Annotated in this window: 195 protein-coding genes, 12 tRNA genes and 25 pseudogenes (2 of these 232 cut by a window edge); 94 read left to right on the top strand and 138 right to left on the bottom strand. The window is 40.1% G+C overall.

Translation table 11 applies throughout. The features are described from left to right. Positions 1-274, bottom strand: partial view of an alpha/beta hydrolase gene (locus ACRWSG_RS17125; RefSeq protein WP_462166853.1) — the 5' portion only. The gene continues 560 nt to the left of window position 1, outside the view; the window shows 274 of its 834 coding nt (coding positions 1-274); the start codon lies at positions 272-274; its stop codon lies off the left edge, out of view. Positions 275-430: 156 nt separating this feature from the next. Between ACRWSG_RS17125 and ACRWSG_RS17120 the strand changes: the two genes are divergently transcribed. Further along, on the top strand, positions 431-2,278 hold the full coding sequence (locus ACRWSG_RS17120; RefSeq protein WP_462166852.1) for an ABC transporter ATP-binding protein: 1,848 nt from the start codon (positions 431-433) through the stop codon (positions 2,276-2,278). Between the two features lie 74 nt (positions 2,279-2,352). Here ACRWSG_RS17120 and ACRWSG_RS17115 read toward each other — a convergent pair whose 3' ends face one another. Then, positions 2,353-2,769: an MAPEG family protein gene (locus ACRWSG_RS17115; RefSeq protein WP_138601857.1), complete on the bottom strand. Its 417-nt coding sequence runs from the start codon at positions 2,767-2,769 to the stop codon at positions 2,353-2,355. A gap of 310 nt (positions 2,770-3,079) precedes the next feature. On the opposite strand from ACRWSG_RS17115, the gene ACRWSG_RS17110 reads away from it, so the two are divergent. After that, complete coding sequence (locus tag ACRWSG_RS17110) at positions 3,080-4,279, top strand: Nramp family divalent metal transporter (protein ID WP_462166851.1); 1,200 nt, start codon at positions 3,080-3,082, stop codon at positions 4,277-4,279. 66 nt (positions 4,280-4,345) lie between these two features. Here the strand turns inward: ACRWSG_RS17110 and ACRWSG_RS17105 are convergent, their stop codons facing one another. The 3 genes from ACRWSG_RS17105 to ACRWSG_RS17095 form a co-directional block, all read right to left on the bottom strand. After that, positions 4,346-5,572: an amidohydrolase family protein gene (locus ACRWSG_RS17105; protein ID WP_194442263.1), complete on the bottom strand. Its 1,227-nt coding sequence runs from the start codon at positions 5,570-5,572 to the stop codon at positions 4,346-4,348. 11 nt (positions 5,573-5,583) lie between these two features. Next, positions 5,584-6,966 carry an amidohydrolase gene (locus ACRWSG_RS17100; RefSeq protein WP_054554739.1) on the bottom strand — a complete coding sequence of 461 codons (1,383 nt, stop codon included), beginning with the start codon at positions 6,964-6,966 and terminating at the stop codon, positions 5,584-5,586. A gap of 112 nt (positions 6,967-7,078) precedes the next feature. Then, the gene (locus ACRWSG_RS17095; RefSeq protein ID WP_462166850.1) at positions 7,079-7,864 is read right to left on the bottom strand and encodes a hypothetical protein; all 786 of its coding nucleotides are present in this window, start codon (positions 7,862-7,864) and stop codon (positions 7,079-7,081) included. 356 nt (positions 7,865-8,220) lie between these two features. Between ACRWSG_RS17095 and ACRWSG_RS17090 the strand changes: the two genes are divergently transcribed. Then, positions 8,221-8,583, top strand: coding sequence for a DUF3718 domain-containing protein (locus tag ACRWSG_RS17090; RefSeq protein ID WP_054554737.1), 363 nt, complete (start codon positions 8,221-8,223; stop codon positions 8,581-8,583). A 53-nt stretch (positions 8,584-8,636) separates the two neighbouring features. Here ACRWSG_RS17090 and ACRWSG_RS17085 read toward each other — a convergent pair whose 3' ends face one another. Beyond that, positions 8,637-9,332 (bottom strand): DUF445 domain-containing protein, encoded by a 696-nt coding sequence (locus tag ACRWSG_RS17085; protein ID WP_138601847.1) that lies wholly within the window; start codon positions 9,330-9,332, stop codon positions 8,637-8,639. Between the two features lie 112 nt (positions 9,333-9,444). On the opposite strand from ACRWSG_RS17085, the gene ACRWSG_RS17080 reads away from it, so the two are divergent. Then, positions 9,445-10,305: a fructosamine kinase family protein gene (locus ACRWSG_RS17080; RefSeq protein WP_054554735.1), complete on the top strand. Its 861-nt coding sequence runs from the start codon at positions 9,445-9,447 to the stop codon at positions 10,303-10,305. 228 nt (positions 10,306-10,533) lie between these two features. After that, positions 10,534-10,737: a CPXCG motif-containing cysteine-rich protein gene (locus ACRWSG_RS17075; RefSeq protein ID WP_462166848.1), complete on the top strand. Its 204-nt coding sequence runs from the start codon at positions 10,534-10,536 to the stop codon at positions 10,735-10,737. Here the strand turns inward: ACRWSG_RS17075 and ACRWSG_RS17070 are convergent. Continuing rightward, positions 10,734-11,375 carry a riboflavin synthase subunit alpha gene (locus tag ACRWSG_RS17070; protein ID WP_462166847.1) on the bottom strand — a complete coding sequence of 214 codons (642 nt, stop codon included), beginning with the start codon at positions 11,373-11,375 and terminating at the stop codon, positions 10,734-10,736. The genes ACRWSG_RS17075 and ACRWSG_RS17070 overlap by 4 nt on opposite strands. A gap of 94 nt (positions 11,376-11,469) precedes the next feature. Here ACRWSG_RS17070 and ACRWSG_RS17065 point away from each other — a divergent pair. From ACRWSG_RS17065 to ACRWSG_RS17050, 4 genes and pseudogenes are all read left to right on the top strand, one after another. Further along, positions 11,470-12,827 (top strand): annotated as a pseudogene (locus ACRWSG_RS17065) (MATE family efflux transporter). Then, positions 12,802-13,821 (top strand): DUF3080 family protein, encoded by a 1,020-nt coding sequence (locus ACRWSG_RS17060; RefSeq protein ID WP_300362935.1) that lies wholly within the window; start codon positions 12,802-12,804, stop codon positions 13,819-13,821. Before ACRWSG_RS17065 ends, ACRWSG_RS17060 begins: the two are co-directional and overlap by 26 nt. A 114-nt stretch (positions 13,822-13,935) precedes the next feature. After that, a tRNA-Val gene (locus ACRWSG_RS17055) sits at positions 13,936-14,012 on the top strand. A 48-nt stretch (positions 14,013-14,060) separates the two neighbouring features. Then, positions 14,061-14,137, top strand: a tRNA-Val gene (locus ACRWSG_RS17050). A gap of 668 nt (positions 14,138-14,805) precedes the next feature. Here ACRWSG_RS17050 and ACRWSG_RS17045 read toward each other — a convergent pair. Beyond that, positions 14,806-15,120 (bottom strand): DMT family transporter, encoded by a 315-nt coding sequence (locus ACRWSG_RS17045; protein ID WP_462166845.1) that lies wholly within the window; start codon positions 15,118-15,120, stop codon positions 14,806-14,808. A 192-nt stretch (positions 15,121-15,312) separates the two neighbouring features. Continuing rightward, complete coding sequence (locus ACRWSG_RS17040; protein ID WP_462166843.1) at positions 15,313-17,259, bottom strand: glycoside hydrolase family 97 protein; 1,947 nt, start codon at positions 17,257-17,259, stop codon at positions 15,313-15,315. A gap of 388 nt (positions 17,260-17,647) precedes the next feature. Between ACRWSG_RS17040 and ACRWSG_RS17035 the strand changes: the two genes are divergently transcribed. Next, on the top strand, positions 17,648-18,358 hold the full coding sequence (locus tag ACRWSG_RS17035; protein WP_462166842.1) for a substrate-binding periplasmic protein: 711 nt from the start codon (positions 17,648-17,650) through the stop codon (positions 18,356-18,358). A gap of 40 nt (positions 18,359-18,398) precedes the next feature. Here ACRWSG_RS17035 and prpF read toward each other — a convergent pair whose 3' ends face one another. From prpF to ACRWSG_RS17010, 5 genes and pseudogenes are all read right to left on the bottom strand, one after another. Then, positions 18,399-19,568, bottom strand: coding sequence for a 2-methylaconitate cis-trans isomerase PrpF (gene prpF / locus ACRWSG_RS17030; protein ID WP_194442274.1), 1,170 nt, complete (start codon positions 19,566-19,568; stop codon positions 18,399-18,401). A 3-nt stretch (positions 19,569-19,571) separates the two neighbouring features. Further along, positions 19,572-22,164, bottom strand: a pseudogene (acnD, locus tag ACRWSG_RS17025) (Fe/S-dependent 2-methylisocitrate dehydratase AcnD). Between the two features lie 117 nt (positions 22,165-22,281). Next, complete coding sequence (gene prpC, locus ACRWSG_RS17020; RefSeq protein WP_235376575.1) at positions 22,282-23,406, bottom strand: bifunctional 2-methylcitrate synthase/citrate synthase; 1,125 nt, start codon at positions 23,404-23,406, stop codon at positions 22,282-22,284. Between the two features lie 24 nt (positions 23,407-23,430). Then, positions 23,431-24,305: pseudogene (gene prpB, locus ACRWSG_RS17015) on the bottom strand (methylisocitrate lyase). An 84-nt stretch (positions 24,306-24,389) separates the two neighbouring features. Continuing rightward, positions 24,390-25,094, bottom strand: coding sequence for a GntR family transcriptional regulator (locus tag ACRWSG_RS17010; protein ID WP_054554723.1), 705 nt, complete (start codon positions 25,092-25,094; stop codon positions 24,390-24,392). Between the two features lie 280 nt (positions 25,095-25,374). Between ACRWSG_RS17010 and rsmF the strand changes: the two genes are divergently transcribed. Beyond that, positions 25,375-26,814 (top strand): 16S rRNA (cytosine(1407)-C(5))-methyltransferase RsmF, encoded by a 1,440-nt coding sequence (gene rsmF / locus ACRWSG_RS17005; RefSeq protein ID WP_462166841.1) that lies wholly within the window; start codon positions 25,375-25,377, stop codon positions 26,812-26,814. Between the two features lie 257 nt (positions 26,815-27,071). Here rsmF and ACRWSG_RS17000 read toward each other — a convergent pair. The 14 genes and pseudogenes from ACRWSG_RS17000 to yceD form a co-directional block, all read right to left on the bottom strand. Next, positions 27,072-28,927 (bottom strand): annotated as a pseudogene (locus tag ACRWSG_RS17000) (alkaline phosphatase D family protein). Continuing rightward, positions 28,927-29,706 carry a TatD family hydrolase gene (locus ACRWSG_RS16995; RefSeq protein ID WP_194442282.1) on the bottom strand — a complete coding sequence of 260 codons (780 nt, stop codon included), beginning with the start codon at positions 29,704-29,706 and terminating at the stop codon, positions 28,927-28,929. Before ACRWSG_RS16995 ends, ACRWSG_RS17000 begins: the two are co-directional and overlap by 1 nt. Before the next feature lie 13 nt (positions 29,707-29,719). Further along, positions 29,720-30,046: a PilZ domain-containing protein gene (locus ACRWSG_RS16990; protein WP_054554720.1), complete on the bottom strand. Its 327-nt coding sequence runs from the start codon at positions 30,044-30,046 to the stop codon at positions 29,720-29,722. An 8-nt stretch (positions 30,047-30,054) separates the two neighbouring features. Next, positions 30,055-30,949, bottom strand: a pseudogene (locus ACRWSG_RS16985) (DNA polymerase III subunit). A 1-nt stretch (position 30,950) separates the two neighbouring features. After that, positions 30,951-31,577 carry a dTMP kinase gene (tmk, locus tag ACRWSG_RS16980; protein WP_194442286.1) on the bottom strand — a complete coding sequence of 209 codons (627 nt, stop codon included), beginning with the start codon at positions 31,575-31,577 and terminating at the stop codon, positions 30,951-30,953. An 18-nt stretch (positions 31,578-31,595) separates the two neighbouring features. Beyond that, complete coding sequence (mltG, locus tag ACRWSG_RS16975) at positions 31,596-32,573, bottom strand: endolytic transglycosylase MltG (protein ID WP_462166840.1); 978 nt, start codon at positions 32,571-32,573, stop codon at positions 31,596-31,598. Further along, a complete protein-coding gene (gene pabC / locus ACRWSG_RS16970) occupies positions 32,570-33,382 on the bottom strand; it encodes an aminodeoxychorismate lyase (protein ID WP_166339274.1) in 813 nt (270 codons plus the stop codon). Before pabC ends, mltG begins: the two co-directional genes overlap by 4 nt. Positions 33,383-33,439: 57 nt before the next feature. Beyond that, positions 33,440-34,678, bottom strand: a complete 1,239-nt coding sequence (fabF, locus tag ACRWSG_RS16965) for a beta-ketoacyl-ACP synthase II (RefSeq protein WP_462166839.1) — start codon at positions 34,676-34,678, stop codon at positions 33,440-33,442. Positions 34,679-34,795: 117 nt separating this feature from the next. Beyond that, positions 34,796-35,032 (bottom strand): acyl carrier protein, encoded by a 237-nt coding sequence (gene acpP / locus ACRWSG_RS16960; protein WP_016707440.1) that lies wholly within the window; start codon positions 35,030-35,032, stop codon positions 34,796-34,798. Positions 35,033-35,270: 238 nt separating this feature from the next. After that, positions 35,271-36,017, bottom strand: a complete 747-nt coding sequence (gene fabG, locus ACRWSG_RS16955) for a 3-oxoacyl-ACP reductase FabG (protein WP_054554714.1) — start codon at positions 36,015-36,017, stop codon at positions 35,271-35,273. Positions 36,018-36,028: 11 nt separating this feature from the next. After that, positions 36,029-36,955, bottom strand: a complete 927-nt coding sequence (fabD, locus tag ACRWSG_RS16950; RefSeq protein WP_462166837.1) for an ACP S-malonyltransferase — start codon at positions 36,953-36,955, stop codon at positions 36,029-36,031. 70 nt (positions 36,956-37,025) lie between these two features. Continuing rightward, the gene (gene plsX / locus ACRWSG_RS16945) at positions 37,026-38,054 is read right to left on the bottom strand and encodes a phosphate acyltransferase PlsX (protein WP_054554712.1); all 1,029 of its coding nucleotides are present in this window, start codon (positions 38,052-38,054) and stop codon (positions 37,026-37,028) included. Positions 38,055-38,065: 11 nt separating this feature from the next. Beyond that, a complete protein-coding gene (rpmF, locus tag ACRWSG_RS16940; RefSeq protein WP_036967969.1) occupies positions 38,066-38,236 on the bottom strand; it encodes a 50S ribosomal protein L32 in 171 nt (56 codons plus the stop codon). Between the two features lie 10 nt (positions 38,237-38,246). Next, complete coding sequence (gene yceD, locus ACRWSG_RS16935) at positions 38,247-38,771, bottom strand: 23S rRNA accumulation protein YceD (protein WP_054554711.1); 525 nt, start codon at positions 38,769-38,771, stop codon at positions 38,247-38,249. Between the two features lie 141 nt (positions 38,772-38,912). Here yceD and ACRWSG_RS16930 point away from each other — a divergent pair, with 141 nt between their 5' ends. After that, positions 38,913-39,509: a Maf family protein gene (locus ACRWSG_RS16930; RefSeq protein ID WP_462166836.1), complete on the top strand. Its 597-nt coding sequence runs from the start codon at positions 38,913-38,915 to the stop codon at positions 39,507-39,509. Here ACRWSG_RS16930 and ACRWSG_RS16925 read toward each other — a convergent pair. Next, the gene (locus ACRWSG_RS16925) at positions 39,457-40,149 is read right to left on the bottom strand and encodes an HAD family hydrolase (RefSeq protein ID WP_462166835.1); all 693 of its coding nucleotides are present in this window, start codon (positions 40,147-40,149) and stop codon (positions 39,457-39,459) included. The two genes, ACRWSG_RS16930 and ACRWSG_RS16925, sit on opposite strands and share 53 nt — an antisense overlap. Beyond that, entirely contained in the window at positions 40,136-41,104 is a 969-nt protein-coding gene (gene rluC, locus ACRWSG_RS16920) for a 23S rRNA pseudouridine(955/2504/2580) synthase RluC (RefSeq protein WP_462166833.1), read from the bottom strand. The genes ACRWSG_RS16925 and rluC overlap by 14 nt, the downstream gene beginning before the upstream one ends. 619 nt (positions 41,105-41,723) lie before the next feature. On the opposite strand from rluC, the gene rne reads away from it, so the two are divergent. Beyond that, positions 41,724-44,909, top strand: a complete 3,186-nt coding sequence (gene rne / locus ACRWSG_RS16915; protein WP_462166832.1) for a ribonuclease E — start codon at positions 41,724-41,726, stop codon at positions 44,907-44,909. Positions 44,910-44,968: 59 nt separating this feature from the next. On the opposite strand, the gene ACRWSG_RS16910 is transcribed toward rne, so the two are convergent. From ACRWSG_RS16910 to yejK, 4 genes are all read right to left on the bottom strand, one after another. Further along, the gene (locus tag ACRWSG_RS16910; protein WP_462166831.1) at positions 44,969-45,835 is read right to left on the bottom strand and encodes a PhzF family phenazine biosynthesis protein; all 867 of its coding nucleotides are present in this window, start codon (positions 45,833-45,835) and stop codon (positions 44,969-44,971) included. After that, positions 45,835-46,347, bottom strand: coding sequence for a GNAT family N-acetyltransferase (locus ACRWSG_RS16905; RefSeq protein WP_462166830.1), 513 nt, complete (start codon positions 46,345-46,347; stop codon positions 45,835-45,837). Before ACRWSG_RS16905 ends, ACRWSG_RS16910 begins: the two co-directional genes overlap by 1 nt. Continuing rightward, positions 46,348-46,797 (bottom strand): DUF3291 domain-containing protein, encoded by a 450-nt coding sequence (locus ACRWSG_RS16900; RefSeq protein WP_166339292.1) that lies wholly within the window; start codon positions 46,795-46,797, stop codon positions 46,348-46,350. It lies immediately after the preceding gene. 203 nt (positions 46,798-47,000) lie between these two features. Further along, on the bottom strand, positions 47,001-48,017 hold the full coding sequence (gene yejK, locus ACRWSG_RS16895; RefSeq protein WP_138618248.1) for a nucleoid-associated protein YejK: 1,017 nt from the start codon (positions 48,015-48,017) through the stop codon (positions 47,001-47,003). Between the two features lie 63 nt (positions 48,018-48,080). Here yejK and ACRWSG_RS16890 point away from each other — a divergent pair, with 63 nt between their 5' ends. The 6 genes from ACRWSG_RS16890 (at position 48,081) to ACRWSG_RS16865 (ending at position 53,748) form a co-directional block, all read left to right on the top strand. Next, positions 48,081-48,293, top strand: coding sequence for a YejL family protein (locus ACRWSG_RS16890; RefSeq protein WP_054554702.1), 213 nt, complete (start codon positions 48,081-48,083; stop codon positions 48,291-48,293). Positions 48,294-48,298: 5 nt separating this feature from the next. After that, a complete protein-coding gene (locus tag ACRWSG_RS16885; protein ID WP_462166828.1) occupies positions 48,299-49,792 on the top strand; it encodes a DUF3413 domain-containing protein in 1,494 nt (497 codons plus the stop codon). A gap of 75 nt (positions 49,793-49,867) precedes the next feature. Next, positions 49,868-50,347: a DUF4124 domain-containing protein gene (locus tag ACRWSG_RS16880; RefSeq protein WP_462166827.1), complete on the top strand. Its 480-nt coding sequence runs from the start codon at positions 49,868-49,870 to the stop codon at positions 50,345-50,347. A gap of 91 nt (positions 50,348-50,438) precedes the next feature. After that, positions 50,439-52,163, top strand: a complete 1,725-nt coding sequence (aceK, locus tag ACRWSG_RS16875; protein WP_187490655.1) for a bifunctional isocitrate dehydrogenase kinase/phosphatase — start codon at positions 50,439-50,441, stop codon at positions 52,161-52,163. 16 nt (positions 52,164-52,179) lie between these two features. Further along, positions 52,180-53,118: a LysR family transcriptional regulator gene (locus ACRWSG_RS16870; RefSeq protein ID WP_054554698.1), complete on the top strand. Its 939-nt coding sequence runs from the start codon at positions 52,180-52,182 to the stop codon at positions 53,116-53,118. Between the two features lie 186 nt (positions 53,119-53,304). Then, the gene (locus ACRWSG_RS16865; RefSeq protein ID WP_058584881.1) at positions 53,305-53,748 is read left to right on the top strand and encodes a ferritin-like domain-containing protein; all 444 of its coding nucleotides are present in this window, start codon (positions 53,305-53,307) and stop codon (positions 53,746-53,748) included. Positions 53,749-53,909: 161 nt separating this feature from the next. On the opposite strand, the gene ACRWSG_RS16860 is transcribed toward ACRWSG_RS16865, so the two are convergent. The 3 genes from ACRWSG_RS16860 to ACRWSG_RS16850 all read right to left on the bottom strand — a co-directional run bounded on the left by ACRWSG_RS16860 (position 53,910) and on the right by ACRWSG_RS16850 (position 55,409). After that, positions 53,910-54,377 carry a zinc-ribbon domain containing protein gene (locus ACRWSG_RS16860; RefSeq protein ID WP_462166825.1) on the bottom strand — a complete coding sequence of 156 codons (468 nt, stop codon included), beginning with the start codon at positions 54,375-54,377 and terminating at the stop codon, positions 53,910-53,912. 110 nt (positions 54,378-54,487) lie between these two features. Next, positions 54,488-54,727: a LysR substrate-binding domain-containing protein gene (locus tag ACRWSG_RS16855; protein ID WP_462166824.1), complete on the bottom strand. Its 240-nt coding sequence runs from the start codon at positions 54,725-54,727 to the stop codon at positions 54,488-54,490. A gap of 19 nt (positions 54,728-54,746) precedes the next feature. Beyond that, positions 54,747-55,409, bottom strand: a complete 663-nt coding sequence (locus tag ACRWSG_RS16850) for a LysR family transcriptional regulator (protein WP_462166823.1) — start codon at positions 55,407-55,409, stop codon at positions 54,747-54,749. 170 nt (positions 55,410-55,579) lie between these two features. Between ACRWSG_RS16850 and ACRWSG_RS16845 the strand changes: the two genes are divergently transcribed. Continuing rightward, positions 55,580-56,299 (top strand): SDR family oxidoreductase, encoded by a 720-nt coding sequence (locus tag ACRWSG_RS16845; RefSeq protein WP_054554694.1) that lies wholly within the window; start codon positions 55,580-55,582, stop codon positions 56,297-56,299. 1,084 nt (positions 56,300-57,383) lie between these two features. Here the strand turns inward: ACRWSG_RS16845 and ACRWSG_RS16840 are convergent. From ACRWSG_RS16840 to ACRWSG_RS16830, 3 genes are all read right to left on the bottom strand, one after another. Then, positions 57,384-57,629: a hypothetical protein gene (locus ACRWSG_RS16840; RefSeq protein WP_054554692.1), complete on the bottom strand. Its 246-nt coding sequence runs from the start codon at positions 57,627-57,629 to the stop codon at positions 57,384-57,386. 250 nt (positions 57,630-57,879) lie between these two features. Continuing rightward, complete coding sequence (locus ACRWSG_RS16835; protein WP_138600061.1) at positions 57,880-58,266, bottom strand: hypothetical protein; 387 nt, start codon at positions 58,264-58,266, stop codon at positions 57,880-57,882. 245 nt (positions 58,267-58,511) lie between these two features. Beyond that, the gene (locus tag ACRWSG_RS16830; RefSeq protein WP_249364098.1) at positions 58,512-58,805 is read right to left on the bottom strand and encodes a hypothetical protein; all 294 of its coding nucleotides are present in this window, start codon (positions 58,803-58,805) and stop codon (positions 58,512-58,514) included. Between the two features lie 238 nt (positions 58,806-59,043). Here ACRWSG_RS16830 and ACRWSG_RS16825 point away from each other — a divergent pair, with 238 nt between their 5' ends. Next, a complete protein-coding gene (locus tag ACRWSG_RS16825) occupies positions 59,044-60,015 on the top strand; it encodes a hypothetical protein (protein WP_462166821.1) in 972 nt (323 codons plus the stop codon). Between the two features lie 249 nt (positions 60,016-60,264). Here the strand turns inward: ACRWSG_RS16825 and ACRWSG_RS16820 are convergent, their stop codons facing one another. Then, positions 60,265-60,714 (bottom strand): GNAT family N-acetyltransferase, encoded by a 450-nt coding sequence (locus ACRWSG_RS16820; protein ID WP_138618230.1) that lies wholly within the window; start codon positions 60,712-60,714, stop codon positions 60,265-60,267. A gap of 186 nt (positions 60,715-60,900) precedes the next feature. Next, positions 60,901-61,878 (bottom strand): catalase family peroxidase, encoded by a 978-nt coding sequence (locus ACRWSG_RS16815; RefSeq protein ID WP_462166819.1) that lies wholly within the window; start codon positions 61,876-61,878, stop codon positions 60,901-60,903. A gap of 292 nt (positions 61,879-62,170) precedes the next feature. On the opposite strand from ACRWSG_RS16815, the gene ACRWSG_RS16810 reads away from it, so the two are divergent. From ACRWSG_RS16810 to ACRWSG_RS16765, 10 genes are all read left to right on the top strand, one after another. Beyond that, a complete protein-coding gene (locus ACRWSG_RS16810; protein ID WP_371351847.1) occupies positions 62,171-62,569 on the top strand; it encodes an ExbD/TolR family protein in 399 nt (132 codons plus the stop codon). Positions 62,570-62,708: 139 nt separating this feature from the next. Further along, the gene (locus tag ACRWSG_RS16805) at positions 62,709-63,209 is read left to right on the top strand and encodes a carboxypeptidase-like regulatory domain-containing protein (protein ID WP_462166817.1); all 501 of its coding nucleotides are present in this window, start codon (positions 62,709-62,711) and stop codon (positions 63,207-63,209) included. Further along, the gene (locus tag ACRWSG_RS16800) at positions 63,155-64,390 is read left to right on the top strand and encodes a TonB-dependent receptor plug domain-containing protein (RefSeq protein ID WP_462166816.1); all 1,236 of its coding nucleotides are present in this window, start codon (positions 63,155-63,157) and stop codon (positions 64,388-64,390) included. The genes ACRWSG_RS16805 and ACRWSG_RS16800 overlap by 55 nt, the downstream gene beginning before the upstream one ends. Further along, positions 64,357-65,520: a TonB-dependent receptor domain-containing protein gene (locus ACRWSG_RS16795; protein ID WP_462166969.1), complete on the top strand. Its 1,164-nt coding sequence runs from the start codon at positions 64,357-64,359 to the stop codon at positions 65,518-65,520. The genes ACRWSG_RS16800 and ACRWSG_RS16795 overlap by 34 nt, the downstream gene beginning before the upstream one ends. 48 nt (positions 65,521-65,568) lie before the next feature. Further along, the gene (locus ACRWSG_RS16790; RefSeq protein WP_166339315.1) at positions 65,569-66,873 is read left to right on the top strand and encodes a DUF5690 family protein; all 1,305 of its coding nucleotides are present in this window, start codon (positions 65,569-65,571) and stop codon (positions 66,871-66,873) included. Positions 66,874-66,893: 20 nt separating this feature from the next. Next, a complete protein-coding gene (gene phnX, locus ACRWSG_RS16785) occupies positions 66,894-67,703 on the top strand; it encodes a phosphonoacetaldehyde hydrolase (protein ID WP_462166815.1) in 810 nt (269 codons plus the stop codon). After that, positions 67,703-68,788 (top strand): FAD-dependent oxidoreductase, encoded by a 1,086-nt coding sequence (locus ACRWSG_RS16780; RefSeq protein WP_462166814.1) that lies wholly within the window; start codon positions 67,703-67,705, stop codon positions 68,786-68,788. The genes phnX and ACRWSG_RS16780 overlap by 1 nt, the downstream gene beginning before the upstream one ends. Continuing rightward, positions 68,734-69,096: a hypothetical protein gene (locus ACRWSG_RS16775; protein WP_462166813.1), complete on the top strand. Its 363-nt coding sequence runs from the start codon at positions 68,734-68,736 to the stop codon at positions 69,094-69,096. The genes ACRWSG_RS16780 and ACRWSG_RS16775 overlap by 55 nt, the downstream gene beginning before the upstream one ends. Before the next feature lie 10 nt (positions 69,097-69,106). Then, positions 69,107-69,667, top strand: coding sequence for an HD domain-containing protein (locus ACRWSG_RS16770; RefSeq protein WP_187490453.1), 561 nt, complete (start codon positions 69,107-69,109; stop codon positions 69,665-69,667). 64 nt (positions 69,668-69,731) lie between these two features. Next, positions 69,732-70,418: a UTRA domain-containing protein gene (locus tag ACRWSG_RS16765; protein WP_462166812.1), complete on the top strand. Its 687-nt coding sequence runs from the start codon at positions 69,732-69,734 to the stop codon at positions 70,416-70,418. A gap of 56 nt (positions 70,419-70,474) precedes the next feature. Here the strand turns inward: ACRWSG_RS16765 and phnW are convergent, their stop codons facing one another. The 5 genes and pseudogenes from phnW to ACRWSG_RS16740 all read right to left on the bottom strand — a co-directional run bounded on the left by phnW (position 70,475) and on the right by ACRWSG_RS16740 (position 77,330). Then, on the bottom strand, positions 70,475-71,569 hold the full coding sequence (phnW, locus tag ACRWSG_RS16760; RefSeq protein WP_462166811.1) for a 2-aminoethylphosphonate--pyruvate transaminase: 1,095 nt from the start codon (positions 71,567-71,569) through the stop codon (positions 70,475-70,477). A 141-nt stretch (positions 71,570-71,710) separates the two neighbouring features. After that, the gene (locus tag ACRWSG_RS16755; protein ID WP_462166810.1) at positions 71,711-74,617 is read right to left on the bottom strand and encodes a TonB-dependent receptor plug domain-containing protein; all 2,907 of its coding nucleotides are present in this window, start codon (positions 74,615-74,617) and stop codon (positions 71,711-71,713) included. A gap of 125 nt (positions 74,618-74,742) precedes the next feature. Beyond that, positions 74,743-75,813 (bottom strand): FecR family protein, encoded by a 1,071-nt coding sequence (locus ACRWSG_RS16750; RefSeq protein WP_462166809.1) that lies wholly within the window; start codon positions 75,811-75,813, stop codon positions 74,743-74,745. Then, positions 75,810-76,370: an RNA polymerase sigma factor gene (locus tag ACRWSG_RS16745; RefSeq protein WP_138618220.1), complete on the bottom strand. Its 561-nt coding sequence runs from the start codon at positions 76,368-76,370 to the stop codon at positions 75,810-75,812. The genes ACRWSG_RS16750 and ACRWSG_RS16745 overlap by 4 nt, the downstream gene beginning before the upstream one ends. An 85-nt stretch (positions 76,371-76,455) precedes the next feature. Beyond that, a pseudogene (locus tag ACRWSG_RS16740) lies at positions 76,456-77,330 on the bottom strand (LysR family transcriptional regulator). Between the two features lie 106 nt (positions 77,331-77,436). Here ACRWSG_RS16740 and ACRWSG_RS16735 point away from each other — a divergent pair. The 10 genes and pseudogenes from ACRWSG_RS16735 to ACRWSG_RS16690 all read left to right on the top strand — a co-directional run bounded on the left by ACRWSG_RS16735 (position 77,437) and on the right by ACRWSG_RS16690 (position 90,772). Continuing rightward, on the top strand, positions 77,437-78,090 hold the full coding sequence (locus ACRWSG_RS16735) for a peroxiredoxin-like family protein (protein ID WP_235376554.1): 654 nt from the start codon (positions 77,437-77,439) through the stop codon (positions 78,088-78,090). 55 nt (positions 78,091-78,145) lie between these two features. Then, positions 78,146-78,838: a haloacid dehalogenase type II gene (locus ACRWSG_RS16730; RefSeq protein WP_462166808.1), complete on the top strand. Its 693-nt coding sequence runs from the start codon at positions 78,146-78,148 to the stop codon at positions 78,836-78,838. A 202-nt stretch (positions 78,839-79,040) separates the two neighbouring features. Beyond that, positions 79,041-80,246: an efflux RND transporter periplasmic adaptor subunit gene (locus tag ACRWSG_RS16725; RefSeq protein ID WP_187490445.1), complete on the top strand. Its 1,206-nt coding sequence runs from the start codon at positions 79,041-79,043 to the stop codon at positions 80,244-80,246. Positions 80,247-80,260: 14 nt separating this feature from the next. Beyond that, positions 80,261-83,434 carry an efflux RND transporter permease subunit gene (locus ACRWSG_RS16720; protein ID WP_462166807.1) on the top strand — a complete coding sequence of 1,058 codons (3,174 nt, stop codon included), beginning with the start codon at positions 80,261-80,263 and terminating at the stop codon, positions 83,432-83,434. A gap of 105 nt (positions 83,435-83,539) precedes the next feature. After that, complete coding sequence (locus ACRWSG_RS16715; protein WP_054553092.1) at positions 83,540-84,133, top strand: PilZ domain-containing protein; 594 nt, start codon at positions 83,540-83,542, stop codon at positions 84,131-84,133. A gap of 84 nt (positions 84,134-84,217) precedes the next feature. Further along, on the top strand, positions 84,218-85,276 hold the full coding sequence (locus tag ACRWSG_RS16710) for an agmatine deiminase family protein (protein ID WP_462166806.1): 1,059 nt from the start codon (positions 84,218-84,220) through the stop codon (positions 85,274-85,276). Beyond that, positions 85,269-86,161, top strand: a pseudogene (locus ACRWSG_RS16705) (carbon-nitrogen hydrolase). Before ACRWSG_RS16710 ends, ACRWSG_RS16705 begins: the two are co-directional and overlap by 8 nt. Positions 86,162-86,192: 31 nt before the next feature. Next, positions 86,193-89,666, top strand: coding sequence for a transcription-repair coupling factor (gene mfd, locus ACRWSG_RS16700; RefSeq protein ID WP_462166805.1), 3,474 nt, complete (start codon positions 86,193-86,195; stop codon positions 89,664-89,666). Next, a pseudogene (locus ACRWSG_RS16695) lies at positions 89,666-90,497 on the top strand (peptidoglycan binding protein CsiV). Before mfd ends, ACRWSG_RS16695 begins: the two are co-directional and overlap by 1 nt. An 11-nt stretch (positions 90,498-90,508) precedes the next feature. Further along, positions 90,509-90,772 (top strand): DUF3862 domain-containing protein, encoded by a 264-nt coding sequence (locus ACRWSG_RS16690; protein ID WP_462166804.1) that lies wholly within the window; start codon positions 90,509-90,511, stop codon positions 90,770-90,772. A 63-nt stretch (positions 90,773-90,835) separates the two neighbouring features. Here the strand turns inward: ACRWSG_RS16690 and ACRWSG_RS16685 are convergent, their stop codons facing one another. From ACRWSG_RS16685 to ACRWSG_RS16675, 3 genes are all read right to left on the bottom strand, one after another. After that, positions 90,836-92,212 carry a hypothetical protein gene (locus tag ACRWSG_RS16685; protein WP_462166803.1) on the bottom strand — a complete coding sequence of 459 codons (1,377 nt, stop codon included), beginning with the start codon at positions 92,210-92,212 and terminating at the stop codon, positions 90,836-90,838. 108 nt (positions 92,213-92,320) lie between these two features. Further along, the gene (locus tag ACRWSG_RS16680) at positions 92,321-95,068 is read right to left on the bottom strand and encodes a TonB-dependent receptor plug domain-containing protein (protein ID WP_462166801.1); all 2,748 of its coding nucleotides are present in this window, start codon (positions 95,066-95,068) and stop codon (positions 92,321-92,323) included. Positions 95,069-95,657: 589 nt separating this feature from the next. Continuing rightward, positions 95,658-96,056, bottom strand: coding sequence for a hypothetical protein (locus ACRWSG_RS16675; RefSeq protein WP_462166800.1), 399 nt, complete (start codon positions 96,054-96,056; stop codon positions 95,658-95,660). A gap of 366 nt (positions 96,057-96,422) precedes the next feature. Between ACRWSG_RS16675 and ccoN the strand changes: the two genes are divergently transcribed. The 10 genes and pseudogenes from ccoN (at position 96,423) to uspE (ending at position 105,347) form a co-directional block, all read left to right on the top strand. Continuing rightward, the gene (gene ccoN, locus ACRWSG_RS16670) at positions 96,423-97,856 is read left to right on the top strand and encodes a cytochrome-c oxidase, cbb3-type subunit I (RefSeq protein WP_036967883.1); all 1,434 of its coding nucleotides are present in this window, start codon (positions 96,423-96,425) and stop codon (positions 97,854-97,856) included. A gap of 12 nt (positions 97,857-97,868) precedes the next feature. After that, on the top strand, positions 97,869-98,543 hold the full coding sequence (ccoO, locus tag ACRWSG_RS16665; protein WP_462166799.1) for a cytochrome-c oxidase, cbb3-type subunit II: 675 nt from the start codon (positions 97,869-97,871) through the stop codon (positions 98,541-98,543). A 5-nt stretch (positions 98,544-98,548) separates the two neighbouring features. Continuing rightward, on the top strand, positions 98,549-98,734 hold the full coding sequence (locus tag ACRWSG_RS16660) for a cbb3-type cytochrome oxidase subunit 3 (RefSeq protein ID WP_010373992.1): 186 nt from the start codon (positions 98,549-98,551) through the stop codon (positions 98,732-98,734). Beyond that, positions 98,731-99,697 (top strand): annotated as a pseudogene (gene ccoP, locus ACRWSG_RS16655) (cytochrome-c oxidase, cbb3-type subunit III). Before ACRWSG_RS16660 ends, ccoP begins: the two are co-directional and overlap by 4 nt. 149 nt (positions 99,698-99,846) lie before the next feature. Next, positions 99,847-100,337, top strand: a pseudogene (locus ACRWSG_RS16650) (FixH family protein). 9 nt (positions 100,338-100,346) lie between these two features. Next, positions 100,347-102,722, top strand: a complete 2,376-nt coding sequence (locus ACRWSG_RS16645; RefSeq protein WP_462166798.1) for a heavy metal translocating P-type ATPase — start codon at positions 100,347-100,349, stop codon at positions 102,720-102,722. After that, positions 102,719-102,886: a cbb3-type cytochrome oxidase assembly protein CcoS gene (gene ccoS / locus ACRWSG_RS16640; protein ID WP_054553052.1), complete on the top strand. Its 168-nt coding sequence runs from the start codon at positions 102,719-102,721 to the stop codon at positions 102,884-102,886. The genes ACRWSG_RS16645 and ccoS overlap by 4 nt, the downstream gene beginning before the upstream one ends. Beyond that, a complete protein-coding gene (locus ACRWSG_RS16635; RefSeq protein WP_054553051.1) occupies positions 102,879-103,550 on the top strand; it encodes a sulfite exporter TauE/SafE family protein in 672 nt (223 codons plus the stop codon). Before ccoS ends, ACRWSG_RS16635 begins: the two co-directional genes overlap by 8 nt. 36 nt (positions 103,551-103,586) lie before the next feature. Continuing rightward, on the top strand, positions 103,587-104,321 hold the full coding sequence (locus ACRWSG_RS16630) for an FNR family transcription factor (protein WP_462166797.1): 735 nt from the start codon (positions 103,587-103,589) through the stop codon (positions 104,319-104,321). A 102-nt stretch (positions 104,322-104,423) separates the two neighbouring features. Then, positions 104,424-105,347 carry a universal stress protein UspE gene (gene uspE / locus ACRWSG_RS16625; protein WP_138600031.1) on the top strand — a complete coding sequence of 308 codons (924 nt, stop codon included), beginning with the start codon at positions 104,424-104,426 and terminating at the stop codon, positions 105,345-105,347. A gap of 64 nt (positions 105,348-105,411) precedes the next feature. On the opposite strand, the gene ttcA is transcribed toward uspE, so the two are convergent. The 6 genes and pseudogenes from ttcA to ACRWSG_RS16595 all read right to left on the bottom strand — a co-directional run bounded on the left by ttcA (position 105,412) and on the right by ACRWSG_RS16595 (position 110,261). Beyond that, complete coding sequence (ttcA, locus tag ACRWSG_RS16620; protein WP_054553048.1) at positions 105,412-106,305, bottom strand: tRNA 2-thiocytidine(32) synthetase TtcA; 894 nt, start codon at positions 106,303-106,305, stop codon at positions 105,412-105,414. Positions 106,306-106,536: 231 nt separating this feature from the next. Continuing rightward, on the bottom strand, positions 106,537-106,950 hold the full coding sequence (locus ACRWSG_RS16615; protein ID WP_462166796.1) for a hypothetical protein: 414 nt from the start codon (positions 106,948-106,950) through the stop codon (positions 106,537-106,539). A 116-nt stretch (positions 106,951-107,066) separates the two neighbouring features. Beyond that, a complete protein-coding gene (locus ACRWSG_RS16610) occupies positions 107,067-107,381 on the bottom strand; it encodes a hypothetical protein (RefSeq protein WP_054553044.1) in 315 nt (104 codons plus the stop codon). An 11-nt stretch (positions 107,382-107,392) separates the two neighbouring features. Beyond that, positions 107,393-108,286, bottom strand: coding sequence for a polyphosphate kinase 2 (ppk2, locus tag ACRWSG_RS16605; protein WP_462166795.1), 894 nt, complete (start codon positions 108,284-108,286; stop codon positions 107,393-107,395). A gap of 496 nt (positions 108,287-108,782) precedes the next feature. Next, positions 108,783-109,451, bottom strand: coding sequence for a DUF2987 domain-containing protein (locus ACRWSG_RS16600; protein ID WP_371351863.1), 669 nt, complete (start codon positions 109,449-109,451; stop codon positions 108,783-108,785). Continuing rightward, positions 109,444-110,261 (bottom strand): annotated as a pseudogene (locus ACRWSG_RS16595) (glucosaminidase domain-containing protein). Before ACRWSG_RS16595 ends, ACRWSG_RS16600 begins: the two are co-directional and overlap by 8 nt. A 214-nt stretch (positions 110,262-110,475) precedes the next feature. Between ACRWSG_RS16595 and ACRWSG_RS16590 the strand changes: the two are divergent. Together ACRWSG_RS16590 and ACRWSG_RS16585 are read left to right on the top strand one after the other, a co-directional pair. Next, positions 110,476-111,771 carry an anti-phage deoxyguanosine triphosphatase gene (locus tag ACRWSG_RS16590; RefSeq protein WP_138602443.1) on the top strand — a complete coding sequence of 432 codons (1,296 nt, stop codon included), beginning with the start codon at positions 110,476-110,478 and terminating at the stop codon, positions 111,769-111,771. A gap of 101 nt (positions 111,772-111,872) precedes the next feature. Next, positions 111,873-112,964, top strand: a complete 1,092-nt coding sequence (locus ACRWSG_RS16585; RefSeq protein WP_462166794.1) for a DUF481 domain-containing protein — start codon at positions 111,873-111,875, stop codon at positions 112,962-112,964. 80 nt (positions 112,965-113,044) lie between these two features. Here the strand turns inward: ACRWSG_RS16585 and ACRWSG_RS16580 are convergent. The 6 genes and pseudogenes from ACRWSG_RS16580 to ACRWSG_RS16555 form a co-directional block, all read right to left on the bottom strand. Then, positions 113,045-115,199: pseudogene (locus tag ACRWSG_RS16580) on the bottom strand (prolyl oligopeptidase family serine peptidase). A 161-nt stretch (positions 115,200-115,360) separates the two neighbouring features. Continuing rightward, positions 115,361-116,362, bottom strand: a pseudogene (locus ACRWSG_RS16575) (branched-chain amino acid aminotransferase); the annotation flags it as partial. Positions 116,363-116,540: 178 nt separating this feature from the next. Then, complete coding sequence (locus ACRWSG_RS16570; protein ID WP_462166793.1) at positions 116,541-117,329, bottom strand: SDR family oxidoreductase; 789 nt, start codon at positions 117,327-117,329, stop codon at positions 116,541-116,543. 21 nt (positions 117,330-117,350) lie between these two features. Then, positions 117,351-117,854: an Mpo1 family 2-hydroxy fatty acid dioxygenase gene (locus tag ACRWSG_RS16565; RefSeq protein WP_054553036.1), complete on the bottom strand. Its 504-nt coding sequence runs from the start codon at positions 117,852-117,854 to the stop codon at positions 117,351-117,353. Positions 117,855-117,958: 104 nt separating this feature from the next. Continuing rightward, positions 117,959-118,363 carry a hypothetical protein gene (locus ACRWSG_RS16560; RefSeq protein WP_194442335.1) on the bottom strand — a complete coding sequence of 135 codons (405 nt, stop codon included), beginning with the start codon at positions 118,361-118,363 and terminating at the stop codon, positions 117,959-117,961. A 54-nt stretch (positions 118,364-118,417) separates the two neighbouring features. Next, complete coding sequence (locus ACRWSG_RS16555; protein ID WP_194442336.1) at positions 118,418-119,080, bottom strand: Crp/Fnr family transcriptional regulator; 663 nt, start codon at positions 119,078-119,080, stop codon at positions 118,418-118,420. Between the two features lie 109 nt (positions 119,081-119,189). On the opposite strand from ACRWSG_RS16555, the gene ACRWSG_RS16550 reads away from it, so the two are divergent. The 3 genes from ACRWSG_RS16550 to ACRWSG_RS16540 all read left to right on the top strand — a co-directional run bounded on the left by ACRWSG_RS16550 (position 119,190) and on the right by ACRWSG_RS16540 (position 121,235). Further along, positions 119,190-119,402: a hypothetical protein gene (locus ACRWSG_RS16550; RefSeq protein WP_462166791.1), complete on the top strand. Its 213-nt coding sequence runs from the start codon at positions 119,190-119,192 to the stop codon at positions 119,400-119,402. Next, positions 119,353-120,480, top strand: a complete 1,128-nt coding sequence (locus tag ACRWSG_RS16545; protein ID WP_462166790.1) for an amidohydrolase — start codon at positions 119,353-119,355, stop codon at positions 120,478-120,480. Before ACRWSG_RS16550 ends, ACRWSG_RS16545 begins: the two co-directional genes overlap by 50 nt. Positions 120,481-120,605: 125 nt before the next feature. Continuing rightward, a complete protein-coding gene (locus tag ACRWSG_RS16540; RefSeq protein ID WP_462166789.1) occupies positions 120,606-121,235 on the top strand; it encodes a trimeric intracellular cation channel family protein in 630 nt (209 codons plus the stop codon). Here ACRWSG_RS16540 and ACRWSG_RS16535 read toward each other — a convergent pair. The 8 genes and pseudogenes from ACRWSG_RS16535 to ACRWSG_RS16500 all read right to left on the bottom strand — a co-directional run bounded on the left by ACRWSG_RS16535 (position 121,232) and on the right by ACRWSG_RS16500 (position 136,619). Continuing rightward, positions 121,232-121,609: a GNAT family N-acetyltransferase gene (locus ACRWSG_RS16535; protein WP_462166788.1), complete on the bottom strand. Its 378-nt coding sequence runs from the start codon at positions 121,607-121,609 to the stop codon at positions 121,232-121,234. The two genes, ACRWSG_RS16540 and ACRWSG_RS16535, sit on opposite strands and share 4 nt — an antisense overlap. Positions 121,610-121,672: 63 nt before the next feature. Beyond that, on the bottom strand, positions 121,673-123,682 hold the full coding sequence (gene recD, locus ACRWSG_RS16530; protein ID WP_462166968.1) for an exodeoxyribonuclease V subunit alpha: 2,010 nt from the start codon (positions 123,680-123,682) through the stop codon (positions 121,673-121,675). Positions 123,683-123,726: 44 nt separating this feature from the next. Then, entirely contained in the window at positions 123,727-127,302 is a 3,576-nt protein-coding gene (recB, locus tag ACRWSG_RS16525; RefSeq protein WP_462166787.1) for an exodeoxyribonuclease V subunit beta, read from the bottom strand. After that, a pseudogene (recC, locus tag ACRWSG_RS16520) lies at positions 127,289-130,610 on the bottom strand (exodeoxyribonuclease V subunit gamma). The gene recB and the pseudogene recC overlap by 14 nt, the downstream one beginning before the upstream one ends. Positions 130,611-130,763: 153 nt before the next feature. Next, positions 130,764-131,825 carry an alkaline phosphatase D family protein gene (locus ACRWSG_RS16515; RefSeq protein ID WP_462166786.1) on the bottom strand — a complete coding sequence of 354 codons (1,062 nt, stop codon included), beginning with the start codon at positions 131,823-131,825 and terminating at the stop codon, positions 130,764-130,766. Next, a pseudogene (locus ACRWSG_RS16510) lies at positions 131,822-132,948 on the bottom strand (sulfatase-like hydrolase/transferase). The gene ACRWSG_RS16515 and the pseudogene ACRWSG_RS16510 overlap by 4 nt, the downstream one beginning before the upstream one ends. A 57-nt stretch (positions 132,949-133,005) precedes the next feature. Next, a complete protein-coding gene (locus ACRWSG_RS16505) occupies positions 133,006-135,363 on the bottom strand; it encodes a TonB-dependent receptor domain-containing protein (protein ID WP_462166785.1) in 2,358 nt (785 codons plus the stop codon). A gap of 212 nt (positions 135,364-135,575) precedes the next feature. Then, positions 135,576-136,619, bottom strand: coding sequence for an alkene reductase (locus tag ACRWSG_RS16500; protein WP_462166784.1), 1,044 nt, complete (start codon positions 136,617-136,619; stop codon positions 135,576-135,578). A 284-nt stretch (positions 136,620-136,903) separates the two neighbouring features. Between ACRWSG_RS16500 and ACRWSG_RS16495 the strand changes: the two genes are divergently transcribed. Then, the gene (locus tag ACRWSG_RS16495) at positions 136,904-137,485 is read left to right on the top strand and encodes a TetR/AcrR family transcriptional regulator (protein ID WP_462166783.1); all 582 of its coding nucleotides are present in this window, start codon (positions 136,904-136,906) and stop codon (positions 137,483-137,485) included. 85 nt (positions 137,486-137,570) lie between these two features. Then, positions 137,571-137,969: pseudogene (locus tag ACRWSG_RS16490) on the top strand (DUF2750 domain-containing protein). 27 nt (positions 137,970-137,996) lie between these two features. On the opposite strand, the gene ACRWSG_RS16485 reads toward ACRWSG_RS16490, so the two are convergent. Further along, positions 137,997-138,881 (bottom strand): AraC family transcriptional regulator, encoded by an 885-nt coding sequence (locus ACRWSG_RS16485; protein ID WP_462166782.1) that lies wholly within the window; start codon positions 138,879-138,881, stop codon positions 137,997-137,999. Between the two features lie 229 nt (positions 138,882-139,110). On the opposite strand from ACRWSG_RS16485, the gene ACRWSG_RS16480 reads away from it, so the two are divergent. Then, positions 139,111-139,635: a carboxymuconolactone decarboxylase family protein gene (locus ACRWSG_RS16480; RefSeq protein ID WP_462166780.1), complete on the top strand. Its 525-nt coding sequence runs from the start codon at positions 139,111-139,113 to the stop codon at positions 139,633-139,635. A 469-nt stretch (positions 139,636-140,104) separates the two neighbouring features. Here ACRWSG_RS16480 and ACRWSG_RS16475 read toward each other — a convergent pair whose 3' ends face one another. Further along, positions 140,105-140,638, bottom strand: coding sequence for a hypothetical protein (locus ACRWSG_RS16475; RefSeq protein ID WP_462166779.1), 534 nt, complete (start codon positions 140,636-140,638; stop codon positions 140,105-140,107). A gap of 279 nt (positions 140,639-140,917) precedes the next feature. Between ACRWSG_RS16475 and ACRWSG_RS16470 the strand changes: the two genes are divergently transcribed. Then, the gene (locus ACRWSG_RS16470; RefSeq protein ID WP_462166778.1) at positions 140,918-142,126 is read left to right on the top strand and encodes a hypothetical protein; all 1,209 of its coding nucleotides are present in this window, start codon (positions 140,918-140,920) and stop codon (positions 142,124-142,126) included. A 246-nt stretch (positions 142,127-142,372) separates the two neighbouring features. Further along, positions 142,373-143,029, top strand: a complete 657-nt coding sequence (locus tag ACRWSG_RS16465) for an inovirus Gp2 family protein (RefSeq protein WP_462166777.1) — start codon at positions 142,373-142,375, stop codon at positions 143,027-143,029. Between the two features lie 190 nt (positions 143,030-143,219). On the opposite strand, the gene ACRWSG_RS16460 is transcribed toward ACRWSG_RS16465, so the two are convergent. The 4 genes and pseudogenes from ACRWSG_RS16460 to radC form a co-directional block, all read right to left on the bottom strand. Continuing rightward, entirely contained in the window at positions 143,220-143,459 is a 240-nt protein-coding gene (locus ACRWSG_RS16460; RefSeq protein WP_348708397.1) for a hypothetical protein, read from the bottom strand. Positions 143,460-143,504: 45 nt separating this feature from the next. Beyond that, positions 143,505-144,063: pseudogene (locus ACRWSG_RS16455) on the bottom strand (tyrosine-type recombinase/integrase). 8 nt (positions 144,064-144,071) lie between these two features. After that, positions 144,072-144,491, bottom strand: coding sequence for a DUF2787 domain-containing protein (locus ACRWSG_RS16450; protein WP_462166776.1), 420 nt, complete (start codon positions 144,489-144,491; stop codon positions 144,072-144,074). 14 nt (positions 144,492-144,505) lie between these two features. Next, complete coding sequence (radC, locus tag ACRWSG_RS16445; RefSeq protein WP_349561697.1) at positions 144,506-144,979, bottom strand: RadC family protein; 474 nt, start codon at positions 144,977-144,979, stop codon at positions 144,506-144,508. Positions 144,980-145,101: 122 nt separating this feature from the next. On the opposite strand from radC, the gene ACRWSG_RS16440 reads away from it, so the two are divergent. From ACRWSG_RS16440 to ACRWSG_RS16420, 5 genes are all read left to right on the top strand, one after another. Then, positions 145,102-145,290 carry a helix-turn-helix transcriptional regulator gene (locus tag ACRWSG_RS16440; RefSeq protein WP_462166774.1) on the top strand — a complete coding sequence of 63 codons (189 nt, stop codon included), beginning with the start codon at positions 145,102-145,104 and terminating at the stop codon, positions 145,288-145,290. A 70-nt stretch (positions 145,291-145,360) separates the two neighbouring features. Further along, a complete protein-coding gene (locus ACRWSG_RS16435; protein WP_462166773.1) occupies positions 145,361-146,011 on the top strand; it encodes a hypothetical protein in 651 nt (216 codons plus the stop codon). Between the two features lie 32 nt (positions 146,012-146,043). Beyond that, positions 146,044-146,187, top strand: coding sequence for a hypothetical protein (locus tag ACRWSG_RS16430; RefSeq protein WP_462166772.1), 144 nt, complete (start codon positions 146,044-146,046; stop codon positions 146,185-146,187). Positions 146,188-146,197: 10 nt separating this feature from the next. Beyond that, a complete protein-coding gene (locus tag ACRWSG_RS16425; RefSeq protein WP_462166770.1) occupies positions 146,198-146,698 on the top strand; it encodes a hypothetical protein in 501 nt (166 codons plus the stop codon). Continuing rightward, positions 146,640-148,160 (top strand): DNA phosphorothioation-associated putative methyltransferase, encoded by a 1,521-nt coding sequence (locus ACRWSG_RS16420; RefSeq protein WP_462166966.1) that lies wholly within the window; start codon positions 146,640-146,642, stop codon positions 148,158-148,160. Before ACRWSG_RS16425 ends, ACRWSG_RS16420 begins: the two co-directional genes overlap by 59 nt. 317 nt (positions 148,161-148,477) lie before the next feature. Here the strand turns inward: ACRWSG_RS16420 and dndA are convergent, their stop codons facing one another. Then, a complete protein-coding gene (gene dndA / locus ACRWSG_RS16415) occupies positions 148,478-149,605 on the bottom strand; it encodes a cysteine desulfurase DndA (RefSeq protein WP_462166769.1) in 1,128 nt (375 codons plus the stop codon). Between the two features lie 122 nt (positions 149,606-149,727). Here dndA and dndB point away from each other — a divergent pair, with 122 nt between their 5' ends. The 4 genes from dndB to dndE all read left to right on the top strand — a co-directional run bounded on the left by dndB (position 149,728) and on the right by dndE (position 154,776). Continuing rightward, positions 149,728-150,816, top strand: a complete 1,089-nt coding sequence (dndB, locus tag ACRWSG_RS16410) for a DNA sulfur modification protein DndB (RefSeq protein WP_462166768.1) — start codon at positions 149,728-149,730, stop codon at positions 150,814-150,816. Between the two features lie 78 nt (positions 150,817-150,894). After that, positions 150,895-152,472 carry a DNA phosphorothioation system sulfurtransferase DndC gene (dndC, locus tag ACRWSG_RS16405; protein WP_462166767.1) on the top strand — a complete coding sequence of 526 codons (1,578 nt, stop codon included), beginning with the start codon at positions 150,895-150,897 and terminating at the stop codon, positions 152,470-152,472. Then, on the top strand, positions 152,462-154,423 hold the full coding sequence (dndD, locus tag ACRWSG_RS16400) for a DNA sulfur modification protein DndD (protein WP_462166766.1): 1,962 nt from the start codon (positions 152,462-152,464) through the stop codon (positions 154,421-154,423). The genes dndC and dndD overlap by 11 nt, the downstream gene beginning before the upstream one ends. After that, on the top strand, positions 154,420-154,776 hold the full coding sequence (gene dndE / locus ACRWSG_RS16395; RefSeq protein ID WP_462166765.1) for a DNA sulfur modification protein DndE: 357 nt from the start codon (positions 154,420-154,422) through the stop codon (positions 154,774-154,776). Before dndD ends, dndE begins: the two co-directional genes overlap by 4 nt. Here the strand turns inward: dndE and ACRWSG_RS16390 are convergent. The 35 genes and pseudogenes from ACRWSG_RS16390 to ACRWSG_RS16220 form a co-directional block, all read right to left on the bottom strand. Continuing rightward, on the bottom strand, positions 154,773-155,660 hold the full coding sequence (locus ACRWSG_RS16390; protein ID WP_462166764.1) for a hypothetical protein: 888 nt from the start codon (positions 155,658-155,660) through the stop codon (positions 154,773-154,775). The genes dndE and ACRWSG_RS16390 overlap by 4 nt on opposite strands. Positions 155,661-155,662: 2 nt before the next feature. Next, positions 155,663-156,643 (bottom strand): DGQHR domain-containing protein, encoded by a 981-nt coding sequence (locus ACRWSG_RS16385; protein WP_462166762.1) that lies wholly within the window; start codon positions 156,641-156,643, stop codon positions 155,663-155,665. A 244-nt stretch (positions 156,644-156,887) separates the two neighbouring features. Then, positions 156,888-157,253, bottom strand: coding sequence for a hypothetical protein (locus ACRWSG_RS16380; RefSeq protein ID WP_462166761.1), 366 nt, complete (start codon positions 157,251-157,253; stop codon positions 156,888-156,890). A 50-nt stretch (positions 157,254-157,303) separates the two neighbouring features. Then, complete coding sequence (locus tag ACRWSG_RS16375) at positions 157,304-157,477, bottom strand: hypothetical protein (protein ID WP_462166760.1); 174 nt, start codon at positions 157,475-157,477, stop codon at positions 157,304-157,306. Position 157,478: 1 nt separating this feature from the next. Beyond that, the gene (locus ACRWSG_RS16370) at positions 157,479-158,759 is read right to left on the bottom strand and encodes a sigma factor-like helix-turn-helix DNA-binding protein (RefSeq protein ID WP_462166759.1); all 1,281 of its coding nucleotides are present in this window, start codon (positions 158,757-158,759) and stop codon (positions 157,479-157,481) included. Then, positions 158,756-159,724, bottom strand: coding sequence for a hypothetical protein (locus ACRWSG_RS16365; RefSeq protein WP_462166758.1), 969 nt, complete (start codon positions 159,722-159,724; stop codon positions 158,756-158,758). Before ACRWSG_RS16365 ends, ACRWSG_RS16370 begins: the two co-directional genes overlap by 4 nt. A gap of 3 nt (positions 159,725-159,727) precedes the next feature. Next, a complete protein-coding gene (locus ACRWSG_RS16360) occupies positions 159,728-160,120 on the bottom strand; it encodes a hypothetical protein (RefSeq protein WP_462166757.1) in 393 nt (130 codons plus the stop codon). Next, the gene (locus ACRWSG_RS16355) at positions 160,120-161,859 is read right to left on the bottom strand and encodes a hypothetical protein (protein ID WP_462166756.1); all 1,740 of its coding nucleotides are present in this window, start codon (positions 161,857-161,859) and stop codon (positions 160,120-160,122) included. Before ACRWSG_RS16355 ends, ACRWSG_RS16360 begins: the two co-directional genes overlap by 1 nt. A 40-nt stretch (positions 161,860-161,899) precedes the next feature. Next, positions 161,900-162,103, bottom strand: a complete 204-nt coding sequence (locus ACRWSG_RS16350) for an AAA family ATPase (protein WP_462166755.1) — start codon at positions 162,101-162,103, stop codon at positions 161,900-161,902. Between the two features lie 68 nt (positions 162,104-162,171). Continuing rightward, complete coding sequence (locus tag ACRWSG_RS16345; RefSeq protein ID WP_462166754.1) at positions 162,172-162,300, bottom strand: hypothetical protein; 129 nt, start codon at positions 162,298-162,300, stop codon at positions 162,172-162,174. Next, a complete protein-coding gene (locus ACRWSG_RS16340; protein ID WP_462166753.1) occupies positions 162,297-164,408 on the bottom strand; it encodes a DEAD/DEAH box helicase family protein in 2,112 nt (703 codons plus the stop codon). Before ACRWSG_RS16340 ends, ACRWSG_RS16345 begins: the two co-directional genes overlap by 4 nt. A gap of 334 nt (positions 164,409-164,742) precedes the next feature. Then, on the bottom strand, positions 164,743-164,994 hold the full coding sequence (locus ACRWSG_RS16335; RefSeq protein WP_462166752.1) for a hypothetical protein: 252 nt from the start codon (positions 164,992-164,994) through the stop codon (positions 164,743-164,745). A 76-nt stretch (positions 164,995-165,070) separates the two neighbouring features. Next, the gene (locus ACRWSG_RS16330) at positions 165,071-165,736 is read right to left on the bottom strand and encodes a DUF6998 domain-containing protein (protein ID WP_462166751.1); all 666 of its coding nucleotides are present in this window, start codon (positions 165,734-165,736) and stop codon (positions 165,071-165,073) included. 19 nt (positions 165,737-165,755) lie between these two features. Further along, positions 165,756-166,998 (bottom strand): annotated as a pseudogene (locus ACRWSG_RS16325) (integrase domain-containing protein). Between the two features lie 184 nt (positions 166,999-167,182). Beyond that, a tRNA-Ser gene (locus ACRWSG_RS16320) sits at positions 167,183-167,270 on the bottom strand. Between the two features lie 152 nt (positions 167,271-167,422). After that, positions 167,423-168,463: a quinolinate synthase NadA gene (nadA, locus tag ACRWSG_RS16315; RefSeq protein ID WP_054561293.1), complete on the bottom strand. Its 1,041-nt coding sequence runs from the start codon at positions 168,461-168,463 to the stop codon at positions 167,423-167,425. 129 nt (positions 168,464-168,592) lie between these two features. Beyond that, positions 168,593-168,668: transfer RNA gene (locus ACRWSG_RS16310), tRNA-Lys, on the bottom strand. Positions 168,669-168,719: 51 nt separating this feature from the next. Continuing rightward, positions 168,720-168,795: transfer RNA gene (locus tag ACRWSG_RS16305), tRNA-Lys, on the bottom strand. Positions 168,796-168,846: 51 nt separating this feature from the next. Beyond that, positions 168,847-168,922, bottom strand: a tRNA-Lys gene (locus tag ACRWSG_RS16300). Between the two features lie 57 nt (positions 168,923-168,979). Next, positions 168,980-169,055 (bottom strand) — tRNA-Lys (locus tag ACRWSG_RS16295). Positions 169,056-169,113: 58 nt separating this feature from the next. Beyond that, a tRNA-Lys gene (locus ACRWSG_RS16290) sits at positions 169,114-169,189 on the bottom strand. Positions 169,190-169,247: 58 nt separating this feature from the next. After that, a tRNA-Lys gene (locus ACRWSG_RS16285) sits at positions 169,248-169,323 on the bottom strand. Positions 169,324-169,379: 56 nt separating this feature from the next. Continuing rightward, positions 169,380-169,455: transfer RNA gene (locus ACRWSG_RS16280), tRNA-Lys, on the bottom strand. A 63-nt stretch (positions 169,456-169,518) separates the two neighbouring features. Then, a tRNA-Lys gene (locus ACRWSG_RS16275) sits at positions 169,519-169,594 on the bottom strand. Positions 169,595-169,762: 168 nt separating this feature from the next. Then, positions 169,763-170,523 (bottom strand): annotated as a pseudogene (gene ybgF, locus ACRWSG_RS16270) (tol-pal system protein YbgF). 12 nt (positions 170,524-170,535) lie between these two features. Then, the gene (gene pal, locus ACRWSG_RS16265) at positions 170,536-171,078 is read right to left on the bottom strand and encodes a peptidoglycan-associated lipoprotein Pal (RefSeq protein WP_054553016.1); all 543 of its coding nucleotides are present in this window, start codon (positions 171,076-171,078) and stop codon (positions 170,536-170,538) included. Positions 171,079-171,112: 34 nt separating this feature from the next. Beyond that, positions 171,113-172,470 (bottom strand): annotated as a pseudogene (gene tolB, locus ACRWSG_RS16260) (Tol-Pal system beta propeller repeat protein TolB). Between the two features lie 9 nt (positions 172,471-172,479). Continuing rightward, positions 172,480-173,418, bottom strand: a complete 939-nt coding sequence (gene tolA, locus ACRWSG_RS16255) for a cell envelope integrity protein TolA (RefSeq protein ID WP_054553014.1) — start codon at positions 173,416-173,418, stop codon at positions 172,480-172,482. A 1-nt stretch (position 173,419) separates the two neighbouring features. Then, the gene (gene tolR / locus ACRWSG_RS16250; protein ID WP_054553013.1) at positions 173,420-173,845 is read right to left on the bottom strand and encodes a protein TolR; all 426 of its coding nucleotides are present in this window, start codon (positions 173,843-173,845) and stop codon (positions 173,420-173,422) included. Next, positions 173,832-174,536, bottom strand: coding sequence for a protein TolQ (gene tolQ, locus ACRWSG_RS16245; protein WP_054553012.1), 705 nt, complete (start codon positions 174,534-174,536; stop codon positions 173,832-173,834). The genes tolR and tolQ overlap by 14 nt, the downstream gene beginning before the upstream one ends. A 1,098-nt stretch (positions 174,537-175,634) precedes the next feature. Then, positions 175,635-176,639 (bottom strand): Holliday junction branch migration DNA helicase RuvB, encoded by a 1,005-nt coding sequence (gene ruvB / locus ACRWSG_RS16240; RefSeq protein WP_462166750.1) that lies wholly within the window; start codon positions 176,637-176,639, stop codon positions 175,635-175,637. Between the two features lie 7 nt (positions 176,640-176,646). Next, complete coding sequence (gene ruvA, locus ACRWSG_RS16235; protein ID WP_054553010.1) at positions 176,647-177,267, bottom strand: Holliday junction branch migration protein RuvA; 621 nt, start codon at positions 177,265-177,267, stop codon at positions 176,647-176,649. 1 nt (position 177,268) lies between these two features. Beyond that, on the bottom strand, positions 177,269-177,793 hold the full coding sequence (gene ruvC, locus ACRWSG_RS16230; RefSeq protein WP_462166749.1) for a crossover junction endodeoxyribonuclease RuvC: 525 nt from the start codon (positions 177,791-177,793) through the stop codon (positions 177,269-177,271). A gap of 138 nt (positions 177,794-177,931) precedes the next feature. Next, the gene (locus ACRWSG_RS16225; RefSeq protein ID WP_462166748.1) at positions 177,932-180,433 is read right to left on the bottom strand and encodes an ABC transporter permease; all 2,502 of its coding nucleotides are present in this window, start codon (positions 180,431-180,433) and stop codon (positions 177,932-177,934) included. Further along, positions 180,423-181,142: an ABC transporter ATP-binding protein gene (locus ACRWSG_RS16220; protein WP_462166746.1), complete on the bottom strand. Its 720-nt coding sequence runs from the start codon at positions 181,140-181,142 to the stop codon at positions 180,423-180,425. Before ACRWSG_RS16220 ends, ACRWSG_RS16225 begins: the two co-directional genes overlap by 11 nt. On the opposite strand from ACRWSG_RS16220, the gene ACRWSG_RS16215 reads away from it, so the two are divergent. Together ACRWSG_RS16215 and ACRWSG_RS16210 are read left to right on the top strand one after the other, a co-directional pair. Then, on the top strand, positions 181,143-181,760 hold the full coding sequence (locus tag ACRWSG_RS16215) for an arylesterase (protein ID WP_371351882.1): 618 nt from the start codon (positions 181,143-181,145) through the stop codon (positions 181,758-181,760). A 105-nt stretch (positions 181,761-181,865) separates the two neighbouring features. Continuing rightward, positions 181,866-181,942 (top strand) — tRNA-Pro (locus ACRWSG_RS16210). Positions 181,943-182,296: 354 nt separating this feature from the next. Here ACRWSG_RS16210 and ACRWSG_RS16205 read toward each other — a convergent pair. The 11 genes from ACRWSG_RS16205 to lrp form a co-directional block, all read right to left on the bottom strand. Further along, positions 182,297-184,291: a pentapeptide repeat-containing protein gene (locus ACRWSG_RS16205; protein ID WP_462166745.1), complete on the bottom strand. Its 1,995-nt coding sequence runs from the start codon at positions 184,289-184,291 to the stop codon at positions 182,297-182,299. Positions 184,292-185,029: 738 nt separating this feature from the next. Beyond that, complete coding sequence (locus ACRWSG_RS16200) at positions 185,030-185,380, bottom strand: hypothetical protein (RefSeq protein ID WP_462166744.1); 351 nt, start codon at positions 185,378-185,380, stop codon at positions 185,030-185,032. Next, positions 185,377-185,724, bottom strand: a complete 348-nt coding sequence (locus ACRWSG_RS16195) for a hypothetical protein (RefSeq protein WP_462166743.1) — start codon at positions 185,722-185,724, stop codon at positions 185,377-185,379. The genes ACRWSG_RS16200 and ACRWSG_RS16195 overlap by 4 nt, the downstream gene beginning before the upstream one ends. 289 nt (positions 185,725-186,013) lie before the next feature. After that, positions 186,014-187,330, bottom strand: a complete 1,317-nt coding sequence (locus ACRWSG_RS16190) for an ABC1 kinase family protein (protein ID WP_462166742.1) — start codon at positions 187,328-187,330, stop codon at positions 186,014-186,016. Positions 187,331-187,508: 178 nt separating this feature from the next. Beyond that, positions 187,509-189,053 carry an arylsulfatase gene (locus tag ACRWSG_RS16185; protein WP_138600078.1) on the bottom strand — a complete coding sequence of 515 codons (1,545 nt, stop codon included), beginning with the start codon at positions 189,051-189,053 and terminating at the stop codon, positions 187,509-187,511. A gap of 175 nt (positions 189,054-189,228) precedes the next feature. Next, positions 189,229-190,533, bottom strand: coding sequence for a serine--tRNA ligase (gene serS, locus ACRWSG_RS16180; protein ID WP_166340717.1), 1,305 nt, complete (start codon positions 190,531-190,533; stop codon positions 189,229-189,231). 9 nt (positions 190,534-190,542) lie between these two features. After that, on the bottom strand, positions 190,543-190,908 hold the full coding sequence (crcB, locus tag ACRWSG_RS16175; protein WP_054553088.1) for a fluoride efflux transporter CrcB: 366 nt from the start codon (positions 190,906-190,908) through the stop codon (positions 190,543-190,545). Positions 190,909-190,921: 13 nt separating this feature from the next. Continuing rightward, positions 190,922-192,259 carry a replication-associated recombination protein A gene (locus ACRWSG_RS16170; protein ID WP_462166741.1) on the bottom strand — a complete coding sequence of 446 codons (1,338 nt, stop codon included), beginning with the start codon at positions 192,257-192,259 and terminating at the stop codon, positions 190,922-190,924. Between the two features lie 3 nt (positions 192,260-192,262). Continuing rightward, positions 192,263-192,889 (bottom strand): outer membrane lipoprotein periplasmic chaperone LolA, encoded by a 627-nt coding sequence (lolA, locus tag ACRWSG_RS16165; RefSeq protein ID WP_194442391.1) that lies wholly within the window; start codon positions 192,887-192,889, stop codon positions 192,263-192,265. Next, positions 192,889-195,381: a DNA translocase FtsK gene (locus ACRWSG_RS16160; protein ID WP_194442392.1), complete on the bottom strand. Its 2,493-nt coding sequence runs from the start codon at positions 195,379-195,381 to the stop codon at positions 192,889-192,891. Before ACRWSG_RS16160 ends, lolA begins: the two co-directional genes overlap by 1 nt. A 141-nt stretch (positions 195,382-195,522) precedes the next feature. Continuing rightward, a complete protein-coding gene (lrp, locus tag ACRWSG_RS16155; RefSeq protein WP_054552971.1) occupies positions 195,523-196,002 on the bottom strand; it encodes a leucine-responsive transcriptional regulator Lrp in 480 nt (159 codons plus the stop codon). Between the two features lie 142 nt (positions 196,003-196,144). Here lrp and ald point away from each other — a divergent pair, with 142 nt between their 5' ends. Then, positions 196,145-197,266: an alanine dehydrogenase gene (ald, locus tag ACRWSG_RS16150; RefSeq protein WP_462166739.1), complete on the top strand. Its 1,122-nt coding sequence runs from the start codon at positions 196,145-196,147 to the stop codon at positions 197,264-197,266. Between the two features lie 95 nt (positions 197,267-197,361). Here the strand turns inward: ald and rluB are convergent, their stop codons facing one another. The 4 genes from rluB to ACRWSG_RS16130 form a co-directional block, all read right to left on the bottom strand. Beyond that, positions 197,362-198,234 (bottom strand): 23S rRNA pseudouridine(2605) synthase RluB, encoded by an 873-nt coding sequence (gene rluB / locus ACRWSG_RS16145; protein WP_063704647.1) that lies wholly within the window; start codon positions 198,232-198,234, stop codon positions 197,362-197,364. Beyond that, positions 198,231-198,821, bottom strand: coding sequence for an SMC-Scp complex subunit ScpB (scpB, locus tag ACRWSG_RS16140; protein WP_054552968.1), 591 nt, complete (start codon positions 198,819-198,821; stop codon positions 198,231-198,233). Before scpB ends, rluB begins: the two co-directional genes overlap by 4 nt. Before the next feature lie 130 nt (positions 198,822-198,951). After that, complete coding sequence (locus tag ACRWSG_RS16135) at positions 198,952-199,473, bottom strand: EF-hand domain-containing protein (protein WP_138600085.1); 522 nt, start codon at positions 199,471-199,473, stop codon at positions 198,952-198,954. 206 nt (positions 199,474-199,679) lie between these two features. Continuing rightward, positions 199,680-200,111: a hypothetical protein gene (locus tag ACRWSG_RS16130; RefSeq protein ID WP_054552966.1), complete on the bottom strand. Its 432-nt coding sequence runs from the start codon at positions 200,109-200,111 to the stop codon at positions 199,680-199,682. Between the two features lie 243 nt (positions 200,112-200,354). Between ACRWSG_RS16130 and xthA the strand changes: the two are divergent. The 3 genes and pseudogenes from xthA to ACRWSG_RS16115 all read left to right on the top strand — a co-directional run bounded on the left by xthA (position 200,355) and on the right by ACRWSG_RS16115 (position 202,604). After that, a pseudogene (xthA, locus tag ACRWSG_RS16125) lies at positions 200,355-201,163 on the top strand (exodeoxyribonuclease III). Then, positions 201,160-201,810, top strand: coding sequence for an energy-coupling factor ABC transporter permease (locus tag ACRWSG_RS16120; protein WP_462166737.1), 651 nt, complete (start codon positions 201,160-201,162; stop codon positions 201,808-201,810). The pseudogene xthA and the gene ACRWSG_RS16120 overlap by 4 nt, the downstream one beginning before the upstream one ends. Next, a complete protein-coding gene (locus tag ACRWSG_RS16115; protein ID WP_199529923.1) occupies positions 201,807-202,604 on the top strand; it encodes a putative RNA methyltransferase in 798 nt (265 codons plus the stop codon). Before ACRWSG_RS16120 ends, ACRWSG_RS16115 begins: the two co-directional genes overlap by 4 nt. Here ACRWSG_RS16115 and yfbV read toward each other — a convergent pair. Then, positions 202,601-203,046, bottom strand: a pseudogene (gene yfbV / locus ACRWSG_RS16110) (terminus macrodomain insulation protein YfbV). The gene ACRWSG_RS16115 and the pseudogene yfbV overlap by 4 nt on opposite strands. Positions 203,047-203,336: 290 nt before the next feature. Between yfbV and ACRWSG_RS16105 the strand changes: the two are divergent. From ACRWSG_RS16105 to ACRWSG_RS16075, 7 genes and pseudogenes are all read left to right on the top strand, one after another. After that, positions 203,337-204,551, top strand: a complete 1,215-nt coding sequence (locus ACRWSG_RS16105) for an acetate kinase (protein ID WP_199529922.1) — start codon at positions 203,337-203,339, stop codon at positions 204,549-204,551. A gap of 4 nt (positions 204,552-204,555) precedes the next feature. Continuing rightward, entirely contained in the window at positions 204,556-206,712 is a 2,157-nt protein-coding gene (gene pta, locus ACRWSG_RS16100; protein WP_462166736.1) for a phosphate acetyltransferase, read from the top strand. A 209-nt stretch (positions 206,713-206,921) separates the two neighbouring features. Further along, positions 206,922-207,314, top strand: coding sequence for an ACT domain-containing protein (locus ACRWSG_RS16095; RefSeq protein WP_462166735.1), 393 nt, complete (start codon positions 206,922-206,924; stop codon positions 207,312-207,314). A 3-nt stretch (positions 207,315-207,317) separates the two neighbouring features. After that, complete coding sequence (locus ACRWSG_RS16090) at positions 207,318-207,815, top strand: PTS glucose transporter subunit IIA (RefSeq protein WP_462166734.1); 498 nt, start codon at positions 207,318-207,320, stop codon at positions 207,813-207,815. Between the two features lie 5 nt (positions 207,816-207,820). After that, positions 207,821-208,165: an ArsC family reductase gene (locus ACRWSG_RS16085; RefSeq protein ID WP_462166732.1), complete on the top strand. Its 345-nt coding sequence runs from the start codon at positions 207,821-207,823 to the stop codon at positions 208,163-208,165. Then, complete coding sequence (gene dapE / locus ACRWSG_RS16080; RefSeq protein WP_462166731.1) at positions 208,165-209,295, top strand: succinyl-diaminopimelate desuccinylase; 1,131 nt, start codon at positions 208,165-208,167, stop codon at positions 209,293-209,295. The genes ACRWSG_RS16085 and dapE overlap by 1 nt, the downstream gene beginning before the upstream one ends. Beyond that, a pseudogene (locus ACRWSG_RS16075) lies at positions 209,292-209,973 on the top strand (M15 family metallopeptidase). Before dapE ends, ACRWSG_RS16075 begins: the two are co-directional and overlap by 4 nt. A gap of 1 nt (position 209,974) precedes the next feature. Here the strand turns inward: ACRWSG_RS16075 and ACRWSG_RS16070 are convergent. Continuing rightward, complete coding sequence (locus tag ACRWSG_RS16070) at positions 209,975-210,847, bottom strand: DMT family transporter (protein WP_462166729.1); 873 nt, start codon at positions 210,845-210,847, stop codon at positions 209,975-209,977. A 134-nt stretch (positions 210,848-210,981) separates the two neighbouring features. Between ACRWSG_RS16070 and ACRWSG_RS16065 the strand changes: the two genes are divergently transcribed. The 4 genes from ACRWSG_RS16065 to ACRWSG_RS16050 are packed head-to-tail and all read left to right on the top strand — an operon-like array spanning position 210,982 to position 213,882. Continuing rightward, on the top strand, positions 210,982-212,346 hold the full coding sequence (locus ACRWSG_RS16065; protein ID WP_462166728.1) for a COG3014 family protein: 1,365 nt from the start codon (positions 210,982-210,984) through the stop codon (positions 212,344-212,346). A gap of 8 nt (positions 212,347-212,354) precedes the next feature. Further along, positions 212,355-212,780: a YcfL family protein gene (locus tag ACRWSG_RS16060; RefSeq protein ID WP_054552954.1), complete on the top strand. Its 426-nt coding sequence runs from the start codon at positions 212,355-212,357 to the stop codon at positions 212,778-212,780. 10 nt (positions 212,781-212,790) lie between these two features. Beyond that, positions 212,791-213,402, top strand: coding sequence for a penicillin-binding protein activator LpoB (lpoB, locus tag ACRWSG_RS16055; protein WP_199529918.1), 612 nt, complete (start codon positions 212,791-212,793; stop codon positions 213,400-213,402). Positions 213,403-213,414: 12 nt separating this feature from the next. Then, entirely contained in the window at positions 213,415-213,882 is a 468-nt protein-coding gene (locus ACRWSG_RS16050) for an outer membrane lipoprotein (RefSeq protein ID WP_294411764.1), read from the top strand. Between the two features lie 25 nt (positions 213,883-213,907). On the opposite strand, the pseudogene ACRWSG_RS16045 reads toward ACRWSG_RS16050, so the two are convergent. Together ACRWSG_RS16045 and ACRWSG_RS16040 are read right to left on the bottom strand one after the other, a co-directional pair. Next, positions 213,908-215,127, bottom strand: a pseudogene (locus ACRWSG_RS16045) (pyridoxal phosphate-dependent aminotransferase). Between the two features lie 93 nt (positions 215,128-215,220). After that, complete coding sequence (locus ACRWSG_RS16040; protein WP_054552950.1) at positions 215,221-215,565, bottom strand: Hpt domain-containing protein; 345 nt, start codon at positions 215,563-215,565, stop codon at positions 215,221-215,223. Between the two features lie 121 nt (positions 215,566-215,686). On the opposite strand from ACRWSG_RS16040, the gene ACRWSG_RS16035 reads away from it, so the two are divergent. The 7 genes and pseudogenes from ACRWSG_RS16035 (at position 215,687) to ACRWSG_RS16005 (ending at position 223,313) form a co-directional block, all read left to right on the top strand. Beyond that, complete coding sequence (locus tag ACRWSG_RS16035) at positions 215,687-216,286, top strand: tRNA-uridine aminocarboxypropyltransferase (protein ID WP_462166727.1); 600 nt, start codon at positions 215,687-215,689, stop codon at positions 216,284-216,286. After that, positions 216,286-216,676 (top strand): annotated as a pseudogene (locus ACRWSG_RS16030) (CLCA_X family protein); the annotation flags it as partial. The gene ACRWSG_RS16035 and the pseudogene ACRWSG_RS16030, both read left to right, overlap by 1 nt. A 96-nt stretch (positions 216,677-216,772) precedes the next feature. Next, entirely contained in the window at positions 216,773-218,008 is a 1,236-nt protein-coding gene (locus ACRWSG_RS16025) for a hypothetical protein (protein WP_462166726.1), read from the top strand. Between the two features lie 61 nt (positions 218,009-218,069). Further along, positions 218,070-218,915 carry a hypothetical protein gene (locus ACRWSG_RS16020; protein WP_462166725.1) on the top strand — a complete coding sequence of 282 codons (846 nt, stop codon included), beginning with the start codon at positions 218,070-218,072 and terminating at the stop codon, positions 218,913-218,915. Positions 218,916-218,925: 10 nt separating this feature from the next. Further along, entirely contained in the window at positions 218,926-220,965 is a 2,040-nt protein-coding gene (locus tag ACRWSG_RS16015) for a hypothetical protein (protein WP_462166724.1), read from the top strand. Next, complete coding sequence (locus tag ACRWSG_RS16010) at positions 220,958-221,950, top strand: hypothetical protein (RefSeq protein ID WP_462166723.1); 993 nt, start codon at positions 220,958-220,960, stop codon at positions 221,948-221,950. Before ACRWSG_RS16015 ends, ACRWSG_RS16010 begins: the two co-directional genes overlap by 8 nt. A gap of 28 nt (positions 221,951-221,978) precedes the next feature. Next, entirely contained in the window at positions 221,979-223,313 is a 1,335-nt protein-coding gene (locus ACRWSG_RS16005; RefSeq protein WP_462166722.1) for a hypothetical protein, read from the top strand. Positions 223,314-223,716: 403 nt separating this feature from the next. Here the strand turns inward: ACRWSG_RS16005 and ACRWSG_RS16000 are convergent, their stop codons facing one another. The 7 genes in view from ACRWSG_RS16000 to ACRWSG_RS15970 are tightly spaced (at most 20 nt apart) and all read right to left on the bottom strand, a layout consistent with a single transcriptional unit that may run on beyond the window. Further along, positions 223,717-224,469, bottom strand: coding sequence for a hypothetical protein (locus ACRWSG_RS16000; RefSeq protein ID WP_462166721.1), 753 nt, complete (start codon positions 224,467-224,469; stop codon positions 223,717-223,719). After that, on the bottom strand, positions 224,462-224,866 hold the full coding sequence (locus ACRWSG_RS15995; RefSeq protein WP_462166720.1) for an ankyrin repeat domain-containing protein: 405 nt from the start codon (positions 224,864-224,866) through the stop codon (positions 224,462-224,464). Before ACRWSG_RS15995 ends, ACRWSG_RS16000 begins: the two co-directional genes overlap by 8 nt. Beyond that, positions 224,859-225,641 carry a M48 family metallopeptidase gene (locus tag ACRWSG_RS15990; protein ID WP_462166719.1) on the bottom strand — a complete coding sequence of 261 codons (783 nt, stop codon included), beginning with the start codon at positions 225,639-225,641 and terminating at the stop codon, positions 224,859-224,861. Before ACRWSG_RS15990 ends, ACRWSG_RS15995 begins: the two co-directional genes overlap by 8 nt. 20 nt (positions 225,642-225,661) lie before the next feature. After that, a complete protein-coding gene (locus ACRWSG_RS15985) occupies positions 225,662-226,147 on the bottom strand; it encodes a hypothetical protein (protein ID WP_462166718.1) in 486 nt (161 codons plus the stop codon). Next, positions 226,144-228,954: a type I restriction endonuclease subunit R gene (locus ACRWSG_RS15980; RefSeq protein ID WP_462166717.1), complete on the bottom strand. Its 2,811-nt coding sequence runs from the start codon at positions 228,952-228,954 to the stop codon at positions 226,144-226,146. Before ACRWSG_RS15980 ends, ACRWSG_RS15985 begins: the two co-directional genes overlap by 4 nt. Beyond that, positions 228,947-229,435, bottom strand: a complete 489-nt coding sequence (locus ACRWSG_RS15975) for a hypothetical protein (protein ID WP_462166716.1) — start codon at positions 229,433-229,435, stop codon at positions 228,947-228,949. Before ACRWSG_RS15975 ends, ACRWSG_RS15980 begins: the two co-directional genes overlap by 8 nt. Next, positions 229,432-230,686, bottom strand: partial view of a P-loop NTPase fold protein gene (locus ACRWSG_RS15970; protein WP_462166715.1) — the 3' end only. Its footprint extends 1,601 nt past the window's final position; only the last 1,255 of its 2,856 coding nucleotides appear in the window; the start codon falls outside the window, past its right edge; its stop codon occupies positions 229,432-229,434. The genes ACRWSG_RS15975 and ACRWSG_RS15970 overlap by 4 nt, the downstream gene beginning before the upstream one ends.

The raw sequence follows: 230,686 nt of genomic DNA, 5'->3' as shown, positions 1-230,686 counted from the left end.
AGTTGCCATCTGGGTTAACAATGATGACATCATATTGGTCTGCCAGTTTTTCTATGTTTGTCAGCTTAGTCCAATCACCGTGATTTCCACTGTAGCCATGTAATACATAGATAACATTGTATTTTTTTGAGTTCTGATAGCCATCAGGTAATGTCACCGTTACAGGTTTCTCGATGGCAGTCTTTTTGCCCTTAAATATGTGGGTGTCGGTTTGGTAGGCTAAAAGCGGTAAGCTAAGGACGAGGGACAGCGTACAAAGCAACTTTTTCATCATTAATTCCTTTTTCTTATTATATTTTCATTTCTTACACTAGATGTAAATAACTGAATAGTAATTAGATTTTAATCTTAGTTTTTAAATTAAATGAACTGCTAAAAAACTACTCAAATGGTATAGTAAGGCCACTTTGATTTTTAAAAAGCGTCGTCTATGTATCGTTTATTTGAACGGATGACTAATCCGTTTCCTAAAGAGCAACCCTCTCAGCCACCTAATAGCTTATTAGCTTTTTGCCGTCATTATACCCGTGGCATGGAACTTTCATTGCTGCTGATGTCGTTAAGTGCCGCAGCACTCGCTATTTTAGAAGTATCGCTATTTAGTTACATGGGCCAACTTGTCGATTGGCTTGGCGAATATACTCCTGATACCTTATTTGTTGAGCAGCAGGCTGAACTTACAAGAATGGCAATTATGTTGCTAGTCGTGTTACCCATTGTCGTATTTTTTCATTCAGCAGTGTTACATCAGGCGCTGCTTGGCAACTACCCTATGTCTATCCGTTGGTTAGCACACCGTTATTTGCTTCGTCAGAGTGTTAGTTTTTATCAAAACGAATTTGCCGGTCGTATTGCAACTAAAGTGATGCAAACCTCATTAGCTGTTCGTGAATCGGTGATGAAACTGCTCGATGTACTAATGTATATCGTGGTCTACTTTGGCGCCATGGTATTTTTGGTCGCAGAATCTGACTGGCGTTTAATGTTGCCATTATTAATTTGGTTAGTTCTTTATGCCGCTATTCAAATGTATTTTGTACCAAAGCTCAAGAAAGTAGCCAGCTCGCAGGCTGATGCGCGCTCAGAAATGACCGGACGTGTAGTTGATAGCTACACTAACATTTCGACTATCAAATTGTTCTCGTACACGCAGCGAGAAGAGCAATATGCAAAAGATAGCATGGATGTGTTTTTACAGCCGGTATACAAGCAGATGCGCTTAGTTACTAGCCTAAACTTCTCTATTAACACGCTAAATTATTTATTGGTATTCAGTATTGCAGCCCTCTCTTTGTATCTATGGTCAATTAGCGCCATCAGTGTTGGTGCAATCGCCATTGCGGTAAGTTTATCACTGAGATTAAACGGTATGGCACAGTGGATCATGTGGGAGATCAGTAGTCTATTTGAAAACATTGGTACTGTTGCTGATGGTATGAAAACGCTATCAACACCGATTGAAGTGGATGATAAAGAAAACGCGAGTACCCTTGAGGTTAATAAAGGGTCGATAAGCTTTGAGAATGTGCAATTTAACTATGGTAAAGCTGCCAACGAGACCCTCCGCGGCCCTGTTATCAATGGCTTAAATTTAGATATTAAACCGGGTGAGAAAATAGGTTTAGTAGGTCGCTCTGGTGCAGGTAAATCTACCTTAGTGAATTTGTTACTGCGCTTTTATGATGTTGACTCAGGTACGATTTCTATCGATGGTCAAAACATCGCTGAGGTAAGCCAAGAAAGCTTACGTAAGCACATTGCGATGGTGACGCAAGATACCTCGCTGTTACACCGCTCAGTAAAAGATAACATTCTTTATGGCAGACCCGATGCTACTGAAGATGAAATGCTTGCGGCCGCAAAGCAAGCAGAAGCAATTGAGTTCATCGAAGACTTAGAAGACAGCAAAGGCAATAAAGGCTTTGCCGCACAAGTTGGTGAACGCGGTGTGAAGCTTTCTGGTGGTCAACGTCAACGTATTGCTATTGCACGAGTCCTTCTAAAAGATGCACCAATTCTAATCTTAGATGAGGCAACCAGTGCCCTTGATTCTGAAGTAGAAGCCGCAATTCAAACTAGCCTAGACGATTTAATGACCGGCAAAACAGTTATTGCCATTGCGCACCGCCTATCAACTATTGCGCAAATGGATAGACTCATTGTGCTTGATGAAGGTGGCGTGGTTGAACAAGGCTCACACGAGCAATTAATTGCCCAAGATGGCATCTATGCTGCCCTATGGTCACACCAAACAGGTGGCTTTATTGGCGTTGAGTAGCTAGGTTTTCAGTATTAAAAAAGGCATTGTATGAGCATTCATTCAATGCCTTTTATATATGTTAGCAATGCTGTTTAAATCAAACGTAAACCAATTAAAACAAGCATCACACTATTTGCCAAAGCAGCGATTAAAAAGAAATAGCTGCGTGGGCTTGGATTCTTCTCAGTTGCTACACCATAATACAGCAGCATATGAATGATCCTGGCTATCACATACAACCAAATACACAATGCAAACGCACTACTGTTCAAGTTTAAAAAGAACCCAAGAAATACGCTACCTAAAAATAACGGGCTATTTTCTAAGGTATTCATAAATGTGCGATGTGAACGAAATACAAAGCTATCGTGGCTTAATGAATTATCGAGTTTACCAGGCACCGCATTGGGCTGTTTGGCTTTAGTGACAGCGGCAACCAACCACTGAATTGTCAGCATAATCAGGTAAACATACACGGCCGCATATGCTGAAAGAGTAAGTTCAGGCATTTTCATTTCCTTTAGTTAAAAGCATATAGACTTACACTTTGCAAGATACTTACCAAGCCAAAACCCAAAGCAAACCATTGATTTTAGAAGTATTTACTTTTATTTCGTTATGCGTACTGTGCCATTACTACGTACTGTATATAAAAATTACAGTGTGGATTGGTCTAAGTTCAACTCGCTAACTTTAAGCGATTCACCTGTTTTACTTTACCCATACTAAGTCTGTCTATACTCTATATGGTCTGTTTTCTATAACATTAGCTGCTTTGCTAATAGTTAATGTATAAAAATAATAATAAAAGGTTTTATTATGCGTTTAGGGCCCGGACTGCTAGTCACCGCAGCTTTTATTGGACCAGGTACCATCACCACGGCAAGTGTTGCAGGTGCTAATTTTGGCTTTGCTCTTATTTGGACGTTATTGTTCTCAGTTGTAGCGACTATTTTGTTGCAATCAATGGCTGCTCGTCTTGGTGTTGCTACAGGACTTGATTTAGCATCTGCACTCAGAACCACCATTCAAACACCGATTTTTAAAGCCCTGGCTGCCATATTAGTGATCAGTGCAATTGGTATTGGCAGTGCAGCCTATGAAGCAGGCAATCTGACTGGTGCCAGTTTAGGACTGCAAGAAATACTCCCTTCAGTGAGTCCACTACTCTGGACTCCCCTTATTGCGATTCTAAGTGCAGTGCTCTTGTACACTGGCAAACATAAAGTCATTGAGGGTGCGTTAATTGTTTTAGTAGTCTTGATGAGTTTAGTGTTTATTTCAACGCTGGTGATGGCGGCTCCGCCACTTGGTGAAGTGCTAAAAGGATTTATACCTAGCTTACCTGATAATTCAATTACCACGGTACTTGCCTTGATAGGTACAACCATTGTGCCCTACAACCTGTTTTTACACTCTGGGGTACTTGCAGAAAAACACGATAGTTCAAAAAATATCGTCAAAGTAATCAAAGAAACAAACCTTGATACCGGTATTTCGATAACTTTAGGTGGCATAATCACGTTAGCTATCTTATCAACAGCCTCTGTGGCATTTTATGGTACCGATGCAGGTAAAATTTCAGCGACCAATATGGCTGTGCAACTTGAGCCCCTTCTAGGTGGTATGGCTCATTATTTCTTTGCTATCGGTTTATGTGCGGCCGGGCTTACTAGCGCAATAACTGCACCGCTTGCGGGTGCTTACGCTGTTTGCGGCATGCTTGGTTGGTCAACACAAATGAGTGATACACGTTTTAAACTGGTTGCTATCACTATCCTTGTTTTCGGTGCACTGGTCGCATCGCTTGGGCTTGATCCGGTTGCGGTTATCATCTTTGCGCAAGCTGCCAATGGATTATTACTTCCAATTGTTACCTGTTACCTTGTTTGGTTAGTGAATCAAAAATCGGTGATGAAAGGATACACTAATTCGCTTTTACTTAACCTTGTAATTGTGCCAGTAATACTGCTTATATTTGGCCTTAGCCTTTATAAACTAAGCAATCTAATTTTTTAGCTTTTAGTTTGAAAATATGTATTAAAAAAAGGCCGCAAATTTGCGGCCTTTTTATATGTTGAGCACTTATTTAGTATAAGCGCGTGGCATCGCTGAATCAGTTGTATAACGGTCGCGTAGTTTGTCTTGACGCGCTTCGGTTGAAACCTCTTCACCGTTGATCCACATTTTGCTTACGTGTGAGTTAAGCTCAAATGGATCAGCAGACCACATAACTAGGTTTGCACGTTTACCTTTGGCAATTGCGCCTGAGTTTAAACCAAAAACATCAGCAATATTGCTGGTAACTGCGCTAAGTGCACCTTGTTGGCTCATACCGTATGACACAGCATTACCTGCATCAAAACGTAATTGGTATACATTGTGGCTTGAGTCACCAGCAACACCAATAATGACTTTTACACCCGCTTTTTCAAGCTTACCTGCGTTAGCAAGATTTGCATGCATAGAGTCAAAGCTACCCGGTAAGTTAGCCATAGAGCTGATGATTACAGGTACATCCGCTTTAGCTAGAGCATCCGCAACCACAACAGCATCATCACCGCCATGAATCACTAAATTGATGCCATAGCTTTCTTTTAACTTAACAAGTTCATAGATGTCAGATGCGCGTTGAACACTGGCAATAAGTGGCATATCACCAGCAAGCACAGCTGCTAAAACTTTTTGCTCTGTTGATGGCTCTTTTTTGTCATCTTTTTTAGCTGACTTTTCGCCTTCAAGCTTGTCGATAAGTGTTTTCATCGACATAGCACGTGAGCCTTTACTCTTTTCGCCTAGGTGAACAACAAGTGCAACTTGCTTTTTATTTACGCTTTCAAAGCTACCTGATAGATCAACTACAGATGCAAGACCCGCAAAGATACTGTCACCGCCGTTTGGTACAATCACGTCTTGAGTAATACCGCCTTTGCGTGCATAAGGAATTAAGCTACTGCGTGGGTTGAATGCAAGGCTTGGATCAAAATCAATGCCCGCTTTGTCATCACCACCATCACGCGACCCTGCAACAGCACCCACTTCTACTAAGCCTAATTGGTTCATAGTACCAATAAAGCCTGCAGTCACGATTTGGCCTTTTGCATCAATGGTTGTATCCGCGTTGACAGTCGCTGGGTTAATAGCAACAATTTTGCCATCTTCAATAACAACGCTTGCGCCTTCAAGTACGCCTTGCTCTGTTGAAGTGTGTAGTGTTGCATTTACAATCGCTACTGATGCAGCACTTGCTGTCGCAGAAAATAAGCCAGCAGCAACAAGTGACAGCTTTAATGATTTAGTTAATTTTGTCATCAATGTTACTCCTATTTTTGACCTAGCATGAAATCACTTTGTGCTTGGTATTTATCATCGTTACGATCATAAACTTTGGCACCATCGATAAATACTTGTTCAGCTTTCGCATAAACACTGAATGGGTTTTGGTTCCAAATAACCACATCAGCTTGCTTACCTGCTTCAAGTGAACCTGTTTTATCATCAATCCCCAGTGATTTAGCCGCGTTTGAAGTGATCCACTTAATTGCGTGTTGCTCAGAGATGTCGTAACCCACATCATTCGCGCGATACATCACTTTACCGGCTTCTTGATTTAAGCGTTGAATCGTTGTATCAGAATCAGAGTGAACAACGGCACATGAATTTTTAACAGCATCTACAATTGCTACGTTCTCTTGAACCATGTCGTAGGCTTCCATTTTAAAGCCCCACCAATCTGGCCAAAGTGCCGCACAGTTACCGTTTTCAGCCAGTAAGTCAGCAATTTTGTATGCTTCAACACCGTGATGGAAAGTGCCTGAGTGATAACCAAACTCTTTACCAAGGTCGATCATCATGGCCATTTCTTCTGCTTTATAACAGTGGTTATGGATTAATATGTCACCTTCTAACACGCCAGCTAGCGTATCTAGCTTAATGTCGCGGTGAGGCGCTGCAGGGTTTTTACCTGCGGCATAATCACTTTCGTACTTATCCCATTCACGTTTGTACTCAGTCGCTTCAATCCACGCTGTGCGATAGCCCGCCATGTTACCCATACGCGTTGATGGTAAAACACCTTTGCGGCCATAAACACGTTTCGGGTTTTCACCACATGCCATTTTTAAACCATATGGTGCTTCAGGAAACTTCATACCTTGCATCGTGTGCGAGGGAATGTTTTTAAGCGTTACACCGCGGCCACCAATTAAGTTTGCTGAACCAGGTAGAATTTGTAATGACGTAATACCGCCTTCACGAGCACGGTTAAAGCCAGGATCTTGCGGCCATACTGAATGCTCAACCCATACTTCTGCAGTCACAGGGCTGGTCATTTCGTTACCATCTTGGTGAGATGCCACCGATGGAGTTGGGTATGCACCTAAATGTGAGTGCACGTCAATAATACCCGGTGTTACCCATTTGCCTTGTGCATCAATTGTTTTATCAGCTTGAACAGATAGGTCTTTACCTACTTGTTGGACTTTGCCATCTACAAAGAATACATCTGCGTCATCTAAACGCTCGCCTGTGCCGGTTAAAACAGTGGCATTAGTGATTAACGTACTTTGTGATGCAAGTGGCTGATAAGTGCTTGGGTATGGGTTTTTGTTAATTGAGACTTTTGGATCTTGTGGGCCATTGTCTTGGCAGCCCGCTAACGCGACACCAAGCGCCATAACCAACAAGGATGGTGCAAATTTTTGCATTCTTACGTTCCTCTTTTTTATTATTTAATTACTTTAACTAATTGTTAATTCTAATGCGAGTAAACGAGGCCAGTCACCAATATTCAAGACGAATAACCAGCCTCACAGAGCACTATTTCTTTATGTAGTTGTTATATAACTGCTCTAACGCACCTTCGGTAGTTAAGCTCGGATCTTTGTTGATAAAATGTTTCACAGTTCGAGTTACAAAGTCTGAGTTTTGCTTGTGCTGCTTGGCAAAGCTTTTAATCAGTGAATCTGCATCGTTAGCTGCGGTTATTTTTTCGTGTCGATGGCGGTATTGACTCAATGCACGGTTAAAATCACCATTATAATCTTCGACCACCAGCTTATAGAATTCTGTTCTGTCGACTTGTAAATCATTAATGCAGTAATTAAGCGCGTCTTTAAAGTCATAAAAGACTTTGCCTTGCACATAAAATTCGGCACGCTTCTCACGAATAGTGACACTGGCATCTTCAGTTGCATAACTATAACCTTGAAATGCTAATCGCTCTGCCGCCTCTGCACCTAACTTCATGCCTGCTTTAATACTGTGCACAAACTCATCACTCATATCGTGAAGTTCACTTTCATGCCACATGTGATAAATTCTCAGCGCTTTTGCATATTTTGCAGAAAGTTTCTTTTTTAGCTTTGTCACTCGCCCATCAATAGTTAGCACTCGTTCGTTATGCAGTAATGCAAAGCACTCATAACATGCTGGAATTGATATAAATTCGGCCTCTTCGCCTAAATCTATAATGCTTTGCAGCATATGCAGTGGCGGACAAAAATCTCGCTCAGTTGCTTCACAACCACAATAAAAACATTGATTAAAGTGTTTTGATTCAGATGCATAGGCTTGTTGATAATAGCCTGCTAATTTTGTGGTCACTGATGCTCCTTATACTCTGAATAGTCTTTTTAAGAAAAGCTAGAGTTAATACTTAAATGTAACAGCCACGTAAATATCAAGTCTTAAATACGAGCTAATACAGGATTTTTAAAAATTAATTAAAAAATTTTAAGGCTAATTGTGTCAACATTCACACTTTAAAATAGCACTTATCAAGCGGTTAGTTTTGTTTGTTCACATCTACATACTTACTTACATCTTGTCGATTTTCATTAACAGCAATTGTTTTTGTTTAGCGTAATACTTTAAATGTGCCCAGCAAACAGGAAGTGTGCAGTATCCGTAATAGCCAGGTCGCACAAATGTTACGTTATAGACAACAACTGGAGAGAAAGATGAATACGTTAACTACAGCACTAGGTACAGCAATAATTTTAGGTTCTTCACTAGCAGCAACTGATGCAAGTGCAGCCCAATTTGTCGCAGCAGATAACTCAGTTGGCACTCAAGCGTGTATGGCTATTGCATCAAATAAGCCACTCAATGTAATCGGAACTATGCGCGATTTACGCTTAAGTAAACGAGTAATGACAGAAAAACTATTTTGCAATGATATGCCAACTAATAAGTTTGTTAGCACTTATGGGTTGCATAACTCTGCGAAATACTTAAATTTTGACATAGCAACAAAAACCAGTATTCAAGATATCGCTAACGTATCTGATGACACTGTGATTGTAATTGCAGGCTCAAAATAATGATGAATACACAGTAGCAGGTCTTTGAAGGCCTGCTACAAATTCCTTCTTCATTAGACTAGCGCAGCTATCAGGCCAAATAAGCCGCCAAACACCCCACCCCAAATTACTAACCAACCTAAATGTTCTTTGATCATGGTTTGAATAATATCTTTTACCATGGTTGGTGTAAGCTCATTCAATCGTTCATCAACTAAACGCTCAACTGTACTGTGTAATGAGCCACCAAGGTGAGATTTTGCAAATAGCTTTTCATCAAGAATGGTTTTAAATTCGTCGCTCTTCGAAATATCAATAACCGCCGCTTTCATTTTTTCAATGAAAGGTTCGCGCATTGGCTCGAGCGCATCACGGCCACCAAACATCGACAGCATGCCACCAAATTGAGAGTTTTCAATAACCTCAATTAAAGAGTCATAAGCCGGACTTAAATTAACTTCACTGATCACAGGCTCTAAATCAATATTTGGTTTAGCGAGCGCCATGACCTGATCGATTTTTTCTTCAGCGAAGAACTCGGTCATTACCAAGTTACGAATCGCCACCTTAAAAGACGCAAACTTTAATGTTATAACACCAGAGCCGTATAAAAATGGTACTTTTTCGAATAGCATGTGAATAGCAAGCCAGTTTGTTACTGCGCCCGATAACGCAAATAAACCAACAGAAAGCACAATTGCTTGTTCAAATAAAAATCCGACTAATACTAAGGCAAGTGCCACTAAGTTAGTAATGAGACTTTTATTCATCTGACCCCTCATAAATACTTCGATAAACTTTAACAATATTAACGCTATGGGTTTGTTAATTCATCGTCTTTTTGCCATAGTTTAATTATATGGTTAAAAGGTGAACAAAATTATGTGGAATTCGGTGAATGAACAGATTAGCCAAGCGATGCATTTTGATTTTAAGCATACCTTTAAGCGCCAATTACAATCACCCAATAACGATAAATACTTCCAAATTGGCGATGATTTACACCACTTCTTTGTGAAAGTCGCTCACTTAAGTGATCTGGAGCGCTTAGAGTGCGAAGCCTTTAATCTAGAGCTGTTAACTCAAGAAAGCTTATTTATGATCCCAGATTGCATCACCACAGGTTGCAATATTGAGTTTTCATTTATCGTGCTTGAATGGTTAGAACTTGATAAACAGCCCCATACCAATTGGCATGAAATGGGAGAACACCTTGCTCATTTACACCAAAAGCATACCCAAGCCATGTTCGGCTTAGATAACGACAACTTCCTTGGCCCTACTCTACAACCAAATCGTTGGCACAAAAAATGGGATGTATTTTTTGCTGAAGAACGCATTGGTTGGCAATTACAGTTATTACAAGAAAAAGGCATTGAGCTTGTTAATCAAGACACCTTCATCGCTTTTGTTAAAGACGCACTGCATAGCCATATTGTAGAGCCTTCGTTATTACACGGTGACTTTTGGCGTCGAAATATGGGCTTTTATAATAATGTACCCAGTGTATTTGACCCTGCTTGTTATTATGGTGATCGGGAATGCGATATCGCAATGAGTGAGCTTTATGCACCACTTCCCGATAGCTTTTATGACGCCTATAACGATATCTACCCATTGCAGGTAGGCTACGAGCAACGTAGGGCCATCTACCAACTATACCCTATGCTCAATAATGCCAATATCTTTGCAGGGCACTATCTTACTGAAGCAAAACAACAAATTGATCAGCTCCTGAAATAAGCTAAAAATCACTGTAAAAGGAATGTCACAAACTGCTAAACACAGCTATATTTAGCTTATAAAGCGTATTAATAAAGATGCTAACCGAATTGGTAGCACTACGCTTAAATAAATTCGGTTAGTGAGTTATATCAATCTAATTAAATCTAAATTCATTTTTGATGAGTTAGGGTCTAATGAAGATTGCAATTTAACGAACTCAGGCATGCTTGATTAAGGTAAAAGCTGATGAAAGACCAATACACACAACGGATTTCATGCCCTCACTGTGGCCACCACATTCACTTAGCACTTGATGCAAGTGACGGTGACCAAGATTACTATGAAGATTGCGCAGCATGTTGCAATCCCATCCATTTGAATATGCATATCGATTACGCACACAACAAACTCGAATTACATGTCGATAGTGACGACGAGCAAATTTTTTAATTTGCTCGTTTTATATGTCCTTCTTGCGAGAGATAATTTTCGACCGTGTTGATAATGGTATAAGTTTGCTGATCGACTTCGATATTTAACTTATCCCCTTCGCGGTAATTATCGAGATTGGTAATAGAGAGAGTTTCTGGGATTAAGTGCAACCAAAAGCCCTGCTCATCAACTTCACCTACAGTGAGGCTTGCCCCATTAACGCTCACAAATCCCTTATAAAGCACGTATTTTTGCCACTCTTTTGCTAATGCTAATTGCATTTTACAGTTGTCTTGATGGTGTTTAATTGAAAGTATCTCGGCCATACAATGAATGTGATCCGATACGATATGCCCGCCCAGTTCAGTCCCAAAAGTCACTGAACGTTCAAAATTCACCGTATCATTGACAGCCAGCTTACCTAGGTTGGTTAACTTCAATGTTTCATCAATCACATCAAAATTTATAACACAGCACCCTTGAGTGTCTGATGCAAACTTCACCACGGTTAAACAACAACCATTAATGGCTATGCTAGCGCCGATATTCAGGTTTTCAGCGTATTGCTGTTCTACTTGTAAAGCTAGCCTTAGTACACCGCCTTGGTTAGTAGCATCAACCACAACGGCTTGCGTTTGCACAATTCCAGTGAACATCGCTTTCTCTTTTCTTCATTAAATAGATAACTGCGATTTTTATTGATCTATGAATAGATTACAATGGCTGTCTGTTTATTTAGTTGTGTATTTTATGTCTTTTTGTAGTTGGGAAGCCAAAAGGTTAATTTCGTTAGCCATTCCTGTTTTTTTGGCACAGGTAACCCTTATTTTAATGACGGTTGTAGATACCGTGATGGCAGGCCAAGTAAGTGCAACAGACTTGGCAGCACTTTCTATTGCAACGGGTATTTGGAATCCGTTAATGCTTGCACTGCAAGGCATATTATTGGCGTTAACCGGGATCATAGCGCAGTTTGCTGGTTCAAACGATAAACAAGGTATTAGCCACTACTTTCAACAAGGTCTGTATCTGGCGTTAGTACTTGCCATAATCGGTTTAGGGCTGGCAAGCCTTGCTGATACTGTGCTTAGTCAATTAGACACCTCACAATCTATTACCCACTTAGCTGAGCAATACATTCATTTTGTTAAATGGGGTATTTTTGGTTTTTTACTTTTCAGTGTGTACCGCAATATCACTGAAGGTATGGGAATGACCAAACCTGCTTTTTACATTAGTTTAATCGGCTTAGCAGTTAATATTCCGGCCAACTACGTATTTATACATGGTAAATTAGGTTTTCAAGCCTACGGTGGCGCGGGCTGTGGTATTGCCACGGCGCTGGTATTTACAGCAATGGCGTTAACTCAGGTTATTTATTGTCACTTTAATAGAAAGATTGATGCCAAAGCATTATTAGCAAATTTTAGAGCGCCAAAGCCCGCTACTTTATGGACTATCACCAAAGTGGGTATTCCAATTTCATTAGCTACTTTTTTTGAAGTAACGCTATTTGCTTGTATTCCTTTGTTTATAGCGCACTTAGGTGCTGTTGCTGTTGCCGGTCACCAAATTGCAGCCAGTGTGACGACTTTATTGTTTATGATGCCGTTGAGCCTCTCAATTGCGATTAGCATTCGAATAGGCAATTTATTTGGCCAACAACATTATCAGCAGTTAAAAAATGCCGTTAAAACAAGTTATATTCTCGCGGCAATTATTGCTTTTCTGCTGGCAAGTGTGACCTTTTTTGCCCGAGATATTATAAGCCAATTGTATTCTGACAACCCTGAAGTATTAGCCCTTGCCTCTTCAATCATGGTACTTGCTTGTATCTACCAGTTACCAGATGCCCTGCAAGTTTCTGCCAATGGTATTTTGCGGGGATTAAAATACACGGCACCAATTGGTTATATCACCTTTGTATCCTATTGGTTGATCGGCTTTGCGCTTGGCTTCGTACTTGCTCGTACAGATTTAATTGTTCCAGCAATGGATCTCATGGCTTTTGGATAGGCATTATTGTAGGGTTAAGTGCCGCAGCAATTATGTTGATGTTCACTGTTCATAGGCGATTTAAACATGCACCTTTTTTGCAAAACCAATAGCCTTCTAAACTCTATCATCGCAACAGCGTGCGTGGCACTTATTGCCTGCACGCCCTCTTCCGGTGATGTAAATCACACCTACGCGCAAAGATTAGAAAACGTGCTTAAAACCGAAAGTTTTAAGCTATCTAAACCAAGTACAATAACTGTTAACCACTTTACTGAAAATACTGAAGATAAAGCAACCATTGGTATGCTTGAACTTGCCCAGTTACGTCAATGTAAACTTGCAACCCTTATTGCTGAGCACAATAACCAGCTTGGCAAAACTGCAACGCCTGCTAACATTCTTAGTTATCAAATTAAGTTTATTCAAAGCGCAAAGAAGTGCTTAGAAAGCTTTGAAGAACAAGATGAGCTATTTGAAAAAATAAAACTCACCGCAATACAAAAGCAAGCAAACCTTGCTAACTACTATAGAGCTATGCTGCTCAACGAAAGCGAGTTTAAGCAAAGCTGGCAGCTAAGCTCGACACACATTGATGAAAACACCGCAGGTTTTAGCGAAACCGTGAGCGCGATGGAGCAAATTGCTAAGTTAAACAATCAAATTAATACCGGCAAAATAAACGCTATAGAGCCAGAGCAAATCATCAACCAACTCGAAGTATTAAATCGTTTTAAATACAACAAGCTACTCATTTCTGCGGCTCGTGTGCAAACACATTACAATCAACAATTAACAGCGCTACTCATGAAGTATTCAAAAGATGATCTCTGCCCTGCCAACAAGAATAAACAAAAAGCTCAAACGTTGAGTAATGTTTTTAAAAAGTTTTATTTAGAGCAACTACAGCCTTATCAATCATTCTTAGTGGGTCGATTAGAAACTCTACAACCTCTTTACCAGCAAATATGGCATGACACCGAAATGGGCAAATTTGTAGATAGCGACAGTAATGACGCAATTTTACAAAGTCTTAAGCACTCTGCGAAAAGCCATGTTGCTTGGTGGCAAGGTTTTTACAGAACGTGCGAAATTAGTCCGTTATGAATAAAAAACCAGCACTTAGCACAAAAATAGCTAAAGCTGCTTGATTCACACAACCAGTCGCTATATATTAGCCTCCGTTGTTTAGCCATGCTAACAACAGTTTTGAATCAAAATACAACCGTAGCTCAGTTGGTTAGAGCACTACCTTGACATGGTAGGGGTCGGTGGTTCGAATCCACTCGGTTGTACCATGATTTACCTTCTTGAATCTAAATTGGCTTTTAAGTCAAACTTACAGTACGACCGTAGCTCAGTTGGTTAGAGCGCTACCTTGACATGGTAGAGGTCGGTGGTTCGAATCCACTCGGTCGTACCAATTCTTAATGCTCCAAATTTAAAACATCTGTAGCTCAGTTGTTTAGAACACTAACACTCTCAATGACCCACGCCAAAATCGGTGGTTCGAATCCACTCGGTCGTACCAATTCTTAATGTTCCAAATTTAAAATATATGTAGCTCAGTTGGTTAGAGCACTACCACTCTTATCGGCTCGGTCCAAAAATCAATAGTTCGAATCCACTCGGTCGTACCAATTCTTAATGTTCCAAATTTAAAACATCTCTAGCTCAGTTGGTTAGAGCACTACCGCTCTCTATGACCCACGCCAAAATCGGTGGTTCGAATCCACTCGGTCGTACCAATTCTTAATGTTCCAAATTTAAAACATCTGTAGCTCAGTTGGTTAGAGCACTACAGCTCTCTATGACCCACGCCAAAATCGGTGGTTCGAATCCACTCGGTCGTACCAATACTTAATTTTCCAAATTTAAAATATCTGTAGCTCAGTTGGTTAGAACACTACCGCTCTCTATGACCCACGCCAAATTCGGTGGTTCGAATCCACTCGGTCGTACCAATTCTTAATTTTACAAATTTAAAATATGTTGTTCAGTTGTTTAACGCACTACTGCTTCAATCGTTTGCTCTCAGTCTCATACCCTGAATTAACGTTATGAAACTGAGTAGGAGCAGTAAAAAATATATTAATTGGCGAGTTTCAAACCAATAATGCCAAGGGCGATCAGTAGTAAGCTGGCTATTTTTAATAGACTCACGCCTTCAGCTAATAGTGTCATGCCTATTATTGCTGAGCCAATAACGCCAATACCAACCCAAACCGCATACGCCAAACTAAGTGGTAATGATTTGAGTGCCACACTTAAGCAATAAAAGCTGGCAGCCATGGTTAAGAGTGTAAAGAATGAAATGAGTGGTTTAGTAAAACCGTTTGATTGTTTTAGGTCATAAGCCCAAGCGACTTCAAGTAAGCCAGCAGTAATAAGTAGGATCCAATTCATGGTCGACCTCTTTATGGGGTCGTCCCCGAATTTAATTTCAACTTTAAGGTCGTCCTCAAAGCGGTGTAGTACATCACCACACACGGCGCAATTTAGCACGCCCAAGGTAGCAAGGCAACTATAGCCAAAAAAAGCGAGCAATCTGCTCGCTTTTTTATACTTGGCTTTTATTCGTCGCCTATAAACTCACAGTTAGCGACCAATAATCAGTGCGCCACCTTGAGCTAATAAGTTTAAGGTTAACTTGCCACTGTTACTTACTGTGACTTGCATAGTACCAGCGCTGCCATCTTTTTTATCAAACAACAGGGTGATTTTTTTACCCGCTAACATAGGTAAATCAATATCTACTGTTTTGGCTTTATTTTCACCATTCACGGCTGCTACCCACCATGTTTGTTGATGACGCCTTGCGATCGTTGCATCTTGACCCGGCTGACCTGCAATATAGCGTGTTTCATCCCATACCGTTGGCATCGCCTTTAAAGTATCAATAACAAATTGGGGTTGCTCTGCAAGGTTATTTGGCGTCAGGCCAAAATGTTGCACTGGTGATTGATAAAGCACACCTGTTGCCAGTTCAAATGCATCTGTGGTTTTACGAATAGTGCCGACGGTTTGATCTTGCGATAAACGTTTGTTTAAAAACACTGGGGCAAAATCCATAGCGCCAATAGCATTACGAGTGAATGGTAAAATAGTCGCGTTATAGGCATGTAAATCTAACGAATTTTGATGAAAAACAAGGTTCTCCGATGCCAGTACCGCTTCAGAAGTGACGAAGTTAGGATACATTCTTTCCCAGCCACGCGGGATGGTGCTGCCATGAAAGGTGATCACTAAACCATACTGATTTGCATCTGTAAGAATATCTTCATACAGTTTAATGGTTTCTTGTTTATCACCACCAAAAAAGTCTACTTTCAGCCCTTTTACACCAATGCTTTGCAGCCACGCCATTTCATTTCGACGTGCAGGTGCACTGTTCATTCTATTTTGTGGGGTCTGTGGTGCATCATTCCACCAGCCATTTGAGTTGTACCACAAAATAACATCAGCGCCCTTTCCATTGGCGTACTTAACCAATTCAGCCATTCTCTCGCGACCAATGTTTTTATCCCACCAATTGTCGATTAATACATATTCAAAATTTAATGATGCAGCTAAGTCAATAAATTTGATTTGATCATCGTAGTTGATACTTGGGTCTTGCCAAACAATCCAGCTCCATGTTGATCGACCCATTTTATAATTTTGACTTGCTTGATAAAGTGGTTTAACCAAATCAAATGCCACGGTTGATTCAACAATTGGTTTTAAACTTGTTCCTAACGTGATGGTACGCCAAGGTGTGGTTGCTGGCATTGCCATAGCGGCATAAGTTGCACCAATGCCATTGTTTTCACCGGCCTGAGGAAATGAAATACGATATACACCGTCTTTCGTGCCTTCGCTTAATTTTGAGCCAACATAATGGCTATCAACACCGGTTTCTGAAATTAAAAGCCAACCTTTATCGCTATTTTTAAATAATGCAGGAAAGGTATAACCCACGCCATTCGCTGACGGTGTTCCAAGGGCTTCGTTAAAGGTGTAAGGCTCTTCGTAACTTGGTTTTGTTTGCATCCAGCCCGTTTCAGGTAAGGCTTGTGGGCTTATAAATGTAGTTGCATTATCTGGTAGGTTAAAAGCACTGTATTCAGCTAACACCTTGATACGGGTATCTGTTTCAGCTCCCGATATCTGATAACGAAATGCAACATCGCTATCAGACACATTAAACTCGACGCCAAGTATTCTGCCGTCTTGGTTTTCAAATTGCGCTTTGAGTGTATTCGCTGTGTAATTTACGTCACTCACCTTCGCATTATGCAATTTATAGCTTTTATTGACCGAAGCGGTTGTATGGCTTTTATATTTGAGGATCTGTGAAAAATCACCTAGGTTGGTATTTAAACCAAGCTCTGATTGCTGCAAAAAAACCTGATTGCCATAATTTACGCTATAAACAAGCTGGTTTTGTTGTTTTTCGAGTTTTACAGTTATTTGTCCATCAGGGCTTGTAACGCTAAGCGGTAATTGTGCGTGAGCAAGCATAGAGCTTGTGAGAAGTGATATATAGAGACTTAGTTTTATCAATGTTGTTATCCTTAAGTTGCAAAAGCATTAAGTGATATCATAATACAAATGCAAACTTTTTGTCACTTAAGCCTACAACTATAAGCTGTGACCGAAAAATGTACTCCATCCGTTAGATATTGTTACAGTTCCTAGGTTGTATATTTACGACAAAAGGCTAAGCTTTAGATAAATAACAAAAACTTAAACAATTTATGAAACTATTAACAGTGCTCTTTTTATTCGCCTCATATCAAGCCCTTGCGGGTCTAACACCTGTTAGTTTTGAAAAAAATGGTGAAATCGTCACTGAAGAAGCGGTGCGTTTCAACGGCGGATACGGTTATAACCTAAGTGCCAAACATGTTTTAAAGCTCGTCACTTTAGATTATCCTATATTGACGAAAACTTGTGTAACAAGGGCTGGCTCTATCAATTTACTGTCAGCTCACTTCTTGAAAAAGGTTATGGCGTACACATTGGTTTCTACCCATGGGCGCGTGCCGTTAGAGAAGCTGAATTAGGGCGCGCTGATATTCTTTTTCCTGAGTACTTCATTGAAGATGATGTTGTATCAGATAATTTTCTTAGTAAAACTCGCAACAATTTACTTGCTTTAAGTCATGAAATACCTGGTGGAGATTTATCATTCGTGGCGTTAAAAGGAAATCAAATCCCTTTCAATGGTGATTTAAAATCAGTTGAGAATTTACCTATTGGTGTAGTCCGCTCTTATAAAAACACAAAAAAACTCGATGCTATGATTGATAATAAAGAAATCGATACAATCGTCGCAAATAATGAATACCAGTTAATCCATCTTCTACTAAGTAATCGAGTAAGTCTGATTGTGGCGGACCTTGAAGTTCTTAAAGCCAGTGTTTATAAGTCTGAATTATCAATTAGCGGCAAACGACAAATTTTAGAATCACTGGTCGCGCTAGAACCAAAGCTTGAATACAAACCGCTTTATTATTCTATTAGTAAATCAACGCCGCACTGGCAAAAAGTTTTACAAGATTTAAATGATGAAATTGAACTGATGCAACAAAGCGGCAAGTTTGATGAATATATTGAAGGAATGAAACAACAGTGCTACGGATCAGACAAAGCGGCGTAACCGCCGCTTTATTTTGATAATATCAGTACGCGATTGAGTACTACTCGGGCACTCTAACCCAACCTTCCATCAACACACGCGCACTTCGGCTCATACTTGCTTTAGTGACTTGCCAATTGCCATCAACAAGTGTTGCAGCAGCGCCGACTTTTAAAGTGCCAGAAGGATGACCAAAGTTTACCTCTTGTCGCTCACCACCGCCTGCAGCAAGATTTACTAAAGTTCCAGGTATGGCAGCTGCAGTACCTATTGCTACCGCAGCCGTGCCCATCATAGCATGGTGCAATTTACCCATCGACATAGCACGTACCACTAAATCAATATCGGTTTCATTTACAACTTTACCGCTTGATGCGTGATACGTTTTAGCAGGTGCAACCCAAGCTACTTTTGGCGTATGTTGGCGTGCCTTTGCTTCATCAATATGAGAAATTAGCCCCATTTTCAACGCCCCATAGGCACGAATCGTTTCTAACTTTTCAAGTGCAGAAGCATCACCGTTTATGGCTTCTTGCAGCTCTGTGCCATCATAGCCAACTTCACTGGCGTTAATGAAAACTGTCGGAATACCCGCATTGATCATCGTTGCAGACAACATACCAATACCCGGCACTTCTAGCTCATCGACTAAGTTACCTGTTGGGAATAAGGCCCCTTCGCCATCTGCAGGGTCCATAAATTCAAGTTTTACTTCAGCGGCTGGAAAGGTCACGCCATCAAGCTCAAAATCACCGGTTTCTTGCACTTCGCCGTTAGTAATTGGCACATGTACTATAATGGTTTTACTAATATTGACTTGCCAAACTTTAACTTCGACAACGCCGTTGTCTGGAATTTTGCTGGCATCAACAAGGCCGTTCGACACAGCAAAGGCTCCGACTGCAGAAGTTAAATTTCCGCAGTTACCACTCCAATCAACAAACGCTTTATCGATAGCTACTTGACCAAATAGATAATCAACATCGTGATCAGGTTTCGCGCTTTTTGATAATATTACCGTCTTACTGGTACTTGAGGTTGCACCGCCCATACCATCAGTTTGTTTTTGGTAAGGATCGGGGCTACCAATCACACGTAACAACAGGTTATCGCGCGCCTCACCTGCCACCTGGGCAGGCTCAGGTAAGTCAGTTAAGTTAAAGAAAACCCCTTTACTGGTGCCGCCACGCATATAGGTCGCTGGCACCTTAATTTGTGGTTTAAACGCCATCGCTTAGTGCTCCTCAGATTCTAAAAAATCTTGCGCGAAACGTTGCAGTACACCACCCGCTGAATAAATTGACACTTCTTCAGCGGTATCTAAACGACACGTCATTGGTACTTCAACGGTTTCACCATTGGCACGAGTAATTACTAATGTCAGTGTTGCGCCTGGTGTTGGCTCACCTTTGACACTAAAACTCTCACTACCATCAATACCTAGCGTAGTTCGTGTCGTGCCTGCTTTAAACTCAAGCGGTAATACGCCCATACCAATTAAGTTAGTGCGGTGAATACGCTCAAAGCCTTCTGCTGCAATCACTTGAACACCAGCTAGGCGAACACCTTTTGCAGCCCAGTCACGTGACGAACCTTGACCATAATCGGCACCAGCTACAATGATAAGCGGTTGTTTGCGCTGCATGTAGGTTTCGATAGCTTCCCACATACGCGTCACTTTGCCTTCTGGTTCAATGCGAGCATATGAACCTTGCTTCACTTCACCATTTTCTTTAACCATTTCATTCAATAACTTAGGGTTAGCGAATGTAGCACGCTGTGCTGTTAAATGGTCACCTCGGTGAGTAGCATAGGAGTTAAAATCTTCTTCTGGGAGACCCATTTTAGCCAGGTATTCACCAGCAGCACTTGACGCTAAAATCGCATTCGAAGGTGATAAGTGATCAGTAGTGATGTTGTCGCCCAACACAGCTAATGCACGCATATCACTCAGAGAGCGTTCACCCGCTAATGCGCCTTCCCAATAAGGAGGACGGCGAATATAAGTACTTTGTGGACGCCATTGGTAAAGTGGATCGTTGTCTTCACCGTAATCTACACTTAAGTCAAACATTGGCTCGTAAACCTTTTTAAATTGTTCAGGTTTAACACTTTGTTTGATCACTGCATCAATTTCTTCATCTGATGGCCATAAATCCATAAGGCGAATTTCGTTACCTTGTTGATCATGCCCTAATACATCTTTTTCGATATCAAAACGAATAGTACCGGCGATAGCATAAGCAACAACCAGCGGCGGTGAAGCTAAGAATGCTTGTTTAGCATAAGGATGAATACGACCATCGAAGTTACGGTTACCCGAAAGTACAGCGGTTGCGTATAAGTCGCGGTCAATCACTTCTTGCTGAATTTTTGGATCAAGCGCACCACTCATGCCGTTACAGGTTGTACATGCAAAGGCAACGATACCAAAACCTAGTTGTTCAAGCTCAGGTAATAAATTGGCTTCTTCTAAGTAAGACTTAACCGCTTTAGAACCCGGTGCCAGTGATGTTTTAACCCATGGCTTACGAGTTAACCCTTTAGCGTTAGCATTACGCGCAAGTAAACCTGCGGCAATAACATTGCGTGGATTACTAGTATTCGTACAACTTGTGATTGCAGCAATGATACAGGCACCATCTGGCATTAAGCCTTCTTCATTCTCAACAACGCCAGTGATACCCGCTTTATCAAGTTCGCTTGTTGCAACACGGCGATGTGGATTTGAAGGGCCCGCAATATTGCGACCAACTGATGATAGATCAAAGGTTAACACACGCTCATATTCTGCCGTTTTAAGGCTATCACTCCAAAGGCCAGTTTCTTTTGCGTAAGTTTCGACGAGTTTAACTTGCTCTTCTTCACGGCCTGTTAAACGTAGATAATCAAGCGTGTTGTCATCAATGTAAAACATCGCAGCTGTTGCGCCAAACTCCGGCGTCATATTAGAAATAGTTGCTCTATCGCCTAATGTAAGTGCATCGGCACCTTCGCCATAAAACTCAAGGTAGGTCGATACAACTCTTTCATTACGTAAAAATTCGGTGATCGATAATACGATATCGGTTGCAGTAATACCCGGTTGTGGCTTGCCTTTAAGCTCGACACCCACAATATCAGGTAAACGCATGTAAGATGCACGGCCAAGCATCACGCTTTCAGCTTCAAGACCACCTACACCGACTGCAATAACACCTAATGCATCGACCATAGGTGTGTGGCTATCTGTACCAACTAATGTATCTGGGAATGCCACGCCGTCACGTTTTTGGATCACAGGCGACATTTTCTCTAAATTGATTTGATGCATTATGCCGTTACCCGGCGGGATCACATCAATATTTTTAAATGCTGTTTTCGTCCAATTAATAAAGTGGAATCGGTCATCGTTACGACGGTCTTCAATAGCACGATTTTTTTCAAATGCGTCAGGTTCAAAACCTGCGTGTTCAACCGCTAATGAATGGTCAACAATTAACTGTGTCGGTACCACAGGGTTTACTTTTGCAGGATCGCCGCCTTTTGCAGCTATGGCATCACGCAAAGTATGCTAAATCAACTAACGCTGTTTGACCTAAGATGTCGTGACACACAACGCGCGCAGGAAACCATGGAAAATCTAAATCACGCTTGCGGTTAATCAATTGCGACAGTGCATCATTTAGCATTTCAGGGTCACAACGACGAACTAAGTTTTCGGCAAGTACTCGCGATGTATAAGGAAGTGTGGCATAGCTGCCCGGTTTAATTGCATCAACAGCAGCGCGAGTATCAAAGTAATCGACGCCGGTGCCTGCTAATGGTTTTCTAAAATTTGTATTCATGATGATTCTACTTGTACTTGGTGACGGTGAACAAAGGTGGGCTGATTGTTTTTGTATTTATTTCGCCCCTTCATAAAGGGGTAGCCAAGCCACCCCTATCACTGATTTAATTAACGATTAACGCTCAGAAATTAGCGTGTAGCTACGCGCTTCTGGGCCAGTATAATCGGCACTTGGGCGAATAATACGGTTATTAGCACGTTGCTCTTTCACGTGTGCTGTCCAACCTGTTACACGGCTCATCACGAAAATTGGCGTAAATAACTTAGTTGGGATACCCATGAAGTGATACGCAGATGCATGGAAGAAATCAGCATTACAGAATAATTTCTTTTCACGCCACATAACTTCTTCACATCGAACAGATACAGGATATAGAACATCGTCACCCACTTCTGCAGCCAGCTTTTCTGACCATTTTTTGATGATCACGTTACGTGGATCTGATTCACGGTAAATAGCGTGACCAAAGCCCATGATCTTGTCTTTACGCTCAAGCATGCCCATCAGCGCATCTTCAGCTTGGTCTGCACTTGTAAAGCCTTCAATCATATCCATAGCCGCTTCGTTCGCACCACCATGCAGTGGACCACGTAAGCTACCAATTGCACCCGTTACACAAGAGTGAATATCAGACAATGTTGATGCACACACACGCGCAGTGAATGTTGATGCATTAAACTCATGCTCTGCATAAAGAATTAAAGACACATTCATTACTTGCTCAAACAGTGCTGATGGTGCTTCGTCATGTAATAAACGTAAGAAGTGTGCACCTACCGAATCATCATCTGTTTCAGTTTCAATACGAACGCCGTCATGGCTAAAACGATACCAGTAACAAATAATGCTTGGGAATACGGCAACCATGCGGTCAATCGCATCATTCGCCTGTGAGAAGTCTTGCTCCATTTCTAGGTTACCTAGCATTGAACAACCCGTACGCATTACATCCATTGGGTGCGCGTCTTTAGGAATGTTCTCAAGCACAGTTTTTAGTGCGTCAGGTAAACCACGAAGTGATTTTAGCTTTGCTTTATATTCGGTCAGCTCAGACTCTGTTGGTAATTCACCGCGCGACAGTAAAAAAGACACTTCTTCAAACTGCGCTTTATCTGCTAATTCACTAATATCATAACCACAATAAGTTAAACCTGAACCTGACTTACCTACTGTACACAGAGCTGTTTCACCTGCTACTTGACCACGTAAACCTGCGCCGCCTAATGCTTTATCTACCATGAGTGTTCTCCTTATATGTTGTCGTTATGATTTTTTAGCTGAGAAAAGGTTATCGAGTGTGTTTTCATATGAGTGATAATCTAAAAACTCATATAATTCCGCACGTGTTTGCATATTGTCTACTTGGCTTTGTTGCGAGCCTTCGCTAAGAATAGACGAATACACATTAAGTGCTGCTTTGTTCATCGCTCTAAATGCACTGAGTGGATAAAGTACAATTTCAACACCCACTTCACTTAATTGCTCAGTTGTATAAAGCGGTGTTTGACCAAATTCGGTGATGTTCGCAAGAATTGGCACATTTAACGCTTTAGCAAACGCTTGGTAATCTGCTAAATCATGTACCGCTTCTGCAAAGATAGCGTCTGCACCAGCTTCAACACACGCTGCTGCGCGGTCAATCGCGGCATTTAAGCCTTCTTTTTGGAATGCATCAGTACGCGCCATAATATAAAAATCACTGTCTGTTTTGGCATCAACCGCAGCTTTAATACGGTCAACCATTTCATCTTTAGACACGATCTCTTTATTAGGACGGTGACCACAACGTTTTTGTGCTACTTGGTCTTCAATATGGAAGCCCGCTGCGCCTGCTTTGGTCATTTCTTTAACGGTACGAGCAATATTAAAAGCACCGCCCCAACCTGTGTCAGCATCAACAAGAAGCGGTAAGTCGGTAGCGCTGGTGATTCGACGAATATCTTCAAGTACGTTATCAAGGCTAGTCATACCTAAATCTGGCATGCCGTATGATGCGTTAGCAACACCCGCACCTGAGAGGTAAAGTGCTTGGTGACCGTTTTTTCTGCCATCATTGCGCAGTACGCGTTGACAGTGCCAACCACTTGCAATGGCTTGTTGTTGGCGATTGCCTGTTTGAATTTTAATCCTGCTGACATTGGATAACTCCTATCTTTGAACGGATTCAGCTCTTTGGCTAACTCTATTTTTTAAATCTAAATTGTGACTGTTTAACTACGGCGCTACTGATTTTTTGCTGCGAGTAAGTCAAACTTCGTCTGAATATTTGCCTGAGACGCACTAATATGGCGTTTCATAAGCATTTCGGCTAATTCACCGTCATGGTTTTCAATGGCATTAATAATAGCCAAGTGTTCATCAAACGCTTTTGATACACGTGGCCCAACCATCCCCATTTGTACACGGTACATACGAATTAACTGGTACAACTCATTACATAACAGATGAATTAAGTGTGCGTTTTTCGACCCTTTAATAATGCGATAATGAAAATCAAGGTCGCCCGCTTCTTGGTAGTATGATTCACCTTCTTTTACACGCTGTGTTTGTAAGTGCTGATTCAATAACTGTTTTAAACCCTGTACTTCTTCAGGTTCCATGTTGTCGGCAGCTAACCGACAAGCCAGCCCTTCTAAGGCACTACGAACCTGATAGACTTCGATTAAACGCTCGGCGGTTAGCGCAACAACACGACAACCGACATTCGCTTTACGCTCTACCAAATAACAGCTCTCTAAACGATTTAGTGCCTCACGTAAGGTGGCACGGCTTACACCATAGCGTTTAGCAAGTTCTGGCTCAGAAATTTTGCTACCCTGCTCGATGGTGCCTTGGACAATTTCACGACGCATGTCGACAAACACTTGGTCTGAGGCTGTTGTTATCGTGATATCGTTGTAGTTATCGTTGGCTTTTTGCTCTGTCATAATAGGTCTATCAAAGTACTAAATTAAGATTGTCGACAATTTATGAGTTCACTATGCGCCCTAACATTGAAACTGTCAACCTTGAGATCTGAAAAACAGGCTAAAAAACCAGCAAAATGTCGACATAAATTGATATTTATCAAAAATAATGGCTATAAAGAACATTTATATTAGCAATATGTCGACACTTCAATATCGCTCTTAAAAAGCTAAAAATATCCCCTGATAGCGCTATAAATGGTATGATCCAGCTATTATTACGTGATGTGAGAGCCATTTAGTGGACGCTAATACATATATTCCTGACTCATTTATTGATGATGTAAAAAGCTACCTTCCTGAACATTTATCATTAGACGACTTTATTGCAGCCTGTCGCCGCCCACTAAGACGATCTGTTCGCGTAAATACATTAAAAATGTCAGTCGCTGAATTTCAGCGTAAATGTGCCAAAAAAGGATGGGAGTTAACAGCAATTCCATGGTGCGAAGAAGGGTTCTGGCTAACACGACCAAGCGACGAAGAAGCCGCCCTTGCAATCGGTAATACCGATTTACATTTAAGTGGTGCTATGTATGTGCAAGAAGCCAGCTCAATGTTACCGCCGGTAGCACTGAGAGCCGAAGTTAAGCAAAGCGACGCGGTACTTGATATGGCATCGGCACCAGGTTCAAAAACATCACAAATCGCCGCCATGATGGATAATAGTGGCGTGTTAGTGGCCAATGAGTTGTCATCGTCACGCTTAAAAGTATTGGCTGCAACCCTCAAACGTATGGGTGTGGGTAATTGTGCATTATCACATTTTGACGGTGTGATATTCGGGGATTACATGTATGAGTGCTTCGACAACATTTTGCTAGATGCCCCGTGTTCAGGTGAAGGCACGGTTCGTAAAGATTCAGACGCCCTAAAAAATTGGTCAATCGAATCTAATATTGATATTGCTGCTGTGCAAAAAGCCCTTATCAAAAGTGCCTTTTATGCCTTAAAACCAGGCGGCACATTAGTCTATTCGACCTGTACTTTAACACCCCTTGAAAACCAACAAGTGTGTGAGTATCTATTAGCAGAGTTCCCTGATTGCATCGAAGTACAACCGCTCGACAGCCTGTTTGATGGCGCAGACAAAGCGACAACCAGTGAAGGTTATTTACATGTTTGGCCGCAAACTTACGACAGTGAAGGTTTCTTCATCGCTAAATTTAAGAAAGTAGCATCAAGCGATAACCCAAATCAAAAAGTTAAAAAAGGCGCATTTCCGTTTGCTGAATTTGATAAAAAGCAAAGCCAAGCGTTTATGCAAACAATTAAAAAACAGTTCGGTCTAAAATCACTTCAAGGCACCTTAATGCAACGTGATAAAGAGCTTTGGTTGTTTCCTGATGGCTTTGATGAACTGCATGATAAAATTAAATACTCACGTTTAGGTATTCAACTTGGTGTGATCCACAAAGGCGGTGTTCGCTTAACTCACGAGTTTGCCACTGTCTTTGGCCAAGATTGCGATAAAAATACCTTTGAGATGTCTGCTTGCCAAGCAAACGATTACTTTAACGGTAAAGATATTAGGCTCGAAAAACCAACGCAAGATAATGGTGAAGTAGTTTTAATGTTATGTGGTTGTCCGGTAGGCCTAGGTAAGTGGCAAAAGAATAAAATTAAGAACTCATTACCTCGTGATTTGGTCCAAAATGCCCAGTTGATAACTTGGGTATAAGTTGCGCATAAAGACTGTATAAATAAGGCGCTAATTTAGGTAAAAAGCTGTAACAGACTGATTTTAAACCAGTATAAAATTTGTACATTTACCGTGCAATTTCCTGTTGATTAACTACACTTAAAAGTACTTTCTACTTCTCCCTACTGAATTTAGAAGGTGTTTTTTTATAGTTAGCGCAGGCTCACACGAGCCACCCCCTAAGCCCAGAACAATGCGGATTCGTTCTGGGCGTTTTTTTATTCTAATGTATTCGATTAATTATCGTTTAAATCGAATTCAGTTATTTGGTTATCAGCGTGAATAAGTTCATATTTAGCAAGTAAACCGTCATTGAGCTCAATTAAGCTGATAGCCGCATTACTGACCAAATACTTTTGTCCTTCGCCTTTGGTTTGATGTTTATCAACTTCCATTTGCCAACGTTTAGTGAAAAAGTTAAGTGGGCTTTTCGGGGCATATAAAATTGAGTCGAGTTTATCGAGTACATTAATAAGTTTGCGTGGGAACTCATTTTTAATACCACTGGCAGTCAACTGCCAAATTCGGTTTTTATGTTTACCAAAGCGCTTTTGCACTGAAAAACAAAATGAATAATGGACATCACCAGAGAGGATCAAGGTTTCTTTTGGCGTATCTTCACGGCGAAAAGTATCTAGCAGTTTTTTAGCAGAACCTTCATGGATCATCCAGTTTTCAACATCAACCAACAATGGCTGACCGCAAAAATTAAAAATAGCTTGGATTGCTTCAATCGATTTAACACCAAACACCGGTGCTGGAGATACAATAATCACTTTATCGTGAGACAATAAGCTTTCTTCTAATTCAGTGAGCCTTTCCCAATCAAGTAAGCCTGATGGTTCATTGAAATTTTGCTCATTACGCCAGCGATGGGTTCGGGTATCGAGAACCACAACTTTGGGGATGGTATTAAGCTCGTAATGCCAATGGTTAAAATTGAGTATTAGCTTATCAAAGTCTTTAAAATGCCAGCTCTGTTGTTGCAGGCTTTGTTTAAAACTGGGTAATAAAGACAAAGTGTTATCACCGGCATCATTACCAATCCCTTGCATTAACCAATAACTAATCAGGCCATTATTTACAATACGACGGCTAGCTGGGTGCTGATAAATAGCTTGCTCCCACCCTGCTGTTAAGTTCCAATCATCGGTGACATCATGATCATCAAACATCATTAGTGTCGACACATTGGCGAATAATCTTTCAACACTCTGAAGGCCATTTGCAAAGCCAACCAGTGCGTCCTTTTCAAGTTTAAATAGGTTAGCGTATTTAGGGGCTAATGCTGGGCATTCAATTGATTCAAACTCAATTAGCTGCCAAGTAACAGCACTGAAGTTTAATAAATATAGCGCTATAAATTCTTGAAAATGAATTAAATGGTTTTCAGCTTTTAAGCTTGAGAAGTGTGGCTCATCTTTTTTAAGCCAATAACCAACACCAAATTTGCTCCGTTTTTGCCAAGGTACTTTGGGTAAGTGTAAATGGCGCTGATAAAGTTGCTGCTCGAACCCTGCTGGTAAATCTAAATCAAGCGCTGGCTCTTGAAATACACCAAATAGACTAATCACTTTTTCAATCGAGAGCAGCATAGGCCCTGCGACATCATCCGCATATATTTGATCGCCAGATAACAATAATAGATCAGCACCTGCATTAAGTGACTGGCGCTGATCATTTTGCCAATTATCTGCAGCTACAAGGCTATCTTTTGCAGGATGATGAGGGTTACGACACGAACCATGCAGAATTCTATCGAGTCGATTTGGGATCACAAATGCAGGAGATTCTGCACGTTCATAGCAATAAGACGATAAATCAAGGCTTTTTTCTTCATCATGTAATGAATAGTAGATCAGTGAGTCAACTGCAAACTGGCCATTGACAGGCATGACATTGATGAAATTTAAGTAAAGATGTTGCCCTAATTGGATGGACTCTAAGTTCGAGTATATTTCAACTCCGCTAAACTCAATTCGGTAATGGCAAGGCCTAGTTGTAACAAATTGAAAGCACACTCGCCCTGCATCTGCTCGGCGTACCATTATCCCATTACTAACTGAGGTAAGTTCGATACGCCGTCCACTATTACGCCCTTTTAGCTTGATTAAACAACGAGTAAAAGTTGTTGGTTGTTGCTTCAGCTAATTCGTTAAAAGTAAGCCCTTTTAACTCAGCGATGTAGTAAGCCACATCTTCAACATAGGCTGGTTGATTTGTTTTACCACGATATGGAACAGGCGCTAAATACGGTGAATCTGTTTCGATTAGTAAGCGATCTAGCGGAATTTGCTTTACAACGTCTTTTAACTCTACGGCATTTTTAAACGTAACAATGCCCGAAATCGAAATATAAAAGCCCATATCAATGGCTTTTTTGGCCATATCCCAGTTTTCTGTAAAGCAATGCAATACACCACCACACTTCTCGGCATTGTGAGCGCGCATTAAGTTGATGGTGTCTTCTCTGGCATCTCGTGTATGAATGATTAGCGGTTTATTGAGCTCATTAGCAACCTCGATATGACCAACAAAGCTTTCTTGCTGAACAATATGGGTCTCTTTTGAGTAATAGTAATCAAGACCCGTTTCGCCAATTGCCACCACTTTGTCGTGGCTTGCAAGTGAAATAAGCTTTTGCTTATCGAGTGCGTCTTTTTGATCAAGTGGATGCACACCGCATGATGCAGAAACATCTGGATAGTGTTTAATTTTATCCAGCATACTTGGGAATTGATCTAAAGTTACGCTTACACATAAAAAGTGTTCTACTTTCTTAGCGCGAGCGTTTTCAAGTACTTGGTCTAAATTAAGGTCGAGTTTATCGAAATCAAGCCTGTCTAAATGACAATGAGAATCTACAATCATGGTACTACTTTTATTACATGGTATAGGTCGGATTGCCTGAGTTTAACATAGTACCGAGTAGTTTTTCGATTTTCGCATTTAAATTGGTTTTATCATCGATAAAATTAACACCGATACCTGGTGGGTTTGAGCTTTGTGCACCTTGTGGTGTGATCCAAGCAACTTTACCCGTTACTACATCATCTTCGAGTGCATCTGGTAATGTGACTTTTAAAGCCAATGAATGACCCATTTCAAAGCGCATATTAGTGCGAACAAACAAACCACCATTTTTTAGATAAGGCATGTAACAGCGGTATAATTCTTCTAAGTCTTCGATATCTACTAATAATTCTTGCACGATATATCCTAATTTTGACTTTCACGTAAAGTAAACGCTAATTGTGAAATGGCTAGATCCATATTTAAGCCAAGCACATGCGAGCTGTTATAAAGAAACTCTGAAATAGCAGATTGTGCTTTTTGATAATTGAAAAAGTCCATTCCTAATACTAATTGCGTTTTAAGATGCTCTGTTAAAAACAAGGCAAATACATTAACCAAGCTATGATCTTTATTAAGGATGTCGACTAACGCACTGAAATTATGGCTGTCTTTTAGCTTAGTTGCAAATTTAAAGAGTGAATCAATAGCTTCAAGTTGGTTATCATTTTGCCACTGCTGAACAAGCAGTGGCTGTCTAGCGAACAACTCTAACCATGAATAATTAGCAATGTTCAGTGATGCTAACCATTGTGTTGTATATTCTGGGTTAACCTTTATTTCGTGTACCGCACAGCGACTTAAAATTGTTGCAGGTAATAATGCTGTTTGTTCGCACGTTAACAATAAATAACGGCGCAAACTTGGCTCTTCAAGGGTTTTTAATAAAGCATTAGCCGCTGCAGTGGTCATTTTATGACACTGTTCAAGCACCACTACTTTGTTACCATTTTGCGCTGCTGAATGGTTGATAAAATCACTGATCTCCCGAATTTCATCAACGCCTATTGTTTCGGTCTTCTACTTTTACAACACGTTTATCAGGATGAGTACCCGCTTGATTTAGTTGGCAGCTTTTACAATTGCCACAGGCTTTTAAGTTTACAGGTGACGTACAAAGTAGTCCATCAGCGAGCGAATCGACTAAACGTTGCTTGCCAACACCTTTATCACCATTAAATAGCTGTGCATGATGAAAGCGTTGCTGTGCAAAACTTTGCGCAAGTTGCTGATAAAGCCCTTCAAGCCATGGCAAAGGCATATTAATTTAAACCTGCAAAAAAGTTATCAAGCACGGTTGTGATTGCCGCATGTACTTCTGGCATTGTTTTGTTTGCATCCACTGTTTTGATACTGCTATCAGTTTTAGCTATTTCAAGGTAGCGTTCGCGAGTGCGCTCAAAAAAGCCTAATGCTTCTTGTTCGATCCGATCAAGTTCACCACGGCCTTTTGCACGGGCAAGACCCACAGCTGGGTCAATGTCTAAATAAATAGTTAAATCAGGCTTTAAACCATTTAGCACCATATTAGCTAAAAAAGAGAGTTTAGTTTGTTCAATACCACGACCACCACCTTGATATGCTTGTGAGGAAAGATCATGGCGATCACCTAAAACCCAAGTGCCCTTTTCAAGTGCCGGATTAATAACATTAGCAACCAATTGCGAACGTGCTGCATACATAATTAACAGCTCTGTTTCACCGGTCACTGTTTCTTGGTGAGCCTGTTTGACGATATTACGCAGCTCTTCAGCCATAGCTGTACCGCCAGGCTCACGTACATTAATAAAATCGACTTGCTTGTTTTCTAAATAAGCTTGGCATACGGCAATAGCCGTTGATTTTCCGGCCCCTTCTAGGCCTTCAATCACAATAAATTTCGCTGTCATATGACTCAATTCTGGTTGTTAGTTTAATTGGTACTGCTTTACCGCTCGATTATGTTCTTGCAATGTTTTCGAAAATTGATGGCTGCCATCCCCTTTCGCAACAAAATACACATATTCTGACTCAGGTGGATTAACCGCGACCAAAATCGCTGCTTTCGAAGGCATGGCTATGGGTGTTGGCGGCAAGCCTTTTATCTTATACGTGTTATACGGTGTATAGGTTGTTAAATCTTTTCGTTTTATATCGCCATCAAAATCAGCACCAATACCATAAATAACCGTTGGATCGGTTTGTAAGCGCATATTGGTTTTTAAACGATTGGTAAATACCGCAGAAATTAATGGTCGCTCAGAAGCAAGACCCGTTTCTTTTTCGATGATAGAAGCCAGTATTAACGCTTCATACGGTGAACTTAATACTAAATCTGGCGCTCTAGTTTGCCATGCGGTGTCTAATTCCTGCTGCATTTTGTTGTATGCGCGTTTTAATAAGCCGCTGGCACTATCTTCGCTGTGGTAGTGATAGGTATCAGGGAACAACCAGCCTTCTAAATTCTCTTGCGTGTTACTTATCTGCGTCGCTAAATTTTCTGTATCTAAGTCTTGGCTTAAATGCGCTTGTTTTTGAATATTAGCAACAACGTCACGAAGTGGCTGACCTTCAATAATTGTGAAGCTAAAGCTCGCTTGTGCACCTTGATTGATACGACGAATATTATCAATAACGGCGCTGGTATCCAGCTCATAAAGACCCGCTTTTAAATCAGTAAGCGTAGGATCTAATTTAGCGAGTACCTGAAATTTAAAACAACTATCAACCCACTGCTTTGTTTGCCATGCTTGGCAAAGTTGATTAAAGCCGGTGCCACGCTCCACTTTAAATAAAGTACTATTTTCAACTTTTAACGGCATTTTTAATGCTGATTGAAGTTGTTGATAGCCAATACCACAACATAGCAATGCTAATAACAGCACGCTAACAATGACTTTTATCACACACTCTCCTTGGCAAACTGCGCCGTTAATAGCGCTTTACTGCATTCAATATCAAACTGTGTATCAGCAATTCGTGCAACGGGAACCACGCCCATTAAACTGTTACACATAAATACGGCATCCATAGCTAAAAGCTCATCTAGTTGGATTGCTTTAAATTCAATGGCTAACTTATCACATAAAGCGCTGAGATAAACCCCAGTGATGCCGCAGCGGTCTAACTTAGGTGATATAACTTGACCGTCTTTAATAGCAAAAATATTTGCAGCAGAGCACTCAATCACATTGTTATCATAGTCAAGTACAACAACGTCATCACATTCAAGGCTGCTCATTTGCTTTTTGATAAGCACTTGCTCTAAACGGTTCAATGTTTTTAAGCCTGCAAGTAAAGGTTGATGTGCAAGTTTCACGTCACTGATTTCAAGGTTTGCCCCCTGCTGCTGCCAACTTTTATAGTGTGAAACTGCAGGCATGGTACTGATCAGCACTTGGATACTTGGTGTGTCTGGTAAGCCATAACCACGCCCACCTGCACCACGGGTGACAACTATTTTTAAAATACCGGTTTGTGTATCACTGATTGCGTGGTTAACTTCACGCTCAATTGCAGATAAATCTAATTCGGGGAAAAATAGTCTTTGCGCGCATTCATCTAAACGCGCTTTGTGTAAATCCCAGTGCTCAACGACAGAATTCATCACAGAGGCTGTGGTAAAAAAGCCATCACCATAATTTAAGCCACGATCTTGCGTGCTTATTGTGGTGTCTGGTGTGACTATTTTTATTGTTTGTTTTAATTTATTCATACAAAAAAGCCCAGTTAAACAACTGGGCTCTTCTTTTTAGTCCGTTGTTAAAAAGAATTATACCTTTTTAAACAGCAACGAGCCATTAGTACCACCAAAACCAAATGAATTACATAGTGCGTAATCCAATTTAGCGTCACGTGCAGTGTGCGGTACGTAGTCTAAATCACAGCCTTCATCTGGGTTATCAAGGTTGATTGTAGGGCTTACTTTCTGGTCAACAAGTGACAAGATAGTAATAATTGACTCTACCGAGCCTGCTGCACCTAACAAGTGACCCATCATTGATTTAGATGAACTTACCATCACATCTTTCGCTGCATCGCCAAAAATAGTTTTAACAGCGGATGTTTCGGCTTTATCGCCTGCATTCGTCGATGTACCGTGAGCATTAATGTAACCAACTTGGTCTGCATTAACTTGTGCATCGTTTAGGGCATTTTCCATCGCTAGAGCTGCGCCTGCACCGTCTTCAGGTGGAGATGTCATGTGATATGCATCGCCACTCATACCAAAACCAACGAGTTCAGCGTAGATCTTCGCGCCACGTGCTTTAGCATGCTCATATTCTTCAAGTACGATAACACCAGCACCATCAGCAAGAACAAAACCATCACGGTCTTTATCCCAAGGACGAGATGCTGCTTGTGGATCGTCGTTACGAGTTGATAATGCACGTGCCGCATTAAAGCCACCCATACCAATTGGTGTCGATGCTTTTTCAGCACCACCGGCTACCATTGCATCTGCATCGCCGTATGCAATCATACGCGCAGCATGACCAATGTTATGTAGACCTGTAGTACAGGCTGTAACGATTGAAATGTTAGGATCACGTAAACCGTGCATAATCGATAAATGACCAGAGATCATATTGATAATGGTCGAAGGCACGTAGAACGGAGAAAGCTTACGCGGGCCGCTATTTAATAGTTTAATGTGGTTTTCTTCAATTAAAGTTAAACCACCGATGCCAGAACCCACTGCTACACCAACACGAGTGGCGTTTTCTTCAGTGATCTCTAGACCAGAATCTTGTAGTGCTTGTACACCCGCTGCAATGCCATATTGGATAAACAAATCCATTTTCTTTGCATCTTTCGGTGACATGTAAGCTGATGCATCAAAGTCATTCAGCAAACCTGCGAATTTGGTGCCGAAACTTGAGGTATCGAAATGCGTGATAGTTTGAATACCACTTTTACCGTTTAACAAACCTTGCCAAGTAGATTCAACATCATTACCTAGCGGTGTCAACATTCCTAAGCCAGTTACGACGACTCGACGTTTAGCCACGGGTTGCCTCCAATAAGGAAATTATTTTAGGTGGGGTGTATACCAAATTTATTAGTATCATTCTATAGATAGACTAAGGGCAGCTTAATGCTGCCCTTAAAATCAAAATGCGTAAAATTACTCAGCGTGAGCTGTAACGTAATCGATTGCAGCTTGAACTGTAGTGATCTTTTCAGCTTCTTCGTCTGGGATCTCAGTGTCGAACTCTTCTTCAAGAGCCATTACTAGTTCTACAGTGTCAAGTGAATCAGCACCTAAGTCGTCAACGAAAGAAGCTTCATGTTTTACTTCTTCTTCTTTAACACCTAGTTGCTCAATGATAATTTTCTTTACGCGTTCTTGGATGTCGCTCATTCTTCTTTCCTTTATTAAAAACGCCAATGCGTTATTTTCAGATTGCGGCGTAGTTTACGCCGCATAATTCTGTGATTCAAGGATTTGCTGATAATTACTTATCTGGTCAAACCTCTCGAATAGTATTTGTTCATTTATCGCTTATTTTCATAGCGAATTCAAGTATGTTTAAAGCAAGATCACAAAAATTTCAACAATTTTCGATAATCTTTCGCTAGCAAATTTTTGCTAACTTTCATTAAACCATGTACATCGCGCCATTTACGTGCAATGTTTCGCCTGATACATACGCAGCAGCGTCAGATGCTAAATAGCATACCGCAGCAGCGATTTCTTCAGGTTGACCTAAACGCCCTGCAGGTACATTTGCAAGCGTAGCTGCTTTTTGGTCTTCAGTCAGCTCGTCTGTCATATCTGTTTGGATAAAACCCGGTGCAACAACGTTCACTGTGATGCCACGTGATGCCACTTCGCGTGCTAATGACTTAGTAAAACCAATTACACCCGCTTTCGCTGCAGCATAGTTAGCTTGACCCGCATTACCCATAGTGCCAACTACAGAACCGATATTAATGATACGACCATTTTTCTTTTTCATCATAGGGCGTAAAACAGCCTTTGATAAACGGAAAATTGAGCTTAGGTTAGTATCGATGATGTCATCCCACTCACCGTCTTTCATACGCATTAATAAGTTATCGCGAGTAATACCCGCATTGTTAACTAATACGTCGATATCGCCTAAATCAGCCTTGATCGCAGCAAGTGTCGCCTCAATCGATTCAGGATCTGTAACGTTAAGGGCATAACCTTTACCGTTGTCACCTAGATATTCACTGATTTTAGCAGCACCTGATTCGCTTGTTGCAGTACCCGCTACTTTTGCACCTTGTGCAACTAGCGTATTTGCAATCGCTTTACCAATACCACGGCTTGCACCAGTGATTAGGACAACCTTGCCCTCAAGAGAAAATAAATTTGTCATTCTATTCCTACTTATTTCGCTTCATCAATAGCAGCTTGCGTATTAACCGCAGCACATACCATTGCTTTATCAATTCGTTTAGCAAAGCCCGTTAATACTTTACCTGGGCCAAACTCATAGCTTTGTGTGATACCTTGCGCAACTAATGCTTGTACAGTTTCAGTCCAGCGTACTGGGCTGTATAGTTGGCGTACTAATGCATCTTTAATTGCTTCACTTGATTGCTCAGCTTTTACATCAACGTTGTTGATTACATCACACTTAGGTGTATTAAATGTTAAAGTGGCTAAATCAGCAGCTAATTTCTCTGCAGCTGGTTTCATTAGTTCACAGTGAGAAGGTACGCTTACTGCAAGTGGTAAAGCACGTTTAGCACCTGCTTCTTTACATGCTTCTGATGCACGCTCAACTGCCGCTTTATGGCCGGCAATAACAACCTGACCTGGTGAGTTGTAGTTCACTGGTGAAACCACTTCACCATTTGCTGATGCTTCACACGCTGCTTTGATTTCGTCGTCACCTAAGCCGATGATTGCAGCCATAGAACCAACACCCGCAGGTACTGCTTCTTGCATATATAAACCACGATTTTCTACTAGTTTAACTGCTTCGCTTAAGCTTACAACGCCAGCACAAACTAATGCTGAATACTCGCCTAAACTGTGACCAGCCATAACAACATCGGCATCAGGGTTTGCGTCTAACCATTGACGGTAAATAGCAACACTAGCTGTAAGAAGTGCTGGTTGTGTACGATGGGTTTGATTTAATTCTTCTTCTGGACCATTTAGTACAAGTGCAGCTAGATCATAGCCAAGAGCTTCAGATGCTTCAGCGAATGTTGCTTTAGCAATTTGAGAATCAGCTAATAGTTCAGATAACATGCCCACAGTTTGTGAGCCTTGACCTGGAAATACGAGTGCAATTTTATGTGCCATACTTTGCTCTTATAATTAAACAAAAAAATATTCTGTAGCAGGCAGCATAACAAGTTTTAGATATGCTGCACTACTTTGTTGTTGGATGTGTTTGCTCAAAAATCGCAGCGATTTTTTCAGGGAGTTGGCGTTCGACTTCCCGCGCGGCTTCATCAATAGCAGCATGAAACGCCTTTGGTGAGGCATTGCCATGGCTTTTAACAACAATACCGCGCAATCCTACCAGACTTGCGCCGTTATACTGGTCGGGGTTCACCCGCTTGTAGAGTTTTTTTATCACTGGACGCAATAAAAACGCTAAACTTTTGTATAAGAAATGTTTGTGTAAGGCTTTGGTGAGTTTATGCATGATCAGTTTAGCAATACCTTCACAGGTTTTTAATGCCACATTACCAACAAATCCTTCGCACACAATAACATCGGCTTTTCCGCTGAAAATATCGCTACCTTCACTGTAACCTGTGTAGTTGAGATATTCACACTGCTGCATTAACTGTGCAGCTTGTTTTATTCCTTCATGCCCTTTGATGTCTTCAGAGCCAATATTCAATAAACTAACTCTTGGGTTATCACACCCAAGTGCCTGCCCTGCTACCACAGAACCCATAATGCCAAATTGATAAAGGGTTTGTGCATCACAATGCACATTAGCGCCTAAATCAAGTAAATAAACAGGATTTTTACGTTCGGTTGGAACAGCAGAGATTAATGCAGGACGTTTTACGCCTGGAAGCATCTTTAATACATAATGCGCCATAAAAAATAACGCGCCTGTATTACCAGAGCTTACACACGCTTGCGCTTCACCCGATTTAACTAAATCGAGGGCAACTCGCATTGATGAATCTTTTTTAGAACGAACCGCTGAAGCAGGTTCACACGCATTTGTGACGACTTCGCTACAATGGCGAATAATTAAACGAGGGTGTGAAACAGAATCGAGTGCTTCGAGTTCTTTTAGAATAACTTGCTGATTACCACATAAGATGAGTCTTAAGTTGGTATTAGCATTTACCGCTTGCACAGCAGCGGGGATAGATGAACGGGGGCCGTAATCGCCCCCCATCATATCTAACGCTATGGTTAGATTGGTCAGCATATAGCAATCTCTTAGTTAGAAATTACTTTAACGCCTTTGTAGTAACCGTCAGCAGTTACGTGGTGACGACGGTGAGTCTCACCAGAAACTTGATCTACAGTTAAAGTTGGACCACTGATCGCATCGTGTGAACGGCGCATGCCGCGTCTTGCACGAGACTTTTTGCTTTTTTGTACAGCCATTAGTCTTCTCCTAAGAATCTTTCTTAAGTTGTTTCAAAATATCAAATGGATTTGGTTTGTCATCTTTTGCTGCTAATTTACCAAAGCTAGTAGGCTCTGATGAATAACTGCATGAAGCTTCGTTGTGAGTAGGCACTATTGGAATAGCTAAAATCAGTTCGTCTTCGATTAACTCAAATACGTTGATTTCACCGTTTTCGTCCAGCTCTACTTCATCGTAACCTTCAGGTAGATGATCTGACTCTGCATCCAAACCAATTGGCGAATACACAAAGTCTTGTTCCAAATCCAACCCTAATTCTCCATTACAGCGTTGGCAAGTTACAGTTACATGTGTTGATAAGTTACCACTTATTACCACTAAACCTTGCTCGTCAATTTTGCAATGAATCTTTACCGCTATTTCACCTGCTTCCTCCTGCACAACTTGCTCTAAACGAGAAAGTTTTTCAAGCGGGACAATACCGTCATACGTTAAACGATGTTGAGCTGCTTTGCTGGGATGAAGAGTGATGGGAATTTTCACCTTTTGCATAGGGGCTGCATCATATAGATAGTTAGTAAGTTAGTCAAAGTAAAAAACCAATTTTGGTAGGTTTTTAACGATCTTCTGCTTTGTTTTCGGATTCATTGTGGCTTATCCTTGGCAAAATACAATTTTCATCCAGAATTTATTATGAAACCAACACTTATATTAGCGTCAAGCTCACCATTTAGACAGCAATTATTAACTAAGTTTAACTTACCTTTTCAAAGTTTTTCTCCAGATATTGATGAGTCCCCTATCGCAGCTGAAACACCAGAGCAATTAGTTGCTCGTTTAAGCGAGCAAAAAGCCCGAGTTGCCAAACAACATTATAGTGAAGGTTTGGTGATCGGCTCTGATCAAGTTGCGGTATTCAACGATACAATTTTAGGTAAACCTCATACTAAAGAGAATGCCATTAAGCAGCTATCATCATTTAGTGGCCATACAGTTACCTTTTTAACGGGTTTAAGTGTTTTTGATATACAAAGCGATAAAGCAATTACCACAGTAGTGCCATTTGATGTGACATTTAAAACACTCACACATGAGCAGATCAATGCTTATTGCGATGCAGAGCAGCCATACAACTGTGCAGGTAGCTTTAAAAGTGAAGGATTAGGCATCTGTTTATTTGAAAAGCTCAGTGGCGATGACCCTAATACATTGATAGGCCTGCCACTGATCACATTAACTAAAGTGCTGGCTGAGTTTGGTGTTGACGTGTTAGCGCTGCAAGGGGCGTAGTTAAAACCTGCAAAAGTTGTTGGTATGAATCAACAACACATAACGGCGTATGTTGTTGCAACTGCGCCGGGCTATGGGCACCAAAACTCACTCCAATACAAGCAATACCTGCGGCATTAGCCATTGCCATATCGAGTTGGCTATCGCCAATCATCACAGCATCACCTTTTGCTATACCCTGCTCTTGCAAAATTTGCTCAAGCATATCTGGAGATGGTTTCGACTCAGCATCGTCAGAGCATTTTACATTCACAAAATACTTCACAAGGCCTGACTCATTAAGAAGTCTATTGATACCTTCACGTCCTTTACCAGTAGCAACAGCCAATTGCATACCTGCTGTGTGTAGTTTCTCTAACACAGTTTCTACATCTTTAAATAAAGGTGTAGGTGTAACATCTAAATCACGGTACTGTGCTTTATAACCTGCAACGAGTTCGTCGTTTAAATGTAAATGCGCCGGAAAAAGCACTTCAGTGGCTTTTGCCAGCGACAAACCAATGACGTCTTTCGCTTGTTGCTCTGTTGGAACAGGAATACCTAAGTCTCGCGCAGTATTTCGCAAGCAGGTAACAATTTTTGGCACAGAGTCCATCACTGTGCCATCCCAATCAAAAATAACCAGCTTAAACTTGTTCATTATCGGCACGTAGCTTTTTGATACAGTTTTGAAGTGCATTATCGAGTGGCGCTTCAACATGCATGGTTGTTTCATTTTTAGGGTGCATAAAACGTAAATCGTGGGCATGTAAAAACAAACGATTTAAACCAGTCAGCTTATTCACGTATTGATCAAACTCTGCAACGCCATATTTATCATCACACGCAATTGGGTGACCTTTACATTGCGTATGCACACGAATTTGGTGAGTACGCCCCGTTACTGGCGACGCTTGTACTAATGAGCACTGGGCATATCGCTCAAGCACACGAAAACGCGTGTGCGATGGTTTACCTTCAGTATTATCAACACGAACCACACGCTCACCAGACTTCAAGGTGTTTTTACGAAGTCCTTCGGTGACATTTTTCGTTTTAGAATCCCATTGACCATCTACTAATGCCCAATAGTTTTTCTCCATGGTTTTTTCACGTAACTGTTTATGTAAATCAGTTAACACTGAACGACGTTTAGAAATAAGCAAACAACCTGATGTGTCACGGTCTAGTCGGTGTACCAGCTCTAAACTACGCTCTTCAGGACGAAGTACGCGAAGCGCTTCGATTAAGCCATAACTTAGGCCACTGCCACCATGCACAGCCATACCCGAAGGTTTGTTGATCACCATTAAATACTTGTCTTCAAACAAAATGGCATCTTCAAGTTGTTTTACTTTATCGAGTTTTTTTGGCACAAACTCTTCTTTTTCGGCCACTTTGATAGGTGGAATACGAATCACATCGTTTAGTTGTAGTTTGTAGACAGGTTTTATGCGTTTTTTATTTACTCGCACTTCGCCTTTACGAAGGATTTTATAAACTGCACTTTTAGGCACACCTTTTAGGTGAGTAATAAGAAAGTTATCAATACGTTGACCTAGATGGTCTTCACCTATGGTAACAAACGAAACTTGTAAGCCGGTTTTTTCTGACATTGCCTAATCACTGATTTAAGTAAATAATTTAGTTGCTAACGCGACTGTAATAGTGGGATAATCATCGTCGCGAACATAAAGTTTGCAAGTAACAACGGTGCTTTTATCACATTAATACATTCGTGAAGCATATTCTGGGTTGCCGATCATACAGATCCGCGCTAAGTTTTCCAAAGCTTTTATAATTACCCAGCCAACACGAGCGTTCAATTATCGGCGATGCGCGTAATATATTGCCTGAATAATTTGAGCACGAATGTTGATTAATGAACATAAAAAGCAATTGAACAAGATAAATTGACTGATAGTGACGACGTAGCAACGTCATTCAGAAGCAGCTGTTGTAGCAAGACATTGAATAAAAATTTGAACATGGTCGACTTCGGGACAAAACTCGTAAATTAAAACCGCAGAATTGGCGGCAGTTTTGACACCTATAAGAATTTAATAACGTGACAACATGTTATTGTCAGCCACACTTAGTGATGCTCAATGTAAGCAAACAACTTCAGGTTTTGACTTTACCCAGTCGTGAGACTGCACAAAAACAACCGTCAGAAACCATTGAACAGACGAGTTTATATCGTCATGTCAGCGACAGAATTAGTAGAGTAACAATATGAAACGTATGCTAATCAATGCGACGCAGCAAGAAGAAATGCGCGTTGCACTGGTTGATGGCCAGCGCCTGTATGATTTAGACATAGAGAGCCCAGGTCACGAACAAAAAAAAGCAAATATTTACAAGGGTAAAATTACCCGTATCGAACCGTCACTAGAAGCTGCCTTTGTTGATTATGGCGCTGAAAGACACGGATTCCTTCCTCTTAAAGAAATAGCTCGCACCTACTTCCCACAAGGCTATACATTCCAAGGTCGTCCAAATATCCGTGACGTGATCAAAGAAGGCCAAGAAGTCATTGTGCAAGTTGATAAAGAAGAGCGTGGCCAAAAAGGCGCTGCGTTAACGACTTTTATCAGCGTTGCAGGTAGCTATTTAGTACTTATGCCTAACAACCCTCGTGCCGGTGGTATTTCTCGCCGTATCGAAGGTGATGAGCGTACTGAACTTAAAGAAGCACTAAGCCGTTTAGAACTACCTAAAGGCATGGGCTTAATTGTTCGTACAGCAGGTGTTGGTAAATCATTTGAAGAACTAGAGTACGACTTAAAAGCACTATTAGTGCATTGGCAAGCGATTCAGCAAGCTGCTGATAGCGGCCCGGCTCCGTTCTTAATTCACCAAGAAAGTAACGTAATTTTCCGCGCAATCCGTGACTATTTACGTCGTGATATTGGTGAAATTTTAATTGATAAAGCACGTGTATTTGAAGAAGCGAAAGCGCATATTGAGCGTTTCCGTCCAGATTTCATGAGCCGCGTTAAGCTTTATCAGGGCGATGTACCACTATTCACCCACTACCAAATTGAAAGCCAAATTGAGTCTGCTTTCCAACGTGAAGTTCGCTTACCATCAGGTGGTTCAATTGTAATTGACCCAACTGAAGCACTTACGTCTATCGATATCAACTCATCTAAAGCCACTAAAGGCGGTGATATCGAAGAAACAGCACTTAATACTAACTTAGAAGCAGCAGACGAGATTGCCCGTCAATTACGTTTACGTGACTTAGGTGGTCTTATTGTTATCGACTTCATCGATATGACACCACCACGCCACCAACGCGAAGTAGAGAATCGTTTAAAAGACGCTGCTCGTCCTGACCGTGCCCGTGTACAGATTGGTAAGATCTCACGCTTTGGTCTGCTTGAAATGTCGCGTCAGCGCTTACGCCCTTCATTAGGTGAAGCAAGCCAAGGTCCATGTCCTCGTTGTAATGGTCAAGGTACGATTCGTTCTAACGAATCAATTGCTTTGTCTATCCTTCGTTTAATCGAAGAAGAAGCAATTAAAGACAACACATCACAAGTAAATGCACAGGTGCCTGTGGCTGTTGCCGCTTACCTATTAAACGAAAAACGTCGTAGTGTTCAACGCATCGAAAAACGCCATAACGTTGATGTTGTGATCATTCCTAATCAACACATGGAAACACCACATTACGAAGTAGTTCGCTTACGTAAAGACGAAACAATCGAAACAGTAAGCTACGAGCAAGTTGTTGCTCCTGAGCCAGAAGCATTTGAAATGGCTAAAGCGCCTTCAGCACCAGTTCGTGAAGAGCCGGTTCTTAAAGGTGTTGTTATGCCTACTACACCTGCACCTCAAGCTGCACCAAAAGCTGAGCAAACGACTCCTGCGGCTAAAAAGTCTGAAGGTGGATTATTTGCTGCAATTGGTAAGTTCTTCAAGTCGTTATTCAGCAATGCCGAAGAAGAAGCTGAAAAAGAGCAAGAAGAGAAAAAAGCAGCACAAAGACGTAGCAATAATCGTCGCAACAACGACAACCGTCGTCGTAGCAACAACCAACGCCGTCGCAACTCTCGTAATAAACGCCCTGACGATGCACAAGCTAAAGAAGAAAACACAAATACTTCAAATAAGCCTGAGCAAAAAGAAGGTAACGAGAATCGCAACAAACGTCGTCGTAATTCTAACAACAGAAAACGTAATGAAAAACGTAATGATGATGTAGAACAAACGAATAAAGACACTGCACCAGAGGCGAAATCTGAGCAAGCAAAGGAAACTAAACCTAAGGTTCGTCGTCAACGTCGCAACTTACGCAAAAAAGTTCGCGTAACAGATGAAAGCGCAGATGAAGCAAAAGCAGTACAAACTACTGAAACAACTGAGCAAGCACCTAAAGCTGAAAAACCAGCTAAGCCTGCAAAAGAAAAAGTAGCAGTTGAAACTGAACAAGCAGAACAGCCTGTTGCTGAAAAGCAAGTACCTGCAGAACCAGTAAAAGCTGACGCTGAACCTAAACAAGCAGAGCAAACTGAATCGGTAGTTGAAACATCAACTGATGAAGAACAAGCTCAACCTCGTACACGATCTCGTCGTTCACCTCGCCACTTACGTGCTGCTGGTCAACGTCGCCGTCGCCCTGAGCATGATGAAAAGTCGAGTGATGACAAAGCTGATGCGCCAGCATTTATTCCTGTAGCAGATCAAGCTGCTGCTGAATATGAAGCTGAGCTAAAGGCAAAACAGGCTCAGGCTGAAACTGAAGAACCTGTAAAAGCTGAAGAACCTGTAAAAGCTGAAGAGCCTGTTAAAACTGAAGAACCAGTTAAAACTGAAGAACCAGTTAAAACTGAAGAACCAGTTAAAGCTGAAGAACCAGTGAAAGCTGAAGAACCAGTGAAAACTGAAGAACCAGTTAAAGCTGAAGAACCAGTTAAAGCTGAAGAGCCAGTTAAAACTGAAGAACCAGTGAAAGCTGAAGAGCCAGTTAAAACTGAAAAACCTGCGCAAGCTGAAGAGCCAGTTAAAACTGAAGAACCAGTGAAAGCTGAAGAGCCAGTTAAAGCTGAAGAACCTGTTAAAGCTGAAGAACCAGTGCAAGCTGAAGAACCAGTGAAAGCTGAAGAACCAGTTAAAACTGAAGAGCCAGTACAAGCTGAAGAGCCAGTAAAAGCTGAAGAGCCAGCACAAGCTGAAGAGTCAGTGAAAGCTGTAGAACCTGCTAAAAATGAAAAAACTATTTTAGTAAAAGGTTCAGCAAGTGCTGCAATGGCAAAACCTACGCCAGTTGCAGATAGTGAGCCAGAGCCAACACCAGCGGCTATGGCGCATGACAAGCGTACAGCTATTCCAGATAGCGGCCTTCGTGCAGGTTCAATTAAACCTGCTGGCAGAGCCCGTGCTGATATGGCAAAAACCTTAGCGGCTGATTAATTTAGTCGCTTAAGTAAAAAAGCCGCGTTTATAACGCGGCTTTTTTGTATGTATTCTTCTTATAAAGCAATATTTTGTATACCTAGGTGATTTGCATAGCCACCTACAAGAACCTTATAAACCCCCTGCTCATCCGAATAAACACTGGCAGAAATATGTGAACTGCACCCCATTGCTCGGCCTTGTTCAAACTTGAAATGGTTTTCTTGCTGTACAAATACGTGTTTTGATAAGTAGCATGCAAGCGCGCCACTGGCGCTACCGGTTGCTGACTCTTCAGGTATACCAACCAAAGGCGCAAAGTTACGACAACTTGCGGTCAGCTCACTTTGCTCTTCACATAATTCAAAGGCATGCACACCAATCACATTATGCTGTTGGCAGAACTCGCTAAGCGCTGCCTCATCAATAACAATTTTATCTAAGTAGCCATTCGGCACAGCGACTATAATATCCGGCAATCCTGTAGTTATTACATCGATCGGCAAGCCAGTTTCTGCAAGAGTCGTTTCATCAAGCCCTAATAAGCCTGCAAGGTCGTCATAAGCAAAGTTGCCTAGGTATTTTGGCAAGGCTTGCTCCATGGTAATTTGCCCATCTTCGGCAATTGTTACACCTAACAAGCCCGCTTTTGTTCGTTGAGTGTAATAGCCAGGTTTTAATAACCCTTGTTCGAAGAGCGTAGCAAACACAGCTAGGGTTGCGTGGCCACAAAAATCAACTTCTTCAGTTGTCGTAAAAAATGACACAGCAAAGTCAACTTCATGATCTTGCGCCACAAATGCGGTTTCTGAAAAGCCAATTTCTTTTGCAATTGTCAGTTTTTCTGCGCTGGTGAGTTTATCTGCATTCAACACAACACCTGCAGGGTTGCCGCCTGTATTATTTGCACTAAACGAGTTAACTAAAAATGCGGTTATTGTCATTATTGTATGCCTTGGTTTAAGTTAAATTCATAAAACAACATGCCATTTTCCTTAGATGCTTGCTCTTCAAAAGCCAACTTTTTTAAAAGCTTAATTGATGGTGTATTTGATTCATCAACACCAGCAATGAGCTTATGCCATTGTGACTGAGTACCAGCGAGGTTTATAAATCCCTGCAATAATTCAAATGCAAGGCCCTGCCCCCAGTACTGCTCAGCTAACAAATAACCGATATGAGCATCATGGTTTTCGGTATAGATAAATAAAAGCCCAACAATTTCTTGATGTTGAGATTGCACCATTAATAAGAAGCATTCATTAAGCATGTTAGCCAACCACTTTTCGGCAGCAGCTATAGAATCAATTCCTTGAAAATAACCCGGTAAATTTGCAACTACAGCGGGAGTTAAAATCGCTGGTAAAGCGTTAACTAAAGCAGTTTGCTCTGACTTTGCTGCATTAGAGTCTATTTCAATGACGTTTAGTCTCGGTGTATTAAATGAAATAGCCATCTAACCTCTTAGATCTTCAGCCGTAAAATTACTTTTAAATGTAAAAGCATGGGGAGTGTCGCCATTTTCACGAAGATATTGCAACCTTTCTAATGCCTCTTGAGGGGTTGGAATATGGTTACCTTCAATCCACCATAAAACATAGCTATCCTCTGCTAAGCGGTGAAACCATTCACCTTTTCTGCGCATGAAATCTCTGTGGTGGGTGCGAAACATAAAGTTTTTGAGATCTTCAACGCTTTCCCACACAGACATATTGATTATCATATTCGGATCATCAAACAATTTAATATTGGTGGCATCGCCTGATTCGTCTTTTAATCGCCATACAAAACCAACACTGTTTTCAGCAACGCCATTAATTAAATCGAGATTATCAACAAAATCTTTTATTTCAGGGGCATCCAATGGATATTTAGCAAGAGCAATATTTAGTTGGGCAAGTTTCATTTATGACTCTCCTTAGCCATCGGGGAAATGTGTACCTTGAGTGTATTAAAACTAAGCGATATAGCAATAGCAACCTCATTGATATTAGTTAAATTCACCTTGCACAATTGCTTATAAATAAAAAAGCCCAGCAAGTGCTGGGCTATAAAACGAGTATTTATAATCTTATCGCTTAAAACTTAGAGCTTTAAGCTTGAGCCAAATTAACTTTCGTCTTGCTCCATAAAGCGCTGAAGCTGGTCTTTAAGATTAGGTGGAATACCTTTAATCACCAGTGTATCGGTTGCTTCGTTATACATGACGCGCTCACCTAAGTGTTTACGTTCAAAGCTCACGCTAACACCGCCGCCCATGCCAGAGAACTTCACCATGCTGGTAACCGTTTTCTTATCAACAGGGAACGACTCTTCTAAGTCATAACTTTGCTCTTGGCAGAAGCTTTCAAATGGACTGTCGTCATTTTTCGATAAGGTTGCAGAAAGCTCTTTAACGCTGGCATCTTCACCTGTGGTTACGCAATCATTACAGTAATCAAAAACTTGCTTACGTAGCTCATCTTTTTCTGACTTGTCGTATTGTTGCTCAGATAAATAATCTTCTACAGCACTAAGCATAACTTGGCTTTGCTGTTTAGGATCAATGCCCTCTTCGCAGCCTAAAAAGTCTAAAAAGAAATCAGCTACTTTACGACCTGCACGACCTTTAATAAACGACACATAGCGATTATCTTCTGGTTGTGTATCCCACGCAGTTAAATCGACACGTGCAGCTAGTTGCATACGCGAAATATCTAAGTGACGAGATGAAGCTAAATCAAGCTCAGAAGTAATTGAGTAATGCTCTTTAATATTGATCATCGCAATTAACAAGAAGTCACTTGCAACATATTGATAATGGCAAAAAACTAAATAACCCGTTTCGTTAAAGGCATACTTATTTAACTCTTCTTTTAGCACATTCGTTGCTTGCTCTGTCATGTGCCAAAAGCCAAGTTCGTCGTTACGGTAACTTTGCATTGCCGAAGCAACAATGCTGTTTTTCTCGCCGCTGAATGCACAGTAGCCTTTACCAGGCTTACCATTATATGCATGGTGTAGCTGCTCTATAAAAACGGCTACTTTATCGTTAACAACCATCTCATCATTGCGTAAATGAATATCTGTATCGTCATCTTTTTTGTCTACATAATGAACGACTAATTTTTTAACATCTATTGTCATCTTTGTTTTTCACGCCTCTGGTGTTAAAATACGGGAATATAACTCTTTTTATCGAACCAACTGATGCCTATCATATCAAAATATTCTAATGACCAAGTAGAACAAATCGTTGATCAGCTGATTGATGTACTAACAGAGCACAAAGCGCCTGTTGATTTAAGCCTTATGTGTTTAGGAAATTCTATCACGCATATTTTAAAAGAGCATGTACCATCAGAGAAAAGACAAGCTGTTGCCGACAACTTTGCAAAAGCATTAGCACAGTCGGTTAAATAAGATTTATGAATTTATCGCAACAAAGTCAGTTTTCTTCAAAAGTAAGTCAGCTTTTAAGTTGGAATCATTGGTTCACCTTTGCAAACATAGGGTTAGTGCTATTTATTAGCTTAAGCTACTTAGTTGCAGACAGTGCACCGACTACCTTCATGGGTTATGTATATATGCTCGTGACCTGGTTAAGCCACACCAGCTTTATTACTTTTATTGCCTTTGTTTTAACGATATTTCCATTAAGTTTAGTGTTTCCATACCCTCGGCATATCCGAGGGATGGCAGCCATTATTGCAACCCTCGGCGCGTCATTCTTAACGCTTGATGCCTATGTTTATTTTAACTTGGGTTATCACTTAAACACGTCTGCGCTACCTGAAATCGTTTCATTGTTGTGGCACCGCTTAACAAACTCACCGGCATTAACAACGATTCTTGCGGGCGGTATTGTGCTGCTAATTTTAGCGTTCCAGTTATTAGTCAGTAACTACACTTGGCACCACCTAGCGCGTTTAAAGCAATATAAGTTCCCGCGCTATGCAACCAGCACTATTTTAGTGTGCTTTGCACTTAGCCACAGTATTCATATTTGGGCAGATGCCAATTTAAAATTTGATATCACTAAACAAGATAATGTATTGCCGTTGTCTTACCCTACTACAGCAAAAAGCTTATTAGCTAAAAACGATTTGCTTGATTTAGAAAGCTACAAAGAAGCGCACGATGTGAGGCTTGACCCACATAATATCGATTACTTAGCACCTACTCCACTTGCCGAGTGTAAAGCTGAGTCGAGTGCGACTATCGATATTTTAGTATTTGAAAATAATGCTGACCTTGAGCAATTTGTTGCCACTGAGCCAGCACTACGTAAAACAGACTTGTTCTTACAACCTGTAGAAACAGAAGATACGTTATTTAGTTTAGTGTATGGCCTGCCAGCATTTTACAAAGCCCCTATTCTAGACAAACAGCAACTGCCTGTGTGGCTTGCTGATAATCGCTCAATTCAAATTAATGGTTTTGAGCAATTCGAGTTTATTAATAACGACGACCAAAACCCAGCGGTTCGCCTTGTACGCGCAGACGCTACAACACAAGCGCGTGAATCTGCTAATGCCGTGTTTGCCTTTAGTCTTGCACAGCAGAGCAATGGTATTGTTACAGCCTCTCGCTTATACAGCTCAGATAAAAAAGTTGTACAAACCGAAGGCCTTATTCAACCAAGTGATATTATCGCCACCAGCGTAGGCCATTATTTAGGTTGCAAAACCCTAGCTAAACAAAGCATGTTAGGCAGTAACTTATACAAGCGCCATGACGACACGGGTGTTAATTACTCGCAAAATGTATTTATCGCATTCAAGAAAGACAGAATTACCCTGATTGATTCAGACGGTAATTTTAAAAACATTTCAGCAGCACAAGGCTTTGCCATTGAACAAGGGCTCGATATTCCATTCTTAGTGCAAAGCATTAAAAAGCTGAAGCGATATACGCCCTAGCGCTTATTGATAAATCATTATTTCAAGCTAGCTTTAGATATTAGACACCTTAATTGATTAGGAGACACGGACGTCATGAAAGCCATAATCATTTATCTAATATCAATTACACTACTTTGTTTTACCAACACATCACTTGCTGCCACCACAGAATACTATAAATGTGTCACAGACAGAGGCACGGTATTCAGTGAGTTCCCCTGTGGTAGCCGTGCAACCAAGCATAAAATTCAAGTAACCGATCCAGACTTACAAGCACCGCAAAACTTTGTTAAAGAGCTCAACGAGCTTGAGCGCCAGCAAATTATCAGAAACCTCGAAGCTGAAATTCGCAGCTATAAGCACCGTTTAGATATTTTAAGCCGTGATCGAGACCGAGCTCAGTACCAGCAAGAGCAGCGCTTAAACCGAATTTTGTCTGATAAAGAAGCGAAGCAAATTAATAAAGACATTAAAAAACAGCTAAAAGCAATTAACAAGCAATACGGGCGCGACGTAAAAAGCGTTAATAAAAAACTCGCAAAACTTGAGAAAAAACTCGCTCGCTATAATTAAATACACTTTACTATTGGGTTTGAAGAATAAATAACATATTCTTAACACCAATAGAGTTATTGCTCTATGTTGGTATTAGTAAGGAGTTTATATGCAGCCACAACACATTGCAGAGTTAATTTTATCTGGGTTTCGCAATCACTATAAACTCTTTCAAGCAATCACCGCCAAAGCACCACTTGCGTTTGCACATCGTGATTGGCAAAAAATAAATGAGATTAGCAAACTCAGAATTAGCCATTACGATGATCGGGTTAACGAAACCATTGCTAAGCTCAAGTCGCTCAACGAACAGCAAATTATTACCTTAGATCAAACCTGCTGGCTCGAAACCAAACAGCTTTATCAGCAATTTTTGCGCTTTCACCCTCAGGCAGAACTTGCCGAAACCTTTTACAACTCTGTTTTTTGTCGTTTATTTCATCGTCGTTATTTTAATAATGACTTTATCTTTGTAAAAGCGACGCTTGCGGATGCCCCTGCACTACCAATGGAGGTTGAATACCGCAGTTACCACCCTGTTGTTGATGGCTTAAGACCCACGATACGCAAAATTATTAATCAGTTTGATTTTAAAGCGCCCTTTGTTGATTTAGAACGCGATATTCGCTTGCTGGTAAAAGCCTTTTATAAACAAGCGCCCGATACACATCACCAAGCATGGCAAATGCGCTTTGATATACTGCAAGCCCCGTTTTACCGAAACAAAGCGGCTTATATTGTTGGTCGTGTGGTATCAGAAAGTGGCGTACAGCCATTTATTATTGCGGTGTTACACCATGAAGACAAAGGGTTATACCTCGATGCCCTACTCACCAAATCATCGCAAATGCGGGTTATCTTTGGTTTTGCCCGTGCTTATTTTATGGTGGAAACCCACGCGCCATCTGCGTTAGTACGCTTTTTAAATCAACTTATGCCAAACAAGACCCTGGCAGAGCTTTACAATGCAATAGGTTTTCATAAACAAGGTAAGACCGAGTTTTACCGAGAGTTTTTAAGTCATTTAGATCATTCAAACGATCAGCTTGTAATTGCCCCTGGAACACCGGGTATGGTGATGATGGTATTTACCCTGCCGTCGTTTGGATATGTGTTTAAAGTCATTAAAGACACCTTTGGAGAAAGCAAACCCTTTGGCCGCGATACCGTATTAAAACGCTACCAATTAGTAAAAAGTCATGACCGTGTTGGCCGCATGGCCGATACCATAGAGTATTCGAACGTCGTATTTCCACTAGCCCGATTTGATAGTAAATTACTTGCAGAGTTACATAAAACCATTGGTTCTTCGATGGTTATTGAAGGCGAATGGTTAATCATCAAGCATTTGTATATTGAAAGACGCATGACACCGTTAAATCTGTATCTTGAAAATGCCAGTGAACAACAAGCGTTTGAAGCAATAGAAGAATATGGCCAAGCTTTAAAAGAAATGATCGCCGTAAATATTTTCCCAGGCGACATGCTGTTGAAAAACTTTGGGGTAAGTAAACATAATCGCATTATTTTTTACGACTATGATGAAGTTCAGTACCTAACAGACATGAACTTTCGGGCCTTACCAAAAGCAAAGTCGTACGATGATTACTTAACCAATGAGCAAAGTTACTCTGTGGCACCACAAGATGTGTTTCCAGAGCAATTATGTACCTTTGTGACAGCAAACCCGGTGTATAAGCAATATTTATTGAGTACACACCCAGAGCTTGAAGATCCAGCCTATTGGCGACAAGCACAATACAATTATAAGCAAGGTGTAGTTAGCCACATTTATCCATACCCTGCTGCACAACGATTTATCCATTATTGGTAAACACCAAGGACACACAATGAATATAAGTAAAATAGATTTAAACTTACTTGTTTACCTAGATACTTTACTAAGGGAGTGTAATGTAACTAAAGCTGCTAACCAGCTAAGCATTACGCAGCCTGCCATGAGTAATGGCCTAAAAAGACTCCGTAATTTATTTAACGACCCTATTTTAGTGCGTACCAGCGAAGGTATGGTACCTACAGAGCGCGCAAAAGAGCTACAGCCGGTGATCCGCGGCATTTTAATGACCCTTGAAGAAACACTTGCCCCAAATCGCGAGTTTGAAGCATCACAAAGTAAACGTGTTTTTCGTATCATGGCCAGTGACTATGCAGCAAGTACCCTTGCTCCTCGCTTATTAAGTAAATTACACGAAGAAGCGCCCGATACAACACTCGATATTTTGACCCCAAGTGATGTAACCTTCCACGACGTTGAAAACGGTAAGGTAGATATGGCTATCAACCGCTTTGAAAACTTACCGCAATCGTTTCACTACAAACAAATTTGGAAAGACAGCTTTTGCTGCTTAGTAAAAGCAGATAACCCGATTATCAAAGACTTCAGCCTCGACAGCTATTTAAAAGCCCGCCATATCTGGGTAAGTAAAACAGGCTTTGGTGTCGGTGTTGGTATGGACCCTAAAGATGTGCAAAAGCTAGGTTGGGTTGATGAGGCGCTCGCTCACTTTGGTAAACACCGTAATATTGCCACCTTTACCCGTAACTACCATGTAGCTATTCACTTAGCGAAAGAACAAAACTTGGTTGCGACTTTACCATCAAAAGCCGCAAATATTTATTTAGATGATCCGGGCCTTAAAATTCTTGAGCCGCCATTCCCTATTCCGCCATTTGAGCTCGATATGATTTGGAGCCCGCTATTACACCGTGATGCAAGCCATATTTGGTTACGCCAAAAGGTTGCAGAAGTAGCCGACGAGCTTAAGTAAGATTTTACCAACCAAATTGTAATTATTGCTGATAAGCAAAGTGTTAGCTTAGCTTATCAGTAATCCTCCTCCCGCGAAAAGCCAATAACCACTTGAAATACAATAACTTTATATTTAAGTAATGAACTGGAATATGCTTTGCAAGTATCTAATTGCATTGTTTTTAATATTCAAAAAGAGGTCATTATGAATACTCATCAAGGACAAGACGTTCATCATATTGCAGATATCATCCAAGTTATGAATAGCGGTATCGATTTTTATGAAAAAGCACAGGAAAAAGTAACCGACCCAAGCATAATTGCCTTATTTCAACGCATGATAGATGCGCGTAAAGTAAGTGTTGAGCGCTTACAACCTTATGCTATTAACGAAAATGGCGAGCGCGAAAATGGCTCTGATTTTGCTGTAGAAGCGCGTAAAGCTTATACATCAGTAATCACCAAACTCGGTGCCGACAAAAACGCTACCTACGTTAGCGAGCTTGAAGAAGTTGAAGATAAAACGCTAGCCGAAATCAAACATGCGCTTAAAAAGCCACAACCCCATGATTGTGAAGCCGCGTTATCAAAAACCCTGCTGACGATTCAAAGTTGTCATGCTGAAATGAGTAAAATGAAAAAGCATTAAATTGTGAGAGTGCAAAGCCCAGTTAAGCTGGGCTTTTATATTGTAAGAATAGTTAAATATCATCCCTAGACTCTGTAACTAAATCCCTATAATTGCCATATTAAGCGTAAGTCTAATCTACCAGGTAGCAATGTTTCCGTAATTGATTGTTAAAGTTTATCTCAAAAACTAGGGTTATTTTTATGTTTGATTATTCCCAGCCTATTTAACTCTACAAATAATTTTTTTAATGTTTCATTTTGTTTTGAAGTCCTGTTTTTATTTGTAACTAAATCACAATAAGACTTTTGTAACCTCTTTATTTTTTGTTCATTTTTACGGCAATCAATACACTTTGTGCAGTGCGCATCAATATAAAATCTGAGTACCTCAAACCAATACTTTTGCTCCAAGGCAAAGAAAATAAAAGGTCTATTACATACCTCACACAACTCTTCTATATCAATGTATTTTTCCCTCGGATAAACCCCATAATTCTGTTTCTCTGTATTAGCAGGTATAGCTGTCCCAACGAGAAACTTAACGTGTTTATATCGCCAATAAGAATTTTTTATTTCTGTTACAGAGTATTGGTATCCAGAACGAATCGGCTTACACCCATAACGGGGATGTTTTACATAAAGTGACATAAACAACTCTTTCCTAATTCTTGACAGCTACCAGTCTTGTTGCCCAACGTTTCTTGTCAATTAGCCCTTTTGCTAAATTCAGTAAACTATGTCACTTAAAAATAGCTGAGCTAGCAATTTGAGCCAGAGCCACCATTTAGATAATGCATAAAGTTTTTATAAACAAACTCTTTAAATACTTTTATTCTCATTGGTTGATGTTTATCTCGTAAAAAGACCAAATAGAATGGCGTTGCCTTAGGGTGCCAATGCTTAAAAACAGGGATCAAGGTGCCGTCATTTAACTCCGAATTACAGTAAACTTCTGGAACTCGAATTATGCCATTACCACGCAATGCAGAATACACCATTACTTTGCCATTTTTGCACTCAAGAATCACCTTGGACGATGACCTCTTGCTTCTCATTTGTATGCTCACTTAATAGAGTCCATGTATTCAATGAACCTGCTATACACTTGTGATTAATTAAATCTTTTGGGTTTAATGGTTCTCCATGCTTTTTAATGTACTCTGGGCTCGCATAAATGCCTATTGTAAGCTCAGTTAACTTTCTTGCGATTAATGATGAATCTGTTAAGTCTCCCATTCTGAATACAAAATCAAATTCGCCTGCTACTAAGTCGACTCTTCGACTACTAAAATCTAACACAACATTAATTTGTGGGTACTTCTGCATAAAATCAGTAACCATTGGGCCAATAACATTTTCACCAATGTACCCCCCGACACAATTTATTCTAATTTCACCTGATGTATGTGACGCAGTATCTGATGTTATATCTATAGCATGTTCAATGCGCTCAAAAGCTTTTTTACATTTATCGTAAAAAAGCTCACCAGATGGTGTTAAATGTTGCGTACGCGTCGTCCTAACTAACAAACTGACACCTAGACCAGCCTCTAATTGAGATAGTTGTTTAGAAATTTGTGAGCGAGAGCACATTAATTTATTGGCTGCTTTTGTAAAGCTTCCCTCTTCGACCAAAATAAGAAAGCTATTGATATCAGCATAATTGATGTCTTTTTTCATGTTTTATACCCATTAAAATCAACTTAACCACATAGATTCGCTCAAATCTGTAAACAGTATTGTGAATTAATGACTATATATCATCAAATCTTTAATAAATAAAATAAGCTTCAGAAAAACATCATTAGAAATAGATAGTTAAAACTTAAATTCACCTAGAGGAGTAATAAATGAAAAAGTTAGTAGTGATTACTGGAGCAAGTTCAGGCATTGGTGAAGCTATTGCTAAGCACTTTAGCGAAGCCGGTTACCCACTCTTACTTGTTGCAAGACGAGTTGAAAAATTAAAGGCTTTGAATCTTCAAAATTGCATCTGTGAACAGGTAGATGTTACTGATAAAGAAGCGTTTTCTAATTCTATAGAAAAAGCTGAGGCACAATACGGCCCTGTTGAGTGCTTAATTAATAATGCAGGTGTCATGTTATTAGGCCAAATAGATACACAAGAGTCTACTGAATGGCAAAAAATGTTCGATGTTAATGTTTTAGCATTACTAAATGGTATGCAAGCTGTTTTACCTGCTATGAAAAAACGTAATAGTGGCACCATAATTAACGTTAGTTCAATAGCTGGTAAAAAGACATTTGCTAATCATGCAGCTTATTGCGGCTCAAAGTTCGCCGTATCAGCAATTACAGAAAATGTTCGAGAAGAAGTGGCCGACTTTGGGGTACGCGTAACAAGTATTTGCCCTGGTGCCGTTGAGACAGAATTGCTTGGTCACACAACATCTGACGATATTAAAGCAGGTTACAACGAATGGAAAAAAGCTATGGGTGGAGTACTAATTGCTGATGATATCGCTCGTGCTGCGCTATTTATTCAAGAGCAACCACAACATGTGTGTGTTCGTGAATTACAGATTGCTCCTACCCGTCAACAACCTTAATCTAGCAATAACCTAAAAGTTTAATGTACGCCAATTCACTCATTGAGTAATAAAACTAAACATTCCATCGACAAGGGCTCAAGTTGATGGGGTGTTCATCATTGCGTAATTTTCATTTTAAACGAATCAATCAACTAAACTAAAAGTAAAATCGGTAAGTGTTCGAAAACCTATAACTAGCCCTAATCAGAAAAATAATCTCGCTCAAGGTGAGAAAAATTACTGTTAGATCATTTAATGCCATCAAAATTATAAAACACTTTATGCTCTATGACTGGCTAAAGTTAACGTTCTGTAAACATAAGCTAGCCTATAAACATTCATTTATTAATGTGTTTGTTATAGAGGCTTTTCAGGTAAGTCACTTATTATGTATATCACTCTTGGTCCCATACAAAATGTTATTAAACCATCATCTCTTTTCGGAAACTTATAATAAATGGCTATAGAAGCTTTATCTAGCATATTAGTAGCAAGCTGGAAAGTTGAAACTCTATAAGGTCTCAATTCTGGACTGTGTTCTAGATCTAATGGTTCATTAACAAATGTGGGAACAGTTAATACAGGTTGATCAAAATTGCTTTCAAACGAAATTTCAGCTCGAAAAGCTTGAGCGTCGCCGTAATCCAAAGGGTAGTAAACTTCTATATGCTATATCTCACGGTAAATACTTTGAGTTTTAAAAGCTGATAACCCACTCGTATTTTCAGTCGAACAAGCAAGGCTAAACAAGGGAGTTAATGAAAGTAAAAGTACTAGAAATCTCACTGTATCTCCTGAAAGTAAAACGCCATTGCAAGAATTTGGTAAACACTATTTATCATTCAATTTGTTGGGGATATCAACATAAATTTCTTTAGATTACATATAGCTATAAGCTTACTTTAATAAAAACTTAAACTCTCCATCGAGATTCAAGCCAAGACGTTAGAAGAAAGAATTATTAAGAAAACGTCAAAACTTTTTAATTTCACAAAACCTTCCATGATTTATAATTCTCACCTAAATGGGGCAAAAAATGCTTCGCTAAAATACTCAATAAAGGAGCGTAGGCAAAGTTTTTACTACCTCTCTAGGTAGCTTGTTATGTTACTGACGATAATAAAACAAAGAATAGCTTTATTAAAATCCCCGTTATCGACACAAAAACAAAAGCTTCACCTAGCTTGTTGTAATACGCGCGTGCTGTATTTAAACCAACACCTTTGTCCTTGGCTCTCCTGTAATATATTTTGGCTAAACCAAAATCAATTTTTAACAACTTCTTTGTTGGAGCAAAGTAAATATACAATCCGCCAATTCCAAAGCCTAAAAGAACAATATAATCCATAACAATTTCTTCATAATACTCTAATCAGCGACTGCTTGATGTTTGGCTTATATGTGAAGCTGAGCGACCCATCACCAGAGTTATAACACTCACTCCAAAGCCTACCAATGGCAAGCTTTAAAAATTGCGCCATCCCAGTTTCCTTAATTCACCACTACTCCGTGAAAACATGACGCCAGCATTTAATAGTTGGCTAAAATAATGAACACAATGAGTAAAGCCAAGCATTTCACGTCCTTTTAAGTAACATTTATGTGCACTTATTCACTGTAGCCAAACCTAGGTCTATATTAGCAACAATATACCCATACTCTTTCTTAGTTAAATTATTAGACTGATATTGCTGCTTAACTAGTTCATGAGTCCAAGCCTTTTCACACGGAGCTAAGGGAATAGCTGTATCAATCGATAAAAGATGCTCTTCTTTTATCACTCCGCCTTTTTTCACAATACTTTTGGCACAAAGGCTTAAAGCATATTCAACAGCAAATTTATCGACACTTGGCATACCAATAAACTCTACGTCACAAGCAAGCTTTTCATTACCTTCAGTATCAACATAATAAAGCTGACCAGAAGTAGTACAGCCTAAGCTAAAGAAAACTATAACAAGCAATAACATATATTTGATGTTCACTTTATTCCCTTTAAATAAATTTCTATGTTTTGACTTTAGCCAAACCTTGCTCCGTTAGCCTATACACAGTGCTGTAATACTCATTGAAAGCTATGTAAGAAAATTATTTTAGAGATTTCTATACTAATCACTTAAGACATAACTACATCATAGAAAATGTAACAATGTTAGCTAAAATCACAGAGGGACGAACATCTAGCCAATATTTAGACGCCCTAATTCTTTTTCACTTTGCTAGCTTCCAATTACCCGTGATGACGCCGGATATGTTTAATTAAACCTACTTGATTAAACTCAAGTGAAACAATATTGGTTTTAGTGTGCTCGATAGTTTTGTTTAAATGAGCTGGCTTAACTTTACCTGATTCAGTCATTTTTACAAAAACTACGTCAGCGCCAACCATAATCTCATTTATTTCTATTGAACTATAGATAACTTCATCATTTAGCTTACTTATCATATCCTCGCGGAGTTTTGATTTTTCTGAATTAACAAATTTAAATTTGACGTGTTCATCAATGAAATCATCGGCTAGCATCGAGACAAAATAGTCTATTTCGTCACAGTATATTACTCGCATTGTCAAGAAAACGACCCTGTCGCACGTTTTTATCTTGAGGTAAAAGCGAGAACTCCTAAATTTTAATAACACTGGCAATTAGTTAACAAGTTTGTTAGAGATAATCTAATAAAAAAAACGAGCTACGCTGTGGTAGAAAAACGCGCGATTAGTTCGCTATAAACATGTTATACCATTTGAATAAGTAAGGAGAAACATGAAGTTACCTGATGAGTTCCAAGATGCTCATACAACGTGCATGTACATGCATGATGTAATGGTTGAATTTTTACGCTCTGGTGAAGAACAAGGTGCCTTTAATCAAAAGTTTACGTTTGAAGAGCATGAAATATCTTCTCTGGAAAATATCGACGATCAAAATATCTTGGACTGGTTAGAGCAAAATGGAAAATTTGCACATCGTAACTTAGTTATCCGGACCGTCGTTTTACCTGCTGTTCTATCTGATATGTTGCATTGCTTCTTTGAAGCGCTTGAATCGGCAAAAAAGGGAAAGATGGCAGTATCGTTCATGTTGCTTCGCAAACCTATCCAAGAAAGCTTATATCTACTAGAAGCAATGGCAATAAGTGAAGTCGATTTTGTTCAAAAATTATCTGAAGACCCTATGTTCCTCAGACCGAAGAACGGTGGTGATCCAGAGGGGCACACTAAGCGAATTAGTAAAGTTCTGCAAAAAATCGGCATGGCAGAACTATTAAGTCCAGAGTATTTGGCGGAGTTACGTTATCAAAAATCAAGCTTCGATAGCTTTGACCGAATCTGTAACCAAGCGACTCATTTGTTTACGGAACATAAGGCTATCAAAACAGAGCTCTTGAACATCAATTTTGTGTTTTCTGGCGGTAGTCAAATTTATTCACAGCAACGATATTTGTACACGAGGCTTCCATACGTTTTGTACTACACATATTTCCTATTTGAGTATATAGCGTCCAGATTATGCCCAAGTCCACCGGAATATGTTGAAAATATAAATCGTCGAATCATGGCATATTTTTTAATCTCCTATATGCAAATCGAGGATGATTTCCTAACCGATTACATGGAGGCGCTGGCACTTGGTTTCTGTCGAAATCTTTGTTTAGATGTATCTGGTGAACTAGATGTAGAAGCCATGGTTTCAGAGTTAGAGTACATAACTGAAACTGGAGAGCTTAGGTGTTAGCAATGGTATAACAAAGCATTTAAGAGTGATTCGCAACGCTTGGCTCAAGTATAGCCAAGTGTTGCTCACACCTTAATGCGGCGTTACTGATTAAATACTCTAACGTGTTTTTGTCCAAAAACGAGTTCATCCAACAGCCTGCTTCACACGTTTATAAGACTCCCATATTTTATTAAGGCCCACCAATCTAACGTGACAAGATATAATAAAGGTTGATGATAACTAAGCTCCCCTAAAAAAGCGTTCCTACTATTTAACATCTAGCTCCATTACAACACCGTCTTCATCGTCTTCTTCGGTGACCACAAAACCAAACTGAGAATAAAATTTGCGCATCATATGGTGGCCAGGCATGTAGAGTATGGTTATTTTTTTACATTCTGGAATTTCTTTCATCTCGTTAATTACTAATTCTGTTGCGATTTTACCTATACCTTGGCCTTGATATTTTACATCAACCATAAACTGAGCAATGTAAAACTCATCAGGTAGCCCTTCTTCAAGCTCTTGGTAATATTGAATAAAACCGACAACCTCATCTTCACGATATATTGCTCGATTAACATAATGGGAATAAAAGCTTGATTCAGCGATAGACTCTGAATTTAACGCTACGTAATCCTCTTGCTCTTTAGTTATTTCTAAGTGAATTACATCTAGCCAATTATCCTTCGTAACATCACGCAAAGTTACATTCATAAAATTCCCTTTATTTTTTCAGTAAATGTATAGATATGGGTAAAGTGAATAAAAACAATACATAATTGAAAAATATGACTTTAACTATATACGACAACTTTTACATTAAAATCGCTTGGTCGTTAAACCACCAAGTTTATTTGGTAATCAAATAATCGGGAGCACCGCCAAGCGATTTAGTTTTATTTATTGACCCGTTAAACGCTTAGCAAATGAAATTGCATAGGCTGTTGAGCGTAATTTAAGTACTTTATCATCACTTGGCTTAAACCCTTTAGATAACAGATTTGGGTCATAATTAGTGAGGTCGCAACCTGACTCACCTGTCGATTCTATGGTGAGCTTTCCTAAATTAATTGTTTTGCGATCCGCAAACCATTGTACTGAAGGGTCAGTTAATGCATCACCGGGCTTGGCTAATTCAGCCTGAAAACGATAATGAACCTTTCCTTTCGCTAAATCCTCTTCAAGTCGCTTAGCCAGAAATGATTTAGGGAAGGTTTTCATTTGCTCTTCTGTTAGCACCTGTTCTGGCTCTTCTGGCACCATGGTCCATCTAAAGGCATGTTTAGCGCCCTTTTCATCAACCATGTAAAAGGTATGCACACCAAAATAACGTGAAGACACATACGATGCTGGCGGGTTATGGCTTTGCAGCCAATTAAATTGCCCTAAAGTACTCGGGTTCTGCTCTCTGTATGCTTTTACTTTTGCAAAATCGATTTGCCCTGTTTTCTCGTCAGGTAATAAGGTACTTAGCAAACCAAAAAACGCCTCTGGGCTGTTGCCTGCAAACACTGGCGTACTTAGCCCTGCAATATTGTGTACATCACCATTTTCTAGCACAAACTGCACCCCCATTCCTCGTGGGGCACGAGATGTTTCATCAGCGTGAGGGTTACCACCGCCCATAGAAAAACGAATATTTGCTTTTGATGGCGCATTAAATAAAGGGCTGATTGAATACTGCTTTGCAGCCTGAATCGGTGTAAATGTGCCAACAGCGCACACCCCTTTGGCGTGACCTTTTCTGATACCGGGCTGCTTACCTGACAGCTTTTCGAATAAATTAATAAAATCTTGCCCGTTTACTGATTGCTCAGCAAAACTTGCTGTCGGTAAAACAAGACACATCGCACAAACTAAAGACGTAATTTTTATCATTTATCCATCCTTTAAACTTAGTTCCGACAAAAATGACCAGATAAACTTCAAAATGATTTCATCAAAGCTAATAAATATTTTTTTACCAACAAAAACGCTACAAATATTTAATAAACTTAGAATATTTATTTAACTACCATTTTTTTAAAAGCTGCTAACTTTAAATTTAGGATCCGAAAAACTGCTGTGGCGCCCAGCATTTTAAAAATAATCCGTGGTATTAATCACGACTATGGCTAGTCCACTTAATCGTAAATTTTGTGGCTTGGTCAAAAACAACAAGGACCTAATTATGGTGAAACAACATAAAAAAACCACTGCAAACGCTGATGCAGATATGACCCCTATGCTCGATATTGTGTTTATCTTGCTGATATTCTTTATCGTCACAACCTCATTTGTTAAAGAGCGAGCTATTGAAGTGAACCGCCCTTTAGCAAAACCAAGTCTTGAAAACCCTAAAAAACAAGCACAATTTACTATCACTGAAAACGACAGTATTTATTTTGCAAATAGGCTTGTCACACCAGAGCAGATAATCGCTAACCTTGCGTTATTTGCCGCACAGTTTGAAATGACCAATGTACAAGTAACAGCAAGTGAGCAAAGCAGCCATAAAACCTTGGTCACCTTGCTTGATAAAATAAAACAATATCAAGATGTACCAATTGCTATCAGCACGTCTTTATAACTTATCTCAAAGGGTCATTTGACCCTCTTTTAATATTAAAAATAAAAAACCGTCACATCTTTGTAAAAAAGCCTCTCTATTATTGTCTGTAACAAATCTGGTCTAGTCCAGATAAATTTAAAAATAAGAGGCTCAACAGATGATTAAACGACGTACACTCAGCACAGCTGTTTTTTTGTGCAGCTACCCATTTTTATCAGCACATAGCGCTTTTGCCACTGATGCAAAAATTCTAGGCTCTATCACAGATCATAGTAATCGCTTGCCAGGTGCTTTGGTTAAAGTCGTTGGCACAAATCAATCAACAGTGACTGATTATGATGGTAAGTTTGAGCTTGCTAAATTAGATGCAGGTCGCTACCAACTTGAAGTTTCATATATGGGTTATAGCAGCCAGATTGTTGATGTTGAGATAAACAACAATGAGGTTAAATTACTGAATCCTATTGTGATGGATAATTCAGCTAACAACATTGAAGAAATCGTTGCTGTTGGTCAAATTCAACGTGGTGAAATGGCTGCGATAATAGCCAAAAGAATGCTAAAAATATTAAAAATGTTATTTCGGCTGATGGCATCGGTAAGTTGCCAGACCGTAACGCAGCTGAAGCAGTTCAACGCATCCCTGGTGTTTCTATAGAACGCGATCAAGGCGAAGGCCGATTTGTTGCTGTTCGCGGCTTACCTGCCCAGTGGAGCTCTGCAACTATCAATGGCAACCGATTACCAACTGCAGAAGAAGAAACCACCAGCCGCGCCACTGCGTTTGACTTTTTCCCAAGTGAGCTTATTGAATTTGTAGAGGTATCAAAAGCATTAACGCCAGAGATGGAGGGAGATGCTATTGGTGGTAACGTTAACTTTATAACCAAAAAAGCACCCGATGATTTCGTATTTAATGCCAATTTAGCACTCGGTCAAAATGAACTAGCTGATGGCAATAACTACTCTGCCAACTTACTTTATGGCGATCGCATCTTAGATGACAAGTTAGGTTTTTTAATTAACGCAACAGCGTGGCAACGCGACTGGGCAACAGATAACTTTGAGCCTCGTCGAGGAAATGATGGTTTAGGAATTTATCGTTTAGAGCTAAGAGATTACACCGGAACTCGTGAAACTTACGGTTTAAATGGTTCTGTTGAATACCAGCTAGAACAAGGCAATGTTAGTGCTAGTGCCATGTACGGCACACTAATCGACGATGAAACTCATTATAAGCATCGTATGCGTTTTGATAAAGACAGAGCAGAGCTACAACATATTAGAAATGAGCTCATAACAGAAATGACGGGCTTTGAGTTTGCTGGTGAGCATTTTTTTGGCTACGACAAAACATTAAATTGGTCTTTATCTAGCTATGAAAACGAATTTAGGTATGGCAACACGCCTAACAGTGAAGATAACAGTTATTTTGTAGTTCGATTTGACCAAAAAAATGTCGGTTACGAAGGCCTTGAAGACAGAGATACAGGCAAAAACTACGCTTATAACACGATTGATGGTGGTTCAGATCCATGGGATCAAATCAGTACTCATCTACCAAGTGGTTTTTCGTTTGAACCAAGCCAAATGGGCTTATCGTGGGTCGAACTTTATAAAATTAAGGTGAATGAAAAAGATAAAATTGTTGCCGCTTTAGACTTTGAGTGGCAACTCAATAATGATCTTATTGTTAAAGTAGGCGCAAAGTATCGCGATAAAGAACGCGTTGCTAGGTTCAGCGATGAATTTTATGCATGGGATACTGAAAAATATGGCGCAGCCCCTACTCTGAGTGATTTTACATTAGCGGACCAACCGGATCAAGTGATTATTTAAGCGAGCTTTCTTACGATTATCAAAGTCAGTTTTCGCAAGTTGCAAGTACTGATGACTTAGCAAGTTTTTGGAATAACAATAAAAACAAGTTTGTGCTTGATAAGAGTGAATCTGCTTTAATCGAAAATGGGGGAGCACTTGGCAGAAACTTTGATGTTAATGAACAACATACATCTTTATATGGTATGACAACATATACCATTAATGCTAATTGGGAAATGCTAACAGGTCTTCGTTTAACTCAAACCGACACCGAAGTTGACGGTTATATTTACCTTGCAGATGAAGATAAAGTCGAAAGCGTTAAAGCAAACAATGACTACTTGTCTGTGTTACCTGCATTGCATTTAACCTATCACCCTAACAGTCAAACCAATTATCGACTTGCATTAACTCGCTCTTTTGCTCGTCCTGACTTTGGCTCATTAACGCCAGGTGCAACTTACTTAGAAGCAGACAACGAATTAACTTCTGGTAACCCAAATTTAGAGCCGACTTATTCAAATAATGTCGACTTAATGGCTGAATACTTCTTTGACCGCTTAGGGTTAGTTTCTCTGGGGGTATTTTATAAAGATATTACCGATCCTATTTTTCAAAGTAGCTCTATAGGAGAGTTCGGCAATAACACTGGGGTTAATATTATTCGCCCTGAAAATGGCGATAGCGCATGGCTTGCAGGTCTCGAGGTCGCGTTCAATCGTGATTTAGGGTTTATTACACCTGAACTAAATAACTTTGGCATCATGGCTAATGCGACCTTCATGGATTCAGAAATGACGATTCCAGATCGCGCAGACAAAGTCTCCATTCCTCGCCAAGCAGATAGTCTCTACAACTTTACGGTGTATTACGATAATACGCATTTTGCAGCTCGATTAGCCGTTAACTTCAAAGGTGAATACATTGAAGAGCATGGCAGCAGCAAACAATTTGATAGCTATTATGGCGACAATACAAGCGTTGACTTTACCACGTCATATCAGCTTAACGAAAACGCATTAGTCTACCTCGAGCTGAATAACTTAACCAACGAGCCTCTTAAATACTACCTAGGCGATGAAAGCCGTCCTCTACAAGTAGAGTACTACGGTGTACGCGGCATGGTTGGCATTAATTATCAGTTCTAATCAGTTTTTGAGTTGTATGCGGGGCCATTGCCCCGCAAAGGATACCTAATGTTTTCACACCCTAATTGGCTTAAACGTGCGCAAGGAACCGGTTTTGTGTTATTTGCAGCCAGTGCTGCATTTCTCACTTACTTTTCTATGTACGCATTTCGTAAGCCATTCACTGCAAATAGTTACACTGAATTCGACGATCCGAGTTGGCAGATAAGCTTTAAGATTGCACTGATTTTGGCGCAAGTTTTTGGCTATTTATGCGCTAAATTTATTGGCATAAAAGTTATTTCAGAGATGCAGCATCAGCAACGAGGTTTAACAATTATTGGCCTTATTGCCGCTGCAGAAATATCGCTGGTGTTATTTGCTATCACTCCGATTGGGTTAAATGTTATTTGGCTATTTTTTAATGGCCTCTCACTAGGCATGATTTGGGGACTTGTTTTTAGCTTTCTTGAAGGAAGAAAAACCAGTGAAATTCTAGGCGCTATTTTGAGTGTCACTTTTATATTGGCATCAGGGCTTGTTCGCAGTGTAGGCAAATGGCTTATTGATACACTAAATGTACCTGAACTTTGGATGCCTGCAGCAACAGGTGCGCTATTTTTCCCGCTGCTATTGTTTAGTGTTAAATGCTTAACCCTCATTCCAGAACCTACAACAGAGGACGAACAAGCAAGACAAAAACGCTTACCTATGGATGGCAAAGCTCGTTGGCAATTTTTTAAACAGTATTGGTTTGGTATTAGCAGCCTCATTTTAAGCTTCATGCTGTTTACTGGTTTTCGTGATTTCCGTGACAATTTTGCAGCTGAAATTTGGCAAGCTCTTGGCCATGGTGAAGAACCTGCCATTTTCGCCTACGCGGGGATCAGAATGTCATTTATTGTCCTTATCGCATTAGGCGCGATGGTTTTGGTAAAAAACAACAAAACCGCATTTTATGTCAATCACGGCTTTATTTTATTCGGTGCCGCTTTGTTATTGTCGAGCACCTTTGCTTTCGAAGCTAACTTGATATCCGCAAAAGCGTGGATGGTCTTACTTGGCTCAGGTCTCTATATCAGTTACATCCCGTATAACTGTTTTCTATTTGACCGAATGATTTCTGCCGTTGGCTCTGTCGCTAATGCTGGTTTTTTAATTTATCTTGCTGATTCTGCAGGCTATCTTGGCTCTGTCAGTATTTTACTGTACAGAACATTTGCTATGCCTGAACTCAGTTGGCTTAACTTCTTTATTAACGCTTGTTACTTAGTTGGCATTGTTGCCGCCGCTTTAGTTGCATGTTCACTGTGTTATTTCACAGTACGTTTATCCCCTATTCGAACTCATCACTCAAAACAGGTTGTGACCTGAAACAATTAAAAGAGAATCTTATGAAAAACATAGAAGCTATCATTTTAGATTGGGCTGGAACTGTCGTGGATTATGGCTCAGTTGCCCCCACTACCATTTTTGTTGAAGCATTTAAACAAGCTTATAACTTTGAGATTTCACTTGCTGAAGCGCGTATTCCAATGGGTATGGGAAAATGGGATCACATTGCCACACTTGGAAAATTGGAGTCAGTTGCTTCACGCTGGCACTCACAGTTTGGCCGAGCAATGTCAGACTCAGATATTGATCACATCTATCAAACTTTCATGCCATTGCAAAAGGCAAAAGTAGCAGACAGAGCAATGCCTATTCCTGGTGCGCTTGAAGTGATCAATCGCTTGAAACAGCAAAACATCAAAGTAGGCAGTTGTTCGGGCTACCCTCGCCAAGTTATGGAAGTGTTAGTCAGTGCCGCTGCAGACTATGGCTATCAACCGGATCATTGGGTAGCAAGTGACGACCTTAAAGCCGGTTCTCGCCCTGGTCCTTGGATGGCTCTTGAAAATGTAAATGCTTTAGGCATTAAAAAAGTTGCTAACTGTATCAAAATTGATGATTCAGCCCCCGGCATCGAAGAAGGTTTTAATGCCGGCATGTGGACAATTGGCCTCGCATTAAGCGGTAATGCGGTTGGCTTAACAGAGCAAGAGTGGCAAGCATGTAGTGCTGAACAAAAGCAGCAACTGACACGTCAAGCTTACCAAAGCTTGTACTCTGCAGGTGCGCATTTCGTAGTTGACTCACTGGCTGATATTGAAGCTGTTTTAATGGAGATTGATGCAAAACTAAGCCGAGGGGAGCGCCCATAATGCAGTTTCAACCTTTTTGGTTTGATAATGCAATGCAAGAGGAAGCCTATGCGCTTCCTCTTTCATTACCTGCAAAGCACCATTGCGATGTATGTATCATAGGTGGTGGCTTTACAGGCCTTTGGACCGCTATCAAACTTAAGCAGCAACAAGCTAATTTAAAAGTTACCATCATTGAAAAAGGCTATTGCGGGCAAGGTGCATCAGGGCGAAATGGCGGTGCAATGTTAACTTGGTCAACTAAGCTGCCCAGTTTAAGTAAGTTAGTCGGTCTCGAAAAGGCACTGTTTTTAGTCAGAGAGTCTGAGTCAGCGGTTCATCAAATTGCAGAGTTTGTTTGTCAGCACGGTATCGACTGCGATTGTCGAATTGATGGCTGTTATTACAGCGCCTCAAATGAAGCACAAAAGCACTTGTTAGCCCCCGCAATAAAAATGCTTGAGGATAACAATCTTAATGCATGGCAACACTGTGATACTCAAGCTCTTATCAATACAGGATCAGCCGCTAATATTAGCGGTCATTATTCACCTCATGGTGGTAGTATTCAGCCGGCAAAATTAGTTCGTGGTTTAAAACAGGTCGCTGAAAGTTTAGGCGTTACAATTATTGAACAGTGCCAGTACACAGCACATAGCGGACAGTCCCCCCTAAATGTTGAAACAAGCCAAGGTAATATTTGTGCTAATCATCTAGTATTTGCCGTTAATGCGTGGCTCCCTACCCTAAAGCCGCAGTTTCAACGTAATATCGTGCTGGTTTCAAGCGATATGGCAATTACTAAACCGATGCCTGAAACGCTAAAGCATTTAAGTCTCAATCATGGCGCTGCAATAATAGACTCCCGTATTTTTGTAAACTATTACCGAACCACTACTGATGGTCGATTAATGCTTGGCAAAGGCGGAAATTATTTTAGCTTCGCAAACAGAATGAGTGATAAATTTGAGCAGCCGAGTCGCTATCAAACGCTATTAAATAACTCTTTATCACACTTTTTCCCTAAGCATAATTTTGAAATTGATCGAACTTGGACGACCCTTCTGACCGAAGTGTCACTGGCTTCCCGTTTTTTGGACATTTGAATAATCAAGCAAACGTTATCTACGCCGGGGGTTATTCTGGTAATGGCGTCGTACAGTCTTTTTTAGGGGCAAATATTCTGTGTTCTTTAATTTTAAAGAATGCACCTGTTTGGCAACACTGTGGCCTTGTAAATCAAACATTAGACAACTTTGTAGTTGAGCCCTTTCGAACTGTCGGCGCTTACCTAATTCGTAATGCAATTCGTCGTAAAGAACGAGCAGAAGACAATAACACCCATGTAAATCCAATAGATACGTATCTTGCCAGCCTCATAGGCAGCGCAGGAAAAGTCGATATGAAATCGTAGAGTTTTTTAGATGACCATTACACACCAACAAACAATTACACAGATCTGTTATTTATTTGAGCAGTTTGGTTACCAACACTATGACGAAATTTGTACTCAGTATTCTCATGCAGCCCAGTGCGCTAGGCTTGCATTGCAGCAAAAATTAAGCGCTGATACTGTCGTTGCTGCATTTTTACATGATATTGGGCATTTAATCGCACAGCAGCAAAATCTCACGATGACCAAGCAAGGATATGTGAATCACTGCGAGCTTGGCGCAATTTTTTTAAAAGAAAATAACTTTAATGATGCTGTTGTTGCCATGGTTTCTCAACATGTTCAAGCTAAACGCTATTTAGTCGCAAAGAATGCTGGTTATGAGCAAACACTTTCGCCTGCCAGTACACTCACCTTGCAACAACAAGGTGGCCCTTTGTCGTTACAACAAGCTAATCAATTTGCAGCCCAGCCATTTTTTGAAGAAATTTTACAATTAAGAGAACTTGACGACTGTGCAAAAGATCCAAATATGCATATTGAACCACTTTCTTTTTGGCTAGATTACTTAGATAACTATTTAATTTCATAATCAAACGTTATAAATCCCTTTATTATCAGGTAAGCTAAAGCTGTATTTAGCAAAAAGGCACGGTATGCTTTTATATCAACAAATCAGAAATTACATACATCAATTACTAAGCGAAGGGACTCTAAACACGGGTGACAAACTCCCTTCTGAGCGTTTGTTACAAGAACAATTTAACTCTACCCGTATTACAGTGCGTGAGGCGCTACTTCGTTTAGAAGCTGAAGGGTTGATCTATAGCCAAACGCGCCGTGGTTGGTTTGTAACACCAACAAAACTTAAGTGGAATCCTGCCACTAAAGTAAATTTTTATGAACTTGCAAAACAACAAGGCTTTGTTGCTGATACCCAAGTGATTAGCCATCAAGAAATTAGCAATCATGATTTAAAAGCAGAATTTTCTGCATCCACTTTGCACCATTTGCAACGTGCCCGCAGCCTTGATGAGCGCTTAGTGATGTTTGAAGATATTTTTTGTGATGCTGCACGTTTTAATGGCCTTGCTGAGCACAACCTAAATGGCTCGATAACACAAATAATGGCAAATCAATACGCAACAAATGTAGTCAATGAGCAGTGCGCGATTAGTGTGACTGTCCTTCCTGACGATGTAGCACAGGTATTGCAAAAAAATAGTGGCACACCCTGTTTAAAAGTTATTCGTAAACGCTTTGATGAACTAGGCAGTTTAGTAGATTACAATATTGAGTATTGGTTGCATAATGCCATTGAAATGACTGTAGAAGGTCACTAAGGCAATAAATGAAAAAAGGCTTTGTTAAACAAAGCCTTTACACGGGTGAACATTCTTTATAACCAATATCTGCTGTTTGATATTGCTTTAATTAAACGTGTAATATCGTTTTCGAACACATGACCAATATTGCCAATTCTGAAGCAGTCAGCATCTGACACCTTACCTGGGTAAATCACAAACCCTTGGTTTTTAAGCAACAAGTAAAACTCTTTAAAGTCATACCCATTCGCTGTTGGAGAATAAAACGAGGTGATAATCGGTGAATGTAAGCTCTCATCTAAGAGCGTTTGAAAACCTAACTCTCTCATCGCAGTGACTAAAAGTTGCTGATTGTCTTTATAACGCTTATGACGTGCTGCAACACCACCCTCTTGTTCTAATTCAATAAGAGCTTGATGAAATGCGCGTACAACATGTGTAGGAGATGTGAAACGCCATTTACCTAGGTTGTTCTCCATACACTGCCACTGTGCATGTAAATCAAGTGACAACGAACGTGCAACCCCCTGTGATTCTTCAATTAACTCTCGCTTGCAAATTACAAAGCCAAAACCTGGAACACCTTGAATACACTTATTAGATGAGCTAATCATTACATCAATGTGCCAATCTGCTAAGTCAAACGGTACGCCACCAAAGCTACTCATAGCGTCTAAAATATACACTTTGTTATGGCGTGATAGTAGTTCGCCAACTTGCTTTGCTGGGTTTAGCATGCCGGTCGTCGTTTCGCAGTGCACCATTGCAACATGACTAATGTTTTCATCGCTTAAGAGTGTTGTTTCAATGTCGTCACAGTTTGGTAGCTGAGTTTCAGTGTAATTTAAAACACAATGGTCAATACCTAAATACTGGGCAATTTCTACCATCCGTTTACCATATGCGCCATTGTTTATTATCAATAACTTATGCTCTTTTGCGACTAAACTACCTAAAGCACTTTCTACACTCGCAGTGCCACTGCCCTGCATTAAAGTGCACGTATAGTCATTGCTTTTAGTGGCTAAAGTTACAAGTTTGCTGCGAATAGCCTGTACAACACCTAAGTTATAATCGTCATCCCATGTACACCAATCCTTTAACATCGCTTGTTTTACAGTATCCGATGTTGTTAATGGGCCAGGAGTTAACAGTAAGTATTCATTCATTTTTAATATCGCCTAAATCTGGTCTAGTCCAGATATTATTAGGGATTTATTTTGATAAAAAAAGTGAAGTTTTTATGACTGTATTAAAAAAGGGCCTAACGGCCCTTTGCAAGTTAAATAATAAAGGAATCTAAAGGGAGTTTAGAACTTGTACTCTGCACCTACGTAGTAGTACGCACCGTTAAAACCAAATGGTGCAGAACGACGTGAGTAAGTGAAAACACCAGGGCTTGAAACAATTGTGTTGCCGCTAGCATCAACAATCGTACCCGAGCGTGAATTACCAATGGTGTTCTTATCTGGGTAAACATCAAATAAGTTATTTGCACCAATGTTAAATGATAGGTTTTCGTTAAAGAAGTAGTTAACTTTAACATCAGTTAAGATTTCAGCACCGTATGTTTGACGGCCACCATCTTCAACTGTGTATTCGCCGTAACGGTTTAGAGATAGGTTTACAGTCCAATCTTCTAAGCGGTAAAGCGCGCTTAAGTTAATGCGGTCTTCTGGTTGCCATTCTTCGATAATTGATGTTTCTTGGGCAGAAAACACATCTTCTACCGGAATAGCTTCAAGGCCACTGCCTGATGGCGTAAATAAATCAACCACATCAGTTTTAGTGAAATTAGCAGCAAAGGTGAAATCTAGCGTGCCGCCAAGGCCTTCTGTGTTCCATGTGGCAACTAAATCAACACCTTCTGTTTCTGTGTCTGCACCATTTAAGAAGAACTGACCCGCACCTGCGCCTGAGCTTTCAAGTGCAGCATCTAGCGTATCTGATAAACCTTTACCTAAACGGTTAGAAATAACGATACGGTCGTCTATATCAATCGAGTAGTAGTCAATAGTTAAATTGATATTTTCGGTAACGTTATACACAATACCTAAACTACGGTTTTGTGATTTCTCTTCTTTTAGCTTAGGAATACCAATTGATTGCGCTAAAGTACTGTCGTTTCTGAACGTACCTACTTGCTCAGCCACTAAGCTACCATCATCACCTACAACAAACTGAGTACTTACGTTATTAAAGTAAAGTTGTTGCATAGAAGGTGCTCTAAAACCTGTGCTTAATGCACCACGAAGAGACACATCTTCGGTCACAGACCAGTTACCCGCTAACTTAAAGTTAACTGTATCGCCAAAGCCTTTGTAGTTATCGTAACGTACCGCACCTGAAATAATTACATCATCGATAACATAGGTTTCTGCATCCATATAGAATGAGATCACATCGCGCGACTCATCAACAGATGATGCTGGGTCTGAACCACCAAAACCTTGCGTACCGCTTGCAGCGTCAACACTACCTACCCCGCCATTTAAGCCAGAATAGATGCTCACACCATCAACTGTATCGTAATCACGGTATGCGTATTCGCTACCTTCAAGAATACGGAACTCATCGGTACGAAGCTCAGCACCTAGTGCTAATGAGAAGTTATCGTAATCTTTGGTGTAATCAAGGTTTAGAGTTTGCAGTGATAATTCAAGGCCATATGCATACGCTGAACGTGGAATCGTGGCACGAATTTCATCAGCCGTTAAACCTTGCTCATAGCGAAGGTTGTTTGCATAAGAGCCGTTGATAGTGTCGCTTGTGGTGTAATCAATGCTGTTTTCACCGTAGGTGTACGATAAATCAATGCTTGAGTCATTATCGAACGATTTTTTATAACCAAAGTTATAAGACACGTCATCAATGACAGTATTAATTTTCGGTAAGAAACCCATAGGAATGGTTGCATCACCATCTTGTAATACAGGGTTACCATTAGCATTTGCGTTATGACGGAAAAACGCAGCTGATTCGTTTTCACGATTTGAATAAGTGATGAAGCCATATAGCTCACCACCAGCAAGCTCATAGCCAGTATTAACAGTTAGAGCAAATTGTTGTGAATCTGCATCACCAATTCTAAACGTATCACGAGGTGCTGTTAACTCACGAGGGTCACCTGCTAATAGCGTACCGTCATCAAGTTCAGTACAGCCGTAAAATTGACATGAGCCATGAAGACCTGCACGGTTTGTCGGCGCACGGTCACGGTAGTTGATTGTGGTATTTAAATAACCTTCATCACCTAAAGCAAAACCTTTGTTGAAATCAACAGTTACAGTTTCGCCATCGCCCTCTGAGTACTCACCGTAATTAATAGCCGCTTTACCGCCCTCTTCAGCGTCTTTTAATACGATATTAATAACACCTGCGATGGCATCTGAACCATATTGCGCAGCAGCACCATCACGTAATACTTCAATACGTTTGATTGCAGCAGCAGGAATAGCATTCATGTCGGTACCCGCCGTACCACGACCTACTGACGTATTAATGTGAATAAGGCTCGCTTGGTGGCGGCGTTTACCATTGATAAGAACTAAGGTTTGATCTGGCCCTAAGCCACGTAATGTTGCAGGGCGAAGTGCATCAGTACCATCACTGATAGACGAGCTTGAAAAGTTAAAAGACGGTGCAATAGCCTGAAGCATACGGCCAACTTCTGTTTGACCTGTATTCTCGAGTGCTTCAGCACTTAAAATATCAACCGGAACCGGTAAATCTTCAACCGAGCGTCCTGCTACACGGCTACCGACAACGGCAATTTTTTCGATGTTTTGTTCTGCTGATTGATCTTCTGCTAACGCTTGCGTATTGGCGGCAAGCAGTAATGGCACGACTGCAGCGCTGACCCCTGATACTTTGATCATGTTATTATCTATCCTATCTACTTGTTTGAGTTTTATACTCAGCAAGCCTTGTTGATCAACAACCGCATCGAGCTCAGTGCCTTCTAGCATCGCATTCAGTGCATCAAGTTTGGTGTAAAAACCAAACACTGATTGCGCTTGATATTGCTTTGCTAATTCGAAAGAAAAAATGACTGTTTGTTCGGTTTGCTTTGCAAATTCGATTAACGCCAAATCAGCTCGTTGCGCTTTGATGTCAAATTGCAGCATTTGTTTTTCAGCCGCTATTGCTACTTGGCCTGCTGTAAGGCCATAAATAACAAAAGAGGCAGGTAACAACGGCAATTGCTTACTGCGCAATTTAAACAAACAAGTGAGGAAGAAAAATCCGCTATGTAAATTTAACTTTTTTTTAATTAATTTTTTGTGACGAGAAAGTGGCGCACAATTAACATCATTAGATTGGCGTATTCTCATAGACAGAACTAACCTTTTGCAGCGATAGTTAAGCTAACACGATGTTCACCTAAACGTTGATGTTCTACACCTAAGTTGACCTGTAAAGAATCAAGCAAACCTTTAATGTCACCAGTTTTAAACACGCCAGCCACTTTTAAAGAGGCAAGTTCTGGATCATTTAATTCAAAACGTGTGGCGGTATAACGACTCACTTCTTGCAGAGCTTCGTCTAAAGACTCGCCATTAAAAATCAGCATTTCTTGTTGCCATGCCAAATCACGTTGTACGTCATCAACAGATAACTGCTTAATTGGTTCTGTTTTACTTTGTTTTATCAGTGCTTTCTCACCAGATACAACAACATTAGCGCGAAGTGCTTTAATATCTGCACTGTTATCTGAGGCATCTTTTAAACGATTAAAGTCGCTAGCATCAACCTGCGTACCAGGATCAGCAATCATCACCTTGCCCTCAGTCACCACTAGCTCTAGGTCTGAAGCGGTATTTCGCTGAACATTGAACACCGTACCAAGTGCAGTAAATGATTTATCACCAGCAATAACCGTAAACGGACGGCTCGGATCTTTGGCAACATTAAAGCGCCCTTCACCGCGGCTCAAAATCAACTGACGACGATCGCCTGTGTAAGCAACTTCAAGTTTAGTATTGGTATTGAGCTGCACAATAGTGCTGTCTGGTAACACAAATTCAGCTTGCTCACCCACTTTAGTGCGGTAAATTTTGCTAAATTTGGCGTAGTCATTTTCTTCACTTTGCCAATAGCTTGAATAGATAAGCATGATACAACCAAGCAACATCACCACTAAAAAGCTGGCTGCGGTTGACATACCAAATACAGCAGGTTGTTTTTGCGGTGCTTTATAAGGAAACAAACTACTTAACTCATTAAGCACACTCATTTCATCCCACAAGGTCGCAAGTTCAAACAGTGCCTCTTGATGAGCCATACTTTGATGAGCCCAGATATGTAATTGGCTTACTTCATCTTTAGATAAGCCACGATCAATTGCACTGATCCAATGACTCGCCTGCTCTTGAATCATGTCTTTTGATGAAAATGGATGAACATTACTCATTTGCTCACCTCTTTTGCAGTGAACTCTGTGGTAGGGGTAAATGCCTGGGGTTGTACATCGTGTGATTTCATTGCTCGGTGAACATGTAATAAGCCTTTGGCTATATGTTTTTCAACAGTACTCTCGCTGAGATCCATTTTAGCTGCAATTTCCTTTTGGCTTAAGCCATAGACTTTTTTTAAGATAAAACATTTTTTAACCTGAGGGCTTAATTCGTTAGTTACTCGGCAAAAAAACAAAAAACGTTCTTTAGAAGTCACTTCATCTTCAAGTGCCATTGAACGCATATGATGCTCAACCTGTTGTTGTTCATCTAAGGATTCTTTGTATTTATTGTCCCATTTAGCGATGTGATTCAGCGCTAAATGTTTAGCTGTTTTCAGCATGTAACTGTGAGTATATTCGATATTTTGCTTAAGATCAGCTTCATAACTTTTTATAAACGTTTCTTGTACAATATCTTCTACATCATCAGGGCTGACAATTCGCGATACAAAGCGCCTAAGCTTGCTCGATATCTCGGTAAAAGCGGTGATAACCCCAGTCTGTTCTGTCATCCTTAACTCACCTTTATTATATTTTTATTGCTTTAGGGTACGAGATTTCAGTTTAATTACAAGCCATTTGTTAAGTTTTTGTACCTTAAGTAAACAAAGATTTCATAAACTCATAAAAAACCTCTGTTTTGCGCGTCACTAGGCTGTTTTGTGGTTTTAAAAACCACACTGGTGCATCAGCATCAACTAGGCTATTAGGGAGTACTTCAATTAACCGCCCTTCGGCTAAATCGTCTTTAATTGCAATATAAGATTTAATCGCTATGCCATGACCTGCAATCGCAGCCTGTGTCATGTTATCTGAATTAGAGACAGTAAAACGCGTTCTCGCATTATAATTAATGACTTGTCCGCCTTCGCTAAATTTAAGCTGTCGCTGCCATGGCAAACACACCCAGTAATGGTCTTTAAGATCAGCCACCGACTTAGGTTGCCCATATTTTTCAATATAGCTCGGTGCTGCGCACAAAATACGTGAATTATTAACCAGCTTACGAGAAAGCAAGTTTGAATCTGCTAACTGACCAACTCGAATAGCCACATCTTGGGCATCATCCACAATATTCACAAATTGGTCTGTGATCATAAAATCGAGTTTTAAGTCGGGAAATTGCTGTTCAAAGTGGCCAAGCTCAGGCATCACAAATTTTGAAAATACCCAAGGCGGCATAGTGACTCGTAAAAGCCCTGTCACTGCTGAACCCCGTGCGCCAATTTGATGCTCTGCATCATACAAGGCCTCTAAAATGGCACCAGCACGTTGATAAAACAGCTCGCCTGCAGGCGATAAGCGTATTCGCCGACTATCACGAAACAACAATACAGTACTTAATGCTTTTTCTAACTTACTTAAGCGATGACTTACCGTAGCTGGTGAGGTCCCTGAGCTTTAGCGGCGGCAACTACACCTTGGTTTTCAACTATGGCAATAAAGGTTTCTAAATCACATAAACTGTACATGGCTTTCATTCAATATTTTCGAATTTAGGTTTCAGTTTTGTATTGTATATATAAATATTTAAAACTCTATACTTGCTACTAATTGTAAAAAATGATTGGAGCATGTATGTCTTTAAAAACCCAAATCGACGCCTTTGAAGTGCAAAAGAAAGCCAATGTCCCAGCTGATATCTTAAATTTGATGGATGTAACGACTGAAAAACTAATTGCTGAACAATTAAGTGAACATGCTTTAAAAGTCGGTGATAAGTTTCCAGCATTTGAATTACCCGACAGCAAGGGCAAACAAATCAGCTCGACTGAACTGCTAACTAAAGGCCCGCTTGTGCTGAGTTTTTACCGTGGTGGCTGGTGCCCATATTGTAATTTAGAGCTACGTGCACTTAACAATATGCAACAAGCATTTGCTGATCAAAATGCACAGTTAGTTGCTGTTTCGCCTCAGTTACCTGATGAATCACTATCTACCCAACAGCAAAACGAGCTAGCTTATATGGTGCTTTCTGATGTGTCTAACTCATTGGCTAAAAAGTGTGGTTTGGTATTCACTTTGGATGAACGCTTGATCCCTGTTTACGATCAACTTGGTTTAGATATTCCAAAAGTCAATGGTGACGAAAGCTACGAATTACCATTACCAGCAACCTACGTTATTGATAGCCAAGGGGTAATTCAATTTGCATTTGCTCATGAAGATTACACTCTAAGAGCAGAGCCTTTAGATGTACTTAACGCAGTTAAGGCACTAAATCATGTTTAAAAAAGTATTTTTTAGTCTAGTTTTATTGGTAACCCTAACATACTCGGGAGGCACAATGGCAGAGTCTCAACACCAAGCTAAACCAAAAGTAATTGTGTTTGATGTCAACGAAACCTTGCTTGATCTTGAACAAATGCAAACCTCAGTCGCTAAAGCGCTTGATGGCAATACCCAGCTATTGCCACTTTGGTTTTCGACAATGCTTCACCACTCTTTAGTAAGTACGGTATCGAATGATTATCATGACTTTGGTGAAATCGGTGTTGCAGCACTGATGATGGTGGCAAGTAATAATCAAATTTCGTTAACCAACGAGCAAGCAAAACAAGCGATTGTACCACCGCTTTTATCTTTACCTGCGCATAGGGATGTTAAACCAGCATTAGCGAAATTAAAGCAAGACTATAAACTAGTCAGCTTTACAAATTCGTCAAATAACGGTGTAGAAGCACAGTTTCAACATGCTGGCTTAACAGAATACTTTACTCACCGTTACAGTGTTGAAGATATTAAAGTGTATAAACCCGATCTGCGCGCTTACAAGTGGTTGCTTGAACAATTAAATGTAGCGCCTCACGAAGCCTTGATGGTTGCTGCTCACGGCTGGGATGTAGCAGGCGCTAAAGAAGCGGGTATGCAAACAGCGTTTATCGCAAAACCCGGTAAAGCGCTTTACCCACTGGCAAAGCAACCAGATTACATTGTTAAAAACCTAGAAGAGTTAGCTTCTTTACTAACGAAAAAGTAAAAAACGATTTAAACCCTTAAATTAACGCAAAGCGAAAATGCTTTGCGTTTTTTTGTGCCTAATAAAAAAGTAAACTACAGGGTGTACCTTTCTCTTTTTTGGGTATAAACTAAACGCTAATTGAAAATGCATAGTGACGTCTTTCATCCTGATAGACTACTTTTTATGTATACCTACTTAACAATTGGACTGTGGAGTAAACATGCGTCTGCCTTTCGCACCTGCCAAATTATCATTATCTGCGTTGTTATTAGTTTCTGCTCCTTTGCTACTGCAAGGTTGTTCTGAAGCGCCACAGCAACAACAGGGTCAAATGCACCCCGCTGCTGTCGCGACTATGACAATGGAGACTCACGATGCACCTTTTACTATTGAGCTGCCAGCTACACTGTCTGGTTCAAAAGAAGTTGAAGTTCGTGCCCGTGTCACCGGTATTCTTGAATCACGCAACTTTGAAGAAGGTCAGCGTGTAGAGCAAGGCCAATCACTGTTTACAATTGACCTTGAACCTTATCAACTTGCGGTTGACCGAGCGCAAGCAGCACTTGATGGTGCAAAAGCAGCGCTTGTTCAAGCTGATCGTGATGTTAAACGATTAGCTAAACTACGTGCCGAAAAGTCCGTTTCACAACGTGACTACGATAACGCTAGTTCAACCAATGATATTGCTAAAACTGATTTAGCCGCTGCAAAAGTTGCCTTAAAAGAAGCGCAGCTTAATCTTGAGTATGCGCAAGTAAAAGCCCCTGTCGCAGGAGTAATGGGACGTGAGTTTGTTTCTGAAGGAACCTATGTTTCTGGTCCAGATTTATTACTGACTCAAATGACTCAGTTTGATCCAATTCGAATTCGTTTTGGCTTATCTGAGCGTGAACAACTGCAAATGCGTCAAGATGTTAAAAATGGCTCACTGACGTTACCTGAGCAAGGCCATTGGAAAACACAAATTAAACTTCAAGATGGCTCGTTATACGGACAAACCGGTGAAGTTAACTTCTCTGATGTGCGTATTAATCCAAACACAGGTACCAGTGAGTTTCAGGCAATTATTCCTAACCCTGATTTTCAACTTCGCCCGGGCCAATTCGTTCGCGTTGAGTTAAGTGGTGCAGTACGCAAAAACGCTTTCATTGTTCCGCAACGTGCAGTGCTTGATAACGGCACCGGTAAGTTTGTTTATGTAGTAAGTAAAAACGAGCAAGGTATGGATGTCGCTTTACCTGCCCCTGTTACTGTCGGTGAATGGATCAAAAAACCAGAAAACGAGCAATACCAAAATTTTTGGTTAATTCGCAGTGGTTTAAAAGAAGGCGACCAAGTTATTGTTGATGGCATGGCACGTATTTTCTTCCCGGGTATGCCAGTCAATGTTGGCCAACCTGCCGCTAACCCTAGCCACGCAGAATAAGCACAGGGAGTCTTATGTTTTCTCGTTACTTTATAGACAGACCCATTTTTGCGTTTGTTATCTCTATTGTTATTGTGCTTGCGGGCCTTGCTGCAATGCGCAGCTTACCTGTGGCGCAATATCCTGAAATAGCACCACCGGTTGTACAAGTAACCGCAGCCTACCCGGGTGCATCTGCCGATGTGCTTGAGCAAACGGTAGCGACACCGATTGAAAATGCCATTACCGGTGTTGAAGGCATGATGTATATGTCATCAACATCAACCAGTGCAGGTTCAACCACCATCGAAGTTACTTTTGAAATTGGTACTGATGTTGACCAAGCAGCCGTTAACGTAAACAACCGTGTTAAGCAGGTTGAAGCGCGTTTACCTGAAGAAACACGCCGCCAAGGTGTGGTGGTTCAAAAAGGTTCTTCTAGCTTTTTACAAGTTCATGCCTTCTACTCACCAGATGGAACACGTTCAAGTTTATGGACATCAAACTATGTCACTATGAACGTGCTAGACCGTGTTAAACGTATTCCAGGCACTACCAGTGTACAAATTTTTGGTGCCAAAGATTACGCAATGCGTATTTGGCTGCGCCCTGATGTAATGAGCCAATTAGGTGTCACTGTTGAAGAAATTGCAGGGGCAATCCGTGTTCAAAACTCACAATACGCGGCAGGTAAAATTGGTGCTACACCTACTACGCAATCTCCACAAGAGCTGGTTTACAGTGTAACTGCACAAGGGCGTTTGTCTGAGCCTGAGCAGTTTGAAAATATCATTATTCGTTCAAACACAGACGGCAGTAGCTTACGCTTAAAAGACGTTGCCCGCGTTGAACTTGGCTCAAAAGATTATAACTTCAAAGGGACAATTAACGGTAAAGAAGCGGTACTGTTAGGTATCTTCTTGCAACCCGGAGCTAATGCCCTTGATGTTGCTGAAGAAGTAAACAGTGTTATTGAAGAAATGAAAAGCCAGTTCCCTACCGGCCTTGCTCATTTAACGTCATACGACACAACCCGCTTTGTTGAAGTATCAATCCGTGAAGTTGTAAAAACACTACTTGAAGCCATGGTATTGGTATTCTTAGTGGTGTATTTATTCTTACAAAATTGGCGTGCTACCCTAATACCTACCCTTGCAGTGCCAGTATCACTACTGGGCACATTTGCCGGCATGTATATGCTGGGTTACTCAATTAACTCACTCACCTTATTCGGTATGGTGCTGTCGATTGGTATTGTTGTTGATGATGCCATCGTGGTACTTGAAAACGTTGAGCGTACCATGCACGAAGAAGGGCTAGGTGCTAGAGAAGCCGCTGTTAAAGCGATGGGCGAAGTAAGCGGCCCGGTGGTGGCAATTGTTTTAGTACTTTGTTCAGTGTTTGTGCCAATTGCGTTTTTAGGTGGCTTAACCGGTGAGCTATTCCGCCAGTTCGCTATTACTATTTCGATTGCTGTAAGTTTATCGGGTGTTGTGGCATTAACGATGACGCCAGCGCTTTGTGTACTTATTTTAAAACAAGAACACAAGCAAACTGCCCGCTTCTTCTTATGGTTTAACGACATGTTTACCAAGATCACCGGCCGTTACGTTGGTGCTGTTGGATTTATGGTGCGCCGTGGTCTGTTAGGGCTGATCTTAATGACAGGTATGATTGCCGCAACGATTGGCCTTTGGCAAAACACCCCAGGTTCGCTTGTGCCAGATGAAGACCAAGGTTATTACATCTCTGCAATCTTCTTACCTGACGGTTCATCACTTGAACGCACAGAGCAAGTCACGCAGCAAGTTGTTGAGGCCGTGCAATCAAACCCAGCGAACGAAAACGTGGTAGCGTTTACCGGTTTTGACTTTATTGGCGGTGGTTACAAAAACAGCGCTGCAACCTTATTCGTGACACAAAAACATTGGGATGAGCGTGAAGTTGATACCAAGGCACTGGTGCAAGAGCTCTTCATGAAAACAGCAGGTATTAAAGAGGCGCTCGTTCTTGCCTTTAATCCTCCGGCTATTTTTGGTTTAGGTAACACAGGTGGTTTTGAGTTTTACATTCAAAACAAAGGTGATAGCGACCCAGACAAACTTCAACATGCAATGAAGTTGATGACAGCTGAAGCACAAAAGAGCCCTATCATCAGTGGTCTGCAAACACTTTGGCGCCCTGATGCCCCACAGCTACGTGTTGATGTTGACCGTGAACAAGCCCGTGCCATGGGTGTAGAAATTGATGATGCGTTCACTGCACTTGCCGGTAACTTAGGGACTTATTATGTTAACGACTTCAATAAATTTGGTCGCGCATGGCAAGTACTAATGTCTGCAGACGCTGAATTCAGAATGAAGCCTGATGACATTGGTCGTATCTATGTTAAAAACAACCAAGGTACTATGGTGCCGCTTTCAGCCTTTACCACTATCGAGTATAGCCGTGGCCCTGAAAACCTAAATCGTTATAACAACTTACCAGCGGTTAAACTGATGGGTAATGCAGCGCCTGGTTACAGCTCAGGTCAAGCTATTGCTGAAGTTGAGCGTATTGCACAAGCAGTATTGCCACCTAATATGACCTACGAATGGACAGGCTCTGCATTCCAAGAGAAACGCAGTTCAGGCACCACAGGAATTGCCTTAGGCCTTGCTGTGATCATGGTATTTTTGATTCTAGCAGCGCTATATGAGCGTTGGTCATTACCACTGTCTGTGATGCTTGCTTTGCCATTTGGTACCTTTGGTGCGCTTATAGCGGTTTGGGTTGTGGGCATGACAAACGATGTGTACTTCCAAATTGGCCTGGTAACACTACTTGGTCTTGCCAGTAAGAACGCGATTCTTATTGTTGAATACGCCTTGATGAAACATCAACAAGGCTGGAGCGCAAGTACGGCTGCACTTGAGGCTGCACGTTTACGTTTTCGACCTATCATTATGACTTCGCTTGCATTCATTTTAGGCGTAGTACCTTTAGTACTTAGCTCTGGCGCAGGTGCAGGTGCCCGTCACAGTGTTGGTACAGGTGTAATGGGCGGTATGATGGCAGCGACATTCCTTGCAGTATTCTTTGTGCCGCTGTTCTTTTATTGGTTAACGGCACGTAAGTTAACTGAAAAACGTTCAAGACAAGAGCTTGCTGATGAGATAGCAGAACATCATCAACAAGAACATGTCAAAACCCAAGAGGGTAACCTGTAAAAAATGAAGGGCAAACAATGAGTTTGCCCTTTTTTTTGATTATTTGATTACTAGCAATTTACTGCTTCGAACGCTAGTATTAAGGAAAGATGTGTGGAGTACAGCATGAATAATCAAAAATTAGCCGAATTTGAACAGTATTTTCAAATCAACGAGAGCAACCGTGTCAATTTATATGCGGTTGAACCAAGTGCTGTGCCAAAAACCAATGCTGAACTTGAAGCGGATATCCCTGCCCTATTTAAACTTGCCAACGAAGTAAACGAACTTGAGCAAACAAGCTTACGACCACTTCGTAATCTAGGTGATGTTGCACAAGAACTGGCGGCCTTTTTACAGGCGCAATCTCGTAAAATTGATTTAATCATGAGTCACATCTTAGCCTCAGAGCAGCCTGACGATAACGCAAACTATTGCGATAGTTATGGCGGTGGCGGTGTAAAACTTACCTCCGCTGACGTGTATGAATTAGGGCAAACATTTCGCACTAAGTTATTCTTACAACACGAAGCATCAGCTATTTATTGCTATACCGAATTAGTGGCCATTGAAAAATGCGATGATGATAAATACCAATACACATTATTGTTTACTGCCATTCGCGATGCTGACCAAGATTTAGTCGTAAGAGCAGCCCTGCACGCACAAACACGCCAACTTAAAAAACGTCAGCAAGAAAACAATCAGCAAGACAAATAAAAATCACGCTGGATCGCGCACAAAAAGCTGACATCTATGGCTAAAATGCTAAACTAGCCCCACCTTAGTTTGTTTAATACCTTCATGAAATTTAGACTTTTACCTGAATGGGCTGAGCAAGATGCCGTTATGCTTACTTGGCCTCATCAAGACACAGATTGGGCAGCAAATTTAACCGCTGTTGAGCCTGTGTATGTAGCACTTTGCCAAGCAATAAGCCAACAACAAGATGTTGTGATTGTAGCTCATGATAATGCTCTCAAAGCACATATTGCAGCTTTACTTGCAAATGCAGAGGTTGATGCTAATCGCATTCACTTTGTGGTGACACCCTGTAACGATACCTGGGCACGTGACCATGGCCCATTGACCTGTGCGAATATTGATGACGCAACAGAATTGAAAGTAATGGATTTTACTTTTAATGGGTGGGGCAATAAGTTTGCAAGTGATCTTGATAACCAAATTAATCAAGTACTTGTAAAACAAGTCGCTAGCCCTAAAAATGGTTATCAGCAAAGTGATCTGGTTCTTGAAGGCGGTGGCGTCGAGATCAATGAACACGGCGTGTTACTCACAACCAGCGAGTGCTTATTAAACCCAAATCGTAACCCAGAACTCACAAAAGCAGATATAGAACAGACGCTGGTTGAGCAGCTAGGTGCTACGTCGTTTCTTTGGGTTGATCATGGTTACCTTGCAGGTGATGATACCGACAGCCATATTGATACGCTGGTACGTTTTGCCCCAAACAACACGCTTGTTTATGTACAGTGTGATGATAAAAATGATGAGCACTTTACAGCCCTTGATGCAATGGAAAAACAACTGCAATCATTTAAAACAGCAGAGGGTGAAAACTACACGCTGATTGCCTTACCTTGGCCAAAAGCAGTGTTCGATGAAGATGGTGACAGATTACCTGCCACATACGCTAATTATTTAATTATCAATAAAACCGTTTTAGTACCAATTTATGGTGATGAAAACAATCAACTGGCGCTTGGTCAGGTTGCCAAAGCATACCCAGATCACACTGTAGTAGGTATTAATTGTGTGCCAATTATTCACCAATTTGGCAGCTTACACTGTATTACAATGCAATTACCGCGCGGCTTTTTAGCAGGAACAAACAATGACTAAACCAACGCATTTAAAGGTTGCTCTTGTTCAGCAATCAAACACCGATAATGCTCAAGACAATATGGCAAAATCAATTGCTGGTATTCGTGATGCAGCAAGCCAAGGCGCTAAGCTTATTGTTCTTCAAGAGCTACACCGCAGTTTATACTTTTGCCAAACCGAAGATGTAGACGTTTTTGATTTAGCAGAAACAATGCCTATCCAAGCACAGACACCTTAGGCGCACTTGCCAAAGAACTTAATGTGGTGATCGTGTCATCATTATTCGAAAAGCGCGCTACAGGACTTTATCACAATACTGCTGTGGTACTTGAAACTGACGGGAGCATTGCCGGTAAATACCGTAAAATGCATATTCCTGATGACCCAGGCTTTTACGAGAAGTTTTATTTTACACCAGGTGATTTAGGTTTTGAGCCTATTCAAACCTCTGTCGGTAAACTTGGTGTATTAGTGTGTTGGGATCAATGGTTCCCTGAGGCTGCACGCTTAATGGCAATGGCTGGTGCTGAAATTTTAATTTACCCAACAGCCATTGGTTGGGACCCGCGTGATGAAAAAGACGAGCAAACACGTCAAAAAGACGCTTGGGTTATTTCCCAACGCGCTCATGCAGTTGCCAACGGCGTGCCGGTGATCAGCTGTAACCGTGTTGGCCACGAAAGTGATCCAAGCGGTCAAAGTGAAGGTATTCAGTTCTGGGGGAACTCGTTTATCGCGGGCCCTCAAGGTGAAATCTTAGCCGAAGCGAACAACAGCGATGAGCAATTATTAGTTGTTGAATTAGACCAAGCACGTAGTGAAAACATACGTCGAATTTGGCCTTACCTTCGTGATCGTCGTATCGATCACTATCAGGACTTAACCAAGATTTATCGAGACTAAGCAGTAAAAAAACAGTTTAAAGGAGTAGTAAATGGCGTTTGCGCAATGGGCAGCATTGCCTTGGGTAAAATCTGAAAAAGATAAAATTCAATGGGGACAACTTACCGGTAGCGGGCTTAGCATCGCTATCGCAGAAGGTGTAAAACAACACAACGAGCTGGTTGTGATTGTCACCCCAGATACGCCAAGCGCCCTACGCCTTGAAACTGAACTCGAATTTCTGTTGCCTGAAAACCCAGTCATGGTCTTTCCTGACTGGGAAACACTCCCATACAATCATTTTTCGCCCCATCAAGATATTATTTCTGCGCGCTTAGCCACCTTAAATACCTTAAAAAAAGAACAACAAAGTGTATTAATCGTGCCAGTGTCGACCTTGATGCTGCGCACTGCCCCTGCTTCGTTTATTTATGGTTCAACCCTTAACTTTAAAGTGGGCGATACCCTAGATACCCACACACTACGTGAAAACTTAGAACAAGCGGGCTATTTACATGTACAACAAGTGATGGAGCATGGTGAATACGCGATTCGCGGCTCTATCGTTGACTTATACCCTATGGGTAGCCCGCACCCATTCCGTTTAGACTTTTTTGATGATGAGCTCGACAGCATTCGTTTATTTGATGTTGAAAGCCAACGTTCAGATGAAAAGGTCGACAAAATTGAGTTACTGCCAGCTCACGAATTCCCAACTAACGACGCTGACATTGAGCGTTTTCGTATCAACTATCGTGAACAATTTGGCGCAAGCTCTGAGCAAGACTCAATTTATATGCAGGTGACTAAAGGAACCTGGCCTGCGGGTATCGAATATTACATGCCACTGTTTTTTGATGAATTGGCAACTATCTTCGATTACCTACCAAGTAATACAACCTTTATGCATTTTGGCGATATTGAGCATGCTGCTGATCAGTTTTGGCATGATGTGAATGTACGCTATGAAAACCGCCGTGTTGATCCGCTCAGACCTTTACTTGAACCTGTAAAACTGTATCAAAACGTTAATGAACTATTTGGTGAGTTTGGTAAATACGCGCGTATTCGCTTATCACAAGCCAAGCTAGGTACCAAAGCGGGTCATACCAACCTTGCTAGTAAAGAGCTGCCAAATGTTCGAATTGATCATAAGTTACATGAACCGTATCAAGGTTTAATAAACTACGTTACTAGCGAGAAAAAACAAGAAGGTCGCGTGCTGCTCTCGGTTGAATCAGATGGCCGCCGCGAATCATTACTCACTTTATTAAAGCCAAGTGGTTTAAAGCTTAAAGAATTTGAATCGTTTAGCGATTTTACCAATAGTTCGAGTGATGTTGGCCTAATCGTTTCGCCACTTGAGCAAAGTGTGGTGCTAGACGGTAAGCCGCGTTTAACTATCATCACAGAGCAAGAGTTATTAGGCATTAAGGTTTCGCAGCGTCGACGCCGTAAACATAAATACGAAGCCAGCCAAGATGCGCTTATTCGTAACCTTGCTGAGCTACGCGAAGGCCAACCAATTGTGCACCTTGATCACGGTGTAGGCCGCTACCAAGGCCTTGAAACCATTGATGCAGCCGGTGTGATCACTGAATTTGTTACGATTATTTACGCTAATGAGGCAAAACTATACGTGCCCGTTTCTGCGTTACATATGCTGAGCCGCTACTCAGGTGGTGAAGAAGCCTCTGCCCCGCTCCATAAATTGGGCTCCGATGCGTGGGAAAAAGCAAAAAAACGTGCCGCTGAAAAAGTCCGTGATGTGGCAGCTGAGCTATTAGATATTTACGCTAAACGCCAAGCAAAGCCTGGCAATAAATTTAAGCTTGATGGCAGTGCTTATCGTCAATTTAGCGACAGCTTCCCATTTGAAGAAACTGACGATCAACGCAACGCCATTGAGTCTGTGCTCGGTGATATGCAAAGTAAGCAAGCGATGGACCGTTTAGTATGTGGTGACGTTGGCTTTGGTAAAACCGAAGTGGCAATGCGCGCAGCCTTTGTGGCAGTGAATGATAACAAGCAAGTTGCGGTACTTGTACCAACCACACTGCTTGCACAGCAGCATTATGAAAACTTTAAAGACCGCTTTGCCGATTTACCAATTGAGGTTGGCGTTTTATCGCGTTTTAACTCAACCAAAGAGCAAAAAGACACCCTAGATAAAATGGCTGAGGGTAAATTAGATATCGTGATTGGTACTCACAAGCTTATTCAACAAGATATTCAATTTAAAGATTTGGGCTTATTGATTGTTGACGAAGAGCACCGTTTTGGGGTGCGTCAAAAAGAAAAAATCAAAGCATTACGTGCCGATGTCGATATTTTAACGCTCACAGCGACCCCTATCCCACGTACATTAAACATGGCAATGAGCGGTATGCGTGACTTATCAATCATAGCCACACCGCCTGCGAAACGTTTAGCGGTTAAAACCTTTGTTAGACAAAGAGATGCTGAACTTATTCGTGAAGCAATTCTGCGTGAGATTAAACGCGGTGGCCAGGTGTATTTCTTACATAATAATGTTGAAACCATAGACCGAGTTGCTGAAGAAATTAGCGAATGGGTACCTGAAGCCAGCGTAACAACGGCACATGGTCAAATGCGAGAGCGCGAGCTTGAGCAAATTATGAGTGATTTTTATCACCAAAAATATAACGTGATTGTGTGTACCACCATCATCGAAACCGGTATCGATGTACCCACTGCTAACACCATAATTATGGATAGAGCCGATAAGCTGGGTCTGGCACAGCTGCATCAGTTGCGTGGTCGTGTTGGAAGAAGCCATCACCAAGCGTATGCCTACCTACTGACTGGTAACCCTAAATCACTCAGTAAAGATGCGGTTAAACGCCTTGAAGCGATTGAATCACTGGAAGACTTGGGTGCAGGTTTTGCGCTCGCAACCCATGACTTAGAAATTCGTGGTGCCGGTGAGCTGCTTGGTGATGATCAATCAGGTCAAATGCAAACCATTGGCTTTAGTTTGTATATGGAAATGCTTGAGCAAGCGGTTAACTCCCTCAAAGAAGGTAAAGAGCCAACCCTTGAGAACCTACTCGGTCAACAAACTGAAGTTGACTTAAAGCTGCCAGCGTTATTACCTGATGATTATATTCATGATGTAAACGTACGTTTAGGAATCTATAAACGCATTGCAAGCTGTGCTAACCTCAATGATATGGACGAGTTACAGGTAGAGCTGATTGACCGTTTTGGTCTATTACCTGACGCCACGAAAAACTTATTCAGCTTGCAGCAATTAAAACTGCAAGCAAGTAATATTGGCATTAAGAAGATTGAAGCAAACCCGAAAGGCGGTTATTTTGAGTTTAGCCAGCATACAAAGGTTAACCCTAGCTTCATTATAGGTTTGATACAAAGTGCACCGCAGGTGTATAAAATGGATGGCGCAAACAAACTGCGCTTTGCAATTAGCGAAGCCAACGCTCGCGAACGCTTAAAAATGGTCACTGCAATGATTGCAGATTTCGAAAAAAAGGTTAGCCATTAATGTTGTTTAGAAATAGTTTACTACTGCTTTGTTGCTTATATACAAGCTCGTCATTTGCAGCACGTTGGTTCGAAATAGAAGTTCTTATTTATAAACAGCGCCCAGCCCCTTATTTACAGGAAGATTTCAGTTTAAAACACGATGAGATCAAGGCTAAGCGGAGCAAAGACTTATTATCTCCAGCTTACTCTGCACAAGCTAAACAGGCTTGTATTGAGGGTGATAGCCGCTTTCGCTCAAATTCGTTTACCGATTCTTTAGTGAATAGCAACCCTCACTCTAATGTATGTGACGACAGTGTTGATTTTTTAGCAAGCTATAATCAACTGCCTGTTACACCCGTTGTTGAGCCCCGTGAAGACACTGACGACATTTACTTAATGGCGCCAGAACAATTACAATTTGTTGAGCAAAAAAATCAGCTTGATAGAAAAGGCTTAACCCCTATTTTGCACACTGGGTGGCGTTTTCCTGAAATGAGTGAAAGAAACGCACCCAGTATCCGTTTATTTTCCGGTGAACACTTAGCAAAACACTCAACCCCAGTAGAGAATGAAAATAACGACTTTATAAGCCTAGTGATCTACTGAGCGCTATATTCCCGACCAGCTGCAAAATGTGCCAAAGTGGGAATTTGATGGTTTAATGAAAATTTATGTTCGTCACTACCTATTTATAAACGCAGATTTTGATATTAGTCAGCGCCTAGAAAACGGTGATTACGAAAAAGCACGTTTTTCACAATTTAAACGTGTGATAAGTAACGAGATACATTATTTTGATCACCCACGTATGGGTATGATCGTGCAAATAAGACGCTACAACCATTAATGGATACAATTATGAAAAAATATATGGCAATTGCAGCAGCGGCTGCAACACTTACTTTAGCGGGTTGCTCAAAAGTAAATTTAGAGAACTACGAAAAAATTAAAATTGGCATGGATAAAACTGAGGTTGAAGCTATCTTAGGTTCAGCAGATAAGTGTGAAGAAAAGGCATTACACACTAACTGTATTTGGGGTAACAAAGATAAAAATATCGAAATTACCCTAGTATCAGACAAAGTGTCGCTTTACAGCAAAACAGGTTTAGACGCTAAATAAACCCAATTGGGTGGCCAAGGCCACCCTTTCATCTTTCATCTTTCATCTTTCATCTTTCATCTTTCATCTTTCATCTTTCAGAATGTCAGTTTGTGAGTAAATACGCTCAATATTAACAATTTTGCTGCGATTTAGCGTAATCTTGTAACGCTGATACAAAATTTCACCTTCGCTTTGTGTAAATACTAGTACCACATTTAACTGATAACGCCTCTCTACGGCTTTCTTAGAGATTTTATTACTATCAAGATGATAGAGCTTACCTTCCCCCCGCTTTAAGTAGCGAGCAAACGGTGCCAAGCTAAATTGCATGGTTTGTTGCAAGGTATCGTAGCCTGGTAAAAACTCTTTCGCGTTAACTTGTGTTTCGCTTGCAAAATGCAGCCACTGAGCAGCCTGTTTATTTTGATGTCGGCGCTTTGAAAAAATTCTTCTTACCGCTTTAGGCAGGCGTTTAAAACTGGTGTATTCAAGCCAAATGTATTGGCTGGCAATTTTGTCTTTGGTTATGCTGTTTTTAAACTGAAACCGCCATTTTGGTCGCCCTCTTACGATAGCTCGCCAGATCACCCGTGTGATGTCTTCTTTAAATATTTCACGAAGACCATAAATAACACCCAAGATCAAAATCAACGTCGCTGTTACTTCGGTAAAGTTTGAGCGAGCATTTAACACAACCAACATCACAAAGGCCATGATCACTGCGGTCACTGTACCCTTAACCATGCGCTTTAAATAACTGTTTAAATGCCGTGTAGTGCGATTAAGTACCACCCCATGCTCAATTAAACGTTGTAACAGGCGCATTTTATTAGTGATACGGTTGGCATCTTCGAGTGTTGATTGCGAATTATATTCTTGCTCATCACGATAACTGTTTTCAACTTTGCAGAACTCTAATAAATCACTGCGCTCTTTTGCAAAATCACTACTGCGCGACCCTTCATCCAATAGTTTCAAAAATGACTGCTCTACATGCCAACTTAAGTAGTTATCGGCGTTTTTATAAAATGGCAGCAGCTTTTCATCATCTGGGGTATAGCGTCTTAGCTTTTTCAACAAGCCTTTGGTTTGCTGGCACAACTCAATGGCTGCAGGGTAAAACTCATCGGCTTCTTGGTGTTTTAGGGTGTCTTTGATATCTGCATTCAGCGCGAGTCGAACTTGATAACAATATAAGTTTAAGTTTTGCCGATAATCTTGCTGTTCACCTTTGTTTTTACTAACAAAGCGGCTTCTTACTAAGGGTAAGTGAATGTTGTTAGCGTTATACGCAAGGTGCGATTTAAAATTGTTGTTAAAGAATGATTCTTCGCTCAGTGTTTGTGGATTTACACTCATTTCATTCGGAATGGAGAAATACAGGTCGAGTCGTTGCTCTGTGCGTGGTTTAAGCTCAGGCTCAATAATGAAGGATAAGTTTTCGTCTTGTTTAAGCAATATCACCTCGTTTTTTAATAATGCTCCCTTAGTTTACGCGTTGATAGGCTTTCAGACAATAAAAAAGGCCCAGTAAAAACGGGGCCTTAGTAATCATTTCAAACTAGATTAGAACTTAACGTTAATACCAGCGTGGAAACGACGACCTAGTACATCATATGTGTACGGGTCAGTGTTTGAGTCATTGTTACCAGTGTAATATGGTGGTTGTTTATCAAATAAGTTATTTACACCTGCAGAAAGTGTAATTGAGTCATTGATAAGGTATGAACCACTGATATCATGGTAAATAACCGTTGGTGTTGTAGGCGCATAACATGAATCTTCATCACCGATACATGCAAAACTATCCATACCAGCAATATAACGAGCTTGGTACTGAGCATCCCAGTTATCACCAGCAACATTAATTGTTAGGTTTGATTTAAGATCTGCATAACCACCAGAGCCTGACGTAATAACCCCTGCGTAGTCAACAGGTTCACCAGTAACTTGAACAACATACTCGTCTAAGTAAGTTGTATCTAAGCCCGCTTTCCAGTTAAAGCCGCCAGCAGCTTCAAATGAGTAAGAAAGATTTAAATCGATACCAGATGTTTTTTCAGAACCAATGTTTTGTAGCTGGTTATTGAAAATGATACGACCCGTTGAATCGATTGATACATTTGCCGAGTTACATAACGCAGAACCATTATTTGCATCTGTCTTCAAACACTGATCAACAATGTATTGGTTATCTACTGTCGCAATCGCATTTTCAATTTCGATATCGTAGTAATCTAGCGTCATGCTGAAGCCTTCAAACCACTCAGGCTCATAGACGATACCAGCAGTTAAAGTATCAGCTTCTTCAGGTGTTAAAGATGAGTTACCACCTACAGTAACTTCTGCTTGGTCTTGCGCACCAGGGTACTCAACTTGTTCGAATGAAGGTGAATTACCAGAATAAAGCTCTGAAACAGTTGGTGCACGGAATGCTGTTGATACAACACTACGTAGCATTAACTCATCGTTTACTTTCCAAGTTAAACCAAGTTTCCAAGTCTCATCTGAACCAAATGTGCTGTAATCAAATGCACGGATAGCAGCGCTTAATTCTACATTTTGTGCAAGTGGCGCATCTGCAAGAAGTGGTAATGCAAATTCAACATATGCTTCGTTTACATCAAAACCACCTGATGTTGGCTCAACCATCGGATCATTAGCTAGGCCTTGAGCAGTTAAAGAATCAGGCGTGTACCAAGCTTTTTCTTGACGACGCTCAACACCTGCTGCGAATGCTGCATAACCTGCTGGTAATTCAAATAACTCACCTGATACAGAAGCCGCTAGGATAAATAGTTGACTACCACCATTATTTACTTCAGTGTAAACGTTTCTACGGAAACCTTCAGAAGTCCAAGCATTTTGATCTAGTGGGTTAAATGTGCCCACAACTTGACCTTCATCATTCGTGTACATAATGCTATCAGTTAATGAACCAATATTGTGAAGGTTGCTCAATTTATCTACTGAATCATTACGACCAAAGTTAGCAGATACATCCCATGAATAGTCACCAATGAAACCATCAGCACCAATTACAGCACGAACAGTATCTACAGATTGCTCAAAATAACGTGCGCCAGTGTCTGACATACGACGACCGTAGAAAATTTTATCGCCATACGCGTAATTAGCTGTTTCAGTGATGTAGTTACCATCTGCATCACGGTCAGCAATACCATCGCCATCACGGTCAACTTTACTGTTATATGTTTGACCTAATAGTGAGTCACCCATTGATTCATCATAAGTAAAACCAAACCAAATTGGTTGAGCAGCCATTTGTTGCTCAGACCAACGCTTAGTATAAGTGAACTCAGTGAATAAACGCGTCTCGTCGCTTAGTTCATAAGTAGCAAGACCTGTTAAGTTTAAGCGCTCCATTGGCGTGTAAAGGTAGCTATCAGGTGCAAAGTTGTAACGATCAGCATCAGTAAATGGGTGTAAACCACCAAGACCGCTCAAACCACTATCTTGGTGGGCTAGGCCAGAAGTAATTGGATTACCATCTGCATCTACAGACTCACCCGCTTTATTTACATCACCAATTGTACCGTCTTGCCAAATGTGACCACCTTCAGCATAAACAGAACCGCCGTTACAGTTTAAACCATTAGCGCCTTCAGAGATTGGGCAATCAGAAAAGTCACGGTCAGATTGTTTTGCTTTGCCACGATCGGTGTATTGCATACCGATAACAATGTTACCTTTATCAAAAGACGAACCAACTGTGAAGTCGAATGAATTCTCTGTTGCATCACCTTCACCAGTGATTGCAGAGTTAACATTCATGTCAAGACCTTCAAAATCGTCTTTTAAGATGATGTTAACAACACCAGCTACCGCATCAGTACCGTAAACAGCAGAAGCACCGTCTTTAAGTACCTCAACAGATTTGATCATAGAAACAGGAATTGTATTTAAGTCAACAGTAGATGCCGCACCTGTACCAGATGCAATCATACGACGACCATTTACTAAAACTAATGTGCGGCTAGCACCTAAACCACGTAAATCAATACGTGCGTTACCACCAGAACCATTATTTACGCCTGGGTTAGTCATCGCGCCGCCTGTTGCGGTCATTTTTTGTAATACGCTATCGATGCTTGTTGCACCCATTGCTTTGATGTCATCTGCACCAATTAATGTTACAGGGCTTGCGTTTTCCATATCAGAACGCTTAATGCGAGAACCCGTAACTTGAATTTTTTCAATAGACTCTGCTGCATCATCAGCAGCTAAAACTTGCATGCTTGAGAACATTGGGATTGCTGAAACAACAGCTAAACCAAGAATTGATTTTTTCATGTGAAAACCCTACTTGTTGGAAATTTACCTTTAGTTAGGTAGCGCTCGTTATTATTAGAATCACGAGTCAGCGGAGGGCAACTTAGGCGCAGTTAACTGAACGAAAACTGAATGAAAGATCAAATAAAGAACAACCCAAAAATGGCGTACCAACTTTAGGTAATAAGGTTTCACAATGTATCAATGTTAATAGAAAAAAACACCTACACATCAACAATATAACATTATTAAGTAGCAAAAAAAACACGATTGAAATCAATTACACGCACTTTGTAATCAAGTGTAACCAGAGCCTAATTAATGCTACAAATGAAATTTTTACAAGTTGATCACACAACGTTATAAAAACCGTAAAAGCTTGGTAAGACTGCTAACCATAGTTATTCACTTAAATTAACTAAATAGACAAAGTTAGTCTGTTAAACAGTGTATTAGAGGATGATTTTTTGTTTTTGTTCCGTCAGTTTGTAATACCGTATAAAAATACGACTAATAAAGAACATCAAGTAAAAAAAGGTGAAGCAGAAATTGCGCTAATCACAGCTTTTAGATAATTAAAAACTGCGATCAACAATAATGAAGGAAGATGTTATCGAGTTTGCAGTGAATCGAAATAATAAAGCAAGGTTTGAGGTTGATTATCGCCAGAAGTATAAGTGAGCATCATTTTCCAAGTCATAACAGGTTCAGAGCATGCGCCAACCATAGTATCAGCAACCCAAACTTGCCCTGTCTGTTTAAACTGCAGTGGAATAAAACCCATATACATGGTGACACCTTCAAGTTTTGCTGAAAGGTTTTTAGCCTCCTTTGGTAACTTTAGGTTAATCGTAAACGGTGTTTCTGGACTGATATCTGGGTTACTTAGCCAAACTTCTACATTATTAGGGTAATTGCAATGACTATTATTCTGACAACTTGTACTTGTGCTGCCCTTATCTTTACTTTGGCTATCACATGCAGCTAAAAAAAGACTAAAAAGGAACACGGGAAATAAGCTTATTCGCACTCTATTTGCCTGTATAAAATAAAGTCAGATACTAATTAGAATGCCCAAAAAAGACAACAGGCACCTAATAATAAGTCAATAAAAATACAATCTCTGACAAAAAATAACCAACAAAGCGCTAAAATTTGATTGATGTCATAATTTTATGCAATTGACCTATCTTTTTAAGGTCAAAAATTTTATCATTTCCATCGCAAAAATAAGGGTTTCTCGAGTTTGTTTTCTGAAGCTAGCACCGCTAAGTTGGCTTTAGGTAACATGCTTGTGAAGTAATAGTAGGCCCCACTTTGAATAAAAGTGGGTAATTCATTTCTAAAACGCATTTATTGCAGCGGAAGCCAGAAAATGAGCCAAACAGTAGCATCACAAACTGAGTACAATTATAAAGTTGTACGCCAATTCGCTATTATGACAGTGATTTGGGGCATCGTTGGCATGAGTGTTGGGGTTCTGATTGCTGCCCAATTAGCTTGGCCAGCACTTAACTTTGATACACCATGGTTAACTTACTCTCGACTACGTCCGTTACACACGAACGCAGTAATTTTCGCATTTGGTACAAGTGCACTTTTTGCGACGTCTTATTACGTCGTACAACGTACATGTCAAACGCGCCTTTTCTCAGATAAATTAGCAGCCTTCACCTTCTGGGGTTGGCAACTTGTTATCGTACTAGCAGCGATTACCTTACCATTGGGTATCACAAGCTCAAAAGAATACGCAGAACTTGAATGGCCAATCGATATTCTTATCGCCGTTGTTTGGGTAACTTACGCAGTGGTATTCTTTGGTACGTTAATCAAGCGTAAAGTATCGCACATCTATGTTGCGAACTGGTTCTATGCTGGTTTCATCATTACTGTTGCCGTTTTACACATCGTAAACAGCATGGCAATTCCAGTTTCACTTACTAAATCATACTCTATCTACGCAGGTGCTGTAGATGCAATGGTTCAGTGGTGGTACGGTCACAACGCTGTTGGTTTCTTATTAACTGCTGGTTTCTTAGGTATGATGTACTATTTCGTACCAAAACAAGCAGGCCGCCCTGTTTATTCTTACCGTTTATCGGTTGTTCACTTCTGGGCTCTTGTTTCTTTATACATCTGGGCAGGTCCTCACCACCTACATTACACTGCGCTTCCAGACTGGACGCAAAGCTTAGGTATGGTTATGTCAGTTATCCTATTCGTTCCATCTTGGGGTGGTATGATCAACGGTATCATGACGTTATCAGGTGCATGGCATAAACTACGTACTGACCCAGTACTTCGTTTCTTAGTTGTTTCTCTATCTTTCTACGGTATGTCTACGTTCGAAGGCCCGATGATGGCTATTAAGTCAGTTAACGCGCTTTCTCACTACACTGACTGGACTGTAGGTCACGTACACTCAGGTGCACTAGGTTGGGTTGCAATGATTTCTATCGGTGCTATCTATCACCTAATCCCTGCACTATTCTCACAAGGCCGTATGTACAGTGTTAAACTAGTTAACACGCACTTCTGGTTACACACTGTGGGTGTTGTTCTATACATCGTAGCAATGTGGATCTCTGGTGTAATGCAAGGTCTAATGTGGCGTGCAGTAAACTCAGACGGTACGTTAATGTACAGCTTTGTACAGTCATTAGAAGCTTCGTATCCGTTCTATATCATGCGTTTCCTAGGCGGTGTATTCATCGTAACAGGTATGCTAATTATGGCTTACAACGTTTATCGTACTATTGCTGCGAAGAAAGATTCGCTTCAACTAGACGCTGACGCACAATTGGCATAATGGAGTAGCACGATGAGCAATAATAATTCACAAAACAAACACGAAATAGTCGAAAAGAACGTTGGTTTAATGGCTATCTTGACTGTCTTTGCAATCAGCTTTGGTGCATTAGTTGAGATTACTCCACTAATGTTCCAAGACGATACGACTAAACCTGTTGATGGCTTACGCCCTCTTACAGCGTTAGAAATGGAAGGCCGTGATATCTACGTGCGTGAAGGTTGTTACAACTGTCACTCACAAATGATTCGTCCTTTCCGTGACGAGGTTGAGCGTTACGGTCACTACTCTGTAGCTGGTGAGTCAGTATGGGATCACCCATTCCAATGGGGTTCTAAGCGTACTGGTCCTGACTTAGCGCGTGTTGGTGAGCGTTACTCAGACGATTGGCACCATGCTCACTTAATGGATCCACGTGCAGTGGTTCCTGAGTCAAACATGCCAGCGTTTCCTTGGTTAGACGAAAACAGAGTCGATACGACCCATACACTTAAAAAGCTTCAAATATTCCGTGATAGCTTCGGAATTGATAAAGCGAGCGACCGTTACGACGGTAAAGGTTACGGAAGTGACGAAGAGCTACAAGCTGACATTGCGAAAATCGAAGCCATGAACGGTGGTAAAGGTGCAACTGAAATGCAAGCTCTAATCGCTTACTTACAACAGCTTGGCACACACTTGAAGTAATTATTATGGATTACGGAACATACAGAGGCATTTTGACTCTGGTAATTTTAGTACTGTTTATTGTGATTGTTGTATGGGCATACAGCAAGCGTAGCAAACGCCGTTTTGACGATGCTGCTAATGCCATATTTGAAGATGAAAAAAAACACAACAACACAATCTCTAATGAGGAAAAGGAGTCTGAGAAATGACTAGCTTTTGGAGTATATGGGTTATTGTATTAACCCTAGCGTGTCTTGCTATCATCTTCGGTTTACTTCTGTGGAACTTAAAAAACTACGCAGGTGTGAAAGAAGGCGAAAGCTGTGGTCACGAATTTGACGGCATTGAAGAACTTAACAACCCACTACCAAAATGGTGGACTTATATGTTCTTCGCGACATTTATTTGGTCTGTATACTACCTTGCTGCTTACCCAGGTTTAGGTAACTGGGAAGGTTTAGGTAAATGGACAAGTTCTAACCAAGGTATTACCTCTTTAGCTGAGTCTAAAGAAGCGACTGAACAAGCATTAGCTAACGGTGAGAACGTTCAATTAGACCAAGAATTTATCGCTGCTGATGAGCGTTTTGGCCCAATCTTTGAGTCATTCGCAAAACAAGATATTGAAACACTAGTTAAAGACGAAAAAGCGCTTGAGATTGGTCAACGTTTATTCTCTCAAAACTGTGCACAATGTCATGGTTCAGATGCACGTGGTGGTCAAGGCTTCCCTAACCTAACAGATAACGATTGGTTATACGGCGGTTCACCGGACAAGATCAAAAGAAACACTTCTTTACGGTCGTGTTGCTGCGATGCCACCTTGGGGTGATGCGCTTGGCGAGCAAGGCATTAAAGAAATGACTGCTCACGTACTTAGCCTTTCTGGCCGTACTGTTAACCAAAAAGACGCTGCTGCAGGTGCTGCTAAGTTTGCAATGTGTGCTGCGTGTCACGGTGCTGACGGTAAAGGTTCAGTTGCACACAACTTACCATTTGGTGCACCTAACCTAACAGATAACATCTGGTTATACGGTGGTTCTAAACGTGCTGTTGAAGAAACACTAATCAATGGCCGCGCCGGTGTAATGCCAGCATGGAAAGACATTTTAGGTGAAGATAAAGTTCACTTATTAACAGCGTACGTTTACAGCTTATCGCAAGATAAATAACCACGCGGTTAATAAAATGTATAAACAATTAATCTTTTAATTCAATAGATTAATTAAGATCAAAAAAGCCTCCATCTGGAGGCTTTTTTTTAGTCTTTTGCTTTTAAATCCGATAAAATGCGTACAACGTTTTTAAAGGTATAAGTACTATGAAACCCACTCCTTGGTATAAAAACTTTTGGCCATGGTTTTTAATCTCTTTTCCTCTTGCAGCTATCATCGGCTGTGCTGGTCTTATTTATATGGCAATTGGCAACTATCAGATATGGTTGTTGACGATTATTATAAAAAAGGCAAGGCAATTAACCTTGAACTCAGCAAATTTAATAAAGCAAAAGCACTTTACTTACATGGCGATTTAAATGTTGCAGACGACAAAGTAACATTCACTTTCACCAAGGGTGATGCAAGCAATGTTCACTCTTTAAAAATGTCTTTTTATCATCGCACCATTAAAGCCAATGACTTTGATGTAAGCTTAATGAAAAACGCCCATGGCGATTTTACTGCCCTACTCGACACCCATGTTGACGGTGCATACACAGTGTTTATTGAACCAATCGATAACAGTTGGAAACTTAAAGAAGATGTCATTTTACCAACTGATAAAACGATTTCGATTAGCCCTGAATATAAGTAGTAAACTCTAATGTCCGATAATTGCTTTCATTGTCTTGAAAGTGTGCCAAAAGGCTTTAATGCGACTGTCGAAATAGACGGTAAGGCACAACCTATGTGTTGTATTGGTTGCCAAACGGTTGCTGAGAATATCGTCGCCCAAGGCATGACCGATTATTATAAATTTAGAACTGTTCGCTCTGGTAAAGTTGAACAGCTTGTTCCAGAGCAACTCGAGTTGATTAAAAGTTACGATAACGAAGATATTCAAGACGAGTTTATTTCAGCCACTAATGATTTATCAGAAGTACTATTAACGGTTGAAGGCATCACCTGTGCTGCCTGTGCTTGGTTAATCGAAAAACAACTACTTAACTTAAAAGCAATCAAACGTGTTGATGTAAATACTTCGACCAACCGTGCCATGATACAATGGGATAAATCGGTTACACCGCTTAGCCAAATTATCACCTCATTACATGAAATCGGCTATAAAGCCTACCCGTTTCAGGCAGACCTTGAAGCGAGCCAAAAACAACAAGCCGCGAAAGCTTATATCCGCCGTTTAGGGGTTGCCGGTCTGATGACCATGCAAGTAATGATGTTTGCTTTCGCTATGTATTTTGGCATGTTCTCTGGCATGGAAGAGAACTTCGAGCAGTATTTTCGCTGGATAAGCTTAGTACTTGCATCTCCTGTAATTCTTTACAGTGCCCTGCCATTCTTAACCAATGCTATTAATGGTTTAAAAGCCAAACAGCTGAATATGGATTTACCCGTCTCATTAGCGATTTTTGGTGCTTATGGGGCAAGCTGTTATGCCACATTAATGTCGGTTGGCGAAGTTTATTTTGAATCTATCTGTATGTTTACCTTCTTATTATTATTAGGTAAATATTTAGAATTTAGAGCCCGTTTAAAAGCCAGTGAATTTACCGCTAACTTGCAAAAGTTACTGCCTCTTACAGCTCGTATTATCGATGAGAATAACCAAGAATCGATAATTGCGGCCAAAAAACTAAAACTGGGTGATGTTGTGTTGATCAAAGCAGGTGAAACCATTCCTGCTGATGGTATTGTTACAAAAGGTCAAACAACCGTTGATGAAGCAATGATGACGGGCGAGCATCAACCCGTTAACAAGTTTATCAGTCATCAAGTTTACGCAGGTACTATTAATCACGATGGCGTTATCAGTATTGAGATCAACAAAATCGGTCAAAATACCCTGCTTAATCAAATTATTAAGTTGCAACACACAGCGTTAACCAAACGCCCGCGATTAGTTGAGATTACAGATAAAGTAGCACAGTGGTTTGTTGCCTGCTTATTAGTATTTGCCTCAATAACAGCGATTGGTTGGTATCAAATAGACCCCGAGCATGCCTTTTGGGTGACTATTTCTGTACTTGTTGCTACCTGCCCTTGTGCGCTTAGTTTAGCGATTCCAACTGCCCTAACTTGTGCAGTTGCAAGCTTAACAAAGCGTGGGATTTTAATTAAGCAAGCCCACGTATTAGAAACGCTACCACAATTAACTGATATCGCCTTTGATAAAACAGGTACCTTAACGCAAGGTCGCTTTACCATTGAACGCGTTGAGCTAGTAAACAGCCAGTACAGTGAAGCTGATGCATTACGCTTATCTGCCCAACTTGAAAGCTTCTCTGAGCACCCTATAGCTAATGCATTTGCTGGTTTCAACGACTCAATAAACCCTATTGAGAATGTGACTATCGAACCGGGTAAAGGCATTACCGCTTTACTCAATGATCAACACCTTGCGATAGGTAAAAGCGGTTGGTTTGATACCGAAAAAGCTGATGCTCAAGCAACCTTGTATATCGATAAACAAGTCATTGCGCGCTTTTACTTAGCAGACAGCTTACGTGATAACGCAGAAAAACTGGTTACTACACTTCATTCACAACAGCTCAAATGCCATATGTTAACGGGCGATGCCTCTAACAGTGGTGAGCGAATTGCAAAACAGCTAAATTTAGATACCGTGCATGCAGCATGCAGCCCTCGCGATAAACAAGCCCATGTTGAAACATTGGCAGCTAAAGGTGCCATTGTTGCTATGGTTGGTGATGGCGTGAATGACAGCCCGGTATTTGCCAGTGCCCATTTATCTATCGCAATGGAAACCGGCGCTGATATTTCCAAAAATAGTGCTGATGTGGTATTACTCAATAGTGATCTAACGGCTATAGAACATTTGCTTACTGTCTCGAAAAAGACGCGCCGTATTGTTGAGCAAAACTTGGCATTGTCACTTATTTATAATGGTTCGATCTTACCTCTGGCAGCCCTTGGGCTCGTTGCTCCTTGGATGGCCGTCATTGGTATGTCTGCAAGCTCCATTTTGGTTATTACCAACTCATTAAGGTTATTAAAACTATGAGTATCATCTATATGCTTATCCCAATTGCCATTTTATTTGTGCTAATTGCAATTGGGGTATTCTTTTGGGCTGTAAAAAGCGAGCAGTTTTCTGATTTAAATAAACAGGGTCACAGTATTCTGTTCGAAGACGATAAAGAGCAGCATAACAAAAGTAATGATTGATCCGCTGTTTATTAGTGCATTTATAATGGGCTTGTTAGGCAGTGGTCACTGCCTAGCTATGTGTGGCGGCATTGCCAGTAGTTTACAACTTGCTGCCAACAAAAATCGAGCAGTAAGCTTTTCGGTTGCATACAACCTAGGCCGAGCACTCAGTTATATGCTGGCCGGTGCACTCGTAGCTGGAATTAGTAGTCGCTTCGCGGCGCAAAATACCAGTATATCGGTAGCTTTGTCTTTTTTGAGTGGTATTTTTATGCTACTAGTTGGGGTTTACATAATGCGCTTAGCGGCAACCCTACAGTGGCTAGAAAAACTAGGCAAGGCGCTCATATGGCAGCATTTAGCTAAACTCAATCGTTTTTTATTACCGGTCGATACAACCCCTAAAGCCTTGCTTTATGGCGCTTTGTGGGGTTGGTTACCCTGTGGCCTAGTTTATTCTGCGTTAACCTGGGCACTCACAAGCCCATCAGCTCTTCACGGTGCAGGCGTAATGTTATTTTTTGCTTTGGGAACTTTTCCAGCAATGATCAGTGTTGGTCTTGTTAGTCAAAAAATAAATACTCTTTTTAACCATGTTTGGATAAGGGTTATTCTAGGCAGCGTAATAATATGGTACGGTATATACTTATTAATTATAGCAACCGATAAGTTAGTTCATTAACCTAAAGTTGTTAACCTATTTGAATGGATTTGATGTATGGACTTCTCACAAAACAAGTCAAAAGGCTTATGCACAATTAGCTGTAATAATTGCAGTATCAGCCAGCTATGTTTGCCATTTTCATTAAACGGTCAAGAAATGGATTGTCTCGATGAAATCATCGAACGTAAAAAGCCTCTACACAAAGGTGATTATTTATTTGAGTCTGGCGAAAGCTTAAATGCTATTTATGCGGTACGCTCTGGCTCGTTTAAGTCTTATACTTTGTCTGAACAAGGTGATGAACAAATTACTGGCTTTCACTTGGCTGGTGATTTAGTCGGTTTCGATGCAATCAACAAAATGGCTCATCAAAGCTTTTCGCAAGCCCTTGAAACTTCAATGGTATGTGAAATTCCATTCGATACTCTAGACGAATTAGCAGGTAAATTACCTAAGCTACGCCAACAAATTATGCGTTTAATGAGTAATGAGATTAACTACGACCAAGAAATGTTATTGTTACTCAATAAAAAGTCAGCTGAAGAGCGTCTAGCAAGTTTTATTTATAATCTTGCAGAGCGTTTTGGTGAACGTGGTTTCTCACGTAAAGAATTCCGTTTAACCATGACACGTGGTGAAATCGGTAATTATTTAGGCCTTACTGTTGAAACAATTAGCCGCCTTTTAAGCCGCTTCCAAAAAGCGGGCTTTATTAAAGTTGAAGGCAAATTTATCACCATTTTGGACCAGCAAGCGCTTGCAGCAACAGCAGCGATTAAATGTAAATAGAGTTTGATTTAACGCAACTTTATATTGTTTGCCCCTTTAACTGTTCTAAATTTAGGTTACACTCAAAGTACTACTTTTTGCGGAACAGTTAAGGAGCAGCACATGGACGCAATTAAACGAATTTTAGCAGTTATAGACCCAACCAAAGAGCAGCAACATAGTTTAAGCCGCTCAATTGATCTAGCCAAAAAATCTGGCGCGACCATCACCGCTTTCCTCAGTATCTACGACTTCTCTTATGAAATGACCACAATGCTTTCTGCTGATGAGCGTGAAGCAATGCGCGAAGCCGTAATAAAAGACCGCCAAGAATGGTTAAATGAACAAATTGCCCTTTACCCAGAGCTTACCATTGATAGCTGTGTGGTTTGGCATAACCGCCCTTACGAAGCCATTATCAATACCGTGATCAACGATGGTTTTGACCTAGTTGTCAAAGGCACCCATCAACACGATACACTTAAATCGGTTATTTTCACCCCAACTGACTGGCACCTCATTCGTAAGTGCCCTGCTCCAGTTTTACTTGTTAAAGAGAAAGAGTGGCCAGCAAAAGGCAATATTTTAGCTGCTGTGAACGCCGTGAGTGAGAATGAACAACACCTTGAACTTAACAAGCGTATTATCAAAGACGCTCGCTTCATTTGTGACTTGGCTAATGCCACTCTTAATTTAGTGAATGCCTACCCAGCAACGCCGGTTAATATCGCGATTGAAATTCCTGAGTTTAACCCAGGTGTTTACAACGAATCAGTTAAAAAACATCACTTTGAATCAACGCTTTCATTAGCTGAAGGCTTTGAAATTGACCAAGCTCATTGCCACATTGAAGAAGGCTTACCTGAAGATGTTATTCCTGATGTGGCTGCGCGCCTCAACAGCGAATTAGTAGTGATTGGTACAGTTGGACGTACTGGCTTAAGTGCAGCGCTTGTCGGTAACACAGCAGAGCATGTGATTGACAGCCTTGACTGCGATGTATTAGCATTAAAACCAGACGGCTATGTAAGCCCACTTGCTAAATAACCTATTGAATAGATATTAAAAAAGCCCCTGTTTGGGGCTTTTTTATATATACAGTTTAAGAGTTTTATATATTTGTTACATCAATAAATAATGATTCATCAATGTTTGTTGATGAGACCACCGCCTCGCTAAAGTCATAGCTTTCACGATTGCCTTCTCTATCAAGTGGTAAATTTTCAAAATCAAATAAGTTTCTGTCTGCAAGCTGGCTTGGGCTAACATTTTGTAAAGACTTAAAGATACTCTCAACACGACCTGGAGTTTTCTTATCCCACTCTGTCAGCATGGCTTTGATTGATTGACGCTGCAAGTTTTCTTGTGAGCCACATAGATTACAAGGAATGATCGGGAAGTCTTTGTGCTCAGCGTATTTAATTAAATCTTTTTCACGGCAATATGACAACGGACGGATTACCACGTTACGTTCATCATCAGAGCGTAATTTTGGTGGCATCGCTTTTAGTCGTGAACCATGGAACATATTTAAGAACATTGTCTCAACGATATCATCCATGTGATGACCAAGTGCTAGTTTGGTTGCACCAATTTTTTCTGCAAATGAATAAAGTGTGCCGCGACGAAGTCGTGAACACAGACCACAGGTTGTTTTGCCCTCTGGTACTTTTTCTTTTACTACTGAGTAAGTATCTTTATCAACGATGTAATACGGAATATTTAGCGTCTCAAAGTAATCAGGCAAAATGTGCTCAGGAAAACCAGGCTGCTTCTGATCAAGGTTTACCGCAATAACTTCAAATTTAATCGGCGCTGCTTTTTGTAAATTAAGCAAAATATCTAGCATTGCAAAAGAATCTTTACCACCACTGATACATGCCATAACAACATCACCGTCTTCGATCATGTTATAATCAGTAATCGCGGTACCAACATGCCTTCTTAGACGCTTTTGAAGTTTATTAAATTCAAGAGTTTCTTTTCTAGTATCAGTTTGATTCATTTGCTCTGCTCATACAGGCTTTAGTAAGCCATGTTTCATAGTAAAAAGTTCGGCGTGGATTATACGGACTTTTTGAGCGAGTTGAAATGATTAGCGTGGGATAATTAAAACGCTTCACTTGTAGAGATACCACGTAAAGCAAAGCGCTGTGGGAATAGACTCAAAGATCTATGAATTTATAGGCTGAAAGCTTTAATTTTCTGACTTCTGCAAACTTACTTCTTATTTATTTTACTGTGCATTTATAACGGGAAGCTGTACAAGCAAGATCAGGTAGTCATCTCTACCCCAGCAATACTTATCATTTCTAAGTGGTTTTAGATGCCAAACTACTGGCTTGCCCTTATTATCTAAACGAGTTTCATTTTCAAGCTGCACACGGACTAAATTTTTCTCTGCTGAGAGAATATTATAAACGAAGGTTTTTCTCGCTTCAGACTCAGAAATATAGCCCTGTTCGTCATATGAGATTTCTAATGTGTTGTTTTTGAAAGCTACGGTATGAAAATTAGCTTCACAAACTGGGCTATTTGTAGACTGCCATGAGCCTTGCAACTTAGTTTGCATTTCTTGGTTGATAAGTGAATGACTACTACATGCTGAACATAGCAGTAAAATAACAAAAATAGACGCTAAAGGTTTCATTAAGATGTTTTAAGTCCCTGAAAAATTGACATTTAGCATAACTAGAATCGTAAAAATGTCCAGCGATACGCTTAATAAAAACAAAGGGCACAATAGCCATGTGCCCTTTGTTAACTTTAAGCGCTTTTAGTTTTAGCTTTTTTATTCTTTGCCAATCGTTTGGCACGTTTTATAGCCGATTTTTTCGACGCATTTTTCTGCGCAATTTTTAACACTTTAGCCTCTTTTAATTGCTTTTTTGCTGCTTTAAAGCGCTTTTTAGCATTTTCAGCTAGGTTCTCAGCTTCGCTGGCACACTCTACAGCTGCTTGTGCTTTTAATGCTGCATCTTTTGCAAGTTCAGTGGTTCTTGCCACTTCTTTTTTACTCTTTTCAAGAATTTTTTCGAGCTTAGCAAGACGTTTCTCAAATACTGACTGTGAATTTTGCATAATATTCTCCTTCACTGGCGTATAGACATGCGGGTAGGTTCGGTAACAATAAGCGAGTCGACACAATTTACTACATCGTGATCTTTCTCCGGGTAATCTAAACAACTTAAGAAGTGGCGCATACAGTTGATTCTCCCGCGCTTTTTATCATCAGAACGAATTTGTGTCCAAGGTGCATCCTTAGTATGGGTATGAAACATCATGGCATCTTTGGCATCACTATAATCATGCCATTTAGCCAGTGATGCCATATCAACTGGGCTTAGCTTCCATTGTTTGAGTGGGTCGTTTTGGCGCGATTTAAAGCGTCTAAATTGCTCTTCTCTACTGACCGAAAACCAATATTTAAATAACTTAATACCGCTATTCACCAACATACGCTCAAGTTGAGGTGTTTGACGCATAAACTCCAAATATTCGTGATCATCGCAAAACCCCATTACCTTCTCAACACCGGCTCGGTTATACCAAGAACGATCGAAAAGTATGATTTCACCCTTAGTAGGTAAGTGGTTAATGTAACGCTGGAAGTACCACTGATCTCGCTCTCTAGTAGTTGGCTTTTCTAAGGCCACCACGTGTGCCCCGCGAGGATTTAAATGCTCCATAAAACGCTTTATAGTGCCACCTTTACCTGCCGCATCTCGACCTTCAAATAAAATCACAATTTGTTGTTCGGTCTCTTTGGCCCAACCTTGCATTTTTAAAAGTTCGATTTGCAATTCGTGTTTATGGCGCTCGTATTCAATCACGTCCATTTTTCGTTTATACGGGTATTTACCGTCAGCATTCCACTTTAAGCTTTGGTTTTTAACATCTAGATCAAAAACCACATCCTGTTTAGCATTGTGTTCGGATAAATTCTGCTGTTTTACTGATACAGGTTCGACATTGACTGTCTGCATAACGACTCCTATTAAACTATAACTACCTATATTGAGAACTTTATAGTTTTACTTTAAGCCAGTTATAGCTAAGTAACTTGATCTAAATCTATATTTTCATTCCTTAAAAATTCATTTAAAAATAGAAAGTTAGCACTTAATAATTAAGTAAAGATTAGGCTAGCAATATACAATCAAGTCTTTTTTCTATAATAAAAAACAACCAGAGAACACTAATACATTCCGACTATTTCTATGTTTCAAAACACACTGAACCTTAAATACACAGCAATACAAATAGTTAGGAAAAATATGAATCAAGGGAATAATTTAGAGCAAAGAAACAGTCATAGTAATTGTACTAACTACGATGAATTTACAATTTTGTTCATACGTCTAAATGCTGAGATAAACTTTTGAAAAAAGAGACAAAATAACTATCTGTTTAACAACAAAAAAGGACCTAATTAAGGTCCCTTTTGTCGAAGTTTAAACGCTTTTAGCCAATATATAGTCGCTATTTAACAATCCAAGGTGTGGCGCTGATAAGCTCAGCATGACTGTTTAACACTGTGTTATCGTCTTGCCAGTCATCTGTTACTTTTATTGAGCAACGCTGCTCTTTACAGCTAACCCCATTTGCCGAGATAGCGTCTTGGCCATTAAATTTAAGTACAACACCTTGTTGTTCAGGCAGCAAAAACCACATTAATTTGCTGACAAAAAAGCCCGACAAATCAGATAACAGCTCGTCAAATTCTTCATTTAACGTATATAAGTTCGCTTTACTGAGTTCAAAATCTGCCAAATCAGTCGCTTCAATTTGTAACTTTAATTGGCATTCATGTTTTGGGTTTTCTGGTTGAACAACTATTACGGCTTTATCTGTATCAAGCTGCTTATCAAAAGGTAAAAGTAACTGAGCCTTATCTGTATAAGTTAAGTCAAACTCTTGTTTTTCTGTAATTATTTTACCTGATTTAATTGTGCATACTTCGTTGCTAGCAATATCAGACAAATAAAAGTTAACTTGAGCGTATTGAAATTCGCCTTTATTAACAACTTTCAAACGATCGTAAAAGCCATCATAGGCAACAACAAATTCAGTTGCTGCGGCTTTAGAGGAAACCGCGCTTAGCGCAACCGCGATAGTTGCGACTTTTAACCATGGAAGGAGTTTATTCATCAAAGTAAGCTCTATTTTGATTTATCATAGTGTTTAATTCATCAATATATGCTTCACGGCGCTCAGAGTATGATAACAAACCTTGTGTTAACTTGGTTGCTTCTATAGGTTTTTGCTGGCGACGTAAATCGGCACGAATTAATCGTAAATCTTTATACGCAGCATGGGTATTAATATTTTTAAAATATGAGCTTACAGCAGCACGTACCGATTTAAATGCTGTCACTTCATGGTCGCTTCGTTAGCACGGCGACGAGGAACCATGCCACAACCCTTTTTGTAACACCATTGACCGAAAAAGTTTAAACCAATCCGTGCAAAGCGTGACGTGCCCCATGCTGATTCATTTGCTGCTTGCATTAGCGCAAGCTCTTTAGGAATGATATCAACTCGACGTAGTGCTTGGGTAAGCGATAAAGTGTCAATAGTGTTAGGCAACTTGTAGCTGGTAAGAATTTTTTTAATATCTGACTTTTGCTTGCTCGTAAGCGGCTCATTGTACTCAAGCATCATGCGCGCAATTTCTAGTTTAGCTCGCTGCTGTAAAATTTTTTTATTTTCGGCCTCAACATGTGGGCGAATGAAATCAAAAAAAGCATGTTTCTTCTCTTTTACATCAGTAAATGCTGCAAAGTCAGGCAGTTTTACATTATGTAATGGTTTTTCTTTTTTGATTACGCGCTGGGTTCCGGTAGGCGTGCTCTGAGTTTGTTCAGATTCTTCAACTGTCACTTCTTTTTCGATAAATGGCGAAAATAACGCCCATGCAAAAAAAGCGGTTAATAAAGCTCGAAAAACGTACTTAAGCATGTATTCTCTCAAATAAACTACTACTCATGTGCGGTTAACTCACGCACACACAAAGGCGAAGTATACCAAAGCAGATGATTTTTAGCGAATTCAGCACTATAAAACCACCCATAAAAGGGACAAACTATTGACGTAACAGTGTAGTTTGCTCGCAATTTTCAAGCGCTTGCGTATACTGAAAAGTAAGCAAACAAGGAATAGGAAGGTTATTTTTATGTGCCAATCTTGGCAAGCTCGCATTATTAATCAACAAAAATATCGTCCAAACGATAACCGCTCAGCTTGGCAGGTTGACCGCTCTCGAATCATACACGCCGCAGCATTTAGGCGTTTGCAGGCCAAAACTCAGATTATGGGTATTGGCTTAAATGATTTTTATAGAACTCGTCTTACTCATTCTTTAGAAGTTGCCCAAATTGGCAGTGGTTTATTACGCCATTTGAAAAAGCAGCACCCTGAATTTACGAATTTTCCTAGCGGTAGTTTACTCGAAACCTTATGCCTTGCTCATGATATTGGTCACCCTCCTTTTGGTCATGGTGGTGAAATAGCATTAAATTACATGATGCGCGATCATGGTGGCTTTGAAGGTAACGCGCAAACACTTAGAATTGTCTCTAAGCTTGAGCCCTATTCAAATGGCTATGGCATGAACTTAACCAGGCGCACCTTGTTAGGTTTTATTAAATACCCAGCCTTCATTGATGATTTGTGGCACAGCATTCCACCTTTGAGCGAGCAGCGTAGCTTTATTAAAGCTGACCATTGGCGACCAGCTAAGGGGTTATACACCGACGATAAAGATATTTTCGACTGGATCATGGAGCCACTGTCTAATAACGATAAAGCACTGCTGAGCAGTCATTATAAGGTTGATGAATTTAGAGCCAAAACCCACTATAAATCGATAGACTCAGCAATTATGGAATTAGCTGACGATATTGCGTATGCCGTTCATGATTTAGAAGACGCTATAGCAACAGAGGTTTTAACGTTGGCTGATTGGCAAAATCATGCCCTTGTACAACTACAAGAGCTTGACTCTGCGTGGCTAACCACTCATTTAAGCTCGATAACCGCCAGACTCTTTTCTCATCACGAGTATGAGCGTAAAGACGCCATTGGTGAGTTGGTAAACACCTTTATTATTAACGCTCAGTTAGTTGTACAAAACGCAGATTTCGAATCTGAAATATTACAGTACACGGTGAGTCTTCCAGATGAATTTGCCGAAATTCTTAACGTGCTAAAACATTTTGTTTTTAAACGTTTGATTCGCGAGCCGAAGATGCAGCAAGTGGAGTTTAAAGGGCAAAACCTGCTGATTGAATTATTTAGTGCTTTTGCCAGCGACCCAATGCGCTTATTACCAGAAACAACGCAAGAAATGTGGCTAAATGCGCACCAACAAGGCGATAATGCGATGCGCATAATCTGTGATTATTTGTCAGGAATGAGTGACGAATACGCCTACAAAACCTATCAGCGTTTGTTTTTGCCCTCTGCTTAAGTAATTTTTGAACACTATTTGATAGTGTTCTAAAATTAAGCAGGTTATTAATAAATAATCGCACTTCTTTAGATGCATTCTATTTAACATGGATTGAAATAATGCTCAAAAAATACCTGCTCATCAGTGCAGCTGTTGCAAGTTCATTTGCTTGCTATAGCGCAGAAACACTTCCAGATCCGCTTCTCGAAGAGCGCGGCATAATAATTAAAGATGCAACCCACTTTGATTGGATACGGCTTAATTCTGGCGAATGGCTCAAAGGCGAGCTTGTCTCTTTGTACGACAAAGAAGTTGAGTTTGACAGCGACATTCTTGATACATTAATGATTGATCGCGAAGATATCTATATGATTATTTCAGATCGCCATCATACGGTTCGCTTTAACGATGGCAATGAGCTCAGTGGTACACTTAATATATCGGGCGGTTATGTAAAAGTTGGCGAACAAGACGCTAAATACCGTTATCGCGATTTAGTCTCAATTGCTCCCTCAGTTGAAAGCGAACTCAGTGCATGGACTGTAAAGTTATCCATGGGTGCAGATTTGGCCCGTGGAAATACTGACCAAACTGAATATTCTATTAAAGCTGACATAAAGCGCCGTACTGCTTCAAGTCGATTTTTATCTGAGATTTTAGGCTATCGCACTACCAGTGATGATCAAATTACTAAAAACAATATTCGTGCTAACGGTACATTTGACTGGTTTTACACACAAAAAATGTACTACCGCCCTATTTTCTTTGAATACTATCGTGACCCGTTCCAAAATATCGCCAATAAATACACTGTCGGCGCCGGTGTTGGTTATTATGTGATAGATACCGACAAAACAGAATGGGATTTTACAGCGGGTCCCGCGTACCAAAAGACTCAATTCGATACAGTAGCTGCAGGGGAAGATAAGAGTAATTCGTCAATGTCTTGGTTTATATCTACAAATTATGAGTTAGAAGTCACCAAGAAAATCGATTTTTCATTAAATTATCGCTACCTAACTGCAAGCAGTGATGCTGGCGGTGACTCACAATATGCTTTGGCTGCGTTTGAATTTGAAATCACAGATGATATCGATTTTGATGTGTCATTAGTTTGGGATTACCTTGCCGACCCGATTGCCGATGAAAACGGTGTAGTACCAGAAAAAGAAGATTACAAAATGATTTTCGCTTTGGGTATCGATTTATAATATCAATTCGCTTGATCGATACAAAAACGCCGAGCTAAGCTCGGCGTTTTTAATTTTAGTTAAGTAATATATACATTACCTTATAGCGATTTAACACCCATGTTGTATAGAGTAAAGCCATAAATATCAGCGTACTGATCGATGATCTTACTGGTTGGTGTTCCTGCACCGTGACCAGCATTTGTTTCAATGCGAATAAGATACGGGTTTTGTTTCGCACCTTTGTCTTGTAGCTCTGCTGCAAACTTAAAGGAATGCGCAGGTACCACACGGTCATCATGATCCCCTGTTGTCACTAAGGTTGCAGGGTAGCTAACACCTTCTTTTACATTGTGAACTGGTGAGTAGCCTTTTAAGTAATCAAACATTTCTTTACTTTGTTCACTCGTACCGTAGTCATACGCCCAACCAGCACCGGCTGTAAAGGTGTGGTAACGCAGCATATCTAAAACACCTACAGCAGGAAGCGCAACTTTAAATAGCTCAGGGCGCTGTGTCATAACCGCACCAACTAATAAGCCACCATTTGAGCCACCACGTACCGCTAAGTAATCAGGTGAGCTGTATTGTTTTTTGTTTAAGTACTCAGCCGCAGCAATAAAGTCATCAAATACATTTTGTTTCTTAAGCTGTGTACCATTTACATGCCATTCTTTACCATATTCGCCACCACCACGAATATTAGCAACAGCATAGATGCCACCGTGCTCAAGCCACGCCGCTACTGTAGGGCTATAACTTGGTGTTAGACTTACGTTAAAGCCACCATAGCCATATAAAATAGTCGGATTTTTACCGTTAAGCTCAGTGCCTTTTTTGTACGAAATAATCATCGGAACTTTGGTGCCATCTTTTGATGTATAGAACACTTGTTCAGAGATATATTCTTCGCTATTAAATTTAGCGCCCGACTTGCGGTACACATCAGACTTACCTGATTCAACATCAAACGAGTAGGTATTGCCTGGTGTAGTGTAATTCGTAAATGAGTAATACAGTGTTTGTGCATCGTGCTTGCCACTAAAGCCATATGCAGTACCTACACCTGGCAGGCTGATGTCACGCACCAATTTACCTGATTTATCGTATTGTTTTACTTGCGAAATCGCATCAACCATATACTTAGCAAAGAAGTAGTCACCGCCTTTCGAAATGCTAAGTACATTGTCAGTTTCAGGGATTAAATCTTGCCAATTTTCAGGGCTTGGATCAGCAGCATCAACAGTCACTACACGCATATTGGGTGCGTTTAAGTTAGTCACCAAATACAATTTCGAGCCGTCATTATCAATAATTGAGGTATCTGAGTCAGTGTTATCTAAAATCGTCACTAACGTGCTGTCAGGCTTAGTTAAATCTTTGATAAACAGTTTATTACCTGATGTTGAAGTACTTGCAGCAATAATTAAATAACGATTATCACGGGTCACATCAGCACCAATATAACGATGTTTCTGTGCCTCTGTGCCACCATAAACTAATTGATCATCTGCTTGTGCCGTGCCTAACTTATGGTAGTAAACTTTATGTTGATTCTGTTTTTGCAGACAGCTCACTACCTTTTGGCTTATCGTAGCTCGAATAATAGAATCCTTCGTTGCCAAGCCAAGAGATACCGCTGAATTTTACATCGACTAATGCTTCTTCAATTGGTTGTTTAGTCGCTGTATCAATAATGATAATTTTACGCCAGTCACTGCCGCCTTCAGAGATTTGATAAGCCGCTAAAGTGCCATCTTCTGTGAATGTTAAGCCCGACATTGAAGTTGTGCCGTCACTACTGAAGGTATTAGGATCTAAGAACACCTCAGCTTCAGAGTCGCCTTTTTTACGATAAACTACGTACTGATTTTGCAGACCATCGTTTTTATAAAAGTAGGTGTACTCACCCTCTTTAAATGGCGCTGTGACTTTTTCGTAGTTCATCAACTTTTCAAGCGTAGTTTTTAGCTCATCGCGATACGGAATATTTTTTAGATAAGAAAAGGTAACGTCATTTTCGGCTTTAACCCACTGGGCTGTTTCGTCGCTCATATCGTCTTCTAACCAACGGTATGGATCGGCTACTTTCTCACCGAAGTACTCGTCAACAACATTGCCTTTTTTAGTTTCTGGATAATTCACAGCAGCTTTAACCTCTGCAGTTTTCACTGTTTGTTCTGTTTTTGTTGGGGTAGACTCACCGCAGCCCGCCAATGCAACAACAATCGCACATGCTAGTGTTTTCTTGATCATAATAAATTTACTTTTAGTTATTGTTAATAAAATGAAAGTAAAATTAAAGCATTAGAATGTCTAGTAATTTGCGGTTAAACACCGGAAGTGCTGTAAACCAATGTAAAAACAAAAAAGCCACGTAGTAACGTGGCTCTTCAAAGCATGTATTTGCTCAGCGATTATACTTTTGTTAACCAGCCATGAGTATCTGCTGATTTACCCCATTGAATATCATTCAATGCTTGGCGTAATTTTGCGACTTTTTCACCCGGCTCACCCGACCCCACTTTAAACTCTTGGTTGTTATGAATAAGTGTGCCAACCGAAGTAAGTACCGCAGCAGTACCTGATAACGCAGCTTCAGTACCTGGTTTAGCGGCTCTTTCTAGTAACTCAGACACAGTAAAGTTACGCTCAGATACTGTCATACCTAAATCTTTAGCAATCGTTAAAATACTATTACGTGTTACACCGTGTAAGAATGTGCTATCAAGTGCTTTTGTGATGATTTCATCACCATCAATTAGAATGAAGTTTGCAGCACCAGTTTCTTGTACATCACCACCAGGGCAGAATAAAATTTGATCTGCTTGATGCTCTGAGCGAGCTTCTAAGATTGGACCTAATGCACTTGCGTAGTTACCACCACTTTTAACCATACCCATGTGTGGTGCACAGCGCATGCCATCTTCTTCAAGTAATACACGTAATGCTGTAGCACCACCAGCAAAGTAATCACCCACTGGCGAAAGTAATACATACAGTAGTGAACTCATTGACGGTGCAGCCGCTTTACCAATAGCCGCTTCTGTACCAATGTGAGTTGGGCGAATATACATAGACCCCGGTGGTGTTGGTGTTTCGTCTGCGTATTCTTTTACAATGTCTTTGATCATTTGCTCAAGCATGCCTTCGTCAAAGTCAGGTAAGTTTAGTAACTTAGAGCTTTGTTTCATACGAGCAATGTTAGCATCCATACGAAAGATATAGACCGAGCCATCTTCGTAACGAAATGCTTTTAATCCTTCAAAACAGGTGCTTGAGTAATGTAATACGTGAGCACCCGCATGTAATTCGATTTTATCAGATGGGACCAGCGCACTTTCACTCCATGAGTTATCAGCAAAACGTGCTTGGATCATTTGTGGCATAAATACAGTACCAAATGCGGCCATTGTTGTTCTCTCTTGTTTGGACTACTTTTACCCCATTGTATGCTAATCCATCCCCGTTTAACCATAGCAAACTAGTGCCTTTTATCGATTAAAGTAATAATAATTCGACCATTTTGTACAAAAAATGCGCAACCCAAGTTGCGCATTGTTTACTGAGAATCATTCGCTAACAAATGACTATAAATTATCTGTAGTTCATTTTTGCTGTGAGGCGATTAAAAAAGCCCGGGAAAAAACGCTTGATAGTCGGTGCTAAACCACTAATACCTTCACCAATAACAACTTCATCTTTCTCGGCTTCAATGGCTTTGATCATTTTTGCAGCGGCTTTTGCCACATCCATGCCGTTTTCTATTGATTGTTCTGGTTTATTTTGCGGTTTACCTTGGCCATCTAACGAATTATGCGCAATGGCTGTTTTAATTGAACCCGGGCAAATAGTCAGGCAATTCACATTTTTATCGGCTAATTCTGCCCTTAAGCAATCCATAAAGCCAACAACTGCATACTTAGAACCCGAATACCCAGTTCTGAACTTTGAACCGACTTTACCCGCTACACTGCTAATTGATACCACCATGCCCATACCTTGCTTCACCATCTGTGGTACGACCGCCTTAGTTAAAGCAATTAAACCAAAATAGTTTACTTCCATCAGTTGGCGATAAACCGTAAATTCGTTTTCTAAAAATAGACTACGCTGCGACACCCCACCGTTATTGATAAGCACATCAATGCGACCAATTTGCTCGATCACTGCTGGCATATCTTCAAGTAAGGCTTCGGGCTTTGCCAAATCAAGGGCGACCACATGATGATTACCGCCGAGTCTAGTATTAAGAGCGTTGAGTTTTTCCTCATTTCGGGCAGACAGTACTAGCGTTGCCCCTTTTGCCGCCAATTGCTCACAAAGTGCCTCACCAATTCCAGAAGATGCCCCAGTAACCCAAACTGTTTTACCATTTAATTGCATGTGTGTTCCTTATTATTGTTGTTATGCTTTATTAGGCCCTGCATGTTGTTCGATATGATCAGCAATATCTTTATAAAAACCAAGCATAATCAAGAACTCTGCTAATACAAATAACGGCCCTATGACCAAACCAATTAAATCATCAACAAAGGCTGGCTTTTTACCTTCAAAATAGTGACCAATAAACTGAAACACCCAACCAACCACGAAACTGCCAATGCTGACAGTTAGCCATAACTCTGTTGAAAGCGACACCACAGGCTCAGCAGCAATGCTTAACAAACTTAAGCATACAGCCATAATTAACCCCATAGATAAGCTAAGCATTAAGTAATAAAGACAAGTGAGCGCAATTACCACGGTTGCCAAGGAGATAACAGCAGGCTCTGAGATAAGCGTGACGCGTTGTAATAAACAAATAATTGCAAACACAATTAATGGGATGCCGATAAAGTGAGTGACAATATTGCGTTTAGAACGGTGATAAAGGGCGTAATTTGTCAGTTGTTGTTTTAATGTTTTCATTGTTTTTCCTGCCAAAACTGTGTTCAAAATTCAGATTAGCAGAAAATTCACCAACAAGAATGTCAACTAGCCGACATTTAAAGTTGCTAGCTTAAAATCACACATTAAACCAGCGCATCAATAACTTTGCCTTTTTCAGCTTCTGGCTGCATATCCATGCGTTCGCGACCTTTTTGATACTCTTCATCGAGCATCGCTTGCAGCTCATTCATTTTTTCTTGCAGTGCTTTAGTATCGGCACCTTGTTGTTGCATTTGTTCGGCAAGTTTTTCTATTTGCGCTTTTATTTCGTCAATTTTCTCTTTATCAACCCCGAGTCGCTGATAAACCAAAGCTTCTTGAGCTTGTGCTAAAAAAGAGCTGGGCTCAGGCTGCTTTTGTAAAAGTTGTTGTGCTGAAGATGCTGGCGTATGCATGGCTTTCACACCCTCAGTGCGAGCCGTTTGCGACAGCTTAGCAGCAGCCGAAGCGTGATAAGGGTTATATTGATTATGAAATGTAATTGCCACAAGTTGTCTTCCATTTAAGCTTGATTACAACCTTGTAGCAATTTTAGTTCCAAACTAGCATTGAGATTGCAATTTATCGATATCAATAATCTCAATCGTTTGATATTTAAGGTTAATAATTGAGTCAGCTTGCAGGGATTGTAATATTTGGTTAATGGTTTGCCGTGTTAAATAGGTCATATCGGCAAGTTGTTGCTGGGTAAGCGGCAAACAGCTTTGGTGTGACGATTGAAAAAGCATGCATAACCGCTTACTCACCTTTTGCTTTGCTGTAAGGAGTGCGTGATCTTCTAATGAGTCAAACAGGTTTCGCACTTTATTGGTAAGCAGCAGCCCAAAGTCATGCCAATAAGCGGGATGCTCTTGTAATAACTGAGTTAATGCCCGCTCAGGTACGTGTAAAAGTCGTACCGCAGTTTGAGCATACACATCGTGGGTGCGTTTACCACCATCAAACAGAGCCACTTCACCAAACCACATAGCACCGGTTACAAAACTGAGCACCGCTTCTTTGCCTTGGCTATTGACCCCAGAAACTCTAAGCACACCATTAATAACACAATACAGACCGGTATTTTCATCACCACGCAAAAACAATGCATCACCCGCATTTAAGGTGATTAATTTAGCATTTTTTACTAGCTTGTCCCTAAATAATTGTGTGCGATTTTTAAACCATTTGTCTTGGTTAATTACCGAAAGGTATTGTTCATTCAAGTGTTTATCCTTTACATTGGTGTAGTGTGCATATATCCAAGCCACCTCAAAATGCAGAATTCAGCGTTTAACAGGTTGTTTGGATATCCAAATAATAAAAGGATACGGGATGTTAAACAAACTACTTTCGACCAGCCTACTTCTCAGTGCTATTTCTACCCCTGCATTTGCGAGTGATATTAATTCTGAACTTAAATCTGCAAATAAAAGCGTCAGCGAAAAAGTCATTAAATGGCGCCGTCATTTGCATCAAAACCCAGAGCTTAGTAACCGTGAGTTTGAAACAGCTAAATACGTGGCTAAGCATTTACGTTCGTTATGATCTTGAGGTTCAAACAGGTGTGGCACATACCGGTGTAGTTGCCAAACTTAAGGGGGGCAAAAAAGGTCCGCTTATTGCGCTACGTGCTGATATGGATGCATTACCTGTTAAAGAGCAAGTAGACTTACCTTTCGCGTCAACTCAAACAACAGAGTACAAAGGCAATACCGTTGGCGTGATGCATGCCTGTGGTCATGATAACCATGTGGCTATTTTAATGGCAGCCGCTGAGTCTTTAGTAAAAATTAAAGACCAGCTCGCGGGTGATATTCTGTTTGTCTTCCAACCTGCTGAAGAAGGTGCTCCTGATGGCGAAGAAGGCGGTGCAGAGCTTATGCTTAAAGAAGGCTTATTTAAAGAAAAGCCAGAAGCCGTATTTGGTTTACACGTAACCAGCTCTCTTAATACCGGACAAATTGGTTTTCGTGAAGGGCCGCTAATGGCCAGCGCCGATAAATTTACTATCACAGTAAAAGGTCGCCAAACTCACGGTTCTCGCCCTTGGAATGGGGTTGACCCAATTGTGGCGTCATCACAAATTATTATGGCAACACAAACCATCGCTTCTCGCCAAGTTGATGTGACCAAAGCGCCTTCTGTGGTTTCATTTGGTGCCATTAATGGCGGTGTGCGTAACAACATCATCCCTGATCAAGTTGAAATGGTGGGCACAATTCGTACCTTTGACCAAGAAATGCGTGCTGACATTAAAAAACGTTTAGCTAAAACCGCTGAGATGGTAGCTGAATCAGGTGGTGCAGAAGCACATGTTCACATTGATCATGGTTACCCAGTAACAGTGAACGATGTTGAATTAACCAAGAAAATGACACCAACACTTGCTGGTGTAGTTGGTAAAGAAAACCTGATCACAACGCCACTTATCACAGGTGCCGAAGACTTTAGTTACTACGCCTTAGAAACACCAGGCATGTTCTTTTTCTTAGGTGTCACACCAAAAGGTCAAGATGCAGTTACAGCACCAAGTAAACATTCACCACACTTTTTTGCAGACGAAAAAGCTTTACAGCTAGGCGTAAATGCAATGACACAATTAGTGGTTGATTACCTTAAATAAGCGGATTGAGATAATCACTAATCCTGCTGGCGGGTGACATCATTACCCGCCCTATTTTCTTAGCTGTTCAGCATCAATAAAGCTCATTTTGCTAGGGTTAACTTACTAATAGGTAAGGAAGCCCCATGACATCAGAATACTTTCATTTTTTAAGCATTATCGGTGTAGCGTTTTTTGCTATTTCTGGCACTTTGCTGGGCCATGAAAAAAGTGTCGGTGGTTTTGGTGTGGTGGTTGTTGCCACAGTTACCGCCTTGGGTGGTGGAACACTTCGAGACATATTGCTTAACAAACCGGTATTTTGGATAGCTCAGCCCGATTATTTGTACGCAACTTACATAGCCATATTCGCGTCTATTCTATCAATTCGTCACTTACCCGATTTAAGTAACACCACCATGCTATTAATGGATGCTGTAGGGATGGCTATTTTCAACATTATTGGTATCGAAAAGGCACTGATTGGTGGCTCAGATATGATTGTTGCCATCACCATGGGCATGACCACGGGTATTTTTGGTGGCCTGATGCGTGATGTGATCTGTAGAGAAGTGCCTCTGGTAATGGGCGAAGAGCTCTATTCAACCGCTTGCTTATCTGGCGGGTTAACTTACGCGGCTTTATTCACCCTTGAGGTGAGTTATATTTGGTGCATTCTTGGCGCATTCGCTGTGACGGTCTGTTTAAGATTAGGCGCCATACACTTTGGTTGGCAACCTAACCTGTTTCGTAAAAGCAGCTTTAAACGCTCTTAGCAAGTCATATAAATACAGCCATCGAGTGGCATGTCCGCGGGGTACTGGGTTTGAATAAACCCCATTTTTTCATAAGCTGTTTTAGCAAGGGTATTATGGGTATACACAAACAACGACAAGCTATCACACTGCAATTGCTGTTTGCCCTGCTCTCCTAGTAAATTTATCAACACTTTTGCAAGACCTTTACCACGTTCACTTGGCGCGATAACTAGCCGCCCTAAATGGCAACGACCTTCACGTAAATAGTATTGACCAAACCCTAACATCTGGCCCTCGTCATTAATCAATGCGAAGGAATTCAGCGCATCTAGGTTTAAGTCTTTTTTAAAGCTTTGCGTATCAAATGGGTAATTAAAAAATGACCAGACCAAATACGCAGTTCAGCCTCTGAGTTAAACCAACCAATTAACTCGTTGAGTTGGTCACTCGTTACTTTAACTAGCTTCATGTTTTAACCTATCGTATAAACCCGATGCACGAGTAACAGATTTATTCATTGCCATGAGCAATACATTTTTATCGGCCACCAGCTCAAATGTGGTTTTCGCGCGGGTGATACCCGTGTAAACCAATTGCCTGTTAATGCCCTGATTAGCCTGTTTTATTGGCGGTAAAATCATTGCGGTATAAGCAAATTCAGAGCCTTGCGACTTATGAATTGTCATGGCATACACTTTGTCGTGAGCTGGTAAGCGTGCGGGCGAAAAGGCACGAATATTTTCTTGTTCATCAACAAACATGGCTTTTAACTGACCTTGCTCATCGTGCATTAAAATACCTATGTCGCCATTAAACAGTTTTAACTGATAGTCATTTTGGCTGATCATAATTGGCATACCCACGTAATGCCTTTGATATGGCGAGATTAAACCTTGTTGAGTCAGTGCTTTTTCAATACGCTGATTAAGGCTATTTACACCATAATCGCCCTCTCTGACTGCAGCCAGTAACTGATAATGAGCAAATGCTTTATGCACATTGGCAACACTTGCCCCTTGCTGGATAAGCTGCAAATAATCGTGATATTGCAACGCCGCTTGTTGCACAAATTGCTCAATCGGTTTACTAATTACGCTGTAATTAAGTTTAAGGTCTTTAAAGCCACCTTGATTAATCGTTTGCTCAACGTAGCCCAGTAAGCCACTGTTATTGGTATTTACAGCTTGTGCTAATTGACCAATGCCGCTGCTGCCATCAAAACGATAACTTTGCTGTAAAAACGCAATACAATCGTTAAGTACAAAATGACTGCTCGCCGCGGGTATCTCGCTCTGATCATTAAAACAAACGCGATTAAGCTGCGCTGCTCTTTCATTGCTATAAGCAGGCATTTTGCCAAGCTCTAGCCCTTGGCATAGGTCGCTAAGAATACTGCCCGTATCAACCGAGGCTAATTGGTCTTTATCACCGAGTAAAATAAGCCTAGCATGACTCGGTAATGCCTCGATGAGTTTTGCCATAAGTGACAAATCAACCATTGATGCTTCATCAATGATCAGTACATCTAAATGCAGCGGGTTACGCTTGTTATGGCGAAACTTATTGGTATGCGGAATAACGCCCAGTAAACGGTGAATCGTTTGCGCGCTGTCAGGAATAAGTGGCGCGATATTATTAGGGATCATACTAAGCTTTTGCTTTGCCCCTAAAATCGACTCGGTTAAACGAGCTGCTGCTTTGCCTGTCGGTGCAACCAGTTTTATTGTTAGCGGTGCACTGGCATACAAAGATTGTAATATGGCTAGTAGCTTAGTTACCGTGGTGGTTTTACCGGTACCCGGGCCGCCAGTGATCACACTAAAGCCTTTTGTTGCAGCAATTGCACAGGCTACTTTTTGCCAGTTTAATGTTTTAATAGGATCGCTTGGGTTGGGTGTATGTTCACTGCTAGGAAAATACACCTCAAGTAGTGCCGTTAATTCGGCTTCATCAAGGGTGAGTTCTTTCGTTGCTAAATGATGTAAACGCGAAGCCAGTGTGGTTTCGTACTCTGCCAAGCGGGCAAAATAAAGTTTATTCGCAAACAACAGTAGTGGCTTGTCGTCCCCTACGCACTCAGCATTCATTAGTTTATTAACAGCCTCATTAAGGCCAAATTCTGTCGCAAACGGGGTTAAAACCTCAGGGGCTACAATGCTGGCATCAGCAAAGCTTTGCTCTCTAATTTCAAACGGATTTTGCCAGTTTATATTCACGAGCTCTAAGCAGCTGTGCTGACTTTGCTGCGCGGCCGCAAGTAATAAAATCAGGTAAAACACTTCGTTGTGCGCTGCTTCGTTATTCTCTACCAGTGTTTCTGTGCCAGTCAATAGCTCTGCGAGTTTAACATCAACTAAGCGAATACGTTTTGCCTCAAGTAAATAACTCAGTAACGGCTGTGTTTTAAGTTCTGTGGCAGGCAACACTAAATCGCTTTGGGCATGTTGTTCTGGCTGCTTATTCATTGGCTCGTTTGGCTCATGGTCATCAAAGCCGAATGTCAGTTGACTCATAGCATGGCTCCTTGTGCGAATAAGCTATCCAGCTCAGTTATCTGCTGTTTTGTTAACTGATTAAAATACACCCCTTGTCCTTCGCTCATACCACGTAAGAAGGTGTAGTAAACACCCCCTAAATGCGTATCGCTATCGTAATCTTGAATACGTTGTTTTAATAAACGGTGCAGTGCCACGGTATAAATTAAATACTGCAAATGATACTGATGACTGGTCATTGCTTGCTCTAGTTGCTCATGATGGTAATCAGCCGCACTATTGCCTAAAAAGTTCGATTTATAATCAAGAATATAATACTTACCCTGCCAGCAAAATATTAAATCGATAAAGCCTTTTAGTAAGCCTTGTACCTCACTAAAATCAAGCTGCCCGGGTAAGTTAAAGTGTTTTACTAACACTTGGTTAAGCTTATCGCTTGAGAGCGATAACAGGGGTAAGTTAAATTCCATTTCGACCAAACAGGTATCGGGCTCAAGTACTGATAAACTTAGCCCTTTATCGTTTAATGGGCAATTCAGTGCAGCCAGGATCCACTGCTCGGTCATTTCCTGCCAACTATCGTCAATATGGTATTTTTCGAATAACGTTTTGATCACTTTATCTAGAGCGTGGTCATCTTGCTCGCTGCCTGGGCGCGTTAACGCATAAGGGTCGGTAAAGTCTAATTGCTCAAATATTTCATGCAAACAACTACCCGGCTTTGCCCCTTTAGGGAAGCTGTAAGGTGTTAAAGCATTGGCATTTTGGGCTAAAAACTCATCTTTTTCGTGGTCTTCATCACTGCGGCCAAGTTCAATATGATCAGTATGCTTTTTCAGCGTTAAGCTACTAAAGCTGGTTGAGCGCCAATCACGCTGAATGTCTGCTTTAACAGTATTAACTTGGTAGGCTTGCTCACTGTCAGCACCAGCAAATGTTAACTTTTCAAGCTCACCTGCTTCGCTAAACGCCTCATAGTGCATGTGCGCAGAGCCTTCACAAAATTGTTGTAACAAAGCGCGCCATTCATCGCCCGATTTAATCTCTAACCCTGCAAATAATACGTGGCCAATGCTGGTACTTTGAATACCAGGGCGAGCGCTACGACCTTGGGCAATGTTATACATACCCACAGAACAAAAATGCACGGCACGTGTCAATGCCACATAAAGTAACCGTAAATCTTCAGCCAAGCGCTCTTGCTCTGCTTTTTGCATTGCGTCGTCACTTTTAGCAAGGTCATAAATCAACTTACCGTCTTTGTGGTAAAGGGCTTCTTTGCTTTCGCGATAGCCACAGGCAAACGGCATGAATACAATCGGGTACTCTAAGCCTTTTGAAGCGTGCATGGTGACAATTTTCACCAAATTAGCATCGCTTTCTAGGCGTACTTGCACTGCTTCACCATCTTGTTGACTAACTTTTTGCGCAAACCAACGCAGCAATCGATGGGTTCCCTCAAGCTCAATTTGCTTTTGCTGCAAGATTTCCCCTAAATGACGGAAATCGGTGAGCCAGCGTTCAACGTTGTAACCTAAACCTTGCCAACGCGCTGCAAGTTGATTATGGCTTAATAAACGCTCGAGCATCGCCATAGCGCCTTGTTTATGCCAAATATGAGCAAGCTGAGCAAAAAAGTTTAAATGCTCTTGCCATGCACTTTCATTTTCGTGAAGTTCATAAATGTGGTTGTAACTTAAGCAAAACAATGGCCCGGCTAGCACACCACGCAGTAATGATTCATCATACTGTCCATGCAATGCCGTTAAAAAGTTCAGTAAATGATGACTAAGCTCTTGGTTAAAAACACTATCTCGCGATAAATACACACTGGCAATGGCGGCTTCTGCCAGTGCAGTTTTCATTAACTGTGCTTCGTTTCGGTCACGCACTAACACACAGATATCGGCGGCCGTGAGAGGCTTTCCTGCAATAGTTGCAGCGCCTGCATCGGCTTGCTTGAGTAGCTCAGTAATTTTTTTCGTATACTGCAAAGCCAATGCCTGTTGAGCCACCCCTTTGCTGGTTGGCTTGTTGTTCGCTTCGGCGTATTCATCAACAAAAACCGAAAATTCAAACGCACTTGGCATTTCACCGTTTATTAAAAACGCTTTGTCTTGCTGTTTTCCCTTCGCATTAACCTTTTGAAATGGGATTGCGTCGTTGTAAATAAAGCTATTTTCATTTTTAGCAAATAAACGGTTTACGCTATCAACAACCCCTTCACTTGAGCGGTAGTTGGTATCTAGGGTGTATTGCTTATCATCTGAAACAGCTTGTTTTGCGCCAATATAAGTAAAAATATCTGCACCACGGAAGCCATAAATAGCCTGTTTTGGATCACCTATCATGGCAAGCGTGGTGTTTTTAATGCCATAAATGCGGCTAAAAATACCATATTGAATTGGGTCGGTATCTTGGAATTCGTCAATCATGGCAACCGGAAACAAAGTCGCAATTTTTTCACTTAACGCTTGGCCTTGCTCACTTAAAAGTGCCTGATGCAAGTTACTCAGTAAATCATCTGGAGTAATAACGCCTTGCTCTTGCTTGCGTTTAACTAATGCATTTGCGACCCATTTAGCTGCGTATTGCACTATCGCAATATTCAAGCCGTTATTGATAAGGCTACTGAGTTTAGCCATTTCATCAAACTGAGCCAGCATTTCATGACTCAGCAAGCTGCCGTTTTTCTTGTAATTTGCAGGGTCGCTTAAATTCTCTGTGCTCCACACTTCGAACGAGTATTTACTGGTACCAAATACAAAAAATAGCTCATCATTGTTTATATACTCTTCAAGCGCAGCAAGGCTGTTTTTTCGACCTGGAGTTTTTGAGCCACTTAAATCAGATGCTTTTACAGCATTAATAAACTCACTCTCACGGCACGCAGTTTTAAATGCTGGTACTTTTGCCACAAAGTTGTCGCGCGCTTGCCATATTTCGTCAAGGTCGTACTCAGGGGTAATCGTTGCCCCTTGTTTATTGAGTAGACTTACCACCTGTGAATACAGTGACGCAGGTACTGGGAAAATATCGGTAATTGCTTGCGTACGCTCTTTTGATTGTGGGTAAACAAAAGCACGCCAGAAGTCATTAAGAGTTTCTTGAATGAGCTCACGCTCATCTAAAATAAACTCTAAGTTAAACGCCACGCCGGATTCAAAGGCATGTTGTTTCAGCATTCGCTGACAAAAGCCATGAATGGTGAATATAGCGGCTTCATCCATCGACTTTGCCGCAGCGTCTAGCAAATCAAATGCGGCGTGTTTGTCAGTTACCTCGTTAATTACTTGTTCAATCAGCTCATCATCTGGCTTTTTACCAAGCAGTGCATCTCTGGCATTGATTATACGCGCCCGCACACGGTCTTTAATTTCTTGAGTTGCGGCTTCAGTGAAGGTCACCACCAGTATTTGCTCAACACTTAGAGGCGTATTTAATTGTTCATCTTCACCGTTCGCTTTTTGTAAACCCAACAAATACCGTAAATACAAACCTGTGATGGTGTAGGTTTTACCTGTACCGGCACTGGCTTCAATCAGGCTTTGCCCACACAGCGCCATACTCATTGGATTAAGCGTTTGCATGATCTGCCTCCTGTGCTAACTCAACGAGTGGCGATAACAGCAGCTCACTCCATTTTATAAACTCTTCTTCACAGTCTTTAAGGCTCTTTATGGTTAAACGAATATACGGATTTTCACCCTCACCCATGCCTATGTATTGCGGCGCGAATTTATTGTTTGCTTTAACCATGTCTTTCTCTGTTTTTATGTACTCGTAACCACTGACCGGAAAGAACGCCACTGGGCGAGTTAAAAGCGTTTCATAAAGCGAGAACCAATCGTTTAAATACTTGCGGGCATCGTCTTCTGACAAGGGTGAAAAACTAATTTGCTTGTCTAAACCAAGAATAAGGGTTTCGACTGGCTGACCCATTATTTGCGCCGCTAAATGATGCACAAAGCCACGAATTACATCTTTTGCTTTAATACTGGCGGTGCGATAAAACACCTGTTTTTGACCATAAATATGATTTAACCAACCCTCTAGTGTGGTATTGGCTATTTTAATATTTACTTCAACGGGTAATGCTTCATCACCTTGAATATGCGCTTTAACTTGCCCTGCAAGCGCATCAACCCGGTGCTGCATACTTTCAAACACAAGATCGCCAACATGGGCTTGGGGTAATTCACCGCGCTGCATTATTTGCGCTTGATTAAGCGGAATTTCTTGAATGCTGGCTTCGAGAATTTCGTCTAGGTAAAAGTAGCGGCGTAATGCGTCTAAACTAAATGGCTCTTCATCTTTAGCAATATCGTTAAATTGCGGTAAGCGTAAACCCAAACTTTGCTGATAAAAGCTCTCGTGCGGCTGGCAAATACTGCGAATAAACTGAGTTAACTCAACACTGCTTTCTGGCTGAACACTGAGCGCTTGCTGAGGCTCAGGGTTAACAGGCTGAGTTGGCATCCACACTGGGTTATAGCTGTGTAATTGTGTGGCTAACGGTTTGTTTGCTTTTTGCTCGTCATCTGATTTCTCTGTTAGATAATAAGCTGGGTTAAATGGCTGTAAGTGCTGATAATTAATTAGCGCCTCTGGTAGCTTTAAGTGAGTGTTTTTATCAGCAAATTTAAAACTACGGGCTATGTATTCCAAAAGCTCGCTCACTAAAGTTGAGGGCATTCTTGGTTGGTTATCAAAGCAAGAACGACCAATATAACTGATGTATAAATTCTCACGAGCACTTAAAATCGCTTCTAAAAACAGGTAACGGTCATCAAGTTTGCGAGAGCGGTCGCCTTTTTGGCGTTTTGAGTAAGGCACTAAGTCAAAACCAATTGGCTGAACGGTACGTGGGTAATCTGCATCATTTAAACCTAGCATGCACACCACTTTAAATGGCACCGCACGCATTGGCATCAACGTACAAAAGTTAACTTGTCACTAAAAAGCGCTGCCCTACGCCTTTTTCTTGAATACCTTGTTTAACCAAGTAACTAACAATACGCTGCGAAACAGCTTGTTGGTAATCGCCATTATCATAATGCTTAATCAGTGTATCGAGCACTTTTTGCAGTACTAATAAATCCCAGCTTTGTTCGCCTTCATCGCTGTATATATCGTTTAATAACTCTTTTAGAATATCTGCCTTTTCGTTAAGCGGTGCATCAGCTTGCAACTTAGTTTTATAACGGGCCAGTACATCAATAAATTCAATAAGTTTATTTAAGGTATTCAGTGCCATACCTTCAACTTCATCGGCACTGTAAATCCCCGAAAACGGCAATTGCTCATCACGTTGTGCAACACCTAATAACAAGCGGTTTAGGCCATGTTGCCAAGTATTTAAATCTATTGCGGGTAAGCCAAAACTGTCTTTGTGGGCTGCATCTAAGCCCCATTTAACGCCAACACGCTCAAGCCAAAAACCAATTTGCTCATATTCATGGGATTCGAGGTTAAACTTCTCGGCAATTTGTGTGACTTGCAGTAAATCAAGAATGTCAGACACACCAAAGCGTGAGTAAGGTAAATCGGCTAAACTAGCAAACGAGCTAAGTACGGGTTTTTCTTGCTCTATCGCTAAATCGGCTAACGCATAAGGAATAAAACGTCGCCCTTCGGCACCACCAAACACCGCCTCAATATACGGGCTGTATGTGCCAACATCCGGCATCATTACAATAATATCTTTCGGTGTTAGTGCTTTATTTTCATTGAATAAATTAAGCAAGTAATCATGTAGTCGTTCTACTTCACGAAGTGGCGTGTGACAATCGCTCAGCACAATACTGGTATCGTCTGCCTGAATTGGCAACTTGCCTTCATCATTAATAAACCATTCTTTATCAGGCGTTAGTGATTCCCCCTTAAAAGCTAATTGGTAAATTTCAGACTGTATTTGCGATAACAAGCTTTGATCAAACTCGTTATCGAATCCGTCAAGCCACTGCGCGTCTAGTTGTAGTAGCTGCTCAAAATAGTCTCGGCCTAATTTGCCCCACGACGAGAGTAATGGGTTACCAATAAAAAAGTACTCGTGATCAGGGTTTTTAGCGCTGTATTCAAGCGCTTGCAACTGCGGGCGTTTAGCATATTTAGCAGCAATCTTGGCTGCTGTTTTTTCATCGAGTGTGTCGCCCCAATAATGCTCACTCGGGTTAAAGAAAAACAAAAATACCTGCGTTTTTTTCGCAATGGTTCGAAACACTTCAAGCTGGCTGCTCGCAATTGCAGAAATACCAAATAAACTAATGCGCTCAGGTAATAGGCTTGCGTCCATTTTTTCAAGGGCTGCAAGGAGTTTGTCTTGCATATTGGCGCGGTGATATTGGCTTTGCCCAAGTTCTTTACTATGCGCCACCAGCTTACGCCAAAGATCTGGCTGCCATGGTGCAATGCCCACATCAACATCATCAAGTTCATCAATGCCCTGCTCCCAAGTGGCAATCCAATTAGGGCGATACATTAAATATTGGTCATAAACGTCGGCAATTTTCTCGCACAAGGCAAAGGTTTTTTGCCCTTCACTGTCACCATCCAAATAGGTTTTAAGTGGTAAGTACAGCGGCTCATCAATGCAGTTTGGTAAAATAGCAAACAGCTTCCAAGCAAGGTTCGCTTTGTTATACGGTGATTCACTGGGTACATCAGGCAATAATTGTTGGTAAAGCTGCCAAATAAAACTCGAAGGCAGCGGAAAATCAACCTGAGCGGCAATCCCTAAGTGTTCACTTAAACCTATTTTTAGCCACTGCGACATACCCGGTGACTGCACGAGCACAATTTCTTTTTTAAAAGGGCTCGTTAGCGGATTAACTTTAAGAAGAGCGTGAAACCGCGCTTGCAGTGCTTCCATGCGATTTGATTGAATTATATTCAGCACTTTACACTGTCCTTGCTTGAAACTAACTAATTGACACAGTGTAAGATATTTTAATTAGATGGGGTAGAGAGAAATACCCGCAAACAAGGCTTATTCCATGTTTGCAGGCATGTGCTGCGGGCATGTGTTTAGGATATGCGCAGCAGGCAATGTTTACTGGTATGGGCTTATCGTCGATAACGCGAACTCGGTGTGCATGATCTCATCCCCCTTAATACCTTTAAGCGCAATACGAATGGTAGGGTCTGCTTTTTGCCAATCGATTGTTAAATCGCCGTAATTCACTTCATGAGTGTAATCACCCACACGGTGTTTATTAGGGCTAACATCTTTCCACTTTTCTGTAAGCCCAGAGCTGGTCATTTCATATAAAGGGTAATCTAGGCTTTGTTGATATTTAGACAGCTCCCCCCAGTGAGTATCACCACTGACAATAATCACACCATTTACTTTATGCTTTTTAATAAGCGCAAATAAACGCTCACGATCAGCTGGATAATTTGCCCATGACTCCCAACCTGTAAAATCAGCTAATAGCTGCAAGCTTGAGGCAATGATTTTTATCTTTTCATCTGACTTAAGCTCTTGTTCGAGCCATTGCCATTGGCTTTCGCCAAGCATAGAGGCGTTTTTATCGGTTGTTGGACTATAAGGCCCTTGTTTTGCAGGTTTACGCTCAAGTTGATAGGTCATCGCTGATACATGATTTAACGGCGCACGATTAAAACGCAGATCAGGCATGATCACCTTTACTGTTTGCTCACCTTCACCGTACGTGTACGAAGTGTAAATACCATCTTCACGAGTTCTGCGAGCAGAACCTGCTGGCTCTTGCCAAAAGTCGAGCATGATTTTTCGTGACTGCTGTTTTTTTGGGTATTCGCTGCCAGCATCATTTTCGCCATAATCATGGTCATCCCACATGGCTATTATAGGTGTATTCGCACGTAATGTTTTAAAGCCCGGCTTTTGCCCTAAACGTTGATATTTATCGGCAAGTACCGTCATATCTTCGGTATCACCATAAATGTTATCGCCAAGGAACATAAATAAATCGGCTTGCTCTTTGTTGATGGCATCAAAAATTGGAATAGCTTTGTCTTGATGACCACATGAGCCAAACAAAATTTTACTTGGCGCGGCAATCGCACTCACACTACTAACCAGCATTAACCCAGATAAGGCGCTTTTAAACAAACTAAAAGTTAAACTCATTTTAAAATCTCCTTAATTGGCGCGGCCATTTTCGGGTTAACTTGCTGACTGTTGACGCCTAAAATATTCAGCACAGTTGCCGCTACTTGCGCTTGTTTGAGCTCATTTTTGGGCTTAATTAAGCCTGTTGCTTTTATATCTGGATAATGGCTGCTAACCAAATATGTTCAGAGCCAACAATGCCGTTTGGAAAACGCTGCTTTCCTTGCTCTGAACGAGCTAAAGCACGCTTCGAACTATGATGCTGCCAATCATCTGCATGACTGCCACGGCCATGATCGGTGGTAATGATCAATGTGGTATTGTCTTTATAACCCGGTGTTTGTTGAATTGTTTGCCAAAGGTCACGAATAAACGCATCACTTTGTTTAGCCGATTTTAAATAGGCATCGTATTTACCGTTATGAGCAAAGTCATCGGTTTCACCCAAGCTAATAACTAGCAAACGCGGCTGTTTATTTAATAAATATTGTTTGGCAAATCGGTAGGTAAAGCTGTCGAGGCGCACATTGTGCCAAGGGCTTGGGATCTCACTTTGCATTTGGTTTAGTAAACTCACTTCCTCTGAGTTCACTGCATCAAAAGTTTCAAAGCCAGCATTAACATAAACCCCACTGCGCTCACGATTTACAATATAGGGAAACACATCCCAGCTACCAAAAAGCGCGGTTTTACCTTTAAATTCTGGCTGAGAATTTAAACTCTCTAAAATGGTTTTATTGGGGTTAGGCACTTTATCGTTACTATCGATATTTTCATCTACTATGCCAGTTAAAACTTCACTGTAACCTGGGTATGAGAAATACCACGGGTTGCTTACCGACATCAATGAACCTTGCGTTCTATCGCCAATCAAAACGCCTTGCTTTGCCAATGTTTCGCTAAAAAATGGCATTAACGCTTGAGTTCGCTGTGCTTGGTCATCTCGCCAAAAAAGCGCCTTTAGTTCATCTGTATTTGCAACAAAATCAGTGTTATCGATTAGGTTTTTATCTGCTCCTGAGAACACTTCTTGCCAGCGAAGGCCATCAAGAGTCACGAGCACAACATTGTCTGCAGCTTTACTGTTTAAGCTTAATAGTGATGCTGCTAAAACCGCCGTGGCTAAAATTAATTTTTTCATATTTCACCTGCAAAAAAGCCCATCAACGATGGGCTATTTAAAACGTTAGCTTATTACTTAAAACTGCGCTGTAAGTGTTAAAGCTGCGGTACGTGGTGCACCAATAAAGTAGGTAGAGCCATTACCTGTGCCACCTGCGAGATATGATTTATCAAACAGGTTATTCACCACAAATGCAAGGTCGATTGATTTAAACATACCTGAATCAAGACTGGTATTATAACCAATGTTTAAATCAACCAAGGTGTAACCATCAACCTCGTTACGCGAACGGGTTTGCTCATCAGTCCATGCACCTAAACGCTCACCTGTGTATTTAGCCGATAAACCAAAGCGGAAATCACCACTGTAGTAGTCTGCCGATACCACAAATAAATCTTGTGCTGAGTCAATCACTTCATCACCCGCTTTAAAGCTGGCTGATGCATCCTCAAGTAGCTCACCATCGCTATTGTAAGCACTTGGATCGTTCGATTGATACTCAGAGTTATTGTAGGTATACGATGTGTAAAGATTCCATTTGTCAGTCAGCATATAGCTTGCAGAAAGCTCCACACCTGTTGACTCAATACCACCTACGTTGATGTAAGAACCGTTCGTGCCAATGGTGTAGTCAATACCATCGGTATCACTGCCCGGAGCAATAAAGGTAATGCGGTTATCAAATTCAATGCTGTAAGCGGTTGCTGTTAAGCTTAAGCGGTCATCGCTGTAACGCACACCTAGGTCGATGTTTTCAGCTGTTTCAGGTTCAATTTCGGTCAGTGTTGATGAATCACGTTCAAGTACACCATCTTTAATTGCCGCAAAGTTTTCGCTGTAGCTGGTGAATAGCTCTGTGCTTGCAGATAACTGATACAGCATACCACCGCTGAATAGTACGTCTGAATCACTGTCGATTTTATCTGAGTACTCATCTTCAAAATGGTTATAACGCTGCAGCTCAACAAGGTACTGTTTAGCACCTAAATTAAGTGTGAAGTCGCCTAAACTGATTGAGTCTTGTACGTACCACTTGAATGTATCTGTTTCGAAGGTGTTTTTATATTGTGTCCAATACGGCGTATGGTCAAAGTGATGATAAATACTGGCATCAATAACTTTATGCCAGTCACGTGACTCATCACGGTCTGTTTGTTCAAACCAAAAACCGGCTTCAATGTCATGGTTGCCAAGGGTTACTTGGTATTCACCGGTCATACCTAAGCGGTCTTTTTTGTAGTGAGTATGACGATACGACATAACCGGAATCGCATCATCTGAGTAACAGGCTGGGTTTAAGCCAGGATCTGAAGACCATGGCCACTCTAAACTTGCCGTACAGCCTGCAGCAGGTGCAAGTGGATTACCGTCGCTGTCGGTGAAGCCGTAGCTGCCAGCGTTTTCGCCCCCAATTGTTGTTGGGTTGCCATCACCATCAACCGGTGATGTTAAATAAGGCGGGATCCAATCACCACGACCTGAATTTTTATGATAGTAAGGTGACAAGCTTAAGTTTGAAGTGGCACCTAATGCGTAATCAAACTTTACATACGCAAGAGTATTTTCACGCAGTGTACCCCAGCCCTCAGCAAACATTTGATCAAAATGCGGCACGCCAGTCCAATTCCAAGTTAAACGATCCCAATCAGGGTTTTGTTCAAACTCGCTAATGCTAATGCTGTTATAGTTAATTTCGTGAACATCATCATACGAAACACGACCTGTTACGGTTAGGTCGCTAAAGTCTGATACAAACTTCGCTTCGATGTGCTGGTTGTCTTTACCACCATTGCTACCATCTCCAACCCAACGGCTGGTGTCTGTTTGCGAATAGCTGATATAGGCTTGCGTGTTATCAAACACAGTGCCAGTTTCGTGCTTAACAAAGTAACGGCTAGCGTTATGATCGCCCGTTGTGTAAGCAAACGTAGTGCTTTGCTCAGTGCTCGGTTGAGCACTCACAAAATTGAAAGTACCGCCTAATGCTTCGAGTGATGCTGAAGCAATATCAGACGTACCTTGCCCTACTTCAACCGTTGCTAAGTTTTCGCTGTCTAAGTAACGGTTTGCTTTTGCACCGCCACCATAGTTAGAACCGCCATTAGGAATACCATCAATCGTCATACCTAATTGCTGTTGATTACCATCGATACTAAAGCCACGCATAGTAATGGTGGTTGACCAGTCGTCACCACCGAATGCATCACCTTCGTTGATGCTAATACCCGGTAGGTTATCAATCACGGCTAACACACTTGATACTGAACTTTGTTGCTCAAGCATGGCAGGTTCAATAACGTTATTTGCATAACTGGTTGGCTTTGCAACAACGGTAATTTCTTCAATTTCGTTATTCGTGTTTGCATTTGCCGATGTTGCTAAAAGCGTTGCTACTACAAGGCTTAGCTTTGTTTTTTTAGTTACTGTGCTCATTGTTTTTCCAAGGTTACGTATTTAAAAGCGGGCACAGTATGCAGAGCGTGTATGACATTTAGGGTCAAAATTTTTGACACAACAATTAAACAATTAATGCATTTTCATGGCAGATTTAAGACTTAACTGTTTAATAAATAAGAAAGTATTAGAAAAAACGCCCAGTTAAATTAACTGAGCGCTTGTTGGTTGGACAATATTATTAGGTTTGCTTAAATCAGTTCAGCCAGCATTTCGTCGCTGTATGGTGTTAACGCTTCACCATTTTTAACTTTACTGATGTAATCTGGGTTCGCAATGAATGGGCGACCAATCGCAATTAAGTCAAATTGGTTATTATCAATAGCTTGATTAGCTGTCTCAAAGCTATAGCTACCTACCCCGACTAAGGTACCTTTGTACGCACCGCGCATATATTCAGATGCTGACTTATCACCTAAGCTTGCAAAGCGCATGCTGTCATCAAAAATACCAACATGTAAGTACGCAAGGTTACGTGTTTCAAGGGCTGGTAATAGATAATCAAATACCGCCTTATCACCGTCGCTTTCAGTCATATTAAAATACGCACCTGGCGATAAACGTAATGCAGTTTTATCTGCACCAATTACTGCCACGACAGCATCAACGACTTCAAGAGCAAAACGCGACATATTTTCTGGTGTTTGACCGTATTGATCTTCACGTTGGTTGGCAGCAAAGTGTAAGAATTGATCGATTAAATAACCATTTGCACCATGAATTTCAACCCCGTCAAAACCCGCTTCAATTGCGTTTTCGGCGGCTTTTGCGTAATCAGCTATTAAACCTTGAATGTCTTCAATGGTTGCCGCTTTTGGAGTAACGTAAGTTAACTCACGCATTCTCGGTACCGAACCTTCAACACCAATGGCTGATGGTGCCAGTACATCACCACCAAAAAAGTGAGGGTGAGCAACACGACCTACGTGCCAAAGCTGAGCAAACATTTTGCCGCCTTTTTCGTGCACAGCATCGGTGACTTTCTTCCAACCTTGAATTTGTTCGCTAGTAAATAGACCCGGTGTATTTGGATAACCTTGTGAATCTGGGCGAATAATCGTTGCTTCGCTAATAATTAAGCCCGCATCAGCACGGCGCGCATAATAGTCAACCATTGCTTGGGTAGGTACGAGATTATCGTCGCTCATACAGCGTGTAAGGGGTGCCATTAGTACACGGTTTTGCAACTCAATGCTGTCATTTAGTTTAAACGGAGAAAGTAAATCGGTTGTCATGGTTTTATCCTTATCTTGAACATACATTCAAGATAAGGGCGAAACAAACATACTTCAAGGTTTATTTTGAATAATCGTTCAAGATTACGTAAACTTCGTTTATACCAATTCGCTTAATTAAGTGGTCTATTTTGAGGCAAGAAAACCTCGTTGATAACAAGGCAAAAATTTCGTTATTTAGTTGTTCTAAATCAGAAATTTTTAACGCGGGTAGCGACAGGTTTAATCCCTCAAAATGACTAAGTATTATTGCGGATTGGTATTATAAACCGTGAGGAGCTTTAATGAGAACTGCTGAATTTGATACTGAATTTGTACTACGCCAAGCCATGCATGCTTTTATGAAATATGGCTATGCGAAGACCAGTATGCAAAAATTAAAAGAAGTGACTCACCTTCACCCGGGTTCTATTTACGCGGCTTATGGCAACAAAAAAGGCTTGTTTTTAGCCGCCACCGAGCAATATCAAAAAGACAGAAACCAACAATTTACCGCCCTTTTTAATGACCAACAATCAATTTTATCAACTCTTAAACATTACTTAACTGTGATTGTTGATGAGTGTATTGAAGGTGAAGTAGCTAAAGTATGCTTACTTACGAAGAGTATTTCTGAGGTTGAAGGCAATGACCCACAAATTTGCACTGTGCTGCGTGGCAACTTAAACGCTTATGAGCATGCCCTCGCTGAGCAACTTCAAAAAGCCCTAGATAACAACGAATTTGTAAGTAGCAAGTCAGCGCAACAACTTGCACGCTTTTTAGTCATGGGCATATACGGTATTCGTACCTATGCGCTGACAAATCAAGACCCTAAATCTCTGCAACAACTTGCTGACGATCTATTTGCTGCATTAGTAAATTAATTTAGCTAATAACTTTACTTGTCATATTAATTTATCACCTTATGATTAAGGTGTAGCTGTGTATAACTAAAAGAGTGAGCCTGTCATGAATAATGCAACTGCTAAACGTGTTGAAACTGAATTTGATACTGTACTCGCCTTAGGCGCAAAGAAACGACTCGCTTATATGTTTGAAACGGTACAAGAGTTTAAACAAGTGTGGATCCTCAATGATGAACATGGCTGCGTCATGCTCTCAAACGAAGATGACGACTGCGTGCCTGTATGACCTAGCCGCGAATTTGCCCAAAGTTGGGCAACCGGTGAATGGCAAGACTGCACACCAAAAGCCATCCCTGTAAAAGACTGGTTAAGCCGCTGGACACCAGGCCTTGAACAAGATGACTTACTTATTGCTGTATTTCCAACAGACCAAGACGACGGCACCATTTTATTCCCCGATGAGTTTGACTCACAACTGAGAATGCCAAAAAGACGATTTTAAATACAAGGGAGCCATGCGCTCCCTTTTTTATGCGATTTGTTGTAACCGCAGTGCTGAAATATCTTTAATCGGTGGCTTGCCAAAAAAGCGTGTGTACTCGCGGCTAAACTGCGATGGACTCTCGTAGCCCACTTTTAAAGCCGCAGAGCCTACATCAATTCGCTCATTCAGCATTAATTGCCTTGCCGCTTGTAGCCGTAAATTTTTTACGTATTGCAACGGGCTCATCTTTACTACATCACGAAAATGCAGGCTGAATGTCGACGGGCTCATGTGTGCATCACGGGCTAAATCATCAATTGAAAATTGACTGGTAAAGTTTTCTTTTAACCAACACAAGGTCTTAGCGATTTTTTGATGGGCTGAGCCAGACATCACAATTTGCCTTAAAAAAGGGCTATGCGGGCTATTTAACAAACGCAATATAATTTCTTTTTTAATAAGTGGCGCAAGATTAGCTTTTAATTGAGGCTCTTTGTCGAGTTGAATCAGCCTAAGTAAAGCATCAAGCAAACCATTATCACTATCAACCACCGACATAGCTTGGTGCTTAGGGAACTTGTCTTGCCCGGCAAAATCCATTTCAGCAACAATGTGGCTGATTTCATGAGCATCTAAGCGTAAGTAAAGACCGTAAAATGGCTGCTCTTTACTAGCACGAGTAATATGCGACGCAACAGGCACATCGACTGAGGTCACCAGCGATTGCCCGTCAGTGTAATCATAACTATGTTCACCCAGCACAACTCGCTTTGCACCTTGCAAGCTAATACCCAGCCCTAACTCATACACGCAGGCCATCGGTAATGAAACTTCGCTTCGTCTGAACACCAATAATTCTGGAATCCCTGTTTCAAAATTACCGTCTGCAATCGCTATTGCTTTCACTGCTTCTATTAATGCCTGACGCATTTAGATTACCTCACATAAATACTCAATTAAGTGTATCACCGTAATTTAAGGTTAGGACCATTTAAGGTAACAATTCGTTATTTTAGGCAAAAATTAAATCATTTATGGCAAGCAGAAATAGCCATCATCGACCATAATGTATTTTCAATTTTTCGATTGCATGCTCTATGTAATCAGCAACTGCTACAAAACCTCAATACATTCAATATCTAAAATCAAAAGAGAAATTATGAACCATAACAACACGGATTTATTTGTGTTTGTCGCGATCGCTGCTTTGGTCACCGTTCATGACAAGCCTTTGTTAAAACGAGCATGTCAGCACGCATTGAATGATGGCGTTTCAATGCAAGAGTTGTGTGATATTTTACCGCATATCAGTGTATATTCTGGGGTGCCAAAAGCATTGTTAGCACTGGAAATTTTAAACTCACTTGATGATATTCAAGGTTCAAATGCGTTGCTTATCAAACGCACAGAGCAGCAGCTAAAAACCGCACTCACATTTGGCCAACTACCTTTTGGCATAGAACAGCAAAACAACAGAGTTTTTGAGCTTGCCTCTTTAGGCGCTTTGTTTGCATTAGACGATGCCAACAGCTTAGTTAGCGAGCAACTTAAACGCTGTGTATTACTTGGTTATAGCCGTGAACAACTTGAATTATTAGTGATAGAACTTGCAAGGAAAGTCAGTAGCCACATAGCAATGCGCGCTAAATGTAATCTTGAAAAGCACTTTGCTATGGTGGGGTAAATTTAAGAAATGGCGGGACGGAGAGATTCTTAAACAAACGATAAACTTTTGTTTTACATTAATAATAAACAAAACAAGCAGCCAGTGAAATACCAAATGGAATACTATAAATTTAGTATTCCATTCCTTAACAAAAACATGAAGAAAACTTAAACTACACGATGAAGATAAAGCACGACCCTGTAACCAATTCTGTGCAACTACCAGTTAGTTAATTCTTATTCATTTTTTGCCTAATTCTAACTTTCTAAAGGGTAACTTAGAATAGGCGAACATACAAAGTCATTCAAATTACATAAACCAAGATATCAACTCAACTCATGTAATAACTTTTTCATTTTCTCGTCAATTGAAGCTAATTAATATCGAAAGACCAAGTATTTTTTCGAGAAAGCAGATGTACTAAAGGCTATTTATTTTAATATAACCATGACTGCCACAAAATTATGCCCCCCTCTCTGAGCTTGCTCTACCCCTCCCAAACATCTAATAATCTAGTAATCTTAGTATCAATAGTTGATAAATTTTCTCTTATAGCTTTAATCTCAGAACTATCATCAAAAGTTCTCTGTTTGAGTGTGTAAGGCTCTTGCACTTTTGTACCTTCAGATATCAACTTAGGATTATTTCTTGCATAACCTATTAATTTTTCGATATATTTAGATTGTGACAAACCATCAGCGTCGCTTAAAAACTTTAGTCTGTCACGGGCTGATTTAGTCACCTCTAACTGAAGTTTACACACTTTATTAGTTGTATTTTTCAACCCTCTTTCATAGCTTTTCCAAGCTTTATAGAGCTTATCAAGGTTAACTTTTTGACTATCTTGATTATTATCACTTATACGTTTTATTTCATCTCTAATAAAGCTATCTAATGTAGAATCTGGGAATTTAAAATAATGATTATAACTGTCATAGCGCCATGCTAGCCAGTTACGTAAATCTTCGTTATCTTCCTTAACCCAAGTCAAAATTTTCTTGTTATCAATCCAATCTGTCATTAGCTCTTCCTTGTGATTTAGTGTTTGTAGGTTTCATCCTAGACGATAATGTAATACCAATTAGTTAGCAAATACTCCTTTGAATTTTTACATTTCAATTAGATTCTGACTTAACATTTATTAGACTTTATTTCAACACTAACCAAAAGACTCATATAGCCTCTAACTAAACACTAAGTAAGATATTTAATTTATTTAACAAAATAACACCCTGTTATTGTGTTAGAATAATTGAAATGGTTTACTAGTTGGTATATGCACTTCATGAGGAATCATTAAATGAATGAGTTTTTCACCTTAACCACAAGTCTGTCAGCATACTCAAAATGGATTTTAACTCGTTTAATTTTGGATAAAACTATTGAATGTAAATTATCTAAAGCGGACTTAATCAAATTAGGATGCCCACATAATAAATTCAAAAAAGTTGTAGATGAACTACTTAGAATCAATGCCATTTTAGTACACAATGTTGAACACATTAAAAAGGGGCGACCTTCTAACTCGTACATTTTTATCTATGATAAATATACAGAAATGAATAAGTTATTATCGAGTGAAATGCTTGCCCAGATAGAAGGAGAAGATTTTAGAGTTCCGGTTAAAATAGTATGGTGTTTTTTTTGCTTAAACAAAGATGAATTTGGATTCGTCGAAAACCTTTCAGTGCCTGTTATTGCCAAAGCCTGTAAGTTGAAAAATGTAGAAGTAAAAACAGCTATTGCGCAACTTGTAGCATCAAACAAAATTCAACAATTAACAACTGGATGTACTTTTAAGAAAAATGGCTTATTTACTCATGAGGAAAATCTATCTATCACAAAGAGGGCATCCGCATACGCTTTATCAATACCTAATTACGATACAGTAGATGAACTAAAAGCAACTCCATTAAACTTCAACTTTAACTTATTATTAAGTTCAAAAGAGGCTAAAACCGAGGATTATGTAAGTAGTATTTGCAACTCGCTACCAATCAACATTGCCAATAGGTACAAAGTGCTTTTTGATGTTCACCTAAAGCGCCTTTTTTCAAAGCATTCACTTGAGTTATTTAAATCATATTTAGCTGATCAACCCAAGAATTCTATTGATAACTTTCGGAGAACCTTGGGGCTACTTGTTGTAAAGTGCATAAAAAAAATTATTAGTTATAAAAACCGAAAACAGCACCTATCTATACTTGATATTAGCAAATCATTATTTGGAACAACCGATATCTTTCACATGAACTCGAATTTATATCATCTAAGTAGTTTTATCACTTCTTATATAAAGGTTTATGTAAATTGCTTTTTGTTTAATACATATGTTTACTTTAAAAAATCAACTCCCTCTCGAGTTAATGTTAAAACCTACAGAAACTACATATCTGAAATCGATAATTTTAAAGCTGATGCTTTTTTCTTGAACAAGAAACTTTTTTTGCACCTGAACACAAACAATCTTACACCTAATGTAAGAATAGCATTTAGTTCAAAAATTTAGATATCAAAGGACTAGAAATAGGCTAATCAGTTTGTAACTTCAGAGTAGAATTAATTGTGGGTAAAGCTTATATGTACCACGCACGAAAAAAGAAACACTTGCTACGGGCTTGATTTTTTTCAAGCCTAATTTCGGTTTGGTAGTATTTATTAGAGTTACTAGTAACGAAGGAATTATCAAAACAAATTCAAATAAAAAAATACGATTCATCCACCTGATATGTAATATTAACAATCAGGATAAAAGATGAATAATCAAACACAATACTCAGTAACTACTAACCCTACGTACAAGCAATATCAAACACTCGCTAGAGACAATCAGCCCTTAGTTATTCCCTACTTAGATGCTATCGAGAAAGTCATGCTTGCTGCATGTGGTGAGCATAAAAGAATGTTTGCTGTGAGAATTGATTTAAGGCTACCTGCTTTTTCAAATACAATTGATTTAGATAGCAACAAAGTTCTTAAACGATTTATTGCCTCTCTTGAAGCGCAAATTAAAGCTGATGCAAAACGTAAAGCTCGTGAGGGTAAAACGCCACACCCATGCAATATTAGGTATATTTGGGCTAGGGAGCAGAACACTGCTCACCACCAGCATTATCATTGTGTGCTGTTTTTCAATAAGGACCGGTATCACTGTACAGGTAAAATAGATGCGGAGAGTGATAACCTGTTTACTAGAATAGTAAAAGCTTGGGCGAGTGCGTTGAGCTTACCAGTATATGAAACAATGGAATTAGTTCATCTGCCTCAAAATGCACATTACTATCTTGATGCTAATAGTCCCACTTTCACTCAAGACTTCCATGCTCTTTATTTTCGACTAAGTTACTTCGCTAAACTTAATACTAAGCAATACGGATTAGGACAGCGGTGCTTTGGTTATAGTCAGAGGTAATATTTTAATTAAGACCTGTGCTTCTCATAACTTGTTTTAACGAGATTTTGAGACCTTCAACTAGCCAAATAAGCTTAAAGCCTTAGTATATAAGGGCTGGCAAGTTCCCAAAATAGCATTACGAGAAGCTAAAAATACAATCAAAGACAAAAAAAGAACGCACTCATAAAAATGCGTTCTTCGTTTGTTACTAGTCAAATAAACTAGCAATACCAGCAATTACGCCACCAGCAACCGCCAATGGAACTGTAACAGGTGCAGAGACTGCACCAGCCCCAATGATGATAGCACCGGATGTAATCGCCCCTGCTGCGGCTCCAGAGCCAACAGCAACGGCTGTACGACCAATACTAGCCTCGCATTTACCCGTAATCTGTTTTGATAACTCATTACCAACGAGTCCACACGTTACGGCTTTATTTAAAGACATAATGCCTCCTATTAAATTGAAAGTAGCATCTAATGTACTACCCTGCTATAGCTCTAACTCTTCAAAATCTTTATCTATTTCCTCCTGTGTTATGCCAATGTAGCGAAGTGTCGTTGCCTCGGAGCTATGGCGAAGCATTTTCATTACCCGCGCTATATCATGCGTTTTATGGTAAAGGTGATACCCACGTGTTTTACGCATTGAATGCGTGCCTAATTTAATGTTTAGTTCCTCGCCTACCAGTGCAAATGCCCTTGTAACGACTTCGTGATAATGGTCTAGGTTTAGAGTATTTAGCTTGCTGATTACGGTAAGACTGAAAAAGGTAGACGTGAGTAGGGTGAGTTGAGCGGATCTCATTTATAAAGCTCAATGCCTTGTTATTTAGCTTAATCTCGGCAAGCTTGCCTGTCTTACTTTCAAAAATGAGTAGCCGATCATTTTGTATATCTGTAAATTTAACTGATAACAGATCAGATATTCTCAGAGCTAAATTCAAACCGATATTCCAAACATCACTCATCTGCTTAGAGCTACGCTTCTCAAGTAAATAGCTTATTAACTTAACCGTATCTAGATCTTTAACTGCCTGGACTTCAGACATACTCCCTCCTAGTCACAAGTGATTGATACCTGATAACAGCCAGTGCGGTAATACTCAACAAAGTTTGAAACAAATAAAGTAAAAAGCTCCTTTGCTTCATGATGATCCAACCAGCCGACAAGCAAATGAAAAACTCGATTGCTAGAAAAGCAAATATCAATTTCTTTCACCAATTCAGGGGAAACATTTCCCTGGTAAGAAAAATCAGTAATATATGCGAATTCCCAATTGTTAGTATGCTTTTCTAATCGCACTTCAACTGGGTGAAAGCCCCCTATTTCTGGCCCGTATTCAGGATCTTTAAAGTTGAGCGTTAACGACTTCGCTTTGTCACTAGAACACTCACTTAACGCAACCTCCTTACTAACTATTTCAATAAAAGTGTTTGGCACTTTTAAACCTTTTATTTGCTCTATTTTGATTGCCATTACTAAGTCTCCTTTTAAATTAAGCCATGCTCAGCAAATGAATAACTTGTTTCACCGATTATGATGTGATCAAGAACAGAGACATCTATTAGATTTAATGCATCGCGCAGCTTGTTGGTGATTAATTTGTCTGCTTGGGATGGTGTAGCAACACCAGAAGGATGGTTATGAGACAAAATGACTGAAGCTGCATTTAACGACAAAACTTCTTTTACAACTTCTCGAGGATAAACGCTCGCCGCATTAATGGTTCCCCTAAAAAGCTCTTTAAAAGCGATAACTCGATTTTGACTATCTAAAAACATTACCGCGAACACTTCGTATTCATGTAATGCCAACTTATGTCTCAGGTAGCTTTCGCAATCGTTCGGGCAATTTAATACACCATCACGAAACTGCTTCTGAGCAATAATGTATGCTGCTGCCTCAAGAATTTGTTCATCATCTACAGGATGCTGAAACTCATACAAAGGTTTTTTCTCTTGCATTTTTTGTCTCCATTGTGGTGAATGCAAGTAGATTATGTATGGCTATAAAATTTTAGTTTTAGGGCATAAAAAAATACGAGCTTCGGAAAAGTTATGTACTAATAACTAACCGGAGAAAATCCATGCGTTTAATTAAATTAAAAGAAGTTTTACACATGACAGACCTTAGCCGTGCAACGATATACCGTTTTATGGCTGCTGGTGGATTCCCTATGAAAGTGGAGTTAGGTGGTAACTCTGTAGCTTGGGTCGAAAGTGAAGTTGAAGATTGGATAAATGAAAAAATACTCAAAAGAGACGACGAAAAATAAACACGGCCTGTAGATATTGTAATCATTTAGCAGTAAATTAGTCTTATTAAAAAGGATTTTAAGGCTAAACATGCTACACAAAGAACTAAAAGAAAAACAACGTAAACTACGAGACAACTTTCCTGAAGGATTAGCTTTAAGAGTGCACAGAGCACTAAGCTGGTTAGATAAATCAGAGCAATGTAATCAAGATTTAGACTGCCAATTTATATTTTTATGGGTGTCGTTTAATGCAGCATATGCACAAGATACAGAGTGCTTAAGCTTAAATGAAACCCAGTCATTCAGCCATTTCTTAGAAAAGCTTGATAAGCTTGATTCTAATAGCATGATTTACAATTTACTTTGGAATGAGTTTCCAAACAGCATTCGAGTTTTGTTAAGTAATAAGTTTGTTTTTCAACCTTTTTGGCAACTACATAATAAACAAATTACAGAGCAGGAATATGCTCAGCGTTTTAAAGATGCCAAGCGAGCAGCTAACTATGCTTTGGCAAATGAAGAAACGGCAAAGTTAACCTCCATCGTATTACAGCGACTCTATACTCTAAGAAATCAATTGATACATGGGGGAGCTACTTGGAACAGCAGCGCTAATAGAGAGCAACTCAAAGATGCTGTACAGTTTTTATCGCAACTGATTCCATACATCATCGATATAATGATGGATAACCCAAGTGAATTATGGGGCGATGCACACTACCCTTTAGTTAACAAATAAAATATTAATACTCGGAAATAGATATCAGCAAGATGAATCAAAAAGGTGTTTGGCTTAGCAGTAAAGAAGCGATGAAGCATCTTAAAATAAGTGCTTGCGAATTAATGCACCGCCGTGAGCGTGGTTTGCTTAAATTCGAAAAGCGCGGTCGTGCTTACTTTTATTACTTTGAATAAATAACCCACTATGGACTTTCCTGAATACAAGCAATTAATTAAAAACCTAAAGCATGGGAAGTCTTTACCTACCGCTGTTTATCTTCATAAATCTTGTATTGCAGAATGCTTGCCAGAGGCCCTATCAGCATTAATAAACACAACAATAAAAGCGTTAGAGATAGAGATAGATGCAGATTGGAATCTAATAAAGCTCTATAAACGTGATTTTAAATTTACCTTGCTCGAGTACCCAAGTTTTGATCAAAGCTCATACCCAGAGCTTCTAAAAAGCCACACAATAGACATTTACGAAAACACGGTAAAAACGACAGATTACAGTAGCTCTGCCAACCCACCAATACTACATCGTAAAGAAACATTCGTTTTACCAAACTACCCTAATTACAAGCTCTTTGAAGAATTAACGAAAGAAGGTGAGCAAATAGACCTTTTATCAAAACACCAAAAGTATTGGCTTCAAAAAGCAATGGCAAAACTTAATAAAATGCAAAGGCTACAAGTTAGATGAAAATGGCAGACTTCATCAAGTAGCCAAAATAGTTGAATCAAAAAACCCCGAACAACCACAACAAATACAGCGACACCTAACAGCTATAAACAGAGATAGACTATCAGCCCCATTCCAAAAACTTGCAAAGTATGGCTACTTAAATGGTGACTATTCAATACTCGATTACGGGTGTGGGTTAGGTGACGATGCAACCGAGCTTGAAGCTCATGGGCTAAACATTAATTCCTGGGACCCTGTTCATCGCCCTAATGCAACTAAAACACTGTGCGATATTGTTAATCTTGGCTTTGTACTTAATGTTATTGAAGATCAAACAGAGCGCCGAGACACGCTAAAAGCGGCATACCAATATACAAATAAGTTGTTACTTGTTTCTGTCATGCTGGCTAACGAAGCCAAGCAAGAGCATTTTAAGCCATATAAAGATGGTGTGGTAACTAGCCGTAATACGTTTCAAAAGTACTTTAGCCAAGCGCAAATACGCTGCTACATAGAGCAAGTTTTAAAGGTAAAAACAACACCATTTGGGCAAGGTATCATTGCTGTATTTAAATCTGCAGAACTTGAAGAAGCACACCATCTTGAGCTGCAATTTCAAAATTATAACTGGCAACACATTACACAACGCCCAACACCTAAGGTTATAAATAAAGCTGAGCAAAAATCGTTATTTGAAAAGCATCAAGACTTATTAGCTGATTTTTGGCAATATTGTTTACACTTAGGCAGAATGCCTGCCAATGACGAATTTGAACAAAGCCCCGCAATTAGGCAAATATTTAGTAGCCATAATAAGGCGCTCCAGTTTTTACAAGGCTACTACGACCAAGCTGAATTTGAGCAAGCAAAAATAAAAAGGCATGACGATTTACTTGTGTATTTCGCCCTTAGTCTATTTGGAAAACGTAAAGCTAAAAGCCATATGCCTGCAAAGCTCACCCGCGATATAAAAGTACACTTTGAAAGCTATAATCATGCACTCGAAGAAGCTAAGTCACTGTTATTTTCAATTTCTGAGCCTGCCAATATTGGTAATGCATGTTATCAAGCATATGAAAATATAAAACTTGGCGAACTACACGATAATCACTCTTATATTTTACCTACCCACTTTTTAAACCAGCTTCCTGCTATTTTACGTGTTTATATTGGCTCTGCAGCGCAGCTTTATGGCGACATAGACGAAATAGATTTAATAAAAATACATATGCGCTCGGGCAAGGTGACCTTTTTAAAATACGATGACTTTAATAAAAAGCTGCCACTCCTCACGATGCGAGTAAAAGTGAAATTACTCGAACTAGATACAGACTACTTTTTCTATGGCGATGATTACTCTAACCAACCTCTGTACAACAAAATTGATTATTTAAAAAAAGGCAGTAGCGAATACAAAAGCCAGCAACGCTTTGATAAAAAACTAGCAGCCATGCTCAAAGGTGTCGAAAAATCAGAATGACCAAACTGGCCTATTTTTGCTCAAGGTGTTTGAATATTGGTCAGTTGAGTTAAAGGGAGATAAATTCTTCAAAAAATAAATTCCTTAAAATGCCAGATTGCTGGCGGCAACCAAAGGGCGAATACCGCCGTCCGCCCCTTGTAACCCCACGGCGCCCCACAACTTCACTTATCCTTTAAACAAATAATTAATATGAACGTAAACGCGATGAAAGCACATCCATGTGCAAGCATCGCTTTACTCATTAATTATCTGTTTTCAGGTGAAGTTGAAGGGGGATTATCTTAGCTACGGAGCATTAATCGACTGAATCAACATCATAACTTTAGCTGTTCCAATTTCTCAATTATTTCAGTAATAGGCAGTGACTCTGTCATATGTCCCCATGAAACCCTAATTGCACCAGCAATACGTTTCTCATCTAGTTTCATTGCCGTTAAAACATGTGAAGGCGTATAACTTGATGATGTACATGCTGAGCCATTAGAGACAGCCGCAATCCCTTTTAGCATCACCATAGCAGCCTCAGAGTTTATATCTGGAACTGAAAAATTAAGTACAAATGGAGATGTATTTTCACCGTTGTATTGCGCATCTAGTGTGTTTAAAGCTTGAACTAACTCATCTTTCAAGTTTTGTGCGTGCTTACGCCATGCAGCTGCATTTTTCTGTGCAATCTCACATGCTAAACCAAAACCTGCAATCAAAGGCACCACTAAAGTACCTGGGCGTAGCCCTTTTTCTTGCCCACCGCCAAACATAATTGGTTTTAATGGCGGCTTTAAAAAGCCACGCTTTCGCATGATTAATGCGCCGATACCTTTTGGGGCATATACTTTATGACCACTTGCGCTTATTAAGTCGATACGCTCATTTTTCAAATTTTCACTCAACTTACCAAAGCTTTGTGCCGCATCAACATGCAAGTAAGCTTCATGTGATTCAAGTACATTACATATTTCTGCAATAGGTTGTATAGAGCCAGTCTCATTGTTAACGTGCATTATCGAAACTAAACAAGTTTCTTCTCTTAGAAGCGTTTTGAGCTCTTCTGGATTTATAATGCCGCTTTTATCAACTTCTAAATAACTTACGGTAAAACCGCTTTTCTCTAAGTGCTCAATTGGCTCTAAAACTGCTTTATGCTCTATTCGAGTTGTAATGATGTGCTTTTTGTTATTCCCTTCACCAAACGCTTTTAAGCCTAAGATTGCAATATTATTGCTTTCGGTTGCGCCACTAGTAAAAATCACTTCAGACTTGTCTGCGTCAACTATATCTGCTACTTGCTTGCGTGCTTTTTCAACGGTTTTTTTAGCGTTTGCACCAAATTCATGAGTACGGCTGCCAGCATTGCCATATTCTTCAACCATTAGTTTATACACTAAGTTCGCAACTTCTTTTGATACTGGAGATGTTGCGTTCATATCAAGATAAATAGACAAGTTAGCTCCTTTTTAATTTTTACACGAGACTTTATACACAAGATGATTTAGAATGTCTCGACTATTCTGTACGTACGTACAAATAAAAAAAACGTACGAACTTTGTTTAAAGGTTTTTTATTATGAACCAAATTATATCTGGAATCTCTTTTCCAGCCATTCGTGGAATACAAGCAGAAAAAGAGTATTACACTGTTATGTGTCCTCTTAAAAGGTTAAAACGAATATTTACATTTGATGAGACCAACTTATTGCCAGAGGATCGGGCGCAAAGAAGTTTGAACCCAAATAGAATTCCTCAGATCAGTAACTATATTCGTTCAAATCGAGACGACTATACCTTTTCGTCGTTAACAGCTTGTATAGCTGGGGAGTGCTCTTTCGTTCCTACAGAAGAAGACGGCCCAGGTAAAAATATTGGTACATTATTAGTTGATGAAGATGCTGAATTCTACATTACAGATGGACAACATAGAACTGCTGCTATTAAAGATGCTTTAGAAAAAGACCCTACTCTTGAAAATGAGCATATATCAGTTGTTTTTTATATAGGTAAAACATTACAACAAAGACAAAAGATATTTCGTGATTTGAACTTATTTCCCGTCAAAACAGGTAAATCTTACGGTGTTTTATTTGGTAACTCTCCACAAGAACTACTAACCAATGCAGTTGCAAAACAATGTGATTTTTTTAATGGGGTAATCAGCTTTGAAGATGGTAACTTAGGCCCTCGCTCTTCAAAACTATTTAAGCACAGCTCATTGCATGCTGCGAATATAGAGCTATTCCCTAATGTAAACGAAGATAATTTGCAAATCTGTATAAAAAAAGCAGTCGAGTATTGGGACTGTGTTGCTGCAAATTTAAATACTTGGTCGCTTGCAAAAAACCACGAAATGCCAGCTAATGACAGAAAAGAATATGTAAATTTTTCTGCAATTGTTCTTAAATGCTTAGGAATGATTGGTCATGAATTATTAGCACAAAAAAGCTATAAACAAACATTAAAGAAATTAAAAAAGATTGACTGGCGCCGCACAAACAAAAGCAATTGGGAAGGGCGCTGTATCAGTCAAGGACGTATGATGCACAATAATAACGCTGCTTTATTAACTATAGCTAAGATAAAAACGCAACTAAACATAGCACTTTCTTTGAAAGAACAAACTGAAGAAGCAAAATTCCAAGAGGAACGAAATGGCTACTGATAAAGATGTACAGTTCCATTCGACCTTGGCGAAACAGGCTTAAAAAGCTCGATTCGCCAGAGCATCGATCATATAAAAATGCTTTACCAAAGCGACTCAATCCCTTGGGTAATTGGTTACAGCGGCGGTAAAGATTCAACCGCAATATTGCAGCTCACATGGTATGCCCTGCAAGAGCTAGCACAAGAAGGTAAATGCGAGAAGAAAGTACATGTAATTAGTACAGATACCCTTGTAGAAAATCCAATTGTAGCAATGTGGGTAGGTAAGTCTCTGCAGCGCATGAAAGAACAAGCAGACGAGCAAGGTTTACCAATTGTTCCTCATCGCTTAACTCCAGCAGTTAAAGACCGCTTTTGGGTTAACTTAATTGGTAAAGGTTACCCAGCTCCTCGTTATAAGTTTAGATGGTGTACAGATCGTTTAAAAATATCGCCATCAAATACGTTTATACAAAACATGGCTGATAAAAACGGCGAGGCTATTTTAGTACTTGGCACACGTAAAGCCGAAAGTACAGCCCGTGCAGCAAGTATGGAGCGTTTTGAAAGTTCTACTACCAATACACGTAAGGCGCTTGGTTTAACCGAAAACGGATCACTTGAGCGCGTGTGGGTTTACACCCCTATTGCTAGCTGGAGTAACGACGATGTTTGGGTGTATTTAAACAGCATAGATAATCCATGGAACTTCCCAAATCATGACTTAATGGGTATGTATCAAGGCGCTACAGAAGGTGGCGAATGTCCACTTGTTGTTGATAAATCAACGCAAAGTTGTGGTGATAGCCGTTTTGGTTGTTACGTGTGTACTATGGTATCTGAAGATAAATCAATGAATGCCATGATTGCTAACGACGATGAAAAAGAGTGGATGTATCCACTTGTAGCACTTCGCAATGAGATTGAAGTAAACGACGCCAACCGCGCTAAAAAAATTGAGAAGTTAACTCGCGATAAAGCCAATCGTGACTTTAGACGCATGAACGGAAATCTAACCGTGCATGTATCTAAACACGGGGCTGATTTAGTGCCTGGCCCATATATTCAATCTTTCAGAGAACATTTGCTAGGTAAAGTATTAGAAGCCCAAGTGGCTGTACAACAACTTGAATACGAAGAAGTTAAAGATCTTGAACTACTGCCACTTGAAGACCTAGAAGAAATTCGTCGAATTTGGCTAGAAGAAAAGCACGAAGCAGAAGACAGCGTGCCAAAAATTTACCAAAAAGTACTTAAAAAAGAATACCCAGGTAAACAACGCGCGCACCACCCTATTCTTAATTTAGACGTACTGAATAAATTAAAAGCGCATTGCCAAGAGCAAGGCGACGAAGACGGTTTACTATACCAACAAATGCGCTCAGTAATGAGCATTGCTAATAAGCATAAAAACCAATTACGCAGAGCAAAACTCTCTGACGAGCTTGCACAAAGCCTCGATAAAGGCGCGTTTAATAACTTATTTGAAGCAAAGCAATTTGCATTAGAGCGCGAACGCCATCGCTTACAAATACAACTAAACAATTCTCCTAATTTAACTGAAGATGATAAAGCTGCAATTCAAGAAAAAATCATCATGGTAACTAAGTCGATAAAAGAACAAGGCTACAGCTCTCTGCTTATCGATTTTGAAGAGGTACACGATGATAATTAAACAACTTACCCTCGAGAACTTCGGTATTTATCAGGGGCGACACGAAGTCGATTTAACCACAGCAAAGGATAAACCTATTATTTTATTTGGTGGTTTAAACGGCGGCGGTAAAACAACCTTTCTGGATGCATTGCAACTGGTGCTTTATGGTAAACATGCAAAATGTTCTAACCGTGGGCATCAGTCTTATAGCAGCTTTTTAAGTAGCACTAAAAACCGTTATGTTGGCGATCACGATACTGTCGAAATTTCACTTACGTTTGCACACACAACCGATACCACAACCAAAGAGTTTGTTGTAGTACGTAATTGGAAAACCAACACAAAAGACGTTAAAGACAAAGTAACAGTTTATTGTAATAAAGAAGAAGATAGCCACCTAAGCCAATACTGGGATGAGTTTGTAAATGAATTTATTCCACTTAGCTTGTCAGACTTATTCTTTTTTGATGGCGAAAAAATCGAAAACCTTGCACACCCAGACAGAAGCGCCGATTTAATAAAAACAGGTATTGAAAACTTACTTGGTCTTGATCTACTTTCACAACTGCATATTGATTTAAATAATGTTGAACGTAAACGTAAAAGCGATAATTTAGAAAGCAGCATTATTGCCAAAGTTGAAGCCTTAGAGGCTGAAATTGGCGACCAATCAACACTTGTTTCAAACCTTAAAACAGAAATTGCAAGTATCGAAAAACGTGCAAGCGATACTAATTTAAGTATTAATAAGGCACGTCAAAAGGTTCGCTCTGCAGGTGCTCACTTAATTGAAGAGCGCGACTCTATAAAGTTTGAACTAGGCGCTATTGAAGAAAAACTCAAAACCAATTTAGCCGAGCGCGTAAAATTGGATGCTGGGTGTGGACCACTTGGCTTAATACCTAATTTAATTGCAAGTACACAAGCACAAATTAAAAAAGAAGAGCAAGCAGTACAAGCCAATGTTATTCAAAGTGCTATTACTGAGTACGAAACCACTATTACACAAACACTTATTAACGAAAATGTGCCACAAAGGGCACTAAAAGCGCTCAATAATAAAATGGCTACCTTAGCTCAAGAGCGTGAAGAGCTCGCAAATACAGAATGCTACATTGGCAGTAACGGGGCTATTTTTAATGGACTTGATGAAAAAATTGCGCAAGATAAGCTAGAGCGTTCAAACTTGCTAAAATCACGCGAAGAGCTCCTGGAGCAACAAGCTCTTTTTGATAAAAAATTAGAGTCAATTCCTGATTACGAAACTGTACAACATTTATTGAGCGAACTTGCAGGGCTTGAAGCCAAGCTTAAAAACGATTTTGTTTTAATAAAGCAAAAACAACAGTTGTTACAGCAAGCGCAAGCACGCGACGAAGTATTAAACACTCGCTATGCAAACCTACTAACCCAGCAAAGCAAAGACACATTTGAGCAAAAGCGTTCAATTCAAGTAGCTGAACACATTGTTAAGCTAAAAAATACCATGAAGTCATTTGCTGATGAGTTAATACTAGAAAATGTAAAAGGGCTTGAAGAACATATAGCTGTTAAATTTTTTGACCTTTCTCGTAAAAACAACTTAATTACCGGCGTTAAAATTTGCCCTGATTCATTTAAACTGAAGTTACTCGATACCAATAAAAACCCTATGTCGCCAAGCCGATTATCAGCAGGTGAAAGGCAGTTACTCGCCATCGCTATTTTGTGGGGATTAGCTGAAGCTTCAGGTAAAGAAATACCAACCGTGATCGATACACCACTGGGGCGTTTAGATGGTAAACACCGTACTAAGTTAATTAATAACTACTTCCCTAAAGCGTCAAGACAAGTGATTTTATTATCAACCGATGAAGAAATAACAGGGCAATACTACACGCAATTAAAACCTGCTATTTGCCGTGAATATCACATTAGTTATAACGAGCAAGAACAAACCTCAACCTTTACTGAGGGGTACTTTTTATGAATACCACACTCCATACAATTGACTCTATTAAACTCTCTGAAAAACAAAAGCAGCAACTCGTTCGCCTAAAAAGTAAAACAGGTATCGAAAACTGGAACGTATTGTGCCGTTGGGCTTTGTGTATGTCGCTTGCTGAAGATTCAATCCCCCCTGTTGAAGAAATTCCATCAGACAGTAACGTAGAAATGAGCTGGAAGGTGTTTGCCGGCGAATATGCCGATGTGTATTTAGCTGTGCTGCGTGAAGCTTATCATAAACAAAGTGCACAATTAGAAAGTGTGCACTTTGGCGACTTTGTTAAGTTACATTTGAATCGTGGGATTAGTTTTTATACCGCTATAAGCGCCCGCTAAAGCTCATATAGCTTAGAGTTAACATCGGACATCACTTGTCGTAGAATTGATTCTAAATATATAACCGAATAAACATTCTTTTGTTTAGTTGTTTGTTTTTTATATATTCGTGGCCAATTAGTGATATTTATCCTACTGCTGGGCGTTAAATAGGACTTTAAATCAGCTAAATCGCTACAAAAATCAGCTGAGTAAGCATTAGGAAAAGAATAGTTCCAGTCATTTCTCACATTATTAGGGGTACTTATCATAGTCGAACTAGAATTAAGTATAGATTTACATAATTTTAGAATCTCTACTTTAGTATCCCTAACATCATTAATGTTGTGTTTATTAAGAATATTTAAAAGGTTACTCCACGCTAATTCATGAGGAGGACTCTTTTCTTTTGAAGAGAACCTGATTGATATATATTTATCAATATCAGCACTCACAACACCAATATAATTCCCTCTATCAATTTTATTATCACCCGCTACATATGATGCAATAGAGTTACAGTGCTCTTTTTTTAAATAAAGATTGTAAATACCAAACAAACGAGAAAGCTCAATAGCAGAATAAAAAGCTGAGTAATATGCTCCAACTATCAACCAAGTTTCTGGTAAATGTTTAACTGATGGACCGAGGAAACTTTTCATATGCTTCTGTACTTTTTGATAAGAAAAGTAAAAATCAGTAGCTATAATTTTTGAATACAACCTCTCTGAAATTTTTAATTCGAACTCACGCTCACTGAAAATAGTTACATCTACACCTTCACCTGTAAGTAATATTTCTTTCAAAGTATCACGGGGATGGGGAGTAAAATCTTTATCTACTCTCTTGAACCCTACACGATCTAAATTTTGTAAAATCGGATTCTTTATGAAATTTACAGGCATGACTAAAATTGATCATCACTAATAGTAACTTTCATTGTTACGGCTGAAACGACTTCTTGGGCTAAATTCTTAATTGCCGACTTATTTGTTCCAGAATGTAAATCCCAATTTATGTTAGAAATTGGCTCAAGGGCTTTTTCGAAATAATTCTGCTTGTACCCACCAAATTTAGACTCTACAACATGACATATATCCATAAAACAGCTCATTATCGCTTGGAAAAAAGCCGAATTTGCAACTTTTTTATTGTCACCAAAAATTTCTGTGGTAATTACCTCTAACGCTAACATAAAGTTGATTAAAACTTTTTTCTTTTGTTCAAGAGTAAAAACATTAAACGGAGCTTTGGTTAAAATTGGCTTCATTGCGTTTTGAAAAGCCACATGAGAAAGCTTCCCGCTTACACTTTTAGTCCTCGACATTTTTCCGGAAAGCGGCGATTGAGGATTATAATCCAGCTCATCAAACAAAACTTTAAGCAAAAACTCCTCACTATTTTCGTCAGCAGTAAACTTTTCTAATTCAAGACGTAAGGTTTTAGGCACGCCCATTTGGTGACCATTAACATCTAAAAAATATTGTACTTCTGTACTCTTGTTCAAACCAAAGAATATACATACAGGAAGATATATATCTTCTTTACTTTTATAAGCACCATACAACCTATGCTGCCCATCAATCACTAATAAACTTGAATTTAGTTTTTCAATAGTTAGTTTCTTTTTCTTTTCATTATAATTAGCATTTTCAGCTGTAGAACTTAAAATCAAAGATCCAGGTATCATATTTCCATCATCTAAATATGTCGCAATTTTATTAACTCGCCCCTTACTTAAAGTTCGCTGATAGCCCGCTTCAGGATCTTCTTCAGCTCTAGTTACAGTAGTAAGCTTAAATAACTCCTTCGCACAGAAACTAGCTAAGTAATACTCACCTTCGTTATATTCAATCTTTATTGCATCAATTTCTATAGTATCGTTCATAGCTTTTCAGGCCCTAAATTTATAATTGAACTCTTGCACACTGTATCCTAACCAACTTCCCTTCTAATTTAAGGTAAGCATCCCCTTTACCGTTTAGCACTTCTGCATCTTGTTCATCGAGGATCACACAGCTTTCAGACTATTTTTAACTCGCAAAGCAAGTTGTGCTGGGAGGTTGGAACGTAAGTTTGTGCTGATTACATCGCCACTTGGTTTTTGCATGGCAATAATTAAATATCAACTTTCATTCTTTAAACCAAAGTCGTTGCTCTTTGTAATACTTTGCACCTTCGTTAATCAAAATCCCCGTTACAGTTGTAGCTGTATCAATTCCAGTTAAAGAATGTACTTTTGCATTGATTTCCATAATACTCATTGGCTTAGTCATTTCATCTAATATTTTTCTCACAGCCTGCGCATTTGTATAGCGGCGTGTATCTTCCCCCCACTCTACAAGGCCCAAAAACATAGAGCGACCAAGGTAAAACCGCTCATCTCGTTGCGCAAGACTAAGTAAGGTGTAACTTTCTGGTAATTCTAAACCTAAGTTTATTTTATCTAAAAAGTCTTCGACCTCAGTAACATGAATACCTCTTTGTTCACTCTTCAAGTAGCTATGAAGCGCATCTAAGTACTGAGTGATGTTTTCAGAGTCAATATTTATGTCTCTTTCGTAAAGCCCCCATGTATCTGAATCACTTGCAGCATTCTATCTGTTGGTTGTAGCTGCAATGCTTCATGAACTCCCCTAGTAGCCTCTAATCGAGCTTTAATTTCTTTACCCTTTAATGGCTTTCCTGCGTCTTCTAATATTTTGGTAAATGCATCAGCCATATCAACTCGAATCTGTTGGTTTTTGCCCTGAGTCAGCTCTAGCCCAAACATTTTTATTTAAATAAGTAAGTTCGTCACAATCCTCAAGAATAATATTAAGAATATAAAGGTTTAAATCTTCAGGTAACGAGGGGAATTTTTCTTTTAAATATGAGAGTAATTCTGTCACGTGCCACTGTTTTGCTAGAGGACCTTCATACATCATTTTGCTAACAACTGTGCGAATGTGTTTACATATTAAATCCGAAATAGGATTAAATTTAGGTAAACCATAAATACCACGTCCAAACAGTTTTGCTCCCAGCTTAGGTAATGAGCCATGAGCTAAACGCTCTTCGACTTTACGCCCCATTACAGCGGTTGCTCTAACTGCGACTTCACTGTAATGTAATGGTGCCTCAGCTTGTTGAAGAACAGTATAAACTGCACTTTCACCTGTTTTACCATAAGCAATTAATACTTTATCTTCAGTATTAAATTGTAAGCTATCATCAAAAGTGCTCCAAAGAACAGGTAAAAGCTCTACCGCGCCTCTATTTTCCAGCTCTGCTTTGAATATTAGATTTATATCATCTTTAGTCCAGCGGCACTCGCCTGCTTTAGCCTTTAATGACTTTCTGAAACCACTAATAAGATTATCCCAATTATCTTGGTTAACCCTTGAGATCACTACTGCATCATTTATAGTTAATAGCTGAATTTGATTCTCGGAAAAAAGTTTTATGATCGCAGCTAAATGACGATAGTTACCAATAAAACCTGCGAACCATTTATCTTCAACTTCTAACATCTCAAGATATAGAGGCTCAATTCTATCTATTAGTAAATTCCCAATTTTAATAGCAATTAAATCATCCCAATATTCATTTCTTATGATTTTATCAATGTTCATTTTCTGAATTTGACGTATGCGCTCCCGACTAACCCCTATAATTCCCCCAATTTCATCTAATGTTTTTATTGGTTCTCTGTAGGCTGTTCTATATTGGAGAATAAGCCTTGCTTTATCAGTAAGTGTTGCCATTGAGTTTTCGAAATGTTGCTTTAGTGGTATATCTTCTATTGAACTTTCACCTAACGACTGGTCTCCCACTGGTTCGCTAGTCTTATCTGGTATATCCTCTATTGAATTCTCAGCTAAAGACTGTTCTCCCACAGATTCGGTAACCTTGTCTGGAATACCATTTGGTATATGAGCAGGTTTATCGAAAAATTTTCTTAACTTTATTAAAAGTAGTTTGCAAAAATCCTTTGCAGATTTCTTCCCAAAATTAAAGGTCATGTCAACATATCAACATACGTTAAGCCTACAGCATCTCTCAGATAAAAAATTCCCTGTATTTTAAAAACATTAGTTACCCTTACAGTTAAATCTAATTGCTCAATGCTTTCATCTAAAATTGGAAGTGGTAAAATTGGTATTAGCTGACAGGGGTCTGTTAAATCTATATCTTTTTTTAGCTGTTCAAACCTTATAAAATCTAGTTCGCGGCTAACTTGATCAATAAATTTATGTCTATTCTCTAAAAAGGTTTTGTCATCAAAAATAAGTAACTTTAAACATTCACTTTCTAAACTAGGGTTTTCATCTTGTAATACTTTTAACCAACCAGTAAATTCCTTTTTAGCACTTAGTGCATAAAACATTCCATTGCTAGTTTTTCCAAATATTTTATCTGATGATGAATTACTATAGTCAGTACCTTTACAGTGCCTATTCAACTCAACATTCAAAACATTAATTGGCTTTTTTGCACCAAAATTGAAAAGGTTACAATCTATGATATGTCCGTAGATCTCCTCTTTAGACATAGGTCGAGATGCTGTCTCCAAGACTTCTAAAGCCGCAGAAGCAATCGTGTGATTTGCTTCTACCATAGTGCTAGTTTCCTGTCCTCCATTTTCCGTTACAGGGAGGTCATCCTCTACCCCAATATCGTAACCAAAGCCTGATAGCAGTTGATAAAGAGGTATTTTACTATTATTCACGACCTTGTTACTTGTTCGGTACTCTATAGGTAATGCCCACTTTACACTTGAAGAAACAAGTATACTTTCCTTGAAGTGTTCGATTTCCTCATAACTCGGTACCTTTGGACGCATAAAGCCAATATGTATAATACCGACCTTATTAAACATTTTTTCGTTGCTCCACAAAGTGTAGATCGAGTTAAGTTCTCGATGAACCGTCACATCAAAAGAACCATTATCATTTACAATACAAAAAAACATCTTTAGTGCTGACATACCTTAAATCCTATCCGAAAAATATTCAGCGTAAGGTAGCTCACCTGTTGCCTGGTATTGCTGATAAAACTCTTTTATACCTTGCTCAGCTAGTTGCTCGATATAGCTGTATATTGACACCTCTTTTGAGTGCATACCTAAGCATTCGACCACTGTATATAATGTTTTATCTGGGTCTAATTCACTTACCCTAAATACTGAGTTACTTTTATCCTCCAGTGGCTTAGGAAGTTTATTCTCCTTTATACCTAAAGCAACAGCGAGCCTATAAATGTCAAACTTAATTAATTTATATGTTTCATTTTTGGCATCTTCACTCGGATTTAATTCCATTAACAACTCATCTAATTGTTGTGATGTTAATGGTGTTAACCCTATACGATTAGGCTCATTCATTAGTTACTCCTTACTATGCGTGACTCTGTAGCCGAAATTCTTTGGATTTGATAGCGTACTCCAATACGCTCAGCAAAGTTGGATAAATCGCGACTTGGATCGATTTCGCCCTCATGTACAAGTAATACAACTTGTTCTGCCATTTTAGGTAAGTATTTAAGTACATTACTTCTGTGGTTAGGATCTAAACGACCTAGAGGTGTATCCATAACAATTGGACCGCTTTTTCTAGCTGTTTTATTTAGACCATCAATTAAAGATAAAGCAACAATTTGCTCCGCACCTGCACTACGCTCTTTAAGTACATTACCGGTATGATCAAGAATAGATAAACCATAATTGCTATTTATTTCTAATCCAGCATACGTTTTTTCTGTAGTAAGCTGACTGAATGCATTTGAAGCAAATGTCTCAACTTGTCCTCTTAAAGCATCTCTTAACTCGTTGATACCTGCTTTAAATACAATCTCTAAGTTCTGGTAAAGGTTGACGCGAATAGTACTTGATTGTTTTTCACTCCCTGAACTTTTTGATATTAAAGAAGATATGTGAGCTTGCTTTTCTGACAACTTATTAAGTTGAATTTTTGTTTCTTTTATATCACTTTCAAGCTTAAACAATTGGTTACCAAGCCTATCTTTTTTTTCTCTTTGTCGCATAATCTGTTCAGTATCAAACCCTCTAATCTCTTCTTGAATTTCATCAATCTGGGTCTCAATTTGTATTACAGATACTTGAGCTTTTCTTCTTTTAGTAACTAATTCGCAAATTCGGCTACATTCATTATGCGACTTAACTTTAGTTAATTTATCTATTTGAAGATTTATGCCCGTAACATCATCAAGATTTACCAAGGACAACTCGGCTTCAGCTTTTAGTTCTTCTATCTTGGCTTTTATACCATCAAGTTCTTGTTGTGGAATAGTTTGAGTACAAGTAGGGCAAACTGGGTTCGCTAAGCTTTTTTGCAATTCTGATATTTTAGAATCTAGTACAGCTTTATTATTTGCCGCTGTCATTAAAGAGTTCCGCTTTGTTTGCAAGCTAGCTACTAATGGCTCAACTCCTTTAAATAAAACATCTTTCCAAGCATCCTTAAATAACTTTCTTTGTTCATCCGCATCATATGCGAGTTGCTCTTCAACCTTTTTGAGTTGTGCTTTTAATGCATCTAACTCATATTTTTTTCTTTGCACAGCTTCAGTGTTTTTTAGCTCTTCTTCAATATCATCTATTTGCTTTTGAATATCACGCTGTTGTATTTCAAAATCTTGTATATCTTTTTCTAAAGTTACTTGTTTTGCCTCATTCACTCTTTGCTGCTCTGCATAGGTTTTGGCATCTGAAGAGTTTTTAGCGTCTCTGGTTTGTACTCTTCTAGCATCTGTTAATAATTTCGAAAATTCATTTCTGCCATTAACTAAGGCTGGTACACCCAAAGCTTGCTCTATGTGCTCTTTAATTTTCTCGCCTTGCTCACTCTGTTCAACAAGCAGATTTTCATACTCTTGAAGTAGCTCACCATCAAACAAGAAAAAACGTGATATTTCTTCAGGTGTTACTTGGTTAATTTCATTAATTATTGAGTCACCATTTATAACTTGGTTATCAATTTTTAACCCTATTGACTCTTCAAAATCACCATCGTTTCTTGGTATAGAAACATGCTCTTTTTTGTTCAGCTGCCTTCGAAGCTCATATTGCTTTCCCTCATGACTAAATTTAAGCTTAATCGACATACTCCAGTCACCTTCTGATGCCGCAATACTATTAATCAAATTAAGCCGTGGAATTAGCCGCATATGTCGAACCCAAAGCTAACCCATAGAACCCCCAACGTATTGAGTTCAAAAAGCTTGTTTTACCTCGCATGTTATCCCCAAAAAGTAACATCACATTTTGAGTATCATGCTGTGGGAATTCAATTTTCTGCTCTCCTTTGTATGGCATAAAGTTTTGAATTACGATTTCTTGAAGTTTCATATTAACTTGCTTCCTTGTTCTGCAACTACGGACTCTTCAACTATTGCTTTGATTTTATCTAGAGTATTTCAATCTTTATCGTATTGATAATCTTTTTGTACTTGATAACAATCTTTAATTAGCTGTTCATCTAATGCTAGATTTAGCTTTGAATTTAGAGCTAACAGGACTGTAAGTGGATCGCTTTCATGTGTCATAAGGTTTCTTCCTCTATACCATCAGAGTCTAATAATCCTACTTCTTCAGGATCAATACCTAACTCAATAGCAATATTAATTAACTTGTTTGAACCAGATTTATTAATGGCTGTTTTTGAAAACTGAATACTTCTTTGCAGCTCACTTTTTAGCAACGATAATTGTCCTGGTTCACTTTCTAGACAAACAGGAACCATTACAGCGTCAAAAATTACTGCTTGATATTTACCAGGGCAAGTTCGTAATACCCTCCCCCTTCTCTGGATAAATTGTCTTGGGTTTTGTGATGATGCTAAAATAATTGCATGAGAAATTTTTGGAATATCCACGCCTTGATCTAAACAGCGAATAGAAACCATTATTCCTCCAAATTGTTTAAACCAGTCTAATGATGCTGCAGGATCACCTTCCATGTTTGTATGGTATTCACAAGGTGAGTAGCCTTTGAGAATAAGAGCTTCCATTACCTCTTTTAACTGGTACTGGTCTTCACAGTAAATAAGCCAACTTTCACCATCTTTATAATTTTCAATAATTGTTTTAATTGCATAAGACACTTTTGCTTTTGCTTTTTTTGCAATGCGCGCTCTTTGAATTAACATATTCTGCAATTTTGTTGAAGGGATAGGCTTACCAGTGTCATCTCTTTTTGAGCGAGCAAACTCCCTGGAAATTTCTTTAGTTGCAGTTTCCCAGGCCTCTGATTCTTCAACTGTAAACCTTATGGCTTCAGGCAAATATTCATACTCAACCAGCCTGCCACTTTTGATTGCATCTATTAAGGTAAAGGGTGGTTGAACTATAGAACCAAAATAATCAATTATTTTTTGTGTCCCAACTGAATCACTATACCTAGTAGGTGTTGCGCTAAGACCAAGCTTTTTACCAGCTCGAATAGACAGCGCTTTAGAATTTTCGTTACTTCCGATTTCATGCACTTCATCTGCAACCACCATAAGATGACTTCCGTCAGCAAGTCCATTGATGAAATCAGTTAATCTTGCTGTTGGCATGGTAGCTAAAACAACCCTTTGCCCAAGATCTTCCCCTGGTTGAGTAAAATGATAGAGCCTCCGATTTTTTCGCCAACGGTTATGGCCATCACCAGCTTTCAAAATTATAGCTTCAGGCAACTCTTGTTTTATTTCATCAGCCCATTGTTTATGTAAAAGACGGTCAGGAACAAGAACAATTGCAACCCCACCGTTTAACAGATGCTCCTTTAAAGCAGTTAGTGCTGTAAAAGTTTTACCGCTACCTGTGGCATGTTCAAAAATACCTTGGCAATTTTGCGCTTTCCATCCCTCTAAAGCAGCTTCCTGGTGGGGTAGGGGTTTTCTCTTATTTGATGGAGATAATGACTTTTTCTTTTCATATTCATTACCAAGCGAAAAGTAATCAGTAAGCTCTTCTACATCTATATCATCTAGAGAGTTATAAGCTTTTGACTCTAATCTATTTTTTGCTACTAAAGGAAAATCGATTATCTCAAGCTCTTCAACTTGATTAGTCCATAGTTTTTCAAAATATTTTTTATGCCGCTCTACTTGCCGCTCATCTCTTCCATCCTTCCAGCTGCAAAATACATCTAGTGATTCATAATTACCTCGCTCGTGCCAACCACTCCATGTTTCGTTTACCGAACCTTTAAAAGAGACTGAAGTAGTATTATTCGTTAATACCCCAAGTTTTTCATGGTAAATACCTGTTGAATTTTTCCTGAATGCTATTTTTACATGCATAATATTCAACTTGATAAGTGTTGCCAAAGCTTCTGTGTTTTTTATTAATCGAGGATCACTTAATAAAGTATCAACTGTGTGAATAATTTCTTGGTTAACTTTTTGAAGGTTACTCCCATAACCCTGTTCTAAAGCATCAATATCTGCTGCAGATAAAGACGGCGAGCAAACGAGCTGAATTTTCCCGCCTTTGCGAGCAAAGTTTATCAGCTCAGGGCCAATAAGAAGAAATACTGTAGAACTGAAGTAACCAACTGAACGCTTATAAACATCACTTTTATTAAGGCAAGGAAGATAAAAGTCAGCAACAAGATTCGCTTCGCCAGTTCGGTATTCTTCTTTTAAATCCAGCGTGGAGAGTGACATGATTGATTACAATCCTTTTACTACAGCCAGTTTGTATAAAACGCAGAGTGCTTCTTTTAAGCGCATAAACTAAATCCTGTTACTGCGGCTTATAATGAATAAACCGCTCCGTGGTTAACTTATTATTTTTTAATAAAAATCTTTAAAATAACACTAAGTGAAATAGAAATCCATACTATTTTATAGTTTTAAATTGTGGGATAACTGAAGTTTTAAGAGGTGAGCTTTGGATTAAAAAGGTGTATTTACGAGAAGCGAAATTTCTTGGTACCTGAGTGGATTTAAATTAATGGCTTATTTGATCAGTAAATAAGCCATTTAGATGGGCTTTAATTTAAAGTTGATAATGATCTTCACAAACCGGGTTGCTTTGTAAATAACGTACAGCAGCTTTTTCGCAAAATTCGCATTCAGTACCTTCTGGCACTTTATGCTCATCACAATAAGGGCAACTTGCTAGCCTAAAGTTAAACTTATGCTCGCATACTTCACACTTTATTAAATCAACCTCACAATCCGGACAGTTATCATACTCATCCAAATCAAATGTCAGTTTACACTCTTTACATTTCACTAAATCGCTCATATTCCCTGCTTTATTTTATTAATTTAAATTTAATGTAACTTTTTATGTGTATTCATTCAAGCAATGATATTAGCCATTAAATAGCCAATTCCTTAATCAACATAGAGCCAAGCTGTCTGGTATTGAGCGGATTTCCATTACCATTCAATATTGATACACCTAATTTCTTAGCGATTTCACGTAAGTATGGTTTACTCGGAGAGACAAGCTCTTCATTCAAAACTACTTCAATACTACCATTTTCAAGCTCAACTATTTTGTAATTCTGCCACAGTACTTCTTTGACTTTTAATAAGTTACGCTGCAGAACTGGCGAACTCAATAGTTTGCTTACAGCAATAGTACTCTTGCCTGTTGGACCTATATTCATTAATAATTTTGCTGCTGCAACAGAAGTATCTAATAAGGTTTCAACCTGCATTTCCTCAGTGTTGATTCTCAGAATAATGATACGTTCAACCAGCTCTAATGTATTTGTATTAAAGCTTATATGACCGCTTGCACTCATCTTAGCAGTTGTTTTGACTGATACTCTTTCACCAGTACTAGATACCACATCATAGCCAGCCTGGTTAACTTCAGTTGCCATACGGTCATTCGTGATTAGTGCAGCATAAAGCTCTCCTATCCTACCCGTTAAGTGTCTAAGTTCTGTTGGGGGGACATTCCAGCTTAACTCTCTTTCTAACCAACTCATAGCTTCACCAAGAGACTGAATGATTTGCATTTGTGTTAGAGCCATTTATATATTCCCTTATCTATTACCTAACCAATGTCTTTTTATTTATACTCAGAATAGAAACTGAGCCTTGCGAGGCTTTTTCAATATGATCACTCCACCAGCTCATTAACTCTCTGCGTTTTTCATAATAATCGCTTCGATTATATGCTGCCCTTACTTGGTTCTTATCAACATGGGCTAAGGCTGCTTCAATCACATCAGGGTTAAATCCCTTTTCATTCAGTGTCGTGCTCCCTAGGGACCGAATACCATGACTAACTAAACGACCTTGAAACCCCATTCGCCTTAAAGCAACATTTGCTGATTCATTATTAATATGCTTTTTAGGATCTCGGTCTGATGGAAATACAAACTCTCTATGGCCTGATAGAGGTTTAATTGCTTCTAATAGCTGTAGGGCTTGTTTAGACAGTGGGATCACATGCTCTTTTCTCATCTTCATGCGACTAGCAGGAATAGTCCATTCTTTTTTATCTAAATCAATTTCATCCCAGCGAGTCCCCGCAGCTTCCCCTGGTCGCGTGAGGGTGTGAAGTTGCCACTCTATTAGAAATCGAGTTATATGCTTGATACTGGCATTTGCCAGTGTTTGCATAAGCTCTGGTAATTCATCTGGTTTAAGAGTGGGCATATGAACTCTTTTTGGTGAACTGTAGTTAGCTTTAATTCCCGCTATAGGGTTAACTGTAATGTAGTTTTTGTTCATCGCAAAAACCATTACCCTATTGAGCCTTTCGCAAAGACGTTTAACAGTTTCTAATCTATCATCCTTGGCAAGTGGGTCTAATACGCTGCTAACAAGTGGTGCTGTCAACTTTCCAATTGGGTGCTTTCCTAACTTAGGAAAGATATGATTGCCTAAAGAATCGCCACATATCATCGCAATAATTTTTAGACAAACCTTTACTCGAAAACTCAAACCACTCATTAGCAACTTTTTCTAAAGTCAGTTCCTCTTGAGCTAACTTTTCTCTTCGGGCGGTTTCTCTCTGCTCTTTTGGATCAATATCGAACAGGATTAATTCTCTTGCATCTTGAGCAAGCTTTCTCGCATTTACTAAGCTTAAATCTGGATATGTACCCAACCCCATATTTATACGTTTTTTAGTTATTGGGTGATAGTAGTTAAAGTTCCATTGTTTCGAACCATTTTGACGAACTCTTAGCTGTAAACCCTTTCCATCAGAAAGCACATAATCTTTTTCTCTAGGTTTAGCATTCTTAACTTCATTATTAGATAAAGGCTTTATTGTTTTAGGCATAATCGATAAAAATTTGCATGTTGGTATACCTGATTATGGCACCAAATATTAGGAATACCATATGGGCAACTAAAATTTTGCGCTTCAATGAGACGGGATAAGACACCATAAGATGACAAATAATTGATTTTATTTACTTTGCAGAAATAAAAAAGACGTCATGAGACGTCTTGATATTGAATAATGGCGGTGACGGAGAGATTCGAACTCTCGATACGTTGCCGTATACACACTTTCCAGGCGTGCTCCTTCAGCCACTCGGACACGTCACCTAAAGCGCTGCTTAGAGTTTAGCAGCGGCGTTATAGTATGAAAACAACCCTACAGACGCAAGGGCTTTTTAAAATTGTGCTGCTAAGTGATTAGTAATCAAACAAAAAAGGCAAGGTAAACACCTTGCCTTTTGTAAATAGATATCTCGTTCTTAGCGTTGAAGCGTTGCTGAAAAATCTAACATACGGTTAAGCGACTTTAATGCGCCTTCGCGTAAGTCCATATCAACAAACACTTCTTTACCTTCTGGGTCTGTCAGTGCTTCTTCAATCGCTTTTAAGCCATTCATTGCCATCCACGGGCAATGTGCGCAGCTTTTACATGTTGCGCCTTCACCTGCAGTTGGTGCTTCAAAGAATTCTTTCTCTGGGCATAACTGCTGCATTTTGTAGAAAATGCCACGGTCAGTCGCTACGATGAACTTTTTGTTGTCCATAGTTTGCGCTGCTTTGATTAGTTGGCTTGTTGAGCCAACCGCATCAGCTAAGGCTACAATCTCCGCAGGAGACTCTGGGTGAACCAATACAGCCGCATCTGGGTGTAAGGCTTTCATATCCTTAAGTGCTTTGGTTTTAAACTCGTCATGAACGATACAGGCGCCATTCCACATGATCATGTCTGCACCTGTGTTCTTTTGAATGTAAGAACCTAAGTGTTTATCTGGACCCCAAATGATTTTTTCGCCTTGCTCATCAAGGTGCTCAACGATTTCTAGGGCACATGAAGAAGTCACAATCCAATCTGCACGCGCTTTAACAGCGGTTGATGTATTTGCATATACTACTACCTTGCGATCAGGGTGCTGATCACAAAACGCTGAGAATTCTTCAATTGGGCAACCTACGTCTAATGAACACGTTGCAGCAAGCGTTGGCATAACAACTGTTTTATTTGGCGTTAGGATTTTTGCTGTTTCGCCCATAAAGCGAACACCGGCTACCACAATTACATCTGCGTCGTGCTTAGCGCCAAAACGCGCCATTTCTAGCGAGTCAGCAACACAACCGCCTGTTTCTTCAGCTAGTGCTTGAATTTCAGGATCAGTGTAATAATGGGCAACAAGAACCGCGTTCTTGTCTTTTAATAATTGTTTGATACGTGCCTTATACTCAGCTTGCTCGTCTTTTGATAACGGAGCTGGCTTTGGAGGGAAGATATAATCTTCAGGCATAATTTGTTCAGCTAGACTCATTTCTCGACCACTTAGTCCACAGTGCATTCATGGCGCGAATTATACGAGAATCTTAAGCTAATGAACAGTATTGCTGTGAGCTGTTAAGATAAATAAAGGATAACTTAGAAAGAAAAGATAAATCAGGAATGGTGGGTCATGATGGACTTGAACCATCGACCAATGGATTAAAAGTCCACTGCTCTACCAACTGAGCTAATGACCCGCTCTGGATATTTTGATACGTAAATCCGCCGATATGAGACCATTCGAAGAATGGTGGGTCATGATGGACTTGAACCATCGACCAATGGATTAAAAGTCCACTGCTCTACCAACTGAGCTAATGACCCGCTCTGGATATTTTGATGCGTAAATCCGCCGATATAAGACCATTCGAAGAATGGTGGGTCATGATGGACTTGAACCATCGACCAATGGATTAAAAGTCCACTGCTCTACCAACTGAGCTAATGACCCGCTCTGATGCTTGTAATAAGCTACGTAAATCCGCCGATATAAGACCATTCAAAAGAATGGTGGGTCATGATGGACTTGAACCATCGACCAATGGATTAAAAGTCCACTGCTCTACCAACTGAGCTAATGACCCGCTCTGATGCTTGTAATAAGCTGCGTAAATCCGCCGATATAAGACCATTCAAAAAGAATGGTGGGTCATGATGGACTTGAACCATCGACCAATGGATTAAAAGTCCACTGCTCTACCAACTGAGCTAATGACCCGCTCTGATGCTTGTAATAAGCTGCGTAAATCCGCCGATATAAGACCATTCAAAAAGAATGGTGGGTCATGATGGACTTGAACCATCGACCAATGGATTAAAAGTCCACTGCTCTACCAACTGAGCTAATGACCCGCTCTGATGCTTGTAAAAAGCTGCGTAAATCCGCCGATATAGAACCATTCAAAGAATGGTGGGTCATGATGGACTTGAACCATCGACCAATGGATTAAAAGTCCACTGCTCTACCAACTGAGCTAATGACCCGCTCTAATTGCTTATAAAAGCTATACGTAAATCCGTCGATTAAAGATTACCATTCTAAGAGAATGGTGGGTCATGATGGACTTGAACCATCGACCAATGGATTAAAAGTCCACTGCTCTACCAACTGAGCTAATGACCCGCTCTTTTTTCCGCATTTTGGCTGTTGTTACCAATCGCCTGCTGCGGGCGCTTATAATACTTATTTAAATGCTGAGTGCAACAGAAAATATCTCTTTTTTTAAGTTTTTATGTCTAGTTGCCTAATTTTAGACCGCTTATGTCAAAAAGCAGTCTAATCAGGTCAAATCTACATTTGCGACAGACGTTCTGTGGCTAATTTAGCAGCGGTAGTACTTGGGTACTGATTAATTAAATCATTAAAGGTTTTAAGGGCTTGCTCGCCTAAACCTTGATCCGCTAATAAGTTTCCTAACTTTAACATTGCATCTGGGCGCTTATTAGAATTAGGGTATTCATTCACAACAACTTTAAAGTGCTCAGTCGCACCTGCTTGATCGTTTTGAATAGTTAACAGCTGACCTAACCAATAATGCGCATTAGATGCATACACTGAATTTGGGTATGTCGTTAAGAATGCTTGAAACTCAGGAATTGCTTGCTCATAACGTTTATCTTTCATGATTAACGCCACTGCACGCTCATAAGCTTCGTTTTCAGATAAGTCTGAACTGATTGCCTGTGATGCACCTACATCTGTATAAGTATTTGTAGGTTGAGTTTGTGTTGCAGCAGGCTGGCTATAAGCTTGGCTAACTCGGTTCTCAATTTCTTGATATAGCTCACGCTGACGTTGCAGTACTTTTTCAAGCTTATAGCTTTGCTCTTCTGTAATACCACGTACTTGGCTCACTTCGTCTTGTAAAATATTAAGCTGCTGCTGAAGCTCAGCTTGCAATAAATTACGTGACTTCATCATGTTTTCTAAAGCGACTAAACGCTTCTCAATGCTCGATTGCGAGCTTGCAGCTTCTGAAACAGGAGCGGGAGCAGCCCATAACTGGGTGCTCCCGCTTAGATCATTGCTGCCAAAATAATTTTCGGCTTCATAATGACTCTTTATTAGTAAACTAATACTGCGCGACGGTTCTTCGCGAACGCTTCTTCAGTGCGAGACTTAACCATTGGCTTCTCTTCACCATAGCTCACTACTGACATTTGGCTAGCAGAAACACCTAAACTTTGTAAGTATTTTTCTACTGCTTGACCACGGTGCTCGCCTAGTGCGATGTTGTACTCAGGCGTACCGCGCTCATCAGCGTGACCTTCGATTAGTACTTTAACTGAAGGGTTTTGTACTAAGAATTCAGCGTGTGCTTGCAATAGTTCAGCATACTTGCTTTGGATTTTTGCGTTATCAAAACCAAAGTAAATGATTTGCTCTTGACGTAACGCTTCGTATTTTTCACGAAGTGCTTCTTCAGCTTGTTGCTCTGGAGTAAGCGTTGCAACTTCAACAGTATCAGTGTTGTTTGATTGCTCAACCATACCTTGGTTAGATTGGTTTGCAGCACCTTCATCAACACCTGAAGAAGAGCTACACGCCGCTAATGTCATCACTGGCACAGCAATTAGCAAACCTTTTAAAGTTTTATTAAGTTGCATTTAATTGATTCCTATATTGAGTAAACCAGTATAATTACTGTAAATAAGGCGACCAAGCCGGTGCCTTAACTTGTCCGTCTAGCACAGGTAAGCGTGCTTTAAAGCGACCATCCATAGAAACTAACGCCAACACCTGTTTATTATTATGAAGCGTGCTGTAGATAATCATCGAGCCGTTTGGTGCGATACTCGGCGATTCATCAAGGCGTGTTCTAGTTAATACTTGGAACGCACCTGTAGCTAGCTCTTTCTTAGCAAGATGGTATTGACCGTTGGTACGGTTCACCATCACTAATTCTTTTCCATCTGGAGAAACCGAACCTGCTAGGTTCATATCTCCGTCAAACGTCATGCGTTTTGACCTACCAGTTTGCAAATTTAACTTATAAATCTGGGCATTACCACCCCTTTCAGACGTAAACACAATATCTTGCCCATTAGGGAACCAAGATGGTTCAGTATCTATACTACGGTGATTTGTAAGGCGTCTTTCTTTGCGAGTTGCAAGGTCTAAAACATATACTTCTGTTGCACCATTGCGGTCTTTAGAGAGCACTAATAGTAGCTTTTTGCCATCAGGTGAGAACTGTGGCGCACCATTAATACCAGGGTGACTTGTGATCAGCTCGCGTTTACCCGTGTATAAATCTTGAATGTAAATTTGGCTTTGACGATTTTCAAATGTTACATACGCAAGCTTAGTACCATCTGGTGACCATGCCGGTGACATTAATGGTTCTTTCGAGCGAAGTAATACTTGCTCATTAAAACCATCATAATCAGCAACGACTAACTGATAAGGCATTGCCTGATTTTCTCTCACAATAACGTAGGCAATCTTCGTTAAGAATGCACCTTTTTCGCCAGTTAAAGCTTCGTATACAACATCACTGATGCGGTGAGCGTAGCGGCGGAAACCCGTTTCAGCTATTACACTTTCTCTTGCATCAAGAATATGGTCTTGGCTTTTAACTAACTTACCGTTACTCATCATCTGTGTTTGACCACCCGTGATCTGACCACGAATAACATCAATAAGCTCATACTTAACTAAGTAACGTCCACCTGGCTGTTGTTCAACTTGACCAACAAGAACGGCTTCAACACCTTTATTAACCCATGCAGCATAGTCAACGTCAGTATCAGTTGCTGGTAATTGAGGCATTGTTGCTACATCAATAGGTTTAAATTTACCACTACGCATTAAGTCTGCTGCAATAACAGTACTTAACTTTTCAGGGATGGGATAACCCCATTGTATTGAAATGGCACAACCGCAATCGGACGTGCACCATCAACACCTTCGGTAATAACAATTTCTAGTGCAGCACTGGCGATGCCATGAAAGCCCAGTAATACAATAAAACATGCTGTTTTTATCTGGTTGAACATATCATTCCTTTAGAATTCTGGCTTGATTGTTAAATTAATATTTTTAAGTTGCTCAAATACGTCTTTATCAGGTGATACCGGGAGTGTATCTGCCATACGAACAGCTCGAAGCGCAGCTTCACACACTAATTTATCACCACCTAATGACTTAACTTGTGTTACTAAGCCATTAAAGCCAAGACGAATATTTACACGACATTGTTTATTCTTCATCTTTTCATCGATAAGTAAAGTTTGCTGAATACGTGCCATTATTAAGGCTTTGTATTTGTCGACTTCACTTACAATTTGCTGTTGACGAACTTTATTTCGTGCAGCTTGCTCAGCAGCTAACTGCTCTTGCAACATCTGCTCTTGCAATGCTTGCTGGCGTTTACGCTCGGCTTCGGCTTCTTTGCGTTTACGTTCAGCTTCTGCTTCGGCAGCTTTACGCTTACGTTCTTCTTCCGCTTTCTTTAACGCCTCTTCTTCAGCTTTGCGCTTTTCTGCTGCAGCTTTTGCTGCTGCTTCAGCTTCTTGCTTTTGCTTTTCGGCTTGTTGCGCTTTAGCACGTTCTTTTTGCTGAATTTCACGTGCTTTTTTCGCTTGTGCTTCGGCTTCTGCTTTTTCTTTCTCTTTAGCGCGGCGCTGTTGTTCTAGCTTTTTAAGTCGACGGTCTTCCGCTTCACGTTGCTTGCGCGCATCATTGGCACGTCGTTCAAGATCACGAAGACGCTTTGCTTCAGCTTGTTTTTTCGCTTCTTCTTGCTTTTTTAACTCAGCAATTTTTTGTTCAACCTTTTGTTGGTCTACCGTAACTGCTGAAACAGCCTTTTCTGGCTCAGGCATAGCTGGATTCAAAGTTACTTCCATTACCTTAGGAGTAGGTAAATGAAAACTAGCTGATCCAATTAAAAAACCAATAATACCCAGATGTAATAGAATCGATTTGATTAATGACTCACGCATACTAACCCTCAAATGATTCGGTCATTAGACCCACTGAAGGCACACCGGCATTTTTCAAAAAGTCCATGAGTAGCAGTACTTCTTGATAAGAAACACGGCCCGAACCTTTGATCATCACTGGCGTATCTGGATTCTTTTGCAGCTGAAGTTTAATCACTGCAGCAACATCCAACGCTTCCATTGGTGCTTCAGGATCTGTACCAATACTTACATAGTACTTACCTTCAGCATCAATTGACGCAATAATTGGAGGCGTATCTTTAGTATCAACAAGATCCGATTCTTCCATCTTTGGCAAATCTACTTTTACACCATGAGTAATAAGTGGCGCAGTTGCCATAAATATGATTAGTAGTACCAACATTACGTCAATGTAAGGAACTACGTTTATCTCACCTACTGGGCGACGTTTCTTACGCTGGTACATTCGCTTTAGCCTCTATTTGCGCAGCAGCTTGGCGGTGTAAAATATTGGCGAACTCTTCCATGAAGTTAATATAATTACCTTCAAGCTTTTCTACTTTGTTTGCAAAACGGTTGTAAGCAATAACAGCTGGAATTGCAGCAAATAAACCCATTGCTGTTGCGATTAGTGCTTCAGCAATACCTGGCGCTACCATTTGTAGCGTTGCTTGCTTAACTTCACCTAATGCGATAAATGCGTTCATAATACCCCACACCGTACCAAACAAACCGATGTAAGGACTAATAGAACCCACTGTTGCTAAAAACGATAAACTTGACTCAAGCTTTTCAACTTCACGCGATAAAGCAACACGCATTGAACGGTGTGTGCCTTCCATAACAATACTTGCACTTTGTGGTGAATTTTTCTTATGACGTGCAAACTCTTTAAAACCTGCAACGAATAATGCTTCAACACCTGATGCGCCTCCAGGACGCGCTGATACTTCGTTGTATAATTTACTTAGGTCAATACCCGACCAAAACTTCTGCTCAAAGCGCTTTGCGCCATTAAGTGCATCAGAAATCGCTTTTTTACGCTGAAAGATAATTGCCCATGACATTACCGACATACCGACTAATGCCAACATTACTAGCTGGACAAGTACACTGGCTTCTAGAATAAGATCTAAAAAGTTAAGCCCTGATCCCACGTTAAACTCCTAAAATAGATTTCTATGTAATTTGTTATATTTTTTACACTTGTATTTATTGACCACAAAGGCGGCCAAAAGTTACATCTAGTGTATCTAGTCAGCTATGAACTGACAACGCTCTTGCTGTGAATTAGCGGCAAATAACGGTAAAAAGCAATTTGCTTAGTTATTTTTTAGCCATATTAGGTTTTATCAATACAATTATGCATATTTTCACCTTAATAATAAGTCACTACAGTGACACTAAAAAGCAACCAAAACAGCCAAAAACTCGGCGTTTATTCATAAATAACGCATAAACACCCAAAAGCACTTTTACGAATCTACTACAGAATACTTAAACTAATCCTGAATAAAGTTCTTAAAATTTATAAAAACCTTCCCATTCATAAACTTAAAATTAATATATTCACAATGTGAACAAAAAGAAAACAATTAAAAAATATGCTCACATTAGTTTTTTTTATCTGAAAATAAAATTTTTCTAGTTTGAAGAAAAATCCATCATTGCGTATTATTTACCTATACCGAGCTAGCAACCTCATGAAAGTTTCTTTCATTAAGCTCCGTTTTTAGCAATATGAAAATTCGTATTGCACTAGGTTTGCTTAAATCTGGATAAAACCTTTTTTAAGTAGACCGTAGTTCCCTGGATTACTTCCTTCAACTTGTTGTTTGCCCGCATCCTTATGCGGGCTTTTTTTTGCCTACACAAACGTCAATGAGAATACCTATCGATAACTTAACAGCATGTGAATTACAGATGTTAAAATGAGACAACAACCCAGTGGTTAGTGGTTAGTGGTTAGTGGTTAGTGGTTAGTGGTTAGTGGTTAGTGGTTAGTGGTTAGTGGTTAGTGGTTAGTGGTTAGTGGTTAGTGGTTAGTGGTTAGTGGTTAGTGGTTAGTGGTTAGTGGTTAGTGGTTAGTGGTTAGTGGTTAGTGGTTAGTGGTTAGTGGTTAGGACAAAGTAAAACTAATATCATCTATAGCAAGCTTTTTGTTAATTACACAAAAATAAAACCACCCTCTCGATCAACTAATATCTAACTTCTGAAATCTAACTACTAAAAACCCCGCTTCGCGGGGTTTTTAGTTATTTTTCTGGCGTTAATCCAAAGTGCAGGTAGGCAATGTCTGAAACAAGTCGTCCGCGTGGGGTGCGTTGTATAAAGCCTTGTTGAATTAAAAACGGCTCTATCACATCTTCAATGGTTTCTTTTTCTTCGCCAATTGCAGCCGCTAGGTTATCAAAGCCAACGGGGCCGCCCATAAATTTTTCGATAATAGCTAGCAAGTATTTTCTATCCATGTAGTCAAAACCGCTTTTATCGACATCAATCATATCGAGGGCTTGCTCGGCAACTGTAGCATTCACTTTACCGTCTGATTTCACTTGGGTGTAATCACGAACGCGGCGTAATAAACGATTAGCTATGCGAGGTGTACCACGTGAGCGCTTGGCGATTTCTGTAGCGCCTTCATCACACATGGTTAAGTCTAAAAAGCTTGCTGAACGGGCAACAATTTTTGAGAGGTCTTCAACTGAATAAAACTCTAATCGCTGTACGATGCCAAAACGGTCTCTAAGTGGTGAGGTGAGTGAGCCTGCACGCGTTGTTGCGCCAATTAAAGTAAATGGCGGTAAATCAAGCTTGATTGAACGTGCTGCAGGGCCTTCACCTATCATGATATCCAGCTGATAATCTTCCATTGCTGGATACAAAATCTCTTCGACTTGCGGGCTCAAACGGTGAATTTCGTCAATAAACAGTACGTCACCTTCTTCAAGGTTCGTTAAAAGTGCGGCTAAATCCCCTGCTTTTTCAAGCACTGGCCCCGACGTTGTTTTAATATTAACGTTAAGCTCGTTGGCAACAATGTTTGCAAGTGTGGTTTTACCAAGACCCGGTGGACCAAATATTAATAAGTGATCCAGCGCTTCGCCACGATGGCGAGCAGCCTCAATAAAAATTTCCATTTGCTGCTTAACATGCGGCTGGCCGGTGTAATCGGTTAACAGTTTTGGTCGTATGGCACGATCAACACTGTCTTCGTTACTTTGTTCACTCGCATCTATTAAGCGATCTGCTTCAATCATGGTTTACTCACAACATTGATTTTAGAGCTTCTTTAATTAGAACCTCGGTCGTCATATCTGGTTTGTTCACTGTTTTAACCGCTTTTTGTGCTTGCGGTAGCTTATAGCCTAATGCCACAAGTGCTGATACAGCATCATCAGCAGCATTATTTGCCACTAGGGTATCATCACTTGATGGCTCAATGACGGCATTATCGCTAAATGGTGTAAATAAGTCATTACCCCAATTTTTAAGCCGGTCTTTCATTTCGAGCACTAAACGCTCAGCCGTTTTTTTACCAACGCCCGGTAGTTTAACCAGTGTGGTCGCATCTTCATTATTAACACAACTTACAAATTGCTGCGCCGACATACCCGATAAAATAGCTAGACCAAGCTTTGGCCCTACACCATTGGCTTTTAAAAGCTCTCTAAATAAAGCGCGTTCGGTTTTGTTGTTAAAGCCAAATAATAGCTGGGCATCTTCACGTACCACAAAATGGGTATAAATAATCGCTTGCTCACCCACTGCCGGTAAATCATAAAAGCAAGTCATCGGCATTTGTACTTCGTAGCCTACACCACTTACTTCGATAAGAATTTCTGGTGGCTGCTTTTCTACTAGTAAGCCATTTAATCGACCAATCATATTACTTCCTTAATCGTCCTCTTACGGTTTTGCTCGCACTGCCCGCAAGTTTTATTAAATTTTGTTCTGAGTGAGCATGACAAATAGCAATTGCTAAGGCATCTGCGGCATCGGCTTGAGGGGTACCTGGCAGCTTTAAAATGTTTTTAACCATATGCTGTACTTGAGACTTATCGGCTCCGCCATTACCTACAACGGCCTGCTTAATTTGCCTAGCCGAATATTCATAAACTGGCAGCTCTGCCATTGAAGCACCAACGATAGCAGCGCCGCGTGCTTGACCGAGCTTAAGCGCTGAGTCTGGGTTGTGTGCCATAAACACTTTTTCGATAGCAAAACTCTCTGGGGAGAATTGCTCTACCAATTGACTGATCCCTTGGTAAATCATTTTTAAGCGTATCGGAAAATCGTGATCGGCCAATTTAATGCAGCCACTGCCTAAATAAGTGAACTTAGCACCTTGGTGAGCAATCACGCCGTACCCTGTTAATCGTGAACCAGGATCAATCCCTAAAATAATCGCCAACTAACTGACTCGTCTATTATCATTATTATCTGCGCTTAATAATGCCAGAGCACTGTATAAATTACCAGTAACCAATTGCAATTCATAAAAAATGCCCGCAATTGCGAGCATTTTATAGTCAACCTTTAATTAAGACATTTACGCGAGCGAGCGTAATAAGCCTTGGGTATTTTTTCGCATTGTGCGCGCTATCATCAAATAACCTAAACATGCCACAAATAACCCCCCGACTGCTGGGCCAATCACCCAAATATGAGGGTGGAACTTACCTGCTAAATCGAACATTTGTTTTTGCACTATTAACAGAGCGATGTCACTGACAATTGCAGCGACTAAACCTGCGGTAACGCCTAATAGTAAAAACTCATATAAGGTGGCATTTTTAATTAAGCGCCCTTTCGCACCTAAAGTTCGCAAAATAACAATCTCTTGCATTCGCTCACCCAAACTTGCTTGTACTTGTGAAATAAGTACTAAAGCACCACAGGCAACCACAATCGCTAGTACAAAGCCAATCGCTAACGATACTTGCTCAATGGTTGAGCGAATTTGTTTAATAAAGCTCTCAACATCTATCACGTTAACCGTCGGATATTGACGCATTAGCTCATTAAACTCTCGTTTTTTCTCTGCTTTTACATTCACTGATGAAATATAAGTAGCCGGGAAACTCGCTAGCACATCAGGGCTCAAAATAATAAAGAAGTTAGGTTTTAGCGTTGTCCAATTAACCTTACGTACACTGGTAATTTTTGCGTCAAACGACTGCGCACCAATTAGGAAAGTAAGTGTATCGCCAATTTTTACATCAAGGCGTTCAAGCATCGACTCTTCTACCGATGCCTCGGCTACTGAGTCTTCACTAAACCATGTACCGTCGATAAGCTCGTTTTGATTAGGTAAGTCTTTACGCCAAGTTAGGTTTAACTCACGGCCAATACCAGAGCGGGCTTCTTCGTCTTTCTTTTCGTTGTCTTCTTGCGATACTTCGCGGGCAACCAACTCACCATTTACGGCGTTTACACGGCCACGCACAACCGGATAGAAATCAGACGTTGGCATATCGTTTTGCGCTAAGAAGCTAGTTATTGGCTCTAACTCTTGCTCAGTAATGTTCACTAAAAATGAATTAGGGGCATTTTCAGGAAGCTGCGACTGCCAATCCGAAATCATGTCGTTCTTAAGTACAATTAAAAACAGTAATAGCTTGATTGCCAAAGCAAAGCTAATTAATTGCACAGCATTCACATTGGCACGCTTTTGAATTGACGCAATCGCCAATGACCAACTGTTGCCTGGACTCAAGCCAAGTTTGCGGCCACCACCAAAAATAACCTTTGATAAAGCAAATAACACCGCAATTAAAAATGCCGTCGAAAGGAACAAAATTGCACTAATTTTGATGTTATTACTAAATAACCACATCAGTAAAAACACAGTAAGCGCCGACATAGTAAGGTGCACTTTACTTACTAATAAACGGTCGCCTAAGTTACGGCGAAGCACACGCAGCGGCGGAATATCAAATAAATCGAGTAGCGGTTTAATTGAAAACATAACCGCACAAATCACACCCGTGCTAATCGCAATGATCCAAGGTTTTGCCGATGCACTTGGCAGTGCTGAACCCATGGTTTGTGCTAAATAATCAGTGGCAATCGCTTGTAAACCATAACCAATCAGTAAACCGACTATCACCGACATTGAACATACAAGGCTCAAATGTAATAAATAGATTTTACGGATCATAGCGCGGCTACCGCCAAGCGTTTTCATCATAGCAACTGGGTCGTACTGACGCTCACAATACCGTTTTGCCGATACCGCAATAGCAACGGCAGCTAAAATAATGCCAAGTAAACCAGCTAGCAATAAATAGCTTTCGGCACGATTTAAACTATTAGAAATAGGTGACTGGCAATCTTTAACGCCATACCAACGCTGGTTTTCTTTCATCTGTGGTTTTAACCACGCATAAAAGGTATCTAAGTTGTCTTTGTCGCCAGCATAAAGTTGGCGGTAAAACACTCGGCTGCCGGGCTGAATTACCTCTGTTACAGCAATGTCTGCTTCATTGATTAAGATTCGCTGGCTGCTCGAGAACACATTAAACGGTGCATCAGGCTCTTCGGCTACAACATGACTAGCCGTAAAAGTAGCAGCACCAAGCTCTACTTTATCGCCCACTTTAATGTTTAGCGCATAAAACACAGATTCACTTAACCACACTTCACCACGACTTGGGATATCAGAAGTTACTTGTGGTTGACCAGTCAGGCTAGTTTTTACTTTTAACTCGCCTTTTAATGGATAGGTATTTGATACCGCTTTAACCGAGCCAAGTTGCATTTCGTCACCGGCAAATAACATGGTATCGAAGTAGGTTATTTTTGCGGTGCGTAAGTTTTCTTGGTTGGCTTTATCTAAAAACTCAGCAGGTAAAATATGGTTACTTGCTAAAACGCGATCAGCGGCAATAAAGGCACTGCTTTTTTCTTCAATACTTTGACCAATTCGGTCGGTAACCATAGACAGTGTTAAAACAGTGAGAACAGCTAAGGCTATTGCTGCACTGATCACTGTTAATTCGCCACGCTTAAACTCACGTGAAAACAGTTTTAGTGCTAATTTAGCCCACATTCGCTTGCACTCCTTCGTTTTCTTTAACAGTTACTAGCTGCCCTGCTTCAATATGTAAAATTTGCTGGCACTTTTGTGCAAGCTGCTCATCATGGGTTACTAAAATAAGTGTCGTGCCGTGCTCTTTATTTAGCTCAAATAATAGAGACTCAATTAACTTACCGTTTTTGCTATCAAGGTTTGCTGATGGTTCATCGGCAAATAAGATTTTCGGTGTGCCTATAAATGCACGAGCAATTGCTACACGTTGCTGCTCACCACCAGATAATTGCGATGGGTAATGACCCACACGATGGCTTAAGCCTACTTTTTCAAGTAGCTCTAGGGCTTGTTGTTTAGCGTCTTTGCTTCCTGCAAGTTCAGCGGGAAGCATTACGTTTTCAAGGGCTGTTAAGCTTTGTACAAGCATAAAAGACTGAAATACAAAACCTACTTTTTCAGCGCGAAGTGCTGCGCGTGCTTCTTCATCTAATTCGTGTAATGCGGCTCCATCTAAATGGATACTACCACCGGTAGATTGGTCAAGTTCGGCCAATAAACTCAATAAAGTAGACTTACCCGAACCTGAGGTGCCTACTACAGCAACTGAGTCGCCCGACTTGACATTAAAGCTGATGTCACTGAGGATGGTCAGGTCGCCCTCAACCGTGGTGACCGTTTTAGAAAGTCCTTTAACTTGAATGATGTTTAATTGAGAAAGCGCTGACATATGATGCATCCAATCCTACGTTTTATATTCGTTTTACTGTTAGTAATCAAACCACTTACGGCAGCAGCTGACAACACAATTTTAATTTTAGGTGACAGTTTAAGCGCCGCTTACGGTCTTAAACAAGAGCAAGGCTGGGTTAAATTGTTACAAGATAAGTACGATGAAAAAGACCAATCTGTATACCTAGTAAACGCCAGTATTAGCGGTGAAACCACAGGCGGTGCTCTAAGGCGACTCGACGCGTTACTGAGCGAATTTGAACCCACTCATGTACTCATTGAGCTTGGCGGAAACGATGGTTTACGAGGTTTCCCTATTAAACGCCTGCAAGCTAACTTACGTGATTTAATTGCAAAAAGCCAAAAAATTGGGGCGAAAACCGCCGTAATGGAAGTACAAATTCCACCAAACTATGGCCCGCGTTACACAAAACTTTTCACCGATAGCTTTAAAACCATTGCCGATGAAACAGATTCTGAGCTCATGCCCTTTTTCATGCTCAGTATTGCAGGCCGCCCTGAACTTATGCAAAACGATAACCTGCACCCAAATGCCGATGCTCAACCATTAATACGCGACTTTATGTACAATACGATCAACGATTGGCTAGATTAACCTCTAGCCCATTGATTTAATGTGGATTACCTGAACAATAAACAAGCAATCAAACTGCGGGGATATTGATTTTTATAAAAAAAGCCGTACTATGGCTTGCAACGTCGGCATATAGCGCAGCTTGGTAGCGCACTGTCATGGGGTGTCAGGGGTCGCAGGTTCAAATCCTGCTATGCCGACCATCTTTTCTACACTCTATTCAATTAGTTAATTAACTTATCTATTTACTTTATCGCACCTAAACTCTACGTTCTTTTATTTATATCACACATTTATCGCACCATACTTATCTAAACTTATTTTCTCATTTTTAGGTTAGATTAGGTGTTGATTGGGGGGGGGATATATAGGAAGACAGCTAATGGCACCTTAAAATTGAGCATTAGCTCCATAAAAAGTCCGTTATGAGATATTTATTGACCTTCTGTGACCTCATAGCTTCTATTAATGGATTTTGAAAAATATATTAAATTTTCAGTAGTTAAATATAAACCTCGAAATTAGTTGAAAATTTAAATAGCCCAATTATTAAATATTTAAGGTATCGTTGTTCTAGGCTTTTGGTTTCTATACTTTTTAAAAGTTGCCAACTTCCTTTGACCTTCAGTTATATTTGAGTTGCTTAAGTTAGCTTGAGTTAAATCACAACCAGTAAAATCTGCATCTTGTAGGTCTGCATTTTTAAAGTTACAGCCCGTAAAGTCAGCATTTGTTAAGTCTGCGTTATTGAATTTAGCATCAATGAAAATCGAATTATTAAAGTCAGAGCTGTTCAAACAAGCCTTATTAAATTTTGCCCCCAAAAATAAGCAAGAGTGAAGTTTGCTATTTGTTATACACGCTTCTGTTAAATCGGCGTTATTCAACTGAGCATTACTTAAGTCAGCATTCACAAGACTTACGTTCTTCAGACTAGTATTCCTTTTGAGGCTTTTGTCTAAATTTAAAGTTGTCAATTCCGCATTATTTAACTTTGTTAAATCTAAATTAGCATTATCAAGAAACACACCATTTAAATAGGCTCCTTGTAAATTTGCTCCTTGTAAATTTGCGTCTTGTAAATTTGCTCCTTGTAAATTTGCACCTTGTAAATTAACATTTTCTAGATTAGCATTTTGTAAATTTATTCCTCTAAGATCAGCTCCCCGAAGATTTGCACCTCCTAAATTAGCAGTTTCAAGTGAAGCATTTCTCAAGTCACTTTGTTCCAAAGATGCATACCTTAGATCGAGTTGCTCCAATTGACTACCTTCTGAGAGCATAAAGCCCGTTAGCAAATATCCATTATTCTCATTAAAAAATAAGCCGACCTTATTTTGATTCACAGTTTTAATAAACTTGAGCATATTATCAGTCTTGATAAATGGGTCTACTTTATCTAGTAAAATACCAAGCTCTACACCATAGACAATTAAAAACTCCCTTATACTTAAATGTGAAAATCTAAACTCACCGCATGAGTTACGGTTCAGTAGTGAGTTTGTACCAATATCGATATGATCTACCCCCTCAATAACTCTATCAGCAGAATCATTAAACAAAATAATATTTGAATCGAAATTACATAGTTGCTTAAGATGCTTTAGGGCAACAGTATGAGTACCCTGTCGCTGCATCGTTTCAGCTAACCAAATACAGGCTTTTAATAAATCATCTTTATTAATATTTTTATTAAGATGTCTCCTCAACTTAATTACTTCACGATTAAGCCATGTATCTACCAAACCTTTATACAAGTCGTATTCAGTCGCCCCCTGTCGGTGACTTTCTAAAAGAGTTTCGACATGTGACAACAAAAATGGTCGAAATTGGAGGGAACCGATACTCCTAATTGACTGGTTAGCATCATTTAGCTTGGGATTGTAAAAATGATTAAAAATGTATTTTACATGTCTTGGATAACGTTTTTTTAAATATGCATCAACCTGTTCGTCTGTAAACAAAGATAGATAGACTAAAGGGCATTCATAATTATTAAATGATATTTTTCCCATCGTATTGAAAGCAGAGTCTGCAGTCTCGGGAAAAAACTGTGTGCGACATGTTATTATTACTCTATGAAAACAACTTGTAACCTCAAGTATCTTTGTTAGTCGTTCAATTGTCCCACCTTGCTTACACTGGGTATCTTCGTCAAGTGAATCAAGTAACAGAACTGTTTGACTTTTATTTTCTATCTTTTCAATATCATTTAGTGTCGAAGCACCTAACTTTAGTAGTCTGCATTGATAATTTTTTGGCCAAAAAGCCATTAAATGGCTAAGTTTTACCATCATTAACAAAGATGTTTTTCCCATTCCTGCGTCGGCAAGAATAAACATCTGACTAGCGCCATCTCTAGTTACAATATCCCTATTTAAGAATTTATTAATAGTTTCAAAAACCCCTGCTCTGATTGTTGATATTGTCTCATCTTCAAGTTCATCTGCGGGATTAACCTGTTGGCAATCAGGTTGAATGTAAAACTTAGCTAATTCCTTACAATTCCCAAATATGTCATTGAATCTCAACCAACTCGGCATTTCGGGCATCAACATTACTTTTCAGCACTTTGGTTAAAGCTTTTAATAATTTTGTAGCTACCTTTGTAGAGATAAAGCTAGTTGTTTCCATACACCACCGTCGTTGCTTACAATGAAAAAGAGTGACTTATAAGTAAACAACATTAACGCTTGTTCTTTAAACGTAGTAGCATACGCATCTGTAGTTGTTCACAACTAAATATTTGAATCTTATTACATTTCGATTTCTATCATAGTAACAAACTAATTTCTAGTCATCGCATTGAATTTAAAGAATTTACATTTTATAAGGTATTATGCCATCTTAGATATGCACAAGTTTTAATACTAGATAAAGTAAATATGCAAACTGTTTTATCAAACCGTCACTCAATTGCTAAACATAAATCAATATCTTTTTACGGTTCATAACCACAACACTACTTTTTCCGCGACCTACTTTTGAGTAGCTTGCTTTACCACAATCTCCAGAGTGTTATTTCGTTTTTAAAAGCCGCACATTCGGCTATCTTTCTCTGCCTTTACCTTATTAGGTCCCTTGATAGCTAAACTTTAGGTTTCGCACATAAATACTCTGGGCAGTAGCCAAGTAGTTCTTCTAAGTACTCAGCTAAAGTTTCTTTTATGTGGTCATAATTTATTATTTTCCCAGCTCTTTGCAATTGAATTAAATATTAGGAAAAACAATTAAATACCTAGTTAAAAACAAGAACTGATAAAAATAGCCCCACAATAATAAAAATCAGCTTAAAGCTTTTCTTTACCAAGATATATTTCTGATTTAGATTTTTTAATTAAAATTTCTTTTGATAAGAATCCCATAGAAAGCACCTCATCAAAAAACTTTAATCCTACAGCATAAAAAATTATAGCTGCAAGATAAATCATTAAGAATAAAACTAACTTAAAAAGAGTAAAACCAACTGAAAACAAGGTGAAAAATGATGATAAAACAAAGCAAAAAAGTACAGCTCTCCCAAACATTAGTTGAGTAAATGTAAATTTAATATCAGTACTCAACTCACCACCCGCATCTCTAAGTAAGAAATATATGGCCCCCCTTTTGAACAAGAGAATCGCATTCCTTGTAGAAGTCAAAAGAAGGACTTAATGGCAAGAATCGCATTAAAAATTTTTTCAGATGTAAAAGGTGACTTCCTGTATATTTTTTTCATTAATAGCCAACCGGGACCAGACAAAAAAATAAAGCTACCTAAATAAATAACAAACCCAATTGAGTACAATACAACTACAGATAAAGGTACAATCAAAACCAATAACTTTAATTCTAAATCACTGAGCTTTGATAATAAATTTAACTTAAAAAAGCCCCCTCCATTTATATAATCACCAATTAGTAAAAGAAGCAGGAGAAAAAAGCCTAAAAGTAACATTCCAAATATCATAAAAGCATTACTTCTGCCATAGTTCAGCTTTACCATGATACTTCCCTTTTCAATCTAACACTTTATTAATAACACTATAAAATTAATAAATCACTTAAAGTTTCCATTTTTTAAAATAAACTTAAAAACCGTATCCTACTTCTCATTAACTAACAACTTAATGCGTAAAGCACGCAAAAAAACAAACCTTTTAATAGTAATTACAGTGTTGAAAATATGTTCATTTGGAAAGTGATTTTATAAAATACAAAAGAATAATATTTTAAAGAATACAACCTTAAAATTATAACCTGTGGCAGAGCTATCAACTTTGAAGGGTAAACCCTCATTTTCTACAATTAAACTCCCTAAAAATACTACCCACATTCACTTTTGCGCCTAGCTTTGCAGCGATTAAAAACAAATTCGCTAGCTTTCTGTGAACGAACAAGGCATCTACGGGTGGTGCGTGCCAATGCACTGAGGCGGTACTCATTTTTAGGCCGAGTTCTTTAATTCGTTTTGGTAAGTCGCTATTCGCAAAATCATACTCACCTTGGTGGCGCAGTGGCTCGCAAGCGAGAAGAAATATATCGACGACATTATCTATATATTCTTGAGCGAGCCCTTGTTGAAAATAGCCAATTTGCTGTGCTGCTGTTGCAACGCCTGCTCTGTCGTTACTAATCGCACCAGATAATAACTGTAAGTAACCATCACTAATATGCTGAGGTAGTTCGCGGGTGGCGCCAAAGTCTAAAAGCACTAAGCGTTGATTGTCGATTTGATACTGATAATTGGCAAAGTTTGGATCAGTTTGAACTAGTTTAAAGCTAAATAATTCATATAAAAATAGGCTGAGTAACTGTTCAACCGCTTTATTACGTAAAGCTTGCTCTTTACTTGCCAGTTCATCTAGCTCTTGCCCTTCAACAAAACTCATGACTAAAACTTGAGAAGAACTAAGCGAATCAACCACATTTGGAATAAGGTAATTGTCATCACCCTTTAAACACTCGCTGTAGCGTTTTAAAAAACTCGCTTCTAATTCGTAGTCAGCTTCGTTTATAAGCTGCTGTTTTGCTTCCTCGATAAGAGGCTGTATTTCTACCTCTTTGGGTAATAAGCCACTGAGCTTGAGAAGGTAAGCTAAGTTATCAACATCACTGGCAATGCCTTTTGCAATACCTGGGTATTGCACTTTAACTGCTAACTTTTCGCCCGATTCTCGGTAAGCAATATGCACTTGCCCTATTGATGCCGCAGCAAATGGTCTGAGTTCAAAATGCGATAATTGCCCTAGCCACGCATCGCCCCAATGCTCACGCATTACTTTAACTAGCTGCTTTTGTGGCATGGGTGTCGCTTCTGCACGCAGCCTTGCTAAAATTGTAGATAGCTCAGGAGTAAGTAATTCGCCACTATCCATGGATAACAGCTGCCCCAATTTCATTGCAGCCCCGCGAAGATTTGCTAGCTGCTCTGCAAAGCGCTGAATATTTTTTGGCTGTAACAATAACTCTTGTCGTGATGTTTGCTTGCCGGTCGCCCATGCTTTTGTGCCTTCAAACAACATATTACCCGCAACTTTGCCTGCTAAAGAGCCAAGCCGAGCCGCTCTTGCAAAGCGTGATGTTGGAACAGATTTTTGTTTATCACTCATATTACTTCACACTATTAACTTAATGCTTTGAATACGTTGGTTGTTCGAGTTTAGATCGACTTTAGCTTTACTATCACTTGCCTTCTAGCCAAAAGCAAAAAGCCGCATGGTTAGCTTATTTGCTTCCCGATGCGGCTATTTATTTAATTAACAAGTCAATAATTTGTTTTATTGAGAGTTACTGCTTTCCAGACATCAACTGTTCCATTAGCTGGCTAAAGTCGAAGCTTGCTGCTTTTTGCAGTGGTGGATACTCTGATAGCGATTTTATGTGTTCGCCAAGTAGATGTTGCACAGGCTCATTCAGCCATTGCTTAGCTTGCACTATGTCTGAGCGGTCGGTTAAACCATCAAAGCTTTCAAACGGATCCATACGTATGTTATAGAAAATTGGGAACTTTTGCTTTTCATAAGGAGCATAATAATTTTCGCTCGTTTCAAAGTGCAGCTTCCATTGCTTGTAGCGAATCGCTTTTATACTTGATTCGTAATAGTAGAAAAAGTGATCACGGGCGCTTTGGTCAGTTTTGCCAAGCCAGTAATTCAAGTTATTTACGCCGTCAATCGGTTGCTTATGCTCTTTCAGCGCTTTTTTAGCAATATTAGGTTCACCTGCTGCTGCAGCCAAGGTTGTGTAAATATCCATGTGCGATTGAATACCGTTTAATACTGTATTTGCAGGTACTTTACCTGGCCAGCGAACAATCATAGGCACACGTACACCACCTTCATAGGTCGTCATTTTCTCACCACGGAAAGGCGTTGTACCACCATGTAATCGAGCACTGTGCTCCGGGCCATTATCTGTAGAATAAACAACAATAGTGTTATCAAGCACACCCATATCATCTAGTGCAGCCATTAACTCGCCCACTTGTTGATCATGTTCAATCAGACCACTGCCGTATAAATCATGCTCTGTGGTGTATTCTTCTGCTAAATAACGGCTCTCATCACTTAAACGCGTGTACATATGCATTCGGCTTGGGTTAAACCAAACAAAGAAAGGTTTATCTGCTTTTTTCGCTCGTTTAATAAAGTCTATGCTTGCGTCCATAAACTCTTTATCAACGGTTTTCATACGCTCACGAGAAAGCTGGCCAGTATCTTTAATTTTTTGTTTACCCACTTTGCCAAAACGTGGATCAACTGTTTTGTCATCTACATTTGTGGCGTAAGTATGTAAAACACCTCGCGTACCATATTTTTTGAAGAATTCAGGATCTTTCGGGTAATCACGTTGCTCAAACTCTTCTTGAGTATTTAAGTGATATAAATTCCCGAAAAACTCATCAAAGCCATGCACGGTTGGTAAGTGCTCGTTGCGATCACCTAAGTGGTTTTTACCAAATTGCCCTGTTGCATAACCCTGCTCTTTTAATACCTCGGCAAGGGTATAAGAACCCGCTTTTAAACCAAGCTCAGCGCCAGGTCGTCCCACTGTAGTCATGCCACTACGAATTGGATATTGACCTGTAATAAGTGCAGCGCGCCCTGCAGTACACGATGGTTGCGCGTAATGATCGGTAAACATTGCCCCTTCGTGGGCGAGTTTATCGATGTTTGGCGTTTTATAACCCATGGTACCAAGTCCATAAGCACTAACATTTTGCCAGCCAACATCATCGGGGAATATAATTAGAATATTGGGTTTGTCTTTAGCAAAAGCGACAGAGCTTGCTAAATATAAAGCAGCGGATGCTACGGCGAGTAGTCTTTTCATAACAGCAGTCCTTCGTGTATTTTAATAAAATACTATGTAGTTTAGTTTTTAAACTTGTAGTACTTTTTTTAGTCTACTAAAAATACTGTGTACCGCAATTATTATTAATGCTAGGCATAAAAAAACCGTATTTTCTGATCAAAATACGGTTTTTAAAACGTTATGAACTTAAACGTTATTTAATAACTTCTAAGCCACCCATGTAAGGGCGCAATACTTCTGGTACAACAATCGAGCCGTCTGCTTGTTGATAGTTCTCTAAGATTGCTACCAGTGTACGACCAACTGCTAAACCTGAACCATTTAGTGTATGAAGTAGCTCTGGCTTTTTCTCACCTTGACGACGGAAACGCGCTTGCATACGACGCGCTTGGAAATCAACCATGTTTGAACATGATGAGATTTCACGATAGGTGTTTTGTGCAGGTAACCATACTTCTAAATCATAAGTTTTTGCTGCACCAAAGCCCATATCACCCGTACATAAAATCACTTTACGGTATGGAAGTTCTAATGCTTGTAAGATTTGCTCAGCGTGACCTGTTAGCTCTTCTAGCGCTTGCATTGAATCTTCTGGTTTTACTAGTTGTACTAATTCAACTTTGTCGAATTGGTGCTGACGAATAAGACCACGTGTATCACGGCCATAGCTACCTGCTTCGCTACGGAAACAAGGCGTATGCGCTGTTAAACGAATTGGTAAGTCGCTTTCGTCGTAAATTTCGTCACGAGCACTGTTCGTAAGCGGTACTTCAGCTGTAGGAATTAAGCTAAAACCTGGTTGTTGCTGACCGTCGTCATCCACTAAACCTAATGTGTGGAATAAGTCACCAGCAAACTTAGGTAATTGGCTAGTGCCGTATAAGCTTGCGCTATTAACTAGGTAAGGCACATACATTTCTGTGTAGCCGTTTTTGTCTGTGTGCGTATCAAGCATGAACTGCGTAAGAGCACGGTGCATACGTGCAACTTGACCACGCATAACAGTGAAACGCGCGCCACTGATTTTAACGCCCATTTCAAAGTCTAGGCCGTTTACGTCTTGACCAACATCAACGTGATCTTTTACTTCAAAGTCGTATGACTTAGGCGTACCCCAGGTTGAAATTTCAACGTTTTGATCTTCGTCTTCACCTACAGGAACAGACTCATCAGGTAAGTTTGGAATAGCAAGTGCAATTTGCTTAAGCTCTTCAAGTACTGCGTCTTGCTCTGCTTTTACGCTGTCTAATTGATCGCCAAGGTTACTGACTGAATCAAGCAGTTGTTGTGCTTTTTCGTGCTCGCCTTTCGCTTTTGCTTGGCCGATAGCTTTGGAACTTGCATTACGCTCGCTTTGAAGTTCTTGCGTTTTTACTTGTAATGTTTTGCGTTTTTCTTCAAGTGCAGTTACCGCTGCAGTATCAAGTTCGTAACCGCGTGATGCTAAACGTGCAGCCGCTTGTTCGATATCTTGACGTAAATATTTAGAATCTAACATGTTCGATTTTTAACCTTTTTGCATTACCAGCTGAAGGCCCAGCCAAGCCATAAATATACACACCACCACGTTTAAGGTGATATTGAGGGCCATTTTAAAAAAGTGACCTTGTTGCAAGAGCAACAACGAATCCATTGAGAATGTTGAAAAGGTGGTCAATGCACCTAAAAAGCCAATACCAATTAAGGTTTTAGCGGGGCTAACAGCGATTATTTCTTTTTCAATCAAGCCGTATAAAATGCCCATTAACAATGAACCAAGAATATTAACTGTCAACGTGCCAAAAGGGAATCCCCTACCGAGCAGTTTTAGCATGGTTTCGCTAAGAAAATAGCGTAAACATGCCCCTGAAGCGCCACCCATTGCAATCATCATGTAAAGTTTCAAACTATTCATAACGTTTAATATCACTTTGCTCGTTGCGCTGGGTTAAATATTCCAGCTTTTGTTTTATTTTTTGTTCAAGCCCGCGGTCGGTTGGGAAGTAATACTGGCGATCATTAATTGCCTCAGGGAAATACTTTTCGCCTGCTGCAAACGCACCTTCCTCATTGTGTGCATACCGATATTCAGCGCCATAACCTAAGTCTTTCATTAAGCTGGTTGGTGCATTACGTAGATGCTCTGGCACCGGATGGCTCGGCTCATTTTTAGCATCTTGCATTGCTTGATTAAACGCCATATACACAGCGTTACTTTTCGGGGCACTGGCTAAATAAATGGTGGCTTGTGCAATAGCGCGCTCACCTTCACTTGGGCCAACACGTTGAAAAATATCCCACGCATTGAGTGCCACTTCCATTGCTCGCGGGTCGGCATTGCCAATATCTTCTGTAGCAATCGCTAATAATCGCCTTGCCACATAAAGCGGGTCGCCACCACCGGCTAAAATACGGCAATACCAATATAAAGCACCATCAGGTGAACTACCTCGCACTGACTTATGAAACGCTGAAATCAAGTCATAAAACTCATCACCGCCTTTGTCATACTTGGCTAAGTGAGTTGGTAGAACTTGACTTAGAACATGTTGATCAACAAGGTATTTACCCTGCTGCTCCGAGGTTAAATCAACAGCTTGTTCTAACAGGTTAAGCACTTTACGCGCATCGCCATCACTTGCTTGGCAAAGCGCTTGTTTAGCGTTTTCGGCAATTTCAATGTGTTTTTGGCTAAGCTCTACGTCTTCACGTAAAGCGCGTTCAATGACGTTAAATAAGTCGGCTTGTTCAAGCGCTTTTAAAACGTACACACGAGCACGAGACAGAATCGCGTTATTAAGTGCAAATGATGGGTTTTCGGTGGTCGCGCCAACAAAAATAAAAGTACCATCTTCGATATGTGGTAAAAATGCATCTTGCTGAGATTTATTAAAGCGATGCACTTCGTCAACAAACAATAAGGTGCGCTGCCCTCGCCCGGCAAGGTTTGCTTTTGCTTCGCTTACGGCATCACGAATGTCTTTTACACCTGCTGTGACTGCCGACATTTGAATAAGGCTGGCATCGGCATGATTTGCAATAATCTGCGCTAAGGTGGTTTTACCAACGCCTGGCGGCCCCCACAAAATGAGGCTGTGGCATCGACCTGCAAGAATCGCTTGGTAAAGAGGTTTATCGGGGCTTAAAAGGTGCTGCTGACCTATGTAGTCATTGAGTGTTTCGGGTCGCATGCGCGCCGCAAGTGGGCGCACATCAGGACCAAAATTAAATCCGAGATTACTCAAGCCTTAATCACCTTGGCTTTGGTCGTCAACTTCAACGCCTTCAGGAATGGTAAATTCAAAGGTTTGAGTTGCAAGTTCTTCGTTCACTTTAGCATCTTTAAAGGTAAATAAAGACTGCTGACCAGAGGTATCTAATACTGTCAGTGATGCTAGGCCTTGCTCTTTAGCGTTAAAGCTAATGTCTAACTTTTCAACTTGGCTCTCAACGCCTTTGTTTGGCGTGACGCTAAAACCTGCATCAGTTGCCACAACTTGGTATTTAGCCCACTGCTCTGGATCTTTTGAAGTCAACAACACAAATGGAGTTGAATCAATCAGGCTGTGGGTATTCATAATCGTTACTTGCTCTGCAAAGCTGTCGAAGTAATACGTTTTGTCGCCATTTGATACAAATAAAGTATCGTCTGGGCTTTGCTGTTGCCAGCGGATCATCATAGGTTGCTGAAGAGCAATATTCCCCTCACCTTGCATGATAACTTCGTCTTGCGAATCGGTAACCTGCTGTGAAAACTCTGCTTTAAAACTTTTAATCGCAGCCAGCTGTTGTTGCAACGCTTCGCTGTCGTCTGCAAAACTTTGACCGCTTAATAAACAGCCCATAATTAGGGCCAGGTATTTAATTTTTTTCATTAATTTGCTCCACCATTTGGCACTAAGACTTCGCGGGCACCGTTGTGTCCTGGTGCGCTAACAATGCCTGATGTTTCCATTTGTTCAACTAAGCGTGCTGCGCGGTTATAACCTACACGAAGCTTACGCTGTACACTCGATACCGACACTTTGCCGGTTTCAATTACAAATGATACTGCTTCATCGTAAAGCGGATCTGACTCTTCATCACCGTCTTCACTGGTTTCTCCTGGTAGTAAAATTTCTTCTGTGGCATCGCCACTTAAAATTTCATCAATATAATTTGGTTTACCACGTTTCTTCCAATCGTCTACAACCGCATGTACTTCGTGGTCGTCAACAAACGCGCCATGCACACGCACAGGCACACTGGTACCCGGCGGTAAGTAAAGCATGTCACCCATACCAAGTAAGTTTTCAGCACCTTGCTGATCTAAAATGGTACGCGAGTCAATTTTACTTGAAACTTGGAACGCCATACGGGTTGGAATATTCGCTTTAATCAAACCGGTAATTACGTCAACCGATGGGCGCTGTGTTGCTAGCACTAAGTGAATACCTGCAGCACGGGCTTTTTGCGCGATACGTGCAATCAGCTCTTCCACTTTTTTACCCACGATCATCATCATGTCGGCAAATTCGTCAATAACCACCACAATACTTGGCAGTTTATCTAGCTCTTCAGGGCCATCGGCCATGCCATCGGTGTCTTTAAACAGTGGATCTAGAATCGGTTGACCCGCTTCTTTGGCATCCAACACTTTTTGGTTGTAACCTTTTAAGTTACGAACACCAAGTGCCGACATCAGCTTATAACGACGTTCCATTTCGCCTACACACCAACGCAATGCATTGGCTGCTTCTTTCATGTCGGTCACAACTTCACATAATAAATGTGGGATGCCTTCGTACACAGAAAGTTCAAGCATTTTCGGGTCAATCATGATCATACGAACATCATCAGGGCCCGATTTGTACAGTAAGCTTAATATCATTACATTAACGCCCACTGACTTACCTGAACCTGTGGTACCCGCAACAAGTAAATGTGGCATTTTGCCAAGATCAGCACATACTGGCTCGCCAGCAATGTCTTTACCTAACACCATAGTCAGTGGTGATGGGTTTGATTCGAACTTAGGCGCGTTAATAACTTCACTTAAGCGCACAATTTCACGGTGTTTGTTAGGCAGCTCTAAACCAACATAAGTTTTACCCGGAATAACTTCTACCACACGTACGCTTACAGCAGACAGTGAACGTGCTAAATCTTTCGCTAGGCCAGTGATTTTAGCCACTTTAATACCCGGTGCTAAATCAAGCTCAAAACGCGTTACAACCGGACCTGGGTATACACCCACAACCGCAGCTTGAATATTAAAATCAAGTAATTTGGTTTCAACTAAACGCGAGATTCCATCAAGCTCTTCTTGTGATAATGGGTTTTTCGCTTTGTCTGGGCGGTCTAATAAATCAAGTGACGGTAACGGGTTTGCAGGCGGCTGCTCTTCAAGCAGTGCTTCAAATTTTTCTTTTGCCGTTGGTGGTGGCTCATATGAAGGTTTTGGTTTAGGCATAGGGCGCGCAGGCGAAACAACCGTTGTAACAGGTTTTTCTGGCTCAACGACTGGGCTCTGATCAAGCGCATTCAGTGCCGATACGGTATCGAATGATTCATCATCAAGGGCACTGAAACCAATTTCTTGGTCAAGAATATCGTCTAGTTCATCAAAGCCTTTAAAGTCATCATCGGCTTTTTCAGCAGGCTTTTGCTTAGGCTTAGTAGGCTTTGGCTCTTCTTCATCAGCGCTATTAAAGCTAATAGCTGGTTCGTTTTCTGGTTCTACAAAGTTAGCGTCTGGCTCTGTCGTGGCAATATCTTTAACAGCTTCTTTTTCACGATGTAGCCAAGCAGAAAATTGCTCACGTAAAAAGTAGAATGCTTTCATCACCCACTTACCGACAAAATCGACAAATTGCACCCACGAAATACCGGTTAATAGGGTTAAACCAGCAAAGAAAAAACACAGTAGTAAAATGGAGGTGCCGGTAAAATTAAAGGTAGGCATCATTGCTGTCGCAATAACATCTCCCACTACCCCACCAGATGAGAAGTTATAAATATCATCAAAATTAATACTGCTGATGGCAGTTGCTGAAGTAATAAACAGCGCAAAACCAATAACACGTAAGGCAAGCGTGGTGTAATCAAGCTGGAAAATACGGTGTGGTTGCTTAAACAATAAATAACCGAACAATTGAATAGCAACAGGCACTAAATAAGCAAGCCAGCCAAAAGTGAGTAATAGGATATCTGCAACCCAAGCTCCCGCTGTGCCGGTAATATTCTTAACATTAACAAATTCACCGGTTTGCGACCATGAAGGGTCCGCAGGATCAAAACTGATTAATGCACATAAAATAAATACTGCAGCAAAGGTGCTGATGATTAGCCCCGTTTCTAACAGTCTTTGAACACCATTTAGGCGCATAGCTCCCTATTCCTTATTATTCTTTACTGATCGATTAGCAGTGAAATACCTTAGCAGGAAATGCCGTTTGATGCACTTTATCTTAGCCTTGATGGACTGATAATGAACAAGTTTTTGTTACTCAATGTATATTTTAACAGTTTAGGCAATATATGGGCGAATAATGACCCCTTCTTCACCTTTTACTTCTTCCATTACCACATAAGTTCGGCTTTCACTGACATTTGGTAGTTTTAGTAGAATATCACCCAGTACATTTCGATATTCCGACATATCATTTACACGTGTTTTTAATAGAAAGTCGAAATTACCCGATACTAGATGGCATTCGATTATTTCGTCGTGCTTTTTAACTGCAGCGTTAAATTCTTCGAAAACATCTGGTGAGGTTTTAGTGATGGTTACTTCTACATAAACCGACAAACCTTGGCCAAGCTTAGCAGGATCCACTACTGCTTTATATCCAAGTATATAGCCCTCTCTTTCGAGCTTTTTTACCCGCTCCAAACAAGGGGTGGCACTTAGTCCTACACGCCTTGCCAGCTCTACGTTAGAGATCCGACCATCGAGCTGTAATTCCATTAAAATTTTACGGTCTATTCTGTCGAGTAATTGATGCATAAGCCAAACCAGAGTTTTGCACTGTTTAAAATATATTTTTAGATTATATCACTAGAATACCACTTAAAAAAGGTGAGACACACTGGCTGGTCATGAATATAATAGTCAAAAATTTTATCCCGTTCTATTAAGGCGAAAAACTATGATTATTGGTGTACCTAAAGAAATCAAAAACCATGAATACCGTGTAGGTATGGTTCCTGCGAGTGTTCGTGAACTAGTAAACCATGGCCACCAAGTGTTTGTTGAAACTGATGCTGGTATGGGCATTGGCTTCACTAACGAAGATTATGTTGCAGCTGGTGCTGAAATTTTACCAACAGCAGCGGACGTTTTTGCTAAAGCTGAAATGATCGTTAAAGTAAAAGAGCCACAAGCTGTTGAGCGTGCAATGTTACGCGAAGACCAAATTCTATTTACTTACCTTCACTTAGCACCGGATCTTCCACAAACTGAAGACCTAGTTAAAAGTGGCGCAGTGTGTATCGCTTACGAAACAGTAACTGATTCACGTGGCGGTTTACCTCTTCTAGCTCCTATGAGTGAAGTTGCTGGTCGTATGTCTATCCAAGCTGGTGCACAAGCGCTTGAAAAATCAAACCACGGTCGTGGTATGTTACTTGGTGGTGTACCAGGTGTTGAGCCAGCTAAAGTTGTTGTTATCGGCGGCGGCATGGTTGGTCGTAGCGCAGCGCAAATGGCTGTTGGCCTAGGTGCTGACGTTGTTGTTCTTGACCGTAACATCGACGTACTACGTGCATTAGACGCACAGTTCGGTAATAAAGTTAAAGCTATCTACTCTACTGCTGACGCACTAGAAAAACACGTACTAGAAGCTGACCTTGTGATCGGTGGCGTACTAATCCCAGGTGCAGCAGCGCCTAAACTAGTGACAGCTGAGCACATCAAAGCAATGAAGCCTGGTTCTGCAATCGTTGACGTTGCAATCGACCAAGGTGGTTGTATCGCAACTTCTAAGGCGACAACTCACGCTGATCCTACTTACATTGTTGATGACGTTGTTCACTACTGTGTTGCTAACATGCCAGGTGCTGTTCCACGTACTTCTACGTTCGCACTTAACAATGCAACATTACCGTTCATCATCAACCTTGCTAACAAAGGCTATAAGAAAGCGCTTCTTGACGATGTAAACTTCTTAAAAGGCTTAAACGTGATCAAAGGTAAAGTTACTTATAAAGAAGTAGCTGAAGCTTTCAACATGGAATATGTTGACCCACGTACAGCAGTTGAAAATGCTTAATTAGCATTGAAAACAAAAAAAGCAGCGAAATCGCTGCTTTTTTTATGCCTGTTTGCAAATAAATTAGTTTATCTGCAAACAATTATATTTTCTGATTAACGACGCTTAGTTTGTTTAGCGCGTTGATTGTGCTTTTTAACCGCTTTACGGATTTGGTTAATTTTAGCACGTTTGTCTTTACGCTTTTCAGGAATAACCGACAGCTTAGTTTGCGTTTCGCGGCCAAGTTGTACTGTTTTACGTAAATAGTTAACTGTGTCTAAATCAAGCTCAGCCCAACCACCTTGTGGCAAACGCTTATCAAGCTCTAACTTACCGTAACGAATACGGATAAGACGCGATACTTCAACATCTTGTGATTGCCATAAACGACGAACTTCGCGGTTACGACCTTCTGTTAAAGTCACATTGAACCAACGGTTGATACCTTCACCACCCATAGGTTTGATGTTTAAGAATTTCGCAGGACCATCATCAAGCTCAACGCCTTTTGTTAGAGTGCGTAGCGTTTCGTTAGTCACTTCACCAAACACACGAGCTGAGTACTCACGCTCTACTTCGTAGCTTGGGTGCATTAAACGGTTAGCAAGTTCACCATCGTTAGTAAACAGCATTAAACCTGCGGTATTAATATCTAATCGGCCAACTGCAATCCAGCGTTCGCCATCAACACGTGGTAAACGGTCAAATACCGTACGACGACCTTCTGGGTCTTTACGCGTACATAACTCACCTTCTGGTTTGTTATACATAAGCACACGACAAATACGGTCGGCTTTGTCTTCGATTTTCACTACGTGACCGTCAACACGAATTACATCGGTTGCTTCTACGCGGTCGCCTAAACGAGCCACTTTACCATTCACGCTCACGCGGTTGGCATCGATGTATTTTTCCATTTCACGACGTGAACCCACGCCAGCACGGGCTAATACTTTTTGTAACTTTTCAGTTTCTACATTACTCATTCAGATAGTTCTCTCACAGAAGGATCGCTCAATAGCTGGTTGATTTTACTCTCCTGAAGTTCAGGTAACGGCGGTAATTCATCTAAACCAGCTAATGAAAAATAATCTAAGAAAGCGGATGTTGTGGCATACAACGCTGGGCGCCCGGGCACCTCTTTATGGCCAACAACTCTAACCCACTCTCTTTCTAATAAGGTTTTAATTATTCCTGAGCCAACAGCGACCCCCCGTACTTGTTCAATTTCACCACGGGTAATAGGTTGTCTATAGGCAATCAAGGATAACGTTTCTAGTAGTGCTCGTGAGTATTTAGGTGCGCGCTCTTGCCATAAGTTTGCCAGCCAAGGCGCTAAACTAGCGCAGGCTTGAAACCTGTAACCGCTGCCTACTGCAACAAGCTTAATGCCTCGGGTTTGATAATGCGTTTGAATTTGTTCAATTGCATTATTAATGCGCGGCATAGATACGCTTAAATCAGCTAATACTGTCTCTTTTAAATGACGTTTAGACACAGGTTTTCCAGCAACAAAAATCGCGGCTTCTATGATTTCGACTAACTGTTCATCACTGATACGTTTTGTGGCCATTGCTACTAAAGGTCATTTTAAATCACTAACGCTCTATTATGACAGAAGTCGGCCAAGGTTGGAAAAATTATTGTAAAAAAGCCAGTGTAAAACACTGGCTTTGGGGGATATTTATAAATGAATTTTGAAATTAGCTATTTTTAACCATTTCAAGGGCATCATCTTCGGCAACGTCGCTGCCATATTTGCTAATGTAATTAACAAACTCAGTGCGGCTTATACGCTTATCTTTGTTGCTATCCATATAGCCAAAGTGATTTGCGATATCGTCGTCATCGGCTTCTTCAATTGAAACATAACCATTTTTGTCGTTATCTAACGATTTAAAGTCATTTTCGATTGGGTCAAATTTAGCGATTTCAGCTTTAAATGCTGATTCAGATACCTCACTATCAGCTGCCACCTTGCCTGTATTTAATTGCATGTATGCATTAAATTCAGTACGGCTGATTTGCTCGTCCATATTGGTATCGATGTTTGAAAAATGCTCCCAAATTGCATCATCGTCAGCTTCTACCTTAGAGATATAGCCGTCATTGTCATTATCTAGACTGCCAAAATCGCTGTCGATTTTTGCTAAAGAGTTACTTGCAGAACATGCTGAAAGACTTAGTGCTGCTAAAATTGTAGATGCTAAAGTTAACTTTTTCATAAGACATTTCCTTGTAGTCGATTAGATTCAATTAGACTATTTCAAGTTGAATGCCAAAATGCCTTATTGACTAAAATCAAGCACTTACAACCTAGTTAAGTTACTGTTAAGCCTATGATTTAGCAAGCTTTTCATAGGTTGCTGTAATTTTTTCATAAAAAAAGCGCTCCGAAGAGCGCTTTTTACAAATAACTATACTGTCGCTATTAGATAGCTGCGTTTTGGTAACGCTTAACGAAGTCTGTTACTGCTTCGCCATTACATTTTAACGTGTTTAAGTTGCCAATTTTTTCACGCACAGGTGTTAAACCTTTTTTAAGTGCAGTGATGCAAAGTTGAGTTTCTTTTTGCTCATTTTTAGCAAACACTTCAATCGCTGCTTTTGCTACTTCTTGTGATTGTGCTTTTTTTGCAATTTCACGAATGTCAGTACCGTTACATAAAATGCTTTTTGAAAAACGTGACATTGAAATGCCATGCTTTGCTGCTTCTTTACGTGCAGCGGTAAACCCTTCGTTTGCACTTAAGCTACATAACTTCGATTCAATACTGTTATCAGCTGAAAAGTAGTGCGGGTTGCTTGCTAATGAGCCAAATGAGATACATGCAAGAGAAAGCATCACTAATTGTTTTTTCATGGTTTACCTTTAAATAGTACATAATATGAACGGGTGGTTTGCGCGCATTATATAAACAAAAATAAGCAGATCAACTGAATTATTTATTTAATTTAATAATTAATAGTGAGTTAACAATGTTTTTAAATTAAGCAGCAATTGATCAACATTTACCCAATTTGATTTTCGTAATTAGCTCATGAATAAGCCCTAGTTTGATGATAGAATTGCGCTAAACACTGAAACAAAAATAATAGGTGCACCATGAAGGTAATCTCATTTAACATTAACGGCCTGCGCGCTCGTTTACACCAATTGCAAGCCGTAATTGATAAACATCAACCAGATATTATTGGCTTACAAGAAATCAAAGTACATGATGAGGTTTCCCTCTCGAAGATGTGCAAAAAATGGGTTATCACGTTTATTTTCACGGTCAAAAAGCGCATTACGGCGTGGCAATGTTATGTAAACAAGAGCCAAAATCAGTTGTTAAAGGCTTTGCAACCGATACGGACGAATCACAGCGTCGTATGATCAGTGTTACCGTGACACAAGAAAATGGTCGTGACCTAACGGTGATGAATGGCTACTTCCCGCAAGGGGATAATATTGCCCACGAAACCAAATTCCCTTATAAGCGTCAATTCTATAAAGATTTAATGACTCACTTAGAAGATAACCACACGCCAGAGCAAGATGTTATTGTGATGGGCGACATTAATATTTCACCGACCGATCTCGACATTGGTATTGGTGAACCAAACCGTAAGCGCTGGTTAAAAACAGGTAAGTGTTCTTTCCAACCTGAAGAGCGTGAATGGTTAAGCACGTTATTAAACTGGGGCTTTAAAGATACCTTCCGTGAACTTTACCCAGAAAAAACTGAGCAATACTCGTGGTTTGATTACCGCTCAAAAGGTTTTGATGACAACCGTGGCCTACGTATTGATGTGATCTTAGCAACTCCAGCTCTTGCCGAGCGTTGTGTTGAGTCTGGTATCGATTACGAATTGCGAGGTATCGAAAAACCATCTGATCATGCGCCAATTTGGTCAACATTTAACGCATGATAGACACACTGCAATGGCAGCTCTCTTTGTGGGGCTGTGTGGCTATAATACTTTGGCTCAGCTTTGATAAGCAAAGCGCATCACAATTATTGGCAACGCCAATAAGACAAGTGGGTGTGCTCGCATGTGCTTTAGTGCTTGCGGTACTGTGGCGCATTAAAGCGGGGATATTGCCAGGCCTCGAATTGCATATTTTAGGGGTTACTGCAGTGACCCTAATTTTAGGTTGGCGGCTGGCTATTTTTGCAAGTACCTTGGCGAGTTTGTTGTTAGTGCTGGTTGCACAATTGCCAATCAGTTTATTGCCTGTGCATTTGTTATTTACAGCGTTCATTCCAATTACGTTGAGCTATCTGTGCTTTGTAATTTGCTATACCTATTTACCAAGACACTTTTTTATTTATATCTTTTTATGCGCGTTTTTAACCGCTGCTGTTATCGCCTGTATTAAAATACTTACCAGCGGTGTGTTTTATTACTTGCTTGGTGATTACAGTTTTATTGAGATTTCAGAAAATTATCTGATTCTGTGTGCCATAATTTGGTTTCCTGAAGCAATGCTCAATGGCATGGCCATTACCTTGATGATCACCTATCGCCCTCATTGGGTTAAAACCTTTTATGATAAGGACTATTTAGACTCATGAGTCTTCACTACCACTGCCCGCTTTGCAAACTTGAACTCACTCTAAACGACAAAACTTACCGTTGTGACAATAACCACAGTTTTGATATCGCCAAAGAGGGTTATGTCAATTTACTTCCCGTGCAAAATAAAAAGTCGAAACAACCGGGCGATAACCTTGAAATGGTGCAGGCTCGCCGCGCTTTTTTAAGTGCCGGACACTATTTGTTTTTACAGCAGGCTTTAGCTGAGTTAGTGGCATCTCTCGAACCAAGTTCAGTGATTGATTTAGGCTGTGGTGAAGGTTTTTATACTCAAGCTATAGCAGCGCAGTCGAGTGCCGATGTATATGGTGTCGATATTTCTAAGCCCGCGGTAAAATACGCCGCTAAGCGCTACGAAAATGCGCATTTTAGTGTCGCGTCGATTAGCCAAGCCCCTTTTGCAGATGCGCAGGCTGATGTGCTTGTTAGTGTGTTTGCCCCTTTATTTGCACAAGAGCTTGCCCGCCTTGCCAAGCCGCAAGCTAGTTTAATTGTTGCAAGTCCTGGCCCTTGGCACCTTAAAGAGTTAAAAGCGTTTATTTATGCTGATGTAAAACCGCATACAGAGATAGAACCACCAGCAGGCTTCAGCAAAGAGTCGATAAATTTATTAGAACAGCAGGTGCTGTTGTCGGTCGGTGAGATTAAACATTTAATTATGATGACGCCGTTTGCGTGGAAGTTTCGCCCGGAGCATTGGCAGCAGATTGAGCAGCAAGGCCCACAAAAAGTAACGTTATCGTTTTATGTGAGCCAGTTTATTCGCGATTAGAAGTGTTCTTTAGTGAAGGCTTTATCCATTTTTTCGAACATATCTTTTAATAATTGAGCTAAATCAGTGTAGCGTGGTTTTTCAGTCGTTAACTGTGACTGATAACCATGCGCCTTCATTTTAATGTGCAGCTCGGTATACCAACTTAGCATTGCTGGCTCTAAACGGGTTTCTGCACGGCGTTTAGCCACAACAAACCTTGAAGCGGTAGTGATAAAAAGAAAAGCGCGATCGTGATAGCTTGTGGAAAATAATCACTACCTAAGTAATTCACTTGCATAAATACGGTCAGCATTGCCAAAATTGGCATCACTGTAATTGCCAGATCAGTGGCCTTGATCACTCTAAATTCGGCAAACAATGGAGCGAGCTCTTGTCGCATCGGCCATTTTTTAGCGTATTGACGACCTGTTTGCACTTGTGACATGACACCTTTTTGCATCATCACTCCTAGGGTTTTCAACTTGTTTCACAACCGAGTGTAACACACTCCCGGATACAATCCCTGCAAAACCTGTCCTAGTTTTAATACCAAATTAATGGTTAGGAGACTAACGTTTAAAGTCTAAATGAGATAAAATGTTATCGGCTTAAGTCAACCAGACTTTAGTATAATTACAGCCTAGCTTTGTTAAGTGTAGCAACAAAATACTTATTTACTATACTGGCAAAGAATTCTAATTATCAAGCCTTAATATACACTGACTGATATCGTACTTTTAGGACCTAGCTATGTCGACGCCCCTTTGCTCACCACAACATGTTTTAGTACTGAACTGTGGTAGTTCAAGTTTAAAATTTGCCATTTTAGATGCCGCCACTTCTGACGAAGTTATTTCTGGTTTAGCTGAGCGCCTTGGCTCAGACACGCCTTCAATCAAATATAAATATAATGGTGAAAAACAACTTATTGAGCTTGCAAAGGGCCAAGCCCACGATGCAGCAATTGCTGAGCTTGTGAAGCTAGTTAATGAGCTAGGCCTTGCAGATAATTTAATTGCTGTGGGTCATCGTGTTGTACACGGTGGTGAGCATTTCACTGAATCTGTGCTTATTGACGATGATGTACTTGCAGCTATCGAAAAAACAGCGGCACTTGCTCCACTTCATAACCCAGCCAACTTATTAGGCATTCGCACTGCACAGCAAGCGTTCTCAGCGCTGCCACAAATTGCTGTATTTGATACGGCATTTCACCAAAGCATGCCAAATATTGCTTACTTATACGCCCTGCCTTACTCGCTTTATAAAGAGCACGGCGTAAGACGTTATGGGTTCCATGGCACGAGCCATTATTATGTTGCAGGTGAAGCAGCAAAATTATTAGGCAAAGAGCGCGAGCAAACCAATGTGATCAGTGCACATTTAGGTAATGGTTGTTCGGTATGTGCGATTAAAGATGGTAAGAGTGTTGATACCAGTATGGGCCTTACACCGCTTGAAGGCTTAGTGATGGGCACGCGCAGTGGTAGCATCGACCCGGGTTTATTCACGTTTTTAACTCAGCAACTAAATTATTCAGTGCAAGAAATTGATGACTTACTTAATAAGCAAAGTGGCTTATTAGGTATTAGTGAACTATCAAATGACTGTCGCACTATTGAAGAAGCCGCTGTTGAAGGTCACCCGCAAGCGAACCTTGCACTCGATATTTTTTGCTATCGTTTAGCAAAACAAATCGCCGCATTCTTAGTGCCTGTGCAGCGCCTTGATGCGCTTATTTTCACCGGTGGTATTGGTGAAAACTCAGATATCATTCGCGACAAAGTGATCACCCAATTAGGCTTTTTAGGCCTTGAGTGTGACGAAGCTGCAAACTTAGCGGCACGTTTTGGTAAAGAAGGCTTAATTTCAAAAGGCCAAACGCATGCTAAAGCGTTTGTGATCCCGACCAACGAAGAATGGGTTATTGCTAACGATGCAGCCCGCATTGCAAAGGAGGGTTAAGTAAATGGCACGTAGAATTATGTTGATCCCTATTTCGACTGGGGTTGGTTTAACATCTGTTTCTGTTGGTTTAGTGCGTGCGCTTGAGCAAAAAGCGCTCAAAGTGAACTTTTTCAAGCCAATTGCACAGCCACGTTCTGGCGATACAGGCCCTGAAAAGTCGACGCAAATTGTCACCCATGGCTCACCAATTAATCCGCCGACACCATTTGAGCTTAGCTATGCAGAGCAAATGATTGGTGATGGTAAAGGCGACGATTTACTAGAAGAAATCGTAGAGCGCTTTGAAAGCACTATTAAAGAAGACGAAATTGCTATTATCGAAGGTATGGTGCCAACACGCCGTCAGCCTTATGCAGGCCGTGTAAACCGTGAAATCGCGCAAACACTGGGTGCTGATATTGTTTTTGTTTTAACGCCTAGTAACGATAGCAACGACCAAATTGAAGACCGTTTAGAAATCGCCTCAGGCAACTATGGCGGTGTTAACCACCCTCGCGTGTTAGGTTGTATTTTCAATAAAGTTAATGCACCTTTAGATGACGAAGGTCGTGCCCGTGCTGACCTTGTTGAAGCCCATGAGCCTGAGCAACTTGAAAACGAATTAAACCGTTTAGCATCGCTGCCTATTTTCAGAAAGCACCCATTTAAATTATTAGGTTCAATCCCGTGGGATTTCGACCTAGTAGCGCCGCGTGTGCGTGATTTATGTGAATACCTAAAGGCTGAAGTTATTAACGAAGGCGACATGGCTCACCGTCGTTTACGTCGCGTTACTTTCTGTGCTCGTACTGTATCGAATATTTTAAGCCACTTTACCCCAGGTGCATTACTGGTCACTCCGGGCGATCGCTCTGATGTACTCGTTGCCGCTTGTTTATCGGCTATGAATGGTACCAAGCTTGGGGCTATTTTATTAACCGGTGGCTTTAAACCTGAAGATCGCATAATGAAATTATGCGAACAAGCGATGGATACTGGCCTGCCAATTCTTGCTACAAAAGAAGATACATGGCGCACATCTTTATTACTGCACAACTTCAATATGGAAGTACCGTGTGATGATGACCAACGTATCGATAAAGTAAAAGATCACAACGCCAGCCATATTGACTCTGACTGGTTAGACAGCCTGGCACAAAGTGTTGGTCGTACTCGTAAAATGTCTCCACCAGCGTTTCGCTTCTTACTGACAGATAAAGCCCGTCAAGCAAATAAAACGGTTGTTTTACCAGAAGGTAATGAGCCGCGCACAATTAAAGCTGCAGCAATTTGTGGTCAACGTGGCATTGCAAAAACAATCTTACTTGGTGACAAAGAAGAGATTTTACGTATCGCTGAGCAACAAGGTGTTGAGCTTAACGATAACGTAACTATTGTTGAGCCAAGTGATGTGATCAACGATTACGTTGCGCCTATGGTCGAAATTCGTAAAAACAAAGGCTTAACAGAAGTGGTTGCTCAAGAGCAATTACTGGATAACGTGGTGCTTGGTACTATGATGCTTGAGCAAGGCAAAGTAGATGGCCTAGTGTCGGGTGCGGTTAACACTACAGCGAATACGATTCGCCCACCGCTACAGTTAATTAAAACTGCACCAGGTTCATCGTTGGTATCGTCAGTGTTCTTTATGTTGTTACCTGATCAAGTTCTGGTTTACGGTGACTGTGCAATCAACCCAGACCCAACGGCAGAGCAACTGGCCGATATCGCGATCCAGTCAGCTGATTCAGCGGCTGCGTTTGGTATTGAACCTCGTGTTGCAATGATAAGCTACAGTACAGGTACTTCGGGTTCAGGTGCTGATGTAGAAAAAGTCCGTGAAGCCACTAAACTTGCCCAGCAAAAGCGCCCTGATTTAGTGATTGATGGTCCGCTTCAGTATGATGCTGCAATTATGGAAAACGTAGCAATTAAGAAAGCACCAGACAGCCCAGTTGCAGGTAAAGCAACGGTGTTTGTATTCCCTGATTTAAATACCGGTAATACAACCTATAAAGCCGTACAACGTAGTGCCGATTTAATTAGTATTGGCCCAATGCTGCAAGGTATGCGTAAGCCGGTAAATGACTTGAGCCGTGGTGCATTAGTAGACGATATTGTTTACACCATTGCCCTTACAGCGATTCAAGCTAAGCAAGTTGAAAGCTTAGAAAATTAAACCTTCAAAATTTAGGCTAATTTATAAAACCCTTATAAATTAGCCTATTACCTTCTTTATACTGACCTATTCCCATATTTATCCACAGAATCTGTGGACAACCTCAACAGCGATATTGGGCAAAACCTCAGCAATCAAAATTATTGCGCTTTATCTTAACTTTGTTTACCTATACTATAAATTCAAAGGCTTCAAAGATAGGATCGCAGATGTCAAAACAAACGTTACAACTTCATAGTGAAGAACTTACCATTCATAGTTTAGATGTCGATGCAACGATTGACCCTGCCTTACTCCAACAAGCTATTTTCTTTATTGCAAAAACGGCTGATGAGCTGTCTATTGTCTGCCCAAGTAGTTTCCAGCTCGACAGTCTGGACCAAGAAACCGACTGGCAAGCACTGGAAGTCATTGGCCCACTAGGTTTTTCATTAACAGGTATTATGGCGAACATTTCTGGGGTGCTAGCAAAAGCGTCAATTTCGATTTTTGCTTTATCAACTTACGATACCGATTATGTATTGGTGAAAAAGCAAAGTATGTCCAAAGCCATTACAGCTCTGAAAAAAGACGGTTACCATGTGCTAGGTGATGTTAAATAAGCCATGACTAACGAAGTTCAATACTTACCCGAACGCAGTCTCAGAAAAGCGCGCTGCATGGCCATTAAAAGCCCATTTACTGGGCGTGTAAAAAGCATTAACGAGCATCCTGAGCCATTTTTTCGTTTTGCCACCCTTAACCCAGGGATTAGTGTTGAACTAACTAGCCACAACATCATCGCGCCATTCGATGGCACCCTATTACAAGTTAAAAATGCCGGTAAAGAATACATTTTACAGGCAAAAAACGGTTTAAAAGTTTTATTAAACTTATCGTTTTCATCGGTTGAAGAACATATCAACCACACCAATATTGCTAAATTAAACGGCAGTAAAATTAGCAAAGGTGAACGATTAGCCTATTTTGATTTACGCGAGCTGAGCAGCCCTATGCTTGGCACACTGTGCGTTCTCAATAGCCAACACCTTGGACCCCTATATTATTCACTATCTCAGGTCACTGCTGGGGTAGACACATTACTCACTGTAACTAAAAAGTAGAATTTATGACTATCATGTACGGTATCAGCAATTGCGATACAATCAAAAAAGCCAAGAAATATTTAACTGATAACAATCAAGAATTTACTTTCCATGATTACCGTAAAGACGGCATTAGTGCTGAGCTAGTTAATGAGTTTGCAGCGCACATTGATTGGCAAGATTTAGTTAATAAACGCGGCACAACTTACCGTCAATTATCTGATGAGCAAAAGCAAAACCTAGATAAAGAATCTGCATTAGCATTGCTGGTTGAGCAACCTGCGATGATCAAGCGCCCGGTACTTGTGCATAACGGCCAATACCACTTAGGTTTTAAAGCACCTCAATACGATGAGATTTTTGCCTAATGACTCACCCTGTTATTGAACTTGCTCAAGCGCTTATTCAGCGTGAATCAGTAACGCCTGAAGATGCTGGTTGCCAAGCGTTAATGAACGAACGCCTTGAAAAACTAGGCTTTAATATTGAATCACTGTTTTTCACTGATACCTTGAATACTTGGGCTCGTAAGGGAGATGCGTCACCGCATTTTTGTTTTGCTGGTCACACAGATGTTGTACCAACAGGTCCTGCAAAAAATTGGCAGTACCCGCCTTTTTCAGCACTGGTAAAAGACGGTATGTTACATGGCCGCGGTGCAGCCGATATGAAAGGCTCTTTAGCTGCTATGGTGGTTGCCACAGAGCGTTTTGTGACTAAACACCCAGATCATAAAGGGTCAATTTCGTTTTTAATTACGTCTGATGAAGAAGGCCCGTTTATCAACGGCACAACCCGTGTTATCGATACTCTTGAAGCACGAGGTGAGAAGATTGATTTATGCCTAGTTGGCGAACCTTCTTCACGAGATGTACTTGGCGATGTGGTAAAAAATGGTCGTCGTGGTTCATTAACTGGCTTTTTAACTGTGAAAGGTGTGCAAGACCATGTTGCTTACCCGCATTTAGCGCAAAACCCAATTCATTTAGCTGCTCCTGCGTTAACTGAGCTGAGCCAAACCGAGTGGGATCAAGGTAACGAATTTTTCCCTGCAACAAGTTTTCAGGTTTCGAATATTAACGGTGGCACCGGTGCCGGTAATGTGATCCCAGGTGAACTTGAGATTCAATTTAACTTTCGTTTTAGCACTGAAGTAACTCACCAACAGCTACAGCAACGAGTGGTTGATATTGTTGAGAAACACAACCTCAATTACGAGCTAAATTGGATTATTAATGGACTACCGTTTTTAACCGACCATGGTCCGTTAGTTGATGCCACCGTGCACGCTATTAAGCAAGTAACTGGACGCGACACCGCGCTTGAAACCACCGGCGGTACTTCTGATGGTCGCTTTATCGCACAAACGGGTGCCAAAGTCATTGAGCTTGGTCCGCGTAATGAAACTATTCATAAAGTAGATGAATGTGTTAGCACCGATGATTTAATTCAACTAGCTGATATTTACGAAGTCATTTTAGAGCAACTGCTTACATGAACCAAACCGAGCTTAAACAATGCGCCACGGGGTTAAGTAGCTCACATTTAGTTGAGCTACAAAATCATCGCTTGCATCGTAATATTGTCGATGATTTTTTAGCTCTGCAGCAAGGGGCAAAAGAAGCAGGTATTGATCTGACAATTGCCTCAAGCTTTCGCGACTTTCATCGTCAAAGTGCTATTTGGAATGCTAAATTTCAGGGCCTTCGACCAGTTTACACCCTTGAGCAACAAGCAGTAGATTTAAAAAGCCTAAGTGATACTGAAAAGTGCCACGCTATTATGCTTTACTCAGCACTCCCTGGGGCAAGTAGGCACCACTTTGGTACCGACCTCGACATTTACGATACCCGCCCTATTGACGATGATTATCAGCTGCAATTAACCCCTGATGAGTATTCGCCCACAGGATCCCTTTGCCAAGCTTGCTACATGGCTTGACGATAACCTAGAAAAGTATGGTTTTTATCGCCCTTACCTAGAGTACAAAGGTGGAGTTGCCCCTGAGCCTTGGCATATTAGTCATATTGGTGCAGCTGCTAAGATGATGCAGTATTTGTCAGTTGCAACATTACAGCAATGTATTGAACAGAGTGAGCTTAGCGGCAAACAAGCGATACTAGCCGAACTAAACACCCTGTATGAACGCTACGTATTAAATGTTAATAAGCCCTAATCTAGACACTGCGCTTTTTTGCCATTAAAAACACCAATACAGCGCCAAGAATTAAGGCGCTGGCTACAACTAAACGCGCAGTTAATTGCTCATCTAATACCACCACCCCAGCTAATGTGGCAAGCACGGGCACGGTTAGCTGTACCACACCTGCTTGGCTACTTTTAAGCCTAGGTAGTGCAATGTACCAAATGCTATAACCAAGTCCAGATGCAAGCGCTCCTGAAGCTATCGCCAAATAAACGCCAGTTGCTGTGATACCCTGCCAATCAACCACGGCTAGAAAGACTAAAATTGGCACAAATATTAAACTTCTTAGAAAGTTAAAGCTGGTTGCTCGCAAAGGTGAGCTGCATGATTTTCCGCGAATACTGTAAACACCCCACGCCACACCACTTAACGCCATGAGCATTGCAGGCATGAAAGAAGGTACGGTGGCTGAGGGCAGCATTAAGTAAATAAAACCCGCAAAAGCAACAAACAAAGCCCCCCACTGCACTTTACTGAGTGGCTCTTTATTTAAAACACTATGACCGATCATAGTTAACTGCACTGCCGAAAATAAGATAAGTGCGCCTGTGCCTGTGTTTAAATCAACATAGGCAACTGAAAAGCACAGCGCGTAAATAAATAAACTCAGCGCACTGGTATTGCTACCTTTATCGGTTAAAGGTTGTGCTGATTGTGATTTTGATCTCAATAAAGTTGCTTGCCATAAAAGTATACCAAGCAACATAAACGCCCCACTCACTAAGCGAATGACGGTAAAACTTAACGGATCAATATCTCCACTTTGCAATGCCATCCGGCACAGCAAAGAGTTAGCTGCAAACGCACAAAGTGCAATCAAGGTATACAGTACAGTGCTTAACAAATGCGGTGTTCCTTTAACATAAAAAATAAAAAGACCAGAAAGTTGTCTATTAACTTACGATTTTTTACATAATTTATCATATAAGGTTAAGCCGCGTATGCTAATCTGAGTACATTGTTTAAAAGGAGTGTTCAGTGCATCGACGTTTATTTATTGGAGCTGCTTTACTGTTATCTGGTTGCAGTACCATAGGTATTACTGATCTATTCCAAGATTATGCGACGCAGCTAAGACCTGTGCGCCAAGCTGTTTCTCAAAATAACATAGCAAGTGCTCAGCAGCTTTTGCCAAGTAACAGCCGAGGCCATAGTAACTATTTGTTAAATCAGCTTGAAACGGCCCGTCTTGAGTTTTTGGCTAAACAAAATTCTCAGGCCAATGAGACCTTTGAAGCTGTTTATCAAAATATGGAAAAAAAGCGTCAAGCAGCCAAAGTACAGCTAAGTGCAAACTTTGAGCAAACAAATTCATTATTAACCAATGACTCAGTGATTGGTTATGAGCCAGCAGCCTATGAAATGACCATGCTGCATAGCTACAAAGCACTGAGTTATGTATTTGATAAACAACTTGAATCTGCATTAGTTGAAGTTAGACGCGCTAATAAAGTGCAAGAAGATGCACTAAAAGATAATCAAGCCGCACTTGATGAACAAGCAGAAAAGGCCGCTGAAGGCTACCCTGATATGGCCGAGTTAATTGGTAATGTCAAAAATGGCTTTCAAAATGCTTTTACGTTTTATTTATCGGCCCTACTTTATGAGGCAGATAAACAATATGATGATGCCTATATCGACTATAAGAAAGCGCTCGAAATAAACAGTGAGAATAGCTACTTACAGCAAGCAGTGTTACGTCTTGCCAAAAAACAAGGTTTTGATCAGGACTTTGAAGAATTTAGCAAACGCTTTGGCAAGCTAAAGCAGACTCAAGCAAACACAGGCCAAGTAATTGTAATTGCAGAGCAAGGTTTAATACCAGCAAGGCAAGAGTTTAATTTACGGTTACCTATTTATACTTCGCGTGGCGATGCACGCTTTTATAGTGTTGCCATGCCAGTTTATCGCGATACACCTTATGCTGGCGGTGATAACACTGTCAATATCGGTGGTGAAAGCATAATGTTAACTCCTATTGTTAGGCTCGAAGCACTAGCGGCGAAGACATTAAAGGATCAAAGTGCCGGCAGAATAACCCGACAAGTAATGCGTCTGGTAGCAAAAGAAAAGGTACGTGCAGAGTTAGCAAGAAGTGGCGGCGATGTTGGTAACATTTTAGCCAACATTTATAACGTTGCATCTGAGCAAGCTGATACACGAAGCTGGTTGACTTTACCAAGCCAACTTAGCATTGCTCAGCACCCAATGCCCACAGGTCAGCACACTTTAACTGTGCCAGGGCATGGCGAAATAACTTTTACGGTTGGTAAGCAAGGGTTAACCTTGATTTTTCTAACCTCCATAAATAACTACTACGACACACACGTTGTACAACTCTAGGAGCAATGATGAAATACTTAGTGCCACTATTAACCATTTTACTTGTTGCGGCTTGCTCCTCACGCCCTACCACTTCTGGCATTGGGGTTGAGCAGGCATCACAACAGTATAACCAACAACTGATTGTTAATAACCCTGAACTTGGCAAGAAATTAGCCATTACAGATGTAAAAACACGCCAAACGAATGGCTTAACTGATGTGGTTGTGACACTGGCAAGCCAATATAAAAAGTCTCAATATTTACAATACCAATTTACTTGGTATGACGCTGATGGCTTTGTTATTCGCGGCAACCACTCACCTTGGCAACCCATTACTTTATTTGGATTTGCTAAAACTCAATTACCGGGCCTAGCCCCGACAGCAAATGCTGTCACCTTCTCGCTTGCAGTGCGTGAAGTGTCAACAGAAGCACAAGAATTTGAAGATTAAGGATACTACAATGAAATTACTTTCTGTTAAATCGGCTGCGGCCGTTGCAATGACAAGCGCTTTGTTACTATCTGGCTGTGCTAATAAGGCCGTTGTTAGCTATGGTGATGCGCAAGCTGTTGAAACCACAGACATCAATTTTGGTTCAACAGATCTACAAAAAGTAGCAAGCCAAATGACAGACTCGTTACTTGCTTCACCTGTGGTTGGCACCATGACAGCAAATACTCGCCCAGTCGTGTTTGTTGAGCGTATTAAAAACAAAACGAGCGAGCACATTGATACTGAATCAATAACCGATTCAATTTCAACACAGTTACTACGCAGTGGTAAGTTCCGCTTTGTTGATATGACCCGTGTTGAGGCTGTGCGTGAGCAACTTAATTTCCAAAACGTTGACCCACTTGTAAACCCAAATACCGCTATTGCTTTTGGCCAGCAAGTTGGTGCGCAATATATGTTATACGGCAACTTATCGAGCATCGTTAAATCAAATGCTGACAAGGCTGATGTCTATTACAAATTCACTATGCGTTTAATGGATTTAAAAAGCGGCTTAGTTGAGTGGGCTGATGAAACTGAAATCCGTAAAACACGTGAGAAATCAACTTTTGGCTGGTAGCCAGGAGGGTTTATGAAATACCTAGTAGCAATCTTAGCAAGCTGTTTATTACTGAGCTCGCCTAGTTATGCTGACTACCAGCGTAACAAAGCAGTACCAGTACAACAGGTGTTGTTTGGCTCAGTACAGTCAGTACGAGCCATTACCGAACAAGAACTGGTCAAAGATAAAACCAACGGCTGGGAAACCTTTGGCGGTGCACTTATTGGCGGTGTAATCGGTAATCAGTTTGGTGGCGGTAGTGGCCGTACTGTAGCAACCATTTTAGGTTCGATGATTGGTGGCTCTGTTGCTCACAACCGTCAGCAAAACAGTCGCGTTATACAATATCAGCTCGTTGAATTGATGATCAAAGTAGAAAGCGGCGAACAGTTTATGGTTGTGCAAGACAAAGATAACCAAATGCTGTTTAACCAAGGTGATAAAGTACGTTTGGTGTACCTCACCGATAACACGGTGCGTGTTGATAAAGCGTATTAAAAAAGCGAGCCTCGGCTCGCTTTCTTTAGCTTTGTCGATAATCAGCGAAGAATCGCTGCATCTTACTCATGGCTTCTGTTAAATCATCTTTGTTTGGTAAAAACACCAATCTAAAATGATCAGGATCAGGCCAGTTAAAAGCGCGACCATGCACTAATAAGATTTTCTCCGCTTTGAGTAAATCTAAAATCATGCGCTCATCATCTTTAATATTAAAGTGCGCCGTATCCACTTTCGCAAATGCGTAAAGCGCCCCTTTAGGCTTTTTACAGCTAATACCATCAATTGCATTTAAACCACGCCATGCAATATCACGCTGAACGTAAAGCCGACCACCTGGGTTTATCAGGTTATCGATTGACTGCACACCACCTAAAGCTTGTTGAATAGCATATTGTGCTGGTACATTAGCACATAAGCGCATTGATGCCAGCATATCTAGGCCACGGCTCAAATCGTCCATCATGCTAGTGCGACCGCTTAGCACCATCCAGCCCATTCGCAATCCCGCAGCGCGGTACGTTTTTGCTAAACGCCATTAAAGGTGATAATTGGTACATCATCACACAGTGCGCCAATTGAGCTGTGGCTGACACCGTCGTACAAGATTTTCTCGTAAATTTCATCGCTCAATAACAATAATTTATGCTCGCGAGCAATGTTGATCAGTTCCATCAACAGATCATCGCTATATACCGCACCGGTTGGGTTATTTGGGTTAATAAGCACCAATGCTTTGGTCTTTGAGGTGATCTTCGATTTAATATCAGCAATATCAGGAAACCAATCTTGTTCTTCATCACAAAGATAATGCACAGGGTTACCCCCTGCTAATTTAACCGAAGCTGTCCATAGCGGATAATCCGGTGCAGGAATAAGCACTTCATCGTCATTATCAAGTAGTGCTTGCGTGGTCATTTGAATGAGTTCGCTGACCCCATTGCCGATATAAATATTATCGACATCAAGGTTATATAAGCCGCGTTGCTGATAGTGCTGATAGACTGCCACACGGGCTGAGTAGAGGCCTTTAGAGTCACAGTAGCCTTGGGCTGAATATAAGTTACGAATGATATCTTTGTGCATATCTTCAGGCATATCAAAGCCAAAGGCAGCTGGATTACCAATGTTTAGCTTTAATACTTTTTGCCCTTCGTCTTCCATTTTTCGAGCTTGTGCAAGCACAGGCCCACGTATGTCATAACAGACACCGTCTAGTTTGTGACTCTTTTTGATTTGTGACATGGTTACCTCTACTAATTAGCCTTAAGACTAACCTAGTAAGGGGCCACCACGCCAGAGGATTTTTGCGGTTATAACTGAAATAAATTCAAGTTTTTAGCGAGTAGCGAACCAAGCTTGTAATTTTTCTACAGAGCCAGAAACTTGCTGATCGATACTTGCACTGTTTTGCTGTGCTATATCAGCATTCCCTTCATTGAGTGCATGCTCAATTGATTGAGCGAGCTCAGATAGACTTTGGGCTCCAAATTGGGCAGCATTTGATTTTAAGCTATGAGCATGACGCGCTGCAGCTTCGTTGTCTGAACCAAGATTAGCGTGCACTTCAGAGCCTAACCTTTGAAACTCGCTACAACAAAAAGAAAGCGTGTCAGCAAATTGATCACCCAGTAGCGACTCCATTCCTTCAAGCGCACTTTCATCGATAGTGATAGTCGTCATCTTTATCCCTTAATAAAACCAAATATTTAAATCGCAATTTTAGCTGTCTGCTTTAAAAATGCAAAATTACAGCTCTAGCTCATGTATACTAAAGAGACTTCAAATGTATACAAGAGTATCTATGGCTAGAGAATTATGCTCACATTGTGGCTTTTCAATTAAAACCTGTTTATGTGATTCAATAAGCATAATCAATAATAAACTAAAAATCATTATATTACGCCACCCAAGTGAGGAAAAAGTCACTAAAAATACGGCCAATTTACTGAATTTAGGTTTAGAAAATTGCCAGATCATCGCTGGTGAGTCAGAGCAAGACTTTTTACAGATTGCAACATTGCCAAAAGCAACAACAGCGGTTCTTTACCCTACTGAGGATGCCTTAAGTCTAGATGAGCACACTGCCACTACAGATGCTTTCAAACAGTCTTTAAATCATTTAATCGTAATTGATGGTACATGGAAAAAAGCCTACAAAATGCTGCAATTAACCCCTAGCCTCCGTGCATTTCAAACGGTGAGTTTTAAGCATATACCACAAAACAAATACGTCATCCGTAAAGCACCTCGAGCAGATAGTTTATCAACTTTAGAAGCTGTAGCTCATAGCCTTAAATTAATTGAAGGCATTGATGTAACACCACTATACAGATTATTAACAGCACTGGTCGATAAGCAAACCCAGCATATGCCGGATGATGTTAAGGCACGCTATCTATAATGCGTGTATCAAAACGACTAAGCGCAGGTTTTCATCGCCAAGGACCCAATTATCGCTTTGATGATCAGGTCGATTTTGACGATATTCGCGACACCTTTGGTTTTCGCACTATGGTGGTTGGTAATTGGGTTAATAAGCAAGAACGGCTATTAGCGGCGAATTTAATTTACGATGCTTTAGCCGATCTTGCGCAAATACTGACTTTACCGCCAACGGCAATTGCGTTTTAGAGGGAAACTCAATTTTGCTTTTGGTCATGGCGGACAAAAAGGTGTGCAGGCTCATTATAATGCTCACAGCCAAACCCTTGCGCTGGCTAAAAATGCTGGCGGTGGCGCACTCGCCCATGAATGGTTTCAAAAGATCAAAGGTTATAAACCTGAACACATTTAACGTTCATTATAGATAAAGTTTTAAAGAAGCTTTTTTGCACTCCATCGTATTTTTACTACTATAAAGATAAGAGCAAAAAACAGAATACTTACTATGTCTCGAAGAAAACCAAAAAAGCGTACCAGTAAATTAAAAGTTATTTTACAGTCTAAGACTGAAATTGACAGTGTAAAAGAAATACCATTATCTGAAACTATAGATTTACCTAAATATAAACGCTTTATTGATATACAAACCTCTGACCACAAATATCCAACTCGTGTATTTTTTGAAGCACCAACAAGTGATGAACTCCCCGATAAGATGTATAAAGTGATTGGTGCACCTACAACACACTCACTTACACCACCATTTGTTACATACATATCAGAAGTTTGTAGTAAGGGACTAGCAATTGATTTAGCCAGGTTGTGCCAGAAGTATCTTTTATCAAAAACATTATCAAAGTCTAGAGCTGCCAGCTCGCTGATAAATCTTAAACGTATTTGCGAATATGCTAATACCTTATCAAAAGAGCAAATTCCAAAATCACTCGAAGAGCTTAACGCCTCATTCTTTTCAAACTTCTTGATCCACCAACCTGAACATAGAAGGCAAAATCTAAAAAATAGCTTAAACCCTATTCTCAAATGCTCACGTCATTATGACTCTTGGGGATTTAAAAAAATTAGATTTAACTTAAGTGCTAATGATATAAAAGCTCAAGACATAGATATAGATGAATTAGAGAAAGCATTCGGTAAGAATGAATACTCTGATTCAGTGCTGACACAATTATTAGCATTTAGCTTTTTTATTATAGAAGATGCGATGGAGCGCTGGAATTTATTAGAAAAAACCTCTATTAAATCTCTAGGAGATGATTACATACCGATTGATGAGATATGTGTTGATAACTTAAAGCTAATGCAGATGTTACGAAATGAAAATAACGGGCATGAGAAACTTAAACGTAATTTGTGCCTACATATCAAAGCCACCATGCTTCAACTTCAGAAACCTTGTCACTATACAGACATCATCGCCCCCTCACTTTTTATGCAAAAGATATGTGAGATTTACACCACAAAAGAAGGTATGGATGTATTAGGAAACCAGCTTTTTGATACTCTGACTGATTGGATGTTTAGTAGTTATTACGCTTCAAGCTTAAAACTTAACAAAATACATGAAGATGGCGAATTAAATAGCTCAGTTTGGAATTTTTTAATGTTTAAAACCAAGCAGGTAGAATTGCCAATTCTCATATATGTAATGATTACAACAGGGTTAAATAAAGAAGTAATTACAAGCTGGAAGCGATTCTTACAATGGAATACCTTGGTATGAAAATTGGAATGTAGAATTAGGAATAAATGAGGAAGTCTCACCTAAAGATCAAGAAATTGTGGTGTCAGGTACTAAAAAAAAGGTCGCCGGACAAACGCCCAAATTAATAGGGTGTCCTATTAAAGTTAATAGTCCTTTGTTTAAATATCTTAAATTTTTAGATGAATTTAACGATCCCGAACGAGAGTTTATCTTTTCCTCAGTCTGGGAGGGCAAATATAAATCATCGTTCTTAGATAAGTTTCCAGTGTACGACGACGATGGCAAGCAACTTAACTCACTAGATAGTACCAAATTTAGAAAAGTATATGCAGGTCATAAGCTAATGTCATTATTGAAAGATGTTAATAATGCAGGTGAGTTAGTAGAAAAGCTTAAAACAGCTTTAGAACATAGCAATTTCGACACAACATTTTTTTCTTATTTAATGAGAAGCGGTACTGCAAACCTTGTACTCAATGCAGCTATCGTTTCACTAACTACTCAATTCTTAGAAAAGTCCGTTGAATTTCAGGGAAAGATTAACAATAACTCTAACGAACGAGTAAAAGAACGTGAACGTTATTTATGTGATTGTACAAACCCAGAAAATCCAACACATAACTTACCAATTGCAAAGAGATGCACACGATATGATATGTGCCTTGGCTGTAAGCGATCAGAAGTGTTTAGCGAACATATCCCAAATATTTTGTATAGAATTCTACAGCTTGAGGAGTATAAGTTCATGAAAAAGGGAGCTTCAAATGATGTGATAGATGATAGATTATGGATCGCCAAAGACACAATCGAAAAGTTTCGGGCAAGTCACCCTCATGGTGAAAAGATCATCGAAGTCGGTTACCAAACAGCAAATGATGCTTTGAGAAATGGTGAAGTTCTCCTACCTCCGATTTTGCAGTTTTAAGGATTGAACAATGCGTAATAGCCTTCACTCCAACAACCAAGATAACCTAACTGACTATAATAATTCAGGAGCAATTGGCGAAAAACAATGGGCTTGTTTAACACACCTTGAAGAGCAATACATGAATCAACCCTTGAAACGAATAACAAATAATTCGTTTTCTGATGATTGCTGGGAGTGCTTTGGCTCAAATCGCTATAACTTTAAATGGAATAAATGGCTTCCTGAACCTAAACAAAAACCGTTACTTCTGTTGTGCAAAGTAGTGGTAGTTATTTTAGTACAAATTCGTGGAGTTAAAGTTTCAACAGTTCAGCCTCGCGTAATTGGTTTTATTAATACTTTCAAAGAGATGTTAGAAAGTAAAAGAATATTAATTGCGAACGAAGGTGAACGATTTAAAGGCTTAAGTGATTTGCTTTCAGAAGATATAAACTTAGCAGCAAATCAAAACCTGCAACAAAAAGGTACACTTAGTCAGGCCCCGTTTCAATTTATACAAGACCTAAGCACAATTGAAACCCCTTCTCTATTCAGTGCCTACTTCATGATTTCAAATATAAAAACACCTTGGAGTCAGGTCGATAAAGATGTACGCAACTGGGTGCCAAGTTTAAAAAAAGCGCTTGGCTTAAGCCATAAGCAAAGTCACCATATGCCTTTGACAACGGAGTGCAGTAGCTCAATCGTAACCACATCTTTGATGCTTATAAATGAATACGGAGAAACAATTAAGGACTTTTTTGATCATGTAGAAGTGAGTACAAAAAACCTACCTAAAAATAGGTCTAGAAAGTTTCCTAAGTCCCTTAATACTATTATCAAGAATAAGTTTCAAGCAAAGCTTGATAAAATTCTACCAATGACGTTCTCAGCTGAGGGGCAATTACATCAGAGTTATTACACTAATTTACAGCAACTAACACAATCTGCTTGCGCTTGGATTATTCTGCTTACGACGGGGCTAAGAAACGTAGATTTAAGAAAGTTACCCCCTCAAGCGTGTATCGCTTCGAAGCGCAGTGATAACATATTCTATTTAGTCAGCAATATTCAAAAGACCGATTTAGTTAACTATGTATTACCTATTCCCCCACAAACCGCAAAAGCCTTTGAACTAGCAACAAAGGCTAAATTAAATAGAAATGGTGAGGTTGTATTCCATAAGGTTACACCTAGAATTTCTGACTCATCTATAAGCGACGAATTTTATATGGGGGAAGAGTCAGCTTTTAATAATCTACTTAGGTTTCTTCCCAATCACTTTAATATAAAACTAGAAACCATTGATCCAACTGTTGATGTTACAGCTCACTGTGGACGATCCACTCTTGCAGGCTTTATAGGTGCCAACAGTACAGCCGCCATTTTGATATTGAAAAAGCTTTTCGGTCACTCGAATGACTTAATGCCTGATGCTTATATCAATTATAACCCTCTTGTAATCGCAGAACGTAACAGAAATATCTTGTCTGCTCAGCAATCGTTAGCTAAAGATATGGCACTAGCTATTTCTAATGGAAACGTCGCAGGTGTAAAAGGTGAGCAACTAAAAAAAGGAGCTGAAACTATAAGAAAGCAAATAAAAGAAAAGTATAAAAATGAATCCCTTACGGAAATGGACTTACAAGCAAAGCTATTTGAGCGATTAAAAGAAATGCTTTTACAACGGATGACCGATAACCATGTTTTTGCACTGCTAACACCGATGAGTGTTGTTTGTTTACGCACAACAAACGACACCACAGACTCGCCTTGCGCCGCTCAAGGGAATCAAGCAATTCGAAAAAAAATCAAAGTTAGTAAAGCTGTAACTGATGTTATGGCTACTTTACCTAACCCTGCTCAATGTGTGGGCATAAAATGCTCTGATGCCCTGCTGGGAAAACCATGGAGTGATGGCAATTTATTAAAGACTTTCCAATTCTATCTTAGCTATTTAAACTCCGCTAACCAAGTATATGATTTAAAAGAAGAAGCTAGTCGCTTTATTGCTAACTATAGCGACGTCCTCGAAGAGCTATACAAAGAGGAACTAAATAATGGCTGAAACTCACAATGCTATGAAATTGAAAATAGAAGAAATTCACTTGGGTAAACTGAAGGCTCTAGAAGCATCTTTTACACGACATCAGGGAAAAGCTATAGCGAATGCTTCGGTTAATGAGTGTTCATTAGTCAAAATTAGTGAAGATGTAGGTGTGCATAGAGATTACTTCAAAGGAGAAAAGCCTAAAACTCTTCCTCACATAGCCAAACAATATAAATCTTTTGCTAACAGTGTTCTTCAATGGCGTAATGAATTTCAAAATAAGAAGATAAACAATGAAATTGAGTCTGAGAAAATAAAACAGCAAAATGAAAGCAATCTCTTAGAAGCAGAGCGAGATAAAGCTCACATGGAATGCGCCAACTTGGTTGCCAAAAATGAACGGCTTAAAGTTCAGTTATCAGAAATTAGAAGCCTACTATCTAGTTCACAAGAGTATATGATTGAATCTTCATTTCAGTCTATACAACGTAATAAACGTTCGTTTACTTCATTTGCTAAAGCAGAAGTAATATCACCTGACGAACAACTCTATAACGCTGAAGGCATTTACGAATTTGAAAATAAAGCTCTTAGAGATAGCGCTTGGCGTTCTTCGAGAGAAGCATTAAAGAAGCTTCTTAATAGAAACCTTTCTATGCGCATTTACCTGCTCACTGGTATGCCAGGCTCAGGCAAGACAACCTGGGTCTTGTCTAATAATTATTACCCTGATCGCCACCCTATCGTGATTGATGCTACTAATCTAACACTACACTCGCGAATGCAATGGTTAAGCCTCATTCTCCCTGAGAAAATGAAACTAACCTCTGATATCAAGGTGTGCGCAGTTGTTTTCGATACTCCATATGGCGTACTTGTCCAACGAAATTCCAAGCACCGAAAAATTGAAATCAGCCATTTCAAAGAGCTTTATGAGAGTCAAGATGAAGTTAATGTGTTAGATGAGCAATTCGATGAAATCATGATAATTAGACACACATAAATGATTTATAAATTAAGGCTTATAAAACATGAATGATCTACAACTTAATTGCCTCACAGGTAATCCCATTCCCATACCCTACTACTCCGGCTCTGGCATAAATCTGCATTTATTACACTTCTTGACGAAACGTTTTTATCACCCAACTTCCCTGCCTGGAAAGGTAAAAAAAGTTGGGGAAAAAAGAATATATGACATAGCACAAAATATTAAATTCATGCTTAACTGCATAGACAATGAGATTTCTTTTGTTGATGAAAATGGACATTTGCAGGAAAGCGGAAGTATAAACTACTTAAACATAAACTATCACCAGCTGAAACAAGTAGTTGCTGGGCTTCACAATGACTGGGGGTGGAAAGGACAGTCAATCAAAAATTATATTGCTCCTCTACGACAGTTCTACGAATACCTCCGTAGCGAAGGCGTTGTTCATAATATGACTTTTGAAGAAAAACAAAAAGTTAACTGGTCAAGAGACCAAGATGGTGATTTTTTATCGCATACAAAAAAATCATATAGTCGTTATGAATACTTTGTAGAACCATTGATTCCAAATGAGTGGTGTGAGTATTCTGATGATTACAGAGGCAAGGTTATTTCAATGTCTCAATTCAAGAAGCTCTATATAGAACTAGAAAAGCAAGATCCTGTTTATGCTGTAATGGCTGCAACAATGCTACAAACATTTTTACGAATTGGTGGCGTAGTGCAAATTCCAGTTAAGCCCGATAACTTTAACACAAACTGGAAACGTTACGGTCAAATGGACGCTAGTATTGGCTTTCAAGAATTACACTATAGAAATAAAGGAGGCTCTAGGGCAACATGCCTTATTCATATTGAAACAATGAAGCTTATTCATGAAAAATACATAATTCCATACCGTTCTGAACGTCAAGAATTATATAAAAAACATTATTGCAATAGTGAACATGCTAAGAAGCTTCATCGAACTGAACTAGATAGTTTTTTATGGCTAAATAAAAATGGGAAGCCAGTCTCTATTCCTGAGTTACAAGAGGCTTTTAACAAAGCATCTAAAATCTTAGAGTTTCATGTAACCCCTCATTTCATGCGCCATACGGGTGCCACTCAACTTCTATATCATTGGGGAAAAGCAAATAAAACACATATTTGTGAAATGCACAAAAGCACTATTCATTCATTTCTTAAGCATCAATTAGGTCATCGGGACTTGGAAACGACAATGTACTATATTAGAACTATTGAGAAATTAATGGGGGAGCGAGTATATGTCGAGTTCTTCCCTGCTTCACTATCGATAGAACCCACCGATAACGATTTTATTCACGAGGTAAAATCAGCATACAACAGAGCAATGGAATTACATTTTAGTTGAATTTATTAAAAGAAGACTGGGAAGGTCACTAATTCAATTTATGTCCAGTATGTCACCAATTTACGGGGTCATCATCAAAATTAATTGTACATTACATAATAGCGTTCTACTGACCTACTTCCTTGGCAATCAAGAATCTAAAGTAAGAAACCCTGAATAATCAGTGGGAGTTGCTCTTTGTTTGGATGGAGTAGAAACCCAACACAGGCTAAGCTAACCTTAAATTAAGGGGGTTTGTTTTTTAGCTCACTTGTCAATAGACAAATTAATTTTTGATGTAAAAATTCCAACGTTTTTAATCTTAAATTATTACAAGAAGATGCCAGTGTTCCAAGCTAACTTAGTTACTTTCAAACAGCATATGCAAATTATAAAAGTTACCTATTGTAAGTAACCTTATAGTTTAGAGCTTATATGGCTCTATAATCTTTACTAACTGAACTGATAATTTAGGCCAAGAGTAATGACCATTTTCAGTCCAAGAGCTAGTATGCAAGGCTACGCTGTTAATATGAAGCTTCTCAATCAACTCATCGTGAGGGTATAAGTACCAATCTTCACCATTTCGAAATGCTATATATAAATCTTTCTCAATATATTTCTTATCAATAGTTAAACGACTTTTAAGCTGTACCTTTAGGTAAGTGCTACCATCTATGTTATTAGCAATGCAATCAGCACCCTGCCAGTCATCATTTAACCTGATCAAGTCAAAACCATAATCAGCGACAACAGCTCCGAGCTTTAACATATTATAATTTTCTTGCTGCTTTGCGTTTAACCCTTTGTAATCGACTTTATTTCGCCAAATGTTCTTTTCAGGCTTTGGCTCCTTGATAACTATTGCGGCGTTGTCAGCTTCGTGAGGTTTCCACTTTTTTCCGATGATTAAGTTATTTGCTGCACTTGAAATACTTGGCTCAACAATTTTGGACTTTGAAATTAATTTTAAAGCCTCATTAGCAGCACCTTCTCGAAAAATACGCCTTCCTGCACATGCTTTGGTTCGAGCACTGCTTTCAGAGACATTTTTATTAGATATAATCTCTACTAAATCTGCTAACTGTAATCTATCGTTTGCTAGTTCTTTAAAGTAGGTTACAAAGCATGTCATCCCCACTGTTTGAAGGGTTCTCTTTACATCGAAGCTACTCATTTCTCTTCCCTAAGCTGTATTCTTTACACATCGCTGTGTAGATTCGTTCTTCATTATCGAATCTGATAATTGGTCCACTATTCTCAGCGCCATTTTCAATTAACAAATCAATAATACTTGTGTTTTCTTGATACATAGCTCTTGCTAATGCAGTTGCAGCATCTTTATTTTTATAATTCACATCAGCATATTTACAAAGCATCTCAACCAGGCCGTAATGCTCTTCTTCAATAGCTATCCAAAGAGGTGTTTCACCAATGTTATTTTCGGCGTTTGGGTTAGCACCTTGAGTAATATATGACTCAGCTCTCTCTGACTCTCCGCGCAAAACAGCTAACATCAAAGGTGTCCAACCGTCATTATCTTGTTTTTCAATATCGTTTGACTTGTTACTCATTCAAATACAACTCCGCCATGTCATCTAGCTTAGCCTTAACTTCTTTCCAATTAGGCATCACTTGTGTTAATAAGCGCCAGAATTTATCGCTGTGGTTATGTTCAGCAATATGACAAAGCTCGTGCAAAATCACGTAATCAATGCATTCCTTTGGAGCTTTAACAAGGTGAGGGTTTAGCATCAAATTGCCTTTAGTCGAGCAGCTTCCCCATTGTTTAGTCATCGCCATAATGCGAAACGAAGGTAGCCCGTCTACCCATGAGGCTTTTGGCAACATTGCTTGTAACCTTTCATGAAAAATAGCATTGGCTCTATGGGTGTACCACTTCTCTATAAGTGCTTTGATTTTAACCACCCGATCATCACAATCTTTTTTAAGGGTAACGGTTAATTTGCCTCGATGAAGCTTCACACTTGGTACTTGTTCAGCGTCAACAATCACCTTTAAAACATAGCGTCTGCCAAGGTAAAACTGGGTTTCACCGCTAACGTATTTTCGTGGCAATACATACTCATGTTGAGCTGAAAACTCATAAATACTCTCCCAGATCCATCGAGCACGCTTTAGCATTGCCTCTCGAATTGAGTCAGGAGTTGCATCATGTGGTACGGTAGCAACAACCCTTTGATCTGGGTGTACTTTAATGACGACTTTTCTCGGCTTTGGTTTAGCGTCATTTTTTTCGAAGGTACGGCGAATAATGTCATAGTTAATAACCTCATCACCGTACATAAATACGCCTTGATCTTGCGTAGTTTTGTTTATTTCACTCATTTAAAACAGCAACTTCAGTATCATTGACGAGAAAGTCCTAATCGCGTGATTTTCAGAACTTCTTCAATAAGCTTTTGAGCATTCTCAATACCAAAATCAGCAAATAGCATCGGTAGTAGCTTTACGCTGATAGCGTTTTCAATTTCACTTGGATTGATTGAAAACTCTGCTACTGCGGTCTTAACTACTTCGTCAATGTCGAAGGCATGTTTCACAAGTTTATCTTCATCAATATCACTGCCTGTGTGGGTATCTTTTTCGAATAATTGTTTAAATAATCCGAAATATGCTTGGGCATGTTTGTTTAGCTTGCCGTCAGTATCAGTAAATTCACTAGGCATACCTTTAACTTTTCGCTCTTTAACCTCTTGCTCAAAGTCGGCAAATAGCATGTATTGCTTAACTGGCGCATCAAACATGGCCTTTGTCTCATCTATCGCTTTTTTGAGTAAGTTTGAGAAATACTCTTGTGCATACGGATCATCAGCCAAGTCTTGCTCGATCATTTTAGTGATACGATTGTGATCTTATCTGTTTGGTTTCGAGCTTCATCGTCAGTTAGATCTTCAGGCTTAACATCTTTGCCTAAATTTCCTACTAGGTATGCACCGTCAGGCTCTTTTACTTCAATGCCTGCAATGTGCTTATCTAACAACTGACGCACGTCTTCAGCATATTCGTCGTAGTTTACTGTTTCATTAGCAAGTTCACGAACCTGTTTTCTTAAGCTAACAAACATTTTTAGTGTTTCTTTATAGTGAGCACGTTTGTTATCAAAACTCTTATCATCGAAGAAAGTCGCCGATTGCAAAGCTACTTTCATACAGTTAGAAAAGGCTGTTAACGCAGCATAAAACTCGTCACGCTTTTTAAGGTTTTTATCTAAAAGTTGACCTTGGACATCTTCAATCTTAGGTGCAAGTGCCTGACATAAAGCAGCAGGATCTTTTTTGTTAGCAACACCGTCAAAAATAGCCCATAGATCGTTGTACAAACCTGGTAGCTTTTTATATTCGGTATCCATTCGGTTATACAAACCTTTTAGATCATCAACATCAAAGCCATTTTGATTACGCTCAGCAAGTTCTTGATACTTCTCAATCGTCATATCAAGCTCTTTCAAAATGCCACGATAATCGATTAAGTAGCCGAATTGCTTTTTACTGTGTAAGCGGTTTACGCGAGCAATAGCCTGAATCAAGTTATGCTCTTTTAACGGCTTGTCGATATAAAGCACGGTATTTTTAGGCTCATCAAACCCAGTAAGAAGCTTATCTACAACAATCATGATGTCTGGGCCATCATCTCGGCCATAGTCTTTGATTATTGCTTTGGTGTATTCTTTTTCATCTTGCCCATACGTTTCGGCAACATTGTTCTTCCACCAGTTTTGAACAATATCTTTACTTTCTTGATCAACAGCCTCGTGCCCCTCACGCGTATCAGGGGGAGACATTGCAACAACTGATGTAACTTTACCTATTTTATCTAAAAGCTCCTTATAGCGAATTGCAGAGGCTTTAGAGTCACATGCTAGCTGGCCTTTTAGACCTTGCTGCTTAAAGTTTTGGAAATGGTCAGAAATATCGTGTGCAATTAGCTCAATTCGGCCTTCAGTTTGATAGATTTGACCTTTCTGAGAAAACTTCTTCTTTAAATCGGTTCTTTGTTTTTCAGTGAGCTTTTCAGTAATGCGATCAAACCAAGCATCAATGGCTTTGTCATTCACGTTAAGGTCTGCAATACGTTCTTCATAAAGGAGCGGCGTTACCGTTTTATCTTCAACCGCTTGCTGCATGGTGTATGAATGAATGATAGAGCCGAATTTATTTTCAGTTTTATCGTCTTTTAATAACGGCGTACCAGTAAAAGCAATAAACGCAGCTTTAGGTAAGGTTTGCAGCATACGAATGTTGTTTTCACCGTTTTGGCCACGGTGATTTTCATCAACCAAAACCAAAATATTCGGGCTATCGTTATAGCATTCATCATATTTAATCGCTGAACCAAACTTATTAATGATTGAGAAAATAACTCGCTCATTACCTTTACCAATTTGCTCTGCTAAGCGCTTGCCAGATGTTGCCATTGCATCTTTTTTATCGCGCTCGGTGAGTACACCACCTGAGGCAAAAGTGCGACTTAACTGATCTTCAAGGTCAACTCGGTCAGTAACAATAATCACGCGACATTGTGAAAGCTCTCGCAGCCAGATTAATGCTTTTGATAAGAACACCATAGTAAATGACTTACCACTTCCAGTGGTGTGCCAAATTACACCGCCATTGCGTGCACCTGGGCGCTCACCTGTTTCATCAAAACTGGTAATGCGCTCTATCAGTGCTTTAATACCAAACACCTGCTGATAACGCGCGACAATCTTGCCAGCTTTTTGATCAAACAAAGTGTATAAACGGGCCATCTCAAGAAGGCGGTCTGGCCTTAATAAACTAATAATTAGTCTGTCCTGTTCTGTTACAGCGAGGTCGCCACCTGCCAATAGGGATAAATACTCGTCTTTAGCAGCGGCTGGGCGATGATTGAAAATGGCATCCAATTGCTCGGTACTTAAACCTGTATTTTTTAACCGAATAAACTCGGCTTCAACGATTTCTTCTTCTTTCCATTTCGCCCAAAACTTTTCAGGCGTACCGCAGGTGGCGTACAAACCATCATGTCCATTAACTGCAAGCAATAATTGGCTATAAGCAAACAGGTGTGGTATTTCTTTTTGGCCTTGGTTACGAATTTGTTGAGAGACCGCTTCGCTTAACGTTGATTTACCTTCAGTGGAAGAGTCTGGGCGCTTCGCCTCAATCACTATCCAAGGTAAACCATTAACAAAGCAAACAATATCGGGAATACGGTTACCTGTCCCTTCACTATTTTGCACCACCATTTCTTCAGTAAAATGGAAAAAGTTATTTGCAGGTGTTTGCCAATCAATAAGCTGAATGGTTGGCGATGCTTTCTTACCATCAATAAACTCAGTTACCCCAACGCCATACATCATGGCGTTGTAGAGCTTTTCATTTGCGCCTTTTAAGCCTTCATTCATTGCAGGGCTTAGGTCATGCATGATTTTATCTATGGCAGCATCTGAAAGCTTATAGTCTTTACCTGCAAACGGGAACGTTTGTTTACTCAAAAACTCGCGCATAACAGGCAACAACATAACTTGACTTGTTGATTTTCCCGCTATCGAATCCTCACAACCGTTAGGAGGGATAAACGAGTAGCCAAGCTTACTTAGTAGGGTAAGAGCTGGAATTTTTGAACTGAACTCTTCTTTGAAGTTTGCAATATTACTCATCTAAAGACACCTCTGTCTCTGAAGAAGTTGATTCTAATAGTTCATCTAGATTAATCCCTAACCTTAGCTTTTCATTAAGCTGTTTATAGGCTGAAAATTCATCACCTTCAGTTGTTTTGAGTTTACTAATGACACTCGCGATGATTACCTCTAGAGGAGTGTTTTCTTTGGATACGTCGGCATTTAAGAACCACTGAACTCTTGATAAATAGTCCTTTTCTATCCAATAACTTAACCTTAACTCATAATCTTTTTGAGGAACTTTCTTCATCTTTGGTAATATCATTGGTGATATTTCATTAAAAGCCTCTTCACTGAGTGTGTCTTTTTCATTATCAGCAAAATACTTAGTAGTTATGTCTGGAAGCTGAACATCGTCTAAATCCAAAACCTTCTCTCTTAGAGTTATTAACTTTTTAAGTTCTTTTATCTCTGGTTCTTCAATTTCGCCAGAAACAATTGACTTAAAATAGTGATTCAAGCTTTTCCAAAATAAGGGTTGTTTTCAGGAATGCACTTCAATAGTTCATTATGTTTATTTATGGCTTCAAACCATTGCTCCCTATTTAGCTTTTCTAGTAAGGTCTCAACGAAAACTTTCGCCTGTTCATCACCAAACTCTTTTAACAGATATATGGTGCGGCTATATATCTGTGGTTTTGTTTTTACGTGACTTTGAATATTCTTAACGGCACCACTTTTACATAGTTGTTTCACCATAGTTGATGTTTCTTCGTCGCTTGCCCAAGATATTTCATCAACCCTTGAAGCTCCTATGGAAAAAATATCATCATTATCTATTTTTCTGATTATCTCACGAGCAAATTCATTTCTGTCATCTATAGCTAATTCCCAAATAGACGTTAACTCATCAGCAGCCTTAAACTGATCAAATGCATAAGCAATCATCTCTTTATCAAACTCTTTATCAAAAAAGCTTTTCACATTTGTTCCAACGTACTGATTATCTCTAAAATCGCGATCAGAAATAGCAACGAGGAAAGGTAGTGAGGGGTTTGTTGATATATCAGCATGAGCACTTCTTTTCCAAAAAGGAGCTTGTGAAACACAGGCTTTTATTGCTTTTTTTTCGTCAGGTGAACCGGATGCTAAAACCTTAATTGCTAATTTAAATAAAACCTCAGCATTTATCTCTCTGCCATTTAAATTGAACCATGAAATAATTGAAGGTGTCAGCTTTATCCAGAGCTTATTATCAGGAAACATGCTAAAGGTTTCTTCCAAAGTAGTTATATAAGCTTTATTCAATGCATTCTGGTTGAAATGACTATTAATAATGAGTTGTTCAAAAACGCTTTTTTGAGGAGCTACACTACTAAATCGTGCATGTTCTTTTTTACAGTGCTCTAACCAATTTTGCCAAGAATCAATATCTAGTTTTATGTAATGTTTCCTAGGGATAGGTGCTTTTGAATCTTTTAAAAATGTCTCTAATTCAGCTAATTGACATAATTCACTAGATTCAAACTCATCTTTATCTATACTATTTACGATCCTATAAATTCTTTTTTTAGTCTTCTTTCCTAACTCACTTAAAAGCTCTTCATTTTTGTCCGTCATGTTGTAAAGTGCTCTCAACCCAGCTTCATAACTAAATTCATCTAGCTTCCAATTATCAAAAGATGATAAAAATGCCGCTTGAATTTTTCTGACAAATGAAATCACTTTATTCTTAGAATCACTAAACGCTTCATAAATAGCTGTTATGGTA

It is taken from the genome of Pseudoalteromonas sp. GB43 (assembly GCF_054923805.1).
This window is presented reverse-complemented; position numbering and strand designations above follow the sequence as displayed.

What these genes read in the sequence shown, in the direction of transcription:
- ACRWSG_RS16540 (WP_462166789.1), top strand. Translation starts at nt 120,606, where the DNA reads ATGACATCAGAATACTTTCATTTTTTAAGCATTATCGGTGTAGCGTTT.
- ACRWSG_RS17090 (WP_054554737.1), top strand. Translation starts at nt 8,221, where the DNA reads ATGAATACGTTAACTACAGCACTAGGTACAGCAATAATTTTAGGTTCT.
- ACRWSG_RS16185 (WP_138600078.1), bottom strand. Translation starts at nt 189,053, where the DNA reads ATGAAAAGACTACTCGCCGTAGCATCCGCTGCTTTATATTTAGCAAGC.
- ACRWSG_RS16470 (WP_462166778.1), top strand. Translation starts at nt 140,918, where the DNA reads ATGAATGAGTTTTTCACCTTAACCACAAGTCTGTCAGCATACTCAAAA.
- ttcA (WP_054553048.1), bottom strand. Translation starts at nt 106,305, where the DNA reads ATGAATCAAACTGATACTAGAAAAGAAACTCTTGAATTTAATAAACTT.
- ACRWSG_RS16910 (WP_462166831.1), bottom strand. Translation starts at nt 45,835, where the DNA reads ATGACAATAACCGCATTTTTAGTTAACTCGTTTAGTGCAAATAATACA.
- ACRWSG_RS16085 (WP_462166732.1), top strand. Translation starts at nt 207,821, where the DNA reads ATGACTATCATGTACGGTATCAGCAATTGCGATACAATCAAAAAAGCC.
- pabC (WP_166339274.1), bottom strand. Translation starts at nt 33,382, where the DNA reads ATGAATAAATTAAAACAAACAATAAAAATAGTCACACCAGACACCACA.
- crcB (WP_054553088.1), bottom strand. Translation starts at nt 190,908, where the DNA reads ATGATGATTGCAATGGGTGGCGCTTCAGGGGCATGTTTACGCTATTTT.
- ACRWSG_RS17120 (WP_462166852.1), top strand. Translation starts at nt 431, where the DNA reads ATGTATCGTTTATTTGAACGGATGACTAATCCGTTTCCTAAAGAGCAA.
- ACRWSG_RS16515 (WP_462166786.1), bottom strand. Translation starts at nt 131,825, where the DNA reads ATGAGTTTAACTTTTAGTTTGTTTAAAAGCGCCTTATCTGGGTTAATG.
- ppk2 (WP_462166795.1), bottom strand. Translation starts at nt 108,286, where the DNA reads ATGCAGACAGTCAATGTCGAACCTGTATCAGTAAAACAGCAGAATTTA.
- tolA (WP_054553014.1), bottom strand. Translation starts at nt 173,418, where the DNA reads ATGCGTGAGTCATTAATCAAATCGATTCTATTACATCTGGGTATTATT.
- ACRWSG_RS16680 (WP_462166801.1), bottom strand. Translation starts at nt 95,068, where the DNA reads ATGAAAAAATCAATTCTTGGTTTAGCTGTTGTTTCAGCAATCCCAATG.
- ACRWSG_RS16715 (WP_054553092.1), top strand. Translation starts at nt 83,540, where the DNA reads ATGAATAATCAAAAATTAGCCGAATTTGAACAGTATTTTCAAATCAAC.
- ACRWSG_RS17080 (WP_054554735.1), top strand. Translation starts at nt 9,445, where the DNA reads ATGTGGAATTCGGTGAATGAACAGATTAGCCAAGCGATGCATTTTGAT.
- dndB (WP_462166768.1), top strand. Translation starts at nt 149,728, where the DNA reads ATGAACCAAATTATATCTGGAATCTCTTTTCCAGCCATTCGTGGAATA.
- lrp (WP_054552971.1), bottom strand. Translation starts at nt 196,002, where the DNA reads ATGCATCAATTACTCGACAGAATAGACCGTAAAATTTTAATGGAATTA.
- ACRWSG_RS16750 (WP_462166809.1), bottom strand. Translation starts at nt 75,813, where the DNA reads ATGAGTAATGTTCATCCATTTTCATCAAAAGACATGATTCAAGAGCAG.
- ACRWSG_RS17085 (WP_138601847.1), bottom strand. Translation starts at nt 9,332, where the DNA reads ATGAATAAAAGTCTCATTACTAACTTAGTGGCACTTGCCTTAGTATTA.
- ACRWSG_RS16000 (WP_462166721.1), bottom strand. Translation starts at nt 224,469, where the DNA reads ATGAGTAGCTTCGATGTAAAGAGAACCCTTCAAACAGTGGGGATGACA.
- yejK (WP_138618248.1), bottom strand. Translation starts at nt 48,017, where the DNA reads ATGACAATAGATGTTAAAAAATTAGTCGTTCATTATGTAGACAAAAAA.
- recB (WP_462166787.1), bottom strand. Translation starts at nt 127,302, where the DNA reads ATGCAAACGCTTAATCCAATGAGTATGGCGCTGTGTGGGCAAAGCCTG.
- ACRWSG_RS17100 (WP_054554739.1), bottom strand. Translation starts at nt 6,966, where the DNA reads ATGCAAAAATTTGCACCATCCTTGTTGGTTATGGCGCTTGGTGTCGCG.
- ruvB (WP_462166750.1), bottom strand. Translation starts at nt 176,639, where the DNA reads ATGATTGAAGCAGATCGCTTAATAGATGCGAGTGAACAAAGTAACGAA.
- ACRWSG_RS16130 (WP_054552966.1), bottom strand. Translation starts at nt 200,111, where the DNA reads ATGAAAAAACAATTAGTGATGCTTTCTCTTGCATGTATCTCATTTGGC.
- ACRWSG_RS16900 (WP_166339292.1), bottom strand. Translation starts at nt 46,797, where the DNA reads ATGAAACTTGCCCAACTAAATATTGCTCTTGCTAAATATCCATTGGAT.
- ACRWSG_RS16730 (WP_462166808.1), top strand. Translation starts at nt 78,146, where the DNA reads ATGGCAGAGTCTCAACACCAAGCTAAACCAAAAGTAATTGTGTTTGAT.
- ACRWSG_RS16010 (WP_462166723.1), top strand. Translation starts at nt 220,958, where the DNA reads ATGGCTGAAACTCACAATGCTATGAAATTGAAAATAGAAGAAATTCAC.
- ACRWSG_RS16115 (WP_199529923.1), top strand. Translation starts at nt 201,807, where the DNA reads ATGAGTCTTCACTACCACTGCCCGCTTTGCAAACTTGAACTCACTCTA.
- lpoB (WP_199529918.1), top strand. Translation starts at nt 212,791, where the DNA reads ATGAAATTACTTTCTGTTAAATCGGCTGCGGCCGTTGCAATGACAAGC.
- phnX (WP_462166815.1), top strand. Translation starts at nt 66,894, where the DNA reads ATGAAAAACATAGAAGCTATCATTTTAGATTGGGCTGGAACTGTCGTG.
- ACRWSG_RS16500 (WP_462166784.1), bottom strand. Translation starts at nt 136,619, where the DNA reads ATGACAACCGATTTACTTTCTCCGTTTAAACTAAATGACAGCATTGAG.
- ACRWSG_RS16370 (WP_462166759.1), bottom strand. Translation starts at nt 158,759, where the DNA reads ATGACCTTTAATTTTGGGAAGAAATCTGCAAAGGATTTTTGCAAACTA.
- ACRWSG_RS16745 (WP_138618220.1), bottom strand. Translation starts at nt 76,370, where the DNA reads ATGACAGAACAGACTGGGGTTATCACCGCTTTTACCGAGATATCGAGC.
- ACRWSG_RS16430 (WP_462166772.1), top strand. Translation starts at nt 146,044, where the DNA reads ATGAATCAAAAAGGTGTTTGGCTTAGCAGTAAAGAAGCGATGAAGCAT.
- scpB (WP_054552968.1), bottom strand. Translation starts at nt 198,821, where the DNA reads ATGGCCACAAAACGTATCAGTGATGAACAGTTAGTCGAAATCATAGAA.
- ACRWSG_RS15985 (WP_462166718.1), bottom strand. Translation starts at nt 226,147, where the DNA reads ATGATCGAGCAAGACTTGGCTGATGATCCGTATGCACAAGAGTATTTC.
- ACRWSG_RS17070 (WP_462166847.1), bottom strand. Translation starts at nt 11,375, where the DNA reads ATGTTCACTGGAATTGTGCAAACGCAAGCCGTTGTGGTTGATGCTACT.
- ACRWSG_RS16765 (WP_462166812.1), top strand. Translation starts at nt 69,732, where the DNA reads ATGCTTTTATATCAACAAATCAGAAATTACATACATCAATTACTAAGC.
- ACRWSG_RS16590 (WP_138602443.1), top strand. Translation starts at nt 110,476, where the DNA reads ATGTGCCAATCTTGGCAAGCTCGCATTATTAATCAACAAAAATATCGT.
- ACRWSG_RS16195 (WP_462166743.1), bottom strand. Translation starts at nt 185,724, where the DNA reads ATGGTAAAGCTGAACTATGGCAGAAGTAATGCTTTTATGATATTTGGA.
- ACRWSG_RS16610 (WP_054553044.1), bottom strand. Translation starts at nt 107,381, where the DNA reads ATGCAAAATTCACAGTCAGTATTTGAGAAACGTCTTGCTAAGCTCGAA.
- ACRWSG_RS16885 (WP_462166828.1), top strand. Translation starts at nt 48,299, where the DNA reads ATGAATTTATCGCAACAAAGTCAGTTTTCTTCAAAAGTAAGTCAGCTT.
- ACRWSG_RS16690 (WP_462166804.1), top strand. Translation starts at nt 90,509, where the DNA reads ATGAAAAAATATATGGCAATTGCAGCAGCGGCTGCAACACTTACTTTA.
- mfd (WP_462166805.1), top strand. Translation starts at nt 86,193, where the DNA reads ATGGCGTTTGCGCAATGGGCAGCATTGCCTTGGGTAAAATCTGAAAAA.
- ACRWSG_RS16585 (WP_462166794.1), top strand. Translation starts at nt 111,873, where the DNA reads ATGCTCAAAAAATACCTGCTCATCAGTGCAGCTGTTGCAAGTTCATTT.
- ACRWSG_RS16660 (WP_010373992.1), top strand. Translation starts at nt 98,549, where the DNA reads ATGGATTACGGAACATACAGAGGCATTTTGACTCTGGTAATTTTAGTA.
- ACRWSG_RS16930 (WP_462166836.1), top strand. Translation starts at nt 38,913, where the DNA reads ATGAAACCAACACTTATATTAGCGTCAAGCTCACCATTTAGACAGCAA.
- radC (WP_349561697.1), bottom strand. Translation starts at nt 144,979, where the DNA reads ATGCAAGAGAAAAAACCTTTGTATGAGTTTCAGCATCCTGTAGATGAT.
- ACRWSG_RS16460 (WP_348708397.1), bottom strand. Translation starts at nt 143,459, where the DNA reads ATGTCTTTAAATAAAGCCGTAACGTGTGGACTCGTTGGTAATGAGTTA.
- ACRWSG_RS16735 (WP_235376554.1), top strand. Translation starts at nt 77,437, where the DNA reads ATGTCTTTAAAAACCCAAATCGACGCCTTTGAAGTGCAAAAGAAAGCC.
- plsX (WP_054554712.1), bottom strand. Translation starts at nt 38,054, where the DNA reads ATGCTGACCAATCTAACCATAGCGTTAGATATGATGGGGGGCGATTAC.
- acpP (WP_016707440.1), bottom strand. Translation starts at nt 35,032, where the DNA reads ATGAGCGACATCCAAGAACGCGTAAAGAAAATTATCATTGAGCAACTA.
- ACRWSG_RS16890 (WP_054554702.1), top strand. Translation starts at nt 48,081, where the DNA reads ATGCCTATCATATCAAAATATTCTAATGACCAAGTAGAACAAATCGTT.
- ACRWSG_RS16810 (WP_371351847.1), top strand. Translation starts at nt 62,171, where the DNA reads ATGGTGAAACAACATAAAAAAACCACTGCAAACGCTGATGCAGATATG.
- ACRWSG_RS16710 (WP_462166806.1), top strand. Translation starts at nt 84,218, where the DNA reads ATGAAATTTAGACTTTTACCTGAATGGGCTGAGCAAGATGCCGTTATG.
- ACRWSG_RS16720 (WP_462166807.1), top strand. Translation starts at nt 80,261, where the DNA reads ATGTTTTCTCGTTACTTTATAGACAGACCCATTTTTGCGTTTGTTATC.
- rluC (WP_462166833.1), bottom strand. Translation starts at nt 41,104, where the DNA reads ATGTCAGAAAAAACCGGCTTACAAGTTTCGTTTGTTACCATAGGTGAA.
- ACRWSG_RS16205 (WP_462166745.1), bottom strand. Translation starts at nt 184,291, where the DNA reads ATGCCCGAAATGCCGAGTTGGTTGAGATTCAATGACATATTTGGGAAT.
- ACRWSG_RS16365 (WP_462166758.1), bottom strand. Translation starts at nt 159,724, where the DNA reads ATGTCAGCACTAAAGATGTTTTTTTGTATTGTAAATGATAATGGTTCT.
- ACRWSG_RS16905 (WP_462166830.1), bottom strand. Translation starts at nt 46,347, where the DNA reads ATGGCTATTTCATTTAATACACCGAGACTAAACGTCATTGAAATAGAC.
- ACRWSG_RS16570 (WP_462166793.1), bottom strand. Translation starts at nt 117,329, where the DNA reads ATGCAATTAAATGGTAAAACAGTTTGGGTTACTGGGGCATCTTCTGGA.
- ACRWSG_RS16135 (WP_138600085.1), bottom strand. Translation starts at nt 199,473, where the DNA reads ATGAAAAAGTTAACTTTAGCATCTACAATTTTAGCAGCACTAAGTCTT.
- ACRWSG_RS16355 (WP_462166756.1), bottom strand. Translation starts at nt 161,859, where the DNA reads ATGTCGATTAAGCTTAAATTTAGTCATGAGGGAAAGCAATATGAGCTT.
- ACRWSG_RS16635 (WP_054553051.1), top strand. Translation starts at nt 102,879, where the DNA reads ATGATTGATCCGCTGTTTATTAGTGCATTTATAATGGGCTTGTTAGGC.
- dndC (WP_462166767.1), top strand. Translation starts at nt 150,895, where the DNA reads ATGCTTTACCAAAGCGACTCAATCCCTTGGGTAATTGGTTACAGCGGC.
- ACRWSG_RS16845 (WP_054554694.1), top strand. Translation starts at nt 55,580, where the DNA reads ATGAAAAAGTTAGTAGTGATTACTGGAGCAAGTTCAGGCATTGGTGAA.
- dndE (WP_462166765.1), top strand. Translation starts at nt 154,420, where the DNA reads ATGAATACCACACTCCATACAATTGACTCTATTAAACTCTCTGAAAAA.
- ACRWSG_RS16615 (WP_462166796.1), bottom strand. Translation starts at nt 106,950, where the DNA reads ATGAAACCTTTAGCGTCTATTTTTGTTATTTTACTGCTATGTTCAGCA.
- ACRWSG_RS16645 (WP_462166798.1), top strand. Translation starts at nt 100,347, where the DNA reads ATGTCCGATAATTGCTTTCATTGTCTTGAAAGTGTGCCAAAAGGCTTT.
- fabD (WP_462166837.1), bottom strand. Translation starts at nt 36,955, where the DNA reads ATGGCACATAAAATTGCACTCGTATTTCCAGGTCAAGGCTCACAAACT.
- ACRWSG_RS16820 (WP_138618230.1), bottom strand. Translation starts at nt 60,714, where the DNA reads ATGAATGTAACTTTGCGTGATGTTACGAAGGATAATTGGCTAGATGTA.
- tmk (WP_194442286.1), bottom strand. Translation starts at nt 31,577, where the DNA reads ATGACAGCGAAATTTATTGTGATTGAAGGCCTAGAAGGGGCCGGAAAA.
- nadA (WP_054561293.1), bottom strand. Translation starts at nt 168,463, where the DNA reads ATGAGTCTAGCTGAACAAATTATGCCTGAAGATTATATCTTCCCTCCA.
- ruvA (WP_054553010.1), bottom strand. Translation starts at nt 177,267, where the DNA reads ATGATTGGTCGATTAAATGGCTTACTAGTAGAAAAGCAGCCACCAGAA.
- fabG (WP_054554714.1), bottom strand. Translation starts at nt 36,017, where the DNA reads ATGACAAATTTATTTTCTCTTGAGGGCAAGGTTGTCCTAATCACTGGT.
- pal (WP_054553016.1), bottom strand. Translation starts at nt 171,078, where the DNA reads ATGCAACTTAATAAAACTTTAAAAGGTTTGCTAATTGCTGTGCCAGTG.
- ACRWSG_RS16880 (WP_462166827.1), top strand. Translation starts at nt 49,868, where the DNA reads ATGAAAGCCATAATCATTTATCTAATATCAATTACACTACTTTGTTTT.
- ACRWSG_RS15995 (WP_462166720.1), bottom strand. Translation starts at nt 224,866, where the DNA reads ATGAGTAACAAGTCAAACGATATTGAAAAACAAGATAATGACGGTTGG.
- ACRWSG_RS16790 (WP_166339315.1), top strand. Translation starts at nt 65,569, where the DNA reads ATGTTTTCACACCCTAATTGGCTTAAACGTGCGCAAGGAACCGGTTTT.
- ACRWSG_RS16495 (WP_462166783.1), top strand. Translation starts at nt 136,904, where the DNA reads ATGAGAACTGCTGAATTTGATACTGAATTTGTACTACGCCAAGCCATG.
- ACRWSG_RS16505 (WP_462166785.1), bottom strand. Translation starts at nt 135,363, where the DNA reads ATGAGCACAGTAACTAAAAAAACAAAGCTAAGCCTTGTAGTAGCAACG.
- ACRWSG_RS17115 (WP_138601857.1), bottom strand. Translation starts at nt 2,769, where the DNA reads ATGCCTGAACTTACTCTTTCAGCATATGCGGCCGTGTATGTTTACCTG.
- ACRWSG_RS16770 (WP_187490453.1), top strand. Translation starts at nt 69,107, where the DNA reads ATGACCATTACACACCAACAAACAATTACACAGATCTGTTATTTATTT.
- ACRWSG_RS16925 (WP_462166835.1), bottom strand. Translation starts at nt 40,149, where the DNA reads ATGAACAAGTTTAAGCTGGTTATTTTTGATTGGGATGGCACAGTGATG.
- ACRWSG_RS16225 (WP_462166748.1), bottom strand. Translation starts at nt 180,433, where the DNA reads ATGTGGGCTAAATTAGCACTAAAACTGTTTTCACGTGAGTTTAAGCGT.
- lolA (WP_194442391.1), bottom strand. Translation starts at nt 192,889, where the DNA reads ATGAAAAAAATTAAATACCTGGCCCTAATTATGGGCTGTTTATTAAGC.
- ACRWSG_RS16425 (WP_462166770.1), top strand. Translation starts at nt 146,198, where the DNA reads ATGGACTTTCCTGAATACAAGCAATTAATTAAAAACCTAAAGCATGGG.
- ACRWSG_RS16215 (WP_371351882.1), top strand. Translation starts at nt 181,143, where the DNA reads ATGATGCATCCAATCCTACGTTTTATATTCGTTTTACTGTTAGTAATC.
- ACRWSG_RS16035 (WP_462166727.1), top strand. Translation starts at nt 215,687, where the DNA reads ATGGCTAGAGAATTATGCTCACATTGTGGCTTTTCAATTAAAACCTGT.
- ACRWSG_RS15990 (WP_462166719.1), bottom strand. Translation starts at nt 225,641, where the DNA reads ATGAGTGAAATAAACAAAACTACGCAAGATCAAGGCGTATTTATGTAC.
- ACRWSG_RS16090 (WP_462166734.1), top strand. Translation starts at nt 207,318, where the DNA reads ATGACTAACGAAGTTCAATACTTACCCGAACGCAGTCTCAGAAAAGCG.
- ACRWSG_RS16005 (WP_462166722.1), top strand. Translation starts at nt 221,979, where the DNA reads ATGAATGATCTACAACTTAATTGCCTCACAGGTAATCCCATTCCCATA.
- ACRWSG_RS16390 (WP_462166764.1), bottom strand. Translation starts at nt 155,660, where the DNA reads ATGCCTGTAAATTTCATAAAGAATCCGATTTTACAAAATTTAGATCGT.
- ACRWSG_RS16350 (WP_462166755.1), bottom strand. Translation starts at nt 162,103, where the DNA reads ATGAAACTTCAAGAAATCGTAATTCAAAACTTTATGCCATACAAAGGA.
- ACRWSG_RS16335 (WP_462166752.1), bottom strand. Translation starts at nt 164,994, where the DNA reads ATGAGCGATTTAGTGAAATGTAAAGAGTGTAAACTGACATTTGATTTG.
- ACRWSG_RS16480 (WP_462166780.1), top strand. Translation starts at nt 139,111, where the DNA reads ATGAACCATAACAACACGGATTTATTTGTGTTTGTCGCGATCGCTGCT.
- ACRWSG_RS16385 (WP_462166762.1), bottom strand. Translation starts at nt 156,643, where the DNA reads ATGAACGATACTATAGAAATTGATGCAATAAAGATTGAATATAACGAA.
- ACRWSG_RS16815 (WP_462166819.1), bottom strand. Translation starts at nt 61,878, where the DNA reads ATGATAAAAATTACGTCTTTAGTTTGTGCGATGTGTCTTGTTTTACCG.
- ACRWSG_RS16025 (WP_462166726.1), top strand. Translation starts at nt 216,773, where the DNA reads ATGTCTCGAAGAAAACCAAAAAAGCGTACCAGTAAATTAAAAGTTATT.
- ACRWSG_RS17105 (WP_194442263.1), bottom strand. Translation starts at nt 5,572, where the DNA reads ATGACAAAATTAACTAAATCATTAAAGCTGTCACTTGTTGCTGCTGGC.
- ACRWSG_RS16630 (WP_462166797.1), top strand. Translation starts at nt 103,587, where the DNA reads ATGGACTTCTCACAAAACAAGTCAAAAGGCTTATGCACAATTAGCTGT.
- ACRWSG_RS16060 (WP_054552954.1), top strand. Translation starts at nt 212,355, where the DNA reads ATGAAATACTTAGTGCCACTATTAACCATTTTACTTGTTGCGGCTTGC.
- phnW (WP_462166811.1), bottom strand. Translation starts at nt 71,569, where the DNA reads ATGAATGAATACTTACTGTTAACTCCTGGCCCATTAACAACATCGGAT.
- ACRWSG_RS16475 (WP_462166779.1), bottom strand. Translation starts at nt 140,638, where the DNA reads ATGACAGATTGGATTGATAACAAGAAAATTTTGACTTGGGTTAAGGAA.
- ACRWSG_RS16190 (WP_462166742.1), bottom strand. Translation starts at nt 187,330, where the DNA reads ATGAGTGATAAACAAAAATCTGTTCCAACATCACGCTTTGCAAGAGCG.
- ccoN (WP_036967883.1), top strand. Translation starts at nt 96,423, where the DNA reads ATGAGCCAAACAGTAGCATCACAAACTGAGTACAATTATAAAGTTGTA.
- rpmF (WP_036967969.1), bottom strand. Translation starts at nt 38,236, where the DNA reads ATGGCTGTACAAAAAAGCAAAAAGTCTCGTGCAAGACGCGGCATGCGC.
- ACRWSG_RS17110 (WP_462166851.1), top strand. Translation starts at nt 3,080, where the DNA reads ATGCGTTTAGGGCCCGGACTGCTAGTCACCGCAGCTTTTATTGGACCA.
- ACRWSG_RS17010 (WP_054554723.1), bottom strand. Translation starts at nt 25,094, where the DNA reads ATGACAGAGCAAAAAGCCAACGATAACTACAACGATATCACGATAACA.
- ACRWSG_RS16825 (WP_462166821.1), top strand. Translation starts at nt 59,044, where the DNA reads ATGAAGTTACCTGATGAGTTCCAAGATGCTCATACAACGTGCATGTAC.
- ACRWSG_RS16550 (WP_462166791.1), top strand. Translation starts at nt 119,190, where the DNA reads ATGTTAAACAAACTACTTTCGACCAGCCTACTTCTCAGTGCTATTTCT.
- ACRWSG_RS16330 (WP_462166751.1), bottom strand. Translation starts at nt 165,736, where the DNA reads ATGGCTCTAACACAAATGCAAATCATTCAGTCTCTTGGTGAAGCTATG.
- ACRWSG_RS16220 (WP_462166746.1), bottom strand. Translation starts at nt 181,142, where the DNA reads ATGTCAGCGCTTTCTCAATTAAACATCATTCAAGTTAAAGGACTTTCT.
- recD (WP_462166968.1), bottom strand. Translation starts at nt 123,682, where the DNA reads ATGAATAAGCAGCCAGAACAACATGCCCAAAGCGATTTAGTGTTGCCT.
- ACRWSG_RS16050 (WP_294411764.1), top strand. Translation starts at nt 213,415, where the DNA reads ATGAAATACCTAGTAGCAATCTTAGCAAGCTGTTTATTACTGAGCTCG.
- ACRWSG_RS16840 (WP_054554692.1), bottom strand. Translation starts at nt 57,629, where the DNA reads ATGGATTATATTGTTCTTTTAGGCTTTGGAATTGGCGGATTGTATATT.
- ACRWSG_RS16040 (WP_054552950.1), bottom strand. Translation starts at nt 215,565, where the DNA reads ATGACGACTATCACTATCGATGAAAGTGCGCTTGAAGGAATGGAGTCG.
- dndD (WP_462166766.1), top strand. Translation starts at nt 152,462, where the DNA reads ATGATAATTAAACAACTTACCCTCGAGAACTTCGGTATTTATCAGGGG.
- ACRWSG_RS16095 (WP_462166735.1), top strand. Translation starts at nt 206,922, where the DNA reads ATGTCAAAACAAACGTTACAACTTCATAGTGAAGAACTTACCATTCAT.
- ACRWSG_RS15980 (WP_462166717.1), bottom strand. Translation starts at nt 228,954, where the DNA reads ATGAGTAATATTGCAAACTTCAAAGAAGAGTTCAGTTCAAAAATTCCA.
- ACRWSG_RS16805 (WP_462166817.1), top strand. Translation starts at nt 62,709, where the DNA reads ATGATTAAACGACGTACACTCAGCACAGCTGTTTTTTTGTGCAGCTAC.
- ACRWSG_RS16450 (WP_462166776.1), bottom strand. Translation starts at nt 144,491, where the DNA reads ATGGCAATCAAAATAGAGCAAATAAAAGGTTTAAAAGTGCCAAACACT.
- ACRWSG_RS16120 (WP_462166737.1), top strand. Translation starts at nt 201,160, where the DNA reads ATGATAGACACACTGCAATGGCAGCTCTCTTTGTGGGGCTGTGTGGCT.
- ald (WP_462166739.1), top strand. Translation starts at nt 196,145, where the DNA reads ATGATTATTGGTGTACCTAAAGAAATCAAAAACCATGAATACCGTGTA.
- ACRWSG_RS16360 (WP_462166757.1), bottom strand. Translation starts at nt 160,120, where the DNA reads ATGAATGAGCCTAATCGTATAGGGTTAACACCATTAACATCACAACAA.
- ACRWSG_RS16345 (WP_462166754.1), bottom strand. Translation starts at nt 162,300, where the DNA reads ATGACACATGAAAGCGATCCACTTACAGTCCTGTTAGCTCTAAATTCA.
- ACRWSG_RS16340 (WP_462166753.1), bottom strand. Translation starts at nt 164,408, where the DNA reads ATGTCACTCTCCACGCTGGATTTAAAAGAAGAATACCGAACTGGCGAA.
- ACRWSG_RS16160 (WP_194442392.1), bottom strand. Translation starts at nt 195,381, where the DNA reads ATGCGCCTAAATGGTGTTCAAAGACTGTTAGAAACGGGGCTAATCATC.
- tolR (WP_054553013.1), bottom strand. Translation starts at nt 173,845, where the DNA reads ATGTACCAGCGTAAGAAACGTCGCCCAGTAGGTGAGATAAACGTAGTT.
- ACRWSG_RS16485 (WP_462166782.1), bottom strand. Translation starts at nt 138,881, where the DNA reads ATGCGTCAGGCATTAATAGAAGCAGTGAAAGCAATAGCGATTGCAGAC.
- ACRWSG_RS16850 (WP_462166823.1), bottom strand. Translation starts at nt 55,409, where the DNA reads ATGAAAAAAGACATCAATTATGCTGATATCAATAGCTTTCTTATTTTG.
- pta (WP_462166736.1), top strand. Translation starts at nt 204,556, where the DNA reads ATGGCACGTAGAATTATGTTGATCCCTATTTCGACTGGGGTTGGTTTA.
- ACRWSG_RS16830 (WP_249364098.1), bottom strand. Translation starts at nt 58,805, where the DNA reads ATGCTAGCCGATGATTTCATTGATGAACACGTCAAATTTAAATTTGTT.
- ACRWSG_RS16465 (WP_462166777.1), top strand. Translation starts at nt 142,373, where the DNA reads ATGAATAATCAAACACAATACTCAGTAACTACTAACCCTACGTACAAG.
- ACRWSG_RS16870 (WP_054554698.1), top strand. Translation starts at nt 52,180, where the DNA reads ATGAATATAAGTAAAATAGATTTAAACTTACTTGTTTACCTAGATACT.
- ccoO (WP_462166799.1), top strand. Translation starts at nt 97,869, where the DNA reads ATGAGCAATAATAATTCACAAAACAAACACGAAATAGTCGAAAAGAAC.
- ACRWSG_RS16440 (WP_462166774.1), top strand. Translation starts at nt 145,102, where the DNA reads ATGCGTTTAATTAAATTAAAAGAAGTTTTACACATGACAGACCTTAGC.
- ACRWSG_RS16865 (WP_058584881.1), top strand. Translation starts at nt 53,305, where the DNA reads ATGAATACTCATCAAGGACAAGACGTTCATCATATTGCAGATATCATC.
- ACRWSG_RS16565 (WP_054553036.1), bottom strand. Translation starts at nt 117,854, where the DNA reads ATGAAAACATTAAAACAACAACTGACAAATTACGCCCTTTATCACCGT.
- ACRWSG_RS16995 (WP_194442282.1), bottom strand. Translation starts at nt 29,706, where the DNA reads ATGATTGTAGATTCTCATTGTCATTTAGACAGGCTTGATTTCGATAAA.
- uspE (WP_138600031.1), top strand. Translation starts at nt 104,424, where the DNA reads ATGGACGCAATTAAACGAATTTTAGCAGTTATAGACCCAACCAAAGAG.
- yceD (WP_054554711.1), bottom strand. Translation starts at nt 38,771, where the DNA reads ATGCAAAAGGTGAAAATTCCCATCACTCTTCATCCCAGCAAAGCAGCT.
- dapE (WP_462166731.1), top strand. Translation starts at nt 208,165, where the DNA reads ATGACTCACCCTGTTATTGAACTTGCTCAAGCGCTTATTCAGCGTGAA.
- ACRWSG_RS16105 (WP_199529922.1), top strand. Translation starts at nt 203,337, where the DNA reads ATGTCGACGCCCCTTTGCTCACCACAACATGTTTTAGTACTGAACTGT.
- ccoS (WP_054553052.1), top strand. Translation starts at nt 102,719, where the DNA reads ATGAGTATCATCTATATGCTTATCCCAATTGCCATTTTATTTGTGCTA.
- ACRWSG_RS16435 (WP_462166773.1), top strand. Translation starts at nt 145,361, where the DNA reads ATGCTACACAAAGAACTAAAAGAAAAACAACGTAAACTACGAGACAAC.
- aceK (WP_187490655.1), top strand. Translation starts at nt 50,439, where the DNA reads ATGCAGCCACAACACATTGCAGAGTTAATTTTATCTGGGTTTCGCAAT.
- prpC (WP_235376575.1), bottom strand. Translation starts at nt 23,406, where the DNA reads ATGGTAGATAAAGCATTAGGCGGCGCAGGTTTACGTGGTCAAGTAGCA.
- prpF (WP_194442274.1), bottom strand. Translation starts at nt 19,568, where the DNA reads ATGGCGTTTAAACCACAAATTAAGGTGCCAGCGACCTATATGCGTGGC.
- ACRWSG_RS16780 (WP_462166814.1), top strand. Translation starts at nt 67,703, where the DNA reads ATGCAGTTTCAACCTTTTTGGTTTGATAATGCAATGCAAGAGGAAGCC.
- ACRWSG_RS16375 (WP_462166760.1), bottom strand. Translation starts at nt 157,477, where the DNA reads ATGGCTGATGCATTTACCAAAATATTAGAAGACGCAGGAAAGCCATTA.
- ACRWSG_RS16015 (WP_462166724.1), top strand. Translation starts at nt 218,926, where the DNA reads ATGCGTAATAGCCTTCACTCCAACAACCAAGATAACCTAACTGACTAT.
- ACRWSG_RS17060 (WP_300362935.1), top strand. Translation starts at nt 12,802, where the DNA reads ATGCACCTTTTTTGCAAAACCAATAGCCTTCTAAACTCTATCATCGCA.
- ACRWSG_RS16860 (WP_462166825.1), bottom strand. Translation starts at nt 54,377, where the DNA reads ATGTCACTTTATGTAAAACATCCCCGTTATGGGTGTAAGCCGATTCGT.
- ACRWSG_RS16600 (WP_371351863.1), bottom strand. Translation starts at nt 109,451, where the DNA reads ATGAATAAACTCCTTCCATGGTTAAAAGTCGCAACTATCGCGGTTGCG.
- ACRWSG_RS16725 (WP_187490445.1), top strand. Translation starts at nt 79,041, where the DNA reads ATGCGTCTGCCTTTCGCACCTGCCAAATTATCATTATCTGCGTTGTTA.
- rluB (WP_063704647.1), bottom strand. Translation starts at nt 198,234, where the DNA reads ATGAGTAATGTAGAAACTGAAAAGTTACAAAAAGTATTAGCCCGTGCT.
- rne (WP_462166832.1), top strand. Translation starts at nt 41,724, where the DNA reads ATGAAACGTATGCTAATCAATGCGACGCAGCAAGAAGAAATGCGCGTT.
- ACRWSG_RS17045 (WP_462166845.1), bottom strand. Translation starts at nt 15,120, where the DNA reads ATGAATTGGATCCTACTTATTACTGCTGGCTTACTTGAAGTCGCTTGG.
- serS (WP_166340717.1), bottom strand. Translation starts at nt 190,533, where the DNA reads ATGTTAGATTCTAAATATTTACGTCAAGATATCGAACAAGCGGCTGCA.
- ACRWSG_RS17075 (WP_462166848.1), top strand. Translation starts at nt 10,534, where the DNA reads ATGAAAGACCAATACACACAACGGATTTCATGCCCTCACTGTGGCCAC.
- ACRWSG_RS16855 (WP_462166824.1), bottom strand. Translation starts at nt 54,727, where the DNA reads ATGGTGTATTCTGCATTGCGTGGTAATGGCATAATTCGAGTTCCAGAA.